Annotated in this window: 159 protein-coding genes, 1 pseudogene and 1 riboswitch (2 of these 161 only partly in view); of the genes and pseudogenes, 128 read left to right on the forward strand and 32 right to left on the reverse strand. The window is 51.3% G+C overall.

Going from position 1 to position 230686, the window contains the following annotated elements; translation table 11 throughout:
- The 8 genes from FHT67_RS10005 to FHT67_RS10040 form a co-directional block, all read left to right on the forward strand.
- Nucleotides 1-633 carry the 3' end of a class I mannose-6-phosphate isomerase gene (locus FHT67_RS10005; protein WP_167197750.1) on the forward strand. The gene continues 1119 nt to the left of window position 1, outside the view, so only the last 633 of its 1752 coding nucleotides appear in the window; its start codon lies beyond the left edge, outside the window; the stop codon is at nt 631-633.
- A 14-nt stretch (nt 634-647) separates the two neighbouring features.
- Nucleotides 648-1595, forward strand: a complete 948-nt coding sequence (locus tag FHT67_RS10010) for an ROK family protein (RefSeq protein ID WP_167197753.1) — start codon at nt 648-650, stop codon at nt 1593-1595.
- A gap of 96 nt (nt 1596-1691) precedes the next feature.
- Nucleotides 1692-4136, forward strand: coding sequence for a glycoside hydrolase family 38 N-terminal domain-containing protein (locus tag FHT67_RS10015; RefSeq protein WP_132306018.1), 2445 nt, complete (start codon nt 1692-1694; stop codon nt 4134-4136).
- Between the two features lie 80 nt (nt 4137-4216).
- Nucleotides 4217-5761, forward strand: a complete 1545-nt coding sequence (locus FHT67_RS10020) for a response regulator (RefSeq protein WP_167197756.1) — start codon at nt 4217-4219, stop codon at nt 5759-5761.
- A 96-nt stretch (nt 5762-5857) separates the two neighbouring features.
- Nucleotides 5858-7537 (forward strand): extracellular solute-binding protein, encoded by a 1680-nt coding sequence (locus FHT67_RS10025; protein WP_167197759.1) that lies wholly within the window; start codon nt 5858-5860, stop codon nt 7535-7537.
- A 95-nt stretch (nt 7538-7632) separates the two neighbouring features.
- Nucleotides 7633-8523 (forward strand): ABC transporter permease, encoded by an 891-nt coding sequence (locus FHT67_RS10030; protein WP_132306012.1) that lies wholly within the window; start codon nt 7633-7635, stop codon nt 8521-8523.
- 15 nt (nt 8524-8538) lie between these two features.
- Nucleotides 8539-9420, forward strand: coding sequence for a carbohydrate ABC transporter permease (locus FHT67_RS10035; RefSeq protein WP_132306009.1), 882 nt, complete (start codon nt 8539-8541; stop codon nt 9418-9420).
- A 173-nt stretch (nt 9421-9593) separates the two neighbouring features.
- On the forward strand, nt 9594-11231 hold the full coding sequence (locus FHT67_RS10040) for a sensor histidine kinase (RefSeq protein ID WP_208403210.1): 1638 nt from the start codon (nt 9594-9596) through the stop codon (nt 11229-11231).
- Between the two features lie 151 nt (nt 11232-11382).
- Here FHT67_RS10040 and FHT67_RS10045 read toward each other — a convergent pair whose 3' ends face one another.
- Nucleotides 11383-12267 (reverse strand): M15 family metallopeptidase, encoded by an 885-nt coding sequence (locus tag FHT67_RS10045; RefSeq protein ID WP_167197764.1) that lies wholly within the window; start codon nt 12265-12267, stop codon nt 11383-11385.
- A gap of 301 nt (nt 12268-12568) precedes the next feature.
- Here FHT67_RS10045 and FHT67_RS10050 point away from each other — a divergent pair, with 301 nt between their 5' ends.
- The 9 genes from FHT67_RS10050 (at nt 12569) to FHT67_RS10090 (ending at nt 27125) form a co-directional block, all read left to right on the forward strand.
- Nucleotides 12569-17887 (forward strand): S-layer homology domain-containing protein, encoded by a 5319-nt coding sequence (locus FHT67_RS10050; protein WP_167197767.1) that lies wholly within the window; start codon nt 12569-12571, stop codon nt 17885-17887.
- 342 nt (nt 17888-18229) lie between these two features.
- Entirely contained in the window at nt 18230-20023 is a 1794-nt protein-coding gene (locus tag FHT67_RS10055; RefSeq protein ID WP_167197770.1) for a sensor histidine kinase, read from the forward strand.
- Nucleotides 20020-21090 (forward strand): helix-turn-helix domain-containing protein, encoded by a 1071-nt coding sequence (locus FHT67_RS10060; protein WP_167197771.1) that lies wholly within the window; start codon nt 20020-20022, stop codon nt 21088-21090. Before FHT67_RS10055 ends, FHT67_RS10060 begins: the two co-directional genes overlap by 4 nt.
- Nucleotides 21091-21249: 159 nt before the next feature.
- Nucleotides 21250-22596: an ABC transporter substrate-binding protein gene (locus tag FHT67_RS10065; RefSeq protein WP_167197774.1), complete on the forward strand. Its 1347-nt coding sequence runs from the start codon at nt 21250-21252 to the stop codon at nt 22594-22596.
- A gap of 96 nt (nt 22597-22692) precedes the next feature.
- Nucleotides 22693-23577 carry a carbohydrate ABC transporter permease gene (locus FHT67_RS10070; protein ID WP_167197777.1) on the forward strand — a complete coding sequence of 295 codons (885 nt, stop codon included), beginning with the start codon at nt 22693-22695 and terminating at the stop codon, nt 23575-23577.
- Nucleotides 23574-24398: a carbohydrate ABC transporter permease gene (locus FHT67_RS10075; protein WP_132305995.1), complete on the forward strand. Its 825-nt coding sequence runs from the start codon at nt 23574-23576 to the stop codon at nt 24396-24398. Before FHT67_RS10070 ends, FHT67_RS10075 begins: the two co-directional genes overlap by 4 nt.
- Nucleotides 24399-24573: 175 nt before the next feature.
- Entirely contained in the window at nt 24574-25044 is a 471-nt protein-coding gene (locus tag FHT67_RS10080; RefSeq protein ID WP_167197780.1) for an NTTRR-F1 domain, read from the forward strand.
- Nucleotides 25045-25253: 209 nt separating this feature from the next.
- Complete coding sequence (gene mraY / locus FHT67_RS10085) at nt 25254-26207, forward strand: phospho-N-acetylmuramoyl-pentapeptide-transferase (RefSeq protein ID WP_167197782.1); 954 nt, start codon at nt 25254-25256, stop codon at nt 26205-26207.
- A gap of 201 nt (nt 26208-26408) precedes the next feature.
- On the forward strand, nt 26409-27125 hold the full coding sequence (locus FHT67_RS10090; protein ID WP_167197786.1) for a 3-ketoacyl-ACP reductase: 717 nt from the start codon (nt 26409-26411) through the stop codon (nt 27123-27125).
- Nucleotides 27126-27193: 68 nt separating this feature from the next.
- Here FHT67_RS10090 and FHT67_RS10095 read toward each other — a convergent pair whose 3' ends face one another.
- Nucleotides 27194-27751: a TetR/AcrR family transcriptional regulator gene (locus tag FHT67_RS10095; protein WP_167197789.1), complete on the reverse strand. Its 558-nt coding sequence runs from the start codon at nt 27749-27751 to the stop codon at nt 27194-27196.
- A 220-nt stretch (nt 27752-27971) separates the two neighbouring features.
- Here FHT67_RS10095 and FHT67_RS10100 point away from each other — a divergent pair, with 220 nt between their 5' ends.
- The 3 genes from FHT67_RS10100 to FHT67_RS10110 are packed head-to-tail and all read left to right on the forward strand — an operon-like array spanning nt 27972 to nt 30644.
- Nucleotides 27972-29021, forward strand: coding sequence for an NAD(P)-dependent alcohol dehydrogenase (locus tag FHT67_RS10100; RefSeq protein WP_167197792.1), 1050 nt, complete (start codon nt 27972-27974; stop codon nt 29019-29021).
- Nucleotides 29022-29058: 37 nt separating this feature from the next.
- Complete coding sequence (locus FHT67_RS10105) at nt 29059-29454, forward strand: (R)-mandelonitrile lyase (protein WP_132305983.1); 396 nt, start codon at nt 29059-29061, stop codon at nt 29452-29454.
- A 26-nt stretch (nt 29455-29480) separates the two neighbouring features.
- Complete coding sequence (locus tag FHT67_RS10110) at nt 29481-30644, forward strand: MFS transporter (protein ID WP_132305981.1); 1164 nt, start codon at nt 29481-29483, stop codon at nt 30642-30644.
- A gap of 92 nt (nt 30645-30736) precedes the next feature.
- Here FHT67_RS10110 and FHT67_RS10115 read toward each other — a convergent pair whose 3' ends face one another.
- The gene (locus FHT67_RS10115) at nt 30737-31636 is read right to left on the reverse strand and encodes an AraC family transcriptional regulator (protein ID WP_167197795.1); all 900 of its coding nucleotides are present in this window, start codon (nt 31634-31636) and stop codon (nt 30737-30739) included.
- 99 nt (nt 31637-31735) lie between these two features.
- On the opposite strand from FHT67_RS10115, the gene FHT67_RS10120 reads away from it, so the two are divergent.
- The 3 genes from FHT67_RS10120 to FHT67_RS10130 all read left to right on the forward strand — a co-directional run bounded on the left by FHT67_RS10120 (nt 31736) and on the right by FHT67_RS10130 (nt 35810).
- On the forward strand, nt 31736-33820 hold the full coding sequence (locus FHT67_RS10120) for an alpha-L-rhamnosidase-related protein (RefSeq protein ID WP_167197798.1): 2085 nt from the start codon (nt 31736-31738) through the stop codon (nt 33818-33820).
- 159 nt (nt 33821-33979) lie between these two features.
- Entirely contained in the window at nt 33980-35209 is a 1230-nt protein-coding gene (locus tag FHT67_RS10125) for a multidrug effflux MFS transporter (RefSeq protein ID WP_167197801.1), read from the forward strand.
- A 124-nt stretch (nt 35210-35333) separates the two neighbouring features.
- Nucleotides 35334-35810: a GNAT family N-acetyltransferase gene (locus FHT67_RS10130; protein ID WP_167197804.1), complete on the forward strand. Its 477-nt coding sequence runs from the start codon at nt 35334-35336 to the stop codon at nt 35808-35810.
- 44 nt (nt 35811-35854) lie between these two features.
- On the opposite strand, the gene FHT67_RS10135 is transcribed toward FHT67_RS10130, so the two are convergent.
- Both FHT67_RS10135 and FHT67_RS10140 read right to left on the reverse strand, forming a co-directional pair.
- Nucleotides 35855-37357, reverse strand: a complete 1503-nt coding sequence (locus tag FHT67_RS10135) for a glycoside hydrolase family 43 protein (protein WP_132305971.1) — start codon at nt 37355-37357, stop codon at nt 35855-35857.
- Between the two features lie 136 nt (nt 37358-37493).
- Complete coding sequence (locus FHT67_RS10140) at nt 37494-38405, reverse strand: ArsR/SmtB family transcription factor (RefSeq protein WP_167197807.1); 912 nt, start codon at nt 38403-38405, stop codon at nt 37494-37496.
- A 212-nt stretch (nt 38406-38617) separates the two neighbouring features.
- Between FHT67_RS10140 and FHT67_RS10145 the strand changes: the two genes are divergently transcribed.
- The 11 genes from FHT67_RS10145 (at nt 38618) to FHT67_RS10195 (ending at nt 53683) form a co-directional block, all read left to right on the forward strand.
- Entirely contained in the window at nt 38618-39205 is a 588-nt protein-coding gene (locus tag FHT67_RS10145; protein WP_132305967.1) for a spore coat protein, read from the forward strand.
- A gap of 168 nt (nt 39206-39373) precedes the next feature.
- Nucleotides 39374-41764: a helix-turn-helix domain-containing protein gene (locus tag FHT67_RS10150; protein WP_167197810.1), complete on the forward strand. Its 2391-nt coding sequence runs from the start codon at nt 39374-39376 to the stop codon at nt 41762-41764.
- A gap of 217 nt (nt 41765-41981) precedes the next feature.
- A complete protein-coding gene (locus FHT67_RS10155; protein WP_167197812.1) occupies nt 41982-43622 on the forward strand; it encodes a type 2 periplasmic-binding domain-containing protein in 1641 nt (546 codons plus the stop codon).
- Nucleotides 43623-43707: 85 nt separating this feature from the next.
- Nucleotides 43708-44640, forward strand: a complete 933-nt coding sequence (locus FHT67_RS10160) for an ABC transporter permease (RefSeq protein WP_167197815.1) — start codon at nt 43708-43710, stop codon at nt 44638-44640.
- Nucleotides 44641-44655: 15 nt separating this feature from the next.
- The gene (locus FHT67_RS10165) at nt 44656-45531 is read left to right on the forward strand and encodes a carbohydrate ABC transporter permease (protein ID WP_132305959.1); all 876 of its coding nucleotides are present in this window, start codon (nt 44656-44658) and stop codon (nt 45529-45531) included.
- A gap of 11 nt (nt 45532-45542) precedes the next feature.
- Nucleotides 45543-48665, forward strand: a complete 3123-nt coding sequence (locus tag FHT67_RS10170; RefSeq protein ID WP_167197818.1) for a glycosyl hydrolase family 95 catalytic domain-containing protein — start codon at nt 45543-45545, stop codon at nt 48663-48665.
- A 183-nt stretch (nt 48666-48848) separates the two neighbouring features.
- Nucleotides 48849-49985, forward strand: coding sequence for a GNAT family N-acetyltransferase (locus FHT67_RS10175; RefSeq protein WP_167197821.1), 1137 nt, complete (start codon nt 48849-48851; stop codon nt 49983-49985).
- A gap of 245 nt (nt 49986-50230) precedes the next feature.
- The gene (locus FHT67_RS10180) at nt 50231-51271 is read left to right on the forward strand and encodes an AI-2E family transporter (protein WP_167197822.1); all 1041 of its coding nucleotides are present in this window, start codon (nt 50231-50233) and stop codon (nt 51269-51271) included.
- Nucleotides 51272-51709: 438 nt separating this feature from the next.
- On the forward strand, nt 51710-52231 hold the full coding sequence (locus FHT67_RS10185) for a hypothetical protein (RefSeq protein ID WP_167197824.1): 522 nt from the start codon (nt 51710-51712) through the stop codon (nt 52229-52231).
- Nucleotides 52232-52814: 583 nt separating this feature from the next.
- Nucleotides 52815-53495 carry a serine/threonine protein kinase gene (locus FHT67_RS10190; RefSeq protein WP_167198403.1) on the forward strand — a complete coding sequence of 227 codons (681 nt, stop codon included), beginning with the start codon at nt 52815-52817 and terminating at the stop codon, nt 53493-53495.
- A gap of 2 nt (nt 53496-53497) precedes the next feature.
- Nucleotides 53498-53683: a hypothetical protein gene (locus tag FHT67_RS10195; RefSeq protein WP_208403212.1), complete on the forward strand. Its 186-nt coding sequence runs from the start codon at nt 53498-53500 to the stop codon at nt 53681-53683.
- A gap of 61 nt (nt 53684-53744) precedes the next feature.
- Here FHT67_RS10195 and FHT67_RS10200 read toward each other — a convergent pair whose 3' ends face one another.
- On the reverse strand, nt 53745-54335 hold the full coding sequence (locus FHT67_RS10200) for a YjgB family protein (protein ID WP_132305945.1): 591 nt from the start codon (nt 54333-54335) through the stop codon (nt 53745-53747).
- Nucleotides 54336-54580: 245 nt separating this feature from the next.
- On the opposite strand from FHT67_RS10200, the gene FHT67_RS10205 reads away from it, so the two are divergent.
- From FHT67_RS10205 to FHT67_RS10215, 3 genes are all read left to right on the forward strand, one after another.
- Nucleotides 54581-54979 carry a YxiJ family protein gene (locus tag FHT67_RS10205; RefSeq protein ID WP_167197826.1) on the forward strand — a complete coding sequence of 133 codons (399 nt, stop codon included), beginning with the start codon at nt 54581-54583 and terminating at the stop codon, nt 54977-54979.
- 83 nt (nt 54980-55062) lie between these two features.
- Nucleotides 55063-55308 carry a hypothetical protein gene (locus FHT67_RS10210; protein ID WP_167197828.1) on the forward strand — a complete coding sequence of 82 codons (246 nt, stop codon included), beginning with the start codon at nt 55063-55065 and terminating at the stop codon, nt 55306-55308.
- Nucleotides 55309-55418: 110 nt separating this feature from the next.
- Nucleotides 55419-56018 carry a hypothetical protein gene (locus FHT67_RS10215; RefSeq protein ID WP_167197830.1) on the forward strand — a complete coding sequence of 200 codons (600 nt, stop codon included), beginning with the start codon at nt 55419-55421 and terminating at the stop codon, nt 56016-56018.
- Nucleotides 56019-56047: 29 nt separating this feature from the next.
- Here the strand turns inward: FHT67_RS10215 and FHT67_RS10220 are convergent, their stop codons facing one another.
- Complete coding sequence (locus FHT67_RS10220; protein WP_167197832.1) at nt 56048-56884, reverse strand: AraC family transcriptional regulator; 837 nt, start codon at nt 56882-56884, stop codon at nt 56048-56050.
- Nucleotides 56885-57037: 153 nt separating this feature from the next.
- On the opposite strand from FHT67_RS10220, the gene FHT67_RS10225 reads away from it, so the two are divergent.
- Nucleotides 57038-58975 carry a glycoside hydrolase family 127 protein gene (locus tag FHT67_RS10225; protein WP_167197834.1) on the forward strand — a complete coding sequence of 646 codons (1938 nt, stop codon included), beginning with the start codon at nt 57038-57040 and terminating at the stop codon, nt 58973-58975.
- A 100-nt stretch (nt 58976-59075) separates the two neighbouring features.
- A complete protein-coding gene (locus tag FHT67_RS10230) occupies nt 59076-59303 on the forward strand; it encodes an alpha/beta-type small acid-soluble spore protein (RefSeq protein WP_132305935.1) in 228 nt (75 codons plus the stop codon).
- A 53-nt stretch (nt 59304-59356) separates the two neighbouring features.
- On the opposite strand, the gene FHT67_RS10235 is transcribed toward FHT67_RS10230, so the two are convergent.
- Nucleotides 59357-60766, reverse strand: coding sequence for an MFS transporter (locus FHT67_RS10235; protein WP_167197836.1), 1410 nt, complete (start codon nt 60764-60766; stop codon nt 59357-59359).
- Nucleotides 60767-60948: 182 nt separating this feature from the next.
- Here FHT67_RS10235 and FHT67_RS10240 point away from each other — a divergent pair, with 182 nt between their 5' ends.
- Nucleotides 60949-61920 (forward strand): AraC family transcriptional regulator, encoded by a 972-nt coding sequence (locus FHT67_RS10240; protein WP_132305931.1) that lies wholly within the window; start codon nt 60949-60951, stop codon nt 61918-61920.
- A 249-nt stretch (nt 61921-62169) separates the two neighbouring features.
- On the opposite strand, the gene FHT67_RS10245 is transcribed toward FHT67_RS10240, so the two are convergent.
- Nucleotides 62170-63684 (reverse strand): cobyric acid synthase, encoded by a 1515-nt coding sequence (locus tag FHT67_RS10245; protein ID WP_243867050.1) that lies wholly within the window; start codon nt 63682-63684, stop codon nt 62170-62172.
- A 318-nt stretch (nt 63685-64002) separates the two neighbouring features.
- Between FHT67_RS10245 and FHT67_RS10250 the strand changes: the two genes are divergently transcribed.
- From FHT67_RS10250 to FHT67_RS10315, 14 genes are all read left to right on the forward strand, one after another.
- A complete protein-coding gene (locus FHT67_RS10250; RefSeq protein WP_167197838.1) occupies nt 64003-66822 on the forward strand; it encodes a GxGYxYP domain-containing protein in 2820 nt (939 codons plus the stop codon).
- A 297-nt stretch (nt 66823-67119) separates the two neighbouring features.
- A complete protein-coding gene (locus tag FHT67_RS10255; RefSeq protein WP_167197840.1) occupies nt 67120-70995 on the forward strand; it encodes a discoidin domain-containing protein in 3876 nt (1291 codons plus the stop codon).
- Between the two features lie 142 nt (nt 70996-71137).
- On the forward strand, nt 71138-71677 hold the full coding sequence (locus FHT67_RS10260; protein ID WP_167197842.1) for a GNAT family N-acetyltransferase: 540 nt from the start codon (nt 71138-71140) through the stop codon (nt 71675-71677).
- A 320-nt stretch (nt 71678-71997) separates the two neighbouring features.
- Nucleotides 71998-74382: an alpha-L-arabinofuranosidase C-terminal domain-containing protein gene (locus tag FHT67_RS10265; RefSeq protein ID WP_167197844.1), complete on the forward strand. Its 2385-nt coding sequence runs from the start codon at nt 71998-72000 to the stop codon at nt 74380-74382.
- Nucleotides 74383-74477: 95 nt separating this feature from the next.
- Entirely contained in the window at nt 74478-76241 is a 1764-nt protein-coding gene (locus tag FHT67_RS10270) for a cache domain-containing sensor histidine kinase (protein WP_167197846.1), read from the forward strand.
- A complete protein-coding gene (locus tag FHT67_RS10275) occupies nt 76216-77667 on the forward strand; it encodes a response regulator transcription factor (RefSeq protein ID WP_167197848.1) in 1452 nt (483 codons plus the stop codon). Before FHT67_RS10270 ends, FHT67_RS10275 begins: the two co-directional genes overlap by 26 nt.
- Before the next feature lie 116 nt (nt 77668-77783).
- Nucleotides 77784-79523, forward strand: coding sequence for an extracellular solute-binding protein (locus FHT67_RS10280; protein WP_132305915.1), 1740 nt, complete (start codon nt 77784-77786; stop codon nt 79521-79523).
- 75 nt (nt 79524-79598) lie between these two features.
- The gene (locus FHT67_RS10285) at nt 79599-80555 is read left to right on the forward strand and encodes an ABC transporter permease (protein WP_167198409.1); all 957 of its coding nucleotides are present in this window, start codon (nt 79599-79601) and stop codon (nt 80553-80555) included.
- Between the two features lie 14 nt (nt 80556-80569).
- Nucleotides 80570-81493, forward strand: a complete 924-nt coding sequence (locus FHT67_RS10290; RefSeq protein ID WP_132305913.1) for a carbohydrate ABC transporter permease — start codon at nt 80570-80572, stop codon at nt 81491-81493.
- Nucleotides 81494-81524: 31 nt separating this feature from the next.
- Nucleotides 81525-82448 carry a family 43 glycosylhydrolase gene (locus tag FHT67_RS10295; protein WP_167197849.1) on the forward strand — a complete coding sequence of 308 codons (924 nt, stop codon included), beginning with the start codon at nt 81525-81527 and terminating at the stop codon, nt 82446-82448.
- A gap of 172 nt (nt 82449-82620) precedes the next feature.
- Nucleotides 82621-90054 (forward strand): SpvB/TcaC N-terminal domain-containing protein, encoded by a 7434-nt coding sequence (locus FHT67_RS10300; protein ID WP_167197851.1) that lies wholly within the window; start codon nt 82621-82623, stop codon nt 90052-90054.
- Nucleotides 90055-90088: 34 nt separating this feature from the next.
- Nucleotides 90089-98290: a Tc toxin subunit A-related protein gene (locus FHT67_RS10305; protein WP_167197854.1), complete on the forward strand. Its 8202-nt coding sequence runs from the start codon at nt 90089-90091 to the stop codon at nt 98288-98290.
- Between the two features lie 21 nt (nt 98291-98311).
- Nucleotides 98312-100483, forward strand: a complete 2172-nt coding sequence (locus FHT67_RS10310) for a Hint domain-containing protein (protein WP_167197857.1) — start codon at nt 98312-98314, stop codon at nt 100481-100483.
- Nucleotides 100484-100516: 33 nt separating this feature from the next.
- Nucleotides 100517-101095, forward strand: a complete 579-nt coding sequence (locus FHT67_RS10315) for a hypothetical protein (RefSeq protein ID WP_167197860.1) — start codon at nt 100517-100519, stop codon at nt 101093-101095.
- 75 nt (nt 101096-101170) lie between these two features.
- Here FHT67_RS10315 and FHT67_RS10320 read toward each other — a convergent pair whose 3' ends face one another.
- Nucleotides 101171-102418, reverse strand: a complete 1248-nt coding sequence (locus FHT67_RS10320; RefSeq protein WP_243867099.1) for an epoxide hydrolase family protein — start codon at nt 102416-102418, stop codon at nt 101171-101173.
- A 229-nt stretch (nt 102419-102647) separates the two neighbouring features.
- Between FHT67_RS10320 and FHT67_RS10325 the strand changes: the two genes are divergently transcribed.
- Genes FHT67_RS10325 through FHT67_RS10335 form a run of 3 tightly spaced genes read left to right on the forward strand, consistent with a single transcriptional unit; the run spans nt 102648 to nt 106428 of the window.
- Nucleotides 102648-104174, forward strand: a complete 1527-nt coding sequence (locus FHT67_RS10325) for a spore germination protein (RefSeq protein WP_167197866.1) — start codon at nt 102648-102650, stop codon at nt 104172-104174.
- Nucleotides 104171-105340 carry a Ger(x)C family spore germination protein gene (locus FHT67_RS10330; protein WP_167197868.1) on the forward strand — a complete coding sequence of 390 codons (1170 nt, stop codon included), beginning with the start codon at nt 104171-104173 and terminating at the stop codon, nt 105338-105340. The genes FHT67_RS10325 and FHT67_RS10330 overlap by 4 nt, the downstream gene beginning before the upstream one ends.
- Nucleotides 105337-106428, forward strand: a complete 1092-nt coding sequence (locus tag FHT67_RS10335; RefSeq protein WP_132305897.1) for a GerAB/ArcD/ProY family transporter — start codon at nt 105337-105339, stop codon at nt 106426-106428. Before FHT67_RS10330 ends, FHT67_RS10335 begins: the two co-directional genes overlap by 4 nt.
- A 30-nt stretch (nt 106429-106458) precedes the next feature.
- Here the strand turns inward: FHT67_RS10335 and arfA are convergent, their stop codons facing one another.
- A complete protein-coding gene (gene arfA, locus FHT67_RS10340) occupies nt 106459-107970 on the reverse strand; it encodes an arabinosylfuranosidase ArfA (RefSeq protein ID WP_167197871.1) in 1512 nt (503 codons plus the stop codon).
- 139 nt (nt 107971-108109) lie between these two features.
- Here arfA and FHT67_RS10345 point away from each other — a divergent pair, with 139 nt between their 5' ends.
- From FHT67_RS10345 to FHT67_RS10435, 20 genes and pseudogenes are all read left to right on the forward strand, one after another.
- A complete protein-coding gene (locus FHT67_RS10345; RefSeq protein WP_167197874.1) occupies nt 108110-109009 on the forward strand; it encodes an ArsR/SmtB family transcription factor in 900 nt (299 codons plus the stop codon).
- Nucleotides 109010-109148: 139 nt separating this feature from the next.
- Nucleotides 109149-110663: a spore germination protein gene (locus FHT67_RS10350; RefSeq protein WP_243867052.1), complete on the forward strand. Its 1515-nt coding sequence runs from the start codon at nt 109149-109151 to the stop codon at nt 110661-110663.
- Nucleotides 110620-111870 carry a Ger(x)C family spore germination protein gene (locus FHT67_RS10355; protein WP_279591535.1) on the forward strand — a complete coding sequence of 417 codons (1251 nt, stop codon included), beginning with the start codon at nt 110620-110622 and terminating at the stop codon, nt 111868-111870. Before FHT67_RS10350 ends, FHT67_RS10355 begins: the two co-directional genes overlap by 44 nt.
- 243 nt (nt 111871-112113) lie before the next feature.
- Nucleotides 112114-113229, forward strand: coding sequence for a GerAB/ArcD/ProY family transporter (locus FHT67_RS10360; RefSeq protein WP_167197882.1), 1116 nt, complete (start codon nt 112114-112116; stop codon nt 113227-113229).
- Nucleotides 113230-113500: 271 nt separating this feature from the next.
- The gene (locus FHT67_RS10365; protein ID WP_167197885.1) at nt 113501-114823 is read left to right on the forward strand and encodes an ABC transporter substrate-binding protein; all 1323 of its coding nucleotides are present in this window, start codon (nt 113501-113503) and stop codon (nt 114821-114823) included.
- 5 nt (nt 114824-114828) lie between these two features.
- Nucleotides 114829-116619 (forward strand): sensor histidine kinase, encoded by a 1791-nt coding sequence (locus FHT67_RS10370; protein WP_167197888.1) that lies wholly within the window; start codon nt 114829-114831, stop codon nt 116617-116619.
- Nucleotides 116604-118223, forward strand: a complete 1620-nt coding sequence (locus FHT67_RS10375) for a response regulator transcription factor (protein ID WP_132305881.1) — start codon at nt 116604-116606, stop codon at nt 118221-118223. Before FHT67_RS10370 ends, FHT67_RS10375 begins: the two co-directional genes overlap by 16 nt.
- Nucleotides 118224-118250: 27 nt before the next feature.
- Entirely contained in the window at nt 118251-119612 is a 1362-nt protein-coding gene (locus tag FHT67_RS10380) for a GntP family permease (protein WP_167197891.1), read from the forward strand.
- A 50-nt stretch (nt 119613-119662) separates the two neighbouring features.
- A complete protein-coding gene (gntK, locus tag FHT67_RS10385; RefSeq protein WP_167197893.1) occupies nt 119663-121201 on the forward strand; it encodes a gluconokinase in 1539 nt (512 codons plus the stop codon).
- A gap of 728 nt (nt 121202-121929) precedes the next feature.
- Nucleotides 121930-125184 (forward strand): annotated as a pseudogene (locus tag FHT67_RS10390) (Ig-like domain-containing protein); the annotation flags it as partial.
- Between the two features lie 132 nt (nt 125185-125316).
- Nucleotides 125317-126156, forward strand: coding sequence for a chitinase N-terminal domain-containing protein (locus FHT67_RS30665; RefSeq protein ID WP_481856699.1), 840 nt, complete (start codon nt 125317-125319; stop codon nt 126154-126156).
- A 150-nt stretch (nt 126157-126306) separates the two neighbouring features.
- Complete coding sequence (locus tag FHT67_RS10395; protein WP_167197899.1) at nt 126307-127467, forward strand: MalY/PatB family protein; 1161 nt, start codon at nt 126307-126309, stop codon at nt 127465-127467.
- 309 nt (nt 127468-127776) lie between these two features.
- Nucleotides 127777-129234 (forward strand): ABC transporter substrate-binding protein, encoded by a 1458-nt coding sequence (locus tag FHT67_RS10400; protein ID WP_167197902.1) that lies wholly within the window; start codon nt 127777-127779, stop codon nt 129232-129234.
- Nucleotides 129231-130136, forward strand: a complete 906-nt coding sequence (locus FHT67_RS10405; protein WP_167197905.1) for a carbohydrate ABC transporter permease — start codon at nt 129231-129233, stop codon at nt 130134-130136. The genes FHT67_RS10400 and FHT67_RS10405 overlap by 4 nt, the downstream gene beginning before the upstream one ends.
- The gene (locus tag FHT67_RS10410) at nt 130133-130966 is read left to right on the forward strand and encodes a carbohydrate ABC transporter permease (protein ID WP_132305867.1); all 834 of its coding nucleotides are present in this window, start codon (nt 130133-130135) and stop codon (nt 130964-130966) included. The genes FHT67_RS10405 and FHT67_RS10410 overlap by 4 nt, the downstream gene beginning before the upstream one ends.
- Before the next feature lie 105 nt (nt 130967-131071).
- Nucleotides 131072-132082 (forward strand): LacI family DNA-binding transcriptional regulator, encoded by a 1011-nt coding sequence (locus FHT67_RS10415; RefSeq protein ID WP_132305865.1) that lies wholly within the window; start codon nt 131072-131074, stop codon nt 132080-132082.
- A gap of 63 nt (nt 132083-132145) precedes the next feature.
- Nucleotides 132146-133183, forward strand: coding sequence for a zinc-dependent alcohol dehydrogenase family protein (locus tag FHT67_RS10420; RefSeq protein ID WP_167197909.1), 1038 nt, complete (start codon nt 132146-132148; stop codon nt 133181-133183).
- Nucleotides 133180-134220, forward strand: a complete 1041-nt coding sequence (locus FHT67_RS10425; RefSeq protein ID WP_167197912.1) for a Gfo/Idh/MocA family protein — start codon at nt 133180-133182, stop codon at nt 134218-134220. The genes FHT67_RS10420 and FHT67_RS10425 overlap by 4 nt, the downstream gene beginning before the upstream one ends.
- A 22-nt stretch (nt 134221-134242) precedes the next feature.
- On the forward strand, nt 134243-135025 hold the full coding sequence (locus tag FHT67_RS10430; protein ID WP_167197915.1) for an HAD family hydrolase: 783 nt from the start codon (nt 134243-134245) through the stop codon (nt 135023-135025).
- Nucleotides 135026-135067: 42 nt separating this feature from the next.
- The gene (locus FHT67_RS10435) at nt 135068-137038 is read left to right on the forward strand and encodes a glycoside hydrolase family 127 protein (RefSeq protein ID WP_167197918.1); all 1971 of its coding nucleotides are present in this window, start codon (nt 135068-135070) and stop codon (nt 137036-137038) included.
- Between the two features lie 44 nt (nt 137039-137082).
- Here the strand turns inward: FHT67_RS10435 and FHT67_RS10440 are convergent, their stop codons facing one another.
- On the reverse strand, nt 137083-137955 hold the full coding sequence (locus tag FHT67_RS10440) for a dihydrodipicolinate synthase family protein (RefSeq protein ID WP_132305855.1): 873 nt from the start codon (nt 137953-137955) through the stop codon (nt 137083-137085).
- Nucleotides 137956-138094: 139 nt separating this feature from the next.
- On the opposite strand from FHT67_RS10440, the gene FHT67_RS10445 reads away from it, so the two are divergent.
- Together FHT67_RS10445 and FHT67_RS10450 are read left to right on the forward strand one after the other, a co-directional pair.
- Nucleotides 138095-138898: an excinuclease ABC subunit UvrA gene (locus FHT67_RS10445; RefSeq protein ID WP_167197921.1), complete on the forward strand. Its 804-nt coding sequence runs from the start codon at nt 138095-138097 to the stop codon at nt 138896-138898.
- Nucleotides 138895-139578, forward strand: a complete 684-nt coding sequence (locus FHT67_RS10450) for an HAD family hydrolase (protein ID WP_167197924.1) — start codon at nt 138895-138897, stop codon at nt 139576-139578. Before FHT67_RS10445 ends, FHT67_RS10450 begins: the two co-directional genes overlap by 4 nt.
- 44 nt (nt 139579-139622) lie before the next feature.
- On the opposite strand, the gene lacZ is transcribed toward FHT67_RS10450, so the two are convergent.
- Entirely contained in the window at nt 139623-142736 is a 3114-nt protein-coding gene (lacZ, locus tag FHT67_RS10455) for a beta-galactosidase, LacZ type (protein ID WP_167197927.1), read from the reverse strand.
- A 117-nt stretch (nt 142737-142853) separates the two neighbouring features.
- On the opposite strand from lacZ, the gene FHT67_RS10460 reads away from it, so the two are divergent.
- Both FHT67_RS10460 and FHT67_RS10465 read left to right on the forward strand, forming a co-directional pair.
- The gene (locus FHT67_RS10460; protein ID WP_132305847.1) at nt 142854-143678 is read left to right on the forward strand and encodes an AraC family transcriptional regulator; all 825 of its coding nucleotides are present in this window, start codon (nt 142854-142856) and stop codon (nt 143676-143678) included.
- A gap of 87 nt (nt 143679-143765) precedes the next feature.
- The gene (locus tag FHT67_RS10465) at nt 143766-144683 is read left to right on the forward strand and encodes a nucleoside hydrolase (RefSeq protein ID WP_167197929.1); all 918 of its coding nucleotides are present in this window, start codon (nt 143766-143768) and stop codon (nt 144681-144683) included.
- Between the two features lie 260 nt (nt 144684-144943).
- Here the strand turns inward: FHT67_RS10465 and FHT67_RS10470 are convergent, their stop codons facing one another.
- Complete coding sequence (locus FHT67_RS10470; RefSeq protein ID WP_167197932.1) at nt 144944-145807, reverse strand: helix-turn-helix domain-containing protein; 864 nt, start codon at nt 145805-145807, stop codon at nt 144944-144946.
- A gap of 138 nt (nt 145808-145945) precedes the next feature.
- Here FHT67_RS10470 and FHT67_RS10475 point away from each other — a divergent pair, with 138 nt between their 5' ends.
- The 9 genes from FHT67_RS10475 to FHT67_RS10515 all read left to right on the forward strand — a co-directional run bounded on the left by FHT67_RS10475 (nt 145946) and on the right by FHT67_RS10515 (nt 164249).
- Complete coding sequence (locus FHT67_RS10475; protein WP_167197934.1) at nt 145946-146881, forward strand: aldo/keto reductase; 936 nt, start codon at nt 145946-145948, stop codon at nt 146879-146881.
- A 14-nt stretch (nt 146882-146895) separates the two neighbouring features.
- Nucleotides 146896-147912, forward strand: coding sequence for a zinc-binding alcohol dehydrogenase family protein (locus FHT67_RS10480; RefSeq protein WP_167197937.1), 1017 nt, complete (start codon nt 146896-146898; stop codon nt 147910-147912).
- 17 nt (nt 147913-147929) lie between these two features.
- The gene (locus FHT67_RS10485; protein ID WP_167197940.1) at nt 147930-148763 is read left to right on the forward strand and encodes an amidohydrolase family protein; all 834 of its coding nucleotides are present in this window, start codon (nt 147930-147932) and stop codon (nt 148761-148763) included.
- Nucleotides 148764-148804: 41 nt separating this feature from the next.
- Nucleotides 148805-151177, forward strand: coding sequence for a glycoside hydrolase family 95 protein (locus FHT67_RS10490; protein WP_167197943.1), 2373 nt, complete (start codon nt 148805-148807; stop codon nt 151175-151177).
- An 86-nt stretch (nt 151178-151263) separates the two neighbouring features.
- The gene (locus FHT67_RS10495) at nt 151264-152436 is read left to right on the forward strand and encodes a serine hydrolase domain-containing protein (RefSeq protein ID WP_132305833.1); all 1173 of its coding nucleotides are present in this window, start codon (nt 151264-151266) and stop codon (nt 152434-152436) included.
- Between the two features lie 228 nt (nt 152437-152664).
- Nucleotides 152665-159219, forward strand: a complete 6555-nt coding sequence (locus FHT67_RS10500; RefSeq protein ID WP_167197945.1) for an OmpL47-type beta-barrel domain-containing protein — start codon at nt 152665-152667, stop codon at nt 159217-159219.
- 189 nt (nt 159220-159408) lie between these two features.
- Nucleotides 159409-161925: a winged helix-turn-helix domain-containing protein gene (locus tag FHT67_RS10505; protein WP_208403213.1), complete on the forward strand. Its 2517-nt coding sequence runs from the start codon at nt 159409-159411 to the stop codon at nt 161923-161925.
- Nucleotides 161926-161939: 14 nt separating this feature from the next.
- The gene (locus tag FHT67_RS10510; protein ID WP_167197949.1) at nt 161940-162830 is read left to right on the forward strand and encodes a helix-turn-helix transcriptional regulator; all 891 of its coding nucleotides are present in this window, start codon (nt 161940-161942) and stop codon (nt 162828-162830) included.
- A gap of 138 nt (nt 162831-162968) precedes the next feature.
- Complete coding sequence (locus FHT67_RS10515) at nt 162969-164249, forward strand: glycoside hydrolase family 27 protein (RefSeq protein ID WP_167197951.1); 1281 nt, start codon at nt 162969-162971, stop codon at nt 164247-164249.
- A gap of 44 nt (nt 164250-164293) precedes the next feature.
- Here FHT67_RS10515 and FHT67_RS10520 read toward each other — a convergent pair whose 3' ends face one another.
- The 3 genes from FHT67_RS10520 to FHT67_RS10530 are packed head-to-tail and all read right to left on the reverse strand — an operon-like array spanning nt 164294 to nt 168599.
- On the reverse strand, nt 164294-165247 hold the full coding sequence (locus FHT67_RS10520) for a sugar ABC transporter substrate-binding protein (RefSeq protein ID WP_132305823.1): 954 nt from the start codon (nt 165245-165247) through the stop codon (nt 164294-164296).
- Entirely contained in the window at nt 165244-166791 is a 1548-nt protein-coding gene (locus FHT67_RS10525; RefSeq protein ID WP_167197953.1) for a response regulator, read from the reverse strand. Before FHT67_RS10525 ends, FHT67_RS10520 begins: the two co-directional genes overlap by 4 nt.
- A gap of 14 nt (nt 166792-166805) precedes the next feature.
- Nucleotides 166806-168599: a sensor histidine kinase gene (locus tag FHT67_RS10530; RefSeq protein ID WP_167197955.1), complete on the reverse strand. Its 1794-nt coding sequence runs from the start codon at nt 168597-168599 to the stop codon at nt 166806-166808.
- A 245-nt stretch (nt 168600-168844) separates the two neighbouring features.
- Between FHT67_RS10530 and FHT67_RS10535 the strand changes: the two genes are divergently transcribed.
- From FHT67_RS10535 to FHT67_RS10585, 12 genes are all read left to right on the forward strand, one after another.
- Complete coding sequence (locus tag FHT67_RS10535; RefSeq protein WP_208403214.1) at nt 168845-169906, forward strand: ABC transporter substrate-binding protein; 1062 nt, start codon at nt 168845-168847, stop codon at nt 169904-169906.
- A gap of 74 nt (nt 169907-169980) precedes the next feature.
- Nucleotides 169981-171486: a sugar ABC transporter ATP-binding protein gene (locus tag FHT67_RS10540; protein ID WP_167197957.1), complete on the forward strand. Its 1506-nt coding sequence runs from the start codon at nt 169981-169983 to the stop codon at nt 171484-171486.
- Nucleotides 171487-171490: 4 nt separating this feature from the next.
- Nucleotides 171491-172531: an ABC transporter permease gene (locus tag FHT67_RS10545; RefSeq protein WP_167197958.1), complete on the forward strand. Its 1041-nt coding sequence runs from the start codon at nt 171491-171493 to the stop codon at nt 172529-172531.
- The gene (gene yjfF / locus FHT67_RS10550) at nt 172524-173486 is read left to right on the forward strand and encodes a galactofuranose ABC transporter, permease protein YjfF (protein WP_167197960.1); all 963 of its coding nucleotides are present in this window, start codon (nt 172524-172526) and stop codon (nt 173484-173486) included. The genes FHT67_RS10545 and yjfF overlap by 8 nt, the downstream gene beginning before the upstream one ends.
- Before the next feature lie 39 nt (nt 173487-173525).
- Nucleotides 173526-174575 carry an ABC transporter substrate-binding protein gene (locus FHT67_RS10555; protein WP_132305811.1) on the forward strand — a complete coding sequence of 350 codons (1050 nt, stop codon included), beginning with the start codon at nt 173526-173528 and terminating at the stop codon, nt 174573-174575.
- Between the two features lie 135 nt (nt 174576-174710).
- Nucleotides 174711-175508, forward strand: coding sequence for a class I SAM-dependent methyltransferase (locus FHT67_RS10560; protein WP_167197962.1), 798 nt, complete (start codon nt 174711-174713; stop codon nt 175506-175508).
- Between the two features lie 15 nt (nt 175509-175523).
- The gene (locus FHT67_RS10565; RefSeq protein ID WP_165930619.1) at nt 175524-175979 is read left to right on the forward strand and encodes a GyrI-like domain-containing protein; all 456 of its coding nucleotides are present in this window, start codon (nt 175524-175526) and stop codon (nt 175977-175979) included.
- Between the two features lie 222 nt (nt 175980-176201).
- Complete coding sequence (locus FHT67_RS29945) at nt 176202-176435, forward strand: LURP-one-related/scramblase family protein (RefSeq protein ID WP_243867054.1); 234 nt, start codon at nt 176202-176204, stop codon at nt 176433-176435.
- Nucleotides 176419-176658 carry a hypothetical protein gene (locus FHT67_RS29950; protein ID WP_243867055.1) on the forward strand — a complete coding sequence of 80 codons (240 nt, stop codon included), beginning with the start codon at nt 176419-176421 and terminating at the stop codon, nt 176656-176658. Before FHT67_RS29945 ends, FHT67_RS29950 begins: the two co-directional genes overlap by 17 nt.
- A gap of 146 nt (nt 176659-176804) precedes the next feature.
- Complete coding sequence (locus tag FHT67_RS10575) at nt 176805-179000, forward strand: cadherin-like beta sandwich domain-containing protein (RefSeq protein ID WP_167197965.1); 2196 nt, start codon at nt 176805-176807, stop codon at nt 178998-179000.
- A 203-nt stretch (nt 179001-179203) separates the two neighbouring features.
- Entirely contained in the window at nt 179204-181594 is a 2391-nt protein-coding gene (locus tag FHT67_RS10580; protein ID WP_167197968.1) for a beta propeller repeat protein, read from the forward strand.
- Nucleotides 181595-181919: 325 nt separating this feature from the next.
- Nucleotides 181920-186845, forward strand: coding sequence for an S-layer homology domain-containing protein (locus FHT67_RS10585; RefSeq protein ID WP_243867056.1), 4926 nt, complete (start codon nt 181920-181922; stop codon nt 186843-186845).
- Between the two features lie 45 nt (nt 186846-186890).
- Here FHT67_RS10585 and argC read toward each other — a convergent pair whose 3' ends face one another.
- Nucleotides 186891-187826, reverse strand: coding sequence for an N-acetyl-gamma-glutamyl-phosphate reductase (argC, locus tag FHT67_RS10590; RefSeq protein ID WP_347880086.1), 936 nt, complete (start codon nt 187824-187826; stop codon nt 186891-186893).
- Nucleotides 187827-188006: 180 nt separating this feature from the next.
- On the opposite strand from argC, the gene FHT67_RS10595 reads away from it, so the two are divergent.
- The gene (locus FHT67_RS10595; RefSeq protein WP_167197971.1) at nt 188007-188744 is read left to right on the forward strand and encodes a DUF4184 family protein; all 738 of its coding nucleotides are present in this window, start codon (nt 188007-188009) and stop codon (nt 188742-188744) included.
- Between the two features lie 62 nt (nt 188745-188806).
- Nucleotides 188807-189454 carry an SGNH/GDSL hydrolase family protein gene (locus FHT67_RS10600; RefSeq protein ID WP_167197974.1) on the forward strand — a complete coding sequence of 216 codons (648 nt, stop codon included), beginning with the start codon at nt 188807-188809 and terminating at the stop codon, nt 189452-189454.
- A 16-nt stretch (nt 189455-189470) separates the two neighbouring features.
- Here FHT67_RS10600 and FHT67_RS10605 read toward each other — a convergent pair whose 3' ends face one another.
- On the reverse strand, nt 189471-190400 hold the full coding sequence (locus tag FHT67_RS10605) for a helix-turn-helix domain-containing protein (protein ID WP_167197977.1): 930 nt from the start codon (nt 190398-190400) through the stop codon (nt 189471-189473).
- Between the two features lie 123 nt (nt 190401-190523).
- Here FHT67_RS10605 and FHT67_RS10610 point away from each other — a divergent pair, with 123 nt between their 5' ends.
- From FHT67_RS10610 to FHT67_RS10655, 10 genes are all read left to right on the forward strand, one after another.
- Nucleotides 190524-191411, forward strand: coding sequence for a sugar phosphate isomerase/epimerase family protein (locus FHT67_RS10610; protein WP_132305793.1), 888 nt, complete (start codon nt 190524-190526; stop codon nt 191409-191411).
- A gap of 13 nt (nt 191412-191424) precedes the next feature.
- Entirely contained in the window at nt 191425-192477 is a 1053-nt protein-coding gene (locus FHT67_RS10615; RefSeq protein ID WP_167197980.1) for a Gfo/Idh/MocA family protein, read from the forward strand.
- Between the two features lie 150 nt (nt 192478-192627).
- Nucleotides 192628-194697, forward strand: a complete 2070-nt coding sequence (locus tag FHT67_RS10620) for a bifunctional aldolase/short-chain dehydrogenase (RefSeq protein ID WP_132305789.1) — start codon at nt 192628-192630, stop codon at nt 194695-194697.
- A gap of 19 nt (nt 194698-194716) precedes the next feature.
- Entirely contained in the window at nt 194717-195976 is a 1260-nt protein-coding gene (rhaA, locus tag FHT67_RS10625) for an L-rhamnose isomerase (RefSeq protein WP_167197982.1), read from the forward strand.
- A gap of 12 nt (nt 195977-195988) precedes the next feature.
- Entirely contained in the window at nt 195989-197461 is a 1473-nt protein-coding gene (locus FHT67_RS10630) for a rhamnulokinase (protein WP_167197985.1), read from the forward strand.
- Between the two features lie 165 nt (nt 197462-197626).
- On the forward strand, nt 197627-199354 hold the full coding sequence (locus FHT67_RS10635) for a cache domain-containing sensor histidine kinase (protein WP_208403215.1): 1728 nt from the start codon (nt 197627-197629) through the stop codon (nt 199352-199354).
- Nucleotides 199351-200910, forward strand: coding sequence for a response regulator transcription factor (locus FHT67_RS10640; RefSeq protein WP_167197991.1), 1560 nt, complete (start codon nt 199351-199353; stop codon nt 200908-200910). Before FHT67_RS10635 ends, FHT67_RS10640 begins: the two co-directional genes overlap by 4 nt.
- 117 nt (nt 200911-201027) lie before the next feature.
- Nucleotides 201028-202362 carry an ABC transporter substrate-binding protein gene (locus FHT67_RS10645; protein WP_132305779.1) on the forward strand — a complete coding sequence of 445 codons (1335 nt, stop codon included), beginning with the start codon at nt 201028-201030 and terminating at the stop codon, nt 202360-202362.
- A gap of 143 nt (nt 202363-202505) precedes the next feature.
- On the forward strand, nt 202506-203399 hold the full coding sequence (locus tag FHT67_RS10650) for a carbohydrate ABC transporter permease (RefSeq protein ID WP_132305777.1): 894 nt from the start codon (nt 202506-202508) through the stop codon (nt 203397-203399).
- A gap of 4 nt (nt 203400-203403) precedes the next feature.
- The gene (locus FHT67_RS10655; RefSeq protein ID WP_167197994.1) at nt 203404-204240 is read left to right on the forward strand and encodes a carbohydrate ABC transporter permease; all 837 of its coding nucleotides are present in this window, start codon (nt 203404-203406) and stop codon (nt 204238-204240) included.
- A gap of 174 nt (nt 204241-204414) precedes the next feature.
- Here the strand turns inward: FHT67_RS10655 and FHT67_RS29955 are convergent, their stop codons facing one another.
- Nucleotides 204415-204759: a hypothetical protein gene (locus FHT67_RS29955; RefSeq protein WP_243867058.1), complete on the reverse strand. Its 345-nt coding sequence runs from the start codon at nt 204757-204759 to the stop codon at nt 204415-204417.
- A gap of 452 nt (nt 204760-205211) precedes the next feature.
- On the opposite strand from FHT67_RS29955, the gene FHT67_RS10665 reads away from it, so the two are divergent.
- Entirely contained in the window at nt 205212-206231 is a 1020-nt protein-coding gene (locus FHT67_RS10665; protein WP_167197997.1) for a YheC/YheD family endospore coat-associated protein, read from the forward strand.
- 190 nt (nt 206232-206421) lie between these two features.
- Here the strand turns inward: FHT67_RS10665 and kduD are convergent, their stop codons facing one another.
- From kduD to kduI, 3 genes are read right to left on the reverse strand one after another with little or no spacing between them, the layout of a single operon-like run.
- Entirely contained in the window at nt 206422-207171 is a 750-nt protein-coding gene (gene kduD, locus FHT67_RS10670) for a 2-dehydro-3-deoxy-D-gluconate 5-dehydrogenase KduD (protein WP_167198000.1), read from the reverse strand.
- Between the two features lie 3 nt (nt 207172-207174).
- The gene (locus FHT67_RS10675; protein WP_132305769.1) at nt 207175-207942 is read right to left on the reverse strand and encodes a DeoR/GlpR family DNA-binding transcription regulator; all 768 of its coding nucleotides are present in this window, start codon (nt 207940-207942) and stop codon (nt 207175-207177) included.
- A gap of 2 nt (nt 207943-207944) precedes the next feature.
- Nucleotides 207945-208778 carry a 5-dehydro-4-deoxy-D-glucuronate isomerase gene (gene kduI / locus FHT67_RS10680; RefSeq protein ID WP_167198003.1) on the reverse strand — a complete coding sequence of 278 codons (834 nt, stop codon included), beginning with the start codon at nt 208776-208778 and terminating at the stop codon, nt 207945-207947.
- A 216-nt stretch (nt 208779-208994) separates the two neighbouring features.
- On the opposite strand from kduI, the gene FHT67_RS10685 reads away from it, so the two are divergent.
- On the forward strand, nt 208995-209564 hold the full coding sequence (locus FHT67_RS10685) for a GNAT family N-acetyltransferase (protein ID WP_347880090.1): 570 nt from the start codon (nt 208995-208997) through the stop codon (nt 209562-209564).
- Between the two features lie 37 nt (nt 209565-209601).
- Here FHT67_RS10685 and FHT67_RS10690 read toward each other — a convergent pair whose 3' ends face one another.
- Nucleotides 209602-211170 (reverse strand): FMN-binding glutamate synthase family protein, encoded by a 1569-nt coding sequence (locus FHT67_RS10690; RefSeq protein WP_132305765.1) that lies wholly within the window; start codon nt 211168-211170, stop codon nt 209602-209604.
- A 371-nt stretch (nt 211171-211541) separates the two neighbouring features.
- Between FHT67_RS10690 and gmd the strand changes: the two genes are divergently transcribed.
- Entirely contained in the window at nt 211542-212657 is a 1116-nt protein-coding gene (gmd, locus tag FHT67_RS10695) for a GDP-mannose 4,6-dehydratase (RefSeq protein WP_132305763.1), read from the forward strand.
- Nucleotides 212658-212908: 251 nt separating this feature from the next.
- On the opposite strand, the gene FHT67_RS10700 is transcribed toward gmd, so the two are convergent.
- The gene (locus FHT67_RS10700; RefSeq protein ID WP_132305761.1) at nt 212909-214027 is read right to left on the reverse strand and encodes a DegT/DnrJ/EryC1/StrS family aminotransferase; all 1119 of its coding nucleotides are present in this window, start codon (nt 214025-214027) and stop codon (nt 212909-212911) included.
- A 32-nt stretch (nt 214028-214059) separates the two neighbouring features.
- Nucleotides 214060-214707, reverse strand: a complete 648-nt coding sequence (locus tag FHT67_RS10705) for an acetyltransferase (RefSeq protein ID WP_132305759.1) — start codon at nt 214705-214707, stop codon at nt 214060-214062.
- Nucleotides 214708-214895: 188 nt separating this feature from the next.
- On the opposite strand from FHT67_RS10705, the gene FHT67_RS10710 reads away from it, so the two are divergent.
- Nucleotides 214896-216800 carry a DUF4214 domain-containing protein gene (locus FHT67_RS10710; RefSeq protein ID WP_167198006.1) on the forward strand — a complete coding sequence of 635 codons (1905 nt, stop codon included), beginning with the start codon at nt 214896-214898 and terminating at the stop codon, nt 216798-216800.
- Nucleotides 216801-216803: 3 nt separating this feature from the next.
- Here the strand turns inward: FHT67_RS10710 and FHT67_RS10715 are convergent, their stop codons facing one another.
- From FHT67_RS10715 to FHT67_RS29680, 4 genes are all read right to left on the reverse strand, one after another.
- Nucleotides 216804-217976, reverse strand: a complete 1173-nt coding sequence (locus FHT67_RS10715; protein ID WP_167198009.1) for a glycosyltransferase family 4 protein — start codon at nt 217974-217976, stop codon at nt 216804-216806.
- Nucleotides 217977-218006: 30 nt separating this feature from the next.
- The gene (locus tag FHT67_RS10720; protein WP_132305753.1) at nt 218007-219101 is read right to left on the reverse strand and encodes a glycosyltransferase family 61 protein; all 1095 of its coding nucleotides are present in this window, start codon (nt 219099-219101) and stop codon (nt 218007-218009) included.
- A 5-nt stretch (nt 219102-219106) separates the two neighbouring features.
- Nucleotides 219107-219790, reverse strand: coding sequence for a class I SAM-dependent methyltransferase (locus FHT67_RS10725; protein ID WP_132305751.1), 684 nt, complete (start codon nt 219788-219790; stop codon nt 219107-219109).
- 262 nt (nt 219791-220052) lie between these two features.
- The gene (locus FHT67_RS29680; RefSeq protein ID WP_208403216.1) at nt 220053-220286 is read right to left on the reverse strand and encodes a hypothetical protein; all 234 of its coding nucleotides are present in this window, start codon (nt 220284-220286) and stop codon (nt 220053-220055) included.
- Here FHT67_RS29680 and FHT67_RS10730 point away from each other — a divergent pair.
- The 3 genes from FHT67_RS10730 to FHT67_RS10740 are packed head-to-tail and all read left to right on the forward strand — an operon-like array spanning nt 220285 to nt 222866.
- Nucleotides 220285-221133, forward strand: coding sequence for a glycosyltransferase family 2 protein (locus FHT67_RS10730; RefSeq protein WP_208403217.1), 849 nt, complete (start codon nt 220285-220287; stop codon nt 221131-221133). The two genes, FHT67_RS29680 and FHT67_RS10730, sit on opposite strands and share 2 nt — an antisense overlap.
- On the forward strand, nt 221102-221878 hold the full coding sequence (locus FHT67_RS10735) for a glycosyltransferase family 2 protein (protein ID WP_132305747.1): 777 nt from the start codon (nt 221102-221104) through the stop codon (nt 221876-221878). Before FHT67_RS10730 ends, FHT67_RS10735 begins: the two co-directional genes overlap by 32 nt.
- The gene (locus tag FHT67_RS10740) at nt 221847-222866 is read left to right on the forward strand and encodes a GT-D fold domain-containing protein (RefSeq protein ID WP_132305745.1); all 1020 of its coding nucleotides are present in this window, start codon (nt 221847-221849) and stop codon (nt 222864-222866) included. Before FHT67_RS10735 ends, FHT67_RS10740 begins: the two co-directional genes overlap by 32 nt.
- Before the next feature lie 55 nt (nt 222867-222921).
- Here the strand turns inward: FHT67_RS10740 and FHT67_RS10745 are convergent, their stop codons facing one another.
- Nucleotides 222922-223500, reverse strand: a complete 579-nt coding sequence (locus tag FHT67_RS10745) for a hypothetical protein (protein WP_132305743.1) — start codon at nt 223498-223500, stop codon at nt 222922-222924.
- A gap of 314 nt (nt 223501-223814) precedes the next feature.
- Between FHT67_RS10745 and FHT67_RS10750 the strand changes: the two genes are divergently transcribed.
- Together FHT67_RS10750 and FHT67_RS10755 are read left to right on the forward strand one after the other, a co-directional pair.
- Nucleotides 223815-224852: a mannose-1-phosphate guanylyltransferase gene (locus FHT67_RS10750; protein ID WP_347880087.1), complete on the forward strand. Its 1038-nt coding sequence runs from the start codon at nt 223815-223817 to the stop codon at nt 224850-224852.
- On the forward strand, nt 224849-225802 hold the full coding sequence (locus FHT67_RS10755; RefSeq protein WP_167198017.1) for a GDP-mannose 4,6-dehydratase: 954 nt from the start codon (nt 224849-224851) through the stop codon (nt 225800-225802). The genes FHT67_RS10750 and FHT67_RS10755 overlap by 4 nt, the downstream gene beginning before the upstream one ends.
- A gap of 59 nt (nt 225803-225861) precedes the next feature.
- On the opposite strand, the gene FHT67_RS30495 is transcribed toward FHT67_RS10755, so the two are convergent.
- The gene (locus tag FHT67_RS30495) at nt 225862-227175 is read right to left on the reverse strand and encodes a glycosyltransferase (protein WP_347880088.1); all 1314 of its coding nucleotides are present in this window, start codon (nt 227173-227175) and stop codon (nt 225862-225864) included.
- A gap of 191 nt (nt 227176-227366) precedes the next feature.
- Nucleotides 227367-227479, forward strand: a riboswitch (TPP riboswitch).
- Between the two features lie 143 nt (nt 227480-227622).
- On the opposite strand from FHT67_RS30495, the gene FHT67_RS10765 reads away from it, so the two are divergent.
- The 5 genes in view from FHT67_RS10765 to FHT67_RS10785 are tightly spaced (at most 33 nt apart) and all read left to right on the forward strand, a layout consistent with a single transcriptional unit that may run on beyond the window.
- Nucleotides 227623-228657 carry an ABC transporter substrate-binding protein gene (locus FHT67_RS10765; protein ID WP_167198020.1) on the forward strand — a complete coding sequence of 345 codons (1035 nt, stop codon included), beginning with the start codon at nt 227623-227625 and terminating at the stop codon, nt 228655-228657.
- Nucleotides 228658-228690: 33 nt separating this feature from the next.
- Nucleotides 228691-228993, forward strand: a complete 303-nt coding sequence (locus FHT67_RS10770) for a thiamine-binding protein (protein ID WP_167198424.1) — start codon at nt 228691-228693, stop codon at nt 228991-228993.
- Nucleotides 228983-229759: an ABC transporter permease gene (locus FHT67_RS10775; RefSeq protein ID WP_167198023.1), complete on the forward strand. Its 777-nt coding sequence runs from the start codon at nt 228983-228985 to the stop codon at nt 229757-229759. The genes FHT67_RS10770 and FHT67_RS10775 overlap by 11 nt, the downstream gene beginning before the upstream one ends.
- Nucleotides 229756-230505: an ABC transporter ATP-binding protein gene (locus tag FHT67_RS10780; RefSeq protein WP_167198026.1), complete on the forward strand. Its 750-nt coding sequence runs from the start codon at nt 229756-229758 to the stop codon at nt 230503-230505. Before FHT67_RS10775 ends, FHT67_RS10780 begins: the two co-directional genes overlap by 4 nt.
- Before the next feature lie 21 nt (nt 230506-230526).
- On the forward strand, nt 230527-230686 hold the beginning of the coding sequence (locus tag FHT67_RS10785) for a TatD family hydrolase (protein WP_167198028.1). Its footprint extends 641 nt past the window's final position; the window shows 160 of its 801 coding nt (coding positions 1-160); its start codon is at nt 230527-230529; its stop codon lies off the right edge, out of view.

The raw sequence follows: 230686 nt of genomic DNA on the forward strand, positions 1-230686 counted from the left end.
TCCTCCGGGGATATGCTTGAAGATCTGCGCAAAGCGCAGGCAGGCGGATATACGTTCCCCGCGGAGAAGTATGTCAATTCGTTCCCGGCAGCGAGGCACGACCACTTTCTCATCCCCGCGGGCACGGTCCATTGCTCCGCGGCAGGCTGCATGGTACTGGAGATCAGCGCCACGCCGTACATTTTCACCTTTAAGCTATGGGACTGGGACCGGTTGGGACTAGACGGCAAGCCTCGCCCGGTGCATTTGGAGCATGGCGGGCAGGTTATTCGATGGGATCGAACTACGCCATGGATCGAAGCGGAATGCGTGAATAGCATTGAGCCTATCGGAGAAGGGGCGGGCTGGCAGGAAGAGCGTACGGGACTTCACGGGCTTGAGTTCATCGAGACGAGACGTCACTGGTTCTCCGAACCCGTCTTGCATACGCAGAACGGCAGCGTCCATATGCTCAATCTAATTGAAGGAGAAGAAGCGACGATCGAAAGCCCGGACGGATCCTTCGAGCCTTTCGTCGTTCATTATGCCGAGACGTTTATTGTGCCGGCCTCCGTCGCTTCCTACACGATTCGGCCTAGCGGACCAAGCGCGGGCAAGACGTTAGCTACGATAAAAGCGTATGTCCGGGCATAGGAGGCGCTGCGCAAATGAAATTATCCTGGATAGTTGCCTTTGACGTGGGCGGGACGCAGATTAAAGCGGCCGCCTTAAGGGATGGCGTAATTGCCGAAGAAACCGCGGGCCACTATGAATCGCGGGCCGATCTTGCAGCCGGACCGATGATAGCCCATTTTGCGGACATCTTCGCGGACATTCTCTCCAAGGCCGGGCCGGATGCGGCGGTGGAGGGACTAGGCATAGCTTTTCCCGGTCCGTTTGATTATGAAGAAGGAGTCAGCCGCATTCAAGGACTGGGCAAATTTGAATCGCTGTACGGTTTGCCTGTCGGTCGGCTGCTCGAGAAATCGCTGCGCGCGGACGAGCGGACGAGCGGAAGGCTCTCGCAACATTTCCGGATCGCTTTCGAGAACGACGCGGCTCTGTTTGGTCTTGGCGAGACAAGCCCGGGCGGTGCGGCGGAAGGTGCCGATCGAGCGGTCTGCTTGACGATCGGCACGGGACTGGGATCTTGCTTTCTAGAGCGCGGGCGGCTGGTGAAACACCGCCGGGATGTGCCGGCCGAAGGCTGGTTATATACCGTTCCTTATCGGGATGGCATCGCGGACGACTATGTCTCCCGCAGGGGCGTATTGCAGCTGGCCGCCGGGCTGGGTCTGGATGGCGCGCAGCTGGACGTTCGGGGATTGGCCGGCCTGGCGGATGCAGGCGATAAGGCGGCGTTGCAGCTTTTCGAGCAATTCGGATTGCGGATGGCCGATATCTTAATCCCGTCGCTAACCCGCTTTAAGCCTGATCGCATCGTTCTCGGCGGCCAGATCTCGAGGAGCGCGCATCTGTTCGTTCCCGCTTTTCGGGAGGCGGCGGAAAAGTCCCGTCTGCTGGCCGAAGTTCGCGTCAGCCGCGATACGTTGTCCAGCACGCTTCTTGGCGTACACGGGTTTTTAAGGTTGCCGGACGGGAACGAAAAAAACTGATACGAATCGCAAAAATGTCGTCTACCGCTTTATTTGGCCTGGCGCTATACTGATCGCAAGCAGGGAGAGAACACTTGATTAGGGGAGAGACAGCAAATGCAAACCGCAAAGAAAAAGTGGAAAATTTATGTGATTCATCACTCTCACACGGACATCGGTTATACGGAAAGACAGGAAAAAATTGAGCAATATCATGTGGATTTCATTAGACAGGCCGTAGCGATCTGCGAGGCATCGCATACGGAAAAGCATCCGGAATGGAAAGGCTTCAAGTGGACATGCGAGACCTTCTGGGCCGTCGAGAAGTTTCTCGAGAACGCGACGGATGAAGAGAAGAAACGTTTTGTCGACGCCTTGAGCAGGGGAGATATCGAGCTGTCGGGTACTTATTTGAACATGACGGAACTTATTCAATATGAGCTGCTTACGGAGATGCTGGCAAGAGCCGGGAAATTCGCCGCGCCGTACGGTCTTAGCGTCAGATCGGCGATGACCGCCGACATCAACGGCTACAGCTGGGGATATGCGGAGGCCTTGGCCGATGCCGGCATTGAGCACCTGCTGAGCTGCATCCATACCCACCATGGCATGTTCGCCATTGGGCGCAAGCAATTCCCGTTTTATTGGGAGGCGCCAAGCGGCAAGCGTATTCTCGTTTGGAGCGGCGAGCATTATATGATGGGCAATGATCTGGGAATTAATCCCGACGGAACGTTATCCTACTCCGTTCGGGACGAAACGCCGGTTTGGGGCATCGCCGAAGATCATTGGAAGATCGCCGAGACGAGAATAACGCGTTATCTTGAGCAATTGGAGAAGGAAGACTATCCGTACGATTTTATATTGGTCAACGTCATGGGGCTTCTGCGGGACAACGCTGCGCCAAACGGCCGCGTCATGAGCTTCATTCACGAATGGAATGCGAAGCATGGGGACCGTGTAGAGATTGAGATGACCACGCTGAACCGCTATTTCGATCTGGTCAAGCAACAAGATGCGGAGATCCCGGTGTACAAGGGAGACTGGCCGGATTGGTGGTCCGACGGCGTGGCATCAACCGCCATGCATACGCAAATATTCCGCAACGCCCAGCGAATGCTGTCCGTCGTGAAACGGCTTGATCCGCAAGGCAAGAGCGTTCAAGCGAATGAGATGAAAGAAGCCGAGCAGCAATTAATGATGTACGCCGAGCATACCTGGGGGTATCACTCCTCCATCTCCGAGCCGTGGCATCAGATGGTGCAGGAATTGGGGGTTCGCAAAGAAGCCTATGCCGCGAACGCAAGCCGCCTGGTTTACCGGTCGCTGGACAGAGTGCTGCAGGACCAGGGGGACGTGCTGCTGAGGCCGAACCGGGAATTTACTTATAAAGTGATCAATTCGTTTGACTACCCCGTCGAGGATCTCGCCTTCTTCTACCTGGAAGAGCAGTGGGAGGCCGATTATTTCCGGAACGGCATGGAAGTCATCGAGGAACAGAGCGGGGAGATTGTGCCCCACCAGCAGGAAAAAGTGAGCAGAGGGTATCAAATTGCGGTTATGGCCAAGCTGGGCGCGAAGGAAGAGAAACGATACGTGATCCGTAGCGCCACGGCTTCCGCCGCGGGACGCACCACGAGCAGCACGCGCTTGATAGGCGCCGACCGCATCCATGATATTCGCGATCTCATCCCGCAAGCGCAAGAACCCAACAAGATCACGATTACAGAAAATAGCGTCGAGTCCGCCGAGGTGCGAATTTCTTGGCAGCGCGGAGCGGGAATCGTCTCCTGGGTAGACAAGAGTACGGGCAAGGAACTGATTGATGCCGATCAGGCCTGCGGCGCCTTTACGCCAGTCTATGAAGTGACCAAGGGAGAGCACGGCGATCAGATGACCGTCAGAAGAATTATGGGCCGAAACCGCAAAGGGATGAATGTCGAGCGCTCCTTTGGCCGTCTTTCCGGAGTCAAAGAAATAACAAACGGAGCGCTGTACGCCATCGTGGAGCTTGTTTACCAAGTGGAAGGAATGAGTCACTACTCGCTCTTCCTGAAGGTATATAAAGGGCAGGCAAGAGTTGACGTGTCCGTCCGCATGCACAAAACGAGCGTGTGGGAACCCGAGAACGTTTACATTTCCTTGCCTTTCCTGCGGGAGGACAACGGCCAGCTGTGGTTTGAGAAGGCAGGGGCAGCCATTCGTCCGGGAATCGACCAAATTCCGGGTACGCTGACGGATTTCTATTGCATTCAGGAAGGGCTGGCGCTTGCCGCGCCGACTGGCGGACTTGCTCTAGCCACGCCGGACACGCCGCTCATGCAGGCCGGGCCGTTGGAGTTCGGCGAGAGAAGGGTTCAGGGCCAGGAGCCTCACGAACGCAAATCTTTGTACGCCTGGGTTCTGACCAACTATTGGGAGACGAATTTCAAGGCGACGCTGGGCGGGTTCTATGAATTCCGCTATACGCTTCAGTGGGGCAAGCCGTTCCATGCGGTAGACGAAGCCGTTCGGGCGAACCACTCCGTAAACGCGGGTACAATAGCTTTTAGAAGTATATAGTTCAGCAAGCATAAGAAGGGCGTTATCTCTGTCAACAGAGAAGCCCTTTTTGTGCTTTTGCGTGCAGGAAGGAGTTTCGTATGCATCGGATTCTGATTGTTGACGACGAGAGAATAGAACGGGAAGGCATTCGCAATCTGATTCGAAAATTAAAGCTGGAGCTGGATCCCCTCGTGGCGGAGAACGGCGAGGCAGCCCTCCAAATCGTGCGAAGCGAGCCGGTCGATATTGTCATTACGGATATTAAGATGCCCTTTATGGACGGTCTGGAATTGTCCGAAAAAATCCGGGAGGAACATCCGGATATCGAGCTTATTATCTACAGCGCATTCAACGAGTTTGAATACGCGAGAAGAGCGATGCGCGCCAACGTTTCGAATTACCTGCTGAAGCCGATACAGGTGCCTGAATTTCTTGCGGCGATCCAGAGGGCGACGGACGCTTGCCTGGAGAAGGAGGCCGATAGAAAGCGGGAGCTTCAGCTGCTGGAAGGCTACCGCTTAGGAATGGCATACGAGAGAGAAAAGATGCTGCTGGATGCGATAAACGGAACCAGACCGATGAAGCCCCCCGCAGCTGCTCGAATAGATGACGCGGAACCGGAGTCCATCCATCTCTTGCTCGTGGAGTGCCCTCGTCATTTTTTCGATATGCATAATGACGATTTTTTGGCGATGCTCCATGAACGCCTCAATCTCCCTTTCGACTATTTGAACGTGAACGAGAATCAAAGCCTTCTGTTCATCCGCCATCCCGTTCCGTTGTCCAGGGAGACACTCCGGTTTTTGGCCGAAACGGTCTCCGCAAGCACGTTAGAGCGTTACGGGCAGACGGTAGGCATTATTGTCGGCGCCTCTGCCGAAGGATGGGATGGCGTTCATTCCGCTTACTGCGGGATTGAGCGTTTGCTGGAATTCAAGTTTTTCATGAATGAACAAGCGATTTTGTTTGCCGAAGAACATTTCTCCGAAGCTTCTTTTGACGAGGTAGAATTACAGTCGATTTCGGATAAAATTTACCAGTGCGTAAATTTCAGCGACTTGCGAGGAGCCAAATACGGGGTCGAGCTGCTGTTCTCCTATTTGAAAACAACAGGTCATTTTTCTTCGCTCTACACGAAATTTTTATGCTCGGAGATCATGAACAAGCTGCTGGTGAAAGAGCATAAGAAAAGTCTTGCGGTTATTAACGATTACTTGGACAAAATCTCCCGGTCTTCTTCTTTGCACGAGCTGAAGGATCTGATGCTCGGCGTCTTCGACCTGGTAGAATCCTGCACCGGCGCCAGGAACAAAGAAGAATCCGCGAATAGGATCATTGAGCAGATCAAACAGATGATCGAGGAGCGTTACGATCAGGACCTCTCTCTAGAGGGAATTGCCGAACAGGTCTATTTAACGCCCAGCTATTTAAGCTACCTCTTCAAGAAGGAAACAGGTCAAAGCTTGATCCGGTATATTACGCAAGTACGCATGGACAAAGCCGTGGTGCTGCTGAGGGATACGAACATGAAAATCGTTGATATTTGCCAAAAGCTGGGGTACAGAAACTCGAACTATTTCATCCAGTCCTTTCGTCAGCATTATGGCGTAACTCCGGCCAAATACAGGGAAAGAACTCCGTAAAAAAATGGCGCAAATCATAAATATATGAGATAGAGGGCGTTTGCGAAACGCTGGTATGATGGACACGTTACAAGTTAAATCATTGGAGGTTGGGGCATGAACAGAAAAAAATGGCTTATCTTGCTTAGCATGACGGCACTCCTCGGCGTGAGCGCTTGCAGCGGCGGGAATAACGGTCCATCGCCTAATACGGCGACAGAACCGGATAATTCTCAGTCGCCCGCCGAATCCAGCAACGCGTCCGCGACAGACGGACCGTTCGCCAAGTATGAGGATACCGTCAAGATTACGCTGGGACGGCAAGGCGTGTCCGGCAACAACTTGCCTGCCGGCGACACGCTGGAGGACAACGAATATCTGAGATACGTGGAGGAACGTCTAAACGTTGACGTCCAGTACGAGTTCTCGGTTGAGGATTTGAAGGCCTACAATCAGAAAGTCACCTTAGCGATTGCCAGCAACAACATACCCGACGTGATGATCGTTGACGAGCAGCAGTTCCATCAATTGGCCAAAGCCAATATGCTGGCCGATCTAACCGACATCTATGAGGACTACGCTTCGCCGTTGATTAAAGAGTACTATAATTCCTATACCGGAGACCGGGTCCTGAACACCGGCAAAATCGACGGAAAGCTGTATGCGCTTCCGAACACGAATATCGACGGGAATTTTCAGCTGCTCTGGATTCGCAAGGATTGGCTGGACAAGCTTCAGCTCCAGCTTCCGAAGACCGTGGATGACGTTAAAGGCATCGTCAAAGCTTTCGTCGAGCAGGATCCCGACGGCAACGGCGCGAAAGACACAACCGGACTTCTAGGAGATCCGACAATTGTCGGAGACGGAGGATTCTTCACCTTTGATCCTATTTTTAACGCCTATCACTCCTATCCTAAGAGCTGGTTCAAGGATGAAGAGGGCAACATCTTCTACGGCTCTACTACGCCGGAAACCAAGCAAGCTCTTGGCGTATTGCGCGACATGTACGCAAACGGTCTAATAGACAAGGAATTCCTGACGCGGAAATGGGAAGATAACGCCGGATTGGTATCGAGCGGACGCGCGGGCATTTTATTTGCGCCATGGTTCGCCGGCTGGGCCATGTCCGATGCGGTGAAGGCCAACGCAAACGCCGACTGGGTACCGCTCGCCGTCCCGCTCGATGACGCGGGCCAGCGCAACATCGTACCGTCCGTTCCTTCGGGCTCGTTCCTTGTCGTCAACAAAAACGCGAAAAATCCGGAGGCAGTTCTTAAGGTGTTGAATGTGGAGTATGAAGGCATTCGCTTGATTGATCCCGCAACCCAGGAGCTTTACAAGGGGCAGGGCGTAGGTTGGCTCAATTACCCGCTCAACCTGCAGCTTGACTTCCAGGATTCGCTTGCCAGAGACATACCGATCTACGACAAAGTCCTTCAAGACAAGGATAAGACCGATTTGCCGGCACGCATCCTGCCTCGCGTCGAGTCGCTTCTGAAAAATCACGATAATCCGAAGCAGGATATGGCGGCGTACGCGGATTCGCTGGCGTTCTATACCGCGGCTGCCGTAACCGGCGCCAAGGAATTGAAACGCATTGATCCCGTTTTCTACGGCAATACCGAAACGATGCTGAAGAGAGGCGCAAACCTCGATAAGCTGGAGAATGAAACGTTCTTGAAAATTATTACGGGCTCAGCGCCTTTGGATGAGTTCGACAAATTCGTCTCCACTTGGAAATCCATTGGCGGAGATCAGGTCGCGAAAGAAATTGGGGAAATCGTCAAACAGAAGTAATCAAGCCGACTATTCGAGTTGCTGTCAGGGGCTGCCAGGAAGATGAGGTGGCCCCGTATTCATGAATTCAAATTTTTCGCGTAGGTGGAGATGGAATGAGAAACCGCACTTTTATCCGTAATTATCACATCATGTTGATGCCCGGGATTGCGCTGCTTCTCGTGTTCAGTGTCATTCCGATGTTCGGCATCGTGATTGCGTTTCAGGATTTTCAACCGACGCTTGGTATATTTCGTTCGGAGTGGGTAGGCTGGGAAAACTTTGAATATATGTTTGCCTTGCCGGATAGCCGCGTTGTTTTTGTCAACACGATTATCATTGCTTCACTGAAAATCGTATTCGGCATGGCCGTTCCGCTCACATTCGCTCTGCTCCTTCATGAAGTTATTAACGTGAAATTCAAACGGATCGTTCAGACGATCGTCTATTTGCCGCATTTCATGTCCTGGGTTATCCTGTCCGGCATCATGATCAATTTGCTTAGCCTCGATGGCGTCGTCAACCAAGTGGTTCATGTATTCGGCGGAGAACCGATTATGTTCTTGCAGAGCAATAGTTGGTTTAGGGTGGTGCTGGTTGCCAGCGACGTGTGGAAGGAGTTCGGTTTCAACACGATTATCTACGTTGCCGCTCTTACCTCGATTAACACGAATTTATACGAAGCGGCTGCCATTGACGGAGCCGGCCGTTTTCAACGATTGCTTTATATTACGATCCCCAGCTTGCTGCCAACGGTGATCCTGCTCGCGACCTTAAGTCTCGGGAACGTGTTGAACGCCGGCTTTGAACAGATCCTGAACCTGTATAATCCCATCGTCTACCAGACGGGAGATATTATCGATACTTACGTGTATCGCGCGGGATTGCAGGAAATCCAATATGGCTTGGCTACGGCTGTCGGCTTGCTGAAATCTCTCGTCAGCTTTCTCCTGATCGCTGTCTCTTACATGCTTGCCGCACGCTTTGCCAATTACCGCATCTTTTGACGGGAGACGATTGATATGATTCGTGGAACAAACCGGTATGCTGATCTGACAATCTATCTCATTTTGGGCGTTATCGCCTTTTTGTCTATCGCGCCGATCATAAATACGCTGGCCATTTCGTTTAGCGGCAAAATACCGGCCATGTCGGGGCAAGTCTATTTCTGGCCGGTTGAATTTAATCTTAGCGCATACGAGTCGATCCTTAGAGACCGCAGCTTCTTCTTATCCTTTGGCGTTTCGATTCAAAGGGTGCTGCTTGGAGGGGCAATCAATTTTATCATTACGATATTGATGGCGTATCCTTTGTCCAGATCGGCTAAGCTGTTCCCCGGCCGGAATGTCTATATGTGGTTTGTTATTTTTTGCATGCTGTTCAACGGCGGGTTGATTCCTTGGTATATGACTATATCTTCGCTTGGTTTGCTGGATTCGATCTGGGCACTGGTGCTGCCGCCGGCCGTCCCTATTTTTAACGTCATCCTGCTCATGAATTTTTTCCGGGGCATTCCGAAGGAATTGGAGGAAGCGGCGAGTATGGACGGAGCGGGACCATGGAAAATGCTTTTTGTCATTTTTGTCCCGATTTCCTTGCCGGCCTTGGCTACCGTAACGCTATTTTCGATCGTTGGGCATTGGAACGCCTTCTTTGACGGCATGGTTCTCATTAATCATAAAGAGCACTGGCCGCTTCAAACCTATATTCAGCAATTGATCATCAGCGTCAGCTCGATCATGAATACGACGGACCCCGAAGAAATAAGGCGATTGACGAATATGTCAAGCCAGCTGCTTAATTCTGCCAAAGTGATGGTGTCCATGGTCCCGATTTTGCTGATTTATCCGTTTCTGCAAAAATATTTCGTGAACGGCATCGTGCTTGGCGCGGTAAAAGAATAGAGGAAATCGGCGCTTAAAGTGGAAGATAGGATGGTCGGATTGGCGAAGCCGTTAAGCAGCGTGCATCGGAATCTGCGAAGCAGGATCATGCACAAAGGGAAAGGGCGGATATGCCGTTGCTTGCGAACTGGTTCAACTCCATGAAATTAAGGCACAAACTGTTTGTTTCTTACATGGCCGTGATTTTAATTCCGCTTACGATTCTGGGAATCTATTCTTATCAGCAATCCAAAAAGCTGCAGCTGGAGCAGGCCCATATTGTCTTGCAAGATAATTTGAGAAAAATCGACGATAACCTGAGCTATAAACTTCAAAGATTTAACTCGGCCATCGAATTAATCAGCTATAACCCGAATTTCTCGCAAATTTTCAACAAGGAATACGATAGCTATTTTGAGATGTACGTGGATCTGAAGGAGACCGTCGACCCGCTTATCAATACGACGACATCCTTAAACAAAGATATAGAGCGGATTGTCATATATACGGAAAACAACCTGACGCAACGCATGAATTCCATCATGCCGATTGCTTCGGTGGAGCGCGAAGATTGGTATAAAGAGGCCATGCAGACGATTGATACGCACTGGTATGCGCGGGACGGCAAAATTTTCGGCGTACGGCGAATATTCGGGGACATCAATTACGAGAAAAAGAACCTTGTTTATGTAGAATTGGTTCCGAACTTTTTATCCAGCTCTTTGGATCTGTCCGACATCAAGCAAGCGATAGCGGTCATCACCGATCCCCAGGGAAACGTGGTATACAAGGCGGAGCCGGACTCGAATAATGGATTCGATGCGGGCAAGCTTGCGGAGATGCAGCTTCAGGTAGGGAGTAGAAAGCTTCCGGGATATATTTTGCTCCAGCGCAAGCTTAGGGAATCCAACTGGACGTTGTCCTTGATTGTACCCGTCAAGGCATTAACGGTCAGTCCATGGAAAATCATTCGCGCAACCTTGATTATCGAAGGCATCAGCGTAGTCGTGTTATTGTTCATCATAGGCCTATTCACCCGCGGGTTTGTAAGAAGGATTCAGCGTCTTAACCATAAGATGAGATTGGTTGAGGAAGGCACGCTTACGATCAACTTGAAGGTTCATGCAAGCGACGAGATCGGGGAGCTGGAATCCCGCTTCGGCAAGATGCTGGCGAGTATCAACCTGTTAATCGAGGAAGGCTACCAGAACAAGATTACCCAAAGAGAGGCCGAATTGAGAGCGTTGCAGGCCCAGATTAATCCGCATTTCCTTTATAATTCGTTGTCGGTTATCAATTGGAAGGCGATTGACGCAGGGGCTGACGAAATAAGCCGGGTGGCGGGATTCTTGTCCACGTTTTATCGCACGACGCTGAATCAAGGGAAGGATCATATCCTCGTCAAGGACGAATTTCTGAACACGAAATCTTATCTCGAGATGCAATTAATCATGCATGATTACAATTTCGACGTCGCGTACGAGATTGATGAGAGAATCGTCGAACAGCAAATCATTAAGCTCATTCTGCAGCCTATCGTGGAAAATGCGATCGAGCACGGGATCGACCAGAAGCGAACCGGAAGAGGGGCTCTGCGAATAAGCGGAAAGCTGGGGGAAGACGATAAAACTCTTGTATTCACTGTCGAGGATAACGGTCCGGGGATTCAGCCTGACATAGCCGATGCCCTGCTGACCCAACAGTCTAAAGGGTACGGTCTCCGCAATGTTCACGAGCGGATAAGGGTTCAATACGGAAGCCCATACGGCATTACCATTGCTAGCGAGCCCGGGTGCTGGACGCGGGTGAGCGTTACGATACCCAAAGATTAGGAAAAGGCAGGAATAGATAGAAACTAGAATGATGAAGATTTCATTAGCGTTCAAAGCAATCAAGGAGCAGTCTGCCATCAATCCTGGCAGACTGCTCCTTCTGTTATTAATTGTTAAACCGAAATCGTTAAGTTTATACAGCCGATTAAGCTTATGATTTCATAACGGTCACAATCACGCCGTCCGAATTGTTTCCAGATATTTCGTAGTTTCCGGCAGCAGGCACGTGGAGCGTCGTATTCGAAGATACCGGAAAATAGTAGACGGCGTATGTTATGCCCGAGACAACCGTCGTGATTGATTTGCGCTCTTTTAAATTATCCAAGTATTCCTCGAACGCCCAATGATTCTCTTGCATGATTGCGCTATGCGGAAGCCCGACATACCGTATATGCCAAGGCTCGTTCACGACATCCGTAATTGTGGTTTTATCCTCAGGATAACGAACGATAAACCCATACCTCCAGGAGTTCTCCTTCAACCATCTTCCTTCCGGTGCGTCTTTCATCTGCGCCGTCGTCGAACCGATGTCTAATGCAAGCCCTAAGTTATGCTCGCTATGTCCAGGAACTGCCGCGATATCCGGTCCCAATTCTTCGTATAGCGCGTTTTGCTCCTTGTTGTTTCGATAACCGCTGCTGATAAGAAAATGATCTATACCGTCATCGGCGGCGTCTTTGATCATCGTAGCGAATTTCTTTGTCAAATCGGGAGAAAGCCTAACGGTTCTGTCCAGCAAGCCGAAGCCATTTCGCAATTCCTTATGCTCAAACAAGTTCACCGCTTCGGCATCCGCATGATTAGGCGGTACAGCAAGCTCCTCGTTGATGAGAAGCAAATTCCCCTCGTGTACTTGATTCTTCCCGACTCGGATTACAAGCTTGTCATTATGCGGTCCACTCTCCGAAATGGACGATTCCGAAGGGCTGCCCTTCACAGCCTGTTGAATCGGAAGCTCGTCATCTGCCCTCATGAACCGATTATAGATCACTATCACCGACAACAATGCCGTAAGCAGTAAAAACCATTTTCTCATGAATTGTCCCTCCTCATTCTCTCTTTTCTAGCTTAAGGAAACAAATTTAAAATAAAGCAATTGAAAATCTTAAAGATTTATTAAAACCTTTCATCCGGCTCCAACGCTATTGACTGTTTAATATCAACCTAAGCAGCACCAGATCTATAACCATGTGGAAATTTACAATAACATATGAAACTTTTAACAAAAAACGCGATTTACTCTCGAGTTTGGATAATGTTTCATCGATAAAATAAATTGCTGATCTAAGGAGGCTCGCACCAAACAATCATTTATTCGAAATAAGAGGAGAGTCATCATGAGAAGGTTTATAAGAAACAAAAAGTTGCCGGCGATGGTGCTGGCACTCGCAACGGTATTGAACTTATCCAATATTGGCGCTTTCACAGCCAATGCAGCTCCGCCAGGCGTAAATGTCCTGAAAAGCGAGAAAATTTCCTCCGGCGTCCACTTTACCTCGGAGGAGTACAGTAACTACTATAAAGAGAACAATCGAGTAGTCGTTAACCGTCTGGATATTAACCCGGCTGATTCGAATACGAGGATCATCACTGCCAAGGCGTACGACACTATAAGCGCCGTGGAAACGATCGGCGACCAGGCAAACCGGGAAATGTTGAAAGGCAATCAAGTCATTGCCGGTATCGACGGCGATTTTTACGATATCGATCCTGCCTCCGGAAGTCCGCTTGGGCTGATGATGAAGGACGGCGAGCTGATTATCAGCCAGGCGCCAGACGAAAATGCAACGAATTATCGCACCAGCTTTTACATGGACAACGCAAATAAGCCGGGAATTAACCAAATTCATGCGGAAGGCAAAATCTCGGTTGCGGGGGCCCAGTACGACGTAAATCTGCTTAACCGAAACCAAAAAGTGACGAACGGTTTGGTCATCCACACGAGCAAAATTACGAAAACGCGTAAAATGACGCATAACTACGCTGCCGACAGAGGCAAATCGGCTTTTGCGTTGATTCGCGTCAACGGCAATTTCGACGGCATTCATCCGGGGCAGGATTACACGGGTACCGTCGTTAACGTAACTTCCACGGAAGGCTTCGATATTCCCGACGACTCCGTCGTTCTGGAAGGCGTAGGCACATCGAAACCGATCGTCGAGGCGTTGCAAACCAACGCCGAGGTTAGCTTTAAATACGACTTGTACGCAGGCAAAGATGCGAACAACAACGATAGGATGAACAATGGTATCGTGACGTCAATTACCTTTAACACCTGGCTGGTGCGTGACGGCGTAGCGCTGTCGACCGGAGATACGGCTCCCAACGCCCATACGGCATTGGGCATGAAGGCGGACGGAAGCTTAATCGCGGTTACCGTAGACAAACCAAGTTCCAGTTATACCGGCAGCATCGGGACAAGTCTTGACGATCTTGCGAAATATTTGCAAGAAGCGGGAGCGGTCAATGCGCTTAATCTGGACGGCGGCGGTTCAACGGAGATGATCGTGCGCCAAGCCGGCAGCGATCGTCCGGTAACGATAAGCCATCCTGGCGATGTCAACGGATCCAGACTCGTTTCCAGCTCCTTGTTATTCGTTAGCACGGCGACGAAAGGCGCGACTGTCGGCAACGTGGTCGTCGACAAGAATGTGACGCTCTATACCGGCTCGAAATACGATTTCTCCTATCGTTTGGCGGATGAATTCGGCAATCCCATCTCCAGCGGCAACGGTCCCGCCGCTTGGGCATCGACCATCGGAAGCGTCGACCCGGCCGGCCATTATGTCGCGAATGCAGGAATCGGTGCAGGGGAAGTAACCGCGACGGTGGACGGGGTGAAAGGCAGCGCAAAGGTAACGGTCGTGAATACCGTCAACAATGCCGCCTTTACCAGCAATAACGTGGTTATGATGAACAATGAGAAGAAGCAGTTTGGATTCACCGCGGTCGACGGATCCGGAAATCAGGTGTACATTGATCCTTCCGTCGCGACTTGGAGCCTTTCCGGAGGCATCGGGGACGTAGACGCAAGCGGTCTCGTCACGACGAACGAGAACGGCGGCACGGGCACGCTTACCGCAACGTTCGGATCGTATACGATAACGACGAATGTCACGGTCGGACCCAAAGAGCAGATCATCGACAACTTCGATACCGTTTCGGACAGTGTCGGAATCCATCCGAGCAACTACCCGATTCAAGGTTATCATTATAGCGGAACAGCCTATCCTGCGAATACGAATGCCGCAAGCAGCCCTTATTTCAGTTTCTCAACGACCATCAAGCATTCGGGAGACCGAAGCTTTAAAATGGATTACGACATGGCCAATTGGAGTAAAGCCGCAAACGGCACTTTGAATTGGATTCCGCATTGGTATAAGAGCCCCAATTGGAGCGATGACCTTGCCGATTCGATGGATAAATCCTATAAAACCGATATCTATCCGAAGAAGTTTGGGATTTGGGTATACGGAGACGGCAAAGCTCCTTGGCTCAGGGTCATCTTTAAAGACGGTACCAACACGAACAAAACGCTCGATCTGACTACCGAAACCCAAGATATCGATTGGGTAGGCTGGAAATATCTCGAACTCAATATTCCTCAAGGCTGGGCGTTGCCGATACGGCTGAATTACGTGTACATGGCCGAGACAACGAAAACGAAGCCTAACTATTCCGGTTCGATCTATTTCGACGATATGAAATTTATTTATACCGACGACGTTCAAGACATCAGCGGTCCCGTATTCACCAATACGCTCCCATCGTCAGACGGCTGGTTCGACAGCACCCTTGATTTCTCGACGACGATAACCGATAACCTCTCGGGCGTGAAAGAGGACAGCATTATCGTCAAAGTGAACGACGCGCCGCAGACTTATACTTACGACAAAGATACGGGTCGTCTCAGCTTCAAGCTGGAAAATCTGGTTCAAGGGGATTACAGGGTATACGTTGAAGCAAAGGACGGAGCAGGCAACCAGTCCGTTCCTTGGATCGATAAAACGTACCATGTGGATTTGACGCCGGACGAAGAAGCTCCGACGATGACGGACGTAACGCCGACGAAAGATGTCAAGGTGAAAATTCCGACGCCTAGGGTAACGTTCAAGCTGTTGGATAGCAAATCGCAAGTGGATCCGGCGAGCATTTCCGTTAGGATGAATGATATCGAGCTGCCTGTGTATTACGATGCCAACACGGGTTGGGGCTATGCCGAACCGGCAAGCAACTTGGCGAATGGCGACTATACCTTAAGCATCAATGCCCGGGATAATGCGGGGAATGCCATGCCAACCTATAAGGATGAATTGACGCTCGAAGCCGTCGCCCAGCCTGCGGACGGCCATAACTTCAGCATCTCGGTTATTCCGGATACGCAAGGCAACGCTTTTACCCAAAAGCTGTTTAGCCGCGCGGCAGCCGACGATACTTCCTTGGTCATGCACATGGGCGACATCGTCGACGACGGCTCGCAATTGCAGTACGATCAGGCGGACGATTTCACCAAGCTGTTCGGTGCCAAGCCGTTCTTCGTGCTCGCGGGCAACCATGAGGCCTTTAAGAACACGCTCGACATCTTCTACAAGAAATTCGGTTCTCCGACGCAGCATTTCGAATACGGAGACACGCAGATCATTATGTTGAATTCGGCTTATATTCAAAGCATTACCGAATCGGATTCCACCCAGTTCCATTGGCTGGAGGACGTTCTAGCCAAGAACACAAAGAAGAACGTGCTCGTATTCGACCATGTTATTACAAGGGATTCGTTCGGTACGGCTCACCAAATGGACGCAGAGGATGCGAAGAGATACGAATCTATTCTCGGCGAGTATAAAAAGGCCCATCCGGACACCGAGATTTACAGTTTGTTCGGACACCTTCATACGCTTCAAACATGGGACGTAGACGGAGTAAAATACATCATCACCGGCAATGGCGCGGATAAAACCTATGTCTCGCACGGAGACGGGGATATGCTGGGAAGCGGCAAAATAACGCTTACCGACGGCAAGATGAAATTTACTTACGACCCGCTTCTCACGAAAACGTACATTAAAAACGAAGCCATCATCGGCAATAAGATGAGTGCGGTTATTGGTTCCAAGGTCCAATTGGATATGTTCGGCGATTTCCGAGAGTATCCTGCCAATTATGTGACCCAAATTAACAATCACGATCTGGTCGGAATCAAGTGGAGCTCGAGTAATGAAGCGGTCGCTTCCGTGGACGAGAATGGCGCAGTCACATCCAAGTCCAGCGGTTCCGCGGTTATTACGGGAGTTTCCGGAGGAAAAGCCAGCTCCGTCACGGTCGAGACGGTCAAGCCTACGGACGTCACGCCTGTCAAGCTGAACTTGTACGTTCCTGAATCCACTCAAGTGGGCGGTACGTTCATCCCGACGATCAAAGCGACTAACGCTTACGGCGCGGTTTACGCCCTTGACGCGAAGGACGTTACCTTCAGCTTCAAGAACGGAAAGGCACACATGCAAGATGCCGGAGTCATCCTCGCAGATGCCGAGGGCGACGAAGAGATCACGGTTACGTTCAGCGGATTGAAGGCGACGGCCATCGCGAAAATCGTTGCCAAGCCGACTACGCCTCCGGCTCCAGACAATGGCGGTCCGGTCGCGACTAAACCGGATGTCGATTTGACTAAGGACAGCGTCGTGAAAGCCGGCGTCTTCGCGGAACTCGCGAAAGACAAGAACGCAACGATGACGTTCGCGGGCAACGGCTACAAATGGAAAGTCATTGGCGCGGACATCACGAATCCTAACGCTGACGCAGACTTAGGCGTTAACGTCAAAAATCAAGCTCCCGTAGGGAAAGTTTCGACCCCTGTTCAAGTGAATAGAAAGAAAGTCGTTATGGGCTTGTCTCTCAATCAGAACGGAGCACTTCCGGGGAAAATGACGCTTGAAATCCCGACGAGCAAAGATCAAGCGGGCAAAAAGCTGTTCTTCTACGCGGTAAATTCCGCCGATCAAGCGCCTGTGCTCGTATCCGAGCTTACCGCCGACGAAAACGGAAACGTAGCGATTCCTTTCACTTCCTCGACGTCGGTCGAGTATGTGCTAACGTCGCAGAAGATCTTGGATTTCAAAGACGCCGACGCTCACTGGGCCAAAGCGGACATCTATTATCTGGTTGGCAAGGACATGATAAGCGGCGTTAACGACAGCCAGTTCCTGCCGAATAACACGATCACGCGCGGTGAATTCGTCAAGTTGATCGCCGGAGCGGCCGGAGCGGACGTGTCCGGGTTCACGAACAGCTCGTTCGCGGACGTCAGGCCGGACGCCTGGTACTCGCCTTACGTTGAATGGGCGAAGAAGAATAGCATCGTGCTTGGAGTAAAACCAAATGTTTTTGCTCCCAACGAGAAAATTTCGAGGGAACAAATGGCGGTTATTCTTGTACGACTGTCCGACTTGCTTGGATACACCTTGGAGACCAACGCCCAGCCCGTTCATTTCAAGGACGAAGCCACTATTTCCTCCTATGCGCGCGAGGCTGTAAAAAAGGCGCAGCAAGCCGGGATTGTAAGCGGCATGCCTAATAATCAATTCTCCCCAGAGAAAAGCGCATCTAGAGGAGAAGCGGCTAAGATGCTAGCGACCTTGCTCAAAGCCATGGAGAAGTAAAATGAATTGAGCCGCTGCAAGTTCATACGAAGATACAAACAATAAACGATCGCTTTCCGGCATTTCGGCTGCCGGGGAGTGATCGTTTTTGCAAGTTTACTAGCTATTGGATTCCGGAATCGAGGATTTAAACAAGAAATTCGGAGAAGCAATCAGACGGATTTTTTAGCGTTTGACGGTGTAGAGATTCATGGAGCGAAAGGCTATCTACCGTGAATCCGGCGATGCTGCGCTTTTTGGATGTTTTGCGGGATGCGGAGTCTCGAATAATGAAAGCGTTGACAACTTGGCGAGGCCGAGGTCAAACTGTAGATGCCATCATACGTACAAGAGGGGATGCCGATGAGGATCAAGTGGGTCAGTCATGCTTTGCGGGGAATCGTCCGCCCGTTTCAAATCAGCCTTCGGTACAAGCTTATGCTGCTCATGGTGCTGATCGCCGTGCTGCCGCTGTCGCTCGTCACGCTGTTCGCCACGAAGACGACCAAGCATTCGCTCGCCTCGGAGGTCATCCGGTCGAATGAATCCCGAATGGAATGGGCGGCTAAATATTTCGACGAGAAATTCGATCAGCTGCAGGCAGTTTCCTATTCGCTTCTTCTTGACAGCACGTTGTTCCCGAACGCGAACGACGGCGCGGTTCAGAGCGAGGGCACGCCTTCGTTCGTAAACCAATATACGATCGACAGGCTGAAGTCGTTGTACAGCGCCAACAACAAGAACATTGCGCAGGTTGCGCTGTATCTGAAATCTCAAAATCGCCTCTACGTCGTCGATAAGGACGCGGGTATCTCGACCGATCGTTTGAAGACGCCGCAGGTGGATTGGGGGGCGATCGGGCGGTCGCACGAGAGCTTGAATTTATTGCTTAACAACGGGAAGAACACCTTCTCCATTGTAAGGAGCATGAACCGGTTCCCGGACCGGGAGGTGCTAGGGGGCGTCAAGCTCGAGGTGCGGTGGAAAATGATGAACAGCGTGCTCGACATGGTCCACTCGGAGTCGAACAGCGAGGTGTTCGTGGCGGATGCGAACGGCAACGTCATGTACAATCCGTATTCCGAACGGATCGCCACCGAACCGGAGACGGTGAAGGCGGCACTTGCCGGACCCGGCGGTCAAGGCTATACGGAATCGAAGCGGGGCTTCCTGTTCTATCAGCCAAGCGTGTCGGGACAAGTCTGGATCGTAAAATTTATTCCGATGGAATACGTAACCGAAGGAGCGTCTTCAACGCTGAATTTCAGCCTGATCACGGCGCTGGCGTTCGCGATCGTCGCGATTGCGGCTTCGGTGCTGATCGCGTACATCACGACCCGGCCGATCATTAGACTTACGCAGTCGATGAAGGCCGTCGAAATTCAAAATTTTGAGGTGGACATCCGGGAACCGAGAAGCGACGAGATCGGCACGCTGGAGCGCCGGTTCAATTCGATGCTTGGCCGGATTAAAGAGCTGATCCAGACGGAGTACAAGGCCACGATTGAGAAACGAACGGCTCAGGTAAAAGCGATGCAGGCGCAGATCAATCCGCATTTTTTGCATAACGCGCTGCAGGCGATCGGAGGCATCGCGTTGTCCAGGAACGTACCGGAGATTAATGAGCATGTCCGAGCGATTAGCGATTTGTTCCGTTATACGATCCGAATGAAATCGGACCTCGTTACGGTCGCGGACGAGCTGGAGCATGCGCGGAACTACCTGCAGATCCAAAAGCTGCGCTTCCAGAGCATGATCGAGGTTCGGATCGACGCGGACGAGGAATGCCTGGGCTGCACAATTCCGAAATTCTCGCTTCAGCCGATCGTGGAGAACTGCTTCTTTCACGGGCTGGAGGGGAAAATGGATGCCTGGTCGATAACGATTCGGGTAGAGAAGGTGCTGGACGAGATTGAAATCAGCATCGCCGACAACGGCATAGGCATCGAAGAATCGCGACTGGCCGACATCCGCCGTCAGCTCAGCCAGCCCGCGGACGGGCAGGAGAACGGAGAAAGTATGGGGATAAGCAACGTCAACGCTCGGATTAAGCTGCTGTTCGGCGACGAATACGGACTGTTTATCTCAAGTGAATGGAAGGCGGGAACAACCGTTAAGCTGCTCATTCCCGCGCACGAAGAGGGGGAGAAGACATGAAGGCGGTAATCATCGACGATGAATTCTGGACGCGCGACAGCATTAAGCGGCTCGCGGATTGGGAACGATTCGGGATTAACCAGGTGGAAGAAGCGGAAGAGGGATTAAGCGGGCTGCGGATTATCGATCAGATCCATCCGGACATCGTGATCACGGACATGCGAATGCGCGGTATGGACGGCGCGGAGCTGCTGAAGAAGCTGACGGTGGATTATCCCTTCATAAGGAAAATCGTCATCAGCGGCTTCGACGATTTCGCGTACACGAAGCAAGCGATTCTCTCCAGAGTGGATGAATATATCCTGAAGCCCGTGCAGGCTGAGGAATTGAACCGGGCGCTGGAAAAGGCTGTATCGGAGCTGCGAATCGCACGGGGTCTTCATGCCGCGCAGCCCATGAACAAGGACGTCATGAGTGTCGTGACCGAATATAAGGAGCAGATCTCGCGGCAGTTTCAGGAGCTGCGGGCCGAGGCTGTCCGCGAGTCGTTCGAGGCGCTTGAAGCACTGCTGGGATCGCAGGCAACGCCCGCCCCTGGTCTGCATCATTTACTTTACAAGCATTTCATGCTGCTGCTGGACGAACTGATGGCGAAAGCCGGCATCGATTCCGCCACGGCGCTTCCGGAGCAGGCAGCATCGTTCTTCGTCACCGATTTCACGCCGCTCGAGCAGTGGATCGGCATGCTCCGCTCCTCGTACGGAGCGGTATTGGAGCAGACGATTCAGTCGCGCCAAAGCAAGCATCGCCTCGATATCGAGCATATCCGCCAGTTCCTCAACCGTTCGTACGCGGAGCCGATTACGCTGGAGTCGATCGCGAGCCTCTACTTCGTCAGCAAGGAGCATCTGGCGCGGACATTCAAGCAGGCGACAGGCTCAACGGTCATGGACTACATCGTTATGAAGCGGGTTGAAGAGGCTAACCGGCTGCTGCGGTCCTCCGTTTCGATCAAAAGCGCGGCGGAAGCGGTTGGTTATTCCGACCTGACCTATTTTCACCGCATTTTCAAAAAAGTGACGGGTATAACGCCTGCGCAGGCGAGACGGGAAACGGAGGAGCCGTGATGGCGAACTGGTAGGCCGGACAGGGTCATATAGCGCATCGATCAACCTTCTAATATCAATATCGTCCATAAAATCACGCAAATGCGGTCCAATGCCAAAGGTGCTGTCTCCCGTTATACTCATGATGTAAGCGTTATCCATACTTAGGGAGGTCTTGAAATGAAGAAAACGATTTCGATCTTGACAGCGGTTACAATATTGGGACTAACGGCAGCCTGCTCCGGTGGAGGCAACTCGAATAACGGAGAGGGAGCCGGGAACACGCAAGCAAGCGGGGCGAATGATGCTCCTTCAAATACGGCGGCCGACAACAAACCTTCGGGAGCTCCGAAGAAAGTAGAGCTGAAGATCTTCCTCGGCGGTCTAGACCGATTCCGCGATCAGTTCGACGGCTATTTCGAGAAATTCGCGGAGAAAGAGAAGGCCGAGAAAAACATTGAAGTCACGTTCAACTCCGAGTATCCGGGCGCGGACAACGCTCCTCAAATCTTGAAAACCCGTCTCGCCACGGGTGACGTACCGGATGTATTCAGCCTTCATGCGGGCAATGATATGCCTACCTTCTACAAGGCCGGCTATTTGACGGACTTGTCCGACCAGCCGCTGGCGGGCAAGCTTATCGACGGCATCAAGGAACTCGTTTCCATGGACGGCAAGGTCGTTGCGGTGCCTATGGAAAGTTTGTCGTGGGGCTACCTGTATAACAAGAAGATCTTTAGCGATCTCGGCATCACGCCGCCTAACACGCTGACCGAAATGAAAGCGGTTGTGCAGAAGCTGAAGGACAACAAGGTGACGCCGTTCCTGCTCAGCTACAAGGAAAGCTGGATTCCGCAATTGTTCCTGCCGCTGACGGTAGGCGGCCTCGTCAACAGCAGCCACCCGGACTTCATGGATAAAATGAACACTGACCAAGGCAGCTTCGCCGACATTAAGGAAATGTTCGACATCATTGATCTTGTCAACGCGAATGGCACGGATCGGGCATTCGAGAAAGGCAACGACGATGGCGCTGCCGACTTCGCGAATGGCAAAGCGGCAATGTGGGTGCAAGGCCCGTGGGATGCGGACAGCATCCTGAAAATGAATGACAAGGCAGAATTCGGCGTCGCGCCGCTGCCGATTAACGACGATCCGGCTTCGCTGCGCATTAACGTATCCGTGTCTACGGCACTGTCCGTGCCCCCGACCAGCAAGAACAAGGAGGTCGCGATCGACCTGCTCAACTTCATCCTCGACGACCAAGCATCAAACGATCTGTACCAAAGCCTGAAATTCAATCCGGTTTCCAAGAACCATACCTTTAAACCTTACCCTTGGGTAGAAGACGCCGCCGTTTACGTGAACAAAGGCCAATCCTACAGGGACCCTGCGATTCCATCCGCGGTTAAAGACGAGTCGGGCAAAGCGCTGCAATCCTACTTTGACAAGAAGCTGTCCAAGGAAGACGTTATCAAGCAATTGGACAAGGCATGGAAGGAAGCTAACGCGGCAGCCGCCAAGTAACTCGAAGCCAGGATCAAAACGAGCGTATCCTGTTTCCGCAAGGCCCCTTGGGTCAGGCGGGAGCAGGGCATGTCTTCCCAAGGAGTGAATGCAATCATGACGAGCCGACGATATAAAGCGACCTTGTCGCTCATTTTGTTCGTGCTGCCCGCCTTCGTGCTTTATCTGCTTTTTCTGGTTATTCCGATGCTCCAAGGCTCTTACTACAGCTTCACGGATTGGAACGGACTGAACAAGACCTACGATTTTGTGGGCATTCAAAATTTCGTCGAGGCGCTGCGGGATGACCGCTATTTCCGCTCGGCCATTTGGTTCACCGCCAAGTACGTAATCTTCGCGGTCGTCTTCCAGAACGTACTCGCCCTGCTGCTGGCGATGCTCATCGAATCCCGTACGCGGGGCAAAGGGCTGTTCCGGACCATTTTCTTCATGCCGAACATGCTCAGCGTCATTATCAGTACGTTTATGTGGGTATTCGTCTTCTCGAAGGTTATTCCGGCCCTATCCGAATACGCCGTATTTAAATTCCTCGATCTGTCCTGGCTTGGCGATCCCCAGGTATCCTTCTGGTCGATTCTGCTAGTGTCCTTATGGGGCGGGGTCGGCACTCTGATGTTGATTTACATGTCGGCGATCCAGGGGATTCCCTCGCATCTGAAGGAAGCGGCCATCATCGACGGGGCGACGCCTTTCCGTATGCTCCGGTACATCACGCTGCCGTTAATCGCCCACGCGCTGACGATCTGCATCTTCTTGACCTTAAACAGCTCGTTTAAGGTATATGATCTGGTCTACGCCTTAACCGGCGGAGGCCCGGGACGGGGAACGCAGGTTATTACGATGAACATTCTCGAGGAAGCGTACCAAGGAAACAACCGATACGGCTATGCCAGCGCCAAAGCGATCATTCTATTTCTGATAATTCTCGTCATCACCATGATTCAAGTGTCGGTCATGAAGAAGCGCGAGGTGGAAGCATGAGCAGACGACTCTATCCGGTTCTGGCCTGGTTCGTGCTTGCGGTACTGGCTGTTTACTTCCTCTTTCCCATCTATATGGCCATCGTCAATTCGTTCAAGACGGAAGGCGAGGTATACAACTCCGTGTTAGGTTTGCCGTCAGCATGGAAACTGGATAATTACACCGATGCCTTCAAGAAGGCAAACATGCTCCGAAGCGGCTGGAATACCGTCGTTGTGACCGTAACGGGCATAGTCGGCATCGTTGCGTGCAGTTCCCTGGCTGGTTATAAGCTGTCGCGCACGCGAAGCCGTCTCAGCAGCTGGATCTTCATGCTGTTCGTAGCGTCCATGCTCATTCCGTTTCAGACGATCATGGTTACGCTGACGAAGATGGCCCGCGATCTCGGGCTTCAGGGTTCACCGTTTGGTCTCGGTGTCGTATGCGCCGGGCTTGGCGTCAACATGGCCATTTTCCTCTATCACGGTTTCGTTAAAGGCATTCCCCGGGAGCTGGACGAATCGGCCAGCATGGACGGCTGCGGCGAATGGAAAGGGTTCTTCCTGATCATTTTTCCGTTGCTCTTGCCGATCACGTTTACCATCGTTGTGCTGAATCTACTCTGGCTGTGGAACGACTTCCTGCTGCCGGTGCTGCTGTTGAACGATTATCGCCAGTATACGCTCGTATTGACGATCAATATGTTCTTCGGCAAATACAGCCGGGACTGGGCGCTGATTCTTGCATCGCTGATTCTTTCGTCCATTCCGATCGTCCTGATCTTCGCGTTTTTCCAGCGGTGGATCATCCAAGGCATTACCGAAGGGGCGGTCAAAGGGTAAAACGAATGATGCAAATACAAAGAGAAAGCCCTGAATAAACAAGAATGATGCGGAAAATTTCTTTCTTGTAACTCTATGAAATGGGCCTCCGGACAGGCCATTGGAAGAACCAAGGCGAACAAGCCCTCATAGAATGAGATAGCTTCACAATCCATCTATGAGGGGGAAACAGGCGATGAGCATCATAAATTACGTCGCGAACAGCGGATTCGAATCGGGACTTACGGGGTGGGTGACCTCCGGGACAGTAACTCTCAACTCGACCTACAGCCAGACCGGCTCGAACTCCGCACAGGTTGCGGGAGGGACGTCCGGCTCCTATATCTATAAGCTCGTTAGCGTACCCGACAGCAACAACTTCGAGCTGATGGTCTCGCTGTCGAAGAACGGCTCCGGTCTCGGACCGTCCGTCATTATCGGGGTCTTTTACTTCACGACCGGGCTCGTCTATCAGAATACGGGACTTTTAGCCACGATTCCTTCCCGTCTGCCGGACGGCACGGCGAATAACTGGAAGGCCGCCTACTTCAATGTGGAACCTGCCTTCCCGGGAGCGACCGTGGCTCAAATTTTCATTACGACCGGTTTGCTGGCTAATTCGGCGGACCTGCTCGTCGATGATGTCCAGCTGCTCAACAGCCTTTGAATATCTTGCTAAATCAAATGCGACATGCATCCTGTCCTAAACAGGGCCGCGCAAGCAAAAAGGGAAGAAACAGGTGCGTCCTGTTCTTCCCTTTTTATTTGCGTAGAAGTTTTTATAATGCAATTATCATTGACGAGTCATTGTAGAGGAAAAGAGGCAGGAGTAAAATATTGGATAAGCATGTAAGCGGTTGGGGGAGAGAGACTGCGGTGGATACTTCGTTACTTGTTGCATTAAGTATTTCGTTTGTCTTTGTGACGGTGTTTACTCCTGTCTTGATATGGGGGCTGCGCAGCCTGAAGCTGCTTCAGCCTATTCGGGTTGAGCTGCCGGCGGATCACCAGGCTAAACGCGGCACGCCTCTAATGGCTGGACTCATTCTGCTGACCGGCGTGTTTACCTCGGTCTATTTTTATCCAAGTCCGCTTGTGCTGTTTCTGGGAGCAACGTTTGTGCTGTTTAGCCTGGTAGGCTTTATGGATGATATGAAGAAGGCGGCCTTTCAAGATCCTTCAGGCATTTCGGGGAAAACAAAGCTGGTATTCCAGTTTGCGTTTACGATTCTATTACTGTATATTTTATTGACTCAATTTCATTTGAGCTCCGATATTCTGCTGTTTTATGACTTAGCGATTCACCTGCCGGTGTGGGTATACCTGATTCTCGCGATGCTGTTTATTGTCGGCTCCGCGAATGCGATCAACTTTACGGACGGGCTCGACGGGCTGTTGATTAACGTCTCGATTCCAACCTATTTTTTCTTCTTTATGATTTCGGACAAAACAGAAATCAAGACCTTCTCGTTAGTCATGATTGGCTGCCTGCTGGGGTTATTCTTGTACAATATTTATCCCGCCAAAGCTTTTATGGGCGATACCGGCTCGCTTGCGATTGGGGGCTCGCTAACCTTTCTAGCTGTTATCGAAAAGGTTGAAATTCTTATTCCGCTATTATTTTCAGTCTATTTAGCGGAACAGCTTTCGGTTATGCTGCAGGTCTGGTATTACAAGAGAACGAAAAAAAGACTATTCCGGATGGCTCCGATTCACTACCATTTCAGCTTGAAATATGGCTGGAGCGAGAATAAGATCGTCATGATTTTCGGATTTGTATCCTGGATATCCGCAATGCTCTCTTGGATCTTATGGAAGTACCTGCGATGAAGAGCTTGAGAAATCAAGCCAGACTTTCGAGGAAATTAGCCAAGGATGCACCGTTTCGAAAGAAAGTCTTTCGCGCTGCAACCGGGATCATGAAAACAAGCATTCCAAAAGCTGCGGTATCAGGTTCGTTAAACATGTGCGGCTGTGCTAAAATATGGTGTGTAGCGAACTTTACATACCGGAATTAAAGGAGCGAGAACTATGCAATCCGTAGCAGGAAAAGTAGCAATAATCACCGGAGCGGGACGCGGTATCGGGCGTGCGACAGCCATTGCGTTTGCGCAAGAGGGCATTCACGTCGGACTAATAGGACGCTCGCTGGAAAACTTGCAAAAGGTAGCGGAAGAGCTTAAGCCGTACGACGTGAAGACAGCGGTTTCGACAGCCGACGTGGCCGATCTGGCTTCCGTTACTGCGGCAGTCGAATCCATTCGCGGAGAGCTGGGCGCCATCGATATTCTCGTTAACAATGCCGGAATCAGCAAATTCGGCGGCTTTATGGAGCTAACGCCGGAAGAATGGACGAAGATTATCGATGTCAACGTTAAAGGCGTGTACTACGCCACCCGCGCGGTATTGCCGGAAATGATGGAACGGAACACTGGCGATATCGTGAACATTGCGTCCACGGCGGGTCAAAGAGGAGCACCGCTCACAAGCGCGTATACCGCATCGAAAGCCGCCGTTATTGGGTTAAGCGAATCTTTAATGCTTGAGGTTCGGAAGAAAAACATTCGCGTAACGACGTTAACTCCAAGCACAGTCGCAACGGATATGGCATTGGAGCTCAAGCTGACGGACGGCAACCCGGAGAAGGTTATGCAGCCGGAAGACTTGGCGGACTTGATCGTCGCGCAATTGAAGCTGCACCCTCGCGTTGTATTGAAGCATGCCGGTCTGTGGTCGACAAATCCGTAAAACCGGCGCAAAGCGAAAGAACATTAAAAAGCTCCGATAGGGGCTTTTTTAATGTTCTTTGCAATCTTCTAGAGACTTCGTTCCAGCAGAACCCCAACCTGCTTCGCCATAACTTCCGGCGGATGAGGCATTCCATTCCTGATCCACCACTCAATTATCCCTACATAGGCCGTGCCGGCGTATTGCAGCATAACTTCATCGCTTAAATCCGCATTTCTGTTGCTTTCTCTGTCAATCTCGCCTTTAAAGCCTTCCATAAAAGAGTCGAGAAGCCGGGTTCTGAAGGACGAAGGAGCGCCTTTTGCTTCTTTGCTCGCCAGCATAGTGGAGAAAAACAAATAATTTTCCTCGAAATATTTAAAATAAGGCACCAAGGCATCGGTCCAAGCCATTTCGCATGCCCATTTATCCATTTCTCCCAATTCGTTCAGATGCGTTTCAATGAGTTTATCCAATAAGTCGTATTTGTCCTGATAGTGCAGGTATATCGTTCCGCGGTTTAGATTTGCCCGGTCCGCGATATCCTGAATCGTAATTTCGTCGAAGCTTTTTTCGGACATTAGATCGATAACCGCGGATTTTAAGGATTCCTGCGTTTTTAGAATTCTCCGATCTGCTTTGGGCATGAAAATAGTCACCTGGCCTTTGCAAGATAATTAACATTTTTGCTCTATATGTTGATATATCAACATATCCCGATTTTTTAACCATTGAATGCGTTTCTTTAAGCTATATAATAATGAACATGAGTTGATTAAACAATTATTTTTGTTTATCCAGTTCATGTTGAATGATTATTTTTCATATACCAATTTCACGTGAAACCAATCTACCGGGAGGTTAATCATGATTACTGTAAATGCACGAGCAACATTTAGTTCGGAAGGTTCATTTCAATTGACGGCTATCGAACGCAGGGAGCTTCAGCCTCACGATGTCCTCATTGAAATTAAGTATGCCGGAATTTGCCACTCCGATATCCATTCGGCCAGGGGCGAATGGGGGCCCGTTCAATATCCTTTTGTTCCGGGGCACGAGATTGCAGGGATCGTCGCGAAGGTTGGTTCGGAGGTAACCAGGCATAACGTTGGCGACCGGGTGGGAGTAGGCTGCATGGTTGATTCCTGCGGGAAATGCGCAAACTGCCACAAGGGGGAAGAGCAGTATTGCCTGGAAGGAATGACCGGCACTTATGGCTCTATCGACCGATACGGGCAATATACGCAAGGCGGATATTCTACGCATATCGTCGTAAAAGAAGAGTTCGTGGTTAAAATTCCCGACGCGTTGGCGCTTGACGCTGCGGCTCCTCTTCTGTGCGCAGGCATAACAACGTACTCGCCGCTGCGCCATTGGGGGGCCGGTCCCGGCAAAAAGGTCGCTGTTGTTGGACTTGGCGGCCTCGGACATATGGCCGTGAAGCTTGCTCATGCCATGGAGGCAGAGGTAACGGTGTTATCGCAATCCCTGAAGAAAAAAGAAGACGGTTTGCAGCTTGGCGCGGATCATTACTATGCGACAAGCGATCCGGAGACGTTCAAGCAATTGAGCGGTTCGTTTGACCTTATCGTAAATACGGTAAGCGCGAAGATCGATATCAATGCGTACCTTTCGCTCCTGGCCGTGGACGGTACTTTGGTTAATGTTGGCGCTCCGTCGGAGCCGCTGCCGGTTCAAGTATTCTCGCTGATCCCTCAGCGCCGTTCGTTTGCCGGTTCGTCAATCGGCGGAATCCGCGAAACGCAGGAGATGCTGGACTTTTGCGCTGAACATAATATTACTCCCGAAATTGAAGTTATTTCGGCCAATCGGATTGATGAAGCTTGGGAGCGCGTATTGGCTTCGGATGTCCGGTACCGTTTTGTGATTGATATCGGCACGATGATGAACGAGTAAAGCTTATATTAAACAGAGCAATGGAGGCATTATAAAAATGACAATCAAAAGAATTGGCTCTCAGCCTTCCGGGAAGGGACCCTTTGATTATTTTACGGGAACGGTACGTATCGATCCCCTGTTTGAGGCACCGGATCCTGCGCGCGTTGCAGGAGCAAGCGTGACGTTCGAGCCGGGAGCAAGGACGGCATGGCATACGCATCCACTTGGCCAGACGCTGATTGTAACCGCGGGCAGTGGACGAATTCAGCGCTGGGGAGGACCGATTGAAGAAATTTATCCAGGTGACGTCGTCTGGTTTCCGCCGGGCGAGAAGCATTGGCATGGCGCTTCCCCAACGACAGCGATGACTCATATGGCCATTCAAGAACGTCTTGACGGCAAGGCGGTCGAATGGCTGGAAAAAGTAAGCGATGATCAGTATCAAGGCTGATCGGGTCGACATGAGGATGATTTCTATTGCCCGAAAACCCGAATAAATGGCTGATTATTATTTTGGCATTAGGCGTCTTTGGGATATTAAACACGGAGATGGGCGTTATCGGGATATTGCCGTTAATTGCCGAACGTTATGATGTCAGCATCGCCGCCGCCGGGCTGTCGGTTAGTCTTTTTGCGCTGGCTATTGCCGTATCCGGTCCAATTACGCCATTATTGTTTTCTCGCGTGAATCGCAAGACGACGATGCTGCTTGTGCTCGCTATCTTTATCCTGGGCAATGCGGTTTCCGCGGCAACGTCCAACTTTACGCTGTTATTAATTGCTCGGGTGTTTCCGGCCGTTTTTCATCCGGTATATGTGTCGCTAGCCTTTACGGCAGCTGCTTCATCCGTCAGCAAGGAAGAAGCCCCCAAGGCGGTTTCAAAAATATTTATCGGAGTATCGGCAGGCATGGTTCTTGGCGTGCCTGTCACTAGTCTAATTGCCGATGCCGCGTCCTTAAGCATAGCCATGATATTTCTTGCTGTCGTGAATACGCTCGCGTTTTTAGCAACCCTGCTCTTTGTGCCTGCTATGCCGGTTAAAGAAAAAACATCCTATGGGGCGCAAGTGAGGGTGCTGAAAAAATCGGTCATCTGGCTGTCTATCGCCGCCGTTATCTTTATGAACGGAGCCGTGTACGGGGTATATAGTTATCTTGCCGAGTATCTGGAAACCGTTGCGGATATGGCTTGGAACACCATTAGCCTTGTGTTATTCCTTTACGGTGCGGCCAATATAGTCGGGAACTTTTTGGCAGGAAAGCTTCTTGCAGCATACGCCTATAAATGCGCAGCGATTTTCCCTTTCGCGCTAGGAGCGGTTTATATCGTTATGTTTTCCGCGGGACAGCTTGGCATTTCCATGTTCTTCATTATTGTAACTTGGGGAATAGTGGCGGGTATCGGGGCGAATATCAATCAATACTGGATAACGTCCGCTGCTCCGGAGGCGCCAGAGTTCGCCAATGGATTATTTTTGACATCGGCCAATTTAGGCACAACCTTTGGAGCAACGATATGCGGCCTCTTTATTACCGGAATCGGTACGCCATACGTTGTGTTTGGCGGACTACTATTTTTGCTGTTAAGCTCTATTTCCGTATTTCTGAGAAGCTCCTCCTCTTTGGCGAAAGCGATGTAAAGAGAATAGAGGACGCTGCTGCGGCCGTCATGGCACGAATATAAAGGATCGTCTCTCAAAGGAGTGGCGATCCTTATTTCTACAGGAAACATTTAATTTGATTGTTTATATTGACTTGGAGTCATGCCCATAACCTTCCGAAATACCTCACGGAAATGAGCGGGATCCTGGTAACCGACCTGCTTGGCGATTTCGCCTACCGATTGGCGGGTACCGCTCAACAATCTGCAAGCCCACTCTACGCGTTTGTGCTGCACGTATTCGGAGAACCCCATCCCGGTTTGCTGCCGGAACAATCGGATGAAGTGCCGCTGGCTAATACCGGCTTGTTGCGCTAACCGTTCCACCTTTAGTGCTTCAGCCAGGTGCTCATTAATATGGTCCAGTAAGCTGGCTAGCCCGCTTTGTCTCGTGCTGCCGGATGTATGATTGCCAGTGGCATCCTGCATTTTCAGTTTCCTGGATATGCGAGTCAGCAGCTGAAGCAGGCCGGCAAGTATAGTCGTTTCAAAGCCCCAAGATTCCTCCGTAAATTCCCGGTGCAGCTGTTCAAACCATGGCGCAAACTCCAACGGAGTATCCTGGAGAAACAGATACGTCCCAGGTTTGCCGTCAAGAATATGAAATACGTCGGTGTCCCTGCAATAGGGAGACAGCCATAGGTTAAGCTTTCCGATCCAATCGGGGCGGATGCATAGGTTATAGACGAGTAGACTTTTGGACGCTCCGTTGGGCCGGAAAATATGGGAAGTACCTATCGGAATGATATAGAGGCTGCCCTTGCTCGTTTTGTTCACTTCGTCTGCCACATAATGATAACCCTCGCCCGACAGGACATACACGATTTCTAGATAGGCATGATCATGCTCCCTAAGATCGAAGCCCTCTTCCCAGCGGTTAATAAAGACAGGAAATTGATTATGGAAATGCTCCTCGATGGAGGAGTGGTGGGCGGGAGCTTTACCCGCCTTTTTGCGATCGTTAGCAAACATGTCATTTTCCCCTATGCATCATGTCATTTGTTCCTGCTTTTCGGATATTTTGCTTATTATACAATTTACGTAAACGATTCGAAAGGGGCAAGCTAACCGATGGTTTCGCAAGATAAGAAAAAGGCTGCCTGGATCTGGTATCCCGGAGATTTCGAGATTAGGCTGCATGAGAAAATGTCCGCAAAGCGCACCGCCCGAGGGGTTGCGTATCCCGCTTATTGGCGGCTTGACCGGCATTATTCCAATGTTAAATTCCGATATACCTATGAATTGGAACATGAAGAGGAAATTACGATTGCCGCGGAAGGCGTCTTTTCTCTCTACCTGGACGGCAAAGACAATTACCGCTACAGCCGTTCAAGGATAACGCTTCCTGCGGGCCGCCATGAAATTTCGGTCAGCGTGTTTAACGATACGGAAATACCGGCGATTTATGTAGCGGGACGCTCCATCCAATCGGATTCCACTTGGGAAGTGACGTCTTATCAGAATGATTGGCTGCCGGCCGGCTTCTGGAAGTTTGATACCCCGGAGAATAGACCGTCCGCCTTCCGACTGGCGGTTACTCCCCAAGAGCCTCTCTCGGTTATGGAGAAAGATGGCTCTCCGCTCCTTGATTTTGGCAAAGAAACCTTCGGCTACCTCCGTTTTCATAAGCTGACGGGCAGGGGTTCGGTAAAGGTTTATTACGGTGAATCCATCGCCGAGGCGCTTTCGCCGGAAGAATGCGTGACCTTGGATGCTTTCGAGGCGGAAGAGGCGGGAGGATTGCAAGTGGATGGCGTATTCACGCTGGAGGAGCCGAAGGCGTTCCGGTATGTATGGATTCACGCCGATCCGGGCGTAACGTGGGAGCGGGTATCGATGCTCTACGAATATGTGCCGGTTCAATACAGAAGCTCATTCGAATGCTCGGATGCTAAACTAAATGACATTTATAAAATGTCGCTGTATACGCTGCACTTGAATACGCGAGAATTTTTCCTGGACGGAATCAAGCGGGACCGCTGGGTCTGGTCCGGCGATGCTTACCAAGCTTTCCTGATGAACTACTACAGCTTTTTCGATCTGGATGTCACGCGCAGGACGCTTGTCGCTTTGAGAGGGAAAGATCCACTAACTATGCATCTCAACACCATCGTCGATTACTCTCTCTATTGGTTCGTCTCTCTTTACGACTATTATCTGTATACGGGAGATTTTTCCTTCGTCTGCCAAAATTACGATCGTGCCGCAACCTTGATGGAGTTTTGCTTAAACCAGCGAAATGAAGAAGGATTTATCGAAGGCCGGCCGCAGGATTGGGTATTTGTGGATTGGGCGGCTTTGACCAATACGGGCGCCGTAAGTACGCTGCAAATTTTATTGGCCCGGAGCCTGGAAGCGATGAGCACGTTTTCCGGCCTGCTAGGCGATCGTGAAGCATCTTCCCATTACGGTCGCTTGGCGGCCGAGCTTAAGGATAAGACGCTGTCCTTATTCTGGGATAACGAAAGAGGCGGGCTGCTGCATCACCGGGTCGATGGGGAAACCAAGCCGATACTCACGAAGCATGCGAATATGTTTGCGATGACCTTCGGTTATTTATCGGAAGAACAACGTTCGAGCGTTATTCGTCAGGTGATGCTGAATCCCGAGGTTCCGCAAATTCGGACTCCTTATATGCGGTTCCATGAGCTAGCCGTGTTATGCGAAAGCGGCGAGCAGGATGTGGTGCGCAAGGAAATGCTGTCTTACTGGGGCGGCATGATGGATTTGGGAGCAACGTCCTTCTGGGAGGAGTACGACCCTTCTCTTGCCGACGATCAGCATTACGGCATGTATGGCATGCCATTTGGCAAAAGTCTATGCCATGCCTGGGGGGCTGGCCCGATCTATTTGATCGGAAAATATTATTTGGGCATCACTCCGTCATCACCCGGCTATGAAACCTATCGCATCAGCCCGAACCTAGGCGGGCTGCGGCATATGCAGGGGACCGTTCCGATTGGAGAAGGGCAAATCACGGTCAAGATGGATACGACCAGCATTCGAGTGGAAAGCACAAGCGGCTCTGGCGTGCTGACCTTTGCAAGCAGCCATACTCCCGAAAGCCCGGACGCCGAAATTAGAAGCATTGGGGAAAAGACCTTTGAAATATCCGTAGAGGCGGGTAAGCCTTACCGCGTAACATATCGGGCATAGGATTTGAAAGTGGAAACTCCCGCAGGCGGGAATTTCTTTTCGTGCACGGCGATTGCTTTACTTTTATTTCTCTTGACTTGGAGTGAACTCCTGGTTGTATAATCACATTTGATACAGACAGAGAAAACAGACTAGGGAGATAGGAGATTCTTATTCGCAATGAATGCAAACAAAAAATCGAATTTCATTCGCCAAGCCTTGCTGCTCGGGTTATTCTCGACGCTAGGCCCGTTTACGATTGATATGTATCTGCCGGCGTTCCCGGAAATTGTGGAACAGCTCGGCTCGTCAGCTTCGCTTGTTCAGTTCAGTCTCACAGCCTGCCTGCTGGGGCTTGGCATCGGCCAGCTTGTGATGGGTTCGCTAAGCGATGTCTATGGCAGACGTATTCCGCTGCTTATCTCGATGGTCTTTTATGTGGCATCCTCACTCGCTTGCGCATTCTCGCCGAATATCGTTCTTTTGATTCTATTCCGCTTTATTCAAGGCGCTGCCGCTTCGGCAGGCATTGTTATTTCCCGCGCGATCGTACGCGATTTGTACAGCGGTCACGAGCTCACCCGATTTTTCTCGCTGCTCTTGCTCGTCGGTAATTTGGGACCTCTCGTGGCTCCCGTTGCCGGAAGCGGGGTATTATCGGTTACCTCCTGGATTGGCGTCTTTATCTTCCTGGCGGTGCTTGGCATCTACCTGCTTTCCGTGACCAAATGGAGCCTGAAAGAAACGCTGCCGGTCGACCGCCGCAGCCCTTCGAATTTCGGGCAGCAGCTGCGCAACTATGGTTCGCTGTTGCGGGACCGCCAGTTTGTCGGTTATATGCTGGCGCAAGGCATTATGATCGCAGGGGTCTTTGCGTATGTATCCGGAACGCCGTTTATTTACCAAAATATTTACGGAGTATCGCCAACCGTATTTGCTCTTCTGTTCGGATCGAACGGGGTCAGCCTGATCATCGGCTCCCAAATCGTCGGACGTCTGGCGCATCGCGTATCTGAGCGCAGCTTGCTGTTATTTGGTCTGTGTCTTGCCTTATTGGCAAGCATGATCGTTGTAGTGGTCACTCTTGTTCATGGACCGCTATTCACGCTTGTTATTCCGCTGTTTATCTTCGTAGCTTCGATTGGCATTACCTCAACGGCAGCATTCCCGCTTGCCATGGAGAGTCAGGCTAATCAGGCGGGCAGCGCGGCTGCGCTGCTTGGCGTTATTCCTTTCCTGCTGGGAGCGGTTGTCGCTCCGCTGGTTGGCATCGCCGGTGAAGATACGGCGGTTCCGCTGGGGATTATTATATTAATCACAAGCATTGCGGCCATGCTCGCGTACTTCCTGCTCGTCAGAGGAGGAACGAGTGCGCCTAAGCTAAACACGGTAGGACAAAAAGCCGTATAAAAGCCAAGCATTCATCCCGATCTTGATTGATCGGGATTTTTATATGCTAACCAGATAGGATTTGACTATAATCGCTGCGTACTATAGTCTGATATAACGATGAAACAGCAAAAGGGAGATACAAATGCCTTCAATTATTACAAAGCCGTTCGATAAGGAAATACAAGATCTGTTAGGCGGGTTAAGCTCGGGTTATCATGCCGGAGAATTGAGCCGGAAGGAGCCGTCGGAATTACCGGAAGAGATTTATTTGATTGAGAACGATGAAGAAATGGTTGGATACGCAGTCGTGCGGGAATACGCGCAAGGTAACCAATTGATTCAGAAGGCGGAGAAGGATTATTTTCACCCGGATGAACGGTACCTGGAGAAGGATTTCTATATTGATATCAAGAACGAGACGAACTTTATATTTATCGAAGCCTTGGATGTGCTGAAGGAGCATGAAGGAAAAGGGTATGCGGCGTACTTCATGAATTGGCTGAAAGCGAAATACCCGAATAAAAAGATGTATGTCTATTCGCTCGATAAATCGCAAAACTTTTGGTTCAAACAGCAGTTCGAAGTCGTGGGGAGTACGGTTTGGATGACCTACAACTAAAGGATTGACATAAAAACAAAGCCCCACCATCGGTGGGGCTTTGTTTATGAAGGGTTAGGAGAATAATCGCATTTGAAATTCGAGAACTCTGCTTGAGAGTTACGACCTTGGGCATAAAGCCCGATAATAACGCCTGTAAATCCACCGGCGACTTCCGATGAGAGGTACTTCGTCTGTGCCGATCCCAAGTCAATCAACCCGCCGTCCGTAAAGAGATGGAAGCTGTAGCGGGAATGGCTAGCTTTGATGAGCAGTGACGCATGATTAATTTGCTTCAAATTCACATCGTGCACAATGGTTTTAATATCGCCGATATTCAGGCGCTGAATCACTTTGTACCCGTCTTCGGTCTTACGGATGGCGAAGTCATAATGATGATTTTCATCCATATAGAGAGTAAGGCCTGCTTCGCCGCCGGTTAGGGAAACATTGCAGGAGATATCCGCGATAAAGTCCTTTTGACGAATACCGATAAAGGTCGGGGAGTCCGCCTGATCCAGGGATATTTCCGTACCTTTAAGCGTTAACTTGTTCCGTTCAAGCAGATAGTTTCCTGGCTCCGGGGTGCGGAGATAACACCACTCTTTGCTCCAGTCCGTATTTTCAAACGTGAAGCTAGTTTTCTCGGTTTGCACAATCCGATCCGGAATTAACGCGGTGTCAAAGCTGCTCAGCGTAGTGCCGTTATGGCCGGCCGTAAACCAGCCATCCACTCCGAAGGTAACCGGCGTAAGGAACACTTCCCGTCCAAGATGGTGATAAGCAAGCCATTGGCCGCTTTGTCGGAAGCCCAGATGAAGCATCCACCAATTTCCTTCAGGATCCTGAATCAGGTCCCCATGACCCACAGCCTGTACTTCATAGCCGCCTAAATCGCGATTGGTCAGGACCGGATTGAGGGGATAAGCCTCAAAAGGACCATGCAAGGATTCGCTTCGCGCGTAAGTAACCATATGTCCGAATTCGGTGCCGCCCTCGGCCGCTACCAGATAGTATAGTCCGTTAATATTGTACATATGGGGAGCCTCAAGGAAACGGCCTCCCGTACCTTGCCAAATCGTACGGCTCGGAGTCAGCTTGCGTCCGGTTGAAATGTCGATTTGACATTGCACGATCCCGCCTGCTCCGAAATCATCGGCTCCGTTGCTCATGAAATAGGCTTTTCCGTCTTCGAAAAATAAATCCGGGTCAATGCCGCCTTGATCGACATAGACCGGTTCGGACCATTCGCCGTAAATGTCATCCGTCCATACATAGAAGTTTTGACGGGTAGTGTCGTTGGTCGTTGTCATGTAGAAGCGTCCGTTATGGTTGCGGATCGTAGGGGCGAAGACGCCGCCGGAGCTATTCACTTTTTCGAGCTGGATCTGGCTTTTTCTGGTCAGGCAATGGCCGATTTGATGCCAGTTCACGAGATCCTTGCTCTCGAACAGCGGGACGCCGGGGAAATACTGCATGGAGCTGCACACCAGATAATAAGTGTCTCCAGCCTTGCACACGCTTGGGTCGGGATAAAAGCCTTTAATAACCGGGTTGTTGAATTTCATACCGCTACCTCTAATTCATCAAATGTTGGTTATGGCGCCAATAAGGAAATTAAACAACATAAGCGCCAAGCGTTCAATGGTGTAAGAGGGAGGCGGCGAACTATTTTGGATGAATTCATATTTATATGAATTTAATTTACACGTCTTCGGGATAAACGCGGATCACGATGTCCTTATCGTGATTGCCAAAGCCCGCGCCATACAGCGTCAGTCCGCCAACGTTAGGACTGGATTCGTCTACCGTAAAACGAAGCGTCCAAAACGGCTCCGCCAGACGAAGATCGGCAATGGAAACATCAGACATTCGTTCGTTATCCATAAAGGTGCCTTCCTTATCCACGCGAATCGTCTTCCATAGCCCGTATTGATTCACGTTGCGGTGCCACCAATCCGGCGTATACCTGCCGCGCGCGGCCCTCCCGAAATCGGCCGGACTTGTCCAGGTCCCGAGGTCTATTCCGTTAAAAGCGAAGGCAATATCGGAAGGCCAATAATCGCTGAGACCGGGTGCTTCCGAAGCGATTTCCATGGAAATTTCCAAGACGCTGACGACTTGTTCCGGCTGCAAATAGTTAGGCGTTTTGTATTCCACGTATCCTTTCCCAAACCAGAGAATAGAGGCATTTACCCGTTCCGGATCGAGAAAATAACGGGGATCGTCCCAGACGCCGATCTCCATCTCCCGCGTTCCAAGCCCGCAGGTCGGATAGACCTCAAAGGCGGTATAATGGCCGACCGGGATGGATTGCTCTCTGAATGGCCGGGGCTTGCTGGCGAAGGGCAATTCAATCTCGATATGCCTTTCCGTCAGGAAGCATAGTTTATGGGTACCGCCGTTCCGGCGAACTCTTCGGCTGCCGATCAGTCCGGCTTGTTCAAGCTTGCGGATGTGCATCGATATGATGGAAGGGCTAAGCTGCATGCGGCCGGCAATATCTTTCGTGTTCATTTCCTCTTCGGCGAGCAGCTCCATAATTCCCCACCTGACCTCGCTTGCCAGCGCTTCGTATAAGGGCAGGAAATGTTTATCTCCGTTTGCTTTGATCATTGTATGACTCCTACGCTCTTTATAGCTTGCCATGTTTCCTTCACCATAAAGGAATTTTTGCTTTTAAACAAGCCGCCCGTATACCCACTATAGATTTCATTGCCTTCCATGCAAAATACCAGTTTGTGACATCGGAACCAAATGAGGATGAGCCTGGGAAACTTGGATATAATAACGCGGTCGCAAATCAATTTAAGGGAGGATTTCTACAAATGGCTGCACATTTAGGCGCTCACGAAACCATGGAGATTCATGAAATTTTAACCTCGGCTATCAACGGCATTAACCACTTTCAACTCTATCGTTCCATGGTTACGGATCAACAATTATCGCAAATTCTAGACCGCCACGCTCAAATGATGATGAGCGAGTACCAAACGGCCGTACAGTCTTTAAATCAGCAAGGCTCGGGGCAAATGACACCGTATAGAACGATGGAAAATCAAACGCCAAAATACGGTCTGGATCATCCGGCGCCGCAAAGCCCGAATCTTACAGGCAGCACGTTTGACGACCGCGCCATCGCGACCGCAATGCTGCTCTGTCATAAGAATTCGGCAGCGAAAAAAATGATGGCTGCCTTGGAATGCGCGGATCCGCAGGTTCGCCGCATGCTTCAGCAAGGCTCCGTAAATTGTGCCGAGCAAGCTTACGAGGTATGGCAATACATGAATCGCATGGGCTATTATCAAGTGCCAACGATGAAGGAAGAGACGACCAATACGATTCTTCAGACGTATCAGCCTGCGGCGAACGCCATGAGCCAACCGATTAACGAAACGTTTCCATTCCGTCAATAACAACCTGAAGAACAGTGCCAGCCGGTCCCGATTTACAGGGAGCCGGCTTTTTTATTCTTAAGGAGCTTAAAGGAACTTTTTGTAATTAGGCGAATATGTAAGTAAATTATTCCTCATGCCTATCAGGCTCAGAAGTATAGCATCCGTAAGATCACTTCAGGATGGGACGTGATTAGCTTGCATCTGCCGATTCATAAGAGGTTATTCCGCAATAGAAGCCATGCGCTCCAAACCATGATTGTCTCCAATCTTTTTATTCTTCTTATCCCTCTCGCGATGGGCGTATTTCTGTACGCGAAGGTTGAGAACAGCCTCGAGAAAAGCACGAATCGGTCCAATGAAGCGATGCTGGAGCAGCTGAGGCTCACGCTCGACAATAAATTGTCGGAAGTGGATCTGCTCGCCCGTCAGGTCGTCTTTGATCCCAAGCTGGATTACATGCTGAAGATACAGGGACATCCAAGCAGCGCGGACCGGTATCAGTTCGTCGAATTCATGCGGGACAAGCTGGCTCGGTACCGAAATATGACCAGCAGCTTTATCTTTGATTATTTCGTTTATTTCTCTCGAAGCGATACGATCATTAAATCCGATCAGCTTACGGATTCGCATACGTTTTACGAAACAAATTATACCTTTAAAGATCAATCCTACGAGCAGTGGAAAACCGGAATGCTGGAAAGCACGCATCAATCGGCCTACCTGCCGGTTGCTTCGCTCTCCCGCGGGTTAAATCCGCTCGCCAGTCTCGAGGTTATTCCGGGCGATGTCATCGTGTACGAACAGACGCTGCCCGTCAGCTCGCCGTCGGATCATCTGGGGAACTTTATCGTTCTGATCGATGTGAACGAGATCAAAGCCATGTTCGCCCAGCTTGAATCGGCAAGCAACAGCGACATCTATATTCTCGATAACGAAGGACAGACGATAATGAGCACCGGCTCTGCGTTGTTCCCCGCGGATCTGCTTAAGCGAATGGATCAGACCAATGCCCCTTTCGCTTACAAGATGGGTGGAGTGGATCAGATGGTATCGTTCGTCAGCTCTCAGAAAGCGAGCTTCCGTTATGTATCGATTACCCCGAACAATGTGTTCATGAAGCAGGTGAATCAGATTCAAAGCTGGTCGCTTGGATTATTTCTCTTATGCCTGATCGCCGGCCTGCTTGCCGTCATAGTGGGGGTATACCGCAGCTATAAGCCGCTGCATGCCACCATACATGCGATTATGCGCGGCAAAGCCATAAACGGACGCTCCTTCTACAATGAATACGAGTTCATAAGGCAGACGTTTGAGGGATCCATCCACGAAGAAAAGCATTTGCGGAACACGCTGACCAGGCAGACACCGTTCATTCGCGAGAATTACTTGTCCCGCCTGCTTCACGGCTATATGGATGTGGATTTGTCCTCCGAGAGCGAAGAGTCCCTGCATTTCATGAATTTGAATTTTATTAGCGACCGGTTTGCCGTTTTTCTTGTGAAAATCGAGGATGTGCATCTTTTCTCCGATGAGGATGAAGAGAAATGGGCAAGAGCCAGATTCGTGGTATCCAACATTGGAATCGATCTGATCGTCTCTCCGCAGAAGGGATATGTCGTGGAGCTCGAACGGGACCGGCTTGCTTTCCTGATTAATCTGGATAAGGAGCGAAGGAGCGAGGAAGCCGTCATTTGCGATATCGTGCAGTCCCTTTACGAGATACTTTCGAAGAAATTCAGAATCGGAGTGACGATCGCAACCGGAGGCATCCACGAAGGTCCGAAAGCAATCCGGAATTCGTATCCGGAAGCATTGGCCGCTTTGGAATACAGGCTGATTTTGGGCAAAAACGCCATTATTTATTTCCAGGATCTTGCCAGCACCAAGCAGCATTATTACTATCCGCTTGAAAGCGAGATTCAGCTGACGAATTTCGTGAGAAGCGGGGATACCGACAATGCCGGGAAGCTGCTGGACAAAATCTACGAAATGAATTTCTCGTCCAGCCATTTCACCCCGGAGATGGGAAAATGTTTGTTTTTCAATATTATCAGCACCTTCCTTAAGATCATGAATTCGGCCAATATGAATCAGCTGGAGGAGCTTGGCGAGGACTTTGATCCGATAAAAGCTGTGTTTACCTATACAACGGCAGAGGGAATGCAACGCAAGACGAAGGAGTTGTATGACACGCTTACCAGGTCATTCAACGTGGAACGATCCGATCACCGCACTCAGCTGCTTCAGGATATTCTCGATTACGTAGAGCAGATGCTTGGCGATTCGAATCTGGGGCTTGCGATGATCGCCGAGCATTTCCGGATGACCCCGCCGTATATCTCAACGTTCTTTAAGAAAAATCAAGGCCAGAACTTGATCGATTACATTACCCAGAAGCGGATGAAGGCCGCTAAGCAGCTGATGGACAACAAGGATCTGACGATCGCCCAAATCGCGCAGCTGGTCGGTTACAACAATGACGTAGTCTTTATCCGGGGCTTCAAGAAGCTGGAGGGGATTACGCCCGGTAAGTACCGGGAGACCATTGTACCGGATGCCATTAGCTTCAGTGAATAGCAAGGCAGTCTCCATGAGGCTGTCTTTTTCATTTCAAATCGAGAACTGACCGGTTTTAAGGTTGAACTGACTTGTTTTTTGCATGTGCCGAAATCTTATGAAAAGGTAGCGCAGATGAAAAGTAGAGCATAGGCGCATCCTGGCCTCCGAACGTACACTTGGAATCGTAAGCGCTTGCAAGATGATGACCACTAATTCAGGGGGAGTGTTCACACGCATGAACAAAACTTTAAAATGGTCCGGCAGTATTTTGACCGTATCGGCTTTAGCTGTATCGCTTGCGGCATGCAGCAGCGGGAATAACGGGAGCAAGGGGAACGTCGAGCAGCAGACAAGCGAAGCGGAAACGGCAGGCAGCAAGGAGACGCAGACGCCAAAGCTTAGTCAGCTAACTTATTGGGTGGCGAATCATGCCGCAGCCGCAGCGCAAATGAAAACCTACGCGGAAATGGGCATGTATCAGGAGAGGGAGAAGGAATCGGGCGTAAAGGTTGAATTCCAGCACCCGCCGCTCGACCCTGCGCAAGCGAAGGAGCAGTTTAACCTCATGATCGTGTCCAGCAAGCTTCCGGATGTAATCGAGTACAACTGGAACGATTATCTGGGCGGTCCGGAGAAAGCGATTCAGGATAAGAAAATCATCAAGCTTAACGAGCTTATCGATCAATACGCGCCTAATCTGAAGAAGCTGCTAGACGAGCATCCGGACTGGAAGAAGCAAATCACGACGGATAACGGCAGTATCTATGCCTTCCCGTTCCTCCGCGGCGACGATAAAGTAAGGGTGTTCTTCGGACCTGCGATCCGCCAGGATTGGCTCGATAAGCTGGGCCTCGGCAAACCGGAAACCATTGACGACTGGTACAACGTTTTGAAAGCCTTTAAGGAGAAGGATCCCAACGGCAATGGGCAGGCGGACGAAATTCCGCTTTATTTGGACAAAGACCTGCTGAATGTGGACGCACCGTTCCTAGGCGCATGGGGAATCAACAACAGCTTCTACCAGGATAACGGTACCGTCAAGTTTGGCCCGATTCAGCCGGAATTTAAACAGTTCCTGGAGACGATGAACAAGTGGTATAAGGAAGGGCTGCTGGACAAAGATTTCGCCGCGCCCAATGCGAAGCTGCTGGACAATAAAATGACAACGAATCTGCTTGGCGCCACGGCTACCTATAACGGCGGGGGAATTGGCAAATATGCCGGTCTCATGAAGGACAAAGATCCTGGCTTCAAGCTTGTCGCGGCTCCTTATCCGGTATTGAATCCGGGCGACACGGCGATTTGGGGACAGAAGGATTTTGCCTTTAACGGGATTGGCGCCGCGATTACAACAAGCGATAAAAATCCGATCGAAACCGTTAAATGGCTCGATTACGCCTACGGCGAGCAAGGCGAATTGCTGTTCAACTACGGTATTGAGGGCGAAAGTTATACCATGCAGGACGGCAGAGCTGTCCTGAAGCCTGAATTGTTGACTCCGCCTAACGGGGTTAGCAGCCAGCAAGCCATTGCCAAGTATAACCGTGCCACATGGAGTGCGCCGTTTGTGCTCAGCGACAACTTCCAATTGCAATATCTCGCGCTTCCGCAGCAGAAGGATGCCCTTGAGATCTGGTCCAAGCCGACGGTTGAGCGCAAGATGCCGCTTGTGACGCCAACGCAGGACGAGAGCAGCAAGTTCGCCTCCATTATGACGGATATTAATACCTACAAGGACGAGATGCTGTTGAAATTTATTATGGGCGTGGAGCCTATCGATCAATTCGACAACTACGTGAAGAAGATTAAGAGCATGGGAATCGACGATGCCGTCCAAATTCAGCAGGCTGCGCTCGAACGCTTCTCGAAGCGCTAATCGGATCATCGGCTGGGCGGGGGCGAACGATCTCGTCTCCACCAGCGCGATGGCAACACCTTGAACAGAGAGGAAGGAAGGATCGATGTCCAGAAACGCCGGAAATCCAGCTTTGCTGCGCACGATAAAATCGGATATGAAGCGGCATTGGGGCGTCTATTTGATGGCGCTTCCCGTAGTTGCTTACTATATTATTTTCCATTATGGGCCCATGTACGGCTTGCAGATCGCGTTCAAGGACTTTCAGCCCTCCGAAGGGATATGGGGCAGCGCATGGGTAGGATTCGAGCATTTCCAAAACTTCTTTAACGGGATCTACTTTTGGCGATTAATCAAAAATACCATTCTGCTTAATGCCTACGAGCTGCTATTTGGATTTCCGGCTGCGATCATTTTGGCGCTGCTGCTGAATGAGATCCGGAAGAGCTCATTTAAGCGGATTGTGCAGTCCATTTCATACTTGCCGCATTTCATATCGATTGTTGTAGTAGCGGGAATGATGGTCGATTTTCTTAGCCGAACCGGTCTCGTAAACCAGCTTCTCGGATCCTTTGGCGCCCAGCCGATCGACTTTCTCATGGAGGAGGGCTGGTTCCGGTTCTTGTACGTTTCCTCGGGGATCTGGCAAGGCGTGGGCTGGGGATCGATTATTTATCTGGCCGCGATTTCAGGAATTGACCCAACCTTGTATGAAGCCGCGCGAATCGACGGAGCGGGGCGCTGGAGACAAACGCTAAATGTGACGCTGCCCGGGATTATGCCTACGATTGTTATTTTGCTGATTCTGCAAATGGGCAATATGATGTCCGTCGGCAGCGAGAAGGTGCTCCTGCTCTACAACCCGCTTACCTATTCGACGGCGGATGTGATCTCCACCTACGTTTACCGTAAAGGGGTATTGGAAGCCAGCTACAGCTTTACCGCCGCGGTAGGTTTGTTTAATTCCGTGATCAGCTTCATCCTGATCGTGGCAGCCAATAAAATCAGCAAACGGTTCAGCGAAACCAAATTGTGGTGATAGAGGAGAGCGGCTATGAGAAGAACGATGGGAGAGAGGGTATTCGGCTGGATTAATGTCATTCTGATGATTGGTCTTTGCGTGGTGACGCTTTATCCGTTTCTGTATGTATTGTTCGCTTCGTTCAGCGATGCAACGGCGTTTCTGCAGAACCGCGGCCTGCTGCTGGCGCCTGCGGGATTTGACTTAAGCGCCTATAAGGCGGTTTTTCGCAACCCGATGATGATGAAGGGGTACGAGAATACGCTGCTCTACGTGCTGCTCGGAACGGCGATTAACCTCGTCATGACCGCTATAGGCGCTTACGTGCTGTCCCGGCCGAATTTATATTTCCGGCATTTTCTGATGTTCCTTATCGTATTAACGATGGTCTTTCACGGTGGATTGATTCCGAGTTATTTGCTCGTTAACAAGCTTGGCATGATGAATACGATGTGGGCGCTGCTGATTCCCGTCGCGATCAATACGTATAACCTGATTATCATGCGAACTTCGTTCCAGACCATACCGGCGAGCCTGGAGGAATCGGCCAGAATGGACGGGGCGGGGGAATGGACGATTTTGTTCCGGATTGTCATTCCGCTGTCCATGCCCGTCATCGCCGTCATGATTTTATGGTACGCGGTTGGCCATTGGAACTCTTATTTCAATGCGCTCGTGTATTTGCGCGACACCCAGAAGTATCCGCTTCAGCTCGTGCTACGCGACATTCTGATCGCCAACAGCACGGATTCGATGATGACCGGTGCGGCCAGCGATGATAAGTACGCCATCGGAGAGACCATCAAATATTCCACGATAATCGTTTCGACGTTGCCGATTATTTGCTTGTACCCGTTCCTGCAAAAGTACTTCGTTAAAGGCGTTATGATCGGGGCGATCAAAGGATAGGAGGAAGTCCTGTGACAACCGTGACGTACGATAAAGCGCCATGCGGCTGGAACGAAGCCTTGCCGCTTGGCAACGGGCATTTTGGCGGAATGGTCTATTACGAGGATGAGTGCATGACCGTGGCGCTTAACCATTACGAGGTGTATTACCGCAAGCTTCACCGTTACAGCACGGCTTTTCGGCAAGGGGAAGGACCAAATTTCCGTTTGCAGTATGGCCGGACGTTTCAAGAGCTGCGGGAGCATGCGCGGGAAATGTACCGCAGCCCTTCAGAAGAACCGCTTTTTCTGTATGGCGATGCCCTAAGCGACAGCAGCATGTACCGCAAATACGGCAAGCTGCCCGGGGGGAACTCCCATTACCCGACCGGTGAGATTATGATCTATCCATCTGCGGAACTGAAGGATCCGGAGCATTACGAGCTGCAGCTTGACGTGATCAAGGCGGAAGTCCGGCTGCGAATCAGGAAGGAGGACAAGAAGCTGGAGGTTGCTACGATAGCAGCCGAGGATGGCGATTTCATTGTCACGGATATCAGGCAAACGGACACCGATCTGCTAAGCGAAATCGAACTTGCGCTGCCGTTAAGAAGATATGCGGATATTGAAGCGTCCTACCATTCGCATGATGATACAACCTTTTACTATATAGGCTCCTTCTACCCGGATGGGGAAGACAAGGAAAGCCATCCTCCCTTTTCCTTTGTTGTTATGACAAAACTGCTTGGCGCGAAAGGAACAGCGGTAAATAGCACCGGCTCCATCCGAATTCGGTTAGAGGATGCCGAGGATAACCTGACTTTGCTGACGACGGTTGTAACGGAAGCGCAAGCAGACCACCCGCTGCAGGCCGCATTTGAGCGCATGCGGCAATCCGTTTCCGAATTAGCCGCGATAAGGGAACGTCATCAATCCTATTGGAGGAGCTTCTGGAGACGTTCATCCGTTACGCTTCCCGATAAGCTGCTTGAGGATTTGTACAGGATCAACCTGTATGCCCTTTCCTGCAGCAGCGGCCGGGGAGGGTCAATGCCCGAGCAGGCTTGCGGATTAAATGGTCTGTGGGATATCAAACAACCGACCAAGTGGGGCAGCATGTGGTATTGGGATGTCAACATTCAAGCTGCTTTTTGGCCGCTGTATACGGCTAATCACTTGGAGCTGGCCAGCCTTTTTAATGAAGGACTGCTCTCGTATGCCGGCAGCGCCGAACGAATGGCGAAGCAATTCTATGGATTGGACGGGATAGCCGCGGACTATCCGCATGCGTTGTATTACAGCATTTGGCCTTGGTGCGCGCAGTTTTTATGGAATTATTACCGGTACAGCATGGACGAGACGTTTCTGAGGGAGAAGGCTTATCCGCTGATCCGAAAGATCGCCCGATTTTTCGAAGGCTTATTGTTATTTGATCCCGGGAGCGGATTGTATAACGTATTCCCGGATATTTCGCCGGAGCAAGGACCTCTTACGCGTAATTCCACCTGTACGCTGGCATCCGTCAATTATTTATTCCGCATGGCAATAGAAGCAAGCATGCTGCTAGGCGAGCCGGAGGAGGAGCGCAGCAAATGGGAGGAACTAGCGGGGAAGCTGGCTCCTTATCCCGGCGCGGAATCAACGCGTTACGGGCACATTTGGCTCGATTCCGAATGGGCGCCGCCCGATCTTCCTTTGCGGCATCCGTCGCTATTAATGCCTATCTATCCGATTGGAGAAATCGATAGAAAATCCAAGCCGCCGCTCCGGAGGCAGGCGGAAAATACGCTTCGTTATGCGGGAGAGAATACGGAATTCGGCATGTTCCAGTTCGGCTGGCTGTCCTGCGCGGCTTCCCGGTTGGGCAAGGGAGATGATGCGCTTAGGATTCTGTATGAACAGGGAATCGACCTGTCGCTTCGTTGCAACGGGTTGTTCGCGGAGGAGACGGAAAGGTGGATGAATTATTGCAATATTACCAACGAACCGTTGTACCACCCGTTTATGATGGAAGCTTCCGGCGAGCTTGTCGCTGCCGTAAACGAGATGCTGCTGCAAAGCTATGACGGCGTAATCGAGGCATTCCCGGCGGTTCCGGAAGGAACCATGGAGCCGGAACGGACAAAGGGAGGATACAACCATCAATTAGAAGAGCGTTCCTATGGTAAATGGAAGGACTGCTCATTCCGGGGCTTGCTTGCGGTCGGCGGCTTTGAAGTGAGTGCCAGACGTAAGGAAGGACGAACGGAATGGGTTCATATACGAAGCCTTGCCGGCTGCAGGGTAATGCTGCGGAATCCTTTTTATGATGAAGAGAACGAGAACGTTAAGGTATGGAATTTGTCCGGATGCTCCTTACGGATGAAGAAGTATGCTTGGGATGAAGGATGCCTGGTTTTCGATACGGTTCAAGGCGGTGATTATCTCGTTTATGCGAATTTTGCGGAAGGTAGTTTACAATCCGATTGGCCGTTGGCTCATGCGAGGGGGATCAAGGATGACAATATCGTCAGTCGACCGCATGTTCATGAAGCGCACACAAGGCGGCGCGTATTTCTGGGGAAGAACCGGGATACGGAGCATTACCGGCTGATCGATCACTTTACCTTCGATTATTACGCGGGAAACAGCAGGGTATCGAGGCTTGCGGCGTATCGGCTCGATTTCGGCGTCAAGGAAGAGCTGCCGGGCAAAAATTATTCGGAAGTCCTGCCCCGCCAGATCCATGTTGAAGGGGTGCTTGGTCAGGCATTCCGCAAAATATCACCGGATACGCTCTTTACGGCATGCAGCGGGATTGGCTGGGAGCGGCCGGATGAGCTTGCAGCTCTCGACCGTGGAGCCCCCGACCTGCTTCGGCGGGATTTCATTGGCGGAGCAAGCGAAGCGGTATTTAGGATCGAGCTGCCCAAAGGCCGATACGACCTGCTCCTGGTAACCGGAGATGAAGCGGCCCCTTCCTGCACGGAGCTTGAAATCCCCGGACAGCTGAAGTGGAAGCCGGAGAAACCGCTCGCAGCAGGGGAATACGCAACGGAAATAATTCCGATTACGCAAAAAAAGGATGGCTGCGCATCGCTGCGGTTCCGTTCCTGCGAAGGGCTGCCGTGGCGGGTTAATCTGCTGATTATCAATCGAAATTACGCGTATTTGTAAAAGACAATCCCGATAAGAGGAGGTCATTTAGGTGAATATCAGCCGGGAGACTACTGCATGTGAAGGAATCGCTAGGCATAACGGCGAAGAAGTCTGACAAGGAAGCTCTTTTCAAGATTACAGTAAAAGAAGAATAGCTATGCTTGGCTTGTTGGCGAGAGAACGCAAAACGGAGGAATGGTAATGGTGCAGATTCGAAGATTGACAGATGCTGAAATGAAAGAGGCTGTTCGATTGTCAGACGCAACATTCCGGGACGGGAATCAGACGTCCATGGGCCGAATATTTCCGTTCCTCTTCTCCGATGCGGCGTTGCACTTATCCTACGGCGCATTTGAGGAAGACGGAAAATTGGCATCGTTTATGGGCGTTGTCCTATGGACGATTCGAATCGGCGAGGCTGCGCTGCGCGTAGCCTCGCTTGGTTCGGTCTGTACGGAACCGTCCGCAAGAGGCAAAGGTTACGCTAGCCGGCTGCTCGAGCAAGTGCAGTCTTTCACGCGGGATGCAGGAGCTTCGTTGCTGCTTGTATCCGGTGACCGTTCGTTGTACACCAAGGCAGGCTGCTCGTTGTTCGGAAGAATAAGCAAATACCGCATGAATGCGTTGCAGGCAGAATCTTTGTTGGGTAATGCGGAAGCAATAGGCGAAATCCGCGAGATGCGCCCGGAGGATTTGTTCGGCGTTCAGGAGACTGCGGAAGCCCGGGAGGTACGCTATCAGTTGGGCATAAATGAATTCGGCGCGCTGCTCAAGGCGGAAGCCATCGCAAGCGTGATGCGGATGAGTCAACGGGTACTGGTGCAGGAGTCGCGCGGGAAGGTTGTCGGCTTTGCGGTAATTGGGTTATCGGATACGCAACCAAACGGGGCGGTTCTCGAATTTGCCGGCGATTCGGCTCAGGTTGTCAGATTATTCGCCAACGCGGTAGACCGATTTGGACTGCAGTCCTTGGAGATTCCGGTGCCATGGCATGAGAAAGACATTCATGCCCGGTTAGCAGCAATTCCTTCATCGGAGGAGGGGCAACCAGGTACCGTCAGTATTCTGAGCGGCGAGGCTTTATTGGACCAATTATCGCCTTGGCTGAAGAAGCAAGAACCCGCAAGCGGTCTCCGGCTTGAACGGAGGGATAACGGCAGCTGGCGAATGACCGACTCTGCAGGCCGGCCTTCCGTTGTTCTAAGCGATGCGGAGCTAGTCCAATTGCTGTTCGATCGTGCCGGAACGGATACTTTGCATCTGCCCGCTGAAGCCCAAGCCTACCAGGATTTATTCCCGGTTCCGGTTCCGTATACGTCAGGTTTGTGCTTTGTATAAGGCTGCTAAACCTCAGAATAGTTGAACAAAGCTGCCGATGCCGGCAGCTTTGTTTTTTTGTTTTTAAAAATTTACAAGTTTAATCTTATAAAATGGCTTAAGATTCTCCGGATTGAAACTCCGCTGCCAAGGGCTGTGATGGACGTTTCACCTTGTGTAAACCGTAAAAGATGCGTTTTATTCATAAAACAGGTATATTAATTATAAACGTTTAATAAATAAATCGAATTTTGCGGGGGAACTCTTTGGAAACGCTCAGAACCTTTTTTACTCATCCGATTATCAAAAGAATGGTGTTTGTCCTGCTGGTCGTTGCTCTGCTCTATAGTCTCCGCGATATGCTGAATTTGCTGCTGCTTCTGTTTATGGTCACGTTTGTGATGATGCGCCTGCAGAGCTTTATTACGAAGCAGGTTCGGCGGGTGATCCCGGTATCGCCCGTTGTAGTGACTTCGGTCCTGTACGTCGCGCTTATTTTCGGCCTTGTGTATGGTCTGGTCAATTACGTGCCGAAGCTCATTAACGAGATCGTGGATATCGTCAACAACGTGCAAAAGTTCTTAGGGTCTTCCCAAAACGATCAGATTGCTCAAGTGGTCGCCGATACGCTCGACAAGATCGAATACAAAACCTTTTTGAACAGCGCGCTCGCTTATGCCAAGAAGATTGGCGGGTGGCTCGAGATTATTTTGCTGGTTATCCTGCTTAGCTATTTCTTCCTCCTCGAGAGACGCAAGATCGTTCAATTTACCGAGAAATTCAGCCAAAGCTCGATTGGTTGGCTGTATCTCGAATTCCGGTATTTCGGCGGCAAGTTTATTGCTTCCTTCGGCAAGGTGCTTGAAGTACAGCTGATGATTGCCGTATTCAACACTGCGCTTACGATAGGCGGCTTATGGATTATGGGATTCCCGTACCTGTTCGCGCTCACCATCATGGTGTTTTTGCTTAGTCTGATTCCGGTTGCGGGCGTAGTCGTTTCCTTTGTTCCGATTGGCATTATCGGCTACCAGATTGGCGGAATAAAAACCGTCATTTGGGTGATCGTTCTGGTGCTGCTCATTCATGCTCTTGAAACGTATTTCTTAAACCCAAGGTTATATTCGCACAAAACAAACCTGCCGATGTTTTACACGTTCTTTATTCTCATTTTATCAGAGCATTATATGGGCATCTGGGGGCTGTTGATCGGTATTCCGATCTTTATGTTTATGCTGGACGTGCTGAAGGTGGAGCAGGCGGATTCATTGGAAGAGCAGACGGAACGGGCGAAGAGCGGTCGATAATCATCATCTCTTCATTCTTGCATGGAGGCAGTTGGTCATGATGACCGGCTGTCTTTTTTCTTCTAAGAGCGGGTTAACGTAACATTCCAAACGCTGGAAGCGTATATATTTAAGCCAATACTCGAAGAAATTTCTCTGGTGAGGAGCGTTGATGAATTGAGACCTAACAAACAGAATATATATTGGTTTTTGGCCGGAGTATGCAGCAGCGCCATTGTTTTTATCGTTATAGGACGGATTCACTTATCTCATATAGCCGCAGTTCTGCTGACTTCTGTAATCGTTACTTTAGGCGGCGGCAGCATTCGGAGGGCTTTTAGGGTAACGGAAGAAGGGAGCTTTCATCCGCTTTTTTTCAGCGCAGGGATGCTCTTATTGTTTATTGGTTTCAGCATTATAGGCGTTATCGTTTAATAGGGGGAAGGTGCGATTGGAAGAATGAGCGATATGGGAGCAATAAAAAATCTCGATGATTCACGGTCGCACAGAAATAATAGATTCTCCGGGAAATTAACGGTTGTTATTGCGGTCAGTATGTTTAGCTTAATCCTTCTTATCGGGATCATGCTTATCTTTCAATTCGGGACTCCTAATAAAAGGTTTCACCCGCCTGAGGTTGCGTTTCCTCTCGCCGAATACACGCTGTTTATGAGCAGTGTACCGGGTTTTCCAATTACAATCTCTAATAATGAAGCAACGCGGATTATAGTTCGCTCCTCTGAAGGGGATCTGTTATTTTGGAAATCTTCGGATGGTAAAGTAAATGCGCAAGGGAACAAAGTCCTAGTGAAGCCAGGTGAAACGATCTATTGGTCGCCTTTAACGGAAGAAAATAAAGTGCAATATAAAACTATAATCAAGTTTACGGCATACAACCGTAACAATAAGCTAGGGAGCACCAGTATTGAAATTTCCTCCGATGACAAGTATGTCTATAGGGGAAAGTTAATCTTGGAATGAGTTATTATGTCTCGTTGAATGGAGGAGAAGATGTTGATCGTTATTCACCATTCCAGAATCAAGAACATAACGTCATGCGGGTTAGCCTATTTTAATGATCAGCACGCGGAAGTTTTAATCGACTTTATGGAATGCAGAAAAAACGGGGTCCTTTATTTAAATCGTTCTGACTTATTTGAAGGAGAAGATCGAAGCATCCATTCATCAAGCTGCGTTGGTTTGAGGGATGCTTTCGATAATCCTATGTACATAGAATTGTTTACGGAGCCTAGGACGCGTTTCGTATATCCTTATAGGAGTAGCTTTCTGAAGATAATAGGCAACCTAAGAAGTAGAAGGGCTTATGCCCAATTTAGGAAAACGAACGATTCGCTTACCAAACATGGTTGGACTACATTAGATTTGGGGTAGTCATCCCTGCTAGAGTTGAGTCACAGCGAAAGCAAGTAATAACCATAATTGAAACAACCGGCCGTGCATTCGCACAGTCGTTTTTTCTTATGCCAGGATATAGTTGAAACAGTTATCGCATGGTGAACGTAAAACTATTATCAATATCCAAGTGAAAGAAGGAGCAGATCTTGTGATTGAAGACTGGAAACAAGTTGAAGAAGCATTAAAAAGCATCGAGGTTGTTGGATATGAAAATAATAAACCGGTTTCCGTTGTCGGTTTCTCGGAAGATTTGCGTTGCATCGGCATAGGAACGGATGCAGCGGTTTTTTATCACTCGGAGACCCCTAATTATGCATATAAAGTGTACACCGCCCAGTCATTGGAGAAGAAGGACGTGGAAGCAGGCATCTATGAACGTCTGCAAGGATCTCCCTATTTTCCCCGTTGTTATGGTACCGGATCGAACTATTTGGTATTAAGCTTTGAACAAGGAATTACTTTGTATGACTGTCTTCTGCAAGGGATCCATGTTCCGGAGCAAGTGATACGGGACGTTGAAAATGCCCGTGAGTTTATTCGCAGCCAAGGAATGAACCCAAGAGATATTCATCTTAAAAATGTACTCCTGCAGGACGGGAGAGGAAAAGTTCTTGATGTATCGGAGTATTGCAAGGACGGAAACGATAGCCGCTGGGAGCACTTGGTATGGTCATACAAACATTTTTACCCTATGATTAGCGGAGTGCAGATCCCTTTATGGATATTGGAAACGATAACGAATTGGTACAACCGGATTGATACGGCAAGCTTTGGAATAGAAGACTTCTCTAAACGGGTTAGTCAACTTTTCTTGGGTAAGCGTAAATAAACATGGAGGAAGCCGGAACGGATAACCGGTTAACCGATTACTCGTTGGGCTCAGCCGTCATCTATGCGGCTTTCGCCTATTCCGTAGCCGATGAAGCGTATTCGGCCTTGCGAGAGTTAGCTGTAGAATGCAAGGCAGGATTTTTAGATGTCAGTAGTGACGAAGGCGAAATTATTTTCCCGGATTAATAGGCTTAGTTTTGGATAAAGGCAGATGGTCTTAGGTAGACCATCTGCCTTTAATTTTTCTTTACTTAATTGTTTTGTTTACAAGGTTAATATGGTTTAACCCTGTTCCGCTCGTGCCGTCAAAGATGAATTCAAGTTGGTATTTGCCACGAACATAGGTGATTTTCTTTTGCACGGTTTTGCCCGACTTAATCAGGACGGACTCATCGGGGGTACCCCAGTGTTGAGTAAGCATCTTGACGGTAATTCCCCCCAAGTTGGTCTCTCGCTCAACATTTGTTCCGAAGTAGCGCATTTCCTTGATTTTACCTAGCTTATAGCTGATCGCATATCCGGGATGCCCCATTTCGGCATGGTAAACATCGAAGCCGTCGGAATCCTTCGCGGGAGATTCAGCTTCTCCGATCGCTTTGATAACCGACGCATGCGTAGTTGAACCAATCGTGAAGCCGTGGAAGTTAGGGAACTGGCCGTTAAGGGCAGGCTTATAGAAGCTCATTAACGTTTGGAAAGCTTTCGCGTGCGCATCGACGGGAGCGGCACTTTGAGCGGCAGCTGCTTGGGATGGGACGGTTCCTACGGCAGTCAAAGCTAAAGTTCCGGCAGCCACGGTAGCCACCGCAATTTTTTTCATGGATTTATAAAATTTCATTATTTTCTACCTCCTCGGGATGTCGGGGTATGTTCCCCGTTCAAGTTGCATTAGCTTTGACGCATGTACATCTCTAATTGTTGCAAATAAAGTTTGTTGTAAATAATTACCTCGTATTAGAGGAGGGCATTCCAGTTTATGGTACAATTCAAATAATATCGCTGTGATTTAATCTTACGGGTAAATTCAAAGGCAGAAGAAGGATTCAACTTATCGTATATAGGAGGCGGAAACGAGGTGATTTCTTGAAGGAACAGATCGAAGAGCTTCAACAAATCTACAATGCAATAAGGAATAATCCATTTCCTTACGACGATTTTAGAGATCTTCAAATGGATTTTGAAGAAGAGTTTAATCGGTATGCGCCTGATGAAATTATTAATGCTGACTTCAGTACGTATAGGATGTATGTACTTGGACTTTCTCAAGGTGGAGTTTTCATTAAACTTCATGACCCACTGGAGCGCTTCAAGATGAAGGAGTGGCTACAAAAGTCCTTCTATGACTGGTTTCCGAAATATCGCTTTATAGAACAATACGACTTATCCGCATACGAAGAGCTGCACAAAGAATGGTCTGTGGTAGAGATACTGCGACACAAATTACTTAAAATAGTTAAAGATTTTGAGAAGCAGTTAAAGTAAATGCTAAAGCTTATTAATTTGGCATTGAAAGAATAGAAGGTTCCAAGAGAGGATGAAGGATAATAGCCGGGGCGAAAAGATTTATGAAGTTGTTTGCCAAAAATCTCAAGGAAGCCAAGGGGCCTGGTGAATATAGCGCGAATGGCATTACGGTTCTTTGCGTGCATTGCCACTATAATAAATTCGAAAAGAGTTACGCGCAATTAAACACTGCTTTTATGAGTTTCCTTAATCTTGATTTTGCTAACCGTTCTGCAAATCTATTGATCTGTGACCGCTGCGGTTATATTCACTGGTTTAATAAAGAAATCAAAAGAGTGTATAGTTAAGGCAGAAATATCAAAGAGGCTCCTTATTTGGAAGAAATAACTAGTCCAATCTACTAAATTTTGCTATGATGCCAATAGGAAAATTTTCGCCTGACAAGGAGTCCTCATAAATGAGAAATGTTATTTCAACATGGTTGATGGGTATCGGAATTTTGCTGCTTGTCATTGGATTTATTACAGGCCTCCTATTTGGAATAAACGATGATGGCTTTCACTTGATCACGGCCTTGTACTGGTGGCTGTCGGGGGTTACGGCAGGCTTTATCTTTATAGGCTTATCGGAGATGGTTAATCTGCTGCAGAAGCTGGTGAACAGATTTAATGCTGATCAACCGGTTCAATCCGGCATTTTGTCGATGTTCCAGTCAACCTCATCCAGCAGCGTAGAGAAGAAGATTGCTGAAGCAGCCGATGCCAAGATTAAGGATCTGACGATTTTGATAGACGATGTGCGGTTCAAAGGTTTTTTTGTCTTTACGGACGACGCAGTCAGAGTCATGAAAAAATCATTGTTCCAGGCGGAGTCGGAAGCCGTGCTCATTAAGGAAATCGGCAAGGATAGTCTTTCGTTGGATTTCGAGAGGGATGACGATTATGTCATCTTTCCATTCACGGAAGGCGGCAGCATGCATAAATTAGCGTTTAAAACCTATAACCTTTATGACTATGAACGAATAATCAATTTGCTCAAGCAAAGAGAAAGCCGATAAGCTATCGGCTTTTTTTGTTCGATTTTTTTTCATTGCTGGATCGATTTGCGGTAACGCAGCGGGGAAATGCCCTCCCTGCGCTTGAAGCAGGCCGTGAAATAAGGGGCGTACCGGAAGCCGACCTCTTCGGCAATTCGTTCAATCGACCACTCGGAGGAAACGAGCAGCTTCTTCGCCCGATCCAGCCGGAATTCCAGCAAGTAGCCGCTAGGCGTCATGCCGTATCTCTTCTTCATGCAGCGAACGATGTAATTGGGATGGAAGTGCAGCTCGTCTGCAAGCAGCTCGTTCGTAATGTCTTTCCGAAAATTTTGCTGCAGAAAATAGGCGGCTTTTTCCGCGAGACGGGTTGCCGGCGTGCTGGTATTGTTCAAGCTTTCGCTTTCGAGCAGCGCGAGAAGACGAGCCAGCAAGCTTTGCTCCTCCCAGAAGGAATCCCCGACAGTCAGCTCGAGGAGCTGACGCATCAGCTTAAAGGCACTCTCGGGATCATTCAGGGAGATCTGCTTTGGAATCCGGATGAGGTGAGGATTCAAGAAGGATTTTGCCGAAGCTCCTTCTTTGGCATGCGATCTCCAGATCAGATGCTCGAAATGAACCCAGTAAAAAACGGTATGCTGCTCGCAAGGCTTCACCGAATAGTGTTCGCCGTCAGGCAGCAATAGCAGGGTATCCCCTTTGCCTAGCGACCATTCCCGGCCGTTCTCCCCAATAAACAGCTCTCCTTCAGCCACAATGATCAAGTCGAATATGCCAAAGCTTCTCCGATTGGGATGCCGGTCGCCAACCTGAAACTCGGAGCGTCCAGACTCCCAATAATAAGGGAGGGGCGGGGTTTGCAGTTCCACGAAGTTGTCTTTGCTCAAGGAAATTTCACATCCCGGACTGTGTCATTTTGTATAAGAAAAAGTTCATTCCGTTCCTGTTGAATAGGATGAATAAAGCATATACTCGAACTTACGAGGAGTCAATTTTTATCGTTTTACGAAAGCTAGGCATTCATGTGAAGGAGGATTTCGATGAAGGACACGTTGATCAGCATCAGGGATGATTTTTGGAATGAATATACAGAGCTAGTGCGCGAAACCGTTATCACTTATCAATGGGAGGCTCTGAACGACCGGATTCAAGACGCGGAGCCCAGCTATTCGATCCGTAATTTCCGGATTGCCGCCGGCCTGGAGAAGGGCGAGTTCGGCGGATGGATTTTTCAGGACAGCGATCTGTACAAGTGGCTGGAGGCAGTTGCTTATTCGCTTCAACGTCAGCCCGATCCGGAGCTGGAAAAAATAGCGGATGAAGCTATCGATCTGATTGGACAAGCCCAACGGGAGAACGGCTATTTAAACACTTATTTCACGATCCAGGAGCCGGGAAAAGAGTGGTCCAACCTGTACGAAGCGCATGAGCTGTATTGCGCTGGTCATTTGTTCGAAGCGGCTGTTGCTTATTACGGGGCAACGGGCAAGCGCAAGCTGCTCGATATTTCCCGTCGATTTGCCGACCTTATCGCAAGCTTGTTTGGTACGAAGCCGGGGCAAAAACGTGCCTATTGCGGACATCCGGAGGTGGAGCTTGCATTAGTCAAGCTGTATCAGGCAACCGGGGATGAGAGCTATCTGAATCTAAGCTTGTACTTTATCGATGAACGCGGCAGCAAGCCGAGTTATTTTCTCGAGGAATGGGAGCGCCGCGGTCGGACAACGATTTGGGCACAAGGGGAGCCTAATCTGGAGGTTTACCAGAGCCATCTTCCGGTTCGAGAGCAGCCGGTTGCCGTAGGGCATGCCGTCCGCGCGGTATATCTGTATAGCGCAATGGCGGATCTCGCACGTTTAACCGGAGACGTCAAGCTTCGAGAAGCATGCGAACGGCTGTGGGCGAATACGACGGGCAAGCAAATGTACATTACCGGGGGAATTGGAGCCACGCATCTCGGGGAAGCTTTTACGTTCGACCACGATCTTCCCAACGATACCGTATACGCGGAGACCTGCGCGTCAATCGGCCTGATCTTCTGGGCACGGCGCATGCTTCGGCTGGAAGCCAAAAGCGAATATGCCGACGTGATGGAGCGGGCTTTGTACAATAACGTTCTAGGAAGCATGGCGAAGGACGGCAAGCATTTCTTCTACGTGAATCCGCTTGAGGTATGGCCGGAAGCGAGCGCCAAGAGCCCGGATAAATTCCATGTGAAGCCGGTTAGGCAGAAATGGTTCGGATGCTCCTGCTGCCCGCCTAACGTAGCCCGTCTGCTTGGTTCGCTGGACGAATACATTTACGATGTGTCGGAGGATGGCTCGAGCGTCCATGTCCATTTGTTTATCGGAAGCGAGGCCGCATTCGAGACGAGTGACCGGAAGATCGTTCTAAGCCAAAAGTCGGAGCTTCCGTGGAACGGCCTTGTAGAATTTAAGGTATCCGTGAAGGAAAACAAAAACGATGCTCCGTTTATCCTTGCGCTCCGGATTCCGAACTGGTTCCATGCGAAAGAGCCCATGTTGAAAATAAACGGAGAGCAAGTCCGTTACCACGTGGAGAAGGGGTATGCTACCGTATACCGCGTATGGCAAGACGGCGATCAGGCAGAATGGCTGCTGCCAATCGAAACGCAGCTGATTGCCGCGAATCCGTTGATTCGCGCGGACGCGGGAAAAGCCGCCATTCAGCGCGGTCCGCTCGTCTATTGCGTGGAAGAAGCGGACAATGGAAAGCCGTTGGCCTCCCTGTCGCTTGCGGAAGAACCGGAGCTGACAGCAAGCATTGCTTCGGAGCTGCTTGGCGGCTGCGTCGTTGTGGAAGGGAACGGAGTTGTGTTGGATAGCTCCGGCTGGACGGAAGGACAGCCTTATCAGCCGTTAATCAGGAAGAGAGAGACCGTGCGTTTCAAAGCGATTCCTTACTATCTGTGGGGCAATCGGGAGCCCGGCGAAATGAACGTGTGGCTCCGTTATTAAAAAAGTTTTCCGGCATCTTGCATAATGTGGTTGCAGCTGGAGAAATTAATTTCAGCACCATAAATTACAATACAAACCAACACATTAGGAGGGCTTTTCAATGGCTAGAAGCAACAGCAACACTTTAGTGGTACCACAAGCAGCGCAAGCTTTGGATCAAATCAAATTCGAAGTGGCTTCAGAGCTCGGTATTTCCTTATCGCGTGATGGTTACAACGGTGATATTACAACTTATAATGCCGGAAAAATTGGCGGATCGATTACTCGCCGTTTGGTTGAAATCGCTGAGCAAAGCCTCGGCGGCGCATCCAATAACTTCCGTCGTTAGAAATAGCACGCAGACAAGGCTGCCTACTCGCGTAAGCAGCCTTTTTGCCGTTTTTATTTATTCGCCTCCAGAGCCCGTTTGCCGGTTACCTGACGTACGGATGCAAAGCATATAAACGTCACCAGCAAAGCCGAAACGATAAAGAAGACGGATCCCAAAATGGAGTTTGAGACCGCATGCGCAAATTCCGTTACCGAAGGATGCTCCGCGCGGCTCGAGGTATTAAACACCGTAATAAGAACCGCAAGACCCAAGGAAGCACCGCTCTGATGGGCGACATTGACCAAGCCTGAAGCCGCACCGCTATCCTGCGGCTGCACGCCGGCCAGACCCATCGCCGTAAGCGGCTGGAAGACCATTCCTGCGCCTATGCCCATGATCGCGAGCAGAATAAATACGTTCGGGAAGAACGAAGTCTGTTCAGAGACGATCCGGCTTAACAGAAGAGTACCGATAATCGCGATGATCAAGCCGGCAGACAGCACTTTGGTATTGCCAAACCGCCGAACCAGTCCGGGGATCAGGTACATCATTCCGAACTGCGCAACGGTGAACGGCAGGAACGCAAGACCCGCCTCGAAAGAGCTGAACCCGAGGGCATTTTGCAAATATTGCGGTATGAAGAAAAAGAGGGAAAAGTTCCCGCCTACCATTAGAAATCTGCCCAGATAAGCCCCCGAGCGCTGGCGGTTCGCAAACAATCGCAGCGGGATAATCGGCTCCGCCGCCCGGGATTCAATAAGAATGAATACCGCCAAAAGGACGATTCCGGCCGCAAGCGGAATCCATGTGGCGGGATTGCCCCAGCCATAATCCGCTGCCTGCACCAAGCCGTAAACCAAGGACGTCATGCCGATCACGGAGGTTAGCGCACCGCCAAGATCAAAGCGGCCGGCTCTGATGGTTGTCGGCTGAATAAATTTTTGAACCAGGTACAGCAAAGCGATTCCGATGGGTACATTAATAAACATACCGAAGCGCCAGGAGACAAAATCGGTGAAAAATCCGCCAAGAATAAGGCCGATGCTGCCGCCTGCAGCCGAGACGGCGCTATACATGGAAATCGCCCGGGAGCGTTCCTTCGCCTCGACAAAGGTTGCAGACAGCAGGGCAAGCGCAGCAGGCGTGGCGAGTGCGGCGGCGAAGCCTTGAAGGGCCCGAGAGATAAGCAGGAATTCAGCCGTTGGCGCTATGCCCGCAAGGAATGAGGTTAAGGAGAAGAGCCCGATTCCTATGCCAAGCATTCGTCTGCGCCCGAGCAGATCTCCCGCCCGGGCGCCAAGCAGCAGGAAGCCTCCGAAGGCGAGAATATAGCTGTTATGAACCCAAGTCAAGCTGGTTGTCGACATGTGAAGAGCCCTGCCGATTTGGGGAATAGCCGTTACCATAACGGACGCGTCAAGCACGACAATAAGCTGGCACGCGATAATAATCGTGAGAATAATCCATTTGGACTGATGCATGTGCACGTTCCTTTCTTTGCTCCGGAATAGTGTTTCTGAAAGCTATTATGAATGGAATCGGCGGCGCGAAGTAGATCGTTCCTGCTTAAAAGTTGCCTAAACCTGCAATTCAGCTAATCTTTTGCTTTCCACTCGTCAAGAATGCTTATATAATCAGGAACAAGGCGGGAGGGAAAACGGATATGCCGGAGCAAACAAAGGATTCCCGGACAACGGGAGGGAAAAGCATTTCGATTTACAAGAAAACGCTGGATCAGCTTATAGCGATGACGGAACGGATGACGCTGGAGGAAGGGCGGAACACAACGATCGTGCCTTTCCTGTCCATCGTCAAACGCAGTCACGATACGGTTCGATGTCCAGGCGTGTTGACTCCATCTTTTTGTCTGATTCTCCAAGGGGAGAAGAAGCTGTATCTGGGTCAGGATATCTTTCATTACAGAGAGGGAGATTACGTTGCATCGCTGCTCGACATCCCTGCATTTGGGCAGGTGGTGGAAGCAACGGCAGAACATCCTTATATCGGACTGCGGGTCGATTTCACGACGCAAGAAATTGCTTCCGTCGTCATGGAGGCCGAGATTGCCGCGGAGCCCAAAGAAAAGGACTTGTCTTCCGCCGCTTTTATCGGGAAATCCGATGCCGATCTGCTGGATATTTTCTACCGGCTGCTGAAGTTAATCGACAAACCGAAGGAAGCCCGGTTTCTGTCCGAGCTGCTGAAGAAGGAAATGATATTCAACCTGCTGACAGGGGATTTTGGGCATTTGTTTATGCAAAAGGTGTTGTTTGACCAACGGGCGGACGGAATAGCCAAGGCCATTCAATGGATCCAGGAGAACTACACCCACTCCTTTACAGTCGAGGAGCTTGCGAAATCGTGCAATATGAGCACTTCCGGACTTCATCATAAATTCAAAGCCATCACGACGATGGGGCCTTTGCAGTATCAGAAGCAGCTGCGCCTGCAGGAAGCGAGGAGATTAATGCTGAGCGGTCCGGTAGGAGCTACGACAGCGGCCCTTTCTGTTGGCTATGAAAGCCCGTCGCAGTTCAACCGGGAATACCGTAGACTATTCGGCCAGCCGCCTCTTCAGGATATCAAGACGCTGCGCAAAGCGTCGGGCGGCGCGGAATTCGAGGATCCTATATAAGAAGATGATGCCAGAGCGATTATAGAGCTTTGAAGAGCGGGCGACCAAGCCTCAAGGAAGCGCTCCGCCAGGCGGCAGAGCTTGCACCGAAGCGAAAAAGCATCGAAATAATAGCCTAAGAACTTACGATAAAAGAGACATCGGTCGATGTCTCTTTTTCTTTTTGCATTAGGATGAAACAAACAAAATATTTTGTTATATAGGATATACATTATTTTATTTTAATATAATAAATAGACTTTTTGCCGGCTATTCTTTGTTCAGAATGCCATAAACCTTTTCCATATCCAGATGAGCGCGGACATGCGCGGCCAGCCGGTCAAAAGCTTCGAGCTGTCTGCTGCGAAACCGCAAGATCTCTTCGATTGGAGCCAGATTTTTACGCGCGCGCACCATGTTCAAGTATTGTCTGCGGAAATCGTCGTTATGAAAAATTCCGTGTACGTATGTTCCGAAGACCAGGCCGTCTTCCGAGACGGCTCCTTCCGGTTGACCGTTTATGGTCAGAAGGGGATGAACCTGAGCGAGAGGCGTGGTCTGTCCCATATGAATCTCGTACCCCTCGATGGCGAAACCTTGCATGGCCGGCCAATCGGGATGCCCCTTGGCAACAGCGCCGCTGACTCGTTCCGTCCTTTTGTCCGGATAGAAGGCTGTGGCAAGCGGAAGGTAGCCAAGGCCATTTGCTTCGATTTGCGCGGATTCGACTTGATAAGGATCATGCAGCTTACGTCCGAGCATTTGGTAGCCTCCGCAAATGCCGGCAAGCCAGCGTCCTTCCGCAACATGCTTGGCGATAGCGTCTGCCAGGCCGGTTTTCCTCAAGAACAGAAGGTCTTCCAGCGTATTCTTCGAGCCCGGAATAAGGATGATGTCGGGATGCCCCAACTCGTCCACGCTCCCCGCATAACGAAGCAAGACATCCGGCTCTGCCTCCAGCGGATCGCAATCGGTGAAGTTGGAAATACGGGGCAGCCGGATAACCGCGATGTCGATTTCCTTGTTTTTATCCGCATCTTGATCCGCCCGCTTCTCCAGCACAACCGAGTCCTCCGCTTCAATATCCAGCCTTGGCAGATAGGGGATAACCCCAAGCACGGGTATGCCGGTACGTTCTTCCAGCCAATCCAAACCGGATTGCAGCAGGCTGATGTCGCCGCGAAATTTATTAATGATAAATCCTTTTACCCGGCTTCGTTCGTCCTCTTCCAGCAGTTCCATTGTTCCCACGATAGAGGCGAAGACGCCGCCCCGGTCGATATCCGCGACCAGCACGACGGGGGCATCGGCCCATTGGGCCATGCGCATATTTACGATATCCCGGTCCTTCAGATTAATCTCGGCCGGGCTTCCCGCGCCTTCCAGCACGATAATATCATGCTCCGCGCGAAGGCGGTCCAATGCCTCCCGTACAATGCCTTCGGCTAGAGGAATATACTCCTCGCGGTATCGCCAGGCGCTCATTTCCTCCAGCGGTCTGCCGTGTACGACGATTTGTGCCTTCATCTCTCCGGTAGGCTTGATCAGAATCGGATTCATATCGGTCGTTGCCGCAATCCCGCAAGCCTCCGCCTGCACGCCTTGCGCTCGGCCGATCTCCTTGCCGTCAAGCGTTACATAGGAATTAAGAGCCATGTTTTGCGATTTGAAAGGCGCTGTTTTCCGTCCGTCCTGTAAGAAAATACGGCATAACGCCGTCGTCAGCACGCTTTTTCCTACGTCCGATGCGGTGCCCTGCACCATAATGGTGGATGCCTTATTCAAGCTTGTGCCCCCTTCGATTGCAACTTCGTAAGTCGATAATAGTCTTGTCTCTCAATATAAACCATGTCATAGGTTAGGGGAAGAATGAGAAAATATGATATATTGAATATAAATAATATAGGTGTTATAATCTTCAACGAAATAAGCGCTTACATATTTAGGTGCAATTGGAATGATTGTGGGCCGCTTATTCGCTGTTGTATGGCGTTGCATGGCAGGTAAAAGCGAAGGCAGGTGATAGGAAGAGGAAATCGGCGATAGGTAAGGCTTTTGCCTAAAAGTTAAACCCAATACCGTAAGAGGAAAAGGAGACTAAAGATGAAATGGAATAGGAAATTTGGCGCAGTCTTGCTTGCAACCGTTATCATGGCTGCATCTTCTCCATTCGTGGGGCTTCCCAAAGCGGAGGCGGCCGGATTAAGCTGGCCCTCAGAGCAAATCCTGCCGTCTTTCTCGGCGCCGGCTCCCACGCTCGACGTTATGAATTTGGTTACGGAATATCGATATGAGGCGGAAGGAAAACAGATCGGACATGGTACCGGGCGTTTGGAGAGCAATGGTTGGCTGGCGCAAACATCAATCGATGCTCCAAATAAGCATATGGTTTACGGGCCGTATGCTAAAGATATTCCGGCAGGTGAAAATCAGGCTTATTTTGATATGATTATCGATAATAATACGGCTAACGATGATCTCATTGTTACGGTTGATGTCAGAGACAACACGACCGGGCAGGTATTGGCAAGCCGTGACATTACCCGGAAGCAATGGACGAAGGTAGGAACATACGAGCGATTTACGCTCAACTACAATAACCCGGCCATCGGCCATGAGTTAGAATTCAGGGTGTACTGGTATGGCCGGGCTTACACCAAAGTAGATGCTGTGGGCTCCATCCAGCAAGGGAAATCGGATGAAACGGTCTTATTTACGACACTCAAGGGGCTTGTCAATAAAACGCAGCCAAGGATCTATACGTATGATGACAACGTCAGAAACGAAGACGGAAAAGATAAATGGCTGAATGACCTGGGAATGGGACATGAAGATGTGGCGGACAACTGGTCGCTGCTTACCAAATATGCCAGCGAGATTAACGGAATCGTCGTTTATGACGATGCCTTGCCGGATACGGTAAACCTGGCTACAACAATCGCCGCGCAGTCCGGAGCCATTGTTGCGCCGCCAAGCCTGGTTGGCAAACTGACCTCCGCACCGTACAATCTGCCGATCCTTGACGATTTGCGCGGGGATTTCAGCACGAAGCTTGAAGTGTATCAATATTTGCATGATCATTATTGGTCCTCGCTGTCCCATAATCTCATTATTGGATTAAGTCCGGGCATTAAAGGCGCTCTCCGCGATTATGCGACGGCAACCGGCGCGGCTGTCATCTGGCTGAATCCTTCTGTCCCGGCGGAGAAGACCCTTCTGCAAAGCTTCTTCGCCGATATGCCTGCAGGCAGCGGAGTTTACATGGGCTGGTGGCCGGATGAGGCAATCGGCGTACAAGCCGCTTCCGAATATGGCATTTCAACGATTGCCAGCGACTGGTCCTCCAACCTCACGGTATTCGGAGGCACTTCCAGAAATGTAAACGTGAAGCCGGTGCCGAATAAACCGCCGCTTCAGAACAAAATTTATGTCTCGCTTATTTTGAGCGACGGCGATAATCTGCAGTACATGGAACACCGCTTTAAGAAAATTTGGGATTCACCCAACCGCGGAACGGTACCGCTCGGCTGGACGGTATCGCCGGCCATGCTCGATGCGATGCCTGGCGTGTTGAATTATTTGTACGATTCCGCTACGCCAAATGACGCGCTTATTGCAGGACCGTCCGGGTTTGGCTATACGTATCCGAACGCATGGGCGAATCAAACCTATTTGAATAAATTCGTCGCACTATCCAACGATTATATGAATCGTGCGGGATTAAAGGTCGCCACCATCTGGAATACCATCACAGGCGGCATTAATCCGAACGTGGGAGAAAGCTTTGCCCAATATGCGCCGTCCTTATTGGGTTTAACGGGCCAAAACGCCGGCAGTCCGATTACCATCTACGGCAACTCGCTGCCTACGCAGGGACTAAGCGCAACGTATTGTTACTCCGAGGCAACGATTATTTCCGAGATTAATCACGCGATCGCCGGCTGGGATGGAACAGCTCCTCGTTTTGTGAGCATTCAATCTAATCCGTGGGATGTTTCGTACCAGATGATTGTCAACGCGGTAAATAACTTTAGCAGCAACAGCGATATTGTTTTTGTCAGACCGGATACTTATTTCCAATTAATGCGCGAAAATAACCAGCTTCCTATCGATCCGTCCGCAGTCGTAAAGCAATATGAGGCGGAAACGGCATTCTCGCATGAAACAGGCGCGGCGAGCGGTAGCGATTGGTCGGCAAGCGTAAGCGCGGACAAAGCAGGCTACATGCTGTCCGGCAATGCTGACAACACCATTCCTGCAGGCAGCAATACGGCGACCTTCAAGATGAAGATCGATTCCAACGCAGGTGCTAACGATAATGTCGTTACGCTTGAAGTTCGCGATAACGCAACCGGGCATACCCTTGCTTCGGTTGACGTGTACCGTAATCAGTTCAAAACGAACCATACGTATCAGGACTTCAACTTGTCCTTTGACAATCCGCCGGGAAGCAGCCTGGAATTGAAGGCTTATTACCAGGATAAAGCAACAATTGGCATCGATAAGGTAACGGTAACAAAAAGCAATGGCAAGTATGAAGCGGAAGGTGCCGTTATCGGGCATGAGCAGGGACGTGCGAGCGGAGATGGCTGGCAGGCTACGCCGTCGCTTGATGGAACGGGATATATGCTGAACGGTCCTAACGATACAAACGTTCCGGTGGGGAAGCATACGATTACTTATCGCATGAAAATCGATAACAATACATCAGACAAAGACGTAGTAGCCGTTATAGATGTTTGGGATGCGGCATCAAAATCCGTTGTGAAACAAGCGAAGATCTCTCGTCAGCAGTTCGCGTCGGCGAACCAGTACCAGGATTTCAAGCTATCCTTCAACCAGACTCTAAACCGGAATCTCGAGTTTCGAGTATGGTATGCGGATAAGGCGACGGTAACGGTGGATAACCTTACAGTTAACTAGATTGCGAAAGCGGGGGGCGTATGTTAAACATGCGTCCCTATTTTTTATTTCATAAAATAAACTGCGGCGATAGCTTGGAAGAAGCCCCTTTATGGGGCTGTTTTTGGTTCGAATAGGGAAACTCCGGCTTGATCATCTTGGAAATACATACATTTTCCGTAGTATTGCATCTTATTGCCAGCGCCTTATCCTTCCTATAATTAGAGATATGCCAATGAAAGGAGGACCGTTAAGGGACAACTTGTAATCGCTTCCAGGGGAAAGGCCAATCCGAGTTATCATTTGAGGAGGAATAGAATGCGCAACAAGCATGTCGCATGGCTGCTGATTGCCACGATGCTGATCACCAGCCTGCTCGTATCCATTGGAAAGCCCGTCTCCGCTGCGGGAGGAACGAATTTAACCCTTGGCAAGTCCATTACCGCAAGCGGACAATCGCAAACGTATTCGCCCGACAATGTTAAAGACAGTAATCAGGCCACTTATTGGGAAAGCGCGAATAACGCGTTCCCGCAATGGATTCAGGTTGACCTGGGCGCCATTACGAGCATCGACCAGATTGTGCTGAAGCTGCCTGCAGGCTGGGGCGCGCGGACGCAAACCCTGGCAGTCCAAGGAAGCGCGGACGGCTCGACTTTTACAAACATCGTTGCTTCAACCGGTTATGTATTCGATCCATCCGTTCAGAACAACACGGTTACGATTAACTTTGCGGCGGCTAGCACCCGTTATGTCCGTTTGAGCGTTACGGCTAACACCGGATGGCCTGCGGCACAGTTATCCGAGTTCGAGATTTATGGGGCGAGCTCTCCTGCAACGCCAGGTACATATCAAGCGGAAACCGCTGTTTTATCGGGCGGAGCAAAGGTGAATACCGATCATGCGGGCTTCTCCGGTACAGGTTTTGTAGACGGATATTGGACGCAAGGGGCATCAACGGCCTTTACAGCCAACGTAACCTCCGCCGGAAGCTATGATGTCGCTTTGAAATACGCCAATGCCAACGGCGCTTCGAGAACGGTGAGCGTTTATGTCAATGGCACAAAAATCCGTCAAACATCGCTGCCTAATCTGGCGAATTGGGACACTTGGGGGACCAAGACGGAGACCCTTACGCTTAACGCGGGCAACAACACGATTGGCTACAAGTACGATGCGGGCGACTCCGCCAACATTAACATCGACGAGATCAAAGTAACGGCTTCCAGCACGCCAACGCCAACGCCAACGCCAACACCAACACCAACGCCAACGCCAACGCCAACACCAACACCAACACCAACACCAACGCCAACGCCAACGCCAACACCAACGCCAACGCCAACACCAACGCCAACGCCAACGCCAACGCCAACACCGCCGGCAACCGATAATATCGCAATTGGCAAAACGATAACGGCGTCGTCTAGCACGCAAACGTACGCGGCTTCGAATGCCAACGATAACAATACAAGCACGTATTGGGAAGGCGGCAGCAACCCAAGCACGCTGACGCTTGATCTCGGCAAAAACTATGATGTCGCTTCCATCGTGTTAAAGCTGAATCCGGCAAGCGAGTGGAGCACGCGCACCCAAACGATTCAAGTGCTTGGCCACAATCAGGCGACCACAACTTTCGGCAATCTTGTTTCATCGCAGTCTTATACCTTTAATCCGGCATCCGGCAATACCGTGACGATTCCGGTTACGGCAACCGTGAAACGGCTTCAATTAAACATAACGTCCAATTCGGGCGCTCCTGCAGGCCAAATTGCGGAGTTCCAGGTATTCGGCACGCCTGCGGCCAATCCGGATTTGACGATTACCGGCTTGTCCTGGTCGCCGGCTTCCCCGGACGAGTCCAGCGCGATTACGCTAAACGCTACGGTTAAGAACGCTGGCAGTGCCGGCTCCGCCGCATCTACCGTCAACTTCTACCTGAACAACGAGCTTGCCGGTTCCGCCACGGTTGCAGCATTAGCTGCGGGTGCTTCAGCTCCGGTATCCGTAAATGTCGGAAGCAAGACAGCGGCGAACTATTCGGCTAGCGCAAAAGTAGACGAGAACAATGCCATCATCGAGCTTAACGACAATAATAACAGCTACACCAACGTTGCGGCATTAGTGGTTGCGCCAATTGCAAGCGCCGATTTTGTGGGAACAACATCATGGACGCCAAGCAATCCGGTAGCCGGCAATTCGATTGCCTTTACGGTTAATTTGAAAAACCAGGGTAGCGTGGCTTCGGCAGGCGGCTCCCATGCCATTACCGTTGCTTTGAAAAATTCGGCCGGTTCCACGATTCAAACGTTCAACGGCACTTATAACGGTGCTTTGGCTTCGGGTGCTTCGGCTAACGTAAGCATTCCGGGCAACTGGACGGCTGTTAACGGTAATTACACCGTAACGACAACCATCGCGGCGGATGCCAATGAAGCGGTATCCAAGTCAGGAAATAACGTCAGCAGCGCCAATCTGGTCGTGTACTCAATCCGCGGAGCAAGCGTACCCTATACCCGCTATGATACGGATGACGCATCACGCGGCGGCGGAGCAACGCTGTTATCCGCGCCAACCTTTGACCAAGCCTTAATAGCTTCGGAAGCTTCCGGCCAGAAATATATCTCGCTGCCATCGAGCGGTTCTTATCTGCAATGGACCGTCCGGCAGGGTGAAGGCGGAGCGGGCGTAACCATGCGCTTTACTATGCCGGATTCGGCCGATGGCATGGGTCTGAACGGTTCACTGGACGTTTATGTCAACAATGTGAAGGTGAAGACCGTTGCCTTAACCTCCTATTATAACTGGCAATATTTCTCGGGCGATATGCCGGCAGACGCGCCTGGCGGAGGACGTCCGCTGTTCCGGTTTGACGAAGTGCACTGGAAGCTGGATACGCCGGTTCAGCCTGGCGACACCATTCGTATTCAGAAAGGAAACGACAGTATTGAATACGGCGTAGACTTTATTGAAATCGAACAGGTTCCGACCGCCATTGCCCAGCCGTCCAATTCGGTATCCGTTACCGATTACGGCGCGATTGCCAATGACGGCCAAGATGACCTGACTGCCTTTAAAGCTGCCGTTACGGCAGCCGTTGCCGCCAATAAGACCCTGTATATCCCTGCTGGCACATTCCATTTGGGCAGTATGTGGGAGATTGGTTCGGTCAGCAATATGATCAATAACCTGACGATTACGGGAGCGGGCTACTGGTATACGAATATCCAGTTCACGAACCCCAATGCGGCTGGCGGAGGGATTTCCCTGCGGATTACCGGCAAGCTGGACTTCAGCAACGTCTACCTGAATTCGAAGCTTCGATCCCGTTACGGGCAAAATGCGATATACAAAGGCTTCATGGATAACTTCGGTACCAACTCCAAAATCCATGACGTATGGGTGGAGCATTTCGAATGCGGCTTCTGGGTGGGGGATTATGCCCACACGCCTGCGATTTACGCGAACGGGCTGACAATCGAGAACAGCCGTATCCGCAATAACCTGGCTGACGGCGTTAACTTCTCGCAGGGCACCAGCAATTCCATCGTTCGCAACAGCAATCTCCGCAATAACGGAGACGATGCCTTGGCGGTCTGGACGAGTAACACAAACGGCGCTCCCGCAGGCGTAAACAATACGTTCTCCTATAACACCATTGAGAACAACTGGCGCGCAGCGGGGATTGCCTTCTTTGGCGGCAGCGGACACAAAGCCGATCACAACGTGATTATCGATACCGTTGGCGGGTCCGGCGTCCGTCTGAATACGGTCTTCCCGGGCTACCACTTCCAGAACAATACGGGGATTACGGTCTCGGACACGACGATCATTAATAGCGGCACAAGTCAGGACTTGTACAACGGGGAGCGGGGAGCGATCGACCTGGAGGCTTCCAACGATTCGATCAAAAATGTAACCTTTACCAACATGGATATCATTAATGCGCAGCGTGATGCGATCCAGTTCGGTTACGGAGGAGGCTTCGAGAATATCGTCTTTAACAATGTTACCATTGACGGTACCGGCAAAGACGGGGTGACGACGTCGAGATTCTCTGGCCCTCATCTGGGCGCGGCCATCTACACTTATACGGGGAACGGTTCGGCAACGTTTAATAATCTGATCACGAGAAATATCGCCTACCCGAACGTGAACTATGTGCAAAGCGGATTTGCGTTAACCTTTAACTAATGAACAGGACCACTCCGGTTAGCTTGGAGTGGTCCTTTTTTCAACCGCCATTTACACAAACAAAACGTGGCGTTCATACAATCCCTCATGTCCTTTTATATACTTGAGAAGACGACTTTCAAGGACCAGGGTGATAGATACGATGATTAAAAAACGAGATTTGCATGAATGCCACTCTTTGTATCATTTATTGGTTGATCCCGCTGTTTTCCCGTACATCCGTTACAAGCCCCAGTCGTATGAAGAGTATTTATTCGCAACTAAACAGTTGATCGTCGAAGAAGAACAAGGGACATGCCTTTCAAGAACGATTCTGAATGAGACGGGACAACCCATTGGCAGTATCGACCTTTACGATATCGTTAATCATACAGGCTTCCTGGCTACGTGGATCGGCATTCCTTATTTCGGCAAAGGCTATAACCGGCTGGCTAAAGAGGCTTTTTTCTCGGAGCTATTTCTGGAGCACGAGATTGAAACGGTATTCTTAAAAATCCGCAAGCAAAACATCCGGTCAAAAAAAGCGGTCGAGAAGCTGTCCTACGTCACCCTTGCCAACGATCTTAATCCGTATACGCATGCACGTATTAATTACGCCGAGCAAATCTATGATTTGTATCAGGTAGAGCGCTCTGCCTTTTTGGTTAACAGCCATGCGATCAAGCAGGAGATTGCCACGTAATCAAAGTCGTTATTGATCTGCCGGTGCCGTCTCGAAAGAGGCTGCCCGCTTTAGAAACGGCTTGCATCAGTAAATGATAGAAATGATTTTCATGAAAAATAGCGTGCAGAGAGCTATCTGCAACGCTATTTTTCGTTTTTATTCTGTTTTTGATTCTGGAGTAGAAGAACATTATAATGCGTAGGTTGCTAGTTAACCCGAACATCCCTAGGCAACCGGATAGCAGGATAGGTCAGTTATAAGGCAGGATAATGAATTGTTTTCGCAGGCTCAACTCCTTAGAATCGTAAGAAAACGAGGAAAAAGGAGATCCAATCGACATGGGCACACAACCGGCATTAACGGTACGCACGAAAGAACGGGGCGCGGAATTAGGCGATTTGTTCGGCATATTTTTCGAGGATTTGAATCACGCGGCGGATGGGGGACTTTACGCGGAGCTTGTTCGGAACCGATCGTTTGAATTTGATCCCATCGACCATCCCGATTACCATGCTTTTACGGCTTGGGAGAAGGTAGAGAGAGGCGGCGGCCAGGCGGAAATTTCCATTGGCGAAAGTCATCCTCTAAACGGGCGAAATCCTCATTACGCCGTTATTGAAATTGTCGCGGAGGGCAGCGGGGTCGGGCTTATGAACCAGGGGTTCAACAGCGGTATTTCCGTCAAGCAAGGCGACCGTTATTTGTTCTCCGTATTTGCGCGGCGCGATGCCAGCTTCCATGAACCTCTAACCGTAACGATCGAAGGGAAAGACGGTACCGTTTACGGCGAAGCCGTCGTTGAGGTGAAGTCGGCGGAATGGACCAAATACGAGGCGGTAATAACGTCCAATACAGCGGATACGGACAGCCGTCTTGTCCTGCTGGGAAAAGGGAAAGGAAAGCTGTACCTCGATATGGTATCCCTCTTCCCGGAGAAGACGTATCTCAACCGGCCAGGCGGATTGCGAGAGGATATTGCGAAGCTGCTCGCCGACCTGAAGCCGAAGTTTATGCGTTTCCCGGGCGGCTGCCTCGTGCATGACGGTTCCAAGAATCCGGATGACCGGAACTCGATGTACCGGTGGAAAAACACGATAGGCCCCGTTGAGCAAAGACCGGCCAGAAGGAACAATTGGCGTTACAATCAGACGCTGGGCCTCGGTTATTATGAATATTTTCAATTATGCGAAGACATTGGCGCCAAGCCCATCCCGATTCTGCCGGGCGGATACGATCCGCATCACAACCGAATCGTTCCGATTGAAGAGCTGTCGCCATGGATTCAGGATGCGCTTGACTTGATCGAATTCGCTAACGGCGATGCTTCGACTACGTGGGGAGCGATTCGCGCGGAGCTGGGTCATCCGGAGCCGTTTGGCCTAGAGTATATCGGCATCGGCAATGAAGAGGTTGGAGAGCCGTTCTTTGAACGTTACCCGTACTTCCATCGCGCGATTAAAGAGAAGTATCCGGCCATGAAAGTGATTAATTCCTCGGGGCCTTTTGCCGCGGGAACGGAATATGAACGCGGCTGGCAATCGGCCAGAGAGCATCGATCGGATCTGGTGGACGAGCATTATTACAGTTCGCCGGAATGGTTCCTGGCCAACTACCACCGGTACGACAATTTTAAAGAGGATGACCCGAAAGTTTTCCTGGGCGAATACGCCTCATGGGGGAATACGTATTATAACGCCCTTGCAGAAGCGGCCTATATGACGGGGCTCGAGAAAAACGCGCATGCCGTGGGGCTTGCCTGTTACGCACCGCTCTTATGCAACGCCGATTACGTGAACTGGAAGCCGGATATGATCTGGTTCAACAATCACGAGGCGTACGGCACGCCTAACTATTATGTGCAGAAGCTGTTTATGCATCATCAAGGGCATCAGCTGTTAGCCATAGAAGCGAGTGGTCTTGACGCCGCCCCGTCCAACGCTAAGAAGCCGATCAACGGAGCGTTGACCCTTGAGACGGACCGCTGCTCATTCCGTTATTGGGATATCGCGCTGGTTAACGACGACAACGGGGAAGTAAAAGAGCTGAACGGAGGCTTGCCTTGCACGCTCTCCGATACGGAAGAAGACCGGCGTAACGGGACGATGGTCCGGGCAATTGATCTAGGGGAGACCGATTGGGAGAACTATACGATCACCCTGAAAGCTCAAAGAATCAGCGGGCCTAAAGGCTTTAATCTCGCGTTCGGTCAAACGGACGGGAAGAATAAGCGGATCTGGGAGTTTGGCGGCTGGCAGAATCAGGATTCCATTATAGCCTCCCATATCGATGGAAGAGGCTCCGTCCTCACCCAAAGTCTTTTTAACGTAGAAGATCATAAAGAATACGACTTGAAGCTCGAAGTGTCGGGTCGCCGGATACGCACCTGGATTAACGGCAAACTCTGCAATGTGACGGAAGATACGCTGCCGGTCATCGAGCCATTGTATTATTCCGCAAGCTATGACCGGACAACCGGCGATACCATCGTAAAGGTTGTGAATGTGCAGGACAGCCCGGTTAACGTTGACGTCGTGCTGGAGGGTTGGCGGAAGCCGCTTCTGAACATTGATGTCCACGAGATGTCCGGCCATTCGTTGGATGACGAGAATTTCTTCGATGCGCCTGATCGGGTATCTCCGAAGCGGAACCAAATCCGTGTCCAAGGCAACCGGTTTGCGTACGATTTTCCCAAGCATTCGATTACGGTATTCAGAGTGAAATAAAGCAAGATTCAAAAAAATCGCCTTAAAAAGCGGTTTTTTTGTTGTTTCTGTTATTTGGAGGATCAGTCAGCCGTTATTGCGAAAAGGAGATCGTTATGCTGAACCGGATATGGAAGCCCAGCTTGATGAGGCAAATCTTGATTCTGATTGCGCTTATGCTGCTCACGCTGCTTATTACTTACATCATTACGAACCGAATAGCCCAGCAAATTATCGAACGGAAGGTAACCGCATCCGTCAATACTATCCTGCAGCAGGTGAATGAGAAGATGACGAGCTTTGACAGCGACATGCAAGGAATATCCACCTTCTTGTTTTACAGCCCTACCGTGCAGACCTATATCAATACCGACGATATGCTGGACCGGGTACTGATGAACCGCGAAGTGCTGTCGGTGTTTGCCAACACGATGTCCATAAAATCCAATATAAGGGGAATTCAGCTGTACGACCGCAGCGGGAAGCTGATGACAAGACTTGGCGAGGGCCAGGACGAGACGACAGCTCCCGTACAGACGATGTCCTACTCCGGGTTGGTTAATTTGGATGACCGTCCGACAGAGCATTTTTACATCATTACGGCTCCGGTATATGGACTGGACAGCAACCATATCGCAACGGAATACCGGGGAACGGGCCGTTACGTGATGGATGTCTCTAACCTTAGCCCGATTCTGAGAAGCGCGAAAGTTACGGCCAACTCCCGGGTGATGCTGTTGGACCGGAATGATCATATCTTAACCAGCGAAGGAAAGGTGTCGAGCAGCGACTCGGTTAACGTCGGCAAGTGGAAGGCGAATCCTAAATTTATCGTCCAGTCGATTACGCTAGGTCCTTCCGGCTGGAAGCTGATCAGCATTATCCCCAAGAGCGAGCTGCTTAATGAGTTGGGAACCGTCAAACGGATTAATGTTACGACCTACGCCATTATGTTCGGCATTCTGTGTATGTTTTTGCTTATTTTCTTCACCCGAATTCTTAAGCCTATTAAATCGTTGATGGATTTCATCAAGTCCTATCCGAAAAACGGAGAGGATAACCGTTATCAGGTCGTTCACAAAAACGAGATTGGGGTGCTTGGCCAAAAGCTGAATAATATGCTGGACGATATCAGCGAGCTAAGCGATGAAGTCCGCTCTACCCAAATCCGAATGCTGGAAATTGAGCTGGCCAAAAAACAAATGGAAATCTCGGCCTTCCGGAACCAAATCAATCCGCATTTTCTCTATAACACGCTGGAAAGCATCCGCGCCATGGCCTTTTACCATGATGTCCGCGATATTGCCGATCTTTCGGAGTCACTGTCGCGTATGTTCCGCTATGCCGTGAAAGGAAGCAACTTTGTGACGATAGCCGAGGAGCTGGCTCATATTAGGGAGTATGCGAGAATCATAGATTTCCGATTCAGGGGGCGGTTTAAGATCGTTATCCGCTGCGAAGAGGATTTGTTGAAGGAGACAATGCTCAAAATGCTTCTGCAGCCGCTTGTGGAGAACGCGGTATTTCATGGGCTCGAGCGGAAGCTCGGCGAAGGCGAAGTATTTATCGATATCCATAAACTCGCCGATCAGCGGATCAGGGTTCTTATTCAAGATAACGGCTACGGCATGAGCGAAAGCCAGCTGCAGGAATTAAGGGAAGGCTTGAAAGGCAACCAGGAATTTGCCTCAGGGGAACAGGGGAAGCAGAAGGGGATCGGAATTTCCAATATTTATAACCGGACGCATCTGTTCTACGGGGAAGCTGCCTCGCTGGAGGTTGACAGCGTGTTAAATGAAGGGACGAGCGTCAGCATTACTTTTCCGCCGCACGCCATCGAAGGAGGAGCCGGTTATGTATCGCGTGTTAATCGTGGATGATGAGCCTTGGGTAGCTTACGGCATATCGAAGCTTATCGACTGGGAGTCGGAGGGGTTTCGGGTTATTGGCGAAGCTTATGACGGTTCGTCGGCATTGCGGCTTATCGAGGAGCATAAGCCCGAGGCGGTTGTCTCGGATATCCGGATGCCGGGCCTTAACGGGATTGAACTGCTTAATGAAATAGCCAAGCAGAAGCTGGATACGGAAGTCATTCTGGCAAGCGGGTATTCCGAATTCGAATACGCACAGCAAGCATTGCGGCTTGGCGCTTTCGATTATTTGCTTAAGCAAATCGAGAAGGATCAGCTGCTGGAAACGGTTCGTCGGCTGAGAAGCCATTTGGAGCAGAAAAAGAGGTCTGCCGGCGACCCCGATGCGCCGCTGGACGAGTTGTTCGAGCTGCTGGATGCCGACGGCCATACCCCGATTGGGCAATATCTGCGCAATCGGGGTATGAAGTCGGAGCATCCGAATGCTTTGCTCCTCAATGCGCTATTTCCTTATGCGGCAATGACGGATTCCTCCGGCAGGCTTAGGGAAGTGAACGCGATGGATGGTTATGTCATTAGAACAGGCTCGAACAAGCTGACCTATATTCTCCTATACGACGAAGCTTCGCATGCCAATGCACTGCTGGAGTTTATAAGCGGCAATCTTCAAGAGGCGAGCCATATCGGTATCGGCATGCCCGCTCATTTGTCGTATCCGCTCTCCAAGATGCTGCATGCGGCGGATGTCGCGTTGTTCACGTCATGCTTTTATCCGGACCAGCGCATCGTTCGTTATAAAGAGCAGGAGGCTGGCGTCGCCGGGATCTCGGGCGTTATGCTGCAGCTGGAGCTGAGCATGAGGGAGCGCAAGCTGGCGCGGATGCTGGAATGCCTTCAGCTTCTTGCGGAGCAGTGCTTCGGCATGCAGCTGGATCAGGTCGCAAGCGTGTACAATCAGATCATCTCCCTTATTCATAAATATTACAGCCAGACAAGCCCGCAACGGGACATCGAATTTCTCACCTTCGATCAGCTGGCAAGAGCTTACCCATCGCTGGATGCCGTGTTTGAAAGGCTGAAGTCGGGCTTTGAGCTGGAGGGAATGCCTGATCTCCCGGTTATGAGCGGACAGGTGAAAGCGGTTATGGCTTATATCGATTCAAGCTTTACGGAGGATATTCTGCTGGGAGCCGTCGCAAAACGGTTTCATTTGAGCCTTAGTTATCTTAGCTCCCTGATCAAGAAGGAGACGGGAACCTCTTATTCGGACTATATTACGGGCAAAAGAATCGCGCTTGCCAAAGAGCTGCTCAAGGAAAGCGCATTATCCGTTCATGAAATCGTGGAGCGTGTTGGCTACAAAGACTATTTTCACTTCAACAAGCTGTTCAAGAAGCATATCGGGTTAACGCCAAGCAAATACAGGAAAATATGAAAGCGCTATCTACAATTCAGACCAATTTGCAAAATTATAAACATATGGCCGATTGCCGAATCCGACTATCATGAAAGAGGCAAAAGCCATTACAAGTCTTAAGGGGGAACAAAGGTATGAGAAAGCATTACAGTTTGTGGACGGTCATGCTATTGTCTTGTTCGATAGCGCTTTCAGCCTGCAGCTCGAATCAACCGGATAACACCCAGGAAGGGACGAATAACGCCGCAGCTAGCTCAGCAGAGCCGTCGGCGAGCGCAGCGCCCGCGGATGCGGCGCCGGTCAAATTGACTTGGTTCTCCGATGTTAGCGGCTGGAATCCGCCTTCGCCTTGGAATTCGGATCCCGATTCGGTAGAAGGGACGATTACGAGCAAGACCGGACTGTCCTTCGAGTTCAACATTCCGGCACAGGATGCGGGCACGAAATTAAGCCTGATGCTTGTCTCGTCCAATAAGCTGCCGGACATTATGACGCTGACGGACGGCACGTTGGAGAAGAAGCTGATTGATGCCGGAAAAGTATGGGACCTGGATGAGTTTCTGAAAAAGTATGATCCTTCCTCCCCGCTGCTAACCCATTTTCCGCAGGACTTAAAGCAGGCTTTAATCGAGCGTGACGGTGGTTGGTATGCCTATCCAAGCCATATGGATACGCAGGATGCACGCAAGATTTACCCGCCGTCCAGCGAATATTTCTCCGACGCGGCCAAGTATCGGAACAATAACTCGATTATGTTCAATCAGGAGATTATGCAGCAGGCGGGCATTACGGAAGATGAGCTAAAGACGGAAGACGGCGTGCTTGCGGCTTTCGAGAAAGTGAAGGGACTGAAAATCGACGGAGCACCCGTTGTTCCGCTGATGATTAACGGGAAAGATTATCAAGGTTTATCGGTTGGCGGAACAGGACATGGCGGCACCCTGGGCACGCTGGAAGCGATGTTTGGCGCCATGCCGGTCGACAAGGATGGCAATTACCGCGACGTCATCCTGGCTCCGGAAACGAAGCATGCGCTTGATTTTCTGTACAAGGCGGCAAAGGCAGGCGCCTTTGATCCAAGCCAGATGACCGTGGATGATACATCCACAAAAGCATCCGTCAAGACCGGTCGGGTATTCAGCTTCATCGGCAACTCCGCGAATACCGGATTCACGGACGAGAATGCGGTCGGTACATGGATTACGCCAGGTCCGATGTTATCGAATGAGGGGACAAAGCCGGTAGCAGGCCGCTCCTTGAAGGCAGGCACAGGCTGGATGAACACGTTTATTTCGAAGGATGCGCCTAACCCGGAGAGAATCGCTAAATGGCTGGACTTCATGACAAGCGACGAGGGACTCTTGCTTAATTATTACGGCTTCGAAGGAACCGACTATACGCTTGATGCCAATGGGCTTGTCGTGCAAACCGAGCAAGGGCTGAAGGATGCCGCGGATTATTCCAAGACCGGCGTATTTGCCTTCTGGCCATTCCATAATATTGCCTGGCATGACCATGCAACGGTAGCTCCAACCTCGAACAAAGGGGCGGACAGCGTAATGGCCATGCAGGTACAGACGACGATTGGCAAAAATTCCGAGATTTACGATTCTTCTGCATTGATTATGCCTAGCAATTTTATTGAGGCGGGCAGCAAGATGGCCAATGATCAGCTGCAAATCAAAACCTATCTCGAGGCTCAAATATCCAAAATGATTTTGGCAAAAGACGAGGTATCAAGAGATAAGCTCTATGACGATATGATTGCCCAGGTGAAAAAGATGGGACTGGACGATATCAATGCGAAAATCAACGAACAGTTCCATAAACAGCAGGAAAGTTACGGTACAACGATTAAAGGCATCAATTCTTAAGCAACGCAAGAAGGGGATCGTGTCAAAGCCGGGTGCTTCGGCACGATCCGCCCTTGAGCAGGAGGGAGTCTATTGATGAATCCGTCGGATAAAAAAAGGAAGAGACAAAAAGGCTATGCGCTGCAATCCGACTTGCGAACGCAGACCGAGCTAGTGGTTATGATTGGGCCGGGCGTGATTTCCATCATCGTATTCAGCTTTTTGCCGCTGTTTGGCCTGCTGATGGCCTTCAAGCATTATGACCCCATCAGCGGCGTTAAAGGGATTTTCGCAAGCCCGTGGAACCACTTCGATAACTTCAAGCTTATTTTCGATAACTTTCAATTTTTGCCGATGGTCAAAAATACGCTTGGCATTAATCTGATCGGGTCGCTTGTCGGCATACCCGTTACGATTATTTTCGCTCTGCTCCTTAACGAAATCGTCAGTACGAGGTTCAAGTCGGCTATTCAGACGATTACCTATTTGCCGCATTTCTTATCCTGGGTTATTTACGGCGGCTTGTATATTACGCTTCTGAATCCGCAGGAAGGGATTATCAACTATTTGCTGGTCCATCTGCATCTGGTGAAAGAGCCTCTCCAATTTCTGTCCGATCCAAGCTATTTCTGGGGTCTGGCCATCGTGACGAATCTGCTGAAGGATCTCGGCTGGGGAGCGATACTGTACTTGGCCGCCATGGCCGGCGTCGACCAATCGTTATACGAAGCGGCAGCAATCGACGGAGCGGGACGTTTCAAGAGAATGTTCCATGTTACGCTGCCCGGCATCATGCCAACCTTGATGATCATGATTATTTTCGCGGTAAGCGGCATGCTGAACAATAACTTTACGCAAATCTATGTCTTGCAAAACTCTTTGAACATGCCAGCCAGCCAGGTTATCGATACGTACGTCTATCAGACGGGCTTGCTGAACTTCCAATTTGACGTCGCGACGGCTATCGGTTTGATGAAGTCCGTGCTTGCGCTTGTCCTGCTTGTGGGAGCTAACTATGCTTCGAAAAAAATAACAAAATCAGGTCTGTTCTAAGGAGGCATCCCGGTATGGTTGGAGGAAAGTCTTTAGGAGACCGTACATTTTCCATTACGAATACAGTGATCATGGTCGTGATCATGATTGTGACCGTATATCCTTTTTGGTACGCCATCATTAGTTCCCTGAACAGCGGGATTGATCTGCAGCGCGGACCGGTGTTTCTATGGCCTCGCATTTTTACTTGGGCGAGCTGGCGCGCGGTTCTGGCCGATCCGGGTCTGCTAAGCGCAGCCTGGATTACGGTATCCCGCACCGCGTTTGTAACGATTATCTCGATCTTTTATACGGCGATGTTCGCTTATGCCTTCTCTCGTCCTTATTTAAAATGGAGAAAATGGTATATGGCGCTTGGATTTACCAGCATGTATTTCAGCGGCGGACTTATTCCTTCGTTTCTTTTGATCAACTGGCTTCATCTCTATGATCATTATTGGGTATACATTATTCCTTCTTTGTTTGGCGGTTTCTGGAACGTTATTATTCTGAACGCGAACTATAAAGCGATTCCGGATGCCTTGTTTGAATCCGCCAAGCTGGACGGGGCAAGCGAGTTCTCGATCTTCCTGCGCCTCGTCCTTCCGCTGTCCAAGCCGGTATTGGCGGCATTGTCGATCTTTACCGCGGTCGGAATCTGGAACGATTACGGAACAACGCTTTATTTTACGCAGTCCAATGACCTGCAGACCCTCCAGTATTTGATCCTGAAGCTGCTTCAGACAAGCTCTGCGGTGGAGCAGCTGTCAAGCTCGGCATCGCTGTCCAATCCCGCGGTATCCGAGCTGCTGTCCCTCGCGCAGGGGCAAGGCGAAATTACGTCGCGAACGATCGAGTTAGCCTCCATGGTCATCGCATCGATTCCGATGATTGTGATGTATCCGTTTGCGCAGCGGTTCTTTATTTCGGGCGTATTGCTTGGGTCGGTAAAAGGTTAATTCCAACAGGAAACGGAGAGGAACAGCGGCTATGAAAGCACCTTTATTCAGAGATCCGATCTATGACGGGGCAACGGATCCTACCGTCGTCTATAACCGGGAAACGAAGGAATGGTGGATGGTCTATACGAGCAGGCGGGCAACCGCGGAAGGTCCCGGAGTGGCTTGGGTACATGGCTCCGATCTCGGAGTCGCGACGTCTTCGGATGGCGGACGGAACTGGGTTTACCGGGGGACTTTGCCAGGGCTTGAGTTCGAGTGGGGGCGCAATACGTTTTGGGCACCGGAAATCTATTGGCATGAAGGCGTCTATCATATGTACGTCAGCTATATTCAAGGCATCCAGATTGAATGGACGGGAGACCGCCGGATTATTCATTATACGAGCAAGAACCTGATCGACTGGAAGTTGGAGGGACCGCTGCCGCTCAGCTCGAATCGCGTGATTGACGCATGCGTCCATGAGCTTCCGGGAGGCGGCTTCCGGTTGTGGTACAAGGATGAAGAGCATGGATCGGCTACCTACGCGGCAGACAGCGAGGATTTGTACCATTGGCATAATCCCAGACCTGTACTTACGCACCGCGGGCATGAAGGACCTAATGTCTTCCGGTTCAAGGGCAGCTACTGGATGATTATCGATGAATGGAGAGGGCAAGGCGTTTACCGCTCCGATGATCTGGACAATTGGGAGCGGAACGGGATGATTCTCGAAACTCCGGGCGTCCGTAAGGATGACGCATGGATCGGCCATCATGCGGATGTAGTCGTCACTGGGAATGAGGCGTATGTCTTTTATTTCACCCATCCGGGACGTAACGGGATGCAAGAGGGCGCAAAAGAAGGATACGAGCAGCGCCGGTCATCCGTTCAAGCAGCACGGCTCGATGTGCGGGACGGAATTCTCGTATGCGACCGGGACGAGGAGTTTGAGATGAACTTGATAACTGAATAAATAACCTTCAATAACCCGGTCGATCACGGACGGGTTATTTTTTTATGATTAAAACAATTCTGACATAAACCTTACACTGGGTTCAATAACTTTTTCCAAATGCCGATAAAAGTCATGGACGCCCTAATATGGAGTGACAAGGATATTATTTGAACGATATGGGAGGGAATTAATGCAACGCAAGTCATGGAATGACGAGCAGGAACGGTCCGCGTCATTCATTAAATCTGAGCTCACTCTTCCGAAAGGTGGAGGAGCCGTCAGAGGAATGGGCGAGACTTACGAGCCGGATTTATTCACGGGCAGCATGCATATGAGTATACCTGTCTATTCGTCGCCCTGCAGGGAGTTTGAACCGAAGCTCCGGCTTCAATACAGCTCGGGCAGCGGGAACGGTGTGTTTGGACTCGGCTTTTCCTTATCCGTCTCATCGATTTCTAGGCGAACGGATACCGGAATTCCGAAATACGACGGTACGGACCGGTTTTTGCTGGACGGCGAAGAGATTATTCCCAAGCTTGATCCCGACACCGGCAATCCGTTGATCCGAACAGAAAACGAAGGTAATCAACTTTGGACCGTTACCGACTTTATCCATAGGCTGGAGGGCTCTTTCGCGAAAATCGAATTCTGGCAGACCGCCGGAGCTTCTTTTTGGAGGCTGCAATCCGGCAGCAACGTTAGCTCGGTTTACGGCCAGAGCGCGACGGCCCGCATAGCCGATCCGGCCCGTCCGGAACGGATTTTTCAGTGGTGCTTAGAGCAAGATGCCGACGCTAAAGGCAATAAGCGAGCCTATTCGTATGTTCCCGAGAACGGGGAGAATATTCCGCTCGATTTGTCCGGGCAGAACAGGCAGCGTTTGGCTGCCGTTTATTTGCACAGCATCGATTACGGCAATTACTTCGATGAACAACAGGAAGAGAGATTTGCCTATCAGATTGTATTTGATTACGGAGAATACGATATCTCCTTAGAGTCGCTAAATCAGGCCGGCAGCAACCCCCACGTCCCCCAGACATCTTGGCCAACGCGAGTGGACTCATTCTCTACCTACCGAAGCGGATTCGAGGTGCGAACGCACCGGCTTTGCCGTCAGGTTCTCATGTTTCACCGGTTTGCGGAGCTTGGTCCGGATCCTTGTCTCGTTCGCATGACGCGGTTCTCCTATTCTCTCGATCCCTTGGTTCAATTGAACCGGCTGACTTCGGTCGAGATGATTGGCTGTCAGAGACAACAGAATGGAAGCTACATCACCCTTTCCACACCTCCTTTAGAATTTACTTACACTTCTTTTCAACCGAAACACCAAGCATTTCAACTCCTTCAGATTGAGGGAGGACATACCATCCCCGGATATCTGGACGGTACTTCCTATGAATTTGCCGACTTATACGGCGAAGGATTGCCCGGTATCCTGCAAGTCCGCTCCAATTCGGCAGCCTATTGGGAACCGGAAGGAAACGGAAATTTTCGAAGCGTGCGGGTTGCAGATTCATTTCCCGTGACGGAGGAGTCTGCAGCGGGATCGAGGACCTTTACTTTAACCAGTCTCGATGGCGATGGCGTCATGGATTTGGTCGTAACGGATACGCATTGGGCAGGTTTCTATGAAACCGAGTACGGGCGATCCTGGAATGGCTTGCGGCCATTCGAAAGCTTCCCGCTGGAGTATTTGCAAAGCTCCAATCCGAAAGAGCTGGCGGATATGCAAGGAGACGGCGTTCCCGACTTGGTTGTTTTTGAGGATCGCCAAATCAAAATCTACCCTTCCGGGTATGAACGAGGCTATGGGAATCCGATTACCGCATTGTACCCTGCAGCATTTCCGCTTGGCTCAACGGACAGCGCGAATGAAGTGGTGACGTTTGCCGATGTTATTGGCGACGGTCTGCCGCACCGGGTCAGGATCCGGAACGGCAGTATAGAATGCTGGCCTAACCTCGGATACGGACAGTTCGCTCCGGTTATCCGGATGGAGCAAGCCCCTTGCTTTGAAGACGAATTTAATGCCTCTCGCCTGTTTCTTGGCGATCTGAACGGATCAGGCTTGACGGATATCGTCTACGTGTACCCGGACCGGGCGGATTTGTATTTCAATCAGGGCGGCAATGCGTGGAGCAAACCGGTAACGGTCTATTTGCCCGAAACGTTTGCGGAGACGGATCGCATTCAGCTTACGGACGTGCTTGGCAATGGATGTGACTGCCTGCTCTTCACTAAGGTCAGCACGGATTCGGTCAAGCATTATTACTATGATTTTTCCGGCGGACAGAAGCCAAACCTACTGAACCGGACGGACAACGGCGTAGGCGCCATAACCGAAATTGAATATGCAAGCTCGGTCAGGTTTTATCTGGAGGATAAAAAGGCAGGCCGCCGCTGGCAGACCGTACTTCCGTTTCCCGTCCACGTGGTGGAGCGGGTTCGCGTGACAGAGGAATGCACGGGCAATCAGCTCACTACCCGGTACGGCTATCATGAGGGGTATTACGATCCGGCGGAAAAGGAATTCAGAGGCTTCGGCTTCGTGGAGCAATGGGACGCCGAGGAACGTTCAACGGGAACCGGAGCGGCTCCTGTGTATTGGAGGCGTTGGTACCATACAGGCTCCGCGCTAAACGCAGCCGCTTTGTCCCGCCGCTATTACGATCAGTACTATAAACAGGACGCATTCGCTTATGCAATGCCGGACAGTTCTCTTGACGAGGCGCTGACGGGTGCGGATGGAGAGACGCTGCGCCAATGCTATGTTGCCTTGAAGGGTATGCCGCTTCGCGAAGAGGTGTACGGATTAGATCAGCCGGGAGGAATCTCCGAGCATCCGTATACCGTGCACGAGAGCAATTACACCGTGAAGCTGATCCAAGCACGGCGGCCATCCGCCATGTTTGCATCGCTGCTCGTCCAGGCCAGGGAATCGATAGATTACGAGTATGAGCGGGATCCGCACGATCCGCGCGTGCGCCATGATCTGGTTCTTGCGGCGGATGAGTTCGGACATGCGACGAAGGAGATTCAAATTTATTATCCTCGCCGGTCAGAGGCGGAGCTCTCCCTGCCTGAACAGCATCAGCTGCAAATGCTGCTTCAAGTGAATGCCTATATTAACGAAACCGCCGAGTTTCGTCTGCTTGGCATGGAATGCGAGAGCCAAGCTTACGCGTTGTCGGGGATCGGGCAGCCGGCAGCCTTTTATTTCAATGTGACAGATTTGCAATTCCGGTTCAAAGACTCGCTGCCTCCGGTCATACCTTACGGTACGCTTCCAACAGCAGGCCTGGTTCAGGCTGAGCTGCTTTCCTGGACCCGGCATTACTATTGGAATTTCGCTCAGACGGATGCTTTGCCGCTTGGTCAAACGACGGGAATAGCGCTTCACCATCATAGCGAGCATGCGCTTCTTGCATCGGACCAGGTCAGCAGCCTCTATGCGTCCAGGTTGACAAACGAAGAAATCACGGACGACTGCGGCTATGTTTTGAATGAAGGGTATTGGTGGAATCGGGGGCTGGTCCAGCACTACGCGCCCAGTACGGATAACCGTTTCTATCTGCCTTGGAAAATCGAGAATACGCTGCTAGCCGGCAACACGAATCTCTTCCACCGGACGCAGTTCAGCTACGATCCTTATTGTCTGGTTCCGACGAATACGACTCAATATGTCAGTGAAACGGTATCCACCTCGATGTCCATGGTTCTGGATTACAACGTCATCCAGCCGAAATACACGACGGATGTTAACGGGAATACGGCTCAGGTTCTCTATGATCCGTTGGGCATGGTCACGGTGTCCTCCTTGTTCGGTACTTTGCTCGGCAAGAGGGTGGGAGACGGAGATCTTAACGCGTACCAGACCGTCACGGAAGGCTCATTCGAGGATGTGCTAGCCCACCCGGAACGTTACCTTCAGCAGGCATCGTCGTTTACTTACTACGATCTTTTTGCCTGGGGACAAGGCAGAGGTCCGAACCGTACCGTCGAGCTTTTCCGGGAAACGAGCGTGTCGGAGGAGTCAGACGGCCAAACAACCCGTATTCTCGTCAACGTCACTTACATCGATGGACTAGGAAGGGTTATGGAAACGAGGAAAAGAGCGGATTCCGCGGGCGATGAACGCTGGCTCGTCTCCGGCCGCACGGTCTACGACAACAAAGGAAGACCTGTCGAGCAGTATTTGCCCTATTATTCCAGCGTTCCCGTCTATGAGAAGGATGCGGATTCACAGGCAGTATTGCCTCCGCCGACAAGGACCTCTTATGACCCGCTTTCCCGAGTGTACCGCGTGGATTCGCCTAAAGGGTTTTATGCCAAAACGGAATTTACGCCTTGGGAGGAAGCGCAGTACGACTCAAATGACACGATTGCGGATTCCGAATATTACAAGCAGTTCATGCAGAGTTACCCAAGCCAGCCGAATCAAAGCCAGGCAGACGAGAAGGACGCTCTGCTCAAGGCCTACCGGTTCCGTAACACGCCGCTTGTGCAAGTGAAAGATAACTTGGGACGCGTTTTTCTGAGACTGCGCGATAATCTGGGCGAAACGTCAAGCGGGTTGTTTTCTGCTATGGTGCAAGGAAGCAGCATAAACGCATCGGATGTATGGAACGAACTGGTTCAGCAAGGATATGTGGAGATGACGAATGACGCCTCGGGAAGCGGAAGAGCAACGGCAAAGTTCCGTCCCTATGCCCCAGGCTTCAAGCTTGCGGTAGGCCCGGCATATGAGCCTTTCGCGGATCGGATTGCCGTGCTACTCAGACAGAGCTGTCTGCCGGAATACACGGGTTATGACAGCAAGGGCAACGTCAAATTCGAGATCAACGCGAAGCATTATTATGCGGGCATTGCTCAAGGCGCTCTGCTGAAGGACGTGCAGTTTACCTATGATATGCAGAACCGTCTGTTACGCACGGACAGCAGGGACGCAGGCGTGAGACTTGGGATAAACAACATGTACGACGATCCTGCGCATACCTGGGACAACCGAGGTTTCCATACCGCAATCCTTTATGACGGTTTGCAAAGAACAGCCTCCATTCGCGTGGACGGGGCGGACCCTGCTTCCAGTCTGAGGCTGGCTAATACGGTTGAAAAATACGTTTACGGGGATAATGCCGGACTTAGTTTGGCCGATGCCCAAAACCGTAATCTTCTTGGCAAGCTGTATACCTTATATGACCAGTCTGGCGTCACGCATTATCAGCTATATAGCCTGCAAGGACATATAGAGGCTACCGAAAAGCTCCTGCTTGTTGATTACGCGGCCGAGCCGGATTGGGATGCGGAAGACGAGCCCGCTCTAAACGGGGAATCCTTCGTTACCTCTTATGCCTATGACGGTCTGGGACGCCAGATCGCCGAAACCTCCGCCGATCAAACGGTGTACAGGACCGCTTATAATTTGGCCGGACAGCTGCAGAAGGTGACGGTTGACTTTGCGGAGCAAGACGGAGTGCCGTTCATTCAAGACATTCAATACGACGCGGACGGCCAGCATTCGCGGATTATCCGGGGCAACGGGACAATAACGGATTTTGTTTACGAAGAGACTACCCGCAGGCTGCTTGGGATAACAACAACCCGGTCCGCTGCGGACGGCAAAGGGGCGGGAAGAAGCACGCTCCTGCAGAAGCTCTCTTACACGATGGATCCTGTCGGCAACATAACGAGGATGCGCGATGACAGCTTCGATACGGTATTCCAGAATCAGCAGATTGTGGAGCCGCTAAGCGACTACACCTATGACGCCCTTTACCGGTTGATTCAGGCTTCGGGACGCCAGCATCCGGGGATATTGCCGGATACGCACGCAACGGGTTTCAAGCAAAGCATGTGGCTGCCTGCAGCGCCGCCTCACCTGAAAGACGGGGACAAGCTGGAAAATTATACGGAGGCCTATACGTACGACGAAGCGGGCAATCTCGTCAGAACCCGGCATGCCGCAGCTTCCGCCACTTGGACGCGAGCACTGACGGTAAGCGAGGACTCCAACCGGCTGAAGGAAATGACAACCGGCACGCAGTCGGGGCTTCCGGTACAGCTGCAATACGATGGTAACGGCAATCTGCTCGCGCTTGAGCATTTAAGCTCCCTGCAATGGAATTACCGGAACAACCTGGCAAGCGCAACCGTCATCGCGAGAGAAGGGGACCAATCGGACTGCTCCTACTTCATCTACGAAAGCAGCGGACACAGGGTCCGAAAGGTGCTGGAGCGCAAAATCAGCGACGGCATAACCGAGATTCAAGAAAAAATCTACGCGGGCCGTTTGGAAATCAAACGCGTTACCCGGGTTCAGAATGGGGTGCGATCCATCATCCTTGAGCGGTACACCTACCGGGTCATGGAGGATGAACGAATGGCCGCCATCGTAAACTTTTGGACCAAGGACGATCCGGGACGCGAGACCGATACCATTGGCAAACGGCAATTGCGGTATCAATTAAGCGATTATCTCGGTTCCTCCACCATGGAGGTAGACGAGGACGCCGGCTTGATCAGCTACGAGGAATATTTCCCATATGGCGGGACGTCTTATCTGACCGGACCGAATCAGGTGGAGGTCCAGCTGAAGGAGTACCGCTATAGCGGCAGGGAGCGGGATGACTGCACCGGCTTGTATTATTACGGAGCACGGTATTATCCGCCTTGGCTGGGACGTTGGTTGAACCCGGACCCGGCAGGCACGGCGGATGATCCGAACATGTACGCGTTTGTCAGCGGCAACCCGATCCGTTTCGTTGATCTGAACGGAATGGGGAAGAAGAAGAAGAAATCCGGAAATGGCGTCGCCAAGAAAAAGCTGGCAGCCAAGATGAAGGCACAGCAGCGGAAAAACGACCTAACGAAGTTTGTTAACGGCGACAGCGCGACGAAAGCGCAGACCATTTCGCAGTTGAGGGGAAGACCTCTCCGGGTAACTTTGGCGAGACAGTCTTTTGTCCGCAAGGTGCTTCATAAGGAAGCGGATAAGGCGCAGGTGGAGTTGGACCAGTTCGACGTGCCGCCAAGCTCGGGCAAAGCCCTGCCGGTAAAGGTAGCAGACCCGACAGGCGTGCAGGGAGGCTTCTTCTTCGGCAAACGCGACTACATCGAGAGACAGCATATCGTTTCCCCATCCAGTCTAAACGTGGACGGCCGCGATTCCACCAACGACACGATGGGCAAGGCAAGCGCCTTCCACAGCACAAACAACTTGCCGGCGAGTCTGTATTCCAGCAGGGATGATTCCAAGCTGGGCGGCTTGGGCGAGGCCTGGTGCCACCTGATCGCTCACTGCCTGGGCGGTCCGGAAGCTTCCAACAATCTCGTGGCGGGAAGCCAAGGCTCCAACCTCGTGCAGCTCGGAATAGAGCTCGCCATTAAAGATTTTGTCAGCGCAACGGGCGAGAAGGTGCTCATTAAGGTAGGCGCCAATGTGCGGCTTAGGGCTGACGGCGCAATCACGCATATTGCGGATGAATTCTTCTATCAAATCTATGACTTGAGCGGCAAACAAGTTTACGCCACCAAGTTCAAAGCCGATATTCTTCGGGCGGATACGCTCCAGAAGCAGAAGAAGACGGAAGCGACCAAGAGTTTGAACAGCCATTTCGGCTATTAACTCCATTCGGGAACCAAGGAGGACCATATTATACATGGATATTCGATCGTATCTGAGCGATACTCATCCGTCGGTGGCGCAATTTTACGCCAATAACCCGAAGTTCGATGTAACCAGCTTCCTGTTCGCAGACGCGGCATCGGTAGAAGCGTTAAACGGAACGGGCGAACAACATGCGGAGGCGCTGCATTTGCTTGGCGGCTACCAAAGGCTGCTCCGACTCACCAATAATCCGCAGGCGGCCGGCGTATTGCTGGCCGGCAGCGACAACGGACATCCTCCGCTGCATTCGGCGATTCAGATTGCAGCGGTCAATCCGGAGCATTTTGTAAGCTCCTACGGACCGCTGCTGGGGGATGACGGGGAAGCGCAAGCAACCGCCATTCATGAGAAAGCTAGGCATATTCAAGCTCAGTTGATGCATGAATGGGCGTCAGTCTCGCAGCTGTCTGCGCCCTATACGCGAAATTTCGCGGCTAACTCCATATCGGGCGCAATTGTTCAGCATTATGAAGAGCTCCCCGATTATCAGAAGATCTTCGGTACGCTGAACTACTGCGAGTGCGATGAATGCAAATCCATTTTTGGACCGGCGGCGTACCTGGTCGATTTGATGCGTATTGTCAATCAGAACATCACGGTGCCAAACCAATCGGCTATTCCGGCTAATATGGCGTTGGCGGCTCGCCGCCCGGATTTGGCCAATCTAGCGCTTACCTGCGAGAATACGAACACCACGATGCCTTATCTGCAGATTGTTAACGAGCGACTCGAGGCGACCGTCAGCTCGGCAATGGAAATCGAGGGGGATCTGTATCAGACGCTGGCAGCACAGGTATTTCCGTTTAATTTGCCTTTTCAATATCCGTTGGAGCAGATCAGGATTTATTTAAGCCGGATGAATGTAAGGCTGCGGGATTTATTTGAGGGATTTGGCGCACCTGACGAGGGAACGGCTGCTGAAACGCTTGGCCTGTCCCCGGAGGAATTCCATCTGATTGGCACCTCTGCAACGGACGAAACGCAGCTGAAGGCCTTTTATGGCGTAACCGATCTTGAAACGCTGTCCGACGTAAAGACCTTCTGCGGGCAAACCGGCATAACGCTGGTGCAGCTTCAGACGTTGTTAAACCAGGATCTTTCGGCAGCCGAGATTGAAGCCGGGCTGATGAAATCGTTCTTCATTAACTATGGGCTTGCCCAGCCCCTTCAGGTCAACAGTCAAGGTGAGGCTTTGAAGATCGATTATCTGACCAATGACGCTCTGGACCGGATCCACCGGTTCCTGAGGCTGAGCAGCAAGCTGGGCTGGAGCTATGCGGATCTGGACTGGGCGCTGCAATGCGTCAACGCCGGAGCTCCGAAGCTGGACGCCGGAGCGTTGGCCGGTCTTGCGAAGCTGAAGTCTGCGATGGAGCAATGGAACATGTCCGTCCTGCAAGCCGGCGCGCTTATCTTCGATGTGAAGACGTACGGGCAGGGCGATTCCGCGGTATCGAATACGGTGTTCGATAAGCTTTTTAACGGACCGGAATCCGCCTCCTATCATCCAGCTGACGAAGGGAAAAGCAGCTATTCCTCTAATACGATGTTTAAGGACAACCTTTTATATTGGACGATAGGTGCGGCAGATGCCGACAATATGAAGCTCGCCGCCCGGATTGCCGCGGCCCTGAAGCTGAAACAAAACGATCTTGAGCAGCTTGCGGCAGCGCTGTTCGGCAACCAGGCGAAGGTAGCGTTAACCGTAGGTCAATTATCGGTTCTCTATCGTTATTCCTTGTTCGCCGGCATGCTCGGAATGCCTATGGCGCAATTTGTTATGCTGCTTGCCTTGTTTCAATCCTTTACGCCCATCCCCGCAATGGATGCGTGGATGTTATTGAGAAAGAACGCGGACCGCTTGAAGAGGTCGAGACTTAACGTCTACGAACTGGATTACGTGGTGAACGGGAACGTATCCGACTACGTCGATCCGCTGTACCGCTCCGCGGATCTGGACGGTTGGCTCGGCAATCTGCCCAAGCTTATCGCAAGCGCGGGTTCGGATCAGGATGCCGACATGGCGTTGAAGGATCAGCAATTAAAGCTGATTGGACAGCTTGCGGCATTCTTCCATGTGCAAACCGCACGAATAAGCAGCTTGATTCTAATGTTCGGCTACACCGATATGATCGCCGTATTCACCGATCCGAAGCAGCGATCCACGGCGGAAGCAAGAATAAAGCAGCTGTCGCAGTGGCTTGTGCTGGCGAAGAGGTTCGGGCTGACAAACGATGATCTTGCGGTGATCAAGAACAGCCTCACCGCACTTGGCATTGTTAACCCGGCAAAGCTCAGTGCCTCGAATGTACTTGACATTTACGCTTATCAGGAATTGAAAGCGATCTTTGGCGATGTCAACGGAGCGGTTGCCGGATACCTCAGCGCTTCCTCGGAAAGTGACGCATCCGCCGCTATCGCCCCGGTTGCCGGGCTTACGGATACCGAATTGGCTTCCCTATTTGGGTTGTTCCCGCAGTTATCCCGCATCGACCGTCTATATTTGCTGCAGAAGGTGACGGGGATCATGCATGCAACCGGCGCCGGCTTTAGTCTTTTGTTAGGTGTTAGCGAGATTGCCGGACAGGATGCCGCAACGCATTGGACGGACTACGCGAAAGCGGCGGATAATCTGCTGCTGGCGTTAAGAGCGCGTTTGGGAGGCGACGATTGGGACAGCTTGTTCCTCCAGGTGAACGGTGCCGTTCAGGAGAAGCAGAGGACGGCATTGATTCCAACGGCGCTCCATGCGCTGTCGCAAAAGGATGATTTGGAATGGATCAAGAACAGCCGGAATTTGTATGAATATTTGTTAATCGACGTGGAAATGAGTGGCTGCGCGACTATCTCTTATATCAAAGAAGCGTTGAACGCCATTCAGCTGTATCTCCAGAGATGCAGGGAGCGGCTGGAGCCGGGGGTCGTTCAATTCAATATTCCTGAGGCCTGGTGGAGTTGGATGATCAACTACCGTCTTTGGGAAGCGAACCGCCAAGTGTTCCTATATCCGGAAAACTATATTAATCCGTCCTACCGGAAGAACAGGACCTCTCTGTTCACCGATTTGCAGAATACGCTGAAGCAGGGCGATATTACGAAGGGGACCGTGGAGGCCGCATTTCGCAGGTACCTGGACAGCTTCGCCGAGCTTGCCAAGCTGAAGGTTGTCGACACCTATCATACGCGTGTGACGGATGAGACGCATAATAACGCGGAGGTGACGTATCTTTTTGCCCGGACGGAAACGCAGCCTTACAAGTACTACTATATGACGCGGGATGAAGGCAACGTGTGGTCGGAATGGAACGAGATTAAAGTTTCGATCAATTCGGATACCGTCTCGCCCGTATATGTATTCAACCGCCTCTTCCTGTTTTGGGTCGAGCAGAAATCCGTAAGGGATAACGGCACCGGCTCGGCACAGCAGCGTTCGGTAAGAGCCACGATCCGGTATACGTTCTACAACTTCAGCGGCAGCTGGGTTGCCCCGCAAACGCTGTCGGAGGATACGGTCATTTCGGCGGACAACAGCACTTTTATGAATTTGAATGGAGTCAAAACGCTGTTCGACGCTTCGCAATTTGATGCCTCTCAGCTTTGGTGGAACAAGGTCTATCCGCTTAAGATCGAAAGAAATAACTATCTAACGCCTAATGTCGGGGCCAACCCATTCGAGAAGCTGGTCATTTTCCTGGGTCCCATGATTGATATTGGCGGTCTGTCCGCATTCGCGATGCCGGCGGCCCCGCAGTCCGCTACAGACGCGCTGCAGCAATTCGAGGACCGTTTATACGAAGTGACTCATCAGTTCGTCCTGGCTAAAAATGTCGGGCACACCGGCTTCCTGCCCGTGTTCCGTCCTATCGTAATGAACGATGACCTGCAGCCCGGCTTTATCGTAAACCCGGACGAGTACATCATAGCGGGGAAAGAGGCATTAATCAGCCAGACTTATTTCCGGCCGGAAATTGACCGCAGCTCCGGCAGGCTGAATCTGATAGACACGAATCAAATCGTATACGACAACTATGCGGCTGATTCGATCCGGACTCCTTCGCCGGTTGTTGCGGCTTCCCGTCTGAATGAAGCATCCTTTGTCTCGTCATCGCTTGGCCTGGATGCCGGGCAGTCGACGGCGGTTTGGAACGGGCTTATGAAATCCGGCTATATCAATGAGCGAGGCTTCGTTCAGGGCTCCTTCCGTTTTGCTCAGCTCGGAAAGGACGTGGCCGGCTATCTGTCCGGACAGGCGGATATCCCGGCGAAAACGTCTTATGTGCTGCAGCAGATCAGCGGAGCAATGGGAACGGTATCGCTGTCCGGCAATATGAGGGGCAATGAATACGAAGTGCTTACCGTAAAGAACCATCCGGCGGCCTTTTTGTTCAAAGGAGATAAAGAAGCCTTCCTGCTGATGGATATCGATGAGGAGCTGCATGTGCCCGCCATTAGCGAAGCGCTGCTGAACCCGGATACGATTTTTACGCCGGCGTCCTTTATTTCGTCCAATCTCAACATTAACGCAGACGGTTCCCAATCGATCTACAATCTGCTCGTGCAAGGAGGATTCCTGGATGAGGACGGGGTCCTGCAAAATGACTCGGATGCCCAGAGCCTGACGGAGTATCTGCAGCCGCAGCTCGTCGCCAATACTTCGGCAGTCGTGAACATCCTGATGAACAGTCCCATGTTCATGGAACAGTCCTTTGTCGCGCCGGCGCCGATTGATATTGAAGCTTCCGGCTCCCAATCCGTGTACCAGCAGCTCGTCAAATCGGGGTACTTGGACCCTAACGGCAGAATTATGGCCGATATCGATTTCTATGAATTAAACGAATTCGTCGAAGGGCTGCTGGACGGACAGCCAAACGAGAATTTGAAGGTCCGTCATGTCATGGATACGCTGTACCAATGGCCGTTCCCGGTATCCGTCGGTTTCCTGGACCGGAACAAGGACGGCATCGGCAGCATGAAATACAATTTCACGGCATTCCGCCTGACGACAGCAGCCGTTCACCGGCTTAGCTCGGCGCTCTTCACCGGCGGAATCGACGCGCTGCTCAGCCTGGAGTCGCAGCAAATTCCGGTTGAAGCGGAGCTGCTGTTCAAGCGATTCCGGTTCGACAGCCATTTTGTCATAGCGCCGGCGGCGGCGGACGGGGCGCAGGTTGATTTTGACGGAGCTTACAAGACGTATTATTGGGAGCTGTTCTTCCATGCGCCGTATTTGATCGCCGACCTGCTCAAGACCAATCAAAGCTATCAGGACGCAGAGAAGTGGTATCAGTATATTTTCAACCCTACGTTGCAGCCATTGCAGATCGGTCCGGGTGACTTCCAGACATCGACGATTGGGCTGACAAGCTCCCAGCGTATTTACAAGATTCTGGTCGATCAGAAGATTATTACGGACGAAGGGGCCGTAAGCACGGATTTCTCGGAAACCACGCCGATTGACCAGTTGTTCGCTTTCTTGGACGACAAGCAGATCGATTCGGTCCGAAACCGGCTTCTGAACGACCAATTGAGCAATTCGAATGCGCGTTTCTGGCAGTTTAATCCTTTCCGGAATCACACTTTGGAAGCTCTTAAGGATCAATTGACCAATCCTCAGGAGATTGACGCCTACAATATGGATCCGTTTGATCCGGACGCCATCGCCGGCTTGCGTATTGGAGCTTATGAAAAAGCGGTTGTAATGGCTTATATCGACAACCTTCTGCAATGGGGCGATTCCTACTTTGCGCAGTACACCTGGGAGTCGATTGTAACGGCTACGATGATGTACGTGTACGCTTATGATCTGCTGGGGCAAAGACCGGAGGATCTTGGGAAATTCCCGGAACCGGAGCCCAAAACGTTTAACGATCTTCTTGCGCAGTACCAGAAGGACATTCCGCAATTTTTCATTGCGTTGGAGCAGGAGGCGCCTGCAGGCGACGCATTAATGGCGTATTCTCCGTTCAATGCGCTGGACACCTATTTCTGCGTACCGGAGAACCGGCAATTTATCGGGTATTGGGACCGGGTGGAGGACCGTCTGTTCAAGATCCGGCATTGTCTCAACATCCAGGGCATACCGCAATCTCTCGCTTTATTCGAGCCGCCGATTGATCCCGCTCAATTAATTCGCATGGCGAGCTCCGGCGTAAATCCGTTGTCTGCCCTGTCGCCGGTGGATCAGGGGGTTCCTTACCGGTTCGCCTTCCTGCTGGAGAGAGCCAAATCGATCGCGGGCACGTTGACTCAATTTGGCGGAAGCTTGCTCGCCGCGCTTGAGAGGAACGATGCGGAAGGTCTGGCGCTCCTGCAGAGCACGCACGAGAAAAATATCCTTAATCTCACGACAATGATCAAGGAGAAGCAGCTGGAGGAGATTGCGGATACGGTTGCGTCCCTGACGGAGAGCCGGGCAAATGCCTTGTTCCGTCAGAATCATTACAGCTCCCTGTATAACGAGAACATCAACGGGCTTGAGATTACCGATTTGACCCTAAGAGGGGTTTCGGCAAATCTTCAGGTGGCTTCCGTTGCCATTCACGGGCTGTCGGTCGGGGCTTATCTGGCACCGAACATATTCGGATTGGCGGACGGCGGCATGCAATTCGGCGATGCGGTAAATGCGGGCGCCGCCATGGTGGACGGAACGGCAAACGGATTGGATAAAGCCGCCGGCTTGATCAGCACCGGAGCACAGTACGTGCGCCGCCGGGAGGAGTGGGGGCTGCAGCGGGACATAGCGGCTTCCGAGGTGAAGCAGCTGGATCAGCAAATTGCCGGTTCAAACGTTCGGGCGGACATGCTGCAGCGGGAGCTGGACATTCATCAACAATCGATGAAGCAGCAGGATGAAGTCGAGCAGTTCCTGCGCGGCAAGTTTACCGGCCAAGAGCTGTACCAATGGATGATCAGCCGGCTGTCAACCACCTATTTCCAGTGTTATCAGCTGGCGATGGACTTGTCGATGGCTGCGCAAGCGGCTTACCAGTACGAGCTGGAGCGGCAGGATCAATTCCTGCAGTTCGACTATTGGGACAATCTCCATCGGGGACTTCTTGCCGGAGAGGGGCTGCTTCTGGCCTTGAACCAGATGGAGAAGGCATACCTGTTCAACAACTCGAGAGATTTGGAGCTGGAGAAGACGGTTTCCTTGCTTAGCTTGGATCCGGTCAAATTTATGGCTTTTAAAGGGGGGATGCCGGGCGGCACGGGGACACAGGGCAAGCTGGATTTCGAATTCAGCGAGAAGCTGTTCGATTTCGACTTCCCGGGTCATTATTGCCGCAAGATCAAGTCCATCGCGATATCCATTCCGGCTGTTGTCGGACCGTACCAGAACATTAACGCAATACTGGTTCAAAACCGCAATTCGGTTGTCGTTCAATCGGACGATAAAATCTCGGGGGTCAAATATCTCCTCGATCCGGCTAATCCGTTACCGGGAACGGACGTATTAAGGCAAAGCCGTCTCGCGCAGCAGGTTGCCGTAACCAGGGGGATGAATGATTCCGGGCTGTTTGTTCTCGATTTCAGAGACGACCGGTATTTGCCGTTCGAAGGGACGGGAGCCGTATCCTCGTGGACGCTGAGTCTACCGCCGGAGACGAACCGATTCGATTTCGCCAATATCTCGGATGTAATCGTCAAGATCCAGTACACGGCCAAAGACGGCGGGACAGACTTTGCCAATCAGGTGCGGCAGCTGCTGCATGCGGACAACGCTCCATATCCGTATACGCCGGCGAAAATCATCGACCTGAAGCAAGCTTTCCCAAGCGAATGGTTTGCTTTGTTTAGTCCGCCTGCGGCTCAAGGCGTGCAGCAGATCAGCTTCCCAATCACGGACCGGACGATTTTGACTCATTTATCGAATGTAAGCCTATTGTCAGCTACGGTTCTGGTACAGACGTCCAATCAAGCAATCGTTTCCGATAAGGATGCGAATACGCCGTTTTTAAGCTTGAAGCTTGGGGATAATCCTGCGGCGCCGATCCGCGTCACGAACAACTCGGGCACTTGCGATTTAAGCAATATCACGGGAACAGGCTTGAACGCCGTTCTGCAATTCGAATTATCCGCTGCGCCGCCAGATTTATTGCTCAATGGTTCTTTAAATCCGGATGTGTTAGCCGGGCTCACGGTCATCATTACTTATCAATCGAATGTATTCGCAAAGTCAAACACAACCAATTAACCAATAAAGGGGATATGAATGATGGATTGTCTACAATCTCTTGCAATCAACTTGGGCGCGGCGAAAAATTTAACGGACGTGAACTGGTCCCAGGTGAATATTCAAGATATTAACAACAACAACTTTCAGTTCGGAAAGCCGTTCTACCTGGTATGTCCCGGGGAGCATTGCCAGGATAACGTCAATTTCACGCCTCAAGCTCACCGCTTGTGCCAATGCACCGACATTAACGGGCATTCGATTCCGGGCTGCTCTCCGCACGACTACCTGTATCCGTATGCCGCTCAAATATGCTTCAATACCAGCAATCCTTCCGATTTGAGCCACGCCACGCTTGGCAACCGAGGCTGCATGAGCCTGGGCGATACCTGGAATGTCGTTACCTGCTATTGCTGCTGCTCCTGCTTTGCGCACGGCACTCAAATCGGCACGCCGCAGGGCTCTCAAGCGATCGAGAAATTCAGCGTCGGAGATAAAGTGATCACGGCCAGCTTGAAGCAAAGCTCGGAAGGGCTGCACCTGGAGTGGAAGAAAGCCAAGCTGAATTTCAGTAACGGTACCGGCCCCGAGAGTCATCAGCCCGCGATGATCTACATCCGCTTCGGCGGTCATGGCAGCATCATCGTAACGCCGGACCATCTGTTCCTTATGCCAAGCGGCAAGCTGAAGCGCGCTGACCGGCTTGTGCCGGGCAAGGATTTGCTCGTGTCCTACAACAATACGCAAGTAGAAATCAACGAGATCAGCGTTGGCGAATACAGAGGCGGCGTGCATCATATCGCTACCGATGTTGCTTTTGACGGAACGCTTGACGGGCACTTGCTGCTGTCAGAAGGACTCGTATCCGGCGATTTCAATCTGCAGATCCATCAAAGAGAGCTACTGGGAAGCGGTCTGCTGGAGGATACCGAGGATCATCCGGTCGTAGGTACGAAAGAGTACGAAGCGGCTCATACGCATCTGGTTGCCGGAAATTATTTGTCGTTCAGCGCTCCAAATCTTAAAGCGGGAGAGGATACGCATGCGGTAGCAGCATCTCCCGAAGCAGCGGCGCAGCGCAGCAAGTTCTACGTGCATGGCTCCAACGTGGCGTTTGTACCGGACAACGCGGCAAGCTTCATCAGTCCTCTGCAAGCCATCGATGTAAACGATAAAGCGGACAGATGGGGCTTTACGGAAGTGAGCATCGGCAATGCGATGGTGAAATATTTGGTGAACCTGTTCCAGGGCTTCTACCCGGATATTACCTTCTACCATGACATTGGCCGTCTGGAGCCAAACGCTTACGCCTTCACCCAATATGGCAAACAGTACATTGTTCTTTCGGGCGGATTGACCCGCATTAAAGGTCTCGGCATGGAAGGAATGGCCTTTATCCTCGGAAATATGGTCAGCCGTCTTCAGAAGAGCGCCCCGCTGAACGCGGACGGCTTCACGACCGTTGGCATGGCGGATTACTACACGCCGGCGATCCTGCAAAATATGTTCTTCGGCAATCTTTATGCTCCGTTGATGACAAGCGGTTTGGAGCAGATTCAAAACGTGATCTTCGGCAACATTAACGCCTCGCTGCACGATGCCTTCGAGACCGATCCTTTCCAGCCGACGACGGGAACGAGAATGGATGCGGTGGAAGCGGGCAACGGCATGAATTTCCCTCCGAACGGGATTGGCGGCCCTGAGCTGAACGGGCTGAAGGTTACCGGTGCAACGGTAACGGGGCCGGCAATCAGTGCTGCTTCGCTAGTGACGGCGGATATTACAGCCGACCTTGCGGCGGCGGCGTTCAAGCTGCTGCAGGAGAAAAGCATTGTAGATGCGTCTGGCTTGATTGCGGCGGATTTCACGGTAGCAACGGACTTATCGTTCCTGTTCGCCGATCAGGCTGACGAAATGAGGACCCTGCTTACGGAGGAGGTTCGTTATGTCTTGCTGCATGCCGCATCCACCGTTGAGCTGCATTTCAATACGGCTGTAAAAGCGATCCATGCGGCCGATGAAGACGATTTTTCGTTTACGCCTAACGCCGTTATTACGGATGCGCAGCCGGGCAAGAACAATTCGTCGGTATTGCTGAAGGTTTCTCTCGAGCGCGGAGTCACGTATACCGTGTCCGTCTCCAGAGCATTAACTTCGGATATCGGATCAACCTTGGATCCGAACGCCTCGACGGCAGAAGTTACGTTGAAATAACAGCTTAATAACAACGAGAAAGGGGATTAAGAGATGGAATCAGCCGCTCCAGAGATGGGAGCATTCACAGGGACGATTGAAGAACAGTGCAGGCAATTCGGCAGTATCCTGGGTTTGGACGGCCCGGTATCGGAAGAGGTATTGTTCGCGGCTGTTCATGATCCCAGCTATGCGCATAATTTATTGTCCGCAAGAAGATCGGAGATGTTTCTGAATTATCTGCTCAGTAATCCTCCTAAGGTGGATTCGGCGTCGGAAGCGGAGACGGAGGCAACATCCGCTGAAGGAAACCCTTCCAATATGGAACTCGCCAAGAAGGTTGGACATGCCTTGTGGAAATGGGCCAAAGCGGGCTTTGCTACGGTAGAGGACGAAATATACCGCAAGCGGATGGATGCCTGTACGGTATGTCCGCACAGTCAGAGTAAACCGGATAAGCTGCTATACAACGCCTTGTCCAAATCAGCGGCAAGCGACGGAACTGCCGAGAAGATCTGCGGCAAATGCGGCTGCGTGTTATCCAAGAAAACCAAGCTGCCAACGGAATCCTGTCCGGACAATCATCCGGAGCTTGCCGGAATGACTCGTTGGGAAGAGCCTATTACCGTCTGATTCTTTTTATAGTTCGTACAAACGGAAAGCTGACGCTGGTATTTAACCGGCGTCAGCTTTCGTGGTTTTGCTTGATCAACGCAGCTTCCTGAACGCAGACCTTAATTCATTCGTAAATAACGCCGGCTGCTCCCAAGCGGCGAAATGTCCGCCTTTATCCAGCACGTTGTAATAATAGAGCTTGGGATAAGCCTGCTCGGCCCAGCTCCTTGGCGCTTCATAAAGCTCATCGGGGAAGACGCTGACCGCCGTCGGAATCTTGACGCCTTTGACGCCGAAGAAAGGATACTTGTTCTCCCAGTAGAGACGAGCCGATGAAATGGCGGTGTTCGTCAGCCAATAAAGCGTAATGTCATCAAGGATTTCGTCGCGCGATAATCCTCCGGGTTTTCCTCTGAAGGCGTCGGACATCAGCTTTAGACTCTTTTCATCGTGATCAAGCAGAAAGGCTGCCAGACCGATAGGCGAATCGGCCAATGCGGTTAACGTCTGCGGGCGAGTCCCCATCAGTTCGGCATAACCAAGATGCATGTTAAAGAATTGCAGCTGTTCGTATGCGCGTTTCTCCTCGGGAGAGAGACCGTCGGGCATCGGATCGCCGCATCGGAGCGCTTTTTCAATTTCGGCAGGAACCGTTCCGGGCATATTGGAGTGGATGCCAATTAATCCTTCAGGCGCCTTCACCGCCATCAAGTCGGTGATGATCGCCCCCCAATCTCCGCCTTGCGCCACATACTTCGTATAACCAAGACGCTTCATCAGCTCAATCCAGGCATTTGCAATCCTGTCCGGTCCCCAACCAGGTTCCGTTGGTTTCTCTGAGAATCCGTAGCCCGGCAGAGAGGGGATCACGACATCAAAGGCGTCCGAGGCTTTTCCGCCATAAGCCGTCGGATTGCTGAGCGGATCAATAATCTTCATCATCTCGACAAAGGAGCCCGGCCAACCATGCGTAAGAATGATCGGCAGAGCGCCTTTATGCTTCGAACGGACGTGAATAAAATGAATGTCCAATCCGTCGATAGTGGTAATGTACTGAGGATATCCGTTAAGCTTCGCTTCGAATTTGCGCCAATCATAATCCTTCGCCCAATAACGCGCCAGCTCTTTCATCGTCTCCAGCTGCGTGCCCTGCGATTGATCCTTAACCGTCTCGCGATCTGGCCATTTGGTTTCGTTAATGCGTCTGCGAAGCTCGCTCAGCTCGGCTTCCGGTATATGCGCTTGAAACGAACGGATGGAGTCCGCTTGGGAAGGTTCGGAAACTGCCTGAGGCCGGTTAGCATTAGCGAGCTGCGCATTTCCTAAGGTCAAAACCACCATTATGGTCACTATAAAACCGTATTTGTTCATGAGTAAAATCCTTTCTGAGATCGAAGTGCAGATCGAAGTACAGGGGGATTGACCATGACCATTATGTTCCATCAATTTGACAGTTATTATTCTTACGACCTGTTTGCAAGCTCTTTGGTCGCAACTCTATCGAACGTTTAAAACCCCGGCAAGAAGGTAAACATGAGCATATTCATTTTCTTAGTTGGGGAGGTGCTGCATGTTTATCGAAGCTAGCTCCAAATCAGAGCTAAATGAATCTCTAGAAATAAATGAACAGACGCTTAAGGGGATATTCAGCAACTGCTATGATATCGTTTTTCGGCGTATACAAATATTCGGTCAAATCAATGCTTTATTAATCTATATGGATGGTCTCGTAGACACCATAGCCCTGGATCAAATCCTGTTGAAGCCCTGGATGCTTGGATTTCCTTCTATTAAGTTAAACGATACAGACAAAGTAGACGCTATCCTGGAGCAGCAGCTGGTAGCCGTCTCCAAGACTGCAACTGCCAGAAATATCGATACGATCGTGCAAGGCATCCTAACTGCGAATGTCGTTATTCTAGCAGAACGTGCGGCAAATGCGATTATTGCGGATTTGAAGGGCTTCGAGCATCGAGCTGTCGAGGAGCCCTCCAATGAAATTACGCTCCGGGGACCAAGAGAAGGCTTTACGGAAAACCTTAACATTAACACAAGCATGGTTCGCCGGAAACTCCAAAGTCCAAAGCTTAAGATGGAATCGGTGACATTGGGCAGCTTGTCCCGAACAACCGTGGTAATCGGTTATTTGGAAGGTATCGCAAATCAATCGGTTGTCGAAAAGGTTCGCAAGCGAATTGGCGAAATTCAAATCGATACCGTGCTTGGCGGCAATTTTATCGAGGAATTTATTGAAGACCATCCGTTCACTTTCTTTCCGCAAATCCAGAACACGGAGCGGCCGGATATTGTAGCAGCTTATCTTGCAGAGAGGAAGGTAGCGATATTCGTGGACGGATCTCCTTTTGTCCTTATCGCACCATGCACGCTTTGGAATGCCTTCCAATCCGCAGATGATTATTACGAGAGATTTCTGTATGCCACCATGATTCGCTGGCTGCGAATGATCTTGATCATCGGTTCCTTATTCATGCCCTCCATGTATGTCGCCATTACCACCTTCCATCCGCAATTGCTGCCTGCGAATTTCCTGCTCAGCATTACCTCGGCGCGTGAAGGAGTACCGTTTCCCGCCGTTATTGAAGCATTTCTCATGGAATTTCTGTTCGAAGGCCTTAGGGAGGCCGGCATCCGTTTGCCGCGTCCCACAGGCTCGGCTATCAGCATCGTAGGTGCTCTCGTGATCGGACAGGCAGCCGTTGAAGCAGGGATTGTATCGGCTCCGATGGTTATCGTGGTTTCCATAACGGGTATCGCTTCGTTGATAACTCCTCGTTACAGCATGGGGATCGCATTTCGAATGCTTCGATTTCCGATGCTTCTCTTTTCGGGTATGTTTGGCTTATACGGCATTACGATGGCCACGTTATTGCTTCATATTCACCTCACGAATTTGGAGTCGTTTGGAGTGCCTTATTTAAGCCCGATATCTCCCTTATCTAAAGAGGAACTCAAGGATGTTCTCATCCGTGCACCCAGATGGAGCATGCATTCCTTGCCGTTATCGGGATCAAAGCGCCATAAGCGACGCTTTCCCAGAGGTCAAAAACCTGGCACCCAAGGAGACGACGCGCAGTGAAATTCCGCCTTTCAGTCTGTCTTAGTCTGTTATTTTGTTTCGCCCTTCTTCTTACAGGATGCTGGGACCGGGAAGAGCTTTCCGACAGGGCATTTGACCTTGCTGCCTCGACCGATTTATTGGAGAACGGCACCTATTTATCTGCAGGTCAATTCATCATTCCATCGAGAGTCTCCGGACAATCCAGCAATGGAAAGCCTTACTTTATCGAAACGGGCACCGGGAAATCGCTTACTGAAGCCATTCAAAAAACGCGGCAGAAGCTTTCACGCATCATTACCCGCGGTCACAGAAGAAATTATTATATTGGCGAGGAGCTGGCTAAACGCGGGATCAAGGACCTACTAGACGGATTTTCCCGTGATCCCGGCAATCGGATCCGGCTGGATATTTGGGTCGTTAAGGGGGGACGGGGATTGGATGCCTTAAAGGTACAATATCCTTTGGAGAAGATCCCTTCTGTCGCATCCGTCAAAATTCACAAAGCGGTGGGAGGAACGACAGGCACCTCTTATATCGATTTTATGATGGCGGCAAGCGAAGAGGGCAGCAGCCCGACCTTGCCGGTTGTTGATATTGTCCAGGAAGATGCTCCGCAAGAAACGATTCGTTTTTATGGCCGCGCGATTTTTAACCATGACTTTAAGATGATCGGCTATTTGAATTTCGTCGAAGGCGCTTACCGGCAATGGATCCTTCAGAGGATAAGCTATCTAGACTTTTCGGAAACGATTCCAGAGGCGGGAGGGGACGTCGGGGTCGTTCTCCATCACTTTGGAAGCAAGTTAACCAGCAGCATAATAGAAACAAATAAGATAAAGATGGATATCGAATTGACAGGAGCGGGACATGTTTCGGAAAACAACACCACACTTAACCTGAACGAATCGCACAACGTAAAGCTTATCCAAGCCGAAATAAACAAGCGGATGAGCGAACATGTACAAGCGATGGTTAACAAGGTTCAGAAGCAATTTAAAGCCGATGTATTTGGCTTTAATCAAATCGTGAACCGCCAGCATCCCGCGGTGTGGAATGAAATAAAAGGGAAATGGGATACGATTTTTCCGGAAATCGATGTACACGTTCGGGTCAAAATCAACCTGAAATATGTGGGACTGGTTGGACCTCCGCTTCAATATAAAGAAAGTGAGATCAGATCATGAAAATTTCCGGGTATCAGCTGTTTTGGCTTATGTTTACGATGGAATACGGAATGACGGCCATCTTTACTCTATCTCCTGCCGTCTTTCAGTCTAAGCAGGACACTTGGATATCGATCATTTTCGCGTCCTTGCTTGCGTTGGCAGTCACTTATATCGCCGTAAAGCTTGGTCTGCTCTATCCGGGGCAGACCTTTATCCAATCCAGTCAAACGATCCTTGGCAAATGGCTCGGGAAGCTGATATTGCTTCCATACTTTTTTATGTGGTTTACGGTTACAGGGGTAATTCTGAGGGAATTTGCAGATTTCGTGTTTATTACCTTATTCACATCGACACCGCTTTGGGTGGTTATTCTCATTATGTTATTGGTTGTTGTATATGCTACCTATAGCGGCGGACTCAGAAGTATTGCACGCAGCAGTGAAATAATCGGACCTGTCAGCGCTGCAGGCAGTGTCCTTATTATTCTATTTAGCATGAAAGATTGGGATTGGTTAAGGTTGCTTCCGGTATATTCCAACACGGGATTACTGCCTATTCTTAAAGGAAGCTTAACGCCTGCCTCTTTCCTGGCGGAATCCTTTATGGTCGTCATGCTTGTAGCTTTTATGAAGAAACCGCAGCAGCTCTTGAAATGCTCAATGCTTGGCGTAATTGCCGCTTCAATCGCAATATTAAGCATGACCTTGACTATAATCATGGTTATGGGACCCAACCTTCCGGCTAAATTTATTTACCCTCTTTGTTCCGTCGTCTCCTTTATTTCCGTGATGGAATTTATACAAAACTTGGATATTTTAATTGTATTGCTCTGGATCATCAGCATCTTCACTAAGTTGTCTCTTTATATGTTTATCACCAGCTACGGCACTGCGCAGCTGTTCCGCATTAACAATTGGAAACGGACGATATGGTGGATTGCCCCAATCGTCTTTGTCCTGTCGCTTCTGCCCCGGAACACAAACGATACGATGGATTATGCGAAAACGATCTGGCATGATTGGATCTTTCCCATCAATCTCGTTGGAGTTCCATTATTGCTGCTCATAATAGGCTCTATCCGTAAAAAAAGCATGCAAAAGGCATAAAAAAGGCAGCCGCTGCGGCTGCCTTTCGTATTATCCCTTTTTCGTCTGCAAGCGAATCACGTTCCAGGAAGCTTTACCCAAGATAGCTTGAACGCTGCCGTTATCTGCCGTAGTGCGGCCTCCGGCACGCGGAACGACATTGCGAGGATTGGACTTGGTGTTTGTTGCTTTCAAATCCTCGCTTTCCATGACGATATGCTCGATAACGCTGACCTCGCCAAAGCTGCGGAGGTCCAGGCTCAGCTCCATTCGCTCTTCCAGATGGCGGTTAACGGCAAAGACCGTAATCAGACCTTGCTCCTCGTCGTGGACGCTGATCGCTTCGAGATAAGGAACGTCGGTGAAGTCCTTGGAATCATATTTCGGAGAAGAGATGACCGCTTGCAGCACCGTACCCCGTCCGAAGTTCGACGCATGCAAGAACGGATAGTAAGTCGTTTGCAGCCAGATCGCGCCGTTCGTTTCCGTCATGATTGGCGCGATAACGTTAATCAATTGGGCAATGCAGGCCATTTTGACGCGGTCCGCATGCTTAAGCAGCGTAATCAGGAAGCAGCCGACCGCAAGAGCATCCTCGTGCGTGTACACATCTTCAAACTCCGGAGGAGCAATCTGCCAGCGTTCGTCGGCGCGGCTGGTACCGATCGTGTTCCATACGTTCCATTCGTCAAGCGAGAGCATGATTGTCTTCTTGCTCCGTTTCTTCGCTTTCACATAGTCGCAGATCGCGGCTACGCTGTCGATAAATTGGTCCATATCGAGCGATTTGGCAAGAAAGTTCGCCGTATCGTTATTATTGTTATTGTAGTAAGTATGAAGAGACAGGTAGTCCACCTGATCATAAGTAAGATCTAGTACGGTTGCTTCCCAGTCCGCAAAGGTACTCATGCCGCTGCTGGAGCTTCCGCAGGCTACAAGCTCAATCGACGGGTCAACCCATTTCATTACCTTTGCGGTCTCATTGGCGAGCCTTCCGTATTCGACGGCCGTCTTGGCGCCAATCTGCCACGGACCGTCCATTTCGTTGCCCAGGCACCAGGTTTTGAATCGGTGAGGCTCCTTGTAGCCGTGAGAAATCCGCAGGTCGCTCCAATAAGTACCGCCGGGATGATTGCAGTATTCAACCAGATTTCTAGCCGCATCCATTCCCCTCGTACCGAGATTCACCGCCATCATGACATCGGTTCCAACCAGCTTGGCCCAATCCGCGAATTCGTTGGTGCCTACCTCGTTGGTTTCCGTCGTCCACCAGGCCAGCTCAAGCAGACGTTTCCGCTCGCTCTTCGGCCCAACGCCATCCTCCCAATTGTAGCCCGATACAAAGTTGCCGCCCGGATACCGGATAATAGGGACCTGCAAAGCTTTGATGGCTTCAATGGCATCTTGCCGGAAGCCGTTCTCGTCAGCCGTCGGATGTCCCGGATCATAAATGCCGCCGTATACGGCGCGGCCCAAATGCTCGATAAAGGAACCGTATACACGGGGATCAACGGGGGAGACGGTAAAGTTCTTGTCAATAAGCATGCTGGAACGAATAGTCATGGAAAAGCCTCCTTTAGAATTAGGGAAAAACAAAATCCGTATGGGTTGAAATCCTATATTATTCGTAACATAATAGGTAATAGCAAACAACAATAAGTTTTAGGATTTTGTAAAAACAAAATCCTACTGAGGTGATAAGATGCTGTCCACCAATGCGGAGTCGTTAATGGTTTATGAAGCGCTGGCGAGCGAGGTGCGTTTAAAAATTATCGATAAATTATTTGAGAGGGAGCGCCATGTAAAGGAGCTCGCCTCCGAGATGTTTCTTAGCAGCGCGGTCATCAGCGGCCATATTCGCAAGCTGGAACAAGCGGGAATTGTCGGCAGCAAGATGAAGCGGATTGACGGAGGAACTTATAAGTATTGTTATATCAAGTCTGAGTTTCTTCAGATCAAGCTGTCTCCCAATATTTCCTCGTCCTTAAGCTTTCATGGGCTGTCCGTGCCAATCGGCCACTACACCAACTACGAGGCATGGCCAACCTGCGGGGTTGCAACAACGGAGAAAATGATCGGGCAGTACGATAATCCGGCCTGCTTCATGGACCCGGAGAGGGTAAACGCGGGAATCCTGTGGCTTGCAAGAGGCTGGGTGGAATACAAAATTCCTAATTATCTGTATAAGGATCAACGGCTGCACGAGATCGAAATTTCCTTCGAAATCGGCTCCGAGGCTCCCCGCGTAAACGAGAATTGGCCGTCGGATATCCATTTCAGTCTCAACGGCAGATCGCTTGGCGTATGGACAAGCCCGGGAGATTTCGGGAAAACAAGGGGAAGGCTCACACCGGATTGGTGGTCCAGCGACGTTAATCAGTACGGCCTCTTGAAGGTGCTCCGGGTCAAGGAGAGCGGCTCGTATATCGACGGTTTGAAAATATCGGACGTGGGTCTTAGAGATGTCGGAACGGGTGCAATTAACTGGACATTCCGCATCGCGGCGGAAGATACGGGGCGCGGGCGGGGAGGACTAACCCTGTACGGAAAGGGCTTTGGCAACTACGATCAGGATATTGTTTTTAGAAGTTTTTATGTGTGAATTTATGAATATTTGACTGGAATAATTGTTGGCGGACCTGCCCGGGGTTCGTCTTTTTTTGTTGCATAAATAATGGTAATTAGAGGAAACACTATTAAAACTGCAGTAAGTTGGGGTGAAACAAATGAGGTCTTCAAGCATGCCGCCGGAAAATGGGATTCCGATAACTTTGCATTCCGATCTTCAGGGAAATTTGGATTTTTTCAAAAAAGAAACCAACTCTAGTCCGGATATCATCATTCGCGAATGGAATTTCGGATCCTGTCAAGCTGCTTTAATATTTGTAGCCGGACTAGTAGATAACCAATTCATCAATCAGTTTATCATGTCTCCCTTGGTCCCTTTTTCGGATGCAACAGAGGATCGTTTAATGGATATCTTCAAGCAACACCGGCTGCCTATAGGAGGGATCCAGGAGACCGACGACCTAAACACTCTATTAACTGGTCTGTTATCCGGGGATACCGTATTCCTATGCGATGGGTACGACCGCGGGTTGCTGATTGCATCTAAAGGATGGGAAGAGCGAGGCGTAGAAGAGTCAACCTCCCAGACCGTGATTCGCGGACCGAAGGATGGTTTTACAGAAAGCCTGACAACAAATATCGCTTTGGTACGGCGGAGAATCGTCAATCCAAATCTATGGTCTGAACACTACCGCATCGGTCAGGTTACGAAGACGAGGGTTGCGATTATTTATATTAACGGAATCGCTTCCAACAAGGTGGTAGATGAAGTCCGAGAAAGATTAAAACGGATTGAGATCGACGGGATATTGGAGAGCGGATACATCGAGGAAATGATTCAAGATAATAAATTTACGGTTTTTCCGACCGTATTCAACAGTGAAAGACCCGATGTCATTTCCGCCGGACTGCTCGAGGGTCGCGTCGCAATCATTGTGGACGGTACACCATTCGTGCTGATGGTTCCGGCTTTATTCACGCATTTTTTTCAAGCTGCCGAAGACTATTACCAACGTTTTGACATTTCTACTTTCATCCGTTGGCTTCGCTACTTTGCATTTATAATCGCATTGCTTGGGCCCTCCCTATATATCGCTATTACGACATTTCACCATGATATGCTGCCGCCCCAATTACTGATCAGTTTGTCGGCGCAGCGGGAAGGCATTCCCTTTCCCGCCTTTATCGAGGCCTTGATGATGGAGCTGACGTTTGAATTACTGCGCGAAGCCGGGATACGGCTGCCTAGAGCAGTCGGCCAATCTATCTCAATTGTAGGGGCGCTGGTCATTGGCCAAGCTGCAGTTCAAGCAGGTATCGTATCGGCTGCCATGGTTATTGTCGTATCCATCACGGCGATTGCAAGTTTTACCATGCCCGCTTATAACATGGCAATCTCGATTAGGATGTTAAGATTCGGGATGATGGGTATTGCGGCTTGTTTTGGTTTATTCGGTGTTGTGGCTGGGCTGATTTTTATCATTCAGCATTTATGCCATTTGCGATCTTTCGGGATTCCTTACTTGTCGCCATTTGCTCCTGTGAATGTTTCCATGCAAAGAGATACATTGCTGCGTGCTCCTTGGTGGATCATGCGGAAAAAGGTGAGCATGGCCAATTTGAAGGAAAACGCTGGCGGTAATCATGCTGATAGGGACACTCCTACATCGAAAAGGGAAGGGGAGTAAATTGAGAACAGTCATTATTGTGCTGGTAGCCGCGATGAGCTGCTTTATGCTTTCAGGATGCTGGAACCGGCGTGAGCTGAATGAATTAGCCGTATCCGTAGCCGTTGGCGTGGACAAAAAAGGGGATGGAATAATCCTCTCCGATCAAATCCTTAATGCGGGCGCAATATCCGGGCAAAGCAACCGTTCTTCAACGAGCGCTCCGGTTAACTTATTTCAGGAGTCGGGGGGAAGTTTTCAAGAAGCGGCAAGGAAAATGACAAGAAGAAGTACGAGGAAAATATATGTCGGGCAGCTGCAGATGCTGATATTGGGTGAGGATTTTGCCAGAGAAGGGGTGACCAAAGTGCTGGATCATATTTCGAGAGATCATGAATACCGAAGCGATTTTTATGTCATCGTGGCTCGAGAAACGGAAGCACGGGATGTCTTGAGAATTTCCACGCCATTGGAGAAAACTCCCGCGACAAAACTAAAAAACTCACTCGAAGTATCCGCAAAAGCATGGGGAGGGACTACAGCCGTAGAGTTTCGCGATTTTACTTCCAACCTGATCAGTAAGAGCAGAGAAGCGGTTCTGACCGGGCTACGGCTCGAGGGCTCCTTCGAAAAAGGAAACAACCTGAGCAATACAACAAAGGTCTTTCCAAGCGCTCGCCTTGTGTTTGCAGGGCTTGCTGTCTTTAAGAAAGATAAGTTAATTGGCTGGTTAAACGAAAAAGAAAGCTTCGGCTACAATTTCACTCAGGGAAAAATTACCAGCACATCTTTGCTTCAACCATGTCCGGATAGTGACCGTAAGTTGACGGTTGAGCTGGTGCGCACGAAGTCCAAGATGAAAGCCTTTATCAAGGACGGGAAACCGTTGGTCCAAATTGACGTCAAAGCTGACGGAATCGTAACGGACGCTCAGTGTCCGCTGGATTTTACGAAACCGGAAACGATCACGCAAGTAGAGAACAATTCCAACGCCCAAATAAAAAGTTATATTTCATCGGCCGTTCAGAAGATGCAGAGCAGCCGGTACAATTCCGACATTTTTGGATTTGGCGCACTATTCGAGCGTAAATACCCGAAGTATTGGAAAAAAGCAAAAAGCGAATGGGATAGCGTGTTTCCCACCATACAGATTAAGATTCAACCGAAGGTCAATGTGAAACAAATGTTCAAGACAACCAAATCATTCAGCGAACGGATGAAGGAGTAGCGGTCATGTTTGGTATAACAGCTGTCATAGCAGTCAGTGCTGTTATTGTCGCCTATGAATGGCCCGGATTGAGAAAGCAAGGTTCTGCACGGGCGATAGTCGCCTTTTTCACTATGCTGTTTATCGGGTTAGGGATAATGATTTGCATTTTTGCGGGAATCGAAGTTCCGAGCCCGGCAGAACCGCTTAGAATCCTATTCGAACCCATGGGTAAGGCAATACGAGGAGAGTGAGGTATCGTAAATGGGGGAAGCGAAGATTAAAGCCACTCAGTTCAAAAAAATGGTTTTCTTGTTTACGATTGGAACCTCCATTATCCTTGTTCCGAGCGCGCTGGCTTCCGATGCAAAAAACGATGCATGGACACCGGTTCTGCTCGGGACTATGGCGGCACTGCTTCTAATCGGCCTTTATCTTGCGTTGGCTCGTCTGGTTCCGGGAAAAACGATCGTGGAGATATGCATGGTTTTATTCGGGAAATGGATAGGCATGTTTTTTTCCCTTTCCCTGTTTCTGTATTCCTTTCTCTTAACTACGCTCGTCCTGCGGAATCTTGGCGACTTTCTAACAGCATCCATGTTTCCGGAAACGCCTATTACGGCGATCCATTTGGTGTATCTGCTGATCGTTGCTATAGGTATCCGATATGGCCTATCTAATCTAGCAAGGACAATGGATATTTTTTATCCCTTTATTATCATATTGTTTATTATATTCGTCATTTTGCTCATGCCGGAGATTAAATTCAATCAAATACAACCTGTATTAAGCAACGGAATTTCGCCGATTCTCAATGCGACTTATTCCTACGTAAGCTTTCCCTGTCTCGAATACGTATTATTTCTTATGATTTTGCCTCATGTCGAGGATCCAAGGGAAGGCGGTAAAGCATTCGTCAAAGGAATGCTTCTTGGAGGGCTTGTATTGCTTGCCATTACAACACTATGTCTGCTCGTAATGGGTTCGGAGATGACGGCAAATAATTTGTATGCCAGCTTCGAGTTGGCTAAAATCATTAAAATCGGAGAGTTCCTGCAAAGGGTTGAAGTGATCATAGCGGTTATTTGGTTCGTCACCATTTATTGCAAGCTGATCGTTTGTTTTTATATGACGATTCAAACCTTCTCTCAAAGCTTCAAGCTGGGGGAATACCATCCGCTTATATTCCCGATTGGCATGCTCATTCTTGCGGCGTCCATCATCATTGCTCCAGATATGGGATACTTCATTTCATTTGACAGATACGTCTGGACGATTTGTGCGTTCATCTTCGGATTCGTATTGCCGCTGCTGTTTTTATTGACAGCAATGGTTAGGCATAGTTGGATAAAGTCAAAATCAGGCAGCCGATCGACATGATCGGCTGCCTGATTTTGACGTGCGGGAGGATAAGCCGGACCTTTAATTTTCTATAGTTTGCAAACTTAAATAACATGATATTTCGCGAATAGACAATAATAGGTAAAGCTAAAGCCGATCTTTAGGATTCGTTATCAATGTTAAGTATTCGTTATATCGCCTAAACCCGCGATCCAGTAATGTTAAAGATGCTTAATAAAATTTTTCGACGCAAATCGACGTTGCTTCTTGAGGCAAGGCCGATTCCGCTTGAAGGAGAGTAGAGTAAGGCATGAAAAAGCTGCAGCTCTTACAGACCGGATGGGCCGGATTATTGGTCGTTGCAGCATTAACCGGATGCAGTAACAGTCCGGGGAAACAGCCGGGTAACGCAGACCGTGAAGCAAAGCCCGGGGAGGGATTGGAAGGCAAAACGATTACGTTCGTGACCGGATCCCACCCATGGGTTGACGTCATTAAGCCGTTAATTCCCCAGTTCGAGAAGGAAACCGGCATTAACGTGCGGATCCAGGGCTATTTCGAAGATCAGCTGACACAGAAGCTGACGGTACAATTCACGGCGCGCTCGGAGACGCCGGATGTGTTCATGTACCGGCCGCTGCAGGAAGGAAAGCTGTTCTTCCAGAGCGGCTGGCTTGAACCGCTTGATGCTTATGCCAATCAGGATGCGGAATATGATTTGGGCGATTTCTCGCCGCAATCCATCCGTTCTTCAACGGTAGACGGCAAACTGGCCGGCATTCCGATTGTGACGGAGCAACAAATATTGTATTACCGCAAGGATTTGCTGAAGGAAGCGGGAATTAAGGTTCCCGCTACCATCGATGAGCTTGAAGCGGCGGCAGAGAGGCTGAATCATCCGGAGCAAGGTATTTACGGCTTTGTGGCCAGAGGACAGCGGAGTCCGCTAGTGACGCAGGTCTCGTCGTTTCTATACTCCGAAGGCGGCGACTTTATCAAGAACGGCAAAGCAGCCATTAATTCTCCGGAGGCGATAAAAGCCTTCAAGACCTATGGCGGACTGCTCCGAAATTACGGGCCGCCTAATGCGATCAACATGTCATGGCCTCAGGCAAGCGCCTTTTTTGCGCAAGGGAAAGCCGCGCTTTATACCGATGCCAATTCGATCTACCGCGCGCTTGATACGGAAGAGTCAAAGGTTCGGGAAAATGTCGGCTTTGCGCCGTTTCCTTCGGGGACAAGAGGTTCCATGCCGTACAACATTACGTCCTGGGGGCTTGCCATCAACCCGAAATCGCCGAATAAAGAGGCGGCATGGGCGTTTATTGAATGGGCAAGCGGAAAGTCCGTCATGCTGCTTACCCAGCAAGCGGGTAATCCGGGACCAAGATCGTCGGTATGGAGGGATCCGAGGGGCACGATTGGCTTCCCGGAACAACTGGCAGCCGTATTCCAGCAAACGGTTAACGGAGGCGTTGATCACGATCGTCCTCAGACCGTTGACGTAGCGGCGGCGCGGGAGCAGGTAGGCAAAATCGTACAGATGGTCATCACGGGAGAGACGGACATCCGGCAATCGGCCGATCAGGCCAATGCCGCTCTGCAGGCTCTCCTGGATGAGGAGGCGGAATAACCGGAATGCCGCACCGACTGTCGATGTTCAACAAGATTGCCTTTACCATCATCCTGCTGCTTGTGCCCGTTGTGCTGCTATACGGCTATTCGAACCGGATTGCGACCGGCGTTGTGGAAGAGCAAATGCGCTCGTCCAGCTTGAGCAAGCTTGTCTTCTTTATGGATCAAATGGATGGAACGATGGAAAATCTGTCGATGTTTCCGGTCATCTTAAGCGACGATCCGCATATTCGCGATTTTCTGTCCCCGGCTTCAGGCGAGCCGGAAAGCGGCTTGCTGAAGGAGCAGGCCAGAGTAACGGAAAAGCTGGGACTGCAAAGCGTATCCAGCTCATGGTCCAACGAATCAACCTTTGCTTTTCCACGGAAAAATCTCGTCCTCTCTTCCAATATTTACTTAAACGGCAGCGAAGTCGAGTCGCCAGGCAGGAAGATCATGAACGATTGGACGTATGAGCGGGACAACTCGCGCGGTTATCCGATCGACACGTTTGTCCGCGAGACAGGAGTTCCGGCTGCCGCAGTCAAGGTTGGGGAGGCGGAGGCCGTTATCCAGGTCCGTTTTCCCATCCAGAATATTAGCGACATGCTTGATGTGTACAAGAAGGAAAACCGGGGCGACCCGTTCTTGTTCCGCTCTAATGAGCAGCCTGTCCGCAATAGCACGTATGAGGAGACGGCCTCCGCCAAGGTCATTCGGGAGCTTGGTCACGGGAGCCTTGGGCAAAGCGGCCAACGGCTCTTGAAGATGGATGGACAAACGTATTTGGTCAGTTATTCGAAATCGCGCCAGTTAGGCTGGTATTTGGTTGATTACGTACCGGTCGAACGGATTGTAGCCCCCATCATTCAGGCTAGGAACTGGTTCTACGGCTCTATCGCTTTTCTGATACTGCTCGGGCTGCTGGCTTCCGTTCTGCTCTACCGCAATGTCCAGATCCCGCTGTCCAAGATGATCGCCGGCGTCAAACGGATGAAGGGCGGCGATTTGTCCTGGCGGATCGGCTATAAGGCTAACAATGAATTTGACGAGCTGATTCGGCATTACAACGAAATGGCCGGCCAGATTCAGCGGTTGATCGAAGATATTTACAGCGAAAGGTTAAGATCCAGGGAAGCGACGCTGAAGCAGCTGCAATCACAAATTAATCCGCATTTCCTGTATAATTCGCTGTTCTTTATAATCAACTCCGCCATGATGGAAGACCGGGATTCGGTTATATCCATGTCGGAAAATCTGGCTGAGTTTTATCGGTACACGACCAAGGTGGACAATCAGCTGTCGACCTTGGGAGAGGAGCTTGAATTCGTCCGGCATTACCTGAACATCCATACATTGAGGATGGGAAGGCTGGCCTTCGAGATCGAGGTGCCGGATGCCATGCTGGAGGAGCCGCTTCCGCGTCTTACCTTGCAGCCGATTGTCGAGAATGCGATTGTGCACGGGATTGAAGGGCGTATTGGCGGAGGATGCATCGTCATTACCGGAAGGCAGGAAGGAGATTATAACCTTCTGGAGATTGCCGATAACGGAGCGGGATTAAGCAGTGAGGAAAAGCTTCGGCTGGAAGAGCTGTTAGCCGAGAAGGAAATGGGCGACGAGATCGGATGCGGTACCTGGAACGTGCATCAGCGGCTGCAAGGCCGGTTCGGTAAAGGCTCGGGGCTTCGTTTCCGGCATGCAGCGGATGGAGAAGGCCTTGTCGTTACCATTGCGTGGCTGAAGAGTGAGGCAACTGCCAAAGCGTTGGACGAAAATCGGTTGGAAGGGGAAGCGGTATGGCCCAGCTCTTGATTGTGGATGATGAAGCGCATGTCGTGGACCGTCTGGCCACAACGGTCGATTGGGAATCCGTCGGCATCGATCAGGTGTACAAGGCGTATTCCGGCCAGGAAGCGCTGGAGCAGCTTCATCAATTCTCCATCGATATAGTTATTACGGATATCCGTATGCCGGGTATGTCGGGGCTTCAGCTTATTTCCGAGATTAAGCGGCAATGGCCGAAGACCAAAAGCATCCTGCTCTCGGGTTACTCCGAATTCACCTATGCGAAGCAGGCTATGCAGTTCCAGACCGAGGACTACCTGCTCAAGCCGGTTAAGACCGCGGATCTCCTGTCAACGGTGGAACGCGTGCTTCTCAAGCTGAAGCAGGAGTGGGAGGAGGTTATCTCCGCCCAGCGGATGACGTATACGCTGAAGGAGCATCTGCCGCTCTTAAGGGCAAACCTGCTGCAGGAGCTGCTGCAGGGAAAGCTGTGGAGCAGACAGACGCTTCTGGAAAAAATGTCGCGGTTAGAGCTTGGCGATCAGGATTGGCAGCTTTTTTCGCTGATGGCCGTTCGGCTGGATGACCGCTTCGCGGAGCTTGCCGGCGCGGATATGTCATGGAAGGAATACGCGGTCGCCAATATGGCGGAAGAGCTGTTCGGCGGTCGATACTCGCTGTGGCATGCGAAGGACGCTCATGATTATCTAATCTTCCTGCTGACTCCTAAGGACACAGCGGAAGGAGATGATCCGGGCTGGCTGGAGCGCACGGCATCGGTGCTGCAATCCGCCGTAGGCGTCTACCTGAAAGGAAAGGTATCCATGATGGTAAGCGGCGCGGGCGCTTTTCCGGAAGACGTTCCCGGCTTCTATAACCGGTCGGTCACGGCATTCCGTAACCGGATCGGGCAAGAGCCGGAGCAGTTCATGCGTTTGGAAGAGAAGGAAAGCGAGCCGGCAGCGATACGGTCGCTGGACTACCTGTACGAGCCGCCGGCATTGATTCATTTGCTCGAAGCCGCAAGATGGGAAGCGGTGGAAGAGAGGTATAAGCGGATCTTCACGGGTGTGGAGAGCGGGATAGCCGTGTCCGAAGAGCATTTGCTTGAAATTTATTTCACGATGGCTTCGGCCTATGCCTATATCGCTCATAAGAACGGACGTCTTCTGAACGAAACTCTTGGTACCGATTACAACAAGATGACGACCGGCATGCCGTTCCGGACCGTACAGCATCTTAAGGAATGGGCCTTTCGCACGCTGAAAGCGCTGCAGGAGGATATGGCCAAGGAAACCAAGGATAACCGCCATTCCTTGATTGAAAGAATTCGAAGCTTTATCGATGACAACGTAACCGGCGATATTTCGCTTCAATCGGTGGCCGATTGCGTGAAGCTGCATCCGGTCTATGTATCCAAGGTGTACAAGCTGGAAACAGGCGAAAACTTAAGTGATTACATCCAACGCGCGAAGATGGAGGAAGCGCAGTCCATGCTGCTTCGCAGCGACGAGAAGGTCTACGTCATTGCCGCCAAGCTTGGCTATCAGCGGCCGCATTCCTTCATCAGCGCCTTTAAGAAAGCATTCGGCATGACGCCGCAGGAATACCGCGACGGACAGCCGCAATAAAATATTCTTTTTAGGAGGAATTACACCATGTTGCTATTTATCGTACTTGCGGCCATTGTTGTGCTGCTTTTGCTCATAACCGTTGCCAAGCTGAACCCGTTTGTCGCGCTTATTATCACGGCGATCGTGACGGGGCTTGCGGCTGGAATGCCCCTCGTGGCTACCGGGGATCAGACCGGCATTATCGATTCCATTAAGACAGGGATGGGGAATACGCTAGGCTTCCTGGCGATTGTGCTGGCACTTGGCACGATGCTCGGAAAAATGATGGCCGAATCCGGTGGCGCCGAGCGGATCGCACGGACCTTGATCAGATTGTTTGGAGAGAAGAGAGTCCATTGGGCGATGATGTTTGTTGCGTTTATCGTAGGCATTCCGGTCTTTTTCCAGGTCGGCTTCGTCTTGCTTGTACCGCTTATTTTCACCATTGCGAAGCAAACCGGTCTTTCGCTTGTCAAAATCGGCGTACCGCTGGTAGCGGGCTTATCCGTCGTACACGGTCTGGTTCCGCCTCATCCCGCTGCTATGGCGGCAGTTGGCATCTTTAATGCCGATATCGGAAAGACGATTTTGTATTCGATCATCGTTGGTCTTCCGACTGCAATCGTTGCCGGACCGCTGTATGGCAGCTGGATTGGCAAACGGATTCATAAGGAAGTACCGAAGGAAATGGGAGAGCAGCTTGCGGAAACGGACGAGAACCGTGAACTGCCCGGCTTTGCCAACACGCTCATCACGATTCTGATTCCGGTATTCCTGATGCTGATCGCTACGTTCGCGGACGTATTCGTGGAAAGCGGCTCGCTTGCCAAGGATGATACCCTGTTCCTTGCCGCCAAATTTGTTGGCGACCCGGTTGTGGCGCTTCTGATCGCAACGGTGTACTCGTTCTTCAGCTTAGGCTTTGCCCGCGGTATCAGCCGCGAGAAAATCTTGAAGTTCACAAACGACTGCCTTGCGCCTACGGCAACGATTCTGCTGGTTATTGGCGCGGGCGGCGCGTTTAACCGCGTCCTGCTGGATTCCGGCATCGGCGATTACATCGCTGATCTAGCCACCTCCTCGCATGTTTCGCCTATTCTATTGGGGTGGGGCATTGCGGCGATGATCCGGATCGCAACCGGCTCCGCGACCGTCTCGATGATGACGGCTGCGGGTATCGTGGCTCCAATCGCGGCGGCAATGCCGGGAACCAACGTGGAACTGCTTGTACTGGCGACAGGCGCAGGCTCGCTTATTTTGTCCCACGTGAACGACTCCGGCTTCTGGCTGATCAAAGAATATTTCGGCATGACGGTGAAGGAGACGCTCCTGACCTGGACGGCGCTGGAAACGATTATTTCCGTTGTTGCGCTTGTGCTCATTATGGCGCTGAATACGATCGTATAAAGGTTAGAGGTATGGTTCGTTTGGAAAGAGAGAAAGGAGAGTGAGCAGTCATGGCTTCCTCTTACGTAATCGGAACGGATATCGGAACAACAAGCACGAAATCCGTCTTGTTTGACAAGGCTGGACATGTTATCGCGACGCATACGATCGAATACCCGCTGTACTCGCCGAAGCCTGACGTAGCGGAGCAGGATCCGGATGAGATTTTCCGCGCGGTGGTTGGCACGATCAAGCAGGTTGTTTCCAAAGGCGGGGTTGGCGAGAAAGGCGTATTGTGCGTATCGTTCAGCTCCGCGATGCATAGCGTTATAGCGGTTGACGGCGAAGGCCGCCCGCTGACGCGCTGCATCACTTGGGCGGACAATCGCAGCGCGATGTGGACGGAACGGATTAAGAACGAGATGAATGGGCATCAGATTTATTTGCGTACGGGTACGCCACTGCATCCGATGTCTCCGTTGTCCAAGCTGGTATGGCTCCGGAACACGCAGCAGGACCTGTTCGCCCGCACGCGCAAGTTTATTTCCATCAAGGAATATGTGTTCCATCAGCTGTTCAGCCGGTACGTGATTGACTATTCGATTGCGTCGGCGACCGGGCTGTTTAATTTATCCCAGTTGGACTGGGATGCCGAAGCTTTGCGGGTGGCTGGCGTTACGCCGGAGCGGTTATCCGAGCCCGTGCCTACGACCTATGCGGTGGAAGGCCTAAAGGCGGAATGGGCTGCAGAGATGGGGCTGCCGGCTTCAACGCCATTCATCGTGGGGGCAAGCGACGGCGTATTGTCCAACCTTGGCGTGAATGCGATAGAACCGGGTACCGTTGCCGTAACGATCGGGACAAGCGGAGCAATCCGGGCTGTGACGGACCGGCCGGTGACCGATCCGAAGGGGCGGATCTTCTGTTACGCGTTGGCCGAAGATATGTGGGTGATCGGCGGTCCGGTCAACAACGGCGGAATGATATTCCGCTGGCTGAGAGATCAGCTTTGCGCCGCGGAGACCGAAACCGCTAAACGGCTTGGCAAGGATCCGTACGATATTCTGACGGAAATTGCCGCACGCGTGCCGGCGGGAGCGGACGGATTGTTATTCCATCCTTATCTCGCGGGCGAAAGGGCTCCGCTGTGGGATGCCCATGCAAGAGGCTCGTTCTTTGGTCTTGGCCTGCAGCATAAGAAGGAGCATATGATCCGCGCGGTGCTGGAAGGCGTGATTTTTAACCTCTTTACCGTGTATATGGCACTGGAGGAGCTGATTGGCCACCCGACGAAAATCCAGGCAACCGGCGGCTTTGCCCGCTCGGAGCTGTGGCGTCAGATGATGTCCGATATCTTCGAGCAGGAGGTCCATGTGCCGGAAAGCTTCGAAAGCTCATGCCTTGGCGCCGCGATTCTCGGCCTGTACAGTATCGGCGAAGTCGATTCCCTTCATGTCGTGTCGGGCATGATGGGAACCTCCCACAAGCATTTGCCCGAACAAGCCAACGTGGAGCGTTATAAGGAGCTGAGCCGGATCTACGTCCGGATTTCCAGATTGCTTACGTCCGAATACAAGGAAATTGCCGCTTATCAGAAAAAGTGGACTTAGAAAACGGGAGAGCCTGCGCGAGCGGGCTCTTTTATTTGTAATCACAATAGATTTTTAGTGTTTTAAACTATAATTTATCTAAATTTAATGTTGTACTTTAAACTAAAATTAAGTATGATAAGGTTGAAGCTCGAAGCATACATGTTTGTTCTTCGCCTGGGCGGAGGATAGGGCTGCTTCAAATAACGGGGGGGTGATGACCGAGATAAATGTAAGCGCTTCATTGAACAGGAGGATATGCGTATTGCTTGGGAGCTTTACTGCTTGGAATGTGCTTATAAGCGAATATTCCTGGGCGATCAGCCCGAAAGAGAGGTAAGGTTATAATGAAGAGAGGCAGCAGAAAATGGCCCCTTGTTTTGTCCGTATTGTTATTGTTTACGGGTATACTACCCGCAAATCTTGCGTTTGCCGATGATCGTTCATCGGCCGTTTATCAGGCTTCAATTGGGTATTCCGGTCAACAGGGAAATCAGAATTGGCGCTATCAGTACCGGGCATTTGATTCGGATGATTTTATAGATCTACCTGTTTACTCGAGCAATATTTGGTGGAAATCGGGCTTCAACTGGGATTGGGGAAAGGTTGCGGGCAATGAAATCACGCCGGGCTCGCTGGCGGATACGTCCCGCACCTTTGTTGCTCCGGATTCCGGAACCCTGGTCATTCAGGCTGCCCAGCCCATTACGATAAACCCGGGCACCTACGGCGGTGCTAGGCTGAAAATCATGCTGAACGACACGCAGATCTGGCCGCAAGCCGGTGATTGGGAAGCGATCAACGCGAATCAGACGATCAGCTTTAATGATCTGACGGCAACCGTGGCGAGAGGGGACCGTCTCTATTTTATCGCGAACAGCGGGGCAGATCATTCGAATGGGCAGGATGATATTAAATGGGACCCAATCATAACGTATTCCTCTGTCACCGATTCCGTCTCGCCAACCCAGGTTACGCTGGATCAGCATGAATTGACGTTAAACGTGGATGATGTGACAACGCTTAAGGCGGAGATCGCTCCTGCCGACGTGTCCAATCCAAGGTTGATCTGGTCATCCAGCGACCCGAATGTAGCTACTGTGAAAGACGGTGTCGTGACGGCCGTGTCAAGCGGCAAGGCCGTAATAACCGTGACGACGCAAGACGGCGGATTAACGGATAGCTGCTCGATTACTGCGATCGGATATCCGCTTTACAAGGCATCGGCCGGCTTCTCGGGCCAACAGGGCGCAGATAACTGGCGTTACCAATACCGTCTTTTCGGTTCTTCCGAATTTGAAGATCTACCCGTATTCAGCGGGGGAGGCTGGTGGAAAACAAGCAACAACTGGGATTACGGCAAATTATCGGGCAATCTTGTGACGCCGGGCACGCAGTCCGATACGGCGCGCACCTTTATCGCGCCTGCGACAGGAACCTTGACGATTAAAGCCGCTCAGCCGATTACCATTCATCCGGATACATACGGCGGCGCAAGATTAAAGGTTATGAAGAACGATAGCCAGATTTGGCCGGAGAGCGGAGAATGGGCATCCATTGGCAGCAAGGAAACAATCAACTTCCCGGATGTATCGACGCAAGTTTTGAAGGGAGACCGTATTTATTTCATAGCCAACAGCGGTGCGGATCACGCGAACGGATTTGACGATATTACATGGGACCCAACGCTGAAATACACCGATGTGACAGATACTATCTCCCCTTCGCAAGTCACATTGGACCAGCATGAGCTTACGCCTGGAATCGGCGAATCGATTGAGCTTCACGCCGCCATTTCCCCGGCAAATGCCACGAACACCAATTTGTATTGGAAATCCAGCAATCCGGAAGTTGCAGCTGTCAAGAACGGAATTGTTACGGTGGTCGGCCCAGGTACAGCAACCATAACCGTAACGACAGCCGATGGAGGTTTTATGGATCAAGCCCAAGTCGACGTAGACGGAAATGGCGCCACAACGAGAGTCGAGCTCATTTTTATGCTCGCTCAAGCCTTAAAGCTGTCAGGCTCGCCGTATCAGGGCATTTTCAACGACGTGGCGCAAGGCAATGCTTCCGCCGATTTACTGCAAGGCGCCTACGATAACGGTATCATAGATGAGCATTTGCTTAATAACGGCAGCATCCATCCGCTAGCGCCGTTAACAAGAGAAGAAGCAGCATCGATTCTTATTAACGGATATAACCACACCATGGAACAGAATGCCGTTCTTGGCGATATCGGCAATTTGGAGGATAAAGACGCAATCAGCGAGTGGGCCATCAAATACGTGCAGGCGGACAGCAAGCTTGGCATTGTTCAACCGAACGACCCGTATCCGGCCCAGTTTGAGCCGCAGGCAACCTTTACCCGATTCCAGGCCATCGAGATGATTCAAAGATTGCTGCTGTCGATGGACATGCAAGAAATGATCAATAAAGCGATCGCCGAGCATAAAAACAAAGTCGTGATTCCGCCCAATACGTACCGGATCGGTCTTAAAAGCGGCAGCGTGCTTATTCCGATCAGCGGTGCCCACGATCTGGAAATTGTCGCTGACGGCGTAACGGTAATCGGTACGACGTTAACCAGAGCGCTTTCCATTTCAAACAGCTCCAATGTTACGGTCAAAGGGATGACGATTAACTATGATCCGCTTCCTTTTACTCAAGGTCATGTGAAGGCGATAGCCCCCGATCTGTCCTACCTGGATATCGAACTGGACGCAGGCTACCCTCGCAAGCTTTATTCAAGGCTGACCGTGTATGATCCGGCGACCAAATTCCAGAAGCACCGCATTAATCATTTATGGGGAACAAAAGCTTCCTGGAATCCGGACGGTACAATGCGAATTTCGTTACAGGGCGTTGGCTCCAACGTGGATGTAGGCGATCCGGTGACAATGGCCGGCGGCCCCGAAGGAAACGGCATTCCGCATGGCATTACGGTTGGGGGAAGCAGCGGTATTGTGTTTAAGGATGTAACGCTGAATACGGCGCCGGGCTTTGGCTACCTAGAGGCAGGCAGCGAAGGCGGGACGGTGCTTGACGGCTTCAAGCTTATTCCCGGTCCTGCTCCGAAAGGCGCAACAGAGAAGCCATTGCTTACGGCAGTGTGGGATGGCATCCAATTCAAAACGGCTAAAAAAGGTCCAATCGTTGAAAACTCCGTCATTCACAATGCCGGGGACGACTCCTTTAGCATTCAGTCGGGCGACATAGGCGTCGTGAAGGTGGCCGATGATGAGATTACGATTGTGCTCCGCGACGGAAGCCAGGAGCTTGAGGTCGGAGACAGGCTGAAGCGGTTTAATTCTTCGCCGGAAGCAATCGTAACAGCTGTGCAGAAAGTGACGAAGGCTGACGCCGGCATTGACCCTGCTTTACTGCAGAAAATCAATAGTGCCGCCGATTGGACGCCATGGAGATTTACGGAAGAGACGTATTACAAGATCAAACTGGATCGTCCGTCTCCATTCCGGGTAGAGGACTTTATCTTTTCTCCCGACCGGATGGGCAACGGATTCATATTCCGGAATAACGAAGTCTACAGCCCTGGACGCGGAATGCTGCTGAAAGCCGGCGATGGCCTTATCGAGAACAATACGTTCCGCGGAGGCGACAAGGCGATTATGGTATCTCCGGAGGATGTAACGGATTCGCATGCAGGCGCTGCGCAAAATCTGATTATCCGCAATAACAAAATTATCGGCACAGGGTACCATCATTTTATGCCATGGTCCGATCAAGCAGGCGCAATCGGCTTCGCGGCTGGGAATATTACCAGCATGAAAGCCTTTGACAACATTCTGATCGAGAACAACACGTTTGACTCCGTAAATGGCTTGAATCTCAATCTCAGCAGCGTCTCGAACGCGATCGTTAAGGACAACAAGTTCCTGAATACTCACCTCGAGGATCCGGGCAACAATGGCGCGGACAAAGGGATTGATCCTACGTCGGTTATTTTTGTCCGCAATTCGGAGCATGTGACCTTTACCGACAATGTGATTGACCGGATGGGGCCTTATTCGACATTGCCAGTGAATATACAGCAGCCGTCAAGCGATATCGTTGGGGCGGATACGGGGGTTACGGTACTTGATCCTTCGCCGCTTAATAAGCTCAGCGAGTTAATCATGACAGCAAGTAAAACATCGCTGCGGCCGGGCGATACGGCCACTACGAAATTAGAAGCCAAATTAAGCAGCAATGTGCCAGCATCGTTGATTGGCGCCTCCGTCACGTATAATTCCAACAAGGCTTCGGTAGCAACCGTTGATTCAAAAGGCGTCATTACCGCGGTTGCCGATGGTAAGGCAGTGATAAAAGTTACGGTAAATCTGAACGGGACGGTAAAATCGAGCGAGCTCACGATCCGAGTAGCTAAGCCTAAATATACAGGCGTTCCCGGTACGCCTGTTCTGTCCAGCGATAACGGATATAGCGGACTGAAGGACGGGAACTATACCGTTTCGATGAATATGTGGTGGGGAAACAACGGCGACGTATTGAAGCTGTACGAGAATGGCGTCCTGATTTCCACCCAGACGTTGACGGAAAACTCCCCGTCCGCTCAAGTCGCGAATGTTAAAGTGAATGGCAAAGCGAACGGAACCTACACGTATACGGCCGAGCTAATCAATACCTTCGGATCAACCGTCAGCCAGCCGCTTGTTGTAGATGTAACGGATGCTGCGCCAGGCAAACCGGTGCTTTCCCATGATAATTGGGATGGAGACGGCAATTTCACGTTAACGTTTAACATGTGGTGGGGCACCAATGCAACGGAATACAAGCTGTACGAAAACGATAAGCTGATTGAGTCGAAGCCCTTAACCGCGGCTACCCCAAACGCGCAAAGCGCCTCTATCAAGCTCTCTGGTAAATCGATTGGCGAATATGATTACAGGATCGAGCTAATCAATGCGGGAGGAGTTACTTCAAGCGATAAATTGCTGGTTCGCGTAACCAAGTAAAAAGAAAATTACGACGCAGCATCACTTCATCGTGGTGCTGCTTTTTTGCTTGCCATCCGCGTGTTGACGTTCCCTTATGGGCATTGCTGGCGGGAGTTGTGCTATTATAAGTTAGGCAGAAGTTTGGGAACAGAAAAGGTGGCATGCAAGATGAAGTATGATTTTGACGAAGTGGTTAACCGGAAAAATACGAACAGCTTCAAGTGGGATTCGGCAAAGGATAAAGAAGATATCGTACCGATGTGGGTTGCGGATATGGACTTCAAGGCTGCCGATCCAATCCTTCGGGCATTGGAGAGCAAGCTGCGGCATGGGGTATTTGGTTATGCCCATTTACCTGAGGCTTATTACGGGGCGGAGATCCATTGGTGGCAGAAGAGGCATGACTGCTTGATCGAAAAAGATTGGATCGCTTTTACTCCCGGCGTTATTCCGGCTTTGGCAGCTATTATTCAAGCTTTTTCGAGTCCGGGAGATAAGGTGCTTATTCAAGCCCCGGTGTATAACAGCTTTTACGGCATTATAAAAAGCAACGGCCGCGAGATCGTTGAGAATAACTTGATTAATACGGGCGAGTCGTATGAAATCGACTTTGAGGATTTCGAGAAGAAGGCATCGGACGAGTCCGTTAAGCTGTTTATTTTGTGCAATCCCCATAACCCGGTAGGAAGAGTGTGGAGCAGGGAGGAGCTGGAGCGTCTAAGCGCCATTTGCCGAAAGCATCGGGTCCTTGTTGTGGCCGATGAAATTCACAGGGATCTCGTGTTTGAAGGTCGGCCTTACGTGCCGTATGCTTCGCTTGACGCGAACAACTCCATCACCTGCACCTCTCCGAGCAAAACCTTTAACATTGCCGGATTAAAAATGGCGAACATCATTACGGCTAACATGGATTACAAGGAAAAAGTGAAGCAGGTTATGCTCGCTAGCGGCATTCACGATCCGAACGTATTCGGGATTGAAGCGTTTATCGCTGCTTATACCGAAGGGGAAGAGTGGCTGGATCAGCTCTTGGTCTATCTGAAAGAGAATCGCGATTATTTCCTCTCGTTTGTCCGGGAACGGCTTCCGAATCTCAAGGTTATTGCACCGCAGTCGACGTATTTGATGTGGCTGGATTGCAGAGCTCTAGGGATCGGATCCGAGGAGCTAAGCCGCAAATTATTTGACGAAGCAGGCCTTCGGATTAACGAGGGATCTACTTACGGAAATGCCGGAGACGGGTTTATTCGCATTAATATCGGCTGTTCGCGCGCGATTTTGACAGAAGGCCTGAACAGACTCGAACATGTAATCAAGACAATTAAATAATTTGTCGGGCAGTGTCATTTGCCGGTTCCAATTTCAATTTTGGAGCCGGCTTTTTGTATTGGCTATCCTGGAAAATCACTCCAAAATTACGACGGATTATTGTTGAATAATTACTCTGAATTGTCTGATTTCTATAATTGACCATTCCTTAACAATCCTTTTATAATGACGCTGTAACCTACATTAACGATAATGTTAACGAAAATGGAGGTGTGAACAAGCAAAATCAGAGTGCAAACATCATGACTTGCAGCATTGGTTGAAAGAAAGAGAGTGGGGATCTTTAACCAATTCCAGGGAGGTAAGTCAATGAGAAAAACAGTAGGAATGGCATCGGTAACTTTGTTAGCGCTTTCGGTCATGATGGCCGGCTGCGGCAGCAGCAACGGGAATAACGGCAATAGCGGTACGACCGGTAACTCGGAAGTAAAAGAGACCTCCGGCAATACCGCATCAACGTCAAATACTCCGGCCGGTAACGCGGGCGGGGAAGAGCCGGCGAAGCATGATCCGGTGACGCTTAAGTATACGTTCTGGGGAAGCCCAAACGAGAAGAAGGTTCAGGAAGCGGCGATCAAATCCTTTACGGAGAAATATCCGTGGATTAAGGTTAATACTCTCCATATACCGGAGTCCTATACGACCAAGCTGACAACGATGGCCTCTTCGAATCAGATGCCCGACATTGGACTTCTGAATGGCGATGTCGCGCTGGAATGGGCCTCGCAGGGCCGAATCTACAACATTATGGATTTCCTTGCGAATGATCCGGATGTCAGCGTAAACGATATTTTGCCTAACACGATGTATTACTGGGAGGAAGGAAAGCTGGCAGGAGTAAACGGAGCGCTGGAAGCTTTCGCTTTGTTCTACAATAAGGAAGCCTTTACGGATGCCGGTTTGCCGCTCCCGCCGACTAAAGCCGATGAAGCGTATACGTGGGAGCAATTTGTGGAAACGGCGCAAAAGCTGACGCTGGACCAAAAAGGCCGGAATGCGCTTGATCCGGATTTCGATCCGAAGTCGATCAAGCAATTCGGGGTAACGATGCCTCTCTGGGCGTACATGAACGGAGTAACGTCAAACGGGGGACAGTTCGTGAACGAGGAGGGTACCGAGTTCAAGCTGGCTGATCCGGAAGCGGCCGAAGCGATTCAGCAATGGGCCGATCTGATTAACAAATACCATGTTGCCCCTTCGCCAACCCAGTCGAAGAACATTCCTTCCGGCGCCAATGCATTATCCTCCCGCAAGGTGGCCATGACGCTTGACGGCCAGTGGAGTCTGGTTGATCTTGGCGCAGCGAAAAAGCTGAACTTCGGAATTGGCGTCACCCCCGTCATGAAGAGCAAAGCTACGATGACCTTAGGAGAGCCGATCGTGATTTTCAAGGATACCAAACACCCGGAAGAAGCCTGGATGCTGTACAAGTGGATGATGAATCCGGAAAATACGCTGGAGCTGCAAACGAGCGGACTGTGGATGCCGGTTCTGAAGAAATGGTATGAGAATGCGGATTTGGTTGCGAAGTGGGCAGCCGGCAATCCGGCTCATCCGGATGGCTACCAGGATGCGGTGATGAGAAACGCCTTTGACAACGGCTTCCCGAATACTTCTTATTACGTGAAGAATTTGTCCAAAATCAACAGCATTATCGATCCGGCTCTCGAGCAGGTCTGGCTCGGCAAGACAACGGCGCAGGAAGCATTAACCAAGATCAAGCCCCAAGTGGAGAAAGAGCTGAAAGGGGTTTATACGGAGCGATGATCACCGGGAAGAAGCTTTGGAATAAAGAGGCCCGGGCCGGCATTCTGTTTGCGTCACCGGTTATTGCCGGTTTTCTGATCTTCGTCCTGGGGCCGATGATTGCCAGCTTTATATTCAGCTTGTCGGAATACAACGTCATCACTCCCTTGAAAATAATCGGCTTCTCCAACTATGCCGACTTGTTCGACGGTACGGATCCGCTATTTTACAAGTCGCTTGGCGTTACGGCCTATTATGTCATCCTGAGCGTGCCTTTGCAGATCTTGCTGGCTTTTATGGTGGCGCTGCTGCTGAATCATCCCATTAAAGGAAAAGCTTTCTTTCGCACCGTCTTTTACATGCCAACGATCGTTCCTGCCGTAGCTTCGTCGATGATCTGGCTGTGGCTCTTTGATCCGGACCTGGGACTGCTCAATCAGCTGCTCAAAGTATTCGGCATTCCCGGACTGCAGTGGATTTATTCCGAAAATCTTGCCGTACCGTCCCTGGTATTGATGAGCTTATGGACGATTGGCGGCACAATGGTTATTTTCCTGGCCGGGCTTCAAGGCATTCCGAAGCATCTGTACGAATCGGTGGAGGTTGACGGCGGCGGCCCGCTGCATAAACTGTTCTCGATTACAATCCCGCTTATGACGCCTACGATTTTCTTTAATCTGATCATGGGATTCATCGGAAGCTTTCAGGTATTCGGGCAGGCCTACATCATGACGCAAGGCGGACCTAACAATGCGACGCTATTCTACTCCTATTATCTGTACCGCGAAGCGTTCGAATTCTCCAGCATGGGCAGCGCTTCGGCAATCGCTTGGGTGATGTTCCTGATCATTCTGGCGTTGACGATGATGGTATTCAAAACATCCGCCCTATGGGTATACAGCGAAAGCGAGGGAAAACGATGATCAGAGGCCGATTGTTATCCCGATCACTCATCTATTTGCTGCTCGCTGCCGGAACCTGTCTCTGCCTGTTTCCTTTCTACTGGCTGCTGCGTAGTTCGTTTATGGATCAGTCGGATATATTTGTTATCCCCCCGATCTGGATTCCCCAAGACTGGTTGATCAGCAACTACCGGGAGGCGCTGACGATTCTGCCGTTTAACCGGTATTTTCTGAACACGTTGATCATAGTTGTGCTGGAGGTATCCGGGGTGGTGCTGTCGAGCTCGATCTGCGCTTATTCGTTTGCCAGACTGCGGTGGCCGGGGAGAAACCTCGTGTTTATGGTCATCCTGACCAGCATGATGCTTCCCGGAGCGGTGACGCTAATCCCTCAATACGTCGGATGGGCGAAGCTAGGGGCGACCAACACGTTTATCCCATTGACGCTTCCGGCATGGTTCGGCGGAGGAGCATTTAACGTATTCCTGCTCAGACAGTTTTTTATGACCATTCCGAAAGAACTGGATGAAGCGGCACTGGTTGACGGAGCGGGGTACTTCCGGATCTACAGCCGGATCATGCTGCCGCTGCTTGTACCTGCTCTTGTCGTAGTCGGATTGTTCTCTTTCCTGAACGGCTGGAACGACTTTATGGGACCGCTCATTTATTTGAGCGACGAGAAGCTGTATACCTTAGCGCTTGGGCTGCAAACCTTCAAAGGCATGTATAATGCGCAGTGGCATTTAATGATGGCGGCAACAACCGTCGTGCTTCTGCCAGCGATGCTGGTCTTTTTCCTCGGGCAGAAATACTTTGTGGAAGGCATCGTCATGACCGGATTAAAAGGTTAATAAGCTGTTCTCCTCTGGATAATTGACTCCAAAAATGGCAAGTGCTAATCTATTTAACAAACAAGAGAGTCTAGCAAACACATACTAGTAGCTGGGGGAGAAAGCATGGAAGGCAGGAAAGTGACACTGAAGGATCTGGCCGTAAAAGCCGGGCTTTCGGTCAACACCATCTCAAGAGCTCTGAAGGACAAAGAGGATATCGCGGCCTCCACCCGGCAGATGATCAAGGATTTAGCCAAGGAAATGGGTTACGTCGGCAACGCGCTTGCCGGTTCGCTCCGGTCGGGTCTGACCCGAACGATTGCGGTTATCGTCAGCGATGTCGCCAACCCGCACTTCGGCATTATGGTGAAGGAAATCGAGAAGTCGGCGCGCAAGCATCATTACACGATCTTTGTCATTAACACGGAAGATGATTACGAGATGGAAGAGAGGGCCATCTACACCGCCATCGGTAAAAATGTGGATGCGATCATCATCTGTCCTTCCCAGCGGGGAGCCGATAACATCCGGTTTCTGCAGAAGAACGGCGTGCCGTTCGTGCTGATCGGCCGAAGGTTCAAGGATGAGCCGGAATTCGATTACGTTATTTGCGATGACTGCAAGGGCGGATATCTCGCAACCAAGCATCTCATTGACAGCGGGCATAAAAGAGTGTTGTTCCTGAACGGTCCCATCCGGATTTCCAGTGCGCAGGAGCGGCTTGAAGGGTATAGGCGTGCACATGAGGAAGCGGGCTTGCCCGTGCTTGAGGAGCTGATTATTGAGGTTGGAGCTTCCGCTGGTGATACACGGCAGGTTATGAAGCAGCTTATCGAGCAGCAGACGGCATTTACCGGAATCTTTGCTTTCAATGATGTAATCGCCTGGGAAGCGGCATATGTATTAAGCAAATACAGCTTTAAAGTGCCGGAGGATTATTCGGTCATCGGCTTTGACAACATCCAGTCGCGGATTTTTATCCCGTTCCAGCTGTCCTCGGTCAGCAATTCCAAGGGTAAAATGTCCAAGCGGGCCGTTGATATTGTGTTGCACAAGATCAACCATCCGGATTCGAAGCAAAAGTTTAACGAGATTATTGATACCAAGTTGGTCTTAAGGGATAGCACCAGATAGGATGCGGCCCTTTTTACCTTATAACATGAACGATAATGTGAACGGTTAAGGAGATGGAAGAAGATGAATCAAGTCATCCAAGTGCCACAAACAATGAACATTCCGCTTTTTGTAGGGCAAGGGAAAATCGAATACGGCGAAAAGCCGGTACCCGCACCGGGCAAAGGACAACTGCTGCTGCAGGTAAAAGCGAACGCTCTATGCGGGTCGGACCGCAGCCAGTACTATGAAGGAAGCACGACCGTTCCCGGTCACGAAGCGGCGGGTATTGTCGTTGGTGCCGGTGATGGCGTTACAACGGCAATCGGGACGCCTGGGGTTGTGTTCTTGATGGACTTCTGCGGGGAATGCCGCAGCTGCAAGCTGGGCTTCACGAACCAATGTCTGAATAAGAGAGCGGATTACGGCTTTACTCATGATGGTGGTTATACGCCTTATATCGTTGTTAATGAGAACGTCTTCTTCCCGATTGATCCTTCTATTCCGCTGGCTGACTCAACGATGCTTCTCGATATTATGGGCACAGGCGGACACGCTATTAAGCGCGCAAAGCTGGTTCATCCGGATATTCGGTCCGTTCTTATTGCGGGAGCCGGTCCTATCGGTCTTGGCGTGCTTGCCATGGCGAAGCTGCTGCTTGGCGAAGAAACTCCGGTCTTTATTATGGATTACGTCGATTATCGTCTGGAGCTTGCGGAGAAGATGGGAGCTATTCCGGTGCAGCTGGCGATTCAATCGGTTCAGGAGGTCATCAAGGCTGCCGGTCTTGAAGGCGCGGATATTGCCATTGATACAAGCGGCAAAACCTCCGGCCGCCGTACGTCACTGGAAGCGCTTAACCAGCGCGGCGTGCTGGTCTGCGTCGGTCATGGGCAAGAGCTGAATGTCGGCGTATCGAATGATCTGATTGCCCCTGAACGCGCCGTGCTAGGAAGCGAGTATTTCCAATTTAACGAGCTGGCCGAGAATCATGCCCTTATTCTTAAGCATCTTCCTTACTTGCGGCAGATAATTACGCATCGATACGGCCTGGATCAAATTCAGGAGGCTTACGAGCTCTTCTTCCAAGGAAATACCGGAAAGGTGTTAATCGAACAATGAACAATGCGGACAAAAAGCTGAAGGTAGCGTTAATTGGCACCGGGGGAGCGGTAAGCAGCCTGGGAAGATCGGAAGGCTTCCAATCGGCTGGCAGCTGGGGCTTGCAGCATGCACGGATTTGGGAAGGAAGACCGGATGTGGACTTCTGTGCAATCGTGGGACGCAACGCTGCCCGGACAGAGGAAAAAGCGGCGTTGTTCGGAACCAAAGGGTATACGCGTATTGCCGATATGCTTGAAAAAGAAACGCCGGATTTGGTCAGCATGTGCCTGCCGAATCAGGGCCATTTCGATGCAACATTGGAAGTAATCCGGGCGGGGTTTCCGTTATTGGTCGAAAAGCCGCTGGTATTCAGCCTGAAGGAAGCTGACATTCTGCTTAATGAAGCGGCTAAGCGCAACGTATTTTTCGCGATCAATTTCAACCACCGGTTCGCCAAGCCGGTACAGCTGGCGCATGTTGCCATTCAGGGAGGAAAGCTCGGCGAGCTTTCCTTCGCAACCTGGCGCTTCGGCGGAGAAGGAAGCAGTGATCATCCGCATGCCAATCTCATCGAAACGCAGTGCCATGGCTTTGATATGCTGGAGTATTTATGCGGTCCGATTGAATCGGTTATGGCGGAAATGACGGACATGACGGGCGGCGGCTACCGGACCTTATCGCTTGCTTTGCGCTTCGAGAATGGAGCAGTCGGCAGTCTGGTTGGAAGCTATGATTCTTCTTATGCATATCCGGATACGCACCGCATCGAGATTAACGGCTCGCTTGGCCGCTGCGTTATACAGGATACGGTGAAGAAATATACATTCCACGCCGCAGGCAATGAGGTCGGGGAAAGCTGGGAGGCCGGTTATTTCAACGACGTTGACCGTGATTTTCACCGTACGTTTGATTACCATGTTGATGCATTGCTTCAGGCATTGCGCAACGGCGAAGCGCCTCCGGTTCATGCTTCGGCGGGTTACCGGGCGCTGCTGATTGCGGAAGCCGCAATCCAATCCTATGAGCTTGGACGCAGAGTACGCGTTGAGAAGTAAAAGGCGAAGAGGTGGTTGAACGTTGATTAAGCTCTTTGTATCGGATATTGACGGCACGTTGATGGACAGAAGCAAGCAGATTTGCAAGGAGGATATAGACGCTATACGCTTGGCTTACCGGCAGGGTGTCCATATTTGTCTGGCTTCCGGAAGGATGTATGAGGAGATCAAGGTCGTTATGGAGCTCCTGGACATCCCTTGCTATGCCGTTTGCCAGAACGGGGCAACCATTGTGGACCGGAATGGAACCGTCATTCGGGCCAGCAAGTTCCAGGCTGATCTGGCGCTTGCGGTGCAGCGGATGACAGAACCGGCCGAGCTGGTTACCGTTATTTGCGGCAGCGAGGGCAATTACGTTGCCGAGCAAACGGCGGAGACGGAGCATGTAGGCACGCGCTTCCTGACACCGTTAATCGAGCGCCGCCAAGTCATTGAAGAGATGGCAAACGGAATGCCGGTTACGAAGTTTTCCATCTATGGCGAGGTTCCTCTGCTGGAGCAGATGCTTGAGACTCTGGATCAACGGTTTGCAGACCGGATTACGGCATCGTTCTCCGACCCTGACGGCATTGATGTCATGCCCGGCGGCGTTGATAAAGGTGCGGCTGTTGAGGCTCTCATGCAATTATTGGATATCCGCAGGGAAGAGACGGCCTGTATTGGCGATTCGTTTAATGATTTGGCGATGTTCCGCATTTGCTCCCGCAGCTTTGCCATGTCTCATGCCCATGGCACTGTTCTGACAACGGCCACCCATCGGGCTGACACCGTTGCTCAAGCTATATATGATTTGATCGCGGTATGACGGATGAATACAATTCCATTCCATGCGAAGGGGTGTCCAAGTTTGACTTTCGAAGCAACCCGGCTTAATAAGAAGACAACAACCTACAAGTATCAGACGGTGAACAATGTGCCCGTTCAAGCCGTCCGCATCCAGGATGCATTCTGGGAGCCCAAATTAAAGGTGCTGCATGAAGTAACCGCCTATGATGTGCTTCACAAATTCGAGAATGACGGAGCTTTGCGAAATTTTGATTTCGTAGCGGAGGGAACCGTCGGATTCCATTCCGGAGAGCCTTGGTTCGATGGACTCGTCTACGAAACCATCCGCGGGATCTCCGATATACTGGCCGTTTCCCCTGATGAGCGTTTGGATGGTAAAGTCGATGGGATTATCGAAAAAATCGTCCGTGCCCAAGAAGCTGGCGGCGACGGTTATATCAACACCTATACGCAGCTTGACCGTCCCGGCCAGCGCTGGGGCGAGAACGGAGGATTCTTAAGATGGCAGCATGATGTTTATAATGCCGGTTGTCTGATCGAAGCAGCTGTTCATCATTATAAAGCCACGGGTAAAACATCCCTGCTCAAAGCAGCGGTCCGGTTCGCCAATCATATGAGCGGCATAATGGGGCCTCCGCCTAAACGGAATATTGTCCCTGCCCACTCGCTGCCGGAGGAGGCGGTTCTGAAGCTGTATCAGCTGGCTCTGGATGAGCCGGAGCTTGGCGCGGCGATGCAGGTTCCTTTCATCGCTTCGGATTATCTTGAACTTGTTACGTTCTGGATTCGCAACCGGGGCAATCATGAAGGCAGATATTCGCATGGCGGGGAGTATGCGCAGGACCATAAACCGGTTCTGGAGCAGGAGGAAGCGGTAGGGCATGCGGTTCGCGCCACATTGCTGTACACGGGTCTGACCGCTCTTTATTTATGCACGGGAGAGAAGCCTTATTTAGAGACGGCGAGGAAGCTGTGGGATAATATTTCGTACCAGAAATCTCATATTACCGGCGGTGTGGGGGCGGTTCACCATGACGAGAAGTTTGGCGCAAACTATGAATTGCCGGATAACGGCTATTTGGAGACTTGCGCTGGCGTTGGCATGGGCTTCTTCAGCTGGAATCTGTTCCTTGCTACCGGAGAAAGCCGTTATATCGACAAGCTGGAGACGATTATATACAATATCGTATTGGCTGGGCGTTCGATGGACGGTCATAAATACTTTTACGAGAATCCGCTGGTCAGCAAAGGCGGTCATAACCGGTGGGAATGGCATAGCTGCCCTTGTTGTCCGCCGATGATTATGAAGCTTTTGCCGGAGCTTGCTTCGTATATTTACGCCTATGACGGAAAAGGAGCATTCGTCAATCTCTATATTGGAAGCGAAAGCGAGCTGCTAATCGGCGATGTTCCGGTAACGATCAAGCAGCAGACGAATTATCCTTGGTCAGGCGCGGTTGGCATTACGGTTACGCCGGAGAGGAAAGCCCAGTTTGACTTGCGGCTGCGCATTCCGGAATGGTGCGGGCAATATGTTATCCGAGTGAACGATCAGGCAGCCGACTCTGAGCTGGAAAACGGCTATGCCGTCTTGAACCGGGTATGGTCTCCGGGGGATCGGATTCAGCTTGAGCTGGATATGCCTGTTCATTTGGTGGAGGTTCATCCGAATGTAAAGACGCATGCCGATAAAGCGGCCATCCGGCGCGGGCCGGTGTTGTACTGTCTGGAATCGGTAGATAATGAAAAGGTGGAAAACGGCACTATTCTTTATTCCCGCGAAGCGCTGCGAGTTAATCATATGGACCGCAAGCTGCCGCTTCAGCCGGTATTCGAGACGAAGCATGACGACGGCTTCTTCGATGGTGCCGTTCTTATCCGGACAACAGATGCGGACGGCCGTCCCATTACGGCGGTTCCTTATCCCTACTGGAATAACCGCTCCCGGGGAACAATGGTTCTCTGGCTCAAGCATGAGCATACCGTCCGCCAGGAAGGCTGGGAGAATAAGCTGTACCGCATAATCGAATAGTACGCGGAAGGCGCCTTGCAATTTTTGCATGGCGCCTTCCGTTTTTAATGCAAGACGTTGGTGACCGCTGCTGCTTCCTCAGCCGTTAGCGGAGTGAGAGGTTCGCGGAAGCCTCCGGCGACGATTCCTTGAGCTGCAAGGCGGTGACGGATAACTCTGACCCAACCGATGCTTCCGAGCAGCTCCAGCTTAGGCCGGAGAGGGTTTAGCATCAACGCTGCTTCTTCCAGTTGCCCCGAGCCTAGGAGGCCAACGATTTCTTTTAATTCATTCGGAAACAGATTTCCCGCAACGCTTGTGAGACCGGTATATCCTTTGGCGGAATAGTCAACGATTGTCGAGTCGATTCCGGATAACACTTGAAAGTCTTCTCCAAGCTCATCTCTAATCCCTTTGACGACATCCGGGTTGCCCGCTTCTTTTAATGCTCTTATTTGAGGGAACCTCCTCGCCAAACTTATTAGGGTTTGAGGCTCCAGATTAAATCCCGTTCGTACCGGATTATTGTAAAGCATAACGGGCAGAGCCGTCGCTGAGCATACCGCTTCAGCATAGATTGCGGCTTCGCGTTGGCTTGGGCGGACATAGGGCGGAAAGCCAAGCATAATCGCCGTTTGTCCAGCTTTTTCAGCCTCCAACGCCAGTTGGACGGCGTCACGAGTTCGAATCGCTGCCACTCCCGCGTACAAAGGAAACTCTGCTGAAGCGGCCTGTCTGGTCAGACGATAGAGACTTCTTCTCTCTTCCAAGGACAAGGAGTGCTGTTCACCGGTCGATCCTCCGACGAGCAGGGCGGGGACCTGATGTTCCCAATAGTAACGAACCAAATGATGGATTCCTTGTTCGTCAATCGTGTCGTCCTGACGGAAAGGCGTGATGATAGCTACGCTATAAGGGGAGAAACGGAATGTAGACATTTTGCTGCGGCCTCCTTTATGAAGCAAGAACGGATTCTTTTCGCTATACTAGCATATTGGATGATTGATAGGAAGGCCAGGATTCGTTATAGTTGGAGATAGATACTCGTTTCCAGTATAAGGAAAGGGGGCGCTGAGCATGCAGCAAGCCTCGATCGTAACGGACAGGTTTAATTCCCGCAGCTCTCTTGTTGCCATAATCGTAAGCGTACAGGAAAGATTAAAGCAACTATATGCTTGGAGCGGGAATCAAAGGGATGACGGCAAGAGATGGGAAGCGGACCATTTCTCTGAACGCTTGATAAATGGAGGATGCTCTTCATGCAGCGGTAATCCCGCAAGGATAGATATCGATCCCCGCCGCATGATTGCCCCAGAGTTATCGCTTAAGCGCGGAGCCGTATTATTATGGGCTGGCGCAAACTGTGGACCGGTCGAAATGATTAAGCAATTGGCCAAGGTGCTGGACATCCGCTACGATCGTCCGTTGGCAGGGCAAGATCCAGCTTTTATCGAGATTTTATTGTACGGCTATAGGAAAGAACTCTTAACTTATAAGCATAAATCAAAAATAAAAAGCGGTTTCTACCGGGGTTGCGTAAACGATGTTAAGTTTTTGAGAGACTCCGGCACAACAAGCAAAGGCAATCTAAGAGCTATCGATTATTTTTCGGGTCCGGTTCATTGCCCGGATTGCAGCCAAAGGAATCATTACGACACGGAATGCTTGTCTGTTACGGTAAATGGAATGACGATTAAAGAGGTTTCGAGATTGTCCATTCCCGACATGCTGTTGTTTGTCAGCAATCTTGAACCTGCTATCAAGACAGGCGATTCGCCTCCTGTAGTTAAGGAGCTGGAAAAGCGTCTGTTGTATCTAAATAAAATAGGCTTAAACTATTTGTCTCCCGCTTACCATGCCGGCCTGGAGGGATCCCGTTGAAAATTCAAGCCGTATTTTTTGATTTGTTCGAGACCTTGATTACCGAGTTTGAGAACGGCGTACGGAAAGCGCCGCGTTCGAATCATTTTGTGGGACAGCTGGGGGTAGATACCAAGCTGTTCGAGCAGGAGTGGAAAAAGAGGCAGGAGCGGAGGATGAACGGAACTTATCCGGATTTTCCATCGGTATTAAGAGATATTCTGAGCACGCTAGGATATGAAGCTGCTGAGGAAATCATCGATAACATCCATAATGAACGGGTCGCCTCTAAGGCTATTCCGTTCAACCGGATAGAGCCAGCTATTCTGGAGATGCTGGGTCAGCTCCGCTCCGCGGGAGTCAAGGTATGTCTTATCAGTAATTGCACCCGGGAGGAAGTAGCGTCTTGGGAGAGCAGCGAATTAGCCCCTCATTTTGATGAAGCTATATTCTCTTATGCGGTACATAGCGCTAAACCAGAGCCTCTTATCTACCAGCTTGCTTGCCAGCGTATTGGGGTATCGCCGTCTGACTCCGTATTTGTAGGAGATGGGGGTTCCAGCGAACTGGACGGCGCATCGGACTACGGCCTGCAGGCTTATCACGCCACCTGGTTCCTCCCGGAGGACAGAGCCGGCAAAATAACGGAATATCCGAAGCTTACGCATCCGGCCGAATTAATCGAGCTGATTGCCCGTTAAACAACAAGACCATCCTGCCAGGATGGTCTTGTTGTTTGCTATATTCAGATCAAAGAAAGGGTGAACGATAAGCTGTAAGGCCGGTTGGCGAAAAGTTTGTATTCCGGATGAATAGGGGCACCCCAGCTGTCATCGCCGCCAACGCCCATTTGTCTATCGTTTACGCGTACGACGGTTTTCGACGAGAAGGGCAGTTTGTACGGGTGGTCGCTTGCTTCAAGCTCTTCCGGCTTCCACGGAAGGGCGTTGATTTCCATAACGGCGGAGCTGTCAAAGCGAACACCTTTTCCATCGGCGCCGTTTGTAAGCTCGGCATAACGGACATCGGTCTTATTGCCGCATTCCTGCGGTCTGAGGTAAGGGACAAATTGGTCTTTAACCAAACCGCTGTACGTTCCTATTTTTGCGCCTGTTTTACGATCCCAGTAGTTCTCATGAGGTCCCAAGCCATACCACGACAGGGTATCCAGACTGCCGTCAAGAACGAGCAGCATGCCGAACTCCGGAATTTCGGGAAGCTTGTCGCCGCCTGGCTGCAGCTGTTCGTGAATGTGAATCGATCCGTTTGCATGAACCGTATAGCTGATCGTTAGCAGAGAGACCGGACTTGTTGCCAACTGATGCACCGTAGTGACATGGCAGCGGTCCTGCGCCGCGGTCCAAGTAAATTGAATAAGCTGTTTGGTGCTTCCCGCTTCTTTCCATACCGAGCACCGCTCCGGCATTTTGTTGCCGAAGTCATTATCGGTAGCTGCACGCCAGAAGTTGGGACGAATCGGCTCAAGCAAATTCTCTTTGTCTCCCGAACGATAGGATACGATATCCCCTGTATGACGGTTAAAGGTAACCGACAACACGTTGTTGCTAATTTGCAGCGCGTCTGATTGTTCGTTTAATTGCAGGGGAGCATGTACGGCATCGGTAACGTAACTGTAAACCTCCGCCACGCGCGGCGACAGTACAAACTGCTCCCAAGCGACTTCATGACCGGCTTCAGCCCAGTTCGATTCCTCCGGAATGACGAAGGAAACGGTCAGAACCGCTTCTTGCTCGCAGAACGAAGGGCTGTAAGGCACCGTTACATCCGTCGTCTCGCCCGGTGCCAAGGACAACTTCAGAACATCCTTTTGAACGGATTTGCCTTCATGCTGCACTTCCCATTTCAGATCGTATACGCCAAGATCCGTGAACAAGTTATTATTCTTGACGCGAATCGTCCGAGCCGCGAGATTGATATCCGAAATGGAAACGTTCTGGTAGCATTTCTTCACTTCATACAGCTTTGGCGTAACGGAGCGGTCGGCAAACAGCAGGCCGTTGCCGCTGAAATTGCCGTCATGCGGCGATTCGCCGAAATCGCCTCCATAAGCCAGGTATTCCACGCCGTCTTCCGTTTTGGTCCGGATCGCCTGATCCACCCAATCCCAGATAAACCCGCCTTGCAAAATCTCGTATTTATCGAACAGCTCCGTGTATTTATGAAGCCCGCCGCAAGAGTTGCCCATCGCATGGGAGTATTCGCATAGTATATAAGGCTTTTTCGGATGATTGAGGGCATATCGCTCCACTTCGTGCGGACGGATATACATCGTCGATTCAATATCCGACGCGGCTTCGGAAGGACGGTAATGGAATACGCCCTCGTAATGCACGAGCCGGGTAGGATCGGCTTCCTTTAAATAATCATGCATAGCGATAAAATTATCGCCGCCAAAGGATTCGTTGCCAAGCGACCAGATGACAACCGACGGATGATTCTTGTCCCTCTGGAACATCGAATTGCAGCGATCCAGTACATTGGCTCTCCATTCCGCATGGCTGCCCGGAACCGTATGCGCGGGAAGATCCTGCTGGCCGTAGGTCCAGGAGCCGTGCGTTTCCAGGTTTGTTTCATCGATGACGTATAAGCCGTATTCATCGCAAAGCTCATACCATACCGATTGATTCGGATAATGGGAGGTACGAACCGCATTGATGTTATGGGTCTTCATAAGTTTGATATCCCGGATCATATCTTCTTTGGACAATGCCCGGCCGGTATCGCAGGAAAATTCGTGGCGGTTCGCGCCTTTGAAAATAATACGTTTGCCGTTGATCCGCATCAAACCGTCCTTAAGCTCGAATGTGCGGAAACCAACTTTGCTGCTATGCGCTTCGATTAATCCGGCCGCATTCTTGACCGATAATACGAGCGTATATAAATGAGGAGCCTCGGAGCTCCATTTGAGCGGGTTCTCCACATGACCGGACAATGAAAGCCGATGCTCTCCCTCGCCCGAGAAAGAATGCGTCCCAGCAACCGGTTCCGTCCATATGGCCCGTTGATTGGCATCGTACAATTGGGCTTCGACGCGGATGCCTTCCGCTGCTTCGTTAAAGTAGTTTTCGAGCGTAAGGGCAACCGCTAATTCGGCATTTCGGTATTCTTCATCCAGATTAGTACGCGCAAAGAAATCCGAGATATTGACCTTTGGTTTCGTGTACAAATACACATCGCGGAAAATTCCGCTGAGGCGCCAGAAATCCTGGTCCTCCAGCCAACTCGCATCGCACCAGCGATACACCTCTACGGCCAGCTTATTCTCGCCGTTCGTCAAATAAGGGGTAATGTCAAATTCCGACGGAGTAAACGTGTCCTCGCTATATCCGACCAGCTCGCCGTTTACCCAGACGTAGAAGGCAGATTCAACGCCTTGGAAGCTCAAGTATACCGGTTGGCCGTTCCAGGATTCCGGAATCTGAAAGCTGCGGATATATGAGCCAACCGGATTATATTTGGTCGGGGCAAAAGGCGGTCGCAATTCCGGCTCCGATTCGATCCACGGATAACGGATGTTTGTATATTGCGGATAGTCGAAGCCATGGAACTGCCAATGGGAGGGAACGGGCATGTCGGACCAGCCGCCGGCATCGTAATCCGATTCATAGAAACGTTGAATGCGCTCGGCGGGAGTTTCGGCAAAGGCGAATTTCCAAACCCCGTTTAACGACAAATAACGCTCCGAAGCCGTTTTATCACCGATCAGCGCCTCTTCCACAGAGCGGTAAGACATCATGGATGCGTGTGCAGGCAAGCGGTTGACTTGAAAAATTTCGGGGTTATTGTTCCATTCCGGATAACCGTTTGCAGGTGGCTGATAATTAAGTTTGGCTCGCAAAATTTTTCATCTCCTAAAATTCAATGATAGTATATTCATATTATAGTGAGGAATGTATACTTATAAAATATAAGGATATTGCATTGATCTCTAAAAATATGAAACGAGGTAATCCGGATGGAGGGTAATTATTTCTTTTGCTCGCAGGATGAAACCTCCGGCCTTCCGCTCTTTGCAACGACGGTTGGCTACTGGGAGCATCAAATGGAAACCGAACGCCCGGAAGGCTTCCCCGATTATCAGATGCATCAAGTTTTGGAGGGGGTTGGAGAGGTTGTCGTGAACGGCAAGGTCTATAAAGTAGAGGCCGGCGACGTGTTTTTCCTCTATCCCGACACCCCTCATTCCTATAGGCCTCTGAATCAGAAATGGAAGGTATCTTGGGTATCGTTCAACGGGCGCGAAGCGGACCAAATGCTGTTGTTCGCCGGAATCAGCGAATCGGGGACCGGAAGATTAAAGACGAATCAGCTGATTAAGCCGCTGGAACAGATGTTGACCTTGGCGATGGATAATGACCAGGAGGCTAGCCTTGAACGTTCGAAGCTTTTATACGGCCTGCTCATCGATCTCAAGTATCAATTGCTGTCTCCGTCCTATTCGGATCAGGAATTTGACCGGGTAAAGCCAGTCCTGCATTATATAGAAAACAATCTGCAAAGACCGTTGACGCTTACCGAGCTGGCGGCTGTGGCTGCCGTTACCCCGCAATACCTATGCAGAATTTTTCAGCAGACGATGAATATAAGACCGATGGAATACATTAACCAGCAGCGCATTAAACGAAGCAAGCAGCTCATGTTCCAGCACCCGGCGATGCGGATGTACGAGATAGCGGGCAGGGTTGGCTTTGAGAGCTCGAGCTATTTCGGAGCCGTATTCCGCAAGCTGAACGGGATGAACCCCGAAGCGTTCAAGAAGCTGCACGGATTGGTTCCTTGATCGCATTGACGATAGGAGAGCAGCGGCTTAAAGTTAATTCCGTAAGGGCTTACACTAAAAGGATTGTTGATAATGGAGGAATAGGGAATGTTGTATCCGAAGCTGTCCGAATCGTTTGTAGTTCAAAGATTAGCCCCGCCGACAGGTAAAATTCGTATGGTACTCGATACCGATACGTTTAACGAAATCGACGACCAATTCGCCGTAGCCTACTCCTTGCTTTCGAATGAGAGAATGGAAGTAGAGGCTCTGTACGCCGCGCCGTTCTTCAATGAGTTATCGAGCAGCCCCGGCGACGGCATGGACAAAAGCTATAGCGAGATAATGAAAATACGGAAGCTGCTGAAGCGCGAGGACGTTCCGGCCTTTCGCGGCTCGGAGCAATATTTGCCCGGGGCCGACCTGCCCGTTGAAAGCGATGCCGCCCGTGATCTGATCAAGAGAGCGATGCAGCATGAAGCCGACGATCCTCTGTATGTCGTGGCTATAGGTGCGATTACGAACGTGGCCAGCGCCATACTGACGAAGCCGGGGATTATCGAAAGAATTGTAGTGGTGTGGTTAGGCGGCCATACGTTGGAGTGGGGAGACACGAGGGAATTTAATTTGGCCCAGGACCTGCATGCGTCCAGAGTAATTATGGACAGTGGGGTACCTCTAATTCTTATCCCTTGCATGGGAGTAGCTTCGAACCTGCGGACCACGTTATCCGAAATCCGGGATTACGTGCAGCCGGAGGGGGAGCTTGGGCAGTACTTGTACGAGACTTACAGGGATTGCTCGGATGACCATTACGCCTACTCCCGTGTTATCTGGGATATCTCCACGATCGCATGGCTCAACAATCCGAACTGGGCGCCGTCGCAGCTGCTTCCTAGTCCCCGCATATCGGATGATTTCCGTTGGAGTACCGATCCGTCGAGGCATCTCATTCGTTACGTGCGTTATATCGACCGCGATGCGGTGTTTAAGGATTTGTTCCTGAAGATCAGACAATTCCGTTGATTTCCTATCAGCTCAGAGTAATAAAGCTCCCCCGAAGCTGCCGTTTGAGCGGATCTCCCGTTCCGTACCGCCATGGTCTCTTCGGGGTAACCCCGAAGCTCCTCGACTTCCTCCGCGGACAACATGCCATCGATTTGAACCAATCCGTTCTCCGGTAGCGTACTTGCTCATCGGTCAACAGTTTCGTGCTGTCTAGCATCATCGTTCACCCTTTCCAATCGCGTGATTTCATCCTTAGCATATAGGCTAGGCGCCGCTGTTTACCGGCAGCTGCGTCTGTATTCCACGGGTGTCATCCCGGTGATCAGCTTGAACTTCTTATAAAAATAGGATTCGCTTTCAAAACCGCACGCCAGACAAACGGAGGCGATGGTATCGTCCGTCAGCATCAGCTTCTCCTTGGCTAACATGATTTTTTTGATCAGAATATATTCGCTAACGTTCATGCCGGTATGCTGTTTGAACACTCTCGAGAAGTGGGCATACGTAACGGAGGCTCTCGAGGACAAGTCGGCAAGACTCATCTCCTGCAAACCGATATGGGCATCTATATAATCCAGAATGGTTCGGATCCAGGCGGGTTCGGAGCTGGAGCAGCGCGGATGCTCGCTCTCCGTCACGGCCATCCGGTTCAAGCCAATAAGAAAATCGTACAATCTAACGGCGATTGCCGCACGATAGCTCGGAAGCCGGTTACGCCATTCTTCATTCATCCCGTCAATCAAGCCGGAGAAGGCCAGGCGCCCGTCAGGGGAAGTCTCCAGCTTATAGCTTTTGCTTTTCCGGGCTTGCTCGAAGCAGCGCAGCAGCGAATGGGACTCACCGAATTCCATTGGCTGAATGAACCGGGGAGCAAAGAAGATGGCACTGGAGGTCACGGGCGCATATTCATCCGGGAACGCTCGGTGTACCGTGTTGCCGGGGATTAGAAACACGTCGCCGGGGTTCATTTCGTAGAAGCTGTGATTAATGAAGAAGGTCCCTTTGCCGGCGTACACAAATACAATCTCGTACCAGTCATGAAGATGATCGGGCAGCTCCCGTTGAGGAGATTTCGTATCCCGATAGACAAGGCTGAATGGAAATTGATCCGATTCCTCGAAGCGTTTGTGTATGGTTTGCATGGCTTCTTCTTCCCTCCTCCCGATAGTTACTTCGATGATAGCAAATTAGAGCATAAATTAACAGGATTAGAGCGTTATCATGCCTGATTATGCTGATGTAAAATGTGATTATATTCTTTTTTACGGGAGTGAGACTCTTTGAAATACAGAAAGCTTGGCAAGACCGGCCTGGAAGTATCGGCACTTAGCTTTGGCGCATCTTCCCTAGGCTCCGTATTCCGCGAAACGGATGACAACGAAAGCATCCGCACGGTTCATGCGGCATTAGACGCTGGCATAAACCTGATCGACGTATCGCCTTATTACGGGCTGAAAAAAGCGGAAACCGTACTGGGTGAAGCGCTGAAGAGCGTTTCCCGCGACCGGTACTATTTGTCTACAAAAGCGGGCAGGTATGGGGCGGACGCGTTCGACTTCAGAAGCGGGACTATTACAGCAAGCGTGGAAGAGAGCCTGCAGCGCTTGCATGCCGATTATCTGGATATTCTGTTCCTTCACGATATTGAATTCGTAGATCCGGCTATTATCTACGAGGAGGCAATTCCTGCCATTCAGCGGTTAAAAGCCGAGGGGGTAATCCGGCATACCGGCATTTGCGGACTGCCGCTCAGCTTGTTCGAGGAGTTCCTGCCCAACGCTGACATTGACGCTATCATCTCTTATTGCCATTACTCCTTGAACGACACATCGCTGGAGACGATTCTCCCTTTAATCGAAGAAAAGAGAATCGGGCTCGTCAATGCATCGCCTTTGTCCATGGGCTTGCTCGGAACACGCGGCACGCCTGACTGGCATCCCGCCAGCAGGGAGGTAAAAGAGATTTGCAGACGGGCAGCGGAGCATTGCGCCGCGCAGGGCGAGGATATCGCCAAGCTTGCGGTTCAATTCTCTACCATGAACGAGCGCATCCCGACCACGCTGGTCAGCACGGCTAATCCTTCGAATATCGTAAAAAACGCGATGTGGGTGGATGAGCCGGTGAACACGGAGTTGCTAAAGGAAGTGCGATTCATTCTTGCGCCGATTATGAACGAGACATGGGCGAGCGGTATACCGTTTTACAATGAGCGATAAGGGAGGGGCAATCGATGAAGGGGATTGTATGCGAGCAAGTTGAGCAATTCAGATACGCGGATTTGGAGGAGCCGGTGTTTACTCCGGGTGAAGCGATTGTATCCGTTAAGAGGGTCGGCATTTGCGGAACGGACCTTCATGCTTATAAAGGAAATCAGCCGTTTTTCACCTATCCGCGTATTCTCGGCCACGAGCTGTCGGGTATTATCGAACAAATCGCGGATAACGAGGAAGGCTTCAAAGCCGGTGATCAGGTTAGTGTTATTCCTTATTTGCACTGCGGGACATGCGCGGCATGCCGGCAAGGAAAAACAAACTGCTGTTCATCGATTCAGGTGCTGGGCGTGCATGCGGATGGAGGCATGCGGGAAAAAATTTCGGTCCCGGTAACGCATCTGCTGAAAGCGGACGGCTTAAGCCTGGAGCAAGCCGCCGTTGTGGAGCCGTTCAGTATCGGAGCGCATGCCGTACGGAGGTCGGGAATGGCCGCAGGCGATACGGTGCTTGTGATCGGAGCCGGTCCAATCGGATTGGGCATCATGGCTCTCGCCAAGCATGCCGGGGCAAACGTGATTGCGATGGACGTGAATGACGAGCGTCTGGCATTCTGCAAGGAATGGGCGAAGGCGGATCATACCGTTAACGCGCTGGATGAACCGTTCTCTCGGCTCGAGGCTTTGACGAATGGCGATTTTCCAACGATCGTATTCGATGCGACGGGAAATACCCATTCGATGTCCGCGGCCGTCCGTTACGCTGCTCATGGCGGAACCCTTGTGTATGTGGGATTAGTGAAAGGCCATATTTCATTCGATGATTCCGAATTCCACAAGCGTGAACTGACGATAATGGGAAGCCGCAATGCAACGAAGGAAGATTGCCGGCATGTACTGGAGGTTATCCGCGGCGGTGGGATTGATGTTGACGGCTACGTGACGCATCTTGTGCCGTTTGACGAAATGGCGGATCATTTCGAATCTTGGCTGGATCCCGCTAACAAAGTGATCAAAGCGATGATAGAATGGCCTTAGAGACAAGGAGGCGGCTCATGAGAATAGATTCCCATCAGCATTTCTGGATATACAACGAGCAGGAATATGGTTGGATGTCCGGGCAGCATAAGGCGATTCAGACGGATTTTCTGCCGGAGCATTTGAAGCCCTTGCTTTTGCAAAACGGCTTTGACGGATCCATTGCCGTCCAAGCCAGGCAGACGCTTCAGGAAACGGAATGGCTGCTATCCTTGGCGGAGCGTTATTCGGAAATAAAGGGCGTAGTTGGCTGGGTAGACTTGCGTTCGACGGAAATCGGACGGCAGCTAGAGAAGTATGGCGGCCATCCTTTGCTTAAAGGGGTCCGCCATGTTGTGCATGACGAACCGGATGATCGCTTTCTCTTGAGGGAGGATTTCAGGAATGGCATAGCCTCTCTGGAAAAGTACGGCTTAACTTACGATTTGCTGCTGTTTCCCAAGCATCTTCCTTATGCTGCCGAGCTCGCAGGGCAATTCCCCAAGCAGCCCTTTGTGCTTGATCATATCGCGAAGCCGGATATCGCGAATAAAGGGCTTGAGCCTTGGGCACAGGATCTGGCGAGACTCGCAGCTTATCCGAATGTGTATTGCAAGCTGTCCGGCATGGTAACGGAGGCGGAATGGGGCAATTGGAAGGAAGAAGATTTCGCAATTTATCTGGATACCGTGTTTCAATGCTTTGGAGCCGAAAGGCTGATGATTGGCTCGGACTGGCCGGTCTGCACCTTAAGCGGTACGTATGAGCAGACGATAACTATAGTTAAGAATTACCTTAAAGATTTTTCGGAAGAAGATAGATCTCTTGTATTAGGCGGGAACTGTGCAAGATTTTACGGAATAAGCTCGTAGATTTTACCTTATATCTTCTATTAAGAAGGAGCATGACTGCTATGAAGCTGCAATACAACCGTCCATCGGTCAGATGGACCGACGCGCTGCCAACCGGCAACGGACGCCTTGGAGCGATGATGTTCGGCGGAACGGAAACGGAACGCATTCAATTAAATGAAGATACGCTCTGGTCGGGCGGTCCCCGCAGCGGAGATAATGACAACGCTGTCAAGGTGCTCCCCGAAGTAAGAAGGCTGATCGAAGAGGGACAATACGCAGAGGCCGACCGATTATGCAAACAGATGATGGGGCCATATACGCAATCGTATCTGCCGATGGCTGACCTGTATGTTAAATTCCTGCATGGGAACACCATGAAAAATTACCGGAGAGCGCTCCATCTGGGTGATGCAACCTCGACGGTTGAGTATCGGATTGGCAACGTAACTTATACTAGACGCTTATTCGTATCCCATCCGGATCAGGTCGTTGTGCTCCGTCTCGAAGCGAGCCAACCGGGCAAGCTTAATTTCCTTGCCCGTCTTGAGAGCCCGCTGCGCTATGAAACGGCCTTTAACGAGGATGGCCTGATTCTGCGCGGGGACGCGCCGGAACAGGTTGACCCGAGTTATTACGACACGGACATGCCCGTTAAGTATGGCGAGCCGGGCTGCTCCAACGCGATGCGCTTTGAAGGCCGATTGGCAGCCCGGCTGGAGGGAGGACAAGTATCTTACGGACATGACGGATTACGCGTTGCGGGCGCGACGGCTGTCACCCTTATGTTCAGCGCGGCAACAAGCTTTAACGGCTATGACCGTTTACCGGGAAGCGAAGGCAAAGATGAGTCGGCGGCAGCTTCCGCTTATCTGGAGCAGGCACAGAAGCTTTCCTATGAATCGCTGCTGCAAAGACATGTGGAGGATCATCAGGGGCTGTTTAATCGCGTGGAGCTTAGCCTTGGCGAATCGGCTGCGCCGCCAGATTATCCGACAGACGCGCGAATCCGGGATTACGGGGCAAGCGATCCGGGTCTTGTCGAGCTTCTCTATCATTACGGCCGCTATTTGATGATCGGAAGCTCCCGCAAAGGTACCCAACCCGCCAACCTGCAAGGGATTTGGAACGAAGAGACAAGAGCGCCATGGAGCAGCAATTATACGCTTAACATTAATGCGGAGATGAATTACTGGCCTGCGGAAACCTGCAACCTGGCCGATTGTCATACGCCGCTTCTGGATTTCATTGAGAACCTGTCCAAGAACGGCCGGAGAACCGCTGCCATGAACTACGGCGCTGCGGGCTGGACCGCGCATCATAACAGCGATATTTGGTGCCAGTCTTCGCCTGCTGGCGATTACGGTCACGGGGATCCGGGCTGGGCGTTCTGGCCGATGGGCGGCGTATGGCTCTGCCAGCATTTATGGGAGCATTACGCATTTGGATTAGACGAGTCGTTTCTGCGGGAGAAGGCTTACCCGGTCATGAAAGAGGCGGCGCTATTCTGCCTGGACTGGCTGCATGAAGACAAGGAAGGACGATTGATCACGTCGCCATCCACCTCCCCGGAGCATAAGTTCCGTACGGCTAAAGGCCTGGCTGCGGTCAGCGCTGCTTCCACCATGGATTTGTCGCTCATCTGGGATCTGTTCACGAATCTGATTGAAGCTTCAACCATACTTGGCATGGATGAACCATTTAGGGAGCGGCTTGTCGAAACGCGCAGCCGGCTGCACCCGCTGCAAATCGGCGAAAACGGAAGACTACAGGAATGGTCGAAGGATTTCGAAGACGAGGATCAATTCCACCGCCACGTTTCTCATTTGTTCGGCGTATATCCGGGACGGCAGCTGTCGTGGGAGGAGACTCCGGAGCTGATGGCAGCGGCTCAGCGTTCCCTCGAAATTCGAGGAGACGGCGGAACGGGCTGGAGTCTGGGCTGGAAGGTCGGATTATGGGCGCGTTTCGGCAACGGCAACCGAGCGCTCGGGCTGTTGTCGAATCTATTGACTCTAGTCGAGGAAGGCAGCACCAATTATCATCATGGCGGCGTATACGGCAATCTGTTTGACGCCCATCCGCCATTCCAGATTGACGGCAACTTCGCCGCGACTTCCGGGATTGCCGAGCTGCTTGTGCAATCCCATAAGGGCTACTTGGAGCTCCTGCCATCCCTCCCGGATGCCTGGCCGCAAGGGTACGTAAAGGGTTTGCGTGCGAGAGGCCATTTCGACGTATCGCTCCAGTGGGAAGACGGAACGGTTAAAGCCGCGGAAGTCGTATCCAACTCGGGCGGAATCTGCCGTGTTCGGTCTGCAGCCGCGCTTCAAATAGAATCGGGCGGCATAGCCATTACAGGAACGTTGGATGAGCAAGGATTATTGTCTTTCGAGACTGTTGCAGGCGGTCGATACAAATTGAGCAGGGCGTAACGAGGGATTGAAGAGGAGTTTGCCCTTCCTTTAGCGAATACATTTTTGGTCAGAGGAAGCGATTGGAAAAAAGGAGATTATTCATCATGTTGGATCAGACAGCAGTCAGCCAGATCAAGGCAACGCTTAGAAAAAGCATCGAAAACAACGAGGTAGCAGGCGCCAGCTTTATGGTCATTAAAGACGGCGAAGAAATCTTTTATCATGAGGACGGATTGGCCGACCGCGAAACGGGACGCCCGGTAGAACGGAATACGATCTTCCGTTTGTACTCGATGACGAAGCCGGTTACGGCAACGGCTGTCATGATTCTGCTGGAGCGCGGAGAGATCGATTTGTTCGATCCGGTCAGTCAATACCTGCCCGGCTTCAAAAATCAGCATGCCGAGGCGAATGGCGGGCTCGTGCCCGTGGAGCGGGAAATGAATATTCATGACCTGCTCGATATGACTTGCGGCCTTGTATACGGCGGCACCAACGCGGCCGGACAAGCAACGGAGGCTCTGTTCAGAGAGATTGGCGAGCGGCTGCTCGGGGAAGCTCCGTTGGGCACCGTAGAAGCGATGAACAAGCTTGGCGAAGGCCCGCTTGCCTTCCAGCCGGGAACTTCCTGGGCTTACGGCACATCGGCCGATGTGCTTGGCGCAATTGTCGAAGTGGTAAGCGGCATGCGCTTTGGCGAGTTTTTGCAGAAGGAAATTTTCGGCCCGCTTGGCATGAAGGATACGGGCTTCTGGCTGCCGGAAGAGAAGAGAGGGCGTCTTGTCAAGACGTACGCAAGCGAGCAAGGCGGAATGAGCCTCTTTACCGGCAATCATCTGGGCATTATTCATCAAATGGATCGTGAGCCGGCTTTCGAATCCGGTGGAGCGGGACTTGTCTCCACGATTGACGACGCGGCGAAATTTACGACCATGCTGCTAAACCAAGGAAGCTTGGACGGCATACGAATCTTGCGTCCAAGAACGGTTCAATATTTAACGTCGGGAACGTTAAATGACCGTCAGCAGCCTGCCTTTGACGCCTGGCATACAATGTCCGGCCACAGCTATGGGAATTTGATGCGCGTTGTCACGGACACGAAGATTACGGGAATTCTGGCAAGTCCGGGAGAGTATGGCTGGGATGGCTGGTTAGGCGCATACTTCGGCAATTTCCCGCAAGAGGGATTGACGATTCTGCTTATGATTCAGAAGAAGGATGCGGGCACAACGCCGCTGACTCGGAAGCTCCGTAATATTGTGATGAGCACGTTATAAGAAGGAAGACGCTGCTGCGCATTGGCGCGGCAGCGTTTTTTAGTGCCATTGCAGAATATCCGGATAAGTCCGATTCATGTAATCCACGTAGCTTACACCGGTGCAATACCGCGAGTCGGAAAGGGAAAAACAAAAAAATATTTCATGCAGTTAACTAAAGTTAATTGGTTCCGAAAATGATATTTGCTAAGCTTGTCCTGCTCATTCAGTTAGAGGAGGACGAAGATTGTGTTTCGTAAAATAAGCTCTTTGCTATTGCTCATCGCAATTGCTTTTGTATTTTTGCCGACGGGAGGTGAAAAAACGGCATTTGCCGCCGTCTCGGTGGAAGAGCTGCCCTCGGCTTTTAACCCGCCGGAGCTGCTTCCCGGAGCTATGGCAAGCGCGGTTGGAGGGAACAAGATTCTCTTAACCGGGGGACAGAACGCAAGAAACAATTCTTTTTCCAAGAACGCGTACGTCTTCGATACGGCTACTCAAACCTGGTCTTCGAATGCGCCAGCTTTGCCTGTCGCCTATCATGCGCAATCCATGCTGCCAAACGGCAGCGTGCTTGCCATTGGCGGAAATGCGTTTATGAATAATGTAGGCTACGTCTATAACGATGCTGTACGCATGTATAATCCTTCCGCAAACACTTGGACTAATGCCGCGAAATTCCCTCATACGGTGCTGGGACATTCCCAGAGCACGCTTCTTGACGGCCGCGTGTTAGCCGTAGGAGGAGCAAACGAGATTTATTCCGCCAGTTCAGGCTCGATTCTGTACAACAACGCCTATATATATAATCCCGCAGCCGACCGTTGGGATGAGGCTGCTCCACTTCCAAGGGGCATTTACGGCGCAGCACAAAGTACGCTGAAGGACGGACGGGTACTGCTGACGGGCGGTCTTAGCGGGTATGTTTATTCCTTTGACTCCTATATCTACGATCCGGCAGCCAATACCTGGACCAAGGTCGCAAGTCTGCCCTATTCCGGAATGGACATCTTTTTCAGGCATTCGCAAGTAACGCTTCCCAACGGTAAAGTATTGGTCATGGGCAATTACAATTTCTATTTGTATGATCCGGCGACGAATACTTGGACAAGCGATGTTGAGAATCCGAATCATTTGACGAATGCCAGTCTTATCCCTATCGGATCTGACGTTTATATCGTAGGCGGCTATAATGACAGGGACTATACGGACAATACCAAGATGTACAAGCTGACCTTCGATTTTAATCCGCCGTCAGCCCCAGCAATAACGGGAGTCGGCAGCGCATGGAGCGCTTCCGATGTGGACGTGTCCTTAGTGCCGGGAACGGATACGGAAACGGGAGTTAACCGAACGGAGTACAGTCTGACAGGCGCTACCTCCGTCAGCTGGACTTCATACAATGGCAGCGATCCGATAAGAATCTCGAATCCGGGACAAACAACGGTATCCGCGAGAACGGTAGACAATGCCGGGAATACAAGCACTATTACAACCGCGGTTGTGAAGATTGACCGGACGCCGCCTTTAACGCCAACAATCAGCTTGTCGGAAACAGGCTGGAGTTCGAAATCCGTATCCGCCTCGTTCTCGTCATCCTCGGACCCAAGCGGCTCCGGCGTCCAAAGGATTGAATACAGCCTGTCCGGCGTCGTTACCCAGGATTGGAAACCGTACACCGCCGGTTTTTCGATACTCGCCCAAGGACAAACGACCGTCCATGTAAGGGCTGTCGATAACGCAGGCAATACAAGCGCTGAAGGAACTGCCGTCATTATGATCGACAAAGCACCGCCTGCAGCGCCTAGCCTTACGCCAGCCTCGAGCGGTTGGAGCGGTACGGACGTTACCGTAACCGCCCTTGCCGGAATAGATACGGGAGGCTCCGGCGTTAACCGGACCGAATACAGGCTGACTGGCGCGTCCAACTTGAATTGGTCCACCTATAACGGTCCCATCCTAATCGGGGCGGACGGACAGACGACCGTTGAAGCAAGAACCGTTGATAACGCCGGCAATATTGGAACAAGCAGTACGGTAAACGTAAAGGTGGATAAATCGCAGCCAACTGCTCCAGCCGTAACACCGAATACGGCGAGCTGGACAAATGCGGCTTCCGTCAAAGTAACGGTCGCCGGAGGAACGGACGGAGGCTCCGGCGTCAATAGAACCGAATACAGCTTAAGCGGTGCGTCGACGCTTGGATGGACGACCTATACCGGACAGATTACGGTCAGCGCGGAAGGGCAGACCACGCTAAGCGCAAGAACGGTGGATAATGTCAATAACATAAGCTCGGTAACGGCAACCGTCGTGAAAATCGATCGAACGGCACCAGCGGCTCCCGTCATAACGCCTTCCAGCGGAACATGGTCGGCTTCCAACGTAACGATTACAATAGCAGCCGGAACGGATAGCGGCGGTTCGGGCGCTGCCCGGACCGAGTTTAGCCTAAGCGGTGCAACAACAGCGGATTGGGCCGCCTACGCGGGGACTGTGCTGATCAGTACGGAAGGACAGACAACGATTCACGCCAGAACGATAGATCAAGCAGGCAATATAAGCAATGAACGAACGACCGTCGTATCCATAGACAAGACAAAGCCAACCGCGCCGGTAATTGCGGCTTCGGCAACGGATTGGAGATCGTCGGATGTGGCGGTAACCGTTGCTCCGGGAACCGACGCCAGCGGATCGGGCGTGAACAAAACGGAATACAAGCTGTCCGGAGCAACCGTTAAAGGCTGGACAACGTATTCCGGAACGGTATCGATAAGCGCGGAAGGACAGACAACCGTTGAAGCAAGAACAATCGATCAAGCCGGCAACACAAGCACGGCGGCTCCGGTGACAGTCAAAGTGGACAAAACAAAGCCCGCGGCTCCGGCCGTAACGCCGGATGCATTAAGCTGGACAAACGCAGCTTCCGTTAAGGTTACCGTTATCGCGGGAACCGATAGCGGTTCGGGCGCCAGCCGTACGGAGTATAGCTTGAGCGGTGCCACTACGCTTGCTTGGTCAACGTATACGGGCCAGATTTCCGTATCCGCCGAAGGCGAGACATCGGTAAGCGCAAGAACGATAGACCAGGCAGGCAATATAGGGCCTGTTACGACAGGGATCGTGAAGCTGGACAGAACCTCGCCCGCGGTTCCCGCAATAAGCCCTGCAGGCGGAACTTGGTCCGGAGCATCCGTTTCCGTAACGTTGACGGCCGGCGCGGACAGCGCCTCATCGGCGGATCGGGTCGAATATAAGCTGTCCGGTGCAATCACGCTGGGCTGGACGGCGTATACGGCACCTATTCCGATTGCGAAGGAAGGCGAAACAACCGTTACAGCCAGGACGGTAGACAAGGCAGGGAACATTAGCGAGGAGGCGGTGGAAATCCAGAGGCTGGATTTCACGCCGCCCGGAGCAACGTTACTGACTCCTGACGCAGCCGGCTGGAATGCGGGAGACCGTGTGACGGTGACCGCAACGGCCGGAACCGATAACGGAGGATCCGGAGTGAATGCAGTGGAGTATAGCCTGACGGGAGCTGCCAATTCGGATTGGGTGACTTACACGGGACCCGTTATCGTAACCGGGGAAGGTCAAACCGAGGTGTATGCAAGAACGATAGACAAAGCGGGCAACAAAGGAACAGTCTCTAAAGCGACGGTTCAGATTGACCGCAGTGCTCCCGGGCAGCCTGAAATTGAGGTCTCCCCATCTAACTGGTCTAATTCTGCCGCAGAAGTGACGATTACGCCGGGGAACGATTCTTTATCCGGGATAAGCCGTACCGAATATCGCTTGACGGACGCGGTTGACGCGGATTGGACGACTTATGCCGGCAAATTTAAGGTGACTGCCGAAGGCAAGACGAGGATTCAAGCAAGAACGTTGGATCAGGCAGGCAATATAAGCGACATTGCGGAACAAAACGTTTACCTCGATAAAACAGCCCCAACCGCGCCGGAAATCGTTATTAATAAACCGGGTTGGGTTTCGGCGGATCGGGTGAATGTCGCGATAGCGTCCGGCGAAGACCAAGGGGGATCGGGAGAAAGCCGAACGGAGTACCGATTATCCGGGGCAACAACCAAGGATTGGACGATCTACTCCGAAACGGTTGACATTGAAGCCGAGGGCGTGACGACGATCAGCGCAAGGACCATTGACCAAGCAGGGAATGTTGGACAGGTACGGGAAGAAAAGGTGCAAATCGATCGATCGCTGCCTGTGGCCCCGACGGTTGTACCCGATACGGAGGATTGGACTTCTGCAAGCTCCGTAAAGGTAACGATTACAGCAGACTCCGATCGCGGTGAATCCGGCCTTGACCGCACCGAATACCGCATAACGGGGGCTGGCGCGAAGGATTGGACGAACTATGAAGGAGAGCTGTCGGTTACGGCGGAGGGAGAGAGTACGGTCAGCGCAAGGTCGATTGACAAAGCGGGTAATAGCAGTTTTATCGCAGAAACGAAGGTTCGCATTGACCGGACTCCGCCGTTATTGCCTGTCGTATTAACGCCGGAGAACAGTAAAGTTACAAGCGATAACACGCCGGAGATATCGGGAACTGCCGAAGCAAATTCCCGAGTTACGATTTCAATCGATGACCAAAAGCTGCCGGCTGTCACTACCGACGGTCAAGGGAAATGGAAGTACCAGCCGGTTTCCGTATTGGCGGACGGCCTTCACCACGTGCAGGTATCGATCGAAGATTCGGTAGGAAATGCGGCAGAAGAGTCCGTTGCGCTGGCTTTCACCATTGATTCTACCGCGCCTGGAGCACCGGTTATTGAAGCGCCAATTAACGGTTCAGTAACGGGCAGCAGCAAGCCGGTGTTAAAAGGAGAAGCAGAGGCTGGCGCGAAGGTTACTATAGATTTGGACGGTTCAACGCTCACAACCGTAACGGTAAGCGAAAACGGCAATTGGAGCTATTCGGTAACCGAAGCGCTGAGGGATGGGCTTCATGTGGTGAAGGCAATGGCCGCGGATTCCGCGGGCAATGCGAGTCAAGCCTCGTCATCGGTCTCGTGGACGGTAGACACCGCAGAGCCGGAAGCGCCCGTTGTTCTTGCTCCGGCGGAAGGGGCGGTTACGAGGATGAACAATACGGCGATATCCGGAACGGCGGAAGCAGGCGCAGCCATCACCGTCTTTATCGATAGTCTTAAGGCTGTAGAAGGAAAAGCCAACGAATCGGGTGCATGGTCGTTTACGCTTCTTGAAGCATTGCCCGATGGCAAGCATACGATTTATGCCGTAGCTAAGGATGAAGCAGGGAATACGGGAGCCCGCTCGGAAAAAGTGACATTTGCGATAGATACAGCCGCTCCCGAATCGGCTACGGTATCCTCACCAGCCGAAGGGGCTTTGCTCCGTACAGGCAAGCCAGTCCTCCGCGGAAATGCGGAGCCGGGAGCTTGGATTCACCTAACGCTGGACGAAGCGGCAATGGAGCCTTTTCAAGTAAATGAAGAAGGTGAATGGACCTTTGCGCCTGCGGGGGTTCTGCATGACGGTGCTCATCAGGTTATCATCAAAGCAGCGGATTCGGCAGGAAACGTGAGTGAAGACACTGCGCGGCTGAATTTCTTAATTGATACGACGGCTCCATCGGTGCCGTTGGTCAATAAGCCGGCCGAAGATTCGAAAACGAACCAAACAAAGCCAGAAATTGCCGGAACGGCCGAAAAGCACGCTAAAGTGACCATTCAGCTGGATGGCAAGCATTATGGCGAGGCGGAAGCCGATGATAACGGAAGCTGGAGCTTTGTACCGGAGAAGGATCTCGCTATTGGAGAACATATCGTTCAGGCTCAAGCAAAGGATGCTGCCGGCAACGAAAGCGATCTTTCTCCAGAGTATCGCTTTGAGCTTGTATCCAGCAACGCGAATTTGAGCGCGCTCAAGCTAAGCGACATCGTTTTAAATGAGCCGTTCCAAGAAGCAATGCTGAACTATACAGGAGTTACCTATTCGGTTTCGAAAACAAAGGTAACGGCCGTTCCAAGCGATTCGAACGCTAAAGTCGATATTTTGAATGACAAAGGAGAGAAGCTGGGCGAAATCATTGATTTGCCGGTAGGTACACAAACCATTATGGTTCTTGTTACTGCCCAGGATGGGACAACCGTACGGACGTATACCGTACAAGTTACTAGATACAATCCGGTTAATCCGCCTCCGGTGGAGCCGGAAGAGCCAGGCAAGCTTGAGCTTATCGCTTGCACACCGGATTCGGGCGGCTCATCCCGATTCGGCGATATGACCGGGCATTGGGCGGAAGAGACGGTTAAGGAAGCCTACGGCTGCGGAGTGGTGCATGGCTTTAATGACGGTACGTTCCGTCCGGAAGGGCATGTCACGCGAGCGGAATTCGTCACCATGCTGATGAATGCGGTGATCGATAAGTCAACGCCTGCAGGAACGGGAGCGGAGTTTTCGGATAAGGAAGGCATCCCGGGGTGGGCGGCGCAAGCGATAGACAGAGCGAAACAATTCGGGATCGTAAACGGTTATGCGGATGGCTCGTTCCGGCCAAACGAGCAGGTTACCCGCGCGGAGCTTGTGACCATGCTGGCCAAAGCGGCGGGTATTAAGCCTTCAGAGCCAGAGAAGGCGAAGGATTTGTTTACCGATGCCGCGGATATTCCGACTTGGGCAGCCGGCTATGTAGCCGCATTGCAGCAAGCAGGTTTATTGCAGGGAAGAGGAGACGGCAGATTCGAGCCGTCGGGTGAAGCTACCCGGGCGGAGGCGGCAGTGCTGCTGCTGCGCATGATCGAATTCTACCATACTTAAAAGATAAGTTAGAAAACCATTGCCGGCATTAAGGGCAATGGTTTTTCTTTTGAGCAATACATGTCGAAAATTCAGTATAATAGAGATCATATGTCGGAATTAAAAGGAGATCGTATGTTATTCTCTCAACCTATTCTGTTAAAAACAAAAATACGGCTTCCTGTCGTTAAAAAGAATCTGATCATCCGGTTGAGATTGCTTGATTCGCTGGAGCAAGGAATGCGGGGCCGGATGGTAACGGTCTGCGCTCCTGCGGGCTCGGGAAAATCCACGCTGATCGCGCAGTGGGCACATTCCGCACGCATGCAGACGGCATGGGTGTCCCTGGATGATAGAGACAATGATACAGCAAGATTTTGGCGGTACGTATTGCATGCTTATATGGAAGCGGGGCCGTCCTCCTTGACAGATCCGCTTGCCGCAGTTGGAGCGCTTGTAACGGGCACAACGGTGAATGCGATTATCGATACGCTACTCAACGAATTGGCAGCTCTCGAAGAACCGATTGCTCTCGTGCTGGATGACTATCATCATATTGAGCTCGCAGAGATCCATGACAGCTTGGCATATTTTATAGAGTACTTGCCTTTCCGTCACCGGATCATTATTGCAAGCCGAGGCGAAATTTCCTTAGATGCGGCCAAATGGCTGGCGAGAGGAGAGCGGACGGAAATCGGGCTGCGGCAGCTTCATTTCACGCAAGAGGAAATCGATGAATTTTGCAGATCCGCAGGCGTTTACCTGGAGCAAAGACATACCCGCAAGCTGCTCGAGAAAACGGAAGGATGGGTTGCCGGCCTTCAGCTCGCTTCCATCACGCTCCAGGACCAGCAGGATATAGACCGGATTATCGCCGGCTTTGGCGGAAGCAATGAGAAGGTCTCTTCTTATTTGTTCCAGGAGGTGCTCGACAAGCTTCCTTCTGACGTGACGGATTTCCTGCTGCAGACCAGCGTGTTCGACCGAATGGATGCGGAGGTCTGCAATCAGGCGTTTAACCGCACGGACAGCCGCGAGATGCTGGAGCAGCTTCGTGCGCTCAATTTGTTTGTTATTCCGCTGGATAATTACAACGGCTGGTTCCGGTATCACTCGCTCTTTGCGGATTTCTTGAAGAGCCTGCTCCGCTCCCGGAGCCGAGAGCGGTGGCTGCAATATCATCTTGCGGCAAGCAGGGCGTTCGCTGCCAGAAGGATGCTTGATAAATCGATCGATCATGCGATAGCCGGCGAGAGCTACAAGGTAGCTGCCGATAGATTGGAAGAATATATTCCGGATGCGCTCAAACAAGGCGAGCTTGCTTCGCTGCTTGAACGTATTGAGGCGGTCTCCGAGCACATTCCGATGCCTTCGAATTTATTAATGTATCAGGCATTTGCTTATCTGCTGATGGGGCAAATGCATTTTTCCGCCGAGACCGTCGAGAAGCTGGAGAAAAGATACGAGCAGCCAGAGACCGCGGCCGAGCTTGAACCGCTGCAGGGAGGCATGTTGTTCCTCCAGTCGAACCTGCTCTTCTATACGGGGCGTTACGAGCAATGGGATTCGTTTGTCGGATACCGGCTTCAAGGGGTACTGCCGGAGGATCCCATCTTCTACAATTTTAACTACAACATGATGGAGCCGCTCGTCAGGCGGACGGCGTTTGGCTTGAAAGGAATCTTATCGGCCGATACCGAACGGATCGGTCAGCGGTTCGTATCCGTGCTGGAGCAGCACGGGTGGGGGCAATCGCTCATTAATTTGTATGTCGTTCAAGCCTTATGCGAAGGGTATTACGAGTGGAACCGGCCAAGCGACAGCCTGGAGCTGGCGCGCAAAATCGGGCTGTCCGACAGGGCCAGGCAGACGGCGGGCTTGTTTGTTCCCAACCGGATTACGCTATCGCGCATTTATGCCGCTTCCGGCCAGTTTCTGAAGGCCCATGAAGCCATCGACGAAGCTGTTCAAATGGCGGAACAAAAAGGCGAGTATCACTGGCTGTATCCTTTGCGCGCAAGCCGTGCCCACCTCTACGTGAAGGAAGACAAGCTTGCGGAAGCGAAAGCCGAAATTTCCAGACTGCGCCTGTCGGACCGCATTCAACCGGCATCCAACCGTTGGATCGAATATACGGTCTATGCCCGAATACTGACCGCGCAGGGGAAAACAACCGAGGCGTTGAGACAATTGGAATTTATTGAATCGTCGCTGGAGCAGGACTCTTGTCTTCTTTTGCGGACGGAGATTAGTCTTGTTCAGTCTTTGGCGGAATATCAGCGCGGCAATCGCAGCGCGGCATTGCAGCTGCTTCATGAAGCGCTTGTCATGGGCGAATCGAACGGTTATATCCGCAGCTTTGTTGACGAGGGGATTCAAATGAAGAAGCTTCTGCATACGTACGCGGAGCATCGGCAGCGAGAGACGGCTCAAGCGATTTGGCAGGATGTCTCGCTTGTTTACGTGGAGAAGCTGTTGGCTTGCTTCCCTGAGCAGGAGAATCCCTCTCAACCGCAACCGTCGTTAATCGAGCCGTTAACCGAGCAAGAACTCTTTATTCTGCAGCTGCTGGAGCAAGGGGCACCTAACAAGCAAATCGCGGCTAAGCTGGCTTTAAAGGAAGGCACGGTAAAGGTATACCTATCGAGGATCTACGCCAAACTTGGCGTATCTTCCCGGACGCAGGCACTTGCGGCAGCCCGCCAGTTGATCGGGCTGGCCGAATAAAGCGGGGTATAAGCATGAATGCAGGTCAATTAACAGGCACGGGCACGTTTGGTTTCCGTTTTACGATGCCGGAGCATCTGGCTTTATGCAACCTGTTCGCTATCGGAACGGATGTCATTCGGGATGAGCATTACCGATGGGACGGTTGGACCCGGAACGACGGACCGCTGCTGTTGTTTCAATATACGTTTGACGGGGAAGGGATTTACGAGAGGGGAGCGGAGACTATCCGTATTCAGGCCGGACAAGCGTTTATGACGGAAATTCCGGGTGATCACCGTTATTATTTTCCGCCCGGAGGATCGCATTGGTCCTTTATATTCGTATTGATTCGTCCTTCCCTCATTCTCCCGAATTGGGAGGAAGTGAAGAAGCAGCTCGGCGACACTCCGTTCCTGCCGGGAGCTAGCCGGCCGATACGGCTGCTGCAAAGCATGTACGAAGAAGCCTATGCCGGCCGGATCAAGGAGCCCTATACGGCTTCTTCTTATGTGTACCAATTCATCTCCGAGCTATGCCGCTTCGCGCTATCCCCTCAGGACGATACAAGGGAATGGCCGATAAAGGTGAAAGAGGCCGTCGCTTATATCGATAAGCACTACGAAAATATGATCAGTCTTGACCAACTGGCCGATCAGCTTAGCTTGTCGAAATATCATCTGCTCCGTCAATTTATCAAAACGGTAGGCGTGTCGCCTAACGATTATTTGAATCAGGTCCGGATTAAGGAGGCGATCCGGCTGCTGAAGGAATCCGACTGGAGCGTGGAGCGGATCGCGGAGCAGGTGGGCTATTCTGGCGGAAGTTATTTCATCAAATGGTTTCGAAAAATCACGGGGGAGACGCCCGGTAATTTCCGTCAGGGTGAAGGCCAGCTTGTCTATAACCGCGTATATTTCGATTAGATGGATTCGCTTGAAAAAGCGCAATATTTTACTATGAATGACGTTAGATTACTGTAGATGGCCGCATCCGATAGGAATTAATATAGGAATATAGCAGCAATTCATTCCTATTCTTGCTTCAAATACAGGAGGGTCATTATGCAGCATCTTGAATTTGCCCCAACACCGCCGCTTGGGTGGAACAGCTGGGATTGCTACGGCGCAACCGTTAGGGAAGACGAAGTACGCGGTAACGCCGACTATATGGCGGAGCATCTGAAGGCTTTCGGCTGGGAATATGTCGTTGTCGATATTCAGTGGTACGAGCCGGGAGCCGTATCGGATCTCTACCGCCCCTTCGTGCGGCTCGAAATGGATGATTACTCCCGGCTTATTCCGGCGGTGAACCGGTTCCCGTCCGCGGAAGGCGGAAAAGGCTTCAAGCCGCTGGCCGACTATGTGCATAGCCTTGGCTTAAAGTTCGGGATTCATATCATGCGCGGGATTCCGCGCCAGGCTGTTCACGATAACACGCCAATCAAAGGCACTTCGGTGACAGCCCGCGATATCGCGCATACCTGCTCCTTCTGCGGCTGGAATACGGATATGTACGGGGTGGACGCCAAGAAGGAGGGCGCGCAGGAATACTACAATTCGTTATTCGAAATGTACGCCGAGTGGGGCGTTGATTACATCAAAGTGGATGATATCGCCGACTCCTGGCTGCATGGCGGAGCGCATCTCGGCGAGATTGAACTGATCCGCAAAGCGATTGATCATGTTGGTCGTCCAATCGTACTTAGCTTGTCGCCGGGTCCCGCACCCGTGAAGCATGCCGATTTCCTGGAACAAAATGCGAATCTGTGGCGAATGACCGATGACTTCTGGGATCGCTGGCCGCTGCTGCTCGACATGTTCGACCGCTGCAAAACCTGGGAGGGACGTCCAAAGCCGGGCAATTGGCCGGATTGCGATATGCTGCCGCTTGGCCGCATCGGCGTACGCTGCTCGCACCCGGACCGCAGGACGAACTTCACCCGCGACGAGCAGCTGACGATGATGACCCTGTGGTCGATCTTCCGTTCTCCGCTCATGATGGGCGGCGAAATGCGCGATAATGACGAATGGACGTTGTCTCTCTTAACGAACCGGGATGTGCTGCATATGCACCGCGCCAGCTTTGGCGCAAGGCAAGTATCGCGAATTGGCGATCGAGTGGTCTGGACAGCGGAAGGAAGCAATGGGGAGAGATATGCGGCAATGTTTAATACCGGAGAAGAAGCAACGGAAGTATCCGTATCCTTCGGCGATTTGGGGATGGACGGAGATGCAAGCGTGAAGAACCTGTGGACCGGCGAGGTTTTAGGTACCTTAAGCTCTTCGCTCTCTTCCGTAATCGCACCTCATGGTGCCGTTTTGTACAGACTCGATACGGTATAAAAAAATGGCGAACTCCAATGGGGTTCGCCATTTTTCTTCCACTATTATTGCAATTGGTCTGCACGCAGCTCAGCGATCCCCGTATTTATTATGGAATCCGCCTTCATTTCATTGCTTGCTAGGAGCAGCGTCTCCACAATCGTCCGTCCCCAAATGGTTTCGTTTTGCGAGATGACGGCGGCTAGCTGCCCGTTAATCAAGGCATCGTTGTTTGTGGAGGTAACCCCCATCGATATAGCCAGCCTGTTCAACCCTTTTGCTTTCCAGATGAGGATAGATGCGGAAGCAGAGATGTAGTCTAGTCCCACCAAGGCATCAAAGTGAGGATGGGCATCAATCATCGTCTCGATATCGCTCATCGCCTGCTCCTCGCTGCCTCTATTATGATGAACCTCCAGCACATCGATGGACGATTCCTGAGCCAGATAATCGAGAAAGCCCTCCAGTCGCTGCTTCATTCCCAGCATTTCCTCCATGCCGTTTTCTACAATGATCATGCCTTTATGCCCGAGAAGACGGCTGACCGTCATGGCGCTTTGACGACCGGTCATAAAGTTGTCCGCACCGATGTAAGCGGTACGTTTGCTGCCCGGCGCATCCGATTCGAAGGTAACGACGGGAATCCCTGCTGCCTCCGCTTTATTTATGACGGGAGTCAGCGCCGCGGAATCGACGGGGGATATGGCTATGCCGTCAATTCCTTGCTTGATCATCGATTCCATGATGCGGATTTGCTGCTCGGTATTGGCCTCATCCGGCGCATTAACGATTAACGCCACATGGTTTTTTGCTGCGGTTTCGTTAGCGTCAAGCGTAATTAGCTCATAAGTCGGATAGGTCATCGGATAAATAATGCCAAAGGTTTTTTCCTTGGTAAAGCCGCCGTTTGGCGAAGGGGAGCCTTGTGCAGCCGGCAATGACCGCTCTCCTGTCCCATTGTTGGAACAGCCGCCTAGCAGCAGGGTGAATATTATCAACAAGCTCGTCAGCCGTCTCATGCCGTCTCATCCTTTTCTCCCTGGTTCCGGTATTCCTTGGGTGTCATGCCCGTCATTTTCTTGAACAGGTTGGAGAAATAATGAGGGTCGTTATAGCCCACTTCGAATGCAATCTCGAAAGACTTGCTGCGGGTCGTCTTCAGGAGCTCCATCGCCTTGCCGATCCGGATCTGCGTCAAGTATTCGGTAAGCGTCTGACCGGTTTCCTGGCTGAAAACTTTGCTCAGATGGCTGGGGCTGATTCTCACTTGGCCGGCTATCATCTTGAGCGATAATTGCTCATTATTGTAATGGGCTTGAATGTATTCCTTCACTTGATTGATTACATCGCCATATTTGTCTGAGGATTCCGACCGCCATTGCCAGAGCTCTTGCAGCAAAACGTTCAAATAAAAGCAGCAGTCCTCCCAGGAGGCTATCTTTTTAATCTCTTGCTGAAGCCGGGGAGCGCTGCTGCCCGGATCCGCGCCGGTACGGAAGGTTTGCTTCGCGCAGCGAAGCGCCTCCAAGGTCAGGTCGTTGAACAGATAGAAGCTGTAGCTGCTCTTAAAAGGAAGGGATTTTAACGGAGCCGCAAACTCCCTTACAAAAGCATCCCGCTCCGAGGGAATGCCGATCTTCGCAAACTCAAGAAACTGATTGCGGTTGATGACAATGTCCATCGGTTCGTGAATGCCGTGGAGCGAAGCTTGGTTAAGCCGGGTAAGCCGGCTAATGTATTTGTCTTCCTCCGCTTCCAGATAGGAAATATGAATGCCCTGAATCCGCTCGTGTAGACTGCCCAGTCCGGCGTAAATTTCGCAGCCGAACTGCCGCTCGAGCTGCAGCCTGACATCGGTGTTGAACGTATGGAGAAACCTTGTCAGGCTTTCCGCGGAATTGCACTTGAAAATATAAACGAGCTCTGTCTTGCTGCGGTAATAGGATAAGCATTCGATAGGTTGTTCAAGCCGTCGATCGAGCTCGTTCCTGACGCTGGTTACTAGCTGCTGATCGGCAGAATTAGCCGGTCTGACATCCAGAATAGCGGCGGCATAGTAGCGAGAGGCGAGGGATAGATTCAGCTCTTTGGCCGTTTCGATCGCCTCCGAAGCGCCCATTAAGCCGCCGCACAAGTCTGCAAGCAGCCTTTCTTTCGTGACTGCCTGGCCTTTAAGCTTTTTCTGCTCCTCATCAATTTTAACGCTGACCTTGCGTAGAAGCTCAATCAGCTCGGCTGCGCTGACCGGCTTCAAACAGTAGTCCTCGACGCCAAGGCGAATCGCATTCTGGGCGTAACGGAATTCATCATGGCCGCTCATAATAATGACTTTGATATGAGGCATCTGTTTGCGGACAATGGCCGTTAATTCAAGACCGTCCATAAATGGCATCTTGATGTCGGTAATCAGAATGTCGGGCTGCTGCTGCTCGATGAGAGGCAAAGCGAGTTCTCCGTCCGGGGCGTCTCCGCAGTAGATAAAGCCTTCCTTCGTCCAGTCGACGCAGCTCCGGATATTTTCGCGGATCAATATTTCATCGTCAACGATCATCACTTTTTTCATCGTTATGACCATCCTTATTTTTTTGGAATACGAACGGAAATTTTGCTGCCTTCCCGGTAGACGCTTTCGATCTCAACCCCATACCGCTGGCCGAAATACAACCGGATTCGTTGATGCACGTTTTGCAGGCCAAAGCCGCCTTCGCCGTCATCCTGCTTGACGGCAATCGAATCGACCGGCTGTTCCAGTTCCGTTTGAAGCTCGGCAAGCCGCTCCGGGGGAATCCCAATCCCGTTGTCTTCGACCGTAAGAACCAGATCGCGATCCTCCACATGACCGCTGATTCGGATCATCCCTTGACCGCGCTTGTTTTTGATGCCGTGATAAATGGCGTTCTCGATTAAAGGCTGAAGACTCATCTTCAGAATCGGGTAGACCTGCAGCTCGGGATCCACCTGAATCTCGTATTGCAAAATATCGTGATATCTCATCTGCTGGATGACGAGGTAAGTGTGAGCATGCTCCAGCTCCGTCTTGACGGAAATCCAATCCCGGCCTTTGTTTAAGCTTAACCGGAAAAACCGCGCTAAAGCCTTGACAAGCTTGATAACGCTTTCCTTTTTCTCCGCTTCCGCCATCCAGATGATCGAGTCCAGGGTGTTGTATAGAAAGTGGGGGTTAATCTGGGCTTGAAGGGTCCGCAGCTCCGCTATCTGCTTCTGTTCCTGTTCCCGCCGGTTCTTCTCCATCAGGCTTTTGATTTCTTCAATCATCCGGTTAAAGCTGTTGCCCAAGTCGGCAATTTCATCGGTTCCGCTTGGCGTGACCTTCGCATCGAGGTACCCGCTGGAGGCTTTGCGCATTTTGTTCATCAGAATTTGAATCGGGTGGGTCAGGCGGTTCGTCAGGAAGAAATACAGCGTTAACGCAAAGACCGCGCTAAGCGCAACGCTTACGATAATTAGCTGACGGATTCCGTTCGCTTCCGCGATAATTTCTTGAAACGGCACAACGCCGACTATTTTCCAACCGGTTATTTGAGAAGTGCTGTACACGATGAATTGAGGCTTTGCTTTGGTGGAGAGAACAAAGCTGTCGCTTGCCGCGGTCATCGGCTCCCGGTCGATCTGTTCCAGAATGGCAGGCGAGGCCGCAGGGGACTGAGGCTGGAACACGGTTGCGCCGTACTGGTCATTAATATAGAAAAAGCCGGTTTTGCCGATAACGGTATTTTTGAGAAAATCGTCAATCATCGCTTCATTGAGGTCGATGACGATAAAACCGATCACCTCATGGGTAATCCGTTGTTTAATCGCTGCGATTATGGACATGGCGTTCTGTCCCGGGTAAGTGAACCCGTCAAGGCGATTGGAATCGGAGGATGAGGATTCCGGAATCCGCAGGACCGCATCGGGATATTGCGTCAAATATTGAAAATACGGATTGCGGAGCGGGTTGCGGTCAAGCTGGAAGACGCCTTTCCGTTCGCTGATGCCTTTTCCGTAAAAATTGACCATCGATATGTTCAGCACTTTGTCGTACTTATAGGTTTCGCGATAGAACTTGAACGTCTGCAGGATGGATTTGGCCTCCTGATACGTCTCGGATTGCGAATAGAGAAATTGCAGCACCTGCGGATCTTTCCCCATCTCGAGAATCCTCTCGGTGTCCCCGAACAAAATATCCATATTGCGGGCTAATTGCTCGGCGACCAGCTTGGTAGAGGCTTTACTATGGTCGGAGACCGTGTTGTACGATTTCTGATAGGAGATAAGACCAACCGCCAGTAAAGGAACCGCGGTAAGAATAATAAACATGCTCAGCAATTTGACCCTAAGGCTTGAAGTAATCCATTTGATGAGCTTCATTGACTGTTCTCTCCAATTGAGGATGAAATTTGTTTCACCATTATAGCATGAAATTTTCCTCTTTTAAGAGATTCGCGGTATAGTGCACCTTTTGCGAAAAAAATTACACTTTACGCTCCCGACTGCCTGAAAGATGCCAAAAGGATTAAACGATTCACCAAACGGACTCCATATTTCCGTTGCGCGGAACGGTTCTATACTGGAATCACGCCAGACATGGTGAACCAAAAGGGAGGATTAACCAGATGAAGCGAAAGAAAAGATGGGGACTTGCGGTAACGCTTGCCGTCATGGTATCTATTGTAACCGCTTGCGGCGGCAACGGTGGCAGCAACGGGAACAACTCGAACAATACGGCGAATGCAACAAATAAGCCGGCCGAGACGGCCGCGGCTCAAGAAACGGCTGGCGGCACGGGAGCGGGAGATAAGAAAATTACGCTTGGCTTCTCGCAGGTAGGGGCGGAGAGCGGATGGCGGACGGCCAATACGAAGTCGATACAGGAATCGGCCAAAGAAGCCGGGTTCGATCTGAAGTTCTCGGACGCCCAGCAGAAGCAGGAAAACCAGATTAAAGCGATCCGTTCCTTCATTCAGCAAAAGGTTGATGTTATCGCCTTCTCCCCGGTAGTGGAATCGGGCTGGGATACGGTGCTGAAGGAAGCCAAGGATGCCGGTATCCCGGTCATTCTGACGGACCGTGCGGTTGATTCGGCAGACACGTCGCTGTATAAGACCTTTATCGGTTCGGACTTTATCGAAGAAGGCAAGAAAGCCGGTCAATGGCTGGTCGACCAATACAAGGATGCGCAGGAAGACGTCAATATCGTCGAGCTGCAGGGAACAACGGGCTCCGCTCCGGCGAATGACCGCAAGGCAGGCTTCCAGGACACAATCGCTTCGAATCCAAAGCTTAAAATTATCGCTTCCCAGACCGGCGACTTTACTCGTGCCAAAGGGAAGGAAGTTATGCAGGCTTTCCTGAAGGCGCATAAAGATATCGACGTTCTCTACGCGCATAATGACGACATGGCATTAGGGGCTATTCAAGCGATTGAAGCCGCAGGTCTCGTGCCTGGCAAAGACATTATCATTATTTCGGTAGACGCGGTTAAAGACGGGATGCAAGCCGCGGCGGACGGCAAGATCAACTTTATCGTGGAATGCAATCCTCTGCTTGGACCTCAGCTGATGGAAGCTGCTCAAGCGGTCGTAGACGGCAAAGAGATTGATGCGCGTATCGTAACGAACGAAACAACCTTTACATCCGAGCAGGCGAAGGAAGCTTTGCCGAGCCGCCAGTACTAATAAAAGAATGAAAAGCCGCCTGGAGCACCAGATTGCCGCTGGGCGGCTTTTTCTCTTGGGAAGGAGTGCGCAGCATGCAAGCACCTATACTGCAAATGACCGGAATCACCAAGCGGTTCCCCGGCGTAAAGGCCTTGTCCAATGTGGATTTCAGGCTGTTCCCCGGCGAGATTCACGCGCTGATGGGAGAGAACGGAGCAGGCAAATCCACCCTCATAAAAGTGTTAACCGGCGTCTACTCCATCGATGACGGTACGGTTACGATTGAGAATCAGGCTGTCTCGATCGGCGGGCCGTTAGAGGCGCAGAGAGCCGGAATAAGTACCGTCTATCAGGAAGTGAATCTTTGTCCCAACCTGACGGTAGCCGAAAATATTTATATAGGCAGAGAGCCAAGGAAATTCGGCAGAATCCTATGGAACAAGATGAACAAGGAAGCTGCGCGGCTTCTAAAGGAGCGGCTGAACTTGAACATCGACGTTACGCTGCCGCTCCATGCTTATTCCGTCGCTGTCCAGCAGCTTATTGCGATTGCAAGGGCACTTAGCATTTCTGCTAAGGTGCTTATTCTCGACGAACCCACCTCCAGTCTGGATCAAAATGAGGTTCGGCAGCTGTTCGGCATTATGCGCAAGCTGAAAAACGACGGATTGGCTATTCTGTTCGTTACCCATTTTCTCGACCAGGTCTATGAAATGTCCGACCGGATTACCGTTCTTCGGGGCGGAGAGCTGGAAGGGGAGTACCTGGCGGCAGGACTGCCGCGCATCGAGCTTGTACTGAAGATGATCGGCAAGGATCTGAAGCTGCTGGAAGAGCTGCCGAAGCTGTCTGAAGAAGCCGGGGATACAGCCGGAAACACCATGATTACGGCATCCGCGCTTGGCCGAAAAGGGGCGATTAATCCGTTTGATCTGGAGATCCGTAAGGGAGAAGTTGTTGGATTGGCAGGTCTATTGGGTTCAGGCCGGACGGAGATCGCAAGACTTCTCTTTGGCGTAGACCGGCCGGATCAAGGGAAGCTGCTTGCCGGGGAATCCGGCAGTCCGGTGAAATCGCCAAGAAGCGCCATTGATCTTGGCATTGCTTACTGCTCGGAGAACCGGAAGACCGAGGGCATAATAGACGACCTGACTGTCAGGGAAAATATTATTCTCGCGCTGCAGGCAACAAGAGGCTGGCTCCGGCCGATATCCCGCAAGAAGCAGGATGAAATCGCGGACCGGTATATCAAGCTGCTGAACATCAATCCTCCAAGCCCCGAGCATCTGATCAAGAACCTAAGCGGCGGCAATCAGCAGAAGGTACTGCTTGCCCGCTGGCTGCTGACGGAACCCGATCTGTTGATTTTGGATGAGCCAACGAGAGGGATCGATATCGGGGCCAAGGCGGAGATCCAGAAGCTGGTTCTCTCGCTTGCGAAGCAGGGAATGTCGGTTCTCTTTATTTCTTCGGAGCTGGAAGAAGTCATTCGCGTCAGCGACCGCGTGGCTGTACTGCGGGATCGTTCCAAAGTCAAGGAGCTTGTCAGCGGCGAACTGAACCAGCAGCAAATTATGCAGGCGATGGCAGGGGGATAAGGCTATGGGAGGCAAAATGTACCGTCATCATTTATTCTGGCCATTAGTAGTGCTAGGAGCATTGCTGTTATTTAATCTGATCTATTCGCCGGATTTCTTCTCGATAGCGGTCCGGGGCGGCAACTTGTACGGCAGCTTGATTGATATTCTTAATTTCGGCGCTCCTCTCATTCTTGTCTCTATCGGAATGACCATTGTCATTGCAACGGGCGGTATCGATCTCTCCGTTGGCTCCATTGTTGCCATTTCCGGCGCTATGGCTTGTCTGGCTATAAGCAAGGGCACTGATCAAAACTCCGTGCTGCTGGTCGTTGGGGCGGTAATGGCATCCATCGCGCTGTCCATCGTGCTTGGCATGTGGAATGGAGCGCTTGTTACGGTTACGCGCATTCAGCCTATTATTGCGACTCTTATTCTAATGGTTGCCGGGCGCGGTATTGCGCAGTTGATTACCAGCGGGCAAATTATAACCGTATCCAATTCGAATTACGAATATATCGGCGCAGGCTCGCTTGCTTCCTTGCCGTTTTCTATCTTTATCGTTGCGGCCGTTCTATTGATTGCCTCGCTGCTGACGCGAAGAACGGCCATCGGATTGTTTATCGAATCCGTCGGCAGCAATCCCGAAGCCAGCCGGCTTGCAGGCCTTCGCTCCAAAACCGTTATTCTGACTGTTTATGTGTTCTGCGGCTTATGCGCGGGGATAGCAGGATTGATATTAAGCTCGAACGTTTCCAGCGCGGACGGGAACAACGCCGGTCTCTGGTACGAGCTGGACGCCATTCTGGCTGTCGTAATCGGCGGTACCTCTCTGAATGGCGGACGGTTCTATTTGATGGGAACGGTTATTGGTGCATTAATCATTCAAACCTTGACCACCACGATCTATATGATAGGCGTTCCGCCCGAGATTACGCTTGTCGTCAAAGCTTTTGTCGTGCTTGCCGTATGCCTCATTCAATCCGAAGCGTTCCGCAAGACGTTAATTACCCGCTGGAGGAAGAGGAATTACCCCGCGGAACAGGAGGTTACCCGCCATGCTTAACCGTAAATATGTTCCGATTCTCGTGACCTTTGGCTTGCTAGCGGTCATGTTCGCAGCGGGATCATTCCGATATACCGGATTTTTCTCCGCGCAGGTGCTTTACAATCTGCTCATCGATAATTCGTTTCTTATTATTACGGCCGTAGGAATGACCTTCGTCATTATTTCCGGCGGCATCGATCTGTCCGTCGGCTCCGTCATCGCCCTTACCACGATGATTTGCGCCACATTGGTAGAGCGGCACGGCTGGTCGCCGGCGGTTGTGATTCCGATGGTGCTCATCTTTGGAGCTTTATTCGGTACATTGCTGGGAGCGATTATTCATTATTTCAAAATCCAGCCGTTTATCGTTACCCTTGCGGGAATGTTCCTCGCCAGAGGAATCTGTTACATCATCAGTATTGATACGATAACGGTAACAAACGGCTTTTTTACCAAGGTAGCTCAAACCAAGGTATCGCTGCCCGGCGGCAATCTATCGATTAACGTCATCATTGCGTTGGTTGTTGTTCTTGCCGCTATTTATCTGGCGCATTATACGAGATTCGGCCGCAATGTGTATGCGATTGGGGGAAGCGAGCAATCCGCGCTATTAATGGGGCTGCCGGTGGCCAGAACGAAAATATTGGTCTATACGTTCAGCGGCTTCTGCTCGGCGCTCGCGGGAGTGGTGTTTACCTTTTATATGTTATCCGGATACGGATTGCATGCCATGGGACTGGAGCTCGATACGATTGCGGCTGTTGTTATTGGCGGAACGCTGCTAACCGGCGGTGTAGGCTACGTCGCGGGAACCTTAATTGGCGTATTGATACAGGGGGTTATCCAAACTATAATAAGCTTCGAAGGAACCCTAAGCTCCTGGTGGACAAAGATCGTGATCGGTTTGTTATTGTTTGTGTTTATCCTCTTCCAGAGGCTGCTTAGCGACCGGAGGGTCACGTTAAAGACATAATTTTCCATTTTACCTAAATTTCAAGGGGGCGGGGCGTGCATGAGGAAGCTAATCTATCTGTTAGTTGGTTTGTTCATCATCGTGCTGCTCCAAGGCTGCTCTTCCCGGGAGGAAGCACCTGTCCCCTCGCCGTCAATAGACAGCGAAGCGCCGCCTGCCATCAGCGAATGGCTAAAGAGCTCGGCCTCCAATATCAGTCCGGGAAAACCTATTACTCTCGGCTTCTCCCAGCTCGGAAGCGAAAGCGCATGGCGCCTCGCCAATACGGCCTCTGTCCGGGATGCGGCCGCCGAGTCCGGCATTCGGTTGATTATGAAAAACGCGGAGCAGTCCCAAACCAAGCAATTCGATGCCATCCGCTCTTTCATTCAATTGAAAGTAGATGTCATCGCGATTGCTCCGGTCGTAGAATCCGGCTGGGAGGATATTCTTCTGGAGATTAAGCAGGCCGGGATTCCGGTTGTCATCTTGGACCGCTCGGTTGATGTAAAGGATACATCCCTATTTGTTACAACGATTGGCTCTAACCTATATGAAGAAGGCGTAAGGGCGGGCAAGTACCTTCTCGACTTCATGCGCAGCCAGCCCGGCCCGATCCGGATCGCGGAGCTGCAGGGAACGAAAGGCTCCACGCCGTCCATACAGCGGGGTGAAGGGTTCCGCAGCGTTATTCAGGCAAGAAAGGATATGGTCATTACGCAAAGCGCTCCCGCCGAGTTCACGGAAGAGAAGGGCAGAGAGGTTATGCGCACCTTCCTGGAGGTTCCGGAAAAGGATCGTCCGCAAGTCTTATTCGCTCACAATGACGATATGGCTCTTGGCGCCATTGAATCCATTGAGGAAGCAGGTCTTAGACCCGGTGTCGATATTACCGTCATTTCGGTCGACGGCTCCCGCAAGGCGCTGCAGCAGCTTGCGGCGGGCAAGCTAAACGCCGTGGTGGAATGCAATCCGCTGCTAGGGCCTCAGCTTATGCAAACGGTCAAAGAAATAATGGCCGGAAGGACGCTGCCCAAGCGTATGGTGCCGCCGGAGGATGTCTTTACGCAGGAGAGAGCGGCGCAGGAAATAAGCAAACGTAAATTCTAGCATTTATAGGTTAGTCAGACGGAAATCCGCTCAAGGCGGATTTTTTTCTTTTGGCCGAGTACCGTGTCGTATATAATAGTTTTGGGTATATTTGGAAGTTGTTCGAAGCCGTCTATCGGGGAAGGAGAGGTTGGTTTGCAGGAACGGTTGGTGAAAGCGAACAAGATTGCTTGGGAGACGAAGGCTTACGAGGCATGGGTCCGGCAATACGGCACTCCGGTTGAATTGGCCGAAACTTTAAGACAGACGGGCAGCCATAATCTGCGTTATTGGCTGAAGTACATAGGAGATCCTGCGGGGAAGCGGGTGCTTAATTTGCTGGGTTCGCATGGCAGAAAAGCAATCGCGCTTGCGATGCGGGGAGCAGAGGTTACGGTCGTGGATTTGTCGGCGGAAAATCAGCGGTTTGCGCTGGATGTTGCGGCTGCCGCCGGAATTAAGCTGGATTACGTCTGCTCGGATGCCCTAAGCATACCGGATGAGGAAGAGCTGGGACAATTCGACATTGTACTGATGGAGTTTGGCGTCTTGCATTACTTCACCGATCTGCATGCGATTTTCGCTGTTGTTCGCAGGAGGCTGCGTACGAACGGGAGATTTCTGTTGACGGATTTCCATCCCTTTGCGAGAGCTTGGTTAACCACGAGCAATCACGCTGAGCCAAGCGGCAATTACTTCGACAAGGGGATTAAGGAAAGCGATGTGGCCTTCGCCAAGCTCCTGCCGGAGGAAGAAAGAGAAGGCCTTGGCAAGGTGCTGGCCTGCAGCTGGACGGTTGGCGATATTTTGACGGCGGCTGGGACTGCCGGTTTATTCATACGTACCTTTGAAGAGATTCCGGCATCCTCAAACCCCAATGTCCCCGAGTTCTATACGTTAGTTGCCGACAAGGTCGATATCGCTGTGGAGCCGCTTTATCCAAATCCAAAATGAGGAGAAGTGATTCGCGTGACCAATAAGCAATTGGAGCAAGTTGAGATTGTTACATTGGAAGAGAAGCATTTTGTGGGAGTGGCGGTTACGAATGCTTTCAAGCGAGTTAATCCTAAAAGCATACGGGAGGTCAATGACCTGTTTCTGTCCAGGATAAAAGAGATTCCGAATGTGATAAATGCAGACTGTTATGTTTGTCCTCATTTTGCCAATGATTTTCTGTTCACGTATATCTACAGCATGGAAGTTTCGCGATATGACGAAGTTCCCGAAGGAATGATCGGTTTTTCCGTTCCGAGACAGAGCTACGCAAAGGTACGGTCAACCGAGCAGGATCCTTATGCGTTAATCAAAGCCGCTCTGGAAGCGATGAACCGTAAAAACAATACGAGATCTCTAGCGCTTGAAGTATTCCGCTTCGGGGAAGAGCAGCATGTTCGCAATGCGGACGTATTTGTTCCGATTCTTTAGCCGCTTAGACCATTCTTATAATTTATATAGCAATGCGAGTGAAGGCAGCCGGGCAGTCTTCTTTTTGCCGATAGACACCCATAAGGCGTCGGAATTGCGGGAAAAATGAAACATTTTGACTTGTACCCGCGTTATACATAACATAAATAGGAAAGGTCACGGCACGCGAAAGGGGCGACTGAATTGCAATTATATTTTCGTGAGAATTTTTGGAATGCCGGTGTGACGGAGATTTTAAATGAGCAAGAACAGCAGGTTGGTCAGTTGGACATGAGAAGCGCGTTCAGCTCTGCCACTGATATCTACGGCGTTAACGGAGAACTGCTCTATAACGGGAGGTTCCCTTTCTTCTCGGGCAAATGGGAAATTAGCGGAGCCGATGGAGAGCAAGCGGGAGTGCTGAGAAGCAGACTAGCTTTTTTCTCCAAGAAATATTCCTATGATAGGACGCGGTGATTACGAGATTATTTCGCCCGCCTTTTCGAGAGAATATGACGTGATAGATGAATCCGGTAACGTTGTCGCCCAGTTCAAACAAATTAACGGTTGGTTCTCATCCGGTGCTTTCGTGCTTGATAATCATTGCGAATTTCTGGATTCCTACGAGCTTATCGCCGTAATCATCGGCATGCATGCCATGCAGAAGGCCGCGAGCAGCGCGGGAACCGCAGGAACCTAACCTTGAAATAGAAGACGCTCCAATCTGGGGCGTCTTTTCTGTTATTTAGCTCTATCCATACGTCAATCTTTGTCATATAATTTGGTAGAATTATGTCGAAAATTATATACATAAAGGAATGATCCAACATGCAGCTTAGAAAAATAATGACAATGATATGGATTGTCAGTCTCCTGCTGCCATTATCCATTAGGCATGCTTCCGCGGCGGGGAATGATGTCAATGTCCTGGCCATTTGGACGGGAGGAGAGCTATATCCGGCGTTCTCGAATGAAGTGTCGGACTATGATGTATTCATGGATAATAGCTCTAATCCTAACACTTATCTTGCTCTTATGGTAAGCGATGATCAAACGAAGTTGGAATACCGGGTAAATAACGGTACTTGGAATCCGATCCCTAATTGGATTTCGAGCGGAAATTTATTCATGAACCCGGGGCTGAACCTCATCGAGGCAAAAATTACCTCTGCCGATAATACGGTAACCCGAATCATCAGCCTTCATGTACATAGGCCGCAGCCAAACGATTCTTCCGTCAGGAAATTAAGCTTGTCGGAAGGGGCTTTATCGCCGGGCTTTGATTCCGCCAGTACAAGCTATACGGTGAACGTTCCTTATACGACTTCATCCATTGCTTTTACCCCGACTCTCACGGATGGGGATGCTTCAGCGACAGTAAATGGCCTAGTTGCGATAAGCGGTCAGGCGAGTGATGCCATTAATCTTACTGTCGGAAGCAACAATATTCCCATCCTAGCGACATCGGCAGATGGCAGCACGGTAACAACCTATACGGTAAACGTAATCCGTGCAGCGGCTAGCACAAATGCCGATCTATCCCAATTGAATCTGTCCGCCGGTTCTCTTCTTCCGTTATTTTTCAGCGGCACAACCTCCTATGCAGCCGAGGTTTCCAACAGCGTAGCGTCAACGACCGTAACGCCAACATCGGCGGAAGCCCACTCTACTATTCAGGTGAGCGTTAACGGTGGCACCGGCGAATCGGTTATTAGCGGTACGGCAAGCTCGAATTTGCCGCTTGCTGTCGGGGACAACCTCATTAAAGTTCAAATTACGGCACAGGATGGCAGCACCGTAAAAACCTATAGCATCAGCCTTCATCGCCGCAGCTCGAATGCTGATTTGTCCGGCTTGAGCCTATCGGCAGGCAACCTGGAGCCTTCCTTTAACAGCTCAACGACGGAATACGATGTTAAGGTGCCAAACGCTGCCGCCAGCTTGACCTTTAAGCCAAAGCTTGCGGATTCCTTGGCCGCGGTAGAATGGCAAATCGGCAGCGGCTCGTATATCGGCCTGGCCGACAATACGGACAGCCCCGAAATTCCGCTGCAGGAAGGATTAAACATCCTTCATATCAAAGTAACGGCAGACGAAGGCAACGCGAAAACCTATACGATCCGCATCGAGCGGCAAAGCAGCAATGCCAAGCTCAGCGGCTTGACGTTATCTGCAGGGACATTAAACCCTGCATTTGCCGAAAATACTTTCGCCTACGACACGAGCGTCGATTATACCGTTGATTCGATTACCCTAAAGCCCGTTGTCGCCGAGTCTCACGCTACCGCGGAAATAAGTTTGAATCAAGGTGCGTATACCAGTCTTGCAAGCGGGGTGAACAGCGTTCCGCTTCACTTGAATCAAGGGAGCAATACGATACAAATTAAGGTGACCGCCCAAAACGGGGCTGAACAACTCTATTCGATTATCGTCAACAGAGGATATGCGCCAACTACGCCGCCTCCGGTTCTAACACCGGATCCTCCAGCTCAGCCCGTCGGCTTTAACGATATTGCGGGGCATTGGGCAGAGAAGCTGATTGTTGACGGAGCCAAGCAAGGCTGGATAAGCGGATTTCCGGATGGAAGCTTCCGACCGGATCAAGCGGTGACCCGTCAGGAATTTGCCGTTATCGTAACGAAAGCATTAGGCCTGAAGCCGGATGCGCAAGCCGGCAGCCATACCTTCTCGGATCAAGCGGAGATTGCGCCATTTGCGGCAGATGCCGTAAATCTTGCTTATCAGAAGGGATTGATTAAAGGCTATGAGGGCGGAAGCTTCCAGCCCAATGCGGAAATTAGCCGAATGGAAATGGCGGTTATTCTCATGCGTACGGTTGGAGAGCAGGCGGTATCGGCTCCTACCGGTTTTGAGGACGATAGTTTCATTCCTGCATGGGCAAAGCCTTATGTATCGGCTGCCCGCGAATCCGGAATCGTAAACGGACGAGGCAACAATGAATTTATGCCTATGTCTACGGCTACGCGCGCGGAGGCTGTTACCATGGTGCTTCATCTGATCGATTACAACAAATCGAAATAATGGAAAGCTTCTTCGAATGCTTCGATTCGAAGAAGCTTTTTTATGTGCTGTCAGTTGTTCATGACCACTAATTTTGAACTGAATTTACATATAAATCCAAGGGTATCCGTGGAAAATGCTTTCGTTGTACGATAACAGCGGCACATAGGAAAGCGTTTTCAATTTATGTGCTAAACCAAACTTCCAACAGAGGAGAAGGTGTAATGAGGAGAAAGGCTGCAGGTATCATTGCAATGATCGCGCTAGTCGCAGGTTTATTCAGCAATGGAGTTATGGCTTCAACCGGCACCAAATCGCAGGACTACGACTGGGGGAGAGTAAAGACCGTTGGCGGAGGATTCGTCCCCGGAATCATCTACAATCCTTCGGAGAAGTATCTGGTATATGCCAGAACGGATATTGGCGGAGCTTACCGCTGGGACAAAAAGACGAATACTTGGAAGCAGCTGCTTGATTGGGTAGGCTATGACAATTGGAATATGGCCGGCGTGGCGAGCCTAGCGACCGATCCGGTAGATCCGAACAGGGTTTACATCGCCGCAGGCACGTATTCGAATGATTTTACGGATCAGAACGGGGTTATGCTTCGCTCCACGGATAAAGGCGAGACTTGGAAAAAGACCGTTATGCCGTTCAAATTCGGCGGCAATATGCCCGGCCGTTCCATGGGCGAACGCTTGACGGTTGATCCGAATAATAACAGCGTTCTGTATTTTGGCGCGCGTAACGGCAACGGATTATGGCGAAGCACCGATTACGGCGCGACCTGGAGCAAAGTTACCTCTTTTACGGCAGGGCAAAACGTAAAGGATTATTATGGCGGGGAGGTCGGACCGGTATGGATCGCCTTTGATGCAGCAACCGGGAAAAAGGCTGACTCGAAGCATAAGAAATCGGCGCAAACGACACAAACGATTTACGTGGGCGTTGCGGACACGGTTCAGAGCATTTACAAGAGTACGGACGGCGGCGCTACGTGGGCACCGGTTGCCGGACAGCCGAAGGAAGGGTTTGTTCCGCATCATGGCGTTCTTACGGCTGACGGGAAGCTGTATATAACGTATAACAGCGCGATTGGCCCTTACGACGGTCCGGCCTGGAACGGAACGAAGGCCGGTTCGGTCTGGAAGCTCGATACGAATACCGGAGCATGGACGGATATCAGTCCGGCTGTCATTGCTCCAACCGATGTTAGCGGCGTACCATCTTATCCGTTTGGGGGACTCGCCGTAGATCCGTCCAATCCCAATACGGTAATGGTCGCAACGATGAATATGTGGTGGCCGGATGAGCATATTTTCCGCAGCACGGACGGTGGAGCGACCTGGACCTCCTTCTGGACGATGGGGGAAGGCTGGTCGAGGGTGAACAAGTATGACATGGATTACTCGCAATCTCCTTGGCTGGACTGGGGCAGAACGTCTACTCCAACGGATGTCGAGCAAAATCCGAAGCTGGGCTGGATGATCGGCGATCTTGAGATTGATCCGTTTAATCCGGATCGTCTTCTGTACGGTACGGGCGCTACGCTATTCGCTGCGGATCATTTGACGGCATTGGACAGCGATAACGGTGATAAGGTGAAGGTTTCCGTTCATGCCGAAGGAATAGAAGAAACGGCGGTTCTCGGACTGATCAGCCCTCCGGAAGGCGCGCACCTCATCAGCGCAATGGGCGACATTGGCGGCTTCCGGCATGTGGATCTGGACAAAGCGCCAACCATGATCACGAATCCGTACTTTGGCACAAGCACGGACCTGGATTATGCCGAGCTGAATCCGAATCTGATCGTTCGGGTAGGCAATGCGGAGAATAAAGATGCCCGGTTAGGCCTCTCTACGGATAATGGGGTAACCTGGACGCCTGCTTCCAATGCGTGGGCAGATGCGGACGGGGATAAAACGCAAGGCGGAACGGTTGCCCTTAGCGCCAACGGAAATACGATCGTATGGGCTCCAAAAAGCGCTTCGGCAGACATAAGCAGACCGGTAAGTTACTCGAAAGACCAAGGGAAGTCCTGGACAGCTTCGGCCGGTATTCCGGATGGGGCAACGGTATCGTCGGACCGCGTAAACTCCTCCACATTTTACGCTTATGCAGACGGGGCTTTTTATGTGAGCAAGAATGGCGGGGAGTCCTTCGCTAAATCCGTCAAAGCCGTTAACCTGCCGTCAAAGCTGAACAGCAAGTTCAAGGCGGTTCCGGGTGTTGAAGGCGATATTTGGCTTGTTGCGGCGAAAGATAATACAAACACGCAAAGCGAATACGGCATTTTCCATTCTACCGATTCGGGCGCTACCTTTGCTAAGTTGAAAAATGTGCAGGAAGCGGCGATGATCGGTTTAGGCAAAGCCGCACCGGGTAAACCGTATATGTCGTTATACATGAACGGGCGTATCGACGGCAAGTTTGGATTCTACCGGTCGGATGACGCGGGCCGCAGCTGGATTAGGATTAATGATGACCTTCATCAATATGCGAATGCGACTCAAGCCATTACAGGCGATCCGCGCGTATACGGGCGTGTGTATATCGGTACGAACGGTTATGGCATTGTGCGAGGGGATATCGCGGATCAAAAGAGAAAGAAATAGTGTGCGCAAACATCCGGTACGGTGACGTACCGGATGTTTTATTATTTGCAGTTTGAAATCGATTTCAAATATCGCTCCATGCTGCAATAGGGAGTTTAATATATTTAACGCTATAAAATGGCGATTTTAACTTGAAGACGGTTCATTTTATCTAAACAAGTTATTGAAATCGATTTCAATTGATGATATTATCCAATTCAGGAAAGCAGCAAGACATACATCATGGGAATCAAAAAAGAAAGGGGAGGAGGAAGCAAGGCTTATTCAATAGTTGATCCACTAGTAACCACAATATTACAAAACTTTCTTGAGAGGGGCTTGAAGCATGGAAGTAAGCCTGTGGAAACGGATGGCCGCGCAGAGCCTGGTCGCCGGTCTTGTTGTCTCCAGCTTTACCGGCATTGCGCTGCCGGCGGTAGCGGCAGATTCCGGTGATCCGGTGAATGTATGGATGACCACCGGAGACAAGAGCAATTTGTTAACCAAGCAGCCGGATGTCGCGTTCGAAACAAGCGGCGCGCCGTCGGAGCTGACGATTGACGTAGACGAGAAAACCAAGTATCAGACGATTGACGGCTTCGGAGGCGCTCTAACGGATTCTTCGGCGTATGTCATTTCCCGAATGGATAATCAGGCGAAAGACGCTATGATGAATAAGCTGTTCAGCCGCGAAGGCGACGGCGTAGGCTTTAGTTATATGAGACTGCCGATGGGCGCAAGCGATTTTGCAACCAGCATCTATACTTACGACGATATGCCCCCGGGAGAGACGGATCCGGATCTGGAGCATTTCTCGATTGCTCATGACAGCGCATACATTATTCCGTTCCTCAAGCAGGCGCTGCAAATCAACCCGGATTTAAAAATTATGGGCACGCCTTGGAGCGCGCCGGGCTGGATGAAAACAACGGACTCATCGGTTAAAGGAAAGCTGAAAGAGGAATATTACGGGGTTTACGCGCAATACTTCGTTAAATTCATTGAAGCCTACGAAGCGGAAGGAATTCCAATTGACGCCGTCACGCTTCAGAACGAACCGCATTTCGAACCGGCCGATTACCCGGGGATGAGAATGGAACCGGAGGATCAAGCGAAGTTCGTAAAGGATTATCTGGGACCTGCGTTTGAAGAGGCTCAAATCGATACCAAAATTGTCGTCTGGGATCATAACTGGAGCGAGCCGGACTACCCGATCGGGGTTCTGAACGACCCGGACGCGAAAAAGTATATTGCCGGTTCCGCCTTCCACGGCTATTCGGGCAATGTCAGCGCGCAATCGCTTGTTCATGACCTGCATCCGGACAAAGATATCTACTTTACGGAAAGCTCCGGCGGTGAATTCGCGCCCGATTTTGCCGGCAACGTGCAGTGGGATACTCAGAATCTGATTATTGGCGCTGCCCGCAACTGGGCTCGCACATCGCTCAAATGGAATATTGCGCTTGACGAGAATAATGGTCCGTATGTCGGCGGATGCTCGGACTGCCGCGGTATCGTAACGGTTGACAGCGGCACGGATGAAGTCAAATACAATGAAGAGTTTTATGCTTTTGGGCAGGCCAGCAAATTTGTTCTGCCGGGAGCACAGCGGATTAAGTCCAATACATTCGGCGCGGGCAGCATCGAGGATGTTGCGTTCGTCAATAAGGACGGTTCCAAAGTTCTGTTAGCCTTGAACTCGTCGAAGCAGCCGAAGGACTTTAAAGTACGCTGGGGGTCCAAAAGCTTCGTGTATACGCTTCCTGCCGGCGCCGTAGCCACCTTCGTATGGAACGGAACGCAGGACAGCGCGGCTTCAATCAGCCCTTATGCGGCCCTGCAGGCTGAAGATTACAGTGAAATGAACGGCGTAACAACCGAAGTGACCACGGACACCGGCGGCGGCCTTTCTGTCCATGCAACGGGGGATGGCAGCTACATCGCATTTGACAGCGTTGAATTTCTGAATGGAACGGCAAGCGTGAAGGTGAGAGCGCAATCGCAGGGCGACGGCGGCATCGAGTTCCGTCTCGACCGTCCGGACGGCGCATATGCCGGCGGCGTTGATCTCACGGAAACAAGCGGTGCATGGATTACAAAAGCCGCTCAAGCGGAGGCCGTAAGCGGCAAACACAAATTGTATGTCGTATTCCGAGGCAAGGTAAATCTGAACTGGCTTCAGTTCTCTTATGATTTTGTGCAAAGCAGCTATAACTATTTGAGCATAGGAGGCAGCTTTGAAGAAGGCGGACTTGCCGGGTGGAATGGCTGGACCCCGGAAGGTCAAGCAACCGCCCAAAAAGCGGACAGGGATAATCCGAGAACCGGGTCGTTCAAGCTTACGCATTATTTAGGCGGCAGCACGCCATATGAACAGACCACTTACCGCACGGTGAAGGTTCCTAACGGGACGTATAAAGCATCCGTCTGGTATCAGAAGGGCGGCGATACGAACGTAAGCCTGGAAGCGAAGAAATACGGCGGCGCCGATCTGAGCGTGGCAGCGGCAACAACGGCTTACGTAGGGTCATGGACGCAAATCGTTATTCCGGAAATTCAGGTGACAAACGGACAAGTGGAGCTGGGTATCCATTCCCTCAATAAGGGCGGCGAATGGGCTGCATTTGACGACGTGGAATTGATTCCGGTTATTGCAAAAGCTCCAGCTGCCGCACAAGGCACGAACGCTCCGGAGGCGCCTCAAGGCGTCAAGGCAGAGCTGGACGGCGGTCATAATATCAAGCTGTCCTGGACAGAAGTCCCGGATGTGGACGGTTATAAAGTCTATCGCTCTACCGCGGATTCGGAAACCTCGGCAAACGGGGTATATCCGGATTACCGTCTGATTGGACTCGCGGCCGGAGAGGCGACCGGTTATGCGGATCAAGGTCTTCGAGGCAGTACGCTCTATTCCTACCGCGTTACGGCATTTAACGCAAACGGCGAGTCTGCGGCAAGCTCTTCCGCAAACGCAACTACAGCGGCAGGTTCGGATTCCGCAGCACCGTCGGCACCGGTTGGCCTTACAGCGGAGCCTGGAATCGAACAGGTTAAATTGGCTTGGGAGCCAAACGTCGAGAGCGATTTCCTGAAGTACAACATTTATGTCAACGGCTTTAAACGGGCATCGGTTGATCCCGCTCCGTCATCCGTCTATACGGTGACAAACCTGAAGGCAGGCACGCTTTATAGCTTTACTGTAAAAGCGGTAGACCAGGCTGGCAACGAATCGGCGGCAAGCAATGCGGTCACCGAGACGCCTACGGTAGCAAGCGTTCCGGTGCCTTTTCCGGAGAGCAATCTCGATTTCGAGACAACGGGCAGCGATGGCAAGCCTACCCTTGCCCCATGGCAGGAGTGGCATCCGGGTACGCAGTCGAATGCTTCGTCAATCGACAACGATAACCCGCGCGGCAAATATAAAATGACTCATTGGTCCGGCTCGGCTTACCAGCAATCGAACTATCAGACGCTTGCCGTTCCAAACGGCTTGTATAAAGTTCAAGTGTGGGTAAGGACGGGCGGCGGACAAAACAAGTTCCAGCTTGAGGTATCGGGCTACGGCGAGAACGCGCCGCAGCTGACGAAAGACATGAGAGGCGCAAGCGGCAGCGTATATACTGCGTATGCGATCGACCGTATCGAGGTAACAAGCGGCAAGCTGCAAGTCGGCGTCTTCTCGGATGCGAAAGCCGGCAACTGGGCGGCGATCGACGATTTCGAAATCTACCGTTATCCGGATGCTACCGTAAGCGTAACAGGCGTAACGCTGGATAAAGCTCAGCTTGCCCTCGATCTGTCCGGCACCAAGACGGGCACGCTCACCGCAACGATTCATCCGGACAATGCGGAGAACCATAACCTTTACTGGAGCAGCAGCAATTCATCGGTTGCATCGGTGTCGGATGGCGTGGTATCGGCAAAAGGTACAGGTACGGCTCAAATAACCGTTACAACGGAGGACGGAGGCTTCACGGCAACAGCAATCGTGAACGTAACAAGCGGCGGCTCAACAACGACTCCATCCGCTGGCGGAGGAGTAACGACCGGCCCTGTCGTCACGTCTTCCGGCACCGGATCCACCATCAGCGGGTTTACGGCAACAACCGAAACAGCTCCTGACGGAGAGTCGGCATCCGTTGTAAATGTGGATGCAGTTACTCTAGCAAGCGCAGCTCAAGGCGGCAACGCGCACTCGATTACAGTCGATTTGACTGAACTGAACGGGCAAAGCAACCGGCAGGCAGAATTCCCTGTCTCTGCGCTTGCCGAGCTCTTGAAGAACAACAAGGCTTTGTCGATCACCGTCAAAACCGGCCTGGGAACGTATGAGCTTCCTTTGCAGGCCCTGTTCAGCAACTCCATAACAAACGAACAACAGCTTCGCATAGGAATCAGTCCGGTGTCCGATGCGGTTAAGCATGCAGGCGAGGTGGCTATTTCGAAGCAAGACGGCACATTGGTTGGCGCTCCCGTACAATTTAACGTTTGGGCAGGCAGCCATTCGAATTGGCAGGAGGTTAAGAGCTTTGGCAAGCAGTACGTAACCCGTACGATTCCGCTTGGCAAACCCGCCTTGAAGCCAACCGCAGCTGTTGTAATCGGTTCGGACGGCTCGGCAACTCCGGTGCCAATAACGTTTGTTACCGATGCAAACGGTAACGTTACCGCGGTAATCCGCACGAATCATAACAGCGTCTACGCGGTATTGGCAATAAACAAATCGTTTGCCGATACGAAAGGGCATTGGGCTGAAAAAGAGATTAGCGCTCTTGCTTCGAGCTTCATTCTGCATGGTGAAACCGCCGATCGATTTGCTCCTGAGCAGCAGTTAACCCGTGCGGAGTGGGTGGCGATGCTGACGCGGGCTCTTGGCTTGACAGCAGGCAGCCCGGCAAGCAGCTTTAAGGATGTAACCGCGAATGCCTGGTATGCCGACGCGGTAGAGGCAGCAACAGAAGCGGGTATCATTCAAGGCTTTACGGACGGAACGTTTCGTCCGAATGACAAAATCACAAGACAGCAGCTTGCCGTAACCGCGGCTAATGCCCTTGCTTTTGCGGGCAAGTCGCAAGCAGCCGGCGCAGATCAGCTTGCGGCCTTGAAGGATGGCAGCGAAATCGCAGCCTGGGCAGCCGACGCGGTGGCGTTATCGCTGAAATCCGGACTGATTAAAGGGACGCCGGAAGGTTACTATTACCCGGATAAAACGGCAACGCGCGCGGAAGCGGCAACGATCCTGTACAGACTGATTTCAACGGTTCAAGTTTAATAAACAGCAGAGCCGGCTATCCCATGGATAGCCGGCTTCTTTTTGTTAGAGGATCAGACCGGACGCTTCGTCAAATCCCAGCATCAAATTCATATTTTGAATAGCAGCACCCGAAGCTCCCTTGCCTAGATTATCGTATCTCGAAACAATCGTAATATGATCGTCCTGTCCGAAAACAAAAATTTCTAGCCGGTTCGTGTTCATGCCTTCGCCAATCAGAAAATGACCGTCCTCCAAATAGGCTTCCGAATCGTAGGGCATGACCTGAACAAATCGTTCCGATTCGTAATAGGCGGCCAATATTTCATGCACTGTTTTTGCGGATGCTTTTTTAGCCATGCTTCTTCCTGTTAACGGAACCGTCATTGCCAGTCCTTGGGGATAATTTGCTTTGATAGGGGTGAATAATGGCTCATACTCAAGTCCTGAGAACATGGCCATTTCGGGTAAATGCTTATGTTTATGCAGCAAAGAATAAGGCCTCGGAACCTGGAGTTTAGTGATGGAAGCTGAGTCTGCATGCTCGTATTCGTCAATTCCGCTTTTTCCGGCCCCCGTATAGCCCGAGATCGAATAACAGGAAGCGGGATAGTCCTTCTGAAGGACACCTGATTCTATTAAGGGTCTAACCGAGAGGATAAAGCCGGTGGCATGGCAGCCTGGCACGGAAATTCTCGATGAGGATTTTATCCGTTCCCGCTGGTGTTTCAATTCCGGCAACCCATATGCCCAGTTTTTGTCCGTTCTGAACAATGAGCTTGCGTTGATTAATTTCGTCTTGTCATTTTTGACAAGCGAGATGGATTCTTTGGCAGCCGAATCGGGAAGACAGAGGAATGCGAGATCCGCATCATTAAGTAGTTTTTCCCGTTCTTTGGGGTCCTTTCTTTTCGCGGGATCAATTTTTAGAATTTCAATCGATGAAAAACGGGTCAAATAATCAAGCAGCTTGAGGCCAGTTGTCCCTTCTTGACCATCCACAAATACGGTGTGCGTCATAATCAACCTCCACGTAAGAATATAAATACATTTACTTGAATAAATATACACGCAGTTTTTGTGGATGACCAGTCTTTTTAAATTTATGAAAATCTTGTAACCTTTTGCTTTTCCGTTCGTCTATAACCTTTAGAAATAAAGTATAGATTGGAGCCCGAAGGGATGCCTTATACGTTAGCTCATCCGATATTTGCTTATCCGTTAAAAATGATAAATAGAAAATTTTTGAGCGTCACGGGCCTGGTGCTGGGCAGCATGGGGCCGGACATGGAGTATTTTGTGCGCCTCGAGCCATATCAGTCCATCGGGCATACGGCAGCGGGCTTGTTCCTGCAGGTTATTCCTCTCAGCCTCGTTCTTGGACTTTTGTTTCATTATGTGGTCAAATCCTCGCTTGCGCTCCATTTGCCGTCGTTGTTTGATCTCGATAAACGCGCCTATCATCTGATCGACAGGTGGGATGTGGGAAGCTTTAAGGCGTGCTTCTTCTATCTGCTATCCGTGATTATCGGGTTCTATACGCATATCCTGGTCGACGGGTTTACGCATGAGAGGGGTTATTTTGTTCATCATTTGGATATTTTGAACCGGATTGTTTTTCTGAATCTGCCTCTATTTAAAATGCTGCAGTACAGCTTCTCTCTGCTGGGATTGTCAACCATAACGGTCACGATCCTTATCAGGCTGTATAAAAGTAACCCCAAGAATGACGATATTTTTGCCGTGCCTTCCTATCAAAAGTGGTTGTACTGGATGATTGTGTTTCTATGGGTAGTGCTGCTCACGGTATTGAAATTAAATGCCAGCGGTCTGCCGGCTATCAGTATTTTGGCAGTTGCCCCTGTCTCGGGAGTTTGCGTTGGTCTCGTGGCCGCTTCCATGATTTACAGAAGATCGTAGTCTTCTATAAAATGGGTGGGAAAGCTTTATATTTACTTCATATGCGGAGGGGAAGTTTTAGAATGGGGAAAGTGATTTTGTTCCAAGGCGATTCCATCACGGACTGCGGACGTTCTAGGGACGGGTATGCGGGCCAGCTGCTCGGGCAAGGGTACGCGTGTCATATCGCCGGTCGGCTGGGCTGCGAGCAAGCGGAGGCCGGTCATCAATTCATTAACCGGGGCATTAGCGGGAACCGGGTATCCGATCTGTATGCGCGCTGGAATGAAGATGCGATTGCGCTTAAGCCGGACCTGCTCAGCATCTTGATCGGGGTGAACGATACATGGCGCATCATGGACAAGCTGCCTAGCGGCGCAACGGATCGTTTCGAGCGGGCTTACCGCGTTCTGCTGGAGGAGACGAAGGAAGTATTGCCGCATACCGGGCTTGTTCTATGCGAACCGTTCGTGCTGCGGACAGGCGTAACCGCCCGGGAGTGGAACGGCTGGCGCGATAGGGTAGAAAGGCAGAGCGAGGTTGTGAAGCAATTAGCCGAAGAGTATCAGGCGGTATTTGTGCCCTTCCAGCAGGCTTTCGATCAAGCGGCGGAAAAAGCTGAGCCTGATTATTGGCTGTTTGACGGCGTGCATCCAACGGCGGCCGGCCATTATTTAATGGCATCCGAGTGGCTGAAGGCGGTGCAAAACAGCCCGTTTGCCATTCATTAACCCGATGGAAATCCCCTTAGGCGATTGGCACGCTTAAGGGGATTTTGTTTGCGTCGGACAGCTGTTTTCTCAGCTGGGAAGGGGCAACGCCTTTGTACTTCTTGTACATCTTCGTAAAATAATTGGAGTTGTCGCAGCCGACGCGGCCCGCTATCTCGGTAATGGAAAGTTCGCCGGCGAGCAGCAGCCGCTCCGCTTCATTTACCCGGCATACATTGACGTAGTCGATAAAGGTGCGGCCGGTCAGCTTTTTGAACATTTTGCAGAAATGATGGACGTTCAGGTTCATCCGTTTTGCCGCATCGGCGACCGTCTGCTTGTCCGCAAAGCTGGCTTCTATGTACTCGATTAATGCCTTGAACTGTTCGCGGTTATGCACGTATCGATTGGTCGCCTGCTCCGGAAGCTGCTGCGGAAGAAATTTGCGGGACAGCAATGTGAGCAGCATATGAAGCTGGGACTTCACCATCAGCTGATAAGCGGGCTGCTTCGCCTTAAACTCCGAATTGGCCTGATCCAGCAAGTAATAATTGTCCGCGCAGGACGGATCGAGCAGAGTTGGCTTAACCGGGAGCTGAACGCGGCCCTCCAAATAAGGCAGAACATATTTCGTATGAAGGGAATCCTGCATCCAATTCTGGAAGAGGGAGCTGTTATAGACGATAGCCAGATACGAGATATCCCCTTCGCATAGACTGTAGCCGACATGAAGCGCACCGGCCGGCACAAATAAAACATCCCCCGGATATGCCTCGTACGATTCGCTGTCGATATGAAAGACGGCACTGCCTTGCTGCATGACGATAATTTCGAAATGCTCATGCCAATGCAAATAGAGAATCAGCTCGCCCGGCTTCTTCTGAAGAGCGCGGTTCGAAAAAAATTGAACCGGGTGCATTTTCTCGTCTATGCGAGTATTCTCGCGCAGTTCCTTCGGATAACTCATGAAAGACTCAACTCCACAATATAGGACTAGTAAAACACAAGAATGGTCGAGAATCGTCCATTTTCCCGCGCTATACTGAGGGTGCATTCAAAATTAATCCACCAAAATAGGAGTGGTAATGATATGACGAACATACTTCGGATCGGAACATTGGTTGGCGGAGGCGACGCGGTACGCGTTATTCCTCAGATTGCTCCTCACGGCTTCGAATCGTATAGCTTGACGTTCTGGCAAACAACGGGCGGCACGGATCTGGTTGAGACGGCGAAGCGGGTTCGCGAGCTGTCGGATGAATACGGTTTCATTATATCGACGGTTGGCATCTTTGGCAATCCGTTGACCGGTGCGGGTAATAACGCGGATACCCTTGCCAGCTGGGAAAGGCTGATCGATCATGCGCATTTGTTCGGGACGGACATCGTGTCCGGCTTTACCGGGCGATTGACCGGCGAATCGATTGCCAGCTCTATTCCGCGGTACGCGGAGGTGTTCGGAGAACTGGGCAAGCGGGCGGCGGATAAGGGAGTCCGAATTGCGTTCGAGAATTGCGATATGGGCGGCACTTGGGAGACCGGAGATTGGAACATCGCGCATAACCCGACGGCTTGGGAAATGATGTTTAACGCGATTCCGTCCGACAATATCGGTCTGCAGTGGGAGCCATGCCATCAGATGGTCTCGCTGATCGATCCGATTCCGCAGCTACGCAAATGGGTGGACAAAGTGTTCCACGTCCATGGCAAGGACGCAACCATCGCATGGGATATCGTAAAGGAATACGGCATTCATGGTCCAAAACCGTTCGTCTGGCACCGGACGCCGGGCTTTGGCGATACGAACTGGACCGATATCATTACGATACTCAGACAAGCAGGCTATCAAGGAACGATCGATATCGAAGGCTGGCATGATCCGGTTTACCGCGACGAGCTGGAAATGACGGGACAAGTCCATGCCTTAAATTATTTGAAGCAATGCCGCGGCGGACAGTTTGTGCCGAATCCGAAATAGGGAGTGCATGCGAATGAGCGCAACGTATAAAGTTGTAGTAGCGGGCTGCGGAGGCATGTCGAACATCTGGATCGATACGGCCATCGAGCGCGATGATACCGAGATTGTAGCTTTAGTCGATATTAAGCTGGAGTTTGCCGAGAAAATGAGGGAGAAGAAGAGCCTGAGCTGCCCTACTTTTACCGATCTTGCAGAGGCTATTCAGCAGACCGGCGCTAATCTCGTCTTTGACGTGACGATACCGGCAAGCCATCACCGAATCGCAAGCACGGCCATGCAGCTTGGCTGCAACATCTTTGGGGAGAAGCCGCTCGCGGAAACGGCGGAGGAGTGCAAGGATCTGATCCGGATTGCGGAGGAGACGGGAAAATCCCATGCCGTCATGCAGAACAGGCGGTTTGATCCCCGGATTCGCGCGCTGCGGCATCTGCTGGAAACGGGTACGATTGGCAAGCCGGGATTCGTGAACGCGGATTTCTTCCTGGGGCCGCATTTCGGCGGATTCCGGGAAACGATGGCAAGCCCGCTGCTGCTGGATATGGCGATCCATACGTTTGACCAAGCCCGTCTTATACTGGGAGCGGACCCGGTGTCGGTTTATTGCCATGAATTTAACCCGCCGGGCTCTTGGTACGAAGGGGCAGCCGCCGCTGTCTGCATCTTCGAAATGTCGGACGGCTCGGTGTTCAATTACCGGGGTTCCTGGTGTGCGGAAGGCGCGAATACGTCTTGGGAAGCGGACTGGAGAATCACCGGCGAGAAGGGTACGGCGATATGGAATGGGCATGATGCGCCGTATGCGGAAGTCGTCGCGCCGGAACCGCAGGATGGGAAATTCATCAAATCGTTTGTGAGGATAGACGCCGATTCTGGAGTCATGGATGCCCATTCGGAAAGAACCGGGCATCCGGGCTGTCTGGACGAAATGTTCCTTTCTCTTCAGGAAAACCGCAGGGCGGAAACCGACAGCCGGGATAACCAATACAGCATGGCTATGGTTAATGCGGCACTGGAAAGCGCGCGGACCGGACAAAAAGTAACGATTGCGGATTTTATTCAAAGGTAGCGGATTGCAAGGAGCGGGGAGCGTGAGCTGTCCCGCTCTTTTGTTTTTGAATATATTTGTTTATGCCCGAAATATTTTTGTTTTCAAATATAAACAAACATGTTACTATCAAAACATAAAGATAAAACAACGTATTCGGAGGTAAACAAAATGGTACAAAGCTTATGGCAATCATCTAAAGCATCTGAATTTACGAACGGACTCGATCAATTGGTTTATCGCTCTAACCTGATCGGAGCAGACCGCCGCGTGTGCAACATTTACGGCGGCAATACTTCCACGAAAACAACGGTAAAAGATTTCCGCGGCCGCGATATTGAAGTGATGTACGTGAAAGGCAGCGGTTCGGACCTTGGTTCGATGAAAGCGGCGAACTTCACCGGTCTCCGCATGGAGGATATCCGTCCATTGTTCGAACGCGATGCCATGACAGACGAAGAGATGGTTGCTTACCTTGGCAATTGCATGATCGACGCGAAGCATCCGCGTGCTTCGATCGAGACGCTGCTGCATGCCTTCCTGCCATTCAAGCATGTGGACCATACGCATCCGGATGCGATTATCAGCCTGTGCTGCGCGGATAACGGCCGCCATCTGGCGGAAGAGATTTTCGGCAACCGCTTCGTATGGGTGCCTTACGTGCGTCCTGGCTTTACTCTTTCGAAAATGATCGCGGAAGGCGTGTTGGCTAATCCGAATGCCGAGCTTGTTCTGATGGAGAAGCATGGCCTCGTAACTTGGGGCGAAACATCCGAGGAATGCTACGCGCAGACCATCAAGATTATTAATGAAGCGGAAGCTTTCATCGAAGCTCGCGTCAACGAAGCCAAATTGTTCGGGGGCGTGAAGCATGAAGCGCTTCCGGCAGAGATTCGCCGTCAAATCGTATCGCAGGTAATGCCTACGATCCGCGGTGCCGTATCCGACGTGAAGAAAATGATTCTCTCGTTCGACGATCAAGACGATGTGCTGGCTTTCGTTGGCGGCGCGGACGCTCCGCAGCTGTCGCAAGTAGGCGCAGCCTGCCCCGACCATCTCGTTCACACGAAGGTTGTTCCGCTCTTTATCGATTGGACGCCTAACGCGGAGGATATCGATGGCCTGAAGTCGAAATTGATTGAAGGCGTTGCCGCTTATAAAGAGCAATACAAAGCTTATTTCGAGGAAAACAAAAACGAAGGCGACGTGATGTTCGAAGCGGCTCCTCGCGTGATCCTGATTCCTGGTATTGGCATGATCAACACGGGCAAGAGCTGGGCGCTGTCGCAAGTGAGCGGCGCTTTGTACCACCGTGCCATTTCCGTTATGCGCGGCGCGACGGCGCTTGGCAACTTCGTGTCGCTGAGCGCGAACGAGTCGTACAACGTGGAATACTGGCCGCTTGAGCTTTACAAGCTGTCGCTGGCTCCGGCTGAAGCCGAATTCTCCCGCAAGGTTGCCTTTATTACGGGCGGTGCCGGCGGGATCGGCAGCGAGACGGCCCGCCGCCTCGTATCGGAAGGCGCGCATGTCGTGCTGGCCGACTTGAATCTGGAAGGCGCTGAGAAGGTTGCGCAGGAAATTAACGACAAATACGGCGAGAACCGCGCTTATGCCGTGAAAATGGACGTTACGGACGAGCAAGCGGTACAGGCAGCTTATGCGGAAGTAGCCCTCGTCTACGGCGGCGTGGATATTATCGTCAACAACGCTGGCCTGGCAACATCCAGCCCGTTTGACGAAACCTCCCTCAAAGAATGGAATCTGAATATTAACGTCCTTGGAACCGGTTATTTCCTTGTTGCCCGCGAAGCGTTCAAGCTGATGAAGCAGCAGGGCATTGGCGGCAACATGGTGTTCATCGGCTCCAAAAACTCGATCTTCGCAGGCAAAAGCGTTACGGCTTACAGCTCGGCGAAAGCGCTGGAAGCTCATCTGGCACGCTGCATCGCTGCGGAAGGCGGCGAATTCGGCATTCGCGTCAATACGATTCTGCCGGATGCGATACTGCAGGGCTCCGCGATCTGGAATGGCGCATGGCGCAACGAACGCGCCGCGGCTTACGGCATCGAGCCGGACCAATTGGAAGAGCACTACCGCAAACGGACTACGCTGCTCGTCAATATTTATCCGAGAGATATCGCCGAAGGCATTGCTTTCTTCGCATCCTCGAAATCGGACAAAACAACCGGCTGCATGCTGACGATTGACGGCGGCGTACCGGCTGCATTCACACGCTAAGAAGGAGGCCCCCATACCGATGGACCAAAATGTAAAGCAAGCTTACGAAGCGGCGAAAGCATTGTACGCCCAGCATGGGATTGATACGGATGAAGTACTGCGCAAGCTGGAGACGGTCAAAGTCTCCATGCATTGCTGGCAAGGCGACGACGTAAAAGGTTTCCTGAACGCGGACCAGGAATTGACCGGCGGCATTTCGGTTACCGGCCAATATCCGGGCGCGGCACGAACGCCGGAGGAGCTTCGCTCCGATCTGGAGAAAGCCTTCTCCCTCATTCCGGGCAAGCATAAAGTAAACCTTCACGCGATCTATACGGATACGAGCGAGAAGGTTGAGCTGGATCAGCTTGAACCTCGTCATTACGAAAACTGGGTAACCTGGGCGAAGGAGCAAGGGCTTGGACTCGACTTTAATCCAACCTGCTTCTCTCACGAGAAATCGAGCGACGGCTTTACGCTCAGCCATCCGGATCCGGAGATCCGCCAGTTCTGGATTGACCACTGCAAGGCTTCCCGCCGAATCGGAGCTTACTTTGGCGAGCAGCTGGGCCAGACCTGCGTGACCAACGTCTGGGTTCCGGACGGCTTCAAGGATAATCCCGTAGACCGGATGACTCCGCGCAAACGACTGAAAGCTTCGCTTGATGAAGTGTTTGCGGAGCCGCTTGATCCGAAATACAACCTGGATGCGGTGGAGAGCAAGCTTTTCGGGCTTGGTTCGGAAGCGTATGTCGTTGGCTCCCACGAATTTTATATGGGCTACGGCTTGCAGAATAACAAGCTGATCTGTCTGGATGCGGGTCATTTCCATCCGACGGAGGTCATCTCGAATAAGCTGTCATCTCTTGCTCTGTTCACAAGCGGCATTCTTCTTCACGTGAGCCGTCCGATGAGATGGGACAGCGACCATGTCGTCATCATGGACGATGAGCTGCTTGAGATCGGCAGAGAGCTGGTTCGTCATGATCTGCTGGGCACAACCCATATCGGTCTCGATTTCTTCGATGCCAGCATTAACCGCGTAGCCGCTTGGGTGGTTGGCACGCGCAACACTATCAAGGCTTTGCTACGCGCGATGCTCGAGCCGGTGGAAACGCTGAAAAAAATGGAGCTGGAAGGCGACTATACGACGCGCCTTGCGCTCACCGAAGAGTTCAAATCGTATCCGTTTGGCGCGATCTGGGATTACTATTGCGCGACAAAAGGCGTTCCGGTGCGCGAGCAGTGGATCAGCGAAGTGAAAGAATACGAACGAAACGTATTGCAAAAGCGCGGTTAGGAGGGCGACCGTTTGTCGGACATATTGGCATTTGACCTCGGTGCAAGCAGCGGAAGAGCGATCCTTGGCCGTCTGAAGGACGGCAAGATCGTAACCGAAGAGCTTCACCGCTTTCCTAACGATCCGGTGCAGACGGGCGACCGTCTGCACTGGGATATTCTGCGGTTGTACCATGAGATCAAGCAAGGCCTGCTTAAAGCCAAGCATAAAGGGGTAGTGCCGCAAAGCGTCGGCATTGATTCCTGGGCGGTTGACTACGGACTTATCGCCGCAGACGGAAGTTTGCTTGGCAATCCTCTTCATTATCGCGACCTTTCAAGCGCCGGCATGATGGAGAGACTTCAGGATGAATTAACGCCTGCGGAAATCTTCAAGCGGACGGGCATTCAGTTCCTGCCGTTTAATACGATCTATCAGCTTTATGCAGCCAAAGTTCATCAATCTCCGCAGCTTGCCGCAGCGAAGCGTTTCCTGATGATTCCGGATCTGCTTCGGTATTTCCTGACCGGCGAAATGCACAACGAGTTTTCCAACGCAACGACCACTCAACTCTACAATCCGCTCAAGCGGCAATGGGATGAGGGTTTGCTTAAGCATCTTGGCTTGCCGGAGTCCTTGTTCGGACAAGTGCTTCAGCCCGGATCGAGAGCCGGGTATTTGCAGCCATCCGTTCAGGAGGAGCTTGGACTTGGCCCGATTGCGGTTCATGCCGTGGCGGAGCATGATACGGCATCGGCCGTTGTCGCCGTACCGGCGCTTGAACGCTCCTTCGCTTACTTAAGCTGCGGAACATGGTCGCTGCTCGGAACGGAGATCCAGGAGCCGATTATGACGGCGGAAGCGGAGCAGCTTAATTTTACGAATGAAGGCGGCTTTGGCGGTACTTACCGTCTGTTGAAGAACATCATGGGCTTATGGATTCTGCAGGAGAGCAGGAGGGAATGGGAGCGTTCCGGACAGGAGTACAGCTTCCCCGAGCTTGTTAAGCATGCGGGCGAAGCTCCTGCGTTTACGGCCTTTATCGACCCGGACGATCCCGTGTTTATGGCGCCAGGCGATATGCCGGCGAGAATCAAGGCCTATTGCCGGAAGACGAATCAGCCGGTTCCGGAGGATGCAGGCACGCTTGTCCGCTGCGTATTGGAAAGCCTGGCTTTCAAATACCGTTACGTGCTGGAGTTGACGGAACGGTTGTCCGGCCAGCAGTTTAACGGTCTTCATATGGTAGGCGGCGGCATTCATAATACGCTGCTGTGCCAATGGACGGCAAATGCGATCGGCAAGCCGGTATGGGCTGGACCCGCGGAAGGAAGCGCGATTGGCAATCTGGCGGTTCAATGGATTGCCGGAGGCGAATTCGCGGATATATGGGAAGCCCGCCGCGTTATCAGGGATTCTTTCCCGGTTACGGTTTACGACCCTGAACAAGGGGATGCATGGTATGATGGATACGGACGATTCCTGGAGATTACAGCGCTCCGTTAAGAGTCTATCCACCAGTGACCTAGCGTAAAAGCAAGTATTTACGGGCAGCGGTACTGCGGGGATTAACTCGCTGTATTTGCTGCCTTTTCTTCATTTCCGATGCTTGCGCATGATGACTGGGGGGACCACGTTTTGAGGCAGGGGATATTAGCTTTCTATTATAATTTGCGCATCAAGTATAAAATAATCGTCCTGCTAGCTTTTATGATGGCGGTTATCGGCATTGCAACCTTTGCGGTCATGAAGTATGCCTTTCACGCCTACGACAAGGAAATTTACAAGCAATCGGCCAGCGCCCTGAACAGCGCTTCGCTAGGCGTCGAGAAGGAGCTCCGCAATATGGAGAAGATCTCCTTCAAGATCGCGACGGACAGTTATATTCAGGATTATTTGAGCGAGATCAAGGCAGGCGGCTCCGAATACAGCAATTATCTGACCGCGGTTAATATACGGCAAAGGCTCTTGACCTTCACCAGCAACGAGAAATATATACTGTCGTTTCATGTGATGGATGTTTTCAAGAAGCAATATGGAAACGGTTACAAGATGATTAATTTGTCAACCGAGCGCAACGCGCAAGTGGTAAACGAAACCAACAAAACAAACGGCGGCGTACAGTTCGTCTTTCCGGATTACGGAGATAACGCGCTGATTGCGGGCCGGGAAATCCGCAGGGTGGACGGGCTGGAGCTGGATCATCTGGGCAATATGGCGGTCAGAATCGACATTGACCGGCTTTATAGCGATCTTGTAACCTCGGCAGACAATTCCAAAGCGTATTTTGCCATCATGCAAAAGGGCGGCAATTTGGTCTATCCGCATGATCAGCCTAACGGAATGAATCTGACCTCCTTGCCGTTAACCGGACAGCAGGGCTTCAAGATAGTATCGTTGTCGGGCAAAAAATATTTCATCACTTATTATTCCTCCGGCTATTTGGATTGGGTGTACGTAAACGTAATGCCTTACGATCAGATCTTCCATACAACGGAATCGGCTAAAAATACCGTTATTATCGTGTATATTCTGCTTTCGGTTCTTATTTTGGGGGCCGCGCTCAGCTTCTCCCGCTCCATAACGGGGCCTATAGAACGGCTGAATCAGAGAATGAAGCGAATTCAGCTTGGACATTTCGAATTTGCGGAAGAGCCGGAGGAGCGCAATCTCGCGAAGGATGAAGCCGGCCAGCTGCAGCGCAACTTCCGGATGATGGTGGGACGAATTGACGAGCTGATCAACGAAAATTACGTAAAGCAGCTGACGATCAAGGATACGGAATTCAAAGCGCTGCAGGCGCAGATTAATCCGCATTTTTTGTACAATACGCTGGAATCCATTAACTGGTCAGCCAAAATCGCCGGGCATAAGCAGATCTCCATTATGGTCGAATCGCTGGGTTACTTGCTTCGCAGCACGATCAGCCACAAGCAGCCAACCGTGACTCTCGAAGATGAAATGCGGCTGGTCAGCCATTACATTGCGATCCAGCATATCCGATTCGAAGAGCGGCTTGTCTTCGAGAACCGGATCCCCGACCGTCTGTCAGGCGTCTATGTGCCGAAGCTCAGCCTGCAGCCGCTGGTCGAGAACGCGATCCATTACGGGCTGGAGCAAATGATCGAAGCTTGCGTCATCACGATTACGGCCGAAGAATACGAAGGCGGCATTGCCATCACCGTTGCGGATAACGGTCCGGGGCTTGCGCCGGATGTCATTGAACGGCTTAGAAACGGAGAAATCGAGCCGAGGGGAACGGGAATCGGCCTGCGCAACATTGAGGACCGTATCAAGATGCTGTTTGGAGAAGCCTATGGCATTCGGGTAGAAAGCGTTCCGCAGCGGGACACACGGATTATCTTGTATCTGCCAATCGAAATGGGGGAGAGAATATGAAGCATAAAGTGCTGCTGATTGACGACGAACGGATTATTCTGGAGGGTATCGCTTCTCTCATGGACTGGGATAAATACGGGACGCAGCTTGCCGGTACGGCGCGCAACGGATTGGAAGCGCTGCAGTTTATCGAGACGCAGCCGCCGGACATTATTATCAGCGATATCCGCATGCCGGGGATGGACGGCCTTAGTCTGGTGAAGCGGGTGAAGGAGGCTTATCCGCATATCGCGTGCATTATGCTTAGCGGCTTTGGCGATTTCGAATATGCCCGTCAAGCGATGCAGTACGGGGTCAAGCATTATTTGCTGAAGCCCTGCAACGAAAATACGATTGCCGAAGCGATAGTGTCGGTCGTAGAGCAGCTTGATCAGGAACGAAGTACCGATGCCTTCCTGCAGCGCATGCAGGAGGAGCTGAAGAAGGTGCTGCCCAGCGCGAAGGAGCAATTCCTGAAGGAGTATGTTACGAACAAGCGCTACGGGCGCCGCGAATGGGACGAGTACGGCAGGCTGTTCGGCATTCAGCTCGAGAATCTGGAAGCCCGGCTGCTTTTGTGTCAGCTCGAGGGTCCTTTCGAGTTCGATCATCTGTTTGCGTTGAAAAATATCGCAGAAGACATAATCGGCAAGCCTACCATTCTGCTCAGCACTACGATAGGCAGTCAGCTGCTGATCTTGATTCGGGATCAGTATCCCGAAAGCGAGCTGCTGAGCATTTTGGCGGATGTCAAACGGACTTTCACGGGGTATTTCAAGCTGGATACAACCATAGCGATCAGTGATGCCGGCGAGCTGGCGGAAGCCCGGAAAATGTACATGGATACGCGAAGCTGTCTGAATCATCGCTTCTATTTAGGCGGGGGAAGCCTCATCACGGTTCGGGACATCCAGCAGCAGGATGAGCAAGAGGAGCAGGCTTTTCTGTTTGACGATACGCAGCTCTGCATGGCGGCCAAATCAGGCAACTGGGAAGAGGTGAACAAGGAGCTTGAGGAAGCATTCCGGATTCTGGCGGAGCTTAGGCTGGATAACTCCACGGCCAAATCGTATGTGATTCCCTTGTACGTAGCGTTAATCCGGCAGGCGGAGCCAAAGCGGATGAACGAATATTTGCAGCTGCTGGCCAAGCTTGAATCCCTCAGCACCTTGCAGGCGCTGCAAAGCTTTGTAGAGGAGGCCGCAAAGCGGATTTGCCAGGAGAACTACGAGATACAATCCTGCAGGCATTCGGGAATCATTCAAAAAATGATGAATATCGTCAGCGAGCATTTGAGCAATCCGGCGCTTTCCCTGCAGTGGGCGGCAAGCGAGATATTGTACATGAATGCGGATTACTTAGGCAAGCTGTTCAAAAAAGAGACCGGGGATAAATTTTCGAATTATGTCATGAAAACGCGAATGGACAAAGCGCTCGAGCTAATCGAGGCAAGCAGCGACGTTAAAGTATTTGAACTGGCGGAGCAGCTTGGATTCGGCGACAATCCTCATTATTTCAGCCAGGTCTTTAAGAAATATACCGGAAAGTCACCATCGGATTTCAAGAAATTCTCTTAAACAAGATGTCTGTTTTTTGACGAAAAATCACTGGTTATTCGATTCCGGGCTCTCCTTTTTAACTGTACTATAGGAAATGTAAACACTTACATGGTTTGAGGAAGGGGCGCTAGAAACATGGGAAAGAAGCTATCAGCAGCAATCGCACTCATCTTGGCTACGACTCTCACGGCATGCGGCGGAGGCAACAATAACAACGCAAATCAAGCCGCCAATACGGGGGCAAGCACTTCGGCAAATGCAAATGCTGGGAAAACGGATACGGGGAAAAACATTACGCTCCGTATCGCTTGGTGGGGTTCGCAGCCTCGACATGATTACACGCTGGAAGTTATCAAAATGTATGAGGCCGCTCATCCAAACGTGAAGATCGAGTCCGAATACGCCAACTTTGACGATTACTGGAAGAAGCTTGCTCCCGAAGCCGCTGCAAGCGAGCTGCCGGACATCGTGCAGATGGATATCTCCTACCTGTCGCAATACGGCTCCAAGGGCCAGCTGGCCGATCTTACGCCTTACCTGAACAAACAGATCGACACAACGGATATTTCGGAGAACGCGATCTCCGGCGGTAAATTAGGCGACAAGCTTTATGGCTTTAACCTTGGCGTAAACACCGTTAACTTCCAATATGATCCTGAATTGCTGAAGAAGCTTGGCGTAGACAAGCCCGCAGATGACTGGACTTGGGACGACTATTTCGCTCTTGCGTCGAAAGCGAAGGAAGCGGGACTCTACTTCGATAACGGCTTCCGTCCGGAAGTATTCTTCGGCTACTACCTGCGTACGAAAGGCCAGCATCTCTACAATGCGGAAGGCACGGCGCTCGGATACGATGACGACCAGCTGTTCGTTGATTTCTTCAAGCCGCTGGCACAGCTCGTGAAAGACGGGGATACGCCTCCGCCGGACGTGAAAGCGCAAATTAAAGGTTTGGAAGACGATCTCCTAGTAAAAGGACAGCAAGTGGGGATCTGGCAATGGACCAATCAGTTCGTAGGCATTCAGCAGGTTGCTAACCGTCCGCTTGAAATGGCGAATATGCCGAATCCTGACCGCGTGAAGGGTCTCTACCTGAAGCCAAGCATGTACTTCTCGATCGCTCAGAACTCCAAGCAAAAAGAAGCGGCTGCCGATTTTATCAACTTCTTCGTGAATGATATCGAGGCAAACAAGCTGATTAAAGGCGACCGCGGCGTACCTGTAAACAGCAAAGTCATTGAAGCTATCAAACCAACGCTTGAGCCGGCTCAGCAGCAAGTATTCGATTATGTGGCATGGGCACAAGAGAATAGCTCGCCAATGGATCCGCCGGATCCAATCGGCGCGGCAGAGATTATTACCTTGTTCAGCTCGATTGCGGAGCAAATGGACTTCCAGCAAATTACGCCGGAAGACGCTGCCAAGCAATTCCGCGAAGAAGCCAATGCGATATTAGCCAAGAACAAATAAGAGATGACAGGCAGGGATGGCTGGCCATGAACGGCCGGCCATCCTTTATAACAAGGCTTATATTTCACCGCGAAACGCGTGCTGCTCCTCATGGGCGCCGGCCGTTTCACCGGTAGCGAATCTTGTGCAGGAGTTGGTCTTATATGAAAGCGGTTTTTAAGAGAGATTTAACGGGTTACGCGTTTATCAGCCCTTTCGTTGTCGGCTTTCTTGTCTTTACGTTTGTTCCGATTTTAGCATCCCTTTATTTGTCGTTTACCGATTATGACCTGTTTACCACCCCGAATTGGGTTGGCTTCGACAATTACCATGATCTCTTCACGAGTGACAAGAAGTTCTGGAAATCGTTAAAGGTAACATTCCTGTACGTCTTTATCGGAGTTCCGCTTCGTTTGTTCTTTGCCCTTATGGTTGCCATGCTGCTTAATACCGCTTCGAGAGCGGTCGGCGTGTATCGGACCTTGTTTTACCTTCCATCCATTATCGGCGGCAGCGTAGCCGTATCCATCATGTGGCGCAACCTGTACGGCGATAAAGGGATTATCAACGGTTTGCTTGAAGCCGTAGGCCTGGATGCGGTCAGATGGTTTGCCGATCCGATGGCGGCGCTTTGGATGCTTATCACGTTGTCGGCTTGGCAGTTCGGTTCTTCGATGCTGATCTTCCTGGCGGGACTGAAGAACATTCCAATCAGCTTATACGAGGCCGCAAGCGTAGACGGCGCAAATGGGTTTAACCGATTTTTTAAAATTACGGTGCCAATGCTGACACCGATCATATTGTTTAACGCGATTATGCAAACAATCGGAGCTTTCATGACGTTTGTTCCAGCTTACATTATTTCCAAAGGAACAGGCGGTCCGCTCGACGGAACCTTGCTGTATTCGCTTTACCTGTTCCGTCAGGGCTTCCAATTTTTCGATATGGGTACCGCGTCGGCAATGGCCTGGATTATGCTGGTCATCGTATCGGTACTGACAGCCGTCTTGTTCCTGTCATCCAAATACTGGGTTCATTACGAGTCGAAGGAGGGATAAGCGCATGATAGCGAAAAAGTGGAAATGGCCGATTTATCATATTGCAGCCGCAGGCGGCGCTATCTTGATGATCTATCCCGTGATCTGGCTCCTTATGAGCTCCTTCAAGAAAAGCGAAACCATCTTCACCACTTCCAATCAACTGATTCCGGACCACTGGATCTGGACGAATTATTCGGACGGCTGGGCAGGGATTGGCGGCCATACGTTTGGAACTTACATTACCAACACGTTAGTGCTTGTTGTGCTCGCAACAATCGGCGCGGTATTGTCTTCCGCACTTGTAGCGTTTGGCTTCGGCCGGCTGAATTTCCGGGGCAAAAAATTCTGGTTTGCGATAATGATGGTGACGCTCATGCTGCCGCATGACGTCACGCTTGTCCCGCAATATATTTTGTTCTCCAAGCTTCATTGGCTCAATTCCATTAAGCCGATTGTTATTCCGGCGTACTTCGGGGCACCGTTCTTTATCTTCCTGATGGTGCAATTTATCCGGACGCTTCCGGGTGAGCTTGACGAAGCGGCCACCATTGACGGCTGCGGCAAGTTCAGACTGTTCTACCGCATTATTCTGCCGCTTATTATTCCGGCCATGGCAACCGCGGCAATCTTCTCGTTTTACTGGCGCTGGGAGGACCTGATTGGTCCGCTGCTCTACTTGAATAAGCCTTCGATGTACACCGTATCCATGGCCCTTAAGATGTATCTCGATGCCGAGACGCTATCCAACTGGGGCGCCATGTTCGCGATGTCCATTGTCAGCTTGATTCCGGTGTTCGCGATTTTCTTCTTCTTCCAGAAGCATATTGTCGAAGGAATCAGTACAAGCGGTTTGAAATAATACAATCGGCTTGGCGGGGACGTCCGGCAGTATGCCGAAGATGAATCGCTGTATTCTTTTTTTAATCGGTTACAACAAACCCAGTACCGACACGGTACTGGGTTTGTTGTCGTCTGAAGGGCACTCGAACTCTAGCCCTAATCGTAACTTGTATTGCCGCCGGATGGCTTCTGATTACGTGGATAAAACGGCTGCCGTAAGGCCAGCAAAGTTGATTATAATGGTTTGCCCGCCAGTCACCATATTCCCCGTAACGCGCAGAGAATAGGTATGAGTGCCGGTCAACGGCGCTTCATCACAGGCTGTGAGAGCAAGCGTAAACGGACTCATAGCCATCGATCCCGTATCAATGGCGGTTGCAATGACAACTCCATCATCGCGGACGATTTCCGCCGTTAAAGTTAAATTGTTAGAATTCGGTGTCCATGTTACGTAGCCGGTCAACCAAACGGTGTTGGTAGGTGCAGCCACAGTTGCCGCAACCGTTAAAACGGTGGCAGTTGGCGCAGCCAAGGTCAAGGTAATTGGAGGCGTTCCGGCATATTGTGCGCAATCAAATCCAGTTAATAGCCCTGGTGCTCCAGGTGGTCCCGCTGGTCCCGTTGGTCCTGTTGCTCCTGTTGGCCCTGCTGGCCCTTGCGCACCTGCTGGCCCTTGTGCACCTGCTGGCCCCTGCGGTCCTGCTGGCCCTTGAGGCCCGGGAGGTCCCGGTGGACCTGGTAATCTACCCATCCTTGTATGCACACTCCTTATTAACTATTTTAGCGAGCATGAAGACTATGAGGCCCGATGGTGCGTGACTACGAAATGCTTCCTTCCATAGCGGCCACAAAACAAAATATTCCGTAGATAAACTAAATTGCATGTACATAAAAAATTTTCTCCTCGGTTGTATTGTTGTCCATGCATGTTCAGCTTCTTCACATACATTGTTTATATGATTTTCTATATGAGATTTTTGGAGGAAAGTAATGAGTTTCGTAGGCATTTTGGTTGCAACCCGTAAGCAGCGGAAGAACGTTCTTAAGCAATATCTTCAGTCCAATACCATGAATCTGAAATTATTTTGTTTTACTCCGTCATCTATCAACTGGAAGCGAAAGCGTATAATAGGGCTTCATCAATCCAACGGCAGATGGGTGATCGGTGATTTTCCATTTCCCAAAGTCGTGTACAACCGTTGTTACAATACCGATCAACAACTGATCGAACGTTTGGGGAAAGTTATCGGCATCAATAAATGCTTCAATCATATTAATCAATTCAATAAACAAGAGATTTATACGAATTTAAACAGATGGCTTTCCGATTATTTGCCGGCAACCGTTCCCTTCGACAAGGAGAATGCCGTTCATTTGCTAAGGGCTCATCGGGAAGTATACTTTAAACCTTGTTATGGCCATCAAGGAAAAGGTGTAATTCGTGCAGAAATGCAAGCTACGGGTGAAATCCATTTGGGACATCACTATTTTTCGCCTGAAATCATCTTTCAAGACACGCAGCAATTTCAAGAGAGCATAGAATCGATACTCGGCTCCACCCCCTATATCATGCAAGAAGGAATCCCTATTCAACAAGTAGATAACCGAGTTTTCGATATCCGGGCGCTTGTACAAAAAAACGAAAACGGCTTATGGTCGGTCACAAACCTTGTCAGCCGAATCGCAACGAAAGACAGCTTTAACACTAGCATCTTTGACGAAGTTTGTTTATCTCAACAAATACTCGACCGTCTGTATCCACCGGATAAAGCAGCTCGTATTATTCGCTCGATTTACGATATCAGTTTAAGAAGCGCGGAAATCATGGACGAAAACACCGCCTATCATTTAGGAGAATTCAGCGTAGATTTTGCGTTGGACAACAATGAGCACGCATGGATCATTGAACTAAACGGAAAGCCTCAAAAATCGCTTTATGCCGGCATTCGCAACCAAAGCGCGGTCTATATGCGACCGATTCAATATGCGAAGTATTTGTGCAAGCGCTGAGCCTGACCGTTGGTTTAATTTATGGGGCGGGGCTTGACAGGGTTACTCGTCTGTAAGTGACGCAACACGATTGGATTCCAAGAGGAGTCCGCTTCAAAGTCTACTGCTAATAACGGAAAAAACTGCGAAAAAACGAGCCTATAGAATCGCTTCTAAGGCTCGTTTCGCATTCAGGAGGTTTTTCTTGTTATCAGCGGCCCATCCAGCCGCCGTCCACGTTGAGAACGTGACCGCTCAAGTAGTCGGAAGCAGCGGAAGCAAGGAATACAACCGGACCCTTCAGGTCATCCGGCGTACCCCAGCGGCCTGCAGGAATCCGCTCGGTAATCGAGTTCGTGCGGGCTTCATCCTTCAGGATTGGGGCGGTGTTGTTCGTTGTCATGTAACCCGGTGCAATGGCGTTAACGTTCACGCCGCGGCCAGCCCATTCATTGGCAAGCGCCTTGGTTACGCCTGCAACCGCATGCTTGCTTGCCGTGTAACCGGGCACGTTAATGCCGCCCTGGTAGCTGAGCATCGAAGCGATATTGATGATTTTGCCGCTGCCGCGCTCCAGCATGTGACGGCCAGCGAGCTGACTGAGGAAGAAGACCGAATTCAGGTTCAGGTCGATAACGTCATGCCAGTCCTTGGCGGAATGATCGGCAGCGGGCGTACGGCGGATAATGCCCGCGTTGTTAACCAGAATATCCACTTTGCCGAAGAATCCCCTGGCTTGATTAAACACGTCCTCAAGAATATTTGCATTGCTGAGGTCAGCCGAGATTTCTTCCGCTTGTCCTCCGATAGCACGAATCTTCTCGACAGTGGCATTGCTGTTCGAGGAAGAGATCGCAACGATGGATGCGCCCGCTTCCGCAAGACCAAGCGCCATGGCTTGGCCTAGGCCTCCAGATGTACCCGTAACAACTGCTGTTTTGCCTGTCAGATCAAATAGCATGGATTAATTCATCCTTTCATAGATCGTAAGATTGGCGCCGGCCTGCCGGTACTGCTCAGCCGTTTCCGTTGAGATCCCGGAGTCGGTAATGATCGTTCTAATTTCATGAAAGCCGGCAAAGGTAAATAAGGCGCCTTGGCCAAATTTGTGATGATCAACAACCACGTAAGAGGATTGAGCGGTATCCAGCAAAGCTCTTTTGAATGCGGTCAAATCGCCCGTATAAATCGTAAAGCCAAATTCCGCATGAACACCCGTTGCAGACAGGAAGGCTTTCTTGATATTCAGCTTCCGGATGTAAGCCTCGGCTTCAGCGCCTGCCAGCATATTGCGGACACGGTAGCCTCCGGGTACAACAAGCTGAATCTCGTCCTTGCGGGAGAGCTCGGCGATAATATGCACGTCATTGGTTACGACGGTGAGAGGCTGGTTGCGAAGCTTCTTCGCAATCTCAAGCGTTGTGCTGCCGCCGTCCAGGGCGATAATGTCGCCGGTCTCGATAAAAGAAAGCGCCAGCTCCGCAATCTCCGTCTTCTCCGAAGCATGCCGCGCAAGCGGCTCTTGCTGAGACAAGATCCCAAGCTGGCCCGTTTGGGCAAGGACTGCTCCCCCGTGAATACGAAGGAGCAGTCCTTTTTCCTCTAACCTTGCCAGATCCTCGCGAATGGTTTTGCCCGTCACGTCCAGTCGTTCGCTTAACTCCTGAACGGTGACCTCGCGGCTCGCCAGCAAGGCTTCCATAATTAATTCATGCCTGCGAATCGCATTCATTGTTATCTCAAATCTTGAGGCGCAACGGCGTCCATATCCTCGAAGATTTGGTTCTCGCCGGCCATGCCCCAGATGAATGTATAAGCGCTTGTGCCAACACCGCTGTGAATCGACCAGCTTGGCGACAGAATCGCTTGCTCGTTGCGCACGACCAAATGGCGTGTTTCTTGCGGCTCGCCCATGAAGTGGAAGACATTGCCGTCCGCTTGCATATCGAAGTACAGGTAGACCTCCGAGCGGCGGTTATGCGTATGGCAAGGCATCGTGTTCCAGTTGCTGCCCGGCTTCAGCATCGTTAGACCCATTACCAGCTGGCAGCTTTGGATGCCGCCGGTATGGATGTAACGGTAAATCGTACGCTCGTTGTTTGTGTTTAGAGCACCGAGATGGTTAGGGGAAGCTTCGCTGATCGAGGCTTTCACCGTAGGATAGTTTTTATGAGCTGGCGTCGAGTTCAGATAGAACTTCGCCGGATTAGCCGAGTCCGTGCTTGTGAATTCAACCTCCGCCGCGCCAAGGCCGATGTAGAGGCAGTCCTTGTTTTCCATATCGTAAGCCGTACCGTCAACGGTAACCGTACCGCGGCCGCCAACGTTAATAATGCCGATCTCGCGGCGTTCCAGGAAGGTTGCGGCACCCATTGTTTTGGTATCGGCTTCAAGCTTGACGGGCTGGTTAACCGGTACGGCGCCGCCGATAATAAAGCGGTCAACGTGCGAATAAGTAAGAGTCAGCTGATCCTGAACGAAAAGCGTCTCGAGCAGGAACTCTTGGCGAAGGCGTGTGGTGTCAAAAGCTTTTACCTCTTGCGGATGAGAAGCGTAACGGATTTCCATGTTTAAATAACCTCCATTGTTTAAGTAATGTTGTTTAAATAAGTTTATTTAAGTTCGTATAAGTTCATTTTAAGGCGGCGAATGTGGATTTGCAACCCTAAATTTGAATGGGAAAATTTGTTTTTAATGAAAGAGGATGCTGTATAGCCACTGCGGGCTTGCTATAGTGGGGGAAGCAGAAATATAGGGGGGGAGATAACGATTAGCCAAATCCGAATCGATTGTCCGGCTGTTTATTTACGGGAATACGCGATAGATGATTTGGACCGCCTGCATGCCTTGACCTGGCAGCCTGAAATTTACGAGTTCCTGCCGGGTTGGAACGTGTCCAGGGAACAAAGGGGAGAATGGTTTGTTCATTATGAACTGGAGGAGAACGCAAGGTTCATTCACGCCGTATCCGAGGGCGGAGACGTTGGCGGCCTGCGATTAAGGCTCGGGATAATCGAGAAATCGAGCGATGAATTTATTGGCTGGTGCTGCACGGGAGTAAAAGAAGAGCTGCCCGTCCCTGAGCGGGAGATCATGTACGCGATTTCGCATAAGCACCGGAATAATGGCTATACGACGCAAGCCGTGAAAGGAATGGTGGAGTACTTGTTTCAGCATACGAAAATCGACAGTTTGGTCGCGCTGGCCCATATCCGCAATGCGGCCTCCATGCGGGTGATCGAGAAGAGCGGATTTCGTTTTAAGAAGAAGATTAAGATCGAGGATGAGAGCTACCACTATTACAACATGAGCAAACCTCTATCGAGGCCTCGCGAAGATGGGAGACCGGTATAATGAAGAAACCCGCTAGAGCTTCCAGCGGGTTTCTTCGTTATACCGTTTCCGGGTACGGATACAAATCGACGACCCGGTCCGTATGGCCGTTGTCGGTCATAAACACGACATGCTCCCGGCGGAATTCCCGCGGGCTGTTCAAGCCGCAAGCGGCGGCCAAAGAGAATAGGCCTTCCCGCATCTGGAGGATATAGTTCATGACGCGCCATTGTTTTTCTTCCGGCGCGAGCGCTTCCTGGTACTTATCGTCCGTCGTTGTCACGCCTGCGGGGCATTTGCCGGTATGGCACTGCAGCGCCATGATACAGCCGTTCGCCATCATAAAGCCGCGGGCCGAATTGACGGCATCCGCGCCAAGTGCGAGCGCAATGGCGACTTTATCCGGAGTTATAAGCTTGCCGGAGGCGAAAATTTTGAAGCGGTCCCGGACGCCGAATTTGCGAGCCGTGTCGTCGAGGATCAGAAGGCCGGCGAATAACGGAAGTCCCATGCCGTCGGCCATTGCTTTAAAGGTAGCGCCTGAGCCGCCTTCGGAGCCGTCAACCGTAATAAAGTCCGGATAGATATTCATGTCGATCATGGCCTGGAAGAACGGCTCAAGCCGCTTGGGATCGCCAACGACGATTTTTACGCCAATCGGCTTGCCGCCTTCCCGCTGCAGCGTTTGAATAAATTCCAGCGCTTCCTCGGGTCTGGTCAAAAACTCGAAGCGGTTCGGGGAATTGACGGTTTTGCCGACCGGAACCAAGCGAGCCGCGGCAACCTTTTCGTTCACCTTGGAGCCTTCCAGATGTCCGCCGCGGATCTTGGCGCCTTGATGGAATTTCAGCTCAAAGGCTTTGATGTTGGAATGGCTGGCTTTGCGTTTAAAGGCTTCTATCGAGAATTTGCCCGTTTCGTCCCGGAAGCCGTAGAGACCGGGCCCAATTTGGGACACGACATCAACCCCGGTCGACAGATGGACATCGGCCACGCCGCCTTCTCCCGTATTAATCCAGGAGCCGCCGGCCATATTGGCACCGCTGCCCGTCGATTGAATGTAGTTCTCCCCAACCGCGCCAAAAGAGGTAGCCGAGGCGCCAAACAATCCCTTCAGCTTCCACGGCTGGTCTCTGTTTTCTCCCACGATTAGCGCATCATCATCATGAAGGAGCCAAGGCCTGACTTGCTCGGAAATAAATTTTTCCTGGCGCGTGAAGACGCCTTCGCCCGTAATGACATATTTTTTGCCCGGCAGCATGGTATCGTTATCGATTTTGAGTTCGCTCGTCAGCTTCGGAAACATGGCGTTGGACAAATAAAAGCCGGGCTTCTCGTAATCCCGGCGGCCGCCGAAGGAGATCAGGTCCGTCCGGTATTTGGCCGCGTACACGACGCCAACGAAGTCGGCCCTTGAGAACGGCTTGCCCTCCGTATCGTTGTCAAACCAGTATTGGCGGAATTCGGGACCCAGCTTCTCAAGCAGGTAGCGGAGCCAGCCCAGGAACGGATGGGAACGGATAATGGAATGCTTCGGTTTCTTCGACAATGCGTACATGTAGCTGAAGAAAATGATTGGAGGCAGCGCGATAACGGCAACCAGAATAAGCAGAATGGAAAGCAGCATAAATAGTAAACCCTCCCGGTTGGAGAAATAACGTCATAGGGCTCCATTATATCACAGCCTAATAGGGTATGCTTTCCAGGGACATACAACCCGTACAGAAATTAACCGCCGTACAATCTCAGCGAATGTCCCGCCCGCATATAATGAACCGTATATCAATGCCGAAGGGGACGATGCTATGAACAGACGGACAGCTTTGCTGATATCCCTCATTTTGTATGTAGTTCTGGCAATAGTATTGATCTTAAGCGCAGTTTTTCATTTTGGCTGAAAATAGTTCTTTGTCCGATGCCGAGGCAGTTTGTCCTGTCATACCATATGGAAGATAGCAGGGGACCGACCTGCTCAATATGACGATGACGGAGGGAACCATGAATAAGGTCGCCTTCATTACAGGGATTACCGGGCAGGACGGGATGTATCTGGCAGAGCTGCTGCTTGCCAAAGGATACGTCGTGCATGGACTTAAACGCAGAAGCTCGCTTGCGAATACCGGGCGGATCGACCGCCTCGCCGATGAAGCGAATAAAACCGGGAAGAAGCTGGTGCTTCATTACGGAGATTTGACGGATTCCACGAATTTGGTTCGTTTGGTCCAGCAGATTCAGCCGGACGAGATTTATAATTTGGCGGCAATGAGCCATGTTCATGTCAGCTTCGACTCGCCGGAATATACGGCTAACGCGGACGGCATCGGAACCTTGCGGCTGCTCGAAGCGGTCCGGATTCTGGGATTGACGGAGAAGACCAGAATATACCAGGCCTCTACCTCCGAGCTTTACGGCTTGGTGCAGGCTGTGCCTCAAAGCGAAACGACGCCGTTTTACCCCAGAAGTCCTTATGCGGTTGCGAAGCTGTACGGGTATTGGATTACCGTGAACTACCGGGAAGCTTACAATATGTATGCCTGCAACGGGATTTTGTTCAACCACGAAAGCCCGGTCCGCGGAGAAACCTTCGTAACCCGGAAAATAACCCGTGCCGTCGCGCGGATCGCTCACGGTCTGCAGGACGTACTGGCGCTGGGCAATCTGTCGGCCAAACGCGACTGGGGTCATGCGCGCGACTATGTCGATGCGATGTACCGGATTCTTCAGCAGGATACCGCGGAGGATTACGTGATTGCCACGGGTGAAACAACGGAGGTCAGGGAGTTCGTGCGCCTTGCTTTTGCGGAAGCGGGCATCGAGGTAGCCTTCGACGGAGAAGGGGCGGAGGAATACGGCTACGTGGTAGCCTGCGGCAATCCGGATTACCAGATTCCGCAAGGCACGACCGTTGTCAAAGTAGACCCTCGATTCTACCGGCCGTCCGAAGTGGAGCTTCTGATCGGGGATTCGACCAAAGCAAGGACCAAGCTGAACTGGCAGCCCGTAAGCAGCCTGAAGGATCTCGTGGGCGAGATGGTGGCGGGCGATCTGGCGGAAGCGCGGCGGGTTGTCGATCTGCGCAAGCTGGGTTACGACGTAAGTCTGGATATGGAATAAGCAGGTACGCTGAAGGCTGTCTCGGCTGTCTCGCATAGAGACAGCTTTTTTGTGTTTGCGGGAGCTTTTCAAGGTGCCGACCCGGCGATTTGCCGGCGCTTGGCGTTAAGTCTGCCGGCGCTTCGCTAAGCATCATCGCAAGCCGGATTGCTTATCCGGATCCGAGTGAAACCTTGATTCCATAACAAAGCCCATCCACAATCCTCGTAATGAAGGATAATTAGATGGGCTTTCTTCATTCTATATACGCGTTACACGCCGCGAACGCGCGCTTTAATCCGGTCGCAAATATGCTGGATATCCTGCTTGGTTAGTCCGCCGTAAGTAGGGACGTTAAAGCCTTGCGCGGTAATGCGATTTGCAACGGGGAAATCCTCATGCGGCTGCAAGCCTTGATAAGGCGGAAGAACATGCATCGGGTAAAAGAAAGGCCGTGTCTCGATGCCGTCATCCTTGAGCTGCGCCATAATTTCGTTTCTCCGGGCCTCATCTGCACCGTTCAGAACAACGCTGAACATCCAATACACGTTTTTCGCCCAAGGCATTTCGACAGGCAACGTGAGGGAAGGCTCATCTTTGAGATTCTCGTAATAGAGGCCGGCGACTCTTTTCCTTTCACCGATATGCCAATCCACATTCTCGAGTTGGGCGCAGCCGACAGCAGCCTGCAGATTGGTGAGACGGTAATTGTAACCGACAACCGGGAACCAGTATTTGCGTACCGGATCGATGCCTTGGCCGCGAAGCGTACGCATCCTGTTCGCCAGCTCCTCATCGTCGGTCGTGATCATGCCGCCTTCGCCGGTCGTAATGATTTTGTTGCCGAAAAGGCTGAAGGTTGCGATATCGCCAAGCGACCCCGTTCGTTTCCCTTTGTATTCCGCGCCAAGCGCTTCAGCGGCATCCTCGAGGACAAACAAGCCATGCTTCCTGGCAATGCCGGTTACGGCCTCCATGTCGGCCGGGTGGCCATAGAGATGCACGGGAATAATGCCTTTGGTGCGAGGCGTGATCAGACTCTCAAGCTTATCGGGATCGAGGTTCCACGTCTCGGGCTCGCAATCGACAAAGACTGGCGTTGCCCCGCAGTACACAACCGCGTTCGCGGTAGCGATAAAAGTGACGGTAGGTACAATGACCTCATCGCCCGGTCCAACGCCAAACGCCAGCAGCGCCAGGTGAAGGGCGGTAGTGCCGTTGCTGCAGGAGATCGCATATTTGGTGCCGCAATAAGCGGCGAAATTGTTCTCGAAATCGTTAATATATTTTCCGGCTGAAGAAATCCAGGTTGAATCGATGCAATCCATGACGTATTTCTTTTCGTTTCCGTTAAATACGGGTACGGCAACCGGATAAAATTTGTTGTCCATGAATTATGCCTCCCTCCGAGTTACCTTCATTCTTAAGCTAAAGTCCGTTTGACAACGGCAGGAACGCCAACAGCCAGCGAAAACGAAGGAATGGGCGAAATAACGGCCGCCCCGGCCCCGATCATGCAGCCTTCCCCGATTCGCATGCCGTCGATGACCGATGTACCGGTGCCGAGAAAGGATTCGTCGCCCACCGTAACGTTGCCGGACAAATGGCAGCCCGGCGCGATATGGCAGGCATTGCCGATATTTCCGTCGTGGTCAACGGTAGCTCCGGTATTAATGATGCTATATGAGCCGATTCGAGTGTCCGGCTGTATGACGCATCCCGGCATAACCGCCACTCCCGTGCCGAGAGTAACGCCGGTAGCCAAATAGGCACGCGGACTAATCGCGTTGACGAGCTCGAACCCGAGAGCTTCCGCATGCTTCGCAAGAGCATGCCGCCTTGCGTTGTTGCCGATGGCGACAAAAGCATGACGGACTCCTTGCTCATGCAGCTCCGGCAGCAGCTCGTCACCGCCAAGCACGGTTAAGCCAAGAACGGTTGCCGATGAATCATGGCCGATGCAGCCAATCAGCTCGACATGCGGATCATGGCGCAAAATATCCGCGATCACCTTGGCATGACCGCCGGCACCAATTATTACGGTTTTGTTAGGCAGGGCATGATGAAACAAAACGATCGTCTCCTTTTACGCATATCCCATCATATTCAAGCGGAAATAAAATGCTTCAATTCCGGCTAGACAGGCGTCTAATTCGGCAAATATGGTCGAAATCCCCAGAGGGCTAGGGCGTACGCCGTTGCTTTTTCGGGCCGTGACAATACTCTATCTACAGACGAATAGTGATGGGAGGCCAGCCAATGAAGCGGAAGAAGAAGCGCAGGTCGATCAGACGCAGCCTGCGCAGCCGGACAGCACGAAGCAAACGGCGGAAAAACGGAAAGCCGAAGAGACTTTCGAGAAGAAAAGGCAGGAAACGTCTGCGCGGCAAAAAAACGGGCAGAAGGAAAAAGAAAGCCGTACCGCATGCAGCCGTTACCGATGAAGCTTCCATATCGGCGGAGGATGCAGCCCGATTAAGGTCCAACAATGCGATAGTGCGGGCAAGTCTGGCGGAGGGAAGCCGGATCATCGATTACCTGCATTTTGCATTCAAGCTGGATAATGAGGACTTTATTTGGGAGATCTACCGGCAATTCCTGCAGCGCGAGCCGGATGCGGCCGGTTTCTACGAATTTAAAGGCAGGCTGGAAGCCGGCGCGATGACAAGAGCCGCGGTGGCGGCATCCGTCATGCAAAGCGGCGAAGCCGAGCAGGTGTTCACCAGAAAGCCTTCCGGAGACCACAACACTTCGGCCTTTAATTTACAAGGCTTATTCCCAGCCCATACCTTGGACTTTATTCATGGAATCTATGCTCAATTATTAGGCCGCGAACCGGATGATGCGAATGTGGCAAACGAAGTTGCGGCTATCCATCAAGGGGTGTCCAGGCAAGCGCTGATGGCAAGGCTGCTCATGTCCGAAGAGGCGCAGAGTTTGCTGCGTTCTCCGAATCCGCCGGCCGCTATGGCTCGAGCCGCGTTAAACGCCAGGGCTGCCGGTAATCAGAATATCGGCCTATTCCTTTGCTTCGGCGCCCAAATCGCAATGGACGGAGAAGGGATCGGTCGTTTCTTCGTCCGTCTATCCGAAGGCTTGCTAGGTCTGCCGAACGGCTACAATCTTCATATCGCGACAACGGGAGCCAACGTGAAAGAGACGGAAACGATCTTTGCGCCGCTTAAGGCCATGTATCCGAGCCGTATGCACTTTTACCATTCCGACAGCATGGCGACGATTAATCGGGTTGTGCCGGCGGATGTCTGGATCGTGCCTTACGTCGGCATGGGTCTAGCTCAATACCTGCACCAGCCGTATATCGTTTGTCTGCATGACTTGGTCTATATGCATTTTCCGGATCTGTATTCAAAGGATATGGATCATTATCAATACATTCATTCTTTGGCGGAAAAGATTACGAGGAATGCCGCGATTGTCGTCTTTGATTCCGAGTATATCCGCAATCATGAAGGCCTGGAGTATCTGAAGCTTCCGGTGCATCAGACTGAAGTGGTTCGATTCGCTGCGCCTCATGAGGAATACTCATCCTTTGGCATCAAGACCGAGGTTGAATTCCGAGTGAAATACAACTTGTTTGGTCCTTATTTAACCTTCCCGTCCGTCATCCGCCTGCACAAAAACCATGAGCGCCTCATTGACGCGTTCCACCGATTCCGGCTTACCGAGCTGGGAAGGGCATCCGGATTAAAGCTTATATTTACGGATGACTTGAATAACCGTCCGAGACAACAGGAAATTACGGAAGCGTTGAACGCGGTCGCCGATCCCGTTATTCGCGCATCGATCATCTTTATGGGCCGTATCCCCTCTGCCGACTTGCCATCGCTGTACAAATATGCGGAAGGGGTCGTTGTGCCAACCTTGTTCGAAGGCAGCTGTCCGTTCCCGATCGTCGAGTCGTTGCTGATGGAAACCCCGGTTGCCTTTGGCCGGCTGTCGATTGTCCAGGAGGTTATTCCGGATATGAGCAGCTTTGCAACGTTTGATCCTTATAACCCCGTTGAAATAGCGGAATCTATCGGCAGACTGTATTTGCAGGGCAAATCGGTCGTTCCCGCCCAGAAGGAAGCCGCAAGCGGCCTCCTGCATAGGAGATGGGCGGATGTTGCCCTCGATTATGCGGCAATCATCAGCCGGATTTGAGGTTTAATAAAGAGTCTTGCCATAGTAGCGCCAGAAGGTAATCCGGAATACTTCGATATATTGCTTGGCAATATCGTCCCAGGTTTGCGTGGCGTCATGGACACCGTGCAAAGCCGATAATTTGTAGGTGTCGTAATCGTCAAACAAATCATCCAGCGCTTTGGCAATGGAATCCGGGTTATGCGGGTCAAACCAGGCAATCTTGGCGCTATGCCTGGACAGATGCTCCCGCATAACCGGAATATCCGAGCAGAGCACCGGCGTGCCGAGTCGAAGGGCTTCTTCCACCGGATAGCTGCCGCCGCCTTCCGACAGGCTGGGCATGATAAGCGCCTTTGCGTTTTTGATCAAGGCGGGAATATCATGGTCCCCGACGAAGCCAAGCGGATAGACTTGCCGGTCGAGGAGAAGACCAGTCCTCTTCATGGTGGATACAAGCGTTGGGATCCAGCTCACCTCGGACGTGCTGTCCGGGAACGGGATTCGCAATTTATCGGTCAAATACCCGGTTAATACTAACGGGTATTTTCTTTTGTACCGGGACTTGGCGAAGCCCATAAGCAGGTTGTTGTGGTTTTTGTGCGGAGAAGTATTCGACGGATAAATAATATAATCGGCTGGAATCCGGGAGCTTAGCTCAGGCGAAACCTTGCGGTTATAGACATTAGCAATTGGAGTGATCGCATGCGGGATGACGAATGCCTGCTCCGAACGGCTGCCGAAATGAGCGATTAGCCTGTTCTTGACATGCTGGGAGGATACGACAACCGAAGCCGTATGATCGATCCACTTCTTGGACAGCCTCCAGTGAAACGATAATTCTTCGCCCTTCATAAACGGCGGAACGAAATCAAAGATGGTGGTGTCATGGAAGGTGCAGACCGTAGGGCGGTCAATGAATTGGAACTGCTCGGTATGCGGCCAGAAGAAATAAACCACGTTCATGTTCGCGAGCAGGTGGCTGCTCTGGGGATGGTTGATCGGATTGCTGTTGTAGCAGATTTCGATATTCCCCGTTTTTTGAAGCTCGACGTAATTTCGCAGCTGCGAATCTGGTGCGACGACTAGTCTGACCCGCTCCACTCCCGGCTGGCGGGCAATGGCTGCCGTCAGATTGAACAAGAGGCGCATCCCTCCGCCGATCGAGAATTGATTAGACCATATCAGGATATTCATGCTTTATCCTCCTGTAATTTAAGAATGCGTTTAAGCATGAACAATGCCGTTCAACCTCATGTAATGATCCAGTTTTCCTAGATTTACGATGATGTCGTCCGCACCGACATGCGCTTTCGGTTCAACCTCGCATAACAGCTCGTAATAATCAAGCCCGGCATGACAGCACAGCTTCCAGAAGTAATTGTCGACGAAGGATTTGGGAGCCAATTCAATCAGGGAGGCCCCGGGATCGCAAAAGGCTACATTGATGCTGCCGCTGCCAAACGGCGCCACGATGACCTTGGCCGAGGCAAAAACCTCGATTTTTTCCTCTGTCGTCATGGGGGTAAGCACGATTTTCCTGAATCCCTTTGTCTGCAGGTAACGAAGCACCTCGTCTTCGTTCACCACGTGCCGGGCTTTCGCATCCTCACGGGTGATGTAAATGCGTTCGTAGCCTTTGCGTTTGCGGATTTTTCGCTTGTTCTTCATTTGATCCGCGATATAATGCGAGGCCCAGGGCGGGCATTTCCCGATCATTAGCGGTACGGCCGGGACAACCAACGTTTTTGCTTTCAGATGGAAATCCGTTTTGTCCACTTGAATGATTTTGCTGAAAGGGATCCCAAGAAGCTTTAACGACTCGTATTGGAACGGTAAGGTCAGTTTGGGCAACACGTATTTATCAATCGGCATCCCGCTTTTCTCAAGCAGATGAATACGGGGCAGAAGGTCAAAGAACCAATGCCCGAATACAGTGTGCGTACCTTCGCTCTTTGGCTGGGGGAAGTTCCAGCCCCAGAACAAGGAGGCAACGGTGCAGGAATAATACTCCGGCTCATCCAGAATCATTTTTTCATAACCGGCATCGTACAGCTCCAGATCGCCCAGCCGTTTATTGTCCGGCGTGATCACGTACATGTGACTTGTCATCAGCCTTCCTTCAGGAATACGGACAACGAAGGCTTCCTCATAATGGCAGGTTGAAACCCAGCGGTGGGGATCAACGCTCCTTGGAGCGGGCAGCTGGATTGTTTCGGCCGGATAGATCACTTGGTAACGTGCTTTGGCTTCAATTGCAGGAAGCGAATTAACCCAGTCCTTGGCTTTCTTGTAACTGTCTTTCGGTATCGTATACTTCATGGCCATTACCCTCTTGCATAACGGAGAATGAGCTTCTGCTGCTGGGCAAGCACATCCTGGAATTTGTCCGGCACGCCTTTCGGAAAGAGCACGCCCAAGCCATTCGAATGTTGAAACTGCATGTGGGGATAAATGGCACGAAGCTGATCCCACAAAATATGAACGCCAAAATTCATGATTTTGACTGCCGTGTCATGAAAAAGGACGATTCCGTTTGGCGCGAGCTTTGGCAGCCAGCTCGCATAATCATGAAGCACCGCGTTATAAGCGTGATAGCCGTCGATATGAAGAATATCGATCGTTTTATTCGGGAAATTCGACAGCGCTTCGTCGAAGGTGGTTCGTAACAAGGTGCCGACATTCGGAAAATCCCTGTTTTTGACCGCTTGAACCGTTTGATAAATACCGTCATTGATTTGCCCGTACATCCCCGTGTGCGGGTCGCCCTGCCAAGTGTCGACGGCATAGCAGGTGGTATCGAGACCGGCATCCTTAATGGCCTGGCAGAAGCTGAAAAATGAAGTTCCGTATAAGGTGCCAAGCTCAACGATTACTTTCGGTTTGGCAAAACGGACAAGGTCGTAAGCGAAGCGGCGGTGTCCGGACCAAGCTCCTTCCGTCATCATGCCCGCCGGCATTTCCGGTGCGTGGTCGGCTGCGAATTCCGGCCTATAAAACTTCCAATCCATATGTCAACTCCCCATCTATCGTTATAGAAGCACAAGAATTGAAATATTTTATGTTCGTTTGCTATAAGAGGTCAGGGACAAACGTGCAGGTGAAATACACATTTATGAAGCGGGGTCACGTACATAAGCCGTTACGAACCTATCGTCCGTACATACAATGTCAGAGGCAGACCTAAGAGGATTCTATTGGCAAGAACATAGAAAGACACAATCGAAAACGAGGTGAGAATATGAGAAGCCTCGCCAGAAAACGAAAAAAAGCCTACTCTTCCAAACCGGTGTCATCCCGGCAGAGGCGGCGTCCGATTCCGGCTGGCACAAGGCCATCCAGGCCCGTTAAGAGCGGACCGTTGAAAATACTGGCCTGGAAGCTTGGAAGAAGCGCTGCCCGGTCGGCGCCCGTTGCAGATGACGCAGATATCTTGCAGCATGTGCAGGAGCTGTGGATCAGGGAAAGCGGCTTGGTTAGAAAAGCAATGGCCGTTAACAAATACATGATCGTTATGAAAGCCTTTGTTGACGGTTATTTCTCCGTGTTGCCGAGCGGCGCGATTCCCGATTGGGTGCTGCTTCCTACCGATAAAAAAGTAGCAGCCGTTGTTATGGTCATGAATGAGGAATTGTCCATCATGTCCACCATACAGGAGCTGGAGCGGATGCCGCTGCATGAGATTATCGTTGTAGTGAACGGATCGACGGACGCCAGCCTGATGATGGCTAGAACAAGCGGCAAAGCGATTATTCTCCATTATAACGAAGCCTTGGGTCATGATGTAGGGAGAGCGATCGGAGCAAAAATTACAACCTCCGACATCGTGCTGTTTCTTGACGCGGACATTCCGGTTGCTGCCGAACAGCTCCTTAGCTTTGTGAAAGCGACGGACCGGGGCTTGGACGTTGCTCTGAACGACCTTTCCGGTTACGTTGGAGTGTTCTCCGATTGGGACGAAATCACGATCATGAAGTACTTTCTGAACCGCTCGAATCGCAGGGACGATCTGAAGATCAATTCCATGACGGCGGTGCCACATGCATTAAGCCGAAGAGCGATTGAAATAATCGGCTCCGCCAATCTGGCCGTACCGCCCAAAGCGCAGGCCATTGCCCTGCAGAGAGGCTTGCGCATGGGGATGGGCGGAAGCATCAACGTATTTAAGAAAAACAGGCATCGGAAAGACAATGTCGGCGCCAACAATCCGGTCTCGCAGCTGATTATGGGAGATCACTTGGAAGCGCTGGGCTGGGCGATGCGGGAGGAAAGCCCAAGATTGAAATATACCGATCATTTGCGCAAAAGGGAGCGTGCGAAAGGTGTTAACAAGCATCATCATCCCGACCTGTAACGCGCTTTCCCTTCTGCGGGAGACCGTCGAAACGATCCGGAAGCATACGAAGGACCCTTACGAGCTTATTGTCATTGATAACGGCTCGACCGACGGAACGCTTGAATACTTGAGGCAGCAGCGGATTATTACGATTTCCTTGCCGGTCAATACCGGGTTTCCCGCTGCATGCAACTGGGGATTGAGACTGGCCAGGGGCGATCGGCTGCTTCTTCTTAATAATGATGTTCTCGTTACGGCCGGGTGGCTAAGAAGAATGAACCGGACGCTTGATTCGGATCCTGCTGTCGGAATAGTGGGGCCAATGACGAATTATGCCAGCGGCAAGCAGCAAATAGCCATGGACGGCGATTATGAAGGGTTCGCCGCGCGGTTAGGAGCCGATCAGAACAAAAAGCACGAATCCGTCAACCGGATCATCGGGTTTTGCATGCTGTTTTCCCGGAGTCTGATGAAGCAAATCGGCGTTCTTGATGAACGATTCTCGCCGGGGCATTATGAGGATGACGATTATTGCTACCGGGCAAACCAAGCAGGCTTCAAGGTTGTAATTGCCAAAGACGCTTTTGTCTATCATCGCGGCAGTGCTTCCTTCGGCGGTTATGCAAGCGATGAGCTGGAGGAGCTTCTCCGAAGAAACAGGAGGCTGTTTAAGGATAAATGGGGGATTGACCCGCTCGAAATACATGAAATGGATGACAGGGGGGAACTTCATGCGCATTCGGATGTCCCGGAAAAAGAGTAAACAGCGGAAACGCAAGAAGCCGGTCAACAGAAAGCGGCGAGCAAGTCCTGCACTGCCCAAAAGCTCCGGAAATCCACCAACCACCGGTTTATTAATCCCTGTGGATTCGGTTCATGAAGCAGTCGCCGATGGCGACAAGCCGGAGTCCATTCAGCAGGAAGGCTACCAGGAGGGCTACGAGAAAGGGTATCGAGAGGGGAAATACGCGGGCGGCGATGAAGTCGTCGACCAGCTGCTGCCGCCAAACATGATTTTTCCGGACCTTACGATAAAGCAAATCATTGCCGCCGGGATAAGCCGGTATCAGGAACACGCTATTCCTCTTCTGCTTCCGGAACAGGTTAGAGATACGATTCTGCAGGCTATGGATGAGAAGCAGCCTTTGTCTATTGTGCGGCTAGGCGACGGTGAGCTGCTTACCATGGCGCAAGAAATCGTAATGCCGGTTGATCAGGTGCGAAAGGAAGGCAGGTTTCTGGACTATGCCGGCGTAAAGGTGCCGGATCTGGATACCCGCAACAAGCTGGCGGAGGCGGTTGCAAGAGCCGACATTGTTGGTTTGCCGAGAACCAGGATGCCTAATTACCAGCTGCTTGTTTCGCCGGTTTTTCAAGCTTACGGTTTGTCATTCACGGAGCGGCTTTGGACTGATTCCCTTATTAATTACAGCTTATGTCAAGCAGGCTGCCTCCTGCCTGTCCTTCAGAACAGAAGCGTGCTGCTAATCGGAAATATGGCGGAACCTTTGTCCGCCGTTCTTGCCCAGCGCGGCATAACCATTGCCGGTGTCGTCGCGCCGGTTAATGGCGCCCGGGATGCCGAAAGAGTTGTGTCGGCAGCCAGACTGTATGATTTTGACATTGCTCTTGTATCCGCCGGAATTGCTGCCGTGTTGATTACCGAAGAGCTTGCGCGGATAACCGGTAAGGTGGCCGTTGATTTCGGCCATCTTGCCAATGCGCTCATTAAGGGAGAAGCTCCTCTTTAAACGCATATGTAGAGGAACAGCCTTTTCGTGACGCGAAAAGGCTGTTTGGGTTTGGTTAGACGCCGACCGAAGCTGCAAGCGAGGAGTATTGAACTGCTGCAGTAGCGCCAGTGATCGCTACCGAGATCGAGTTAACGGCAACTTCAAGCGTGTATTCGTGAGCGCCGACAGTCAGCGTGTCGAAGTAAGTGATCGGAATCGTTACTTCAAGATCAAGAACTGTCGCTAGAGCAACCGTTGCGAAAGTTGTATTTGTAACCGAAGCTACAACTACGCCGTCGCGAAGCAAATCCACGGTGATCGTTGGGTTGAGCAATACGCCGGCGATCGTACCGGAAAGCGCAACATCGACAACCCCGTCAACTTTTACTTTATTGGCTGCAGCCGTAGTAACCGTAACGGGCACGGCAAGAATTTCAACCGGCGGAATGACTGTTCCGATGATACCGATTGCGCCAAGCGGGAAGACTCCTCCGTTAGCACCGTATACCGCAGCACCAGGACCGGCAGGGCCGGTAGCGCCAGTAGGACCCGTAGGGCCAGTAGGTCCTGTAGGTCCAGTAGGGCCAGTAGGGCCAGTCAGACCAGTCAGACCAGTCAGACCAGTCAGACCTGTCAAGCCTGTTTCTCCCATATCTAATCCTCTCCTTTCAATTGATATACCACATGATATGTTCAGAGATTCATAGAGAAGACGGTATCTGCCGTGAACGATTGTCTATTTTTGCTAGAATAGGTCATTCGCGATAGTTGGGCGGAGTCATATGCCTGATTTCCGTCCCTTTTGGCTATTCGTCCATTAGGATTGCTCTATTAAAGCATAAGTTGAAGATATGTAAGTTATCAATCCGGCACCGGTTAAGGAAGGAGCTCCGGCTTGACTAGAAGAGAGTTTTTAATAGTAGGAGTTTTGCCGTTTAGAGGTGAAAATCAATGATCGCTGTTATTATGGCAGGAGGTAAGGGAACGCGGTTTTGGCCAAGAAGCACGGTTGCCAAGCCGAAGCAGTTTCTGACATTAGCTTCGGAAGAGGCAACGATGCTGCAGCAAACCTACGCTCGATTCCGTTCCTGTCTGCCGGAAGAAAACGTGTATGTCGCCGTAAGCGAAAACTATTTGCCAATGGTAAAGGAACAGCTTCCCGAGCTGGGAGAAAATCGTATTATTATAGAACCCGAGCAGAGAGACACTGCGCCATGTATCGCATTGACAGCCAGTTATTTCATGAAGCTGGAGCAGGATGACGTGCTGGTAACGGCGCCTTCCGATCAATATATTCCGGATACGGAGGAATTGATGGATGCGCTGCGAGCGGCGGAACAGGCGGCCAAGAAGGACGGGGTTGTCGTTACGCTTGGCATCGTCCCGACAAGAGCCGAAACGGGTTACGGCTACATCGAAACGATAGATTCGGAGGATCACGCGGAGAAGTTCGGGGAACGAATCAAAGAGGTTAAAGCTTTCATCGAGAAGCCAACCAAGGAAAAAGCCGAGAAACTCATAGAGCTTCCGAATATGTATTGGAACAGCGGTATTTTTATTTGGAAGCCATCTACCATCGCCGGTTACATGATGAAGTATCAGCCGGGGATGTGGTCCATCTTTGATCAGAAGGATGAAGAATTCAGGCAGTCGTATGCCGGTTTGCAAAAACTTTCTATCGATTATGCCTTGGTAGAAAAGCTGGAGCGTCTCTATACGATCCCTATCGAATTTATTTGGGACGATGTTGGCACATGGACCTCGCTTGAAAGGATATTCACGACGGACGGCGACGGAAATTTGCTGCTGGGCCAAGTATTTCCGTTTGCTACCCGCAACACGATTATTTATTCGGAGCAGCAGCAGGTTGTTACAATCGGCATTGAAGATCTGATTATCGTTTCGACCGAAGAGGGCCTTCTTATTTGCCGCAAAGCGGACGAACAAAACGTCAAGCATGCCATCGCCGTGCTCACTGCCGATCAAGAAGGCCGGCAGGGATGAAAGCATTGATTACAGGGATAACCGGTTTTGTAGGCAGTCATCTTGCCGAGCATCTGCTCGGCGAGGGGATTGAAGTGACAGGAACCATGAGGAGTCACAGTTCGCTGCGCCATATTCGCCATCTGCTGCCGGATATGTGCCTGTATGAGTGCGAGCTGATGGACCCTCAAGCGGTTGAGCGTATGATGGCGGACATTCGGCCGGATCTGATTTTTCATTTGGCGGCGCAAAGCTTTGTGCCGCTGTCCTGGGAATCGCCTGCCGAGACCATGACGAACAATATTATTGGGCAGGTTCACCTGCTGGAAGCCGTCAGGAAGCTAGGTTTAGCCTCCAAAGTGCTGATTGCCTGCTCCAGCGAGGAATACGGGCATGTGGAAGAGGACGAGGTGCCGGTTAAGGAAACCAATCCGCTTCGCCCGAACAGTCCGTACGCTGTGAGCAAGATCGCCCAGGATTACTTGGGCTACCAATATTTCAAAACGTACGGGCAGCATATCGTCCGAACACGAACCTTTAACCATCACGGTCCCCGCAGAGGCGCGCAGTTCGTCAGCTCGAATTTTGCCAAGCAAATCGCGGAAATCGAGAAAGGGCTGAAACCCCCGGTTCTGCATGTCGGGAATCTGGAAGCCAAACGGGATTTCACGGATGTCCGCGACGTGGTTAGAGCATACCGGATGGCGTTGAACGATTGCGAGGCTGGGGAAATCTATAATATCGCATCCGGCCAGTGCCATGAAATCCGCGAAGTGATCCAAATCCTGCTTAGCTATAGCACCGTGGATATTACGATAGAGGAAGACAAAACAAGGCTTCGGCCCTCCGATGTGAAGGTGCTTGTGGGGGATTACGGCAAGTTTTACGAGCGGACCGGATGGAAACCGGAAATTCCGTTTGAGCAAACAATGAAGGATTTATTGGATTATTGGCGCAATGAGCTGGCTTAACAAGGCCTGACCCGGCAGGGGAGATCCATCCCGATGCCGGGTCAGGCTTTTGTATTTGTCTAGATCAGACGAAGCTCCCTTAACCGGTTCTTGATCCTTTGGCCGATGACGGCAGGAGAGAACTCGTTGTGAATCGTCCTCATGCCGCTTGCCGCAATCGACTCCCGCCAGCGCGTATCGGTAACGAGACGCTGCATGTATTCCGATGCATGGCGGATATTAGGCTCCGCCCAAATCTGATGACTCTTGTAAGGTCCCCAATCCTGCCCGATATTAACGAGCTGGTAGGATACCGGACAAGAATTCGACGCATTCATAAACTCCGTATTGCCGGACCAGTTCGTAGCGATAACGGGCTTGCCTAAATACATCGCTTCCGCGAGACCGAGTCCAAATCCCTCTGCTCGGTGAAGGGAGACATAGCTGTCCGTGCACTGCAGCAGGGCATTTACTTCGTACCTGGTTAACACTTTATCCATTAAATGCACATTGCTCCGTTCGGCAATCAGCTTCTTCAGCTCGGCAAGCTCGTTTGGACGAAAGTCCGGATTGTTTACCTTCAGGACAAGACCGACACGCTGATCGTTCTTGTCAAAGGCCAGCTTGAAGGCTTCAATTACCGCGCGGGGATTTTTGCGCAGGGTAGAGCTCTGCACGTCGTACATCATTAGAAAAAGAAACCGGTTCTCCGGCAGACCAAAGGAAGAGCGGTTAATATTCGGCGCGACTTGTACCTGGATACAGTGCGGAATCGTTATAACGGGAACGGATGCCCGTTTGGAGACGGACTCGGCAACAAATTTGCTGCTGACCCAGACCTCGTTGACATGGCTGAAACCCTCCACATGCTCATCCGGAAACTCCGGCAGCTCCCAATGCCAATACCCGATGTTGTAACGGCCGTTGAACAACTCGTTTCCGAAATGCTCTCGGGCAGGACGCATAAAGTCGGCGTTCATATGAAAGATATTGGTGTTGTACCGGGCTTTGTCCAGCAGCTTGTGAGACCAGCTGTAATCCGACATTCTCGAGGCTACGGCAAGCGGAAAGTTAAGAAGGCCAAACGGAATGGCCGCCGTATCGATCGCTTTCGCTGCAAGCCGCGAGGATTCCCCGATTCCCATCTCCGCATGAACGAAGCCGATAATATTCACGCCTGGTTCCCGAAGGGAAGCTTCGGATTGAAGCGTCGCCCGCTCCGCAGCAGGCTGCCGGGTTCTGCGTTTTTTGAAGAGCCGACGATGCTTTCGCCTTGACTTGCGCTTATCGGTTCGTTTGCCGGATGGTCTGGAGCGGGCTCCGGATTTGCGTGTTCTAGATTTCGCCTTTCTCGGCTGTTTGGACTTCCTGCCCGTCTTGTGTCGTTTTTTCACCCCGGTTCAATCCTCTCGATATTAGCGGATATGCACTCGACTACATACTATTCATCCCCGTCACATGGCTATAAGGACAACAACCTACGAGCCGCAAAAACGGCGTATGACTAACCCTAATCCTTGTTATTGTTAAAAACGAGGCTGGCTTTTTCGGGCAGAAAGGGTATAATGGGGGTTACTGACGTAAGTGAATAGCACCGGGGAGCTGGTTGAGGCTAGCTGAGAGGGAATTCCGAAGAAAATTCCGACCCTTATACCTGATCTGGATAATGCCAGCGTAGGAATTGTTATTTAGGTGTGCCTTCCATGCAAGGGTGGGGCAGACCTGTAATAAAGCTGACGAATTGTATGGCTCTCCGGACATCGGAGGGCTTTTTTTATGTTCAGAAGGTAGTCCGGCCATAATAGCAAGCGTCATAGTCAAAAAGAGAGAGGGAGAGAAAGATGAGATCAGGTGCAAAGAGAAGGGGCGCTATTGCCGCAGCTATGCTGTCGGTTGTCGTGCTGCTGTCCGCATGCGGCTCGAACAACAATAAGAATGCGGGGAGCGAGCCGGCGGGTAACGGAGCGGACAAGCCGTTGACCAAAGTGAAGGTCGTTCTGGATTGGACGCCTAACACGAATCATACCGGATTGTACGTGGCGCGGGATAAAGGTTACTTCAAGGAGCAGGGTCTTGATGTCGAGATTATTCAACCCGGTCAGGACGGCGCGGATAAAATGGTCGCTTCCGGCGGAGCGGAGTTTGGCGTCGGATACCAGGAATCGCTCACTATGGCGCGTATCGCGGGCGTGCCCCTCGTATCCGTTGCCGCAGTGATCCAGCATAATACTTCGGGCTTCGCTTCTCCGGCGTCCAAAGGAATCGACTCTCCGAAAAAATTCGAAGGCAAAACCTACGGCGGCTGGGGTGCTCCGGTAGAAGAGGCGGTTATCGGCTCTCTCATGCAGGAGGAGAAAGCGGATGTGAAGAAGGTGAAAATGCTCAGCATCGGCGACACGGATTTCTTCACGGCGGTGAAGCGGGACATTGATTTTGCCTGGATCTATTACGCTTGGACCGGCGTTGAAGCGGAGCTGCGCGGCGAGAAGCTGAATATGGTTTATTTGACCGATTACAGCGACAAGCTGGATTACTATACGCCTCTTCTGGAAACCAGCGAAAAAATGATCGCCGAGAAGCCTGAGATCGTAAAGGCGTTTGTTGCCGGCGCCGCTGAAGGTTATCAGTTTGCGATTGACCATCCGGAGGATGCGGCGGAGGTGCTGATCAAGGCTGAGCCGGATCTGAATGCCGATCTCGTTCGCGCAAGCCAGAAGTGGCTCAGCCCGAAATATACGGATGACGCTTCGCAGTGGGGCGTGCAGAAGAAGGAAGTATGGGTTAATTATTCACAGTGGATGTTCGAGCACAAGCTGCTGGAGAAGGAGCTCGACGCGGATAAGGCCTTCACGAACGACTTCCTGCCGAAAGCTTAGGATCAAACCATAGGAGAAAAGGAGCTGACGATGATGGCTAACGCGCTTGTAAGTATTCAAATTCTGCCAACGACGCCAAACGGGGAAAGCGTTATTCCGTATGTGGACCGCGCTATCGAGATTATAAAGGCATCCGGCGTTCCTTACCGGGTAGCTCCGCTGGAGACTACGATGGAGGGCGAACTCCCTCAACTATTTCAAATCGTGCAGGCCATGAATGAAGCCATGACCGAGATGGGCTGTCCGTCCGTCATTTCGCAGGTGAAAGTCTATTTCAATCCAGCGAACGGAGCTTCCATGGGCCGGCTGTTGGAGAAGTATCCGGATGGGCAATAAAGGCTGGTATCATGCGGTCTGGCCTTCTCTGCTGCTCGTCATTCTAATCCTTGCCGCATGGCAGCTGTCGGTTGACGGAGGGGTTGTTCCCGAATGGGAGCTGCCTTCGCCAACGACGATTGTACAAGAAACGTTTGACGTCTGGCCTCGCCTAATGGACAATGCCTGGGCAACGGTAGAGCTTGCGCTTATCGGATTCGGCGGTGGCGCGGCTGCCGGAATCGTTCTAGCCGCCATTCTGCATCTTATCCCTTTTGTCCGGAGGGCCGTCTACCCGCTGCTAGTCGTCACGCAAAACGTTCCGGTTATCGCGATTGGCCCGATTCTAACGATATGGCTTGGTTACGGCGTTCTGCCGAAGCTTATTCTGGTCTGGATCGTATGCTTCTTCCCGGTATCCGTTGCCATGCTGAACGGCTTCAAGGACACCGATCCGACTCTTCGCAATTATATGCGGATGATAGGAGCGGGTGACTGGCAGCTGTTTATCCGGCTCGAATTGCCCAATGCCGTTACGCATTTATTCTCGGGCCTCAAAATCGCTTCTTCTTATGCCGTTCTTAGCGCAGTAGTTGCCGAATGGCTTGGGGCGGACAAAGGATTAGGCCATTATATGATTCTGTCATCCAAGGGCTATGAGCCGGCAAGGGTGTTTGCATCCGTCTTTCTGATCGTGGCGCTGAGCCTCGCTTTATTTGGACTGGTTGCTCTCATCGAAAGGCTTGTCATCCGGTGGCGTCCGACGAAAGGAGGGGGAAGGGCATGACAGCTCCGGCGCTTGAACTAAAAGAGATCAGCAAAAGCTTTGAATCCGGCCGGAAAAACGTTCTGAACGGCTTGTCGCTCACCGTCGCCGAGAACGAATTCGTCTCCATTATCGGTCCCTCCGGCAGCGGGAAAACAACGTTGTTCCAGTTGATTGGCGGATTGGAAAAGCCGTCGGCCGGTGAAGTCTGGATCGGAGGCAAGCCGGTAACCGGCAGCCGGGGGCATATTTCGTATATGCCTCAGCAAGCCTCTTTGATGCCGTGGCGTTCGGTGTCGGCCAATATTGTGCTTGCACTTGAAATTGCGGGAACGGAGCGCAAGGAGGCGGGCCGCCAGGCGCGTGAATGGCTGGAGCGCATCGGCCTTGCGGAGTACGCGGACTCTTATCCCCATGTGCTATCCGGCGGCATGCAGCAGCGGGTATCCTTTCTGCGGGCGCTGCTATCCCCCCAGACCTTAATGCTGCTCGACGAGCCGTTTGGCGCGCTTGACGCGTTAACGAGACAACAGATGCAGCAATGGCTGATGTCGATCTGGGAGCAGAACAAGCGGTCGGTTCTCCTCGTTACGCATAGTATCGAGGAAGCTTTGCTCCTGTCTGACCGGATCATCGTATTGTCGGCGGCGCCGGCAGTTATTTTGGAAGAGATTAAAGTGCCTTTCGAAAGACCACGCTCCCCGCAGCTATGGCGGGAACCGTTGTTTAACGAGCTGAAGCAGAAGATTCATGAGCTGCTTCATTAAGCGGGAAGGAGGACGATCATCATGGAACGGAAAAAGGCGATCGATGCGCATATTCATTTGGATTCCTATGGGGAAGCGGATCGCCAAGCTCTGCTTGAACAGGCTTTTGAAGAGGGGATCGAAGCGGTTGTGGCGGTGTCGATGCATTTGGATTCCAGCAAGACAAACGCAGCGCTCGCCG

The organism is Paenibacillus sp. BK720 (assembly GCF_011761545.1).
Taxonomy (GTDB): domain Bacteria; phylum Bacillota; class Bacilli; order Paenibacillales; family Paenibacillaceae; genus Pristimantibacillus.

Bases quoted from the DNA above. Each gene is read 5' to 3' on its own strand.
- FHT67_RS10010 (WP_167197753.1), top strand. From the start codon at position 648: ATGAAATTATCCTGGATAGTTGCCTTTGACGTGGGCGGGACGCAGATT.
- FHT67_RS10015 (WP_132306018.1), top strand. From the start codon at position 1,692: ATGCAAACCGCAAAGAAAAAGTGGAAAATTTATGTGATTCATCACTCT.
- FHT67_RS10020 (WP_167197756.1), top strand. From the start codon at position 4,217: ATGCATCGGATTCTGATTGTTGACGACGAGAGAATAGAACGGGAAGGC.
- FHT67_RS10025 (WP_167197759.1), top strand. From the start codon at position 5,858: ATGAACAGAAAAAAATGGCTTATCTTGCTTAGCATGACGGCACTCCTC.
- FHT67_RS10030 (WP_132306012.1), top strand. From the start codon at position 7,633: ATGAGAAACCGCACTTTTATCCGTAATTATCACATCATGTTGATGCCC.
- FHT67_RS10035 (WP_132306009.1), top strand. From the start codon at position 8,539: ATGATTCGTGGAACAAACCGGTATGCTGATCTGACAATCTATCTCATT.
- FHT67_RS10040 (WP_208403210.1), top strand. From the start codon at position 9,594: ATGGCCGTGATTTTAATTCCGCTTACGATTCTGGGAATCTATTCTTAT.
- FHT67_RS10045 (WP_167197764.1), bottom strand. From the start codon at position 12,267: ATGAGAAAATGGTTTTTACTGCTTACGGCATTGTTGTCGGTGATAGTG.
- FHT67_RS10050 (WP_167197767.1), top strand. From the start codon at position 12,569: ATGAGAAGGTTTATAAGAAACAAAAAGTTGCCGGCGATGGTGCTGGCA.
- FHT67_RS10055 (WP_167197770.1), top strand. From the start codon at position 18,230: ATGAGGATCAAGTGGGTCAGTCATGCTTTGCGGGGAATCGTCCGCCCG.
- FHT67_RS10060 (WP_167197771.1), top strand. From the start codon at position 20,020: ATGAAGGCGGTAATCATCGACGATGAATTCTGGACGCGCGACAGCATT.
- FHT67_RS10065 (WP_167197774.1), top strand. From the start codon at position 21,250: ATGAAGAAAACGATTTCGATCTTGACAGCGGTTACAATATTGGGACTA.
- FHT67_RS10070 (WP_167197777.1), top strand. From the start codon at position 22,693: ATGACGAGCCGACGATATAAAGCGACCTTGTCGCTCATTTTGTTCGTG.
- FHT67_RS10075 (WP_132305995.1), top strand. From the start codon at position 23,574: ATGAGCAGACGACTCTATCCGGTTCTGGCCTGGTTCGTGCTTGCGGTA.
- FHT67_RS10080 (WP_167197780.1), top strand. From the start codon at position 24,574: ATGAGCATCATAAATTACGTCGCGAACAGCGGATTCGAATCGGGACTT.
- FHT67_RS10090 (WP_167197786.1), top strand. From the start codon at position 26,409: ATGCAATCCGTAGCAGGAAAAGTAGCAATAATCACCGGAGCGGGACGC.
- FHT67_RS10095 (WP_167197789.1), bottom strand. From the start codon at position 27,751: ATGCCCAAAGCAGATCGGAGAATTCTAAAAACGCAGGAATCCTTAAAA.
- FHT67_RS10100 (WP_167197792.1), top strand. From the start codon at position 27,972: ATGATTACTGTAAATGCACGAGCAACATTTAGTTCGGAAGGTTCATTT.
- FHT67_RS10105 (WP_132305983.1), top strand. From the start codon at position 29,059: ATGACAATCAAAAGAATTGGCTCTCAGCCTTCCGGGAAGGGACCCTTT.
- FHT67_RS10115 (WP_167197795.1), bottom strand. From the start codon at position 31,636: ATGTTTGCTAACGATCGCAAAAAGGCGGGTAAAGCTCCCGCCCACCAC.
- FHT67_RS10120 (WP_167197798.1), top strand. From the start codon at position 31,736: ATGGTTTCGCAAGATAAGAAAAAGGCTGCCTGGATCTGGTATCCCGGA.
- FHT67_RS10125 (WP_167197801.1), top strand. From the start codon at position 33,980: ATGAATGCAAACAAAAAATCGAATTTCATTCGCCAAGCCTTGCTGCTC.
- FHT67_RS10130 (WP_167197804.1), top strand. From the start codon at position 35,334: ATGCCTTCAATTATTACAAAGCCGTTCGATAAGGAAATACAAGATCTG.
- FHT67_RS10135 (WP_132305971.1), bottom strand. From the start codon at position 37,357: ATGAAATTCAACAACCCGGTTATTAAAGGCTTTTATCCCGACCCAAGC.
- FHT67_RS10140 (WP_167197807.1), bottom strand. From the start codon at position 38,405: ATGATCAAAGCAAACGGAGATAAACATTTCCTGCCCTTATACGAAGCG.
- FHT67_RS10145 (WP_132305967.1), top strand. From the start codon at position 38,618: ATGGCTGCACATTTAGGCGCTCACGAAACCATGGAGATTCATGAAATT.
- FHT67_RS10155 (WP_167197812.1), top strand. From the start codon at position 41,982: ATGAACAAAACTTTAAAATGGTCCGGCAGTATTTTGACCGTATCGGCT.
- FHT67_RS10160 (WP_167197815.1), top strand. From the start codon at position 43,708: ATGTCCAGAAACGCCGGAAATCCAGCTTTGCTGCGCACGATAAAATCG.
- FHT67_RS10165 (WP_132305959.1), top strand. From the start codon at position 44,656: ATGAGAAGAACGATGGGAGAGAGGGTATTCGGCTGGATTAATGTCATT.
- FHT67_RS10175 (WP_167197821.1), top strand. From the start codon at position 48,849: ATGGTGCAGATTCGAAGATTGACAGATGCTGAAATGAAAGAGGCTGTT.
- FHT67_RS10185 (WP_167197824.1), top strand. From the start codon at position 51,710: ATGAGCGATATGGGAGCAATAAAAAATCTCGATGATTCACGGTCGCAC.
- FHT67_RS10195 (WP_208403212.1), top strand. From the start codon at position 53,498: ATGGAGGAAGCCGGAACGGATAACCGGTTAACCGATTACTCGTTGGGC.
- FHT67_RS10200 (WP_132305945.1), bottom strand. From the start codon at position 54,335: ATGAAATTTTATAAATCCATGAAAAAAATTGCGGTGGCTACCGTGGCT.
- FHT67_RS10210 (WP_167197828.1), top strand. From the start codon at position 55,063: ATGAAGTTGTTTGCCAAAAATCTCAAGGAAGCCAAGGGGCCTGGTGAA.
- FHT67_RS10215 (WP_167197830.1), top strand. From the start codon at position 55,419: ATGAGAAATGTTATTTCAACATGGTTGATGGGTATCGGAATTTTGCTG.
- FHT67_RS10225 (WP_167197834.1), top strand. From the start codon at position 57,038: ATGAAGGACACGTTGATCAGCATCAGGGATGATTTTTGGAATGAATAT.
- FHT67_RS10230 (WP_132305935.1), top strand. From the start codon at position 59,076: ATGGCTAGAAGCAACAGCAACACTTTAGTGGTACCACAAGCAGCGCAA.
- FHT67_RS10235 (WP_167197836.1), bottom strand. From the start codon at position 60,766: ATGCATCAGTCCAAATGGATTATTCTCACGATTATTATCGCGTGCCAG.
- FHT67_RS10240 (WP_132305931.1), top strand. From the start codon at position 60,949: ATGCCGGAGCAAACAAAGGATTCCCGGACAACGGGAGGGAAAAGCATT.
- FHT67_RS10250 (WP_167197838.1), top strand. From the start codon at position 64,003: ATGAAATGGAATAGGAAATTTGGCGCAGTCTTGCTTGCAACCGTTATC.
- FHT67_RS10255 (WP_167197840.1), top strand. From the start codon at position 67,120: ATGCGCAACAAGCATGTCGCATGGCTGCTGATTGCCACGATGCTGATC.
- FHT67_RS10260 (WP_167197842.1), top strand. From the start codon at position 71,138: ATGATTAAAAAACGAGATTTGCATGAATGCCACTCTTTGTATCATTTA.
- FHT67_RS10265 (WP_167197844.1), top strand. From the start codon at position 71,998: ATGGGCACACAACCGGCATTAACGGTACGCACGAAAGAACGGGGCGCG.
- FHT67_RS10270 (WP_167197846.1), top strand. From the start codon at position 74,478: ATGCTGAACCGGATATGGAAGCCCAGCTTGATGAGGCAAATCTTGATT.
- FHT67_RS10275 (WP_167197848.1), top strand. From the start codon at position 76,216: ATGTATCGCGTGTTAATCGTGGATGATGAGCCTTGGGTAGCTTACGGC.
- FHT67_RS10280 (WP_132305915.1), top strand. From the start codon at position 77,784: ATGAGAAAGCATTACAGTTTGTGGACGGTCATGCTATTGTCTTGTTCG.
- FHT67_RS10285 (WP_167198409.1), top strand. From the start codon at position 79,599: ATGAATCCGTCGGATAAAAAAAGGAAGAGACAAAAAGGCTATGCGCTG.
- FHT67_RS10290 (WP_132305913.1), top strand. From the start codon at position 80,570: ATGGTTGGAGGAAAGTCTTTAGGAGACCGTACATTTTCCATTACGAAT.
- FHT67_RS10295 (WP_167197849.1), top strand. From the start codon at position 81,525: ATGAAAGCACCTTTATTCAGAGATCCGATCTATGACGGGGCAACGGAT.
- FHT67_RS10300 (WP_167197851.1), top strand. From the start codon at position 82,621: ATGCAACGCAAGTCATGGAATGACGAGCAGGAACGGTCCGCGTCATTC.
- FHT67_RS10305 (WP_167197854.1), top strand. From the start codon at position 90,089: ATGGATATTCGATCGTATCTGAGCGATACTCATCCGTCGGTGGCGCAA.
- FHT67_RS10310 (WP_167197857.1), top strand. From the start codon at position 98,312: ATGGATTGTCTACAATCTCTTGCAATCAACTTGGGCGCGGCGAAAAAT.
- FHT67_RS10315 (WP_167197860.1), top strand. From the start codon at position 100,517: ATGGAATCAGCCGCTCCAGAGATGGGAGCATTCACAGGGACGATTGAA.
- FHT67_RS10320 (WP_243867099.1), bottom strand. From the start codon at position 102,418: ATGGTGGTTTTGACCTTAGGAAATGCGCAGCTCGCTAATGCTAACCGG.
- FHT67_RS10325 (WP_167197866.1), top strand. From the start codon at position 102,648: ATGTTTATCGAAGCTAGCTCCAAATCAGAGCTAAATGAATCTCTAGAA.
- FHT67_RS10335 (WP_132305897.1), top strand. From the start codon at position 105,337: ATGAAAATTTCCGGGTATCAGCTGTTTTGGCTTATGTTTACGATGGAA.
- arfA (WP_167197871.1), bottom strand. From the start codon at position 107,970: ATGACTATTCGTTCCAGCATGCTTATTGACAAGAACTTTACCGTCTCC.
- FHT67_RS10345 (WP_167197874.1), top strand. From the start codon at position 108,110: ATGCTGTCCACCAATGCGGAGTCGTTAATGGTTTATGAAGCGCTGGCG.
- FHT67_RS10350 (WP_243867052.1), top strand. From the start codon at position 109,149: ATGCCGCCGGAAAATGGGATTCCGATAACTTTGCATTCCGATCTTCAG.
- FHT67_RS10355 (WP_279591535.1), top strand. From the start codon at position 110,620: ATGCTGATAGGGACACTCCTACATCGAAAAGGGAAGGGGAGTAAATTG.
- FHT67_RS10360 (WP_167197882.1), top strand. From the start codon at position 112,114: ATGGGGGAAGCGAAGATTAAAGCCACTCAGTTCAAAAAAATGGTTTTC.
- FHT67_RS10365 (WP_167197885.1), top strand. From the start codon at position 113,501: ATGAAAAAGCTGCAGCTCTTACAGACCGGATGGGCCGGATTATTGGTC.
- FHT67_RS10370 (WP_167197888.1), top strand. From the start codon at position 114,829: ATGCCGCACCGACTGTCGATGTTCAACAAGATTGCCTTTACCATCATC.
- FHT67_RS10375 (WP_132305881.1), top strand. From the start codon at position 116,604: ATGGCCCAGCTCTTGATTGTGGATGATGAAGCGCATGTCGTGGACCGT.
- FHT67_RS10380 (WP_167197891.1), top strand. From the start codon at position 118,251: ATGTTGCTATTTATCGTACTTGCGGCCATTGTTGTGCTGCTTTTGCTC.
- gntK (WP_167197893.1), top strand. From the start codon at position 119,663: ATGGCTTCCTCTTACGTAATCGGAACGGATATCGGAACAACAAGCACG.
- FHT67_RS30665 (WP_481856699.1), top strand. From the start codon at position 125,317: ATGACAGCAAGTAAAACATCGCTGCGGCCGGGCGATACGGCCACTACG.
- FHT67_RS10395 (WP_167197899.1), top strand. From the start codon at position 126,307: ATGAAGTATGATTTTGACGAAGTGGTTAACCGGAAAAATACGAACAGC.
- FHT67_RS10400 (WP_167197902.1), top strand. From the start codon at position 127,777: ATGAGAAAAACAGTAGGAATGGCATCGGTAACTTTGTTAGCGCTTTCG.
- FHT67_RS10405 (WP_167197905.1), top strand. From the start codon at position 129,231: ATGATCACCGGGAAGAAGCTTTGGAATAAAGAGGCCCGGGCCGGCATT.
- FHT67_RS10410 (WP_132305867.1), top strand. From the start codon at position 130,133: ATGATCAGAGGCCGATTGTTATCCCGATCACTCATCTATTTGCTGCTC.
- FHT67_RS10415 (WP_132305865.1), top strand. From the start codon at position 131,072: ATGGAAGGCAGGAAAGTGACACTGAAGGATCTGGCCGTAAAAGCCGGG.
- FHT67_RS10420 (WP_167197909.1), top strand. From the start codon at position 132,146: ATGAATCAAGTCATCCAAGTGCCACAAACAATGAACATTCCGCTTTTT.
- FHT67_RS10425 (WP_167197912.1), top strand. From the start codon at position 133,180: ATGAACAATGCGGACAAAAAGCTGAAGGTAGCGTTAATTGGCACCGGG.
- FHT67_RS10440 (WP_132305855.1), bottom strand. From the start codon at position 137,955: ATGTCTACATTCCGTTTCTCCCCTTATAGCGTAGCTATCATCACGCCT.
- FHT67_RS10445 (WP_167197921.1), top strand. From the start codon at position 138,095: ATGCAGCAAGCCTCGATCGTAACGGACAGGTTTAATTCCCGCAGCTCT.
- FHT67_RS10460 (WP_132305847.1), top strand. From the start codon at position 142,854: ATGGAGGGTAATTATTTCTTTTGCTCGCAGGATGAAACCTCCGGCCTT.
- FHT67_RS10465 (WP_167197929.1), top strand. From the start codon at position 143,766: ATGTTGTATCCGAAGCTGTCCGAATCGTTTGTAGTTCAAAGATTAGCC.
- FHT67_RS10470 (WP_167197932.1), bottom strand. From the start codon at position 145,807: ATGCAAACCATACACAAACGCTTCGAGGAATCGGATCAATTTCCATTC.
- FHT67_RS10480 (WP_167197937.1), top strand. From the start codon at position 146,896: ATGAAGGGGATTGTATGCGAGCAAGTTGAGCAATTCAGATACGCGGAT.
- FHT67_RS10485 (WP_167197940.1), top strand. From the start codon at position 147,930: ATGAGAATAGATTCCCATCAGCATTTCTGGATATACAACGAGCAGGAA.
- FHT67_RS10490 (WP_167197943.1), top strand. From the start codon at position 148,805: ATGAAGCTGCAATACAACCGTCCATCGGTCAGATGGACCGACGCGCTG.
- FHT67_RS10495 (WP_132305833.1), top strand. From the start codon at position 151,264: ATGTTGGATCAGACAGCAGTCAGCCAGATCAAGGCAACGCTTAGAAAA.
- FHT67_RS10510 (WP_167197949.1), top strand. From the start codon at position 161,940: ATGAATGCAGGTCAATTAACAGGCACGGGCACGTTTGGTTTCCGTTTT.
- FHT67_RS10515 (WP_167197951.1), top strand. From the start codon at position 162,969: ATGCAGCATCTTGAATTTGCCCCAACACCGCCGCTTGGGTGGAACAGC.
- FHT67_RS10520 (WP_132305823.1), bottom strand. From the start codon at position 165,247: ATGAGACGGCTGACGAGCTTGTTGATAATATTCACCCTGCTGCTAGGC.
- FHT67_RS10525 (WP_167197953.1), bottom strand. From the start codon at position 166,791: ATGAAAAAAGTGATGATCGTTGACGATGAAATATTGATCCGCGAAAAT.
- FHT67_RS10530 (WP_167197955.1), bottom strand. From the start codon at position 168,599: ATGAAGCTCATCAAATGGATTACTTCAAGCCTTAGGGTCAAATTGCTG.
- FHT67_RS10535 (WP_208403214.1), top strand. From the start codon at position 168,845: ATGAAGCGAAAGAAAAGATGGGGACTTGCGGTAACGCTTGCCGTCATG.
- FHT67_RS10540 (WP_167197957.1), top strand. From the start codon at position 169,981: ATGCAAGCACCTATACTGCAAATGACCGGAATCACCAAGCGGTTCCCC.
- FHT67_RS10545 (WP_167197958.1), top strand. From the start codon at position 171,491: ATGGGAGGCAAAATGTACCGTCATCATTTATTCTGGCCATTAGTAGTG.
- yjfF (WP_167197960.1), top strand. From the start codon at position 172,524: ATGCTTAACCGTAAATATGTTCCGATTCTCGTGACCTTTGGCTTGCTA.
- FHT67_RS10555 (WP_132305811.1), top strand. From the start codon at position 173,526: ATGAGGAAGCTAATCTATCTGTTAGTTGGTTTGTTCATCATCGTGCTG.
- FHT67_RS29950 (WP_243867055.1), top strand. From the start codon at position 176,419: ATGATAGGACGCGGTGATTACGAGATTATTTCGCCCGCCTTTTCGAGA.
- FHT67_RS10575 (WP_167197965.1), top strand. From the start codon at position 176,805: ATGACAATGATATGGATTGTCAGTCTCCTGCTGCCATTATCCATTAGG.
- FHT67_RS10580 (WP_167197968.1), top strand. From the start codon at position 179,204: ATGAGGAGAAAGGCTGCAGGTATCATTGCAATGATCGCGCTAGTCGCA.
- FHT67_RS10585 (WP_243867056.1), top strand. From the start codon at position 181,920: ATGGAAGTAAGCCTGTGGAAACGGATGGCCGCGCAGAGCCTGGTCGCC.
- FHT67_RS10595 (WP_167197971.1), top strand. From the start codon at position 188,007: ATGCCTTATACGTTAGCTCATCCGATATTTGCTTATCCGTTAAAAATG.
- FHT67_RS10600 (WP_167197974.1), top strand. From the start codon at position 188,807: ATGGGGAAAGTGATTTTGTTCCAAGGCGATTCCATCACGGACTGCGGA.
- FHT67_RS10605 (WP_167197977.1), bottom strand. From the start codon at position 190,400: ATGAGTTATCCGAAGGAACTGCGCGAGAATACTCGCATAGACGAGAAA.
- FHT67_RS10610 (WP_132305793.1), top strand. From the start codon at position 190,524: ATGACGAACATACTTCGGATCGGAACATTGGTTGGCGGAGGCGACGCG.
- FHT67_RS10615 (WP_167197980.1), top strand. From the start codon at position 191,425: ATGAGCGCAACGTATAAAGTTGTAGTAGCGGGCTGCGGAGGCATGTCG.
- FHT67_RS10620 (WP_132305789.1), top strand. From the start codon at position 192,628: ATGGTACAAAGCTTATGGCAATCATCTAAAGCATCTGAATTTACGAAC.
- rhaA (WP_167197982.1), top strand. From the start codon at position 194,717: ATGGACCAAAATGTAAAGCAAGCTTACGAAGCGGCGAAAGCATTGTAC.
- FHT67_RS10640 (WP_167197991.1), top strand. From the start codon at position 199,351: ATGAAGCATAAAGTGCTGCTGATTGACGACGAACGGATTATTCTGGAG.
- FHT67_RS10645 (WP_132305779.1), top strand. From the start codon at position 201,028: ATGGGAAAGAAGCTATCAGCAGCAATCGCACTCATCTTGGCTACGACT.
- FHT67_RS10650 (WP_132305777.1), top strand. From the start codon at position 202,506: ATGAAAGCGGTTTTTAAGAGAGATTTAACGGGTTACGCGTTTATCAGC.
- FHT67_RS10655 (WP_167197994.1), top strand. From the start codon at position 203,404: ATGATAGCGAAAAAGTGGAAATGGCCGATTTATCATATTGCAGCCGCA.
- FHT67_RS10665 (WP_167197997.1), top strand. From the start codon at position 205,212: ATGAGTTTCGTAGGCATTTTGGTTGCAACCCGTAAGCAGCGGAAGAAC.
- kduD (WP_167198000.1), bottom strand. From the start codon at position 207,171: ATGCTATTTGATCTGACAGGCAAAACAGCAGTTGTTACGGGTACATCT.
- FHT67_RS10675 (WP_132305769.1), bottom strand. From the start codon at position 207,942: ATGAATGCGATTCGCAGGCATGAATTAATTATGGAAGCCTTGCTGGCG.
- kduI (WP_167198003.1), bottom strand. From the start codon at position 208,778: ATGGAAATCCGTTACGCTTCTCATCCGCAAGAGGTAAAAGCTTTTGAC.
- FHT67_RS10690 (WP_132305765.1), bottom strand. From the start codon at position 211,170: ATGCTGCTTTCCATTCTGCTTATTCTGGTTGCCGTTATCGCGCTGCCT.
- gmd (WP_132305763.1), top strand. From the start codon at position 211,542: ATGAATAAGGTCGCCTTCATTACAGGGATTACCGGGCAGGACGGGATG.
- FHT67_RS10700 (WP_132305761.1), bottom strand. From the start codon at position 214,027: ATGGACAACAAATTTTATCCGGTTGCCGTACCCGTATTTAACGGAAAC.
- FHT67_RS10710 (WP_167198006.1), top strand. From the start codon at position 214,896: ATGAAGCGGAAGAAGAAGCGCAGGTCGATCAGACGCAGCCTGCGCAGC.
- FHT67_RS10715 (WP_167198009.1), bottom strand. From the start codon at position 217,976: ATGAATATCCTGATATGGTCTAATCAATTCTCGATCGGCGGAGGGATG.
- FHT67_RS10720 (WP_132305753.1), bottom strand. From the start codon at position 219,101: ATGAAGTATACGATACCGAAAGACAGTTACAAGAAAGCCAAGGACTGG.
- FHT67_RS10725 (WP_132305751.1), bottom strand. From the start codon at position 219,790: ATGGATTGGAAGTTTTATAGGCCGGAATTCGCAGCCGACCACGCACCG.
- FHT67_RS10730 (WP_208403217.1), top strand. From the start codon at position 220,285: ATGATCGTTATGAAAGCCTTTGTTGACGGTTATTTCTCCGTGTTGCCG.
- FHT67_RS29680 (WP_208403216.1), bottom strand. From the start codon at position 220,286: ATGTATTTGTTAACGGCCATTGCTTTTCTAACCAAGCCGCTTTCCCTG.
- FHT67_RS10740 (WP_132305745.1), top strand. From the start codon at position 221,847: ATGCGCATTCGGATGTCCCGGAAAAAGAGTAAACAGCGGAAACGCAAG.
- FHT67_RS10745 (WP_132305743.1), bottom strand. From the start codon at position 223,500: ATGGGAGAAACAGGCTTGACAGGTCTGACTGGTCTGACTGGTCTGACT.
- FHT67_RS10750 (WP_347880087.1), top strand. From the start codon at position 223,815: ATGGCAGGAGGTAAGGGAACGCGGTTTTGGCCAAGAAGCACGGTTGCC.
- FHT67_RS10755 (WP_167198017.1), top strand. From the start codon at position 224,849: ATGAAAGCATTGATTACAGGGATAACCGGTTTTGTAGGCAGTCATCTT.
- FHT67_RS10765 (WP_167198020.1), top strand. From the start codon at position 227,623: ATGAGATCAGGTGCAAAGAGAAGGGGCGCTATTGCCGCAGCTATGCTG.
- FHT67_RS10770 (WP_167198424.1), top strand. From the start codon at position 228,691: ATGGCTAACGCGCTTGTAAGTATTCAAATTCTGCCAACGACGCCAAAC.
- FHT67_RS10775 (WP_167198023.1), top strand. From the start codon at position 228,983: ATGGGCAATAAAGGCTGGTATCATGCGGTCTGGCCTTCTCTGCTGCTC.
- FHT67_RS10780 (WP_167198026.1), top strand. From the start codon at position 229,756: ATGACAGCTCCGGCGCTTGAACTAAAAGAGATCAGCAAAAGCTTTGAA.